Genomic DNA, 230686 nt, shown 5'->3' on the forward strand with positions numbered 1-230686 from the left:
CGCTGCATTCTTGACCACATTGGTCAGAGCCTGGCCAACCAGACGCGCGTCAAAGACAGCCGTTACCGGACTGGACGGAACATCCGCGGTAACACTGATTTCCGGATTTGCCACCGACTGCATGAACGCCGCATCGCGCACAGCCTCGCGCAGATCTCCAGATGTCTTCGTTGGCTTGCGCATGCGGGCGAAGGACGAGAACTCGTCCACCATCTGGCCGATATCGCCCACCTGCCGAACAATGGTGTCGATGCATTGATCGAAGACTTCCCGGTCCTCCTCGATGCGTTTGCCGTAACGGCGACGGATGCGTTCTGCCGAGAGCTGGATCGGTGTCAGCGGATTCTTGATCTCATGCGCGATGCGCCGGGCAACATCCGCCCAGGCCGAATTGCGCTGTGCCGAAACCAGATCTGTAATGTCATCCAGCGTCACCACAAAACCATGTTCGCGCCGGGTAGACTGCTCCCTCGTTATACGCACGTTGATCGTACGCAGGCGTCCGCCCCGCGTGATCTCGATCTGCGATTCCGGAACCCTGTCACTGTCATTCTTCAAGACATCGGAAATGCAGTCGTTCAGCTCCGGCACCACCTCGATCAGAGACTTGTTGAGGATCTGCACTTCATCCAGCTGCAGCAATTCCAGGGCGGAGCGGTTGATCAGCATGATCGAGGCTTCATCGTCAACGCCAATGACGCCGGTGGACACTCCGGAAAGAACCGCTTCGTTGAAACGGCGGCGGCGGTCGATCTGCTCGTTCGCCGCCAGAAGCGCATCACGCTGCCCGAGTAGCTGACCGGTCATCTTGTTGAAGGTTTCGCCCAGGTTGGCGAGGTCACCACCGGATTTCTCGGTCGGCACCTTGACGACGAGATTGCCTTTGGACACCTCGTCCGCTGCCGAAATCAACGTTCGGATCGGCGAAACAAGTCGATTGGCAAACCCGAAACCTATCCAGATCGCCGACAAGAGCAACACCAGCGCGACGCCAAGATAGACCAGAGCAAAGGCCACCTGGACGCCAAAGCGGCTATTCTCCATCTGCTGGTATTGCGAAGCACCCGTCTCGGCAAGACGCAGATATTCGACAACGCGCGGATCTATGGCGCGAACGGCATAGAGATAGAAATTGTCATAGGCGGACAATTTCATGACACCGCCGACCAGGTTGGAACTTCCCGGTGCGATCAGGATCGGATCCCCGGATTTTGCCTTGAAGAAACTGTCGGCAGGCGGCAGCGGCACTTCCGCGTTGGGATCTATGACGACGCGGGTGACCACCTCGCCGTTCTCGTTCAGGATGAAGGCCGCGAGGATACCGCGGAGGGAAACCTGCGTTGCAAAGAACTGATCGAAACGGGTCGGCTCGAATTCATAAACCGCCTTCGCCCGGTCGATATCGTTGGTCATGGCGATCAGGTCACCGCGCAGAACCCTGGCGTGTTCCTGAAGATAGGCCTGAGCAACGGTCAGGGCGTTGTCGATAATCTGACGCGTCCGGTCCTCGAACCAGCGATCAAGGCCGCGGTCCAATGTAATCGCCGCCAGAATAGCCATGAGAACGGCCGGTACAGCAGCAACCACGCTGAACAGGGCCACGACCCGCACGTGAAGGCGAGCAGCAGCCCGTCCGCGCCGCCGCGCTTGCCACAACTTCAAGATCTCGAAGGCGATGACACCCACGAGAATTGCCGCGAGCGCACCATTTATGGTCATGGCGACCATGATGACTTCCCGCGTGGGATCGATAGACGTCAACCCCATCAGGATAACGAAGGTGACACCGATGGAAACGAGGGCAAGCAAGATGATCGCAAGACCCACACGCCGCCAGAATTTGCCTGCGGCGCTGGATTGAGCGACGGGTTCTTGTACTGCTTCCAGTATCATTCGGTCTCTTTTGATTTCAGCTCGCCAAATGCGGACTGTCTTGCTGTATTTGCGGCAAACTTATCACACAATGTTGCGAAATTGCGACAGACCAGAAGAGGCGCAGAAAATTTGCGGTGGACAGGTGATCACTTTATCGCACACTGCTGAATTCGTTATTCTTTTTTTGCAGCATTCACAAAATGAATGCCTCGTCTGTAATTGGAATTTTCCTTCAGATGACCCAATGAAACCAGGCTGATATTGAGGACGGAAATATCTCCTCGTGGTTTCCCACCCCGTGAATCACAAGACCACTCTTCGCGACAACCTGCGCCTGGAACAAAAAAGCGGCCAGACCTTTCGGCCTGACCGCATCAATTTGCCGCCCTGTCCTGAAAAGACTATCGGGTAGATCGCATCACCTGGATGTCGAGATCCCGGATCTTCTTGCGCAGTGTGTTCCGGTTGACCCCGAGAAGCTCTGCCGCCTTGATCTGGTTACCACGCGTCGCCGCCAATGCTGCGCTGATCAGAGGGTACTCCACTTCCCTCAGGATGCGGTGATAGAGACCGGGAGGCGGCAAGGCATCGCCGAACGTGTCGAAATAGCCGGATAGATAACGCTCGACCGATCCACCGAGATTGACGGTCTCCTGGGATTCCTCTTCCATCGGCGAGACCGAAGGCTGACTCAACTCCTGCTCCAGCAGATTTTCGCTGATCACGTCCTGCGGATACAACGCAGCCAAACGACGAACGAGGTTCTCCAGTTCGCGCACGTTTCCAGGCCAGCGATACCGGCGCAGAAGATTGAGCGCTCCCTGGTCGATCTGCTTTGCCGGCAGCCCCTCTTTTTCAACGAGCGTAAAGAAGTGCCTCACCAGATCCGGAATGTCCTCGACGCGCTCGCGCAGCGGCGGCAGGCGGATCGGAACCACATTCAGCCGGAAATAAAGGTCTTCGCGGAATAGGCCCTGATTAATCAGGTGCCGCAGGTCCTTGTTGGTGGCTGCAATGATCCTGACGTCCGTCTTGATCGGAGTGCGACCACCGACGGTCGTGTATTCGCCCTGCTGCAAGACGCGCAGCAACCTGGTTTGAGCTTCCATCGGCATGTCGCCGATTTCGTCCAGAAACAATGTACCGCCATCTGCCTGTTCAAACCGACCGGAGCTGCGGTTCTGTGCTCCGGTAAAGGCCCCCTTCTCGTGACCGAACAACTCGGCTTCGATGAGGTCTCGTGGAATGGCCGCCATGTTGATGGCAACAAACGGTCCGTTGCGCCGCTTGCCGTAATCATGAAGCGCCCTTGCGACAAGTTCCTTGCCGGTACCGGATTCGCCGTTGATCATCACCGTCAGGTCGGTCTGCATCAACCGTGCAAGAACCCGGTAGATCTCCTGCATGGCGGGAGACCGCCCCACAAGAGGCATCCCCTCGCCCGCATCATCAAGATCGACAGCCGGCCGCTTCTTCGGCTCTTCCAGTGCGCGCTGAACAATACTGGTCAGCTCCTTCAGGTCGAACGGCTTGGGCAGATATTCATACGCCCCCTTCTCCGAAGCCTTGATGGCCGTCATGAAGGTGTTCTGCGCGCTCATGACCAGAACCGGCAATTCCGGCCGCATCTTTTTCATGCGTGGCAGCACGTCGAAGATATTTTCGTCCGGCATGACCACGTCGGTGATCACAAGATCGCCATCGCCGGATGAGACCCATCTCCAGAGCGTTGAGGCGTTGGAAGTCAGCCGCACCGTATAACCTGCCCTGGACAGGGCCTGGTTGAGAACTGTGCGGATGGCTGCGTCGTCGTCTGCAACTAAAATCGTGCCCGTCGGCATGGTTACTCGGTTCCTCTGCTGGTCCGGTCGGACGAAGCTGTGCTGTCACCCGTGAACGCGGGCATCAGAATGCGGAAAACTGTCTTCTGGCGTTGGCTGTCACATTCGATGACACCGCCGTGGTCACCAATGATTTTGGCAACGAGTGCCAGACCAAGGCCTGAGCCATTGGTCTTTGTCGTGATAAACGGCTCAAACAGATGCGGAAGAAGGTCTTCCGGAACGCCCGGTCCATTGTCCTGAACACAGAACTCCAGCGGCAGGCTAACCTTTTCGTCGGTACCGGGAACAGACAGCCGCACACCGGGCCGAAACGCCGTCGAAACGCGAATTTCACCATCGGGATCATCGCCAATCGCTTCGCTGGCATTCTTGATCAGGTTCAGGAAAACCTGAATCAGCTGATCCTTGTTGGCATAAACCGGAGGCAAAGACGGATCATAAATCTCCACAATCCGTTTGCCGCGGGCAAAGCCGGAATCCGACAAGCGCTTCACGTGGTCCAGAACCACGTGAATATTGACCGGCTCTCTTTCGATCGGCCGTTCGTCCGAAAATACTTCCATCCGGTCGACCAGTTTCACGATCCTGTCGGTCTCATCCATGATCAGACGTGTCAGCGCCCGGTCTTCGGCTGGCACCGACTGCTCTATAAGCTGGGCCGCACCACGAATTCCTGACAGTGGGTTCTTGATCTCGTGCGCCAACATGGCGGCAAGTCCCGTCACGGTGCGGGCGGCCCCACGGGACGTCAGCTGCCGGTCGATCTTTTCCGCCATGGTGCGTTCCTGGAACATCAGCACCACAGCCCCCGGCCGCTCCGATACAGGTGCAGCGTTGATATCGACCACCTTCGGCGCCCCGATACGCGGAGAACCGATGTCGACCTTGTATTCGTTGACCGGCGCGCTGCGTTCGCGCACCTGCTCGATCAGGGTCAGCAAGGGGCTCCCGAAAGGAACAAAGTCGCTGATTGGATGGCGACGGAGCACCGATACACTGGACCGCATGAAAATTTCCGCGGCCATGTTGGCAGACTCGATCACGCCGTCCGGCGCAACCAGAAGCACCGGGTGTGGCAAGGCATCCAGTATAGTCGGCCCGTCACTGGCAAGCGCGGCCGTACGGCCTGTCTGAGACATGATGTCCTTCAAGCTGCTGTCCGTTTGTTCGAGGAAGAAAGCCAGTCGATTGCGAGGCGGATAACCTCCGACGGCTGATTGGAAGTCATAAGGGTCTTGCGGACAGATCCAGGGATGTCGGCCGCACCAGCAGACGTTGTCTCGTCCAGATACCAACCGAGATGCTTGCGCGCGATGCGAACACCCTGCCGCTCACCGTAGTGGCTGAGGATGGCCTCGTAGTGCTCCGCCACTAACTCCGCCAGCTCTGTTCCCGTTGGTGCGTTGAGCTGTTCGCCACTTGCCAGAAAATGCCCGATGTGGCCCGGCAACCAGGGACGGCCATATGCGCCCCTGCCGATCATCACGCCGTCAGCGCCGGAAAGTTCAAGCATACGCAAGGCATCTTCAGCACTCTTGCAATCCCCATTGGCAATCAGGGGAACCGAAATAGCGTCCTTGACAGCTGCTATCGCACGCCAGTCGGCCTTGCCCTTGTAGAACTGGCATCGGGTGCGCCCGTGAACGGTGATGAGTTGCACCCCGGCTGCTTCCGCACGTCGGGCCAGCTCCGGTGCATTCAGGTTCTTGTCATCCCAGCCAAGGCGCATCTTCAAAGTGACGGGCACATCGACCGCTGCCACCGTCGCATCAACCAGCGTCAGGGCATGGTCGAGATCCCGCATCAGTGCGGAACCGGAGTATCCGGAAGTAACTTTTTTAGCAGGGCAGCCCATGTTGATATCGATTACATCGGCACCAAGACCAGCGATAACCTTGGCGGCCTCTCCCATCCAGCGGGCTTCACGCCCTGCAAGCTGAACGACATGAAGTCCCTTGTTCTGAGCCTCCGCACGCATTTGCGTTTCGGCGTCGCCTTTGACGAAGGATTCGCTCGCAACCATTTCGCTGACGACCATGCCGGCGCCGTATCTGGCAGCCAGCCGGCGGAAAGGAAGATCGGTCACGCCGGACATCGGCGCGAGCACGGCCGGGTTTGCGAGTTGATACCGGCCAATCGTGAGTGTTTTCATAGACGGCGACACAGCGTCTCTTTTCTGCTTATTGACTGTGCAGATTCATAATTGCCTATATTGTAGACAAGTTTCGCAATGCAACAAGTCAAAATTTGCGGTCCGAACAGGTTCCTAGGTAAAGACGGTTCAAAGCTGACGGTTTGATGCAGAGCACGAGGAGCCCGTTAATGACAAAAACCGCTGCCGCCCTTGTCGTTGCCGCAGGGCGTGGCACCCGTCTTGCGGGCTCCGACAATGCGTTACCCAAGCAATACAGGCCGTTGGCTGACCGTCCTGTGCTGAGCCATACACTGGATGCTCTTGGGAATCACCCCCGGATCAACCGTCTCGTAACCGTCATTCACCCTGACGACGTGAACCATTACTCTGAAGCAGCAAAAGCGGCCTCCACTGAAACAGCGTCCAAGATCGGACCGGCAGTCTACGGTGGTGCGACCAGACAGCAATCGGTCCTGGCAGGATTGAAGGCTCTCGCCCTTGAAGGATTTGATTACGTTTTGATCCACGACGCTGCACGGCCGTTCCTCCCATCTGCCGTGATAGACAGATTGCTTGAGCAACTGCAGGGAGGGAACGAAGGCGTTCTCGCCGCGCTGCCCGTGGCCGACACGTTAAAAAGAGCAGATCAATCGGGTCGTTCGCTGGAAACCGTTGACAGAGCCGGGCTCTGGGCAGCGCAGACGCCACAGGCCTTTCCCTTGCAGCGCATACTCATGGCGCACGAAAAGGCGGTAGCTGCGGGAAAACTCGATTTTACTGACGACACCGGCCTTGCGGAATGGGACGGGATGACCATTGTCCTGACCGAGGGCGACCCCGCTGCATTCAAGATCACAACTGCCGCCGACCTCCGTCGGGCAGAACAACAGGCCGAGTTACAACTGATGTCGACTACCCCCGCCTCCCCATTGCCGCTTTCAGAACTTGCCGATGTCAGAACCGGGATCGGATACGACGTTCACGCCTTTGAAGATGGCGATGCCGTCATTTTGGGTGGAGTAGCCATTCCCCACACCAGCAAGCTCAAAGGTCACTCAGACGCGGATGTGGTGCTGCACGCTATTACGGACGCTACGCTTGGCGCCATTGGTGATGGCGATATCGGCCAGCATTTCCCTCCAAGCGACCCACAGTGGAAAGGGGCCTCTTCTGACCAGTTTCAACTGGACGCTATGCGCCGCCTGTCTGAACGCGGCGGAAGACTGGCGCATGTCGACGTCACCATCGTGTGCGAAGAACCGAAGATCGGGCCCCACCGCGAGGCAATTCGCTCTTCGATTGCCAAGATTTGCGCCGTGCCTGTTTCGAGGATTTCGGTCAAGGCCACGACATCCGAGCGCCTCGGTTTCACAGGCCGCAAGGAAGGTATCGCGGCCCTGGCCAGTGTGACTGTGCGTCTTCCTTTTCAGGACGAGGACTAGAAATCCATGACCGAGACATCTCCGAACAACCTGGAAGAGCTTGCACCTCTGTCAATTGCTGTGCTGGACGGGCTCATTGCCGCCAAGAAAATGGTTGCGACGGCAGAATCCTGCACCGGAGGCCTGATTTGCGGAGCACTTACGGAAATCGCAGGATCTTCGGCCGCCGTGGACCGGGGGTTTGTGACCTACTCCAATGAAGCAAAGAACGAAATGCTGGGCGTTCCGAAAGACCTTATCGAAAAGCATGGGGCCGTCAGCAAGGAAGTCGCGATTGCCATGGCAGAAGGAGCACTCGCCCGATCCAATGCGGATGTAGCAGTCTCTGTAACGGGTATCGCTGGACCAGGTGGCGGAAGTGCTCAAAAGCCGGTTGGCACTGTCCATATTGCCGTTGCGGCAAAGGATCGCCCGACGGATCATCTCCATTGCTGGTTTGCAGACAACGGCCGGCAATCAATCCGGCTTGCCACCGTCAGAACTGCCCTCACATCGATTTTAAATGCAATTTCCTGAGTAAATGCTCATTAACGCTCATGGGAGTTCGCGCTGGGCTTCCGCTTGGTCATATGTATATTCCAGACAACTTGACCTCAACGTAACTCAAGATCAGAACCTTTATGATTAAACCAGCGACCATTCTGGCTGCATTTTTGTGCGCAGGCTCCACCGCTTTTGCAGGTGCCATACCTCAGCCTGGCGACTTTTACCTGATTTCACGCGATCGCAGCGGACACTTTGTGGGCAGTCACAAGCTGTTCACGGAAAACGCCCGCGGATTGAAAAAGGTCTCTTATTGCCAGCGTAGCTATTTTGTACGCAGCCATTCGGTCGCCTGGACGCAAGTGGAAACCGAACGCGGCAACAAAGTTCAGGTGGAATTCAATTTTGGCCGTGGCTGGCGTCCGATCTGCGGCAATCCCGAGCGACAGGTCAGTCTTGAGGACATCGGCGTCACAATGAGTGCGCACGATCTTCTGGCCGCTCCAGATGAGACTTCGGCCCCACAAAGCAGGCTTTCCGCGATCGGCGCAATGTTCCAGAGCAATAGCGCCGAAGAAGGCCACAGCACGTATCACACACGCTAAAAGCCGGCCGCTTCTGGACAGTTATTCGATATTTCGTCAACAAAATCAGTGCTTTTAAAGTTTTAATCAAACTCATTTCCCTTACGAAATCACTTTTACAAACACTTGCCGTATGGTCACCGTAAGCAGGAACCAACTCGCGAAATGATTTCGCGGTAAAGGGAACGGGATATGTTAATCCAACGTGCGCTTCTTGCAGGAAGTGCCCTCGCCCTTGCGTGCGCCAATGCGCAGGCCGGCAACAACACGCCGAAACCGGGTGACACCTACATTATTTCGCGCGACGGTAATCAGCTGTTCCGCGGCTCCCACCGCATCTATGACCGAATGGCGGACGGGCTGGTGGAAGTTCAGTATTGTGGCAGATCCTACTTTGTACGCTATGCGACAGTCGCCTGGACGCAGCTCGAAGTGCAGCAGGATTACAAGGTTCGGGTGGAGTTCAATCGGGGCAAGGGCTGGCGGCCGATTTGCGATCATCCTGAAGAACAGGTGACGCTTGAAGACCTCGGCGTACAGGATGATCCGAGGCTTGTCGTTCAAAATGACGGGTCGTCAGTAAAGCGGGTAAACCGTTTCGCAGTCATTCGCGAAGCGTTCAAAACAACGGACGGCGACAACGCTGCCAAGTCATATCACGGCAACTAAAAAAAGCCGGCACCGGGCTGGTAAGGCTCGGGTAAGCCGGTCAGCTTAGACTTTCAACAGGAACAGGTGACATAAACGCGCAGAAAAAAGGACCCTGACATGAAACGCGCCCTCGCGTTCTTCGCTGCTTTGACGGCCGCTGGCACTACCTTTGCCGGCGTAGCTCACGCTCAGAGCGACTTTTATATCAGGTCCCAGTATTCCAACGGTACGTTCACCGGATTTCATGAAATTCTGACAAAACCGAAAGAGGGCTACTACCAGGCCCAATATTGCGACCGCACTTTCTGGGTTTCCTCGAACACCGTTATCTGGACGGAAGAAGAAGCTGCTGCCGGAAGAAATCTCGTGGTCGAAGAGAATGTCGGCTCCAGCCGCACGCCCGTCTGTACCGATTATACATCCTTCGCAACGCTCGAAAGTCTCGGGTTGAAGAAGAAGGAAATCGAGCAGATCCGTCGCCAGGCAGAGCCCCTCGACATGCAATCGAGCCGTATCCGCATCATTCGCGACGCCTTCAAGCAGTTCAAGTAGGCCCAAAAGGCTGCTTAATCAGGTCCCGTAAACCTGGTCCGCGCGAGCTTCGAAGGCGCTTGAAAACTTTCGGAAGGCCTTTTCGAACATCACGCCCATGAGAGAGCCGAGCGTCCGACTGCGGAATTCGTAGGAAATATAGAAACCGACGTTGCAGCTGCCCTCGCCTGCATCCTCGAAAGTCCACTTGTTTTCGAGGTGCTTGAACGGGCCGTCCAGGTACTCAACCAAAATCGTCCTGTCCTGCGGGCGCAGTTCAACGCGGCTGGTGAAGGTTTCCTTGAACAGCTTGTAGGCAACCGTCATGTCGGCCACCAGTACCGTCCGGCCACCATCCAGCTCCTTGCGGCCGCGCACGTGAAGATCCTGGCACAACGGCACGAATTCGGGATACCGCTCTACGTCGGCAACAAGGCGGAACATCTCGTCCGCCTTGTGGTTGACTTTGTGGTCGGATGAAAAACTGGGCATACGGTGTCCAGTGTCCTGTTGCTTTGGCGTTAGTGGCCGAGCTTTGCTTTGCGCGCGGCGCGAAGATCCGCGAAATCTTCACCAGCGTGGTGAGACGACCTCGTCAACGGGCTTGCCGACACCTTCAGGAAACCTTTGGCGTAAGCAATACGCTCATAGCCTTTGAACTCTTCCGGCGTCACGAAGGAAACGACCGGATGGTGCTTCTTGGAAGGTTGCAGATACTGGCCGACCGTCAGGAAATCGACATCGGCGGCCCGGAGGTCGTCCATCAGCTGCAGCACTTCGTTGCGCACTTCACCCAACCCGACCATGATCCCGGACTTGGTGAACATTTCCCGATCAAGTTCCTTGACCTTTTGAAGAAGGCGGATCGAATGGAAATAGCGCGCGCCGGGTCGAACGGTCAGATATTTCGACGGCACTGTCTCAAGGTTGTGATTGAAGACATCGGGCTTCGCCGCCACGACAATCTCCAGAGCACCGTCCTTACGCAGGAAATCAGGCGTCAGAACCTCGATCGTGGTCGATGGCGCGGTCTTGCGAATGGCATTGATCACATCTGCGAAATGCTGTGCACCGCCATCGTCCAGATCGTCCCGGTCAACGGAGGTAATCACCACGTGCTCGAGCCCCATTGCGGCAACGGCATCCGCAACACCCTGGGCTTCCTTCGGGTCGACTGGCCCTGGCATGCCCGTGCGCACGTTGCAGAAGGCGCAGGCACGTGTACAGGTATCACCAAGGATCATGAAGCTGGCATGCTTCTTAGACCAGCATTCACCGATGTTCGGGCATCCCGCCTCTTCGCAAACCGTAACGAGATTGTTCTCGCGCACGACATTCTGCGTTTCGCGGTAGACCGGCGATGTCGGTGCCTTGACGCGGATCCAGTGCGGCTTGCGCTGTATTGGATTGTCCGGACGGTGAGCCTTTTCCGGGTGGCGCGGGCGCGCTTCGGATTGTTGCTGCGGGCGATTGAGCGTGTCGACGATCGTAACCATGGGCCTTAAGTGTCGTTATTCCGGTGAAAGGTCAAGACGGATTAGGGTTGAGCCAGCTATGTGCTTAACGCAGGACCGGTCAGTTCCTGAAGCCGCTCGCGTGCACGTTCCGACAGCGGTTGAGACTTTCGCGTGCTCTCGCTCATCTGGACGATGACGGTCACCGCCTGCGCAACCGGCTTTCCATCCTGAAAAACCTTCTGGAACAGCTTGAACGAACTGCGACCAACGTCAAGCACGGCTGTGCCGATCTCCACTTCGCCCGGCCAGTTGACTTCCGCCAGGAAATCCAGCTCCAGCCGCGCGATCACAAAAGCTGCGCCCTGGTCAGCCAGCGCTTCATTGTAGAGCAATTCAACGCGGCCGGTTTCCAGAAAAGTGGCGAACACGGCATTGTTGACGTGCCCCTGCCGGTCCGTATCAACATAACGGAGCTTGTCGCCTGTCCTGAGAACAAAAGCCTCCAGGCTCTCGAATTCGTCCGGATTTGTGCTCACTTGAACATTTTCTTCCAGATGAACAGGAACAGGATAGAGCCCAGAACCGCGATAATCAGACGATCGAGAATACCACCTGTCACATGCAGGTTGAGCAGCGATGCGAGTTCACCGCCAACCAGTGCCCCGACAAGGCCGACAACGAGGCTGCCAAGAAAACCTCCGCGACTGTTCAGCACCCGGTGAGCAACGGCGCCCGCAATGAGGCCGATGATGATTGTGATGATCCACCCCATCGCGGACTCCTATTTCCAGAAATTTCAATTCGTCAGGCGATCAGTCGCGCAAGCAGCACAACGACAATTGCTCCAACGGCCGCCACGACAATTTCATTGACGTAGGCATTGCCCAGATTGACGTTGATACCTGCGAGCTTGAACAGGAAACCACCAACAAACGCGCCAATGAGACCGCTGACGAGGTAACGGATCAGACCACCGCCGCCAACAACGACGCTTGCAAGCCAACCGGCTATAATGCCGATTGCAACCCAGATCAAAATTGCTTTTACATCCATGACTGACGGCTCCTTTCAGCCTTTTCTCAGACGGTTTCACGTTACCCGTTTCAGAAAAAGCGTCCAGCGTTGATGTCCTGATCAACCTTCAGGCCTGCGCATTTCTTTCACTGCTTGCAGATCCAGAGTACGGCAAATGGAAAGCGGCCTCGGCGCTGTTTTGCGCCGAGACCAAAAGGGATCAGGCGTTGAGCACCTTGCCGTAGGCGTCCAGTACGGCTTCCTTCATCATTTCCGACAAGGTCGGATGCGGGAAGATCGTGTGCATCAGCTCTTCTTCGGTAGTCTCGAGGTTCATCGCGACGACAAAGCCCTGGATGAGTTCGGTCACTTCTGCGCCGCACATATGTGCACCGAGAAGCTCGCCGGACTTCTTGTCAAAGATAACCTTGATCATGCCGTTGTCTTCGCCAAGTGCGATGGCCTTGCCGTTGGCGTTGAACATGTACCGGCCAACGCGGATGTCGCGGCCCTGTTCCTTCGCCTTTGCTTCGGTCAGCCCAACAGAGGCAACCTGCGGGTTGCAGTAGGTGCAGCCCGGAATCTTGCGATGATCCATCCCGTGAACACCAGGCACACCTGCAATCTTCTCGATGCAAATCACGCCTTCATGCTCAGCCTTGTGGGCAAGCATTGGCGGACCGGCGACATCGCCAATGGCATAGAGGCCGGGCACATTGGTGCGCCCATACTCATCAATGACCACACAGCCTCGGTCGGTTTTCACGCCGAGCGCTTCCAGACCGATATTCTCGATGTTGCCCTGAACGCCGACAGCGGAAATCAGGTGATCAGCCTTAATCTGGCTGACCTTGCCATCCTTGGTCTCCACGTGGGCAGTAATCGAATCTGCTGCCTTGTCGACCTTGGTCACCTTTGCTTCGGTTATGATCTTCAGGCCACGCTTCTCCAGAGCCTTGCGCGCGAATTTCGAGATTTCCTCGTCCTCGACCGGCATCACGTTGGCCATCAGCTCGACAACCGTTACATCGACGCCCATGGATCGATAGAAAGACGCGAATTCGATCCCGATCGCACCCGACCCCATGACCACCAGCGACTTTGGCATCTTGGCCGGTTTCATGGCCTCGAAATAAGTCCAGATAAGCTTGCCGTCCGGTTCAATGCCTGGCAAAGCACGCGGACGCGCACCAGTTGCCACGATGATATGCTTGGCGGTGTAGGTGCCTTCACCCTTCACGCCTTTCGGAACCGGATTTTGCGGCTCGACGACAGGCTTGGAAGATTTTCCGACCTTGACTTCGCCCGGTTTGGTGAGCTTGGCCTCACCCCAGATCACGTCGATCTTGTTCTTCTTCATGAGGAAACCGACGCCACCGTTCAGTCGGGCGGAAACGCCGCGCGAGCGCGCAACGACATCCTTGACGTCCGCCTTCATGGAGCCTTCGAGCGTCAACCCGAAACTCTTGGCATGGTTTGCGTGGTCCAGGATCTCTGCAGAACGCAGCAGCGCCTTCGTCGGAATGCAACCCCAGTTGAGGCAAATGCCGCCAAGGTGTTCGCGTTCAACGATCGCAGTCTTGAAGCCCAGCTGGGCAGAACGAATAGCGGTCACGTAACCACCCGGCCCTGAGCCGATAATGATCACGTCGTAATTGGTATCAGCCATGGTGTATTTCCCCGGCGAATGAAGTCATCGATTGAAAACGGCGCGGCGTTGCCGCCGCGCCGGAGATGAGGCTTAAACAAGCATGCTCATCGGGTTTTCGATGTAGCCCTTGAAGGCGGCAAGAAGCTCGGCGCCAAGCGCACCGTCCACGCAGCGGTGGTCGGTCGAAAGCGTCACGCTCATCACCGTGGCAACAGCCAGTTCGCCGTTCTTGACGACAGGGCGTTTTTCGCCGGCGCCGACGGCCAGAATGGTCGCATGCGGCGGGTTGACGACGGCCGAGAAGTTCTTCACGCCCATCATGCCCATGTTGGAGACCGCGGTGGTACCACCCTGGTACTCTTCGGGCTTCAGCTTCCGTTCTTTCGCACGCTTGCCGTAATCCTTCATCTCGTTGGAAATGACGGAAAGAGGCTTTTCTTCCGCCCGGCGGATGATCGGCGTGATCAGGCCACCCGGGATGGAAACGGCGACACCGACATCGGCATGCTTGTGCATGACCATGTTATCGTCGGTCCACGAGACGTTCGCATCAGGGACATCGCGCAGGGCCAGAGCCAGAGCCTTGATGGTCATGTCGTTGACCGAAAGCTTGTAGGCCGGCTTGCCTTCCTTGTCCTTGGCGGCAGCATCGTTGAGCTGTGCCCGAAGAGCCAGAAGAGCGTCGAGTTCACAGTCCACGGACACATAGAAGTGCGGAATGGTCTGCTTGGACTCGGTGAGACGCTTGGCAATGGTCTTGCGCATGCCGTCATGCGGCACGAGTTCGTAGCTGTCCTTGTCGAACAGTTTCAGAACCTGATCCGCGGACGGACCGGTTGCCATGGCCGGTGCCGCGGCAGCTTTCGGCGCTTCCGCAGCAGCGGCAGCGGGCGCTGCCTTGCCTGTACCTGCAGCAAGAGCAGCCTCAATGTCGCGCTTGACGATGCGGCCATGCGGACCGGAACCGGAAAGTGCTTTCAGATCGAGACCGTTGAGCTGAGCCAGACGGCGAGCCAGCGGCGACGAAAAGATGCGGTTACCGTCAGCAGCTTTAGGAGCCGGAACCGGATCCGTTGCCGCCTTTGCCCCGACCTCGATCGCCGGCGAGCTTTCCGGCACAGCCGGAGCCTTGTCGCCTCCCGATGAAGAAGCAGGTGCCGCCGATCCACCTGAGGTGTCAATGGAACTGGCATCTTCACCGTCTTCCAGAAGTACGGCGATCAGTTCGTTGACCTTCACACCTGAGGTTCCCGCAGGCACGACAATCTTGCCGACAGTGCCTTCGTCAACCGCTTCCACTTCCATGGTCGCCTTGTCGGTTTCAATCTCGGCGATTACATCGCCGGCCGAAACCTGATCGCCTTCCTTGACCAGCCATTTGGCCAGGTTGCCCTCCTCCATGGTCGGAGAAAGGGCCGGCATGGTAATATTGATTGGCATGTCCGTCTCCCTGGCCTCAGGCGGTGTAGGTTACGGCTTTGACCGCATCGATGACTTCACCAACGTTCGGCAGAGCCAGCTTTTCCAGGTTTGCAGCGTAAGGCATGGGAACGTCCTTGCCGGTCACGCGCAGGATCGGTGCGTCGAGATAGTCGAACGCCTTTTCCTGAACCTGGTAGGCGATTTCCGATGAAACGGAGCACATCGGGAAGGCTTCTTCGATCGTCACGATCCGGCCTGTCTTGCGGACGGACGCCAGCACGGTGTCGATATCCAGCGGACGAATGGTGCGCAGGTTGATGACCTCGGCCGAGATCCCCATTCCGGCCAGCTCTTCAGCCGCCTTGATGGTGTAGGTCATGCCGATGCCCCAGGAAACCAGCGTCACGTCCGTTCCGCCGCGTTCCACCTTCGCCTTGCCGATCGGCAGAACGAAATCGTCCATGTCCGGGACTTCGAAGGAATGACCGTAGAGGATTTCGTTTTCCAGGAAGATGACCGGGTTCGGGTCGCGAATTGCTGCCTTCAGAAGGCCTTTTGCATCCGCAGCCGAATACGGCTGGACCACCTTCAGGCCCGGCACGTGGGCGTACCAGGAAGCGTAATCCTGTGAATGCTGGGCACCGACTCGCGCCGCGGCACCGTTTGGTCCACGGAAGACAATCGGAGCACCCATCTGACCGCCGGACATGTACAACGTCTTGGCGGCGGAGTTGATGATCTGGTCAATCGCCTGCATGGCGAAGTTGAAGGTCATGAACTCGACGATCGGCTTCAGACCGGCCATCGCTGCCCCGACGCCAAGACCGGCAAAGCCGTGCTCGGTGATCGGCGTATCGATGACACGCTTGGCGGAAAACTCGTCCAGCAGGCCCTGGGTGATCTTGTAGGCGCCCTGATACTCCGCAACTTCCTCACCCATGATGAAGACGTCCGGATCACGGCGCATTTCCTCTGCCATCGCATCACGCAAAGCTTCGCGAACGGTGGAGGACTTCATTGCCGTTCCGGCCGGAATTTCCGGATCGTCAGCAGTTTCAGGCGCAGGAGCAGCAGGCGTCGGAGCGGAGGCAACAGCCGGTGCGCTGGAGGCTTCTGCAGCCGCAGGGGCTTCAGGGGCCGCAGCGGCGGCTGGCGCGGAAGCTGCGGTGTCGATGGCACTGGCGTCTTCGCCCTCGGCCAGCAGAACCGCAATCTTGGCGTTCACCTTGACGTTGTCGGTTCCTTCGGCAACCAGGATTTTTCCAAGCGTGCCTTCGTCAACCGCTTCCACTTCCATGGTGGCCTTGTCGGTCTCGATTTCGGCGATCACATCGCCTGCAGAGATGGTGTCGCCCTCGGCCTTCAGCCACTTGGCGAGCTTGCCCTCTTCCATAGTCGGCGAAAGCGCCGGCATCAAAATGTCAATCGGCATGTTGTCCCCCGGCCTTAGAGCAGAATGTCGGTGTAGAGTTCAGACACATCCGGTTCCGGATCCGTCTGTGCAAATTCGGCAGCTTCCGCGACCCTGGCCCGCACATCCTTGTCGATGGCCTTGAGGTCGTCTTCGGATGCCCAACCCTTGTCCATGAGGCGCGCACGCACCTGTTCGATCGGATCATGTTCGGTCCGCATCTTCTGGACTTCGTCCTTGGAGCGGTATTTCGCCGGATCCGACATCGAGTGGCCGCGGTACCGGTAGGTGATCATTTCAAGAATGAACGGCCCCTTGCCTTCACGGCACCATTCCAGAGCTTCAGCGGAGGCTGCCTTGACTGCGCGCACATCCATACCGTCGACCTGCTTGCCCGGAATTCCGAAGGAAGCACCACGCTGGGAAAGATCTGTGGTGGCGGAAGCGCGGGCAACGCTGGTGCCCATGCCGTACTTGTTGTTCTCGATCACGTAAACGACCGGAAGCTTCCACAGCTCGGCCATGTTGAAGCTCTCGTAGACCTGACCCTGGTTGGACGCACCGTCGCCAAAGAAGGCCATCGCAACGTTTCCGTTTTCACGGTATTTGTTCGCGAACCCGAGGCCGGTGCCAAGCGACACCTGTGCACCGACGATGCCATGGCCGCCATAGAAATGCTTCTCCTTGGAGAACATGTGCATGGAGCCGCCCTTGCCTTTCGACAAGCCACCGCGACGACCGGTCAGTTCCGCCATCACGCCTTTCGGATCGAGATCCATTGCCAGCATGTGGCCATGATCCCGGTAACCGGTGATCATCTGATCGCCGTCTTTCTTGGCCATCTGCATACCGACGACGACAGCTTCCTGTCCGATATACAAATGACAAAACCCGCCGATGAGGCCCATGCCGTACAGTTGCCCGGCTTTTTCCTCAAAACGTCGGATCAGAAGCATTTCGCGGTAAGCGTGAAGTTCTTCGTCCTTATCGAACTCGGCGATCGCAGGCTGCGCCTTCTTGGCGGAGCTGCGTGTCCGGCTGGTGCTCTTGGAGCTAGCGGAAGTGGTCTTTGATGCTGTGGCCATAACCCTCATCTCGGCGTGACGTTTCCCCTAAGATAGGTAGGAGCAACTTATCCGGTTGGGTCTGTCAATCCAATCCACGCATCTCGCACTGCAACAACAGCATCAAAGCATTGTTGATACTACAGAATTTTATATTTAACCAGATTATTGTTAATGCAGCAAAATCAACTGAAATTCAGTTCATGCTGTAACGATGACCCGGCCTGAGAACAACCAGCTCGTCAGGATGCACCAGGTTGAGATTGAGCCTTGCGCGCTCATCGAGCATATCAGGATCGAGGCTCTCCGGCCGAAGCAGACTAACCCTTGAGACGAGCTCCTGACGCTGGGCGGTCAAGACAGCCAATTCACCTTCAAGTTCGGAAACCTGACGCTCGATCATTGCTCGGCCAACCATACCGAGCTCACCGCTCATCGCATGGAAGCCAAAGTAACCAAGCGCAGCAATGGCGATTGCAGGCGTGATCAATCGACGGAGAAATGACTGTTTTCGCTGACGGGTAGCTGCTCGGGGCACTCTTTGGACCTTAACGCTGATACACTGGCCTCTTGGTTCTCTCACTATGCGGATTTAGGTTTAATAGAGTCTTGAGACAGCCAATCAAATGCACGGTAAATTTGTGTCCGGCGAGAGCAGCCCATGGATCAGTGGACGACCGCACGCGCAGAAATGGTTGAGCAGCAACTGCGCAGGCGCGGTATTAGCGACAAACGAGTTCTGGCCGCCATGGCCAGTGTGCCGCGCCATATCTTTGTTCCGGAGAGCGAGGTAAACCGAGCCTACTGGGATGGGCCTTTGTCCATAGGATATGGCCAGACAATATCCCAGCCCTATGTTGTGGCTCTCACTTGCGAACTGCTTGAAATCAGCGAAAACGCGAAGGTTTTGGAGATCGGGGCAGGTTCTGGTTACGCAGCTGCTGTGCTTGGAAATCTCTCTCACAAAGTCATTTCGATCGATCGACTTCAGGAGCTCGTCAGCCTTTCCAGGGAAAATCTGAAACGGGCAGGTTGCAGGAACGTCGAGGTTATTTGCGCCGACGGAACACTTGGCTGTCCGGCGGAAGCCCCTTTTGATGCCATCGCAGTTGCGGCGGGAGCGCCGGCTGTCCCCGATTCTCTCAAAAAGCAACTCAAGGTAGGCGGCCGACTGGTGATTCCGGTTGGCAGGTCAAAGCGGCAGCAAGATCTCATCCGGATCGAAAGACTTTCCGAAACCGAGTTCAAAACAGATAATCTCGGTGCCGTCGCCTACGTACCTCTGGTGGGCGCCGAAGGATGGACGGATGCGGGCTGAGGCCTGTCGGGTGTCAACCGCCAACATCAGGTATCCCGGCGGCCCCTTCAATTGGTTCAAGCGTTGTTACAGAAAAACTCTGTAAAACAGGAAGTTACTCTGGCTTAGGGCCACCAGCTCGTCCATCGCGAACACCTCGGTCCACCGGATAACCACATGTTCAGTGCGATATTGGGCTGGCCCCTGCTCGGGTCCACGCCCTCGTTCCACACGTTTGAGCGAGCCGGCGAACTCTGCCTCAGGCGGCTGCCAGGCGCGCCAGTTTGGTCAGCACCGTTGCGGTCCCTTTCAAACGTGCGTCGGTTTTATCCCAATCGCGCGTCAGGACCACCTTCTGATCCGGTCGGATCTTCGCAAGGACACCCTGCTCGGCAATGTAGGAAACCAGACCGGCCGGATTGGAGAATTCGCTATTGCGGAACGTGATGACGATCCCTTTCGGCCCGGCATCGACCTTCTCGACATTGGCCTTGCGGCAAAGCCCCTTGATGAAGACGATCTTGAGGAGATGCTGCACTTCTTCCGGCAACGGCCCAAAGCGGTCGATCAGTTCCGCGCCGAAGGAATCGATTTCCTCCGCCTCGGTGACATCGCCCAAACGGCGGTAAAGCTGCAGACGCAGTTGCAGGTCGGCGACGTAGTTTTCCGGGATAAGCACAGGCGTGCCGATGTTGATTTGCGGCGACCACTGCTCGTCGCCAAAATCCGCGCCACCATCCTTGAGCTGGGCAACCGCCTCTTCCAGCATCTGCTGGTACAGTTCAAATCCGACTTCCTTGATATGCCCGGACTGCTCCTCGCCAAGCAGATTCCCGGCCCCTCGAATGTCGAGATCGTGGCTGGCCAGCTGGAAGCCTGCACCCAACGTTTCGAGAGACTGAAGGACTTTCAATCGGCGCTCGGCAGTCGCTGTCAACGTCTTGTTCGCAGGAACCGTAAAGAGCGCGTAGGCGCGGGTCTTGGACCGGCCGACACGACCGCGCAGCTGGTAGAGCTGTGCAAGGCCGAACATATCCGCCCGGTGCACGATCAACGTGTTCGCGGTCGGAATATCCAGCCCGGATTCAACGATCGTTGTCGACAGCAGGACGTTGTATTTGCCCTCATAGAAGGCGTTCATGACGTCTTCCAGTTCCCCCGGAGGCATCTGGCCGTGGGCAACCGCCACTTTCAGTTCAGGCACCTGATTTTCAAGGAACTCGAGGCGCTCTGCAATGTCGGCAAGGCGCGGACAGACATAGAAACTCTGCCCGCCTCTGTAATGCTCGCGCAGAAGGGCCTCTCGAACCACCAACGGATCGAACGGCGAAACGAACGTGCGCACTGCCAGCCGGTCCACCGGCGGCGTTGCGATCAGCGACAGTTCGCGTACCCCCGTCAGCGCAAGCTGCAAGGTCCGCGGGATCGGTGTCGCCGATAGGGTCAACACGTGAACGTCCGATTTCAGCTCTTTCAGCCGTTCCTTGTGCTTGACCCCGAAATGCTGCTCTTCGTCGATGATAAGCAGGCCGAGATCCCGGAATTCGATGGACTTGCCCAGCAACGCATGGGTGCCGACGACAATATCGACTGATCCGTCCGTGATGCCTTTCTTGGTCAGGCTCAGTTGCTTGGTGGGCACCAGGCGGGATGCATGGGCTACGTTGATCGGCAAGCCATGAAAGCGCTCGGAGAAGGTCTTGAAGTGTTGACGGGCCAAAAGGGTCGTAGGTACCACCACCGCAACCTGGCGCCCGGACATGGCGGCAATGAAAGCTGCACGAAGTGCCACTTCCGTCTTGCCGAATCCAACGTCGCCGCAAACCAGCCGATCCATCGGCCGCCCCGAAGACAGATCGTCGAAAACCGCGTCGATCGCTGTAAGCTGATCGTCTGTTTCCTCGTAGGGGAATCGCGTCGCGAACTCGTCGTAGACGCCTTCCGGTGTTTCCACCACCGGCGCGGTCTTGAGAGCGCGTTGAGCTGCTGTCTTGATCAGGCCGTCGGCGATTTCCAGAATGCGCTTCTTGAGCTTGGCCTTGCGTGCCTGCCAGGCACCGCCACCGAGCTTGTCGAGTTGGGCTTCCTGGTCTTCCGAGCCATAGCGGGACAGAAGCTCGATGTTTTCGACCGGAAGATAGAGTTTGTCGCCACCGGCATATTGAAGTTCCAGGCAGTCATGCGGCGCGCCGACAGCTTCAATCGTTTTCAGACCGATGAACCTGCCGATACCGTGGTCCACGTGAACGACGAGATCGCCTTCCGAAAGGCCCGTCGCTTCGGTAATGACGTTGGCGCCCTTGGACTTGCGACGCGACTTGCGAACCAGCCTGTCGCCGAGAATGTCCTGTTCGCCGATGAAGACGACGTCATTGAGCTCAAAGCCATGCTCGATGCCCAGTACACACAGCGCAGTTGTCTTGGCGGGAAGTTCCTCGATGTCCTTCAGCGTGTCCGCATTCTTGACCGCTCCAAGACCATGGTCTTCAAGAATCTGGCCGAGTCGGTCGCGCGAACCTTCCGACCAGCAGGCAATCACCGTGCGTTTGCCCTGCTTTTGCAGTTGGCGCACGTGAGTAGTCAGCGCGTCAAAAATGTTGATGTCGCCCGCTGCCCTTTCGGCAGCAAAACTCCGGCCCTGACGCCCACCCAGTTCGACAATCGTCTTGCCGCTACCTGGCGGCGGCGTAAAGGGATCAAGTGCGGCGCTTGCGCGGTCGGCGACAGCTGCACGCCATTCCTCTTCGGTGACATAGAGACTGGCCGGTTCCACCGGCATGTAAGGCACCGTTCCGGCGCTTGTCCCCATTTCGCGCGCTTCCTGACGTGCACGGTAGTATTCCGTGACCTGGTCAACGCGTTCGCGGACTGCGTCACTCATGCTGGTATCCAGCACGACAGGCGTGTCGCCGATGTAATCGAACAGACTTTCCAGTCGGTCGTGGAACAGTGGCAGCCAATGCTCCATACCTGCGTATCGGCGACCGTCACTGATCGACTGATAGAGCACGTCTTCTCGGCTGGCTGCGCCAAAATTGGCCAGATAGGAACGACGGAAGCGGGAGATGGCTTCCTCGGACAATACGACCTCGCTCATCGGAACCAGGTCAAGGCGTTTCAGCTGTTTGGAGGTTCTCTGTGTTTCCGCGTTGAATGAGCGGATCGATTCAAGGGTATCGCCGAAGAAATCGAGCCGCACGGGCTCCTCCGCTCCAGGCGCAAAGAGATCGACAATACCGCCACGAACAGCATATTCGCCGGTTTCACGAACGGTCGGGGTCCGCGAAAAGCCGTTCATCTCCAGCCATGTGGAGATCGCTCCCATGTCGACCCGGTTACCCGGTGCCATGGAGAAGGTCTGGTCGGCCATGAAAGAGCGCTCGGGAACACGCTGAAGTGCCGCGTTGAGCGTTGTCATCAGCACGGTTTTCTTGCCGTCCGTCATGCCACGCGCAAGTTGGCCGAGCGCCAGCAGGCGGCGTGCACTGATCGCAGAATTGGGCGAAACGCGGTCGTATGGCAGGCAATCCCAGGCGGGCAACTGCAGGATTTCGACCTCTGGATCGAAGAACTGAAGTGCTTCGCTGACCATGGCCATGCGCGTTGCGTCGCGGGCGACAAATACCAGGGCAAGGCCCTGCGCTCGGGATTCGGCAAGCAGCCTTGCAAGAGCGTAGCTTTCGGCCCCATCCGGAACGCCGGCAAGCGTCACGTTGGCCTGATCCTTCAGCAGGCTGTCAAACACAGCTGGCGTCCTTGTTGTTATCTGCCGAACCCGGCCGGACCGGCGGCTTCATGATAGGCAATGATGCGGCGGTAAAGCGGACCGTCCCACTCCTGCGGCAAGGGCTTGCGACCTGTCATCCAGGCGTACAGATCCTGGTCATGCGCTGTCAGCAAGTGCTCGAGTTCCAGGAGTTCTTCTTCCGTAAGGCTGTCGATCTTGGCATCCGCGAATCCACCCAACAGCAGATCCATTTCCTTCATGCCCCGATGCCAGCACCGAAACAGTATTTTCTTGCGCCGGGAATCCCGTTCGCCACCATTGATATCGACGTGTGCGCCGGACATTTCGGACATGAGAAACAGACCTATGAGAAGCTGACCGGCCTTTAGGCAAAGGCAGTATTGTTTTCGCCGATATCGGCCGGACGAGTGATTTCGTGTCGGTTATATAGCGCCAGAGAACGAGCTTGTCAGCGCCCAGTTCACAGAATGTTCTATTTGTTGCGCAGCGCTCCGCCTTCGTGGCAGAACAGGGGTTCGTGATACCGAATGCCCTCCCGTCTCTCGAAGGTTTACACGCCGAACATGCGCCCGCCGGTCCTCGATCCCCTGTTTGCCCCGGTTTCGACTTTGCCTGGAATCGGACCAAAGATCGAAAAGCTGGTGTCCGGCCTCGTCGGCAGCCAGCCGGACCGTAACGCGACCGTTGCTGATCTGCTTTTTCATATTCCTCATAGCCTTATAGACCGGCGGCACCGTCCGGGCATCGCCTATTCGGAAAATGGCGACATCGTCACACTGGATGTCACCATCGGCCGGCACATGGCGCCCCCCCGGCATTCGAAAGCACCTTACCGGATCAACGCCTACGACGAGACAGGTCAGATCACCTTTGTCTTCTTTCACCCGCGCCGTGACTGGCTGGAGAAAACTTTTCCCGAAGGCGAACGAAGAATCGTTTCAGGCAAGGTCGAATGGTTCAACGAGCGCCCTCAGATGGTGCACCCGGACTATTCGCTGAAACCTGAGGAAGCGGAAGAAATGCCGGCGATCGAACCGGTCTATCCGTTAACCGCCGGTTTAAGCTCCAAAACCTTGCAAAAGGCTGTGCGGGCGGCTGTCGACCGTGTGCCTCACCTCCCGGAATGGCTGAATGACGCCCATCTTCACCAGACTGGCTGGCCGGATTTCGCAGAAGCCTTGAAGACACTGCATGCACCGCATGAACGCAACGACATCGACCCCGCCTCCCCCTTCATGCAGCGGCTCGCCTATGACGAGCTGCTCGCCAGCCAGTTGGCTCTTGCCATGGTGCGGGCACACATGCGTACGCTTGGCGGAATATCGCGAAGCCCCAAAGGGGAACTGCAAAAAGCGGTGATAGCGTCACTGCCGTTTCAATTGACCGGCAGTCAGGCAAAAGCGATCGAAGAAATAAATGAAGACCTCGCCAAACCAGTACGCATGTTGCGACTTCTGCAAGGCGATGTCGGCGCTGGTAAGACCGTCGTTGCGCTTGCCGCCCTGGCACAGGTGATAGAAACCGGTGCGCAAGGGGCCCTGATGGCGCCGACGGAAATTCTCGCCCGCCAGCACTACGCGTCGATGTTGCCACTGTGCGAAAAGGCAGGCATTCGCCTTGCCCTGATGACCGGAAAGGACAGCCAGAAGGAACGTCGCCTTCGACAGGAACAGTTGGACGCAGGTGAGATCGACCTCGTGGTCGGCACCCACGCCCTTTTCCAGGGAACCGTGACCTTTCGCAATCTGGCCATGGTCGTCGTAGACGAGCAGCATCGCTTTGGTGTGCATCAACGGCTCGCCCTCTCGGCCAAGGGCAACGGCGTCGATGTTCTGGTCATGACCGCCACCCCTATCCCGAGAACGCTCGTGCTGACAGGCTTTGGCGACATGGACGTGTCGCGCCTGACGGACAAGCCCGCGGGACGCAAGCCCATCACAACCGTATCAGTGTCTCTGGACCGCTTGGACGAGATCATTGGCCGGGTTGGTGCAGCGGTCGCCGACGGACAGAAGGTTTATTGGGTATGTCCACTGGTGGAAGAATCCGAAAAGATCGACCTGGCCGCCGTTGAGGAGCGTCACCGGGTTCTGGAACATGCTCTTCGGCAACGCGTCTCACTGGTCCACGGCCGCATGAACGCCGACGAAAAAGATGCCGCAATGGCAGACTTCAAGTCCGGCGCAACCAAGGTGCTGGTGGCAACAACCGTAATTGAAGTCGGCGTCGATGTGCCCGATGCCACCATAATCGTGATCGAACACGCCGAACGTTTTGGCCTCGCGCAATTGCACCAGCTGCGAGGCCGTGTCGGACGGGGTGACAAGCCTTCGTCCTGCGTCCTTCTTTACAAGGGACCGCTTGGAGAAACGGCTGGCGCGCGCCTCAACATCATGCGCCAGACCAACGATGGTTTCCTGATCGCGGAAGAAGATCTGAAGCTTCGCGGCGGTGGTGAAATTCTCGGTACCCGACAGTCCGGCACGCCAGGTTTTCGTATCGCACGCGCCGACGAACACGCCGATCTGATGGAAGTTGCACGCGACGACGCGAGACTTATCCTTGAACTGGATCCGGATCTGAAAACCAAACGCGGCGAAGCTCTGCGGTGTCTTTTGTATCTGTTCGGCCGCGATGCCGCGATCAGGCTCCTCAGGGCCGGCTGACAAGTTCGAACAGCAGCAAGTCAATACCCAGGTGTCGGCACGACTACACCAGCAGCCATTTGAGCCAATCGTACGTAAGTCGGCAAGGACGCCTGACGACGTAGGGCAAAGCGAATAATGGATTAGATTGCTTGCTAACGCACTCAGGCGTCTTCAGAGCTTCTCACCCGCTCCAGCTGCGCCGGATCGACAATATCGTCTGCGAGAATTTCCGGATATTTCGGATTGACCAGACCAGCCGAGATCACGAGCTTTGCGGCATCTTCGACACTCATGTCCAGTTCAATCACATCTTCCTTCGGAACAAACAGCAGAAAGCCCGATGTCGGGTTCGGCGTGGTCGGCAAGAATACGGAAAGTGTATCGGCCTTGTCCTTGAGCCGGCGCTCCACTTCGCCCTTGGTGTCGGTGGAGATGAACACAATCGCCCATAGACCTCTGCGTGGATACTCGATCAGCGCCGCTGTGGTAAAGCTGCTTCCGCGTTGATCAAGCACCGTCTCAAAAATCTGCTTCAAGCCACTGTAAATATTACGAACAAGCGGCATGCGACCGACGATTTTTTCGCCAACCGATATAAGACTGCGCCCAAGGAAGTTTGCTGCAAGAAAGCCGACGACCGTGAGGACAAACACTGCAACAATGAGCCCGAAACCGGGTATCGGAAACGGCAGGTAGGTGTCCGGATTGTAGATCTTGGGTACAAACGGCTTGACCCAGCCGTCCACCCATTTGATGAAGGTCCAGGTCAACCACAGGGTAATGCCGATCGGGCCGGCGATGACCAGCCCTGTCAGGAAGTAGTTGCGAAGACGTGTTGCCGCACCCGGCCGATGGCCTATCTTGTGCGCGTCTTCTGCTTTATGTTTGTGTCGGCTCATGGGTTAAACCCGAAACTTCCCTGTGTGTGCTCGTCTTTTCAACTGACCCGCAATTAGATAAGCATCTTTATCGCAGTGCGGTATCCTTCGCTTGATTTATTTTTCAGCGATGTATTCAAATTATGCCGGATTTGGAGGCAGTGTTGCGGCGGACCACGTTCAAACTTCTGGGAACCGGATGTGTCGGCCTCGGGATTGTCGGTGCGTTCCTTCCCATTCTGCCGAGCACGATCTTCTTCATCCTTGCCGCTGCCTGTTTTGCCAGATCCTCTCCCGCACTTGAGGCGCGCATCCTCAACCACCCTATCTTCGGTCCGCCAGTGATTGCCTGGCGCGAACATGGCGCAATCCCGCCGAAGGCAAAGATCTTCGCCATTTCCGGAATGACCTTCGGATATTGCGTCTTCTATCTTTCAGCCCATCCTGACCTGTGGCTTGCCATAGGTGTCGGACTGTTCATGATCGGCTGCGCAGCCTACGTCCTGTCTCGTCCATCGGGCCCGGGCAACACCCCTCCCGACGGTTGCAAGGATCCGTCATAGGTCGACGGGCTAAATGTCTGGAATAAGCCGTTTTCCAAGGGAAACAGCGCTTTCCTCCGCATATCCGAGTTGTTCGTAAAACCGCAGAACCTTGTCGTTGTCCTGACGTACCATAAGGTTGATCTTCGGACAGCCCTGCGCAATCAGAAATGCCTCGCAGCGGCTCATCAGCATTTTCCCAAGGCCCACCGTCTGACATTCGGGATCGACTGAAAGATAGTTGATCGACCCGCGGTGGCCGTCATACCCGGCCATGACGGACCCGATAAGCCTGTCCCCGCGCAGAAGCACGAAGAAGGCTCCGTTTTCGTCGGTCTGCTTGCGGTCGATGTCTTTGTCCGGATCATTCCACGGGCGCGTCAGACCACATTTCTCCCAGAGCGCAATGACGTCAGCCCTGTACCGCTCCTCGAAGGGCAAAACCCGATCTTGCGTGCTTGTGCTGTCCATGGACTATTCAACCGTCACGGATTTGGCCAGGTTCCTCGGCTGATCGACATCGGTGCCCATGAAGACAGCCGTGTGGTAGGCAATGAGCTGAACAGGCAACGCGTAGATGATCGGCGCAACGATATCCGACATGTCCGGCAGAATGACGGTATTTTCGGCCGCATTGCCACACTCCGACGCACCGCGCTCGTCTGTGATGAGCACGATCCGTCCGCCGCGCGCGGCCACTTCCTGCATGTTGGAAACGGTTTTCTCGTAAATCGCGTCAAAGGGCGCGATCACGAAAACCGGCATGTTTTCATCGATGAGAGCTATAGGACCGTGCTTGAGTTCCCCGGCAGCGTAGCCTTCTGCGTGGATGTAGGAGAGCTCCTTGAGCTTCAGCGCGCCTTCCAGTGCAAGCGGGAAATTGGTTGCCCGGCCGAGGTAAAGTGCATTGCTTGCCTTGGAGAGCGGATGCGCCAGTTTCTCGATATCGCTTTCACGGGCCAGGGCCTTGAGAGCGAGGCTCGGCACTTCGATCAATTCCGCGACAAGCTCCTGCTCCCGCTCCGGCGTCAGCACGCCGCGCTCCCGTCCGGCCTGCAGGGCAAGACCGGCGAGCACCGCAAGCTGACACGTGAAGGCCTTTGTCGAGGCAACGCCGATTTCAGGTCCGGCAATTGTCTGGAAAACCCTGTCGGCTTCCCGGGCTATCGTGCTTTCCGGAACATTGACGATCGCGCCGATCGTGGCACCATTCGTCTTGCAGTAGCGCAGTGAGGCGAGCGTGTCTGCAGTTTCGCCAGACTGGGAAATGACCAGCGCCGTGTCCTTGTCGCTCACCGGTGTTTCGCGATAGCGGAACTCGCTGGCGATATCGATCTCTACTGGAAGGCGGGCGTATTTCTCGAACCAGTATTTGGACACCAGACCGGCAAGATACGCTGTTCCGCAGGCCGTAATGATCAGGCGCGACAGGTCCTTGAACTTGAGTTTGTCAGCCCCTTCCACGCGGGCCCGCTTGGTCGTGTAATCGAAATAGCGTGACAGCGTATGGCCCAGCACTTCCGGCTGCTCGTGGATTTCCTTGGCCATGAAATGCTTGTAGTTGCCCTTGTCCATAAGACTGGAGGTGACAGACGACCTTGCTTCCGGACGCGTGACAGGCTGGTTCGCCTGATCGAAGATCTCAACACCTGCCCTAGTGATGACAGCCCAATCGCCCTCATCAAGATAGGTAATCCGGTCGGTAAACGGCGACAGGGCGATGGCATCGGACCCGAAGAACATTTCCCCGTCTCCATGCCCGACAGCAAGCGGCGATCCTTTGCGGGCACCGATAAGAAGATCTTCCTCACCGGAAAACAGCATCGCCAATGCAAAAGCACCCTTCAGGCGCGGCAGAACCTGTGCAACAGCATCGCGAGGAGAAAGTCCCTTGGCCATCGCCAGATTGACCAGATGGGCCACGACTTCTGTGTCGGTTTCGGTATCCAGCACGGCGCCGGCAGCGACGATTTCCTCTCGCAGTTCCAGATAGTTTTCGATGATACCATTATGAACGACGGCAACCGAGCCGGCCTGGTGCGGGTGGGCATTGGCAACAGTTGGTGCACCGTGTGTTGCCCACCGTGTGTGACCGATCCCGGAGATGCCTGTCAGGGGCGACTTTTCGAGAACAGCTTCAAGATTGCGCAGCTTGCCTTCCGCCCTGCGGCGCACGATGGCACCATCCACCAATGTGGCAACGCCAGCAGAATCATAGCCCCGGTATTCCAGCCGCTTCAGCGAATCCACGATCCGCGGCGCCGCATCAACCGTTCCCAACACGCCAACAATACCACACATGCAAAAAGCCCTTTAAAAATGGATCCAACGGACCGCACTGCTTTAGACGACAGCGCCTGCCAACCAGAAATCAATCCCTGTTTCATTAAATGACAAGGGTCGAGAATTGTATGAAAGTCAGGATTTGGTTTCCTTGGCAGCCTTCAGCCGCTCCCGCAGCTGTTTTGCCTTGCCTTCCTTGACGATCTGCCGAGCACGGCCAAATGCCATGGAATCCTGGTCCACATCGTCGGTGATCACGCTTCCGGCAGCGACAAAAGTCCCGCTGCCAAGGCTGACCGGTGCCACCAGCGTGGAATTGGAACCGACAAAACTGCCCGCACCAATCTCTGTCCGGTGTTTCAGGTAGCCGTCGTAATTGCAGGTAATCGTGCCAGCACCAATGTTCGACTTCGAACCGACACTGGCGTCGCCGATGTAACTGAGATGATTGGCCTTGGCACCATCTTCGAAGGTCGTGTTCTTGACTTCGACAAAGTTGCCGACACGGGTGTCGGCCCCCAGAACCGCGCCGGGCCGCAGACGGGCATAGGGGCCAACAGCGCTATTTCTGCCAACGGATGCTCCCTCAAGGTGACTGAAGGCGCGGATCCTTGCTCCGCTTGCGACCCTTACCCCCGGGGCGAAGACGACATTCTGCTCTACGACCACATCAGATTCCAGAACGGTATCATGCGAGAAATACACCGTGTGCGGTGCAAGCAATGTGCAGCCGTTTTCCAAAGCGAAATTACGCATACGAACCTGGAAATCCTCTTCACAGGCAGCCAGCTGAGCACGTGTATTGATACCTTGCGTTTCGACTTCCGAGCCGGAAACCGCAACAACCTTCAAGCCCCTGCTGTTGGCGATTTCAACCGCGTCCGTCAGGTAAAATTCGCTTTTGGCATTGGCATTGCCAATCGCATCCAACAAAGAAAGTGCATGCTGCCCCGAGAAACCCATGATTCCGGAGTTGCAGAACGTGATCCTCCGTTCTGCGTCCGAGGCGTCCTTTTCTTCCCGAATGGCAACCAGTTGCCCGTTATCGGTCAACAACCGGCCATAGCCGAATGGTTGTTGGGTTTCGAACCCAAGCACGGCCAGATCTGCGCCATCCGACAAGGCCCGTCGAACTTTGCCAATCGTGTCTGCCGTCACCAGTGGAGTGTCGCCGAACAGGATCAGGACATCGTCCGAAGGCGAGGCCAGCGCAGACCGGGCGGCAAGCGCCGCGTGAGCCGTACCCAGCCTCTCGTGCTGGACATGACAATGCGCTTCCGGCGCAAGGTTTTGAACCAGCTTTTCAAGCTCGGGCATATCTGGGCCGGTTACGACGGAAATTCGGTCAGAGCCAGCCTGTTTCAGGGCCTTTACCACATGCCCGACCAACGGCAGTCCGCCGATCTCATGCATCACCTTTGGCAGGTTGGATTTCATCCGGGTGCCGAGTCCGGCGGCCAGAACAATCGAAAGGCAAGAACGGGAAGTCATCAAAGATCCACTGTCAATTTTTCGGGCATCACCCACACAAGTCGGCCTCTATATGCCCCGATCCACAGAACATTGAAAGATCTGACTTCCTGAGTGCTTCGGTTTGCTTTTCATTAACCATAATGCACACCTGATGAGGTATCTTCTTTGAGATTCGGTTTCAGGCTCGGAAAGCAGGACTTTTGGCAAAACGGAAGGCACAAAAATCTGTTCGGGACGTTGTCCGGGATACGTTCACGCCTTCGCGTGTCGGCCTGCTTTCCTGGGCATTTGCGGCCGTTTGCATGGGAACTGTCGGCCTTGCTTCCTATCAGTTCAGCAACGCTCACGGCCAGTTCACACCGAAGTTCGATTTCCCGACGGGAATAACTCTGCCCCCGATCGGAAGCGTGGGTTCAACTGCCTCCATCACGTCACCTTCCGCCAGAGGGGTGCCAGTAGAAGTCATGCAGTTGCCGGAAGATAGCGATCACGCCCCCCTTCCCGGCCTGGACCAGAGCCAAATCGCGGTGCTGCAGAAAGAAATCGTCGGGTTGCGTCGACGCCTTAGCGCACTTGCCGAACAAAATCTTGCGTATTCGCGCCGCATCGCTGCACTGGAGAAGGAAGCTGCTTTTTCCAGGCTTTCTGAAACGGGAAATACCGACAGAGACAGCGGCGAACCAGTGGAACCGAGCCCGGGCATCGTCCGCACCGAGGTGACGGAAAAACTGGAAAAACCACTTCCCGTCCCCGTAGCGTCGCCAAAAGCAAAACGCGATGCTTCAAAGCTGAACCAGACGACTTCTGTGGCACCAGATCAGGCGGACATCAAGAATCAGGTTCCAACGCCGGCCCTTGATGTTCCCAAGGTGCCCCCCCGGATGGTCAGCATCGATTCCGGAACCGCTCCAGTCGACGCGCCTACCCGAAGTTTCAATCCTGCCGAACCGGTCCGGATAGTCGACCTGCCAAGGGTAGATCTGCCCGCGCCAGGTGGCGAACCCCAAGCGACAGGTTCAATACCCTTGGCTGTTGAAGACAATACGCCTTCTACACCGCCCTCGCCGGAGCCGTTCGACGCAACACCTACCCAGACGACAAGTCGACCTGCGGTTATCACGCCTTCCAGTCCCGCCGGACGGCTTCGCGGTGGCGGTGACAGCAAACTGAAGCGAAGCGATTTCGGAGCGATTATTGGTCACTACAGCTCAACTGCTGCAGCAGCAAAAGCCTGGGGCGATTTCAAGAATCAAAATGCGGAACGCATGCGTGACCTTCGCCCGCTCCTGATGGAACGAAATACGCCTCAAGGCGGTATTGCCTTGATGGTCGGACCGTTTGCCAATGCGGCGGACGCTGCCGTTGCGTGTCTTCACCTGTTGGATGTGACTGAGCTCTGTCACCCGGCCCTGTTCGCGGGTGACCCGCTCGTGACTGCGGCGGAATTTCGCGACACGGCGTTTTAAGGCAACCTAATCTCGTTAGATTTCAGTCGGTCGATGCAATGCGCCAAGGCGAAGAACCTTGGCGCTGCGTTTACCCGATGGTCTGCAGCGCGGGGAACGTTTCCAGGAGCCAATAGGACAAGACCGCCATCTGCCCGGTCAGGAACATGACCCCGGTCAATACGAGAACGCCGCCCATGGTCTTTTCGACGACACCCATGTGCTTGCGGAACCGCCGCATGAACTTGAGAAACGGCGAAGCGAAAAGCGCTGCAATCAGGAACGGGATACCGAGGCCGAGTGCATAGGCGCTCAAGAGCAAGGCTCCCTGCCCCACCGTTTCTTTTCCGCCAGCGACAAACAGAATGGCAGCCAGTATTGGGCCGACACAAGGTGTCCAGCCAAAGCCGAAGGCAAGGCCGATGACATAGGCGCCAAGCGGACCCGCAGGCTTTTTCTCCACGTGAACACGCGCTTCCTTGTAAAGCAGGCCTATGCGGAACACGCCAAGGAAATGCAGGCCCATAACGATGATCGCGGCGCCGGCGATGTAGCTCAGGTAATCGAGATAGGCGCGAATGAACTGGCCAAGAAAACTGGCAGTCGCCCCCAGCAAAACGAACACGGTTGAAAAACCAAGCACAAAGAACAGGGCACTCAGAAACACCCGACGCGATGCAGCCGAGCTGTCTTCTGCTTCACCTGATAGTTGCTCCAGCGAAACGCCCGCAAGGAACCCCAGATAAGGTGGCACCAACGGCAGAACGCAAGGCGAGACAAAAGATAGGACACCGGCAAGTGCGGCGCCTATGATGGTGACTTCCTGGATCATTCGACATTCCGGTTGTTCAGGCAGCCCACCGGCAATCCGGCGAGGCTCGGAGCGACCTTATTAGCCGCTTCCCCGCTTTGACCAAAGACACAAGGTGCTCACCATTTGGAGAGCTGTGAACACCGGTCAGTTTGCCTTAGCCGGTGCGGTTGCGGGCACTAGGCCTTTTTCCTGAAAATAGGTCAATGCGCCAGGATGTAGCGGCGCCGGCATGCCGTAGGCAACCAGGTCATTTTCGGTCAGGCGGCCAAGTGCGGGATGCAGACGCTTGAAGCTGTCGAAATTTTCGAAAACCGCTTCTACGAGTGTTGTCACGATCGGTTCCGGCATGCGCGCAGACGTTACGAAGGTCGCGACAACGCCGAAGGAATCCACTGGCTGCGAAAGACCATAAAGGCCCGCAGGGATGTCGGCTGGCATGTAATAGGGAACTTCTGTCAAAAGTTCGTCAACCGCCTTGCCATCGATACCAATCAGACGAATATCGCAACGAGCCTGAGTTTCCTCGATCAACGCAGCCGGATGACCTATCAATTCGAAATAGGCATCAATTCTGCCTGAACAAAGCGCTTCAGACAGCTCCGATGTCTTGAGCTCTTCAAGATCTTCCTGATCACTCTGCGTCCAGCCAAGGCCGCTGATCAGTGCGTTCCAGGAAGCAGCGGACCCCGATCCCTTGCTGCCGATATTTATCTTTGCCTCTTTCAAATCATCGAAGACCCGATAAGAAGATTCGTCTCGAACGACGATCGTTGCGACTTCGGCATGAAGTGAAAAGATGGAGCGTAGCTCGTCAAATGGCCCGACCTCCTCAAAGGCAGAGGTCCCGAGAAAAGCGTGATGCTGCCAGTCGGACTGCACATAACCAAAATCGATTTCACCGGAACGAATCTTATCGATATTGGCAATTGACCCCAGCGTGGTTTCGACTGAGCAACGAACGCCGTGGTCGGCGCGTGTCATGTTGACGATCTTGCAAGTCGCCCCGCCGGACGGATAGTAGACGCCGGTAACGCCGCCGGTGCCAATCGTGATGAAATGCTGTTCATCCGCACGCACGCCAGCGATTGCACCGCTCATAACCAACAATCCCGCGCCCAGAAGTGCGGTAAGACGGCTGCATGCGGTATTGGAACCGGACAACTGGCGCGTAAAGCACTGCGTCGCTACGAGGGTCACCAGAGACTTTGCCAAATGTTCCGCCCTTCTGCCGCCGACAAATATGGCGGTATTCTTCAACAACTCGGCTACACACCGTCTGCAACAACCCAGAATCGGGCGCTGCAGTGCGACTCCTGCACATCTGGCTGCCGAGGCACCCGCAAGATTACGCAATGTCGAAGGGATAGCAAAGGCGACGCGTCAACACCAGTTCGGGACGATAGGTTCAATCACAAGTTACCGAGCCCATGACCGGACCGATAGCGCAAACAGTTTGAAAAAATTTCTGATCAGAACAAATTTCGATTGAACAAATGCTACGGACGAGAATATGCCACGGTCCCCAACCCCTTGGACCGGCCATACTCCAGACAGCGTCAGTTGTTTCGCCCTCCCCGGATTACCTCAAAGAGCTTCCCCTTTAGCTCTTCTTCAGCATCACCGTCGCGAAGGCCCTGCCGCCACTGGTCAAGGATGAGACGCAAGCCGAGCGTTTCCCGGCTATGCGGTAGGTCTCCGATAAACGACGCGAAAAACAGGTCGAGCCGTTCCCGGTCGATCAAGCCCTGGTCGATCAATCCGTGAATCAGCGTCATCGTCGCCGCGATGTGCCCTTTCACGAAATCGAACTCGACGGAGCTCGTGTGGGTGTCGATTGTCGTTGTGTGCATGTAACCTCTCATGTGCCTGATAACGTTACCTCACATAGCTTTATTGCGCTACCTGACAGTTTTCGCAGGAGAATGATCGTTATTTTCTTAGAAGCGAAAATTAGCAACTAGAGTTAAAAAGAGTAAAATCTACTGTACTTGATAATACCATCAATCGAAGGACCGTTGTTGCTAATAACATGTGCGAGAATTCACCATTTCCCGAATTTGGTTGTGTGTTTTCAACAGTGACCACTGAACAACGCTGTTTTTTGCTACCCTGTTGAAAAAATCGATTTTGCCTCTTGCATTGTCCTCAAGGTCGGCCTAAACACACGCCACCAACGCGGTGGCGCTGCAAAAACGCGCTGAACCGCTTCGGAAATTGGTGAGAGCCGATAGCTCAGCTGGTAGAGCAACTGACTTTTAATCAGTAGGTCCAGGGTTCGAACCCCTGTCGGCTCACCAATATTTCCAAAAGCTTAGCCTTAAAAATTTTAAGCTTGTAGTATCCACCGCTTGCGCGTCGCACGGTGGACGAGATCTGTATTTTCACTATCCAAGTTCGCGATCCCGAGACCTGAGAACTTGCTGGCATTTGACCTAAAAGCAAAGCCGGACAACCCATCTGGATCGCCCGGCCAAACTAACCTTAAGTAAGATTCAAACAACGCAAAACCGTTTGCGTATTGAAAATTTTCTCACGTCAGGACGCAACAGGCTCCTGTTCCGTCTGGTTTTTTCCTTTTCCGCCAAACCAGTTTTTGACGGTTTCACGCATGGTCTGCATGTTCACATAAAGAATCGGGATCATGAGAATGCCGATGCAGGTCGCAAACAGCATGCCACCGAACACCGCGAAGCCAATGGCCTTCTGACTGGCCGCACCAGCACTTGATGCGGTCATCAAAGGCACGACACCCAGCAAGAACGACAAGGCCGTCATCATGACCGCCCTGAACCGAAGATGAGCCGCTTCTACTGCTGCATCCTTGATCGACTTGCCATCGGCCCTCTGCTCCATCGCAAACTCCACGATGAGGATGGCATTCTTGGCGCCCATCCCGACAAGCATGATCATGCCGATCTGCGTGTAGAGGTTGACATCCCCCCCAGTCGCAAAGACCGCAACAAGCGCCCCGAGGATTGCAAACGACACCGACATCAAGATCGCAATCGGCATCGTCCAGCTCTCATACTGAGCGACAAGGAAGAGATACGTGAACAAGATCGACAAAAGCAGGATGAAAAGAACGATCTGCCCCGATCCGAGCTGCTGCAGCGCTGTACCTGTCCACTCGAGAGAATATCCGTCCGGAAGGGCTTCAGCCCCCGCGGCATTGACTTCGTTAATGACCACACCTGTTGAGGCTCCAGGTGCCGGATCAGCCATCACGGCAGCAGCACGGAACATGTTGTAGCGGGTCAGAATCTGCGGACCGAGGACATTCTGTGTCGTCAGAATGCTGCGCATGGGCACCATGGTGCCGTCGCTCGACCGCACATAAAGTGCACCGATATCCTCCACCCGATCGCGGAACTTGCCTTCCGCCTGGATCATCACCTTGTAGACCCGGCCGAAGATGTTGAAGTCGTTGATATAGTACGAGCCCAGATAGGCCTGCAGTGTCGTGAACACATCCGACACATTGATGCCGAGCGTTTTGGCCTTTTCACGATCAAGATCGATAAAGACCTGAGGCACATTGGCACGGAAAGTCGAGTAGGCGCGCCCAACTTCGGCACTCTGGTTGGCGGAATAAATCATCGAGCCAAGTGCCGATGACAAGTCCTGCGGCGAACCTCCACCGGTTTGTTGCAGCATCACCTGAACACCACCGGTCGTGCCAAGGCCCGGAATCGGCGGGGGGTTGAAGGCAATGATATTCGCACCGGGAATAGTCGAGAATTCCGCCCAGAACTTTGCAAGGATCGCGTCAATACGAAGGTCGGGAGCCTGACGGTCTTCCCAGTTCTTCATGGTCGCAATCACCAGCGCCGCATTCGAGGACGTTGCGCCGTTGAGGATTGAGTAGCCGTTGACAATGACGACGTCTTCCACACCCGGCGTTTTGGAGGTCAGGTCAACCACCTGCTTGGTGACGTTCTCCGTCCGTTGCAACGACGCTCCATCGGGAAGCTGAACGTCGACCATCAGGTAGCCCTGGTCTTCCGAAGGCAGAAAGCCCTGAGGCAGTGATCCGCCGAGTGTCACGATCAAGGCGACCGCCCCGGCAACAACGGCAAGCCCTATCACGGCGAAGCGAACAAGGCGGCGAATAATACCGGTATATCCGTTGCGTACCGAGGTGATGCCACGGTCGAACAGCCCCATGATGCCGCGCGGCGGGCCAGAACGGGCTTTCAGGATCAGGCCACAGAGAGCCGGAGACAGCGTCAGCGCGTTGATTGAGGAAATCAACACAGAGACCGAGATAGTGACTGCGAACTGCGAATAGAGACGGCCGGTAATGCCTGGCATGAAGATAGTCGGAACGAACACCGCCAGCAGCACCAGCGTCGTGGCAATCACCGGACTGGTGATCTGTTCCATCGCTTTCGTCGTGGCTTCTTTCGGCGACAAACCTTCATCTGCAATGATGCGTTCCACGTTTTCCACGACGACGATGGCATCATCCACAACGATACCAATGGCCAGCACCAGCGCGAACAGCGAAATCGTGTTGAGCGTCATGCCAAGCGCCAGCAGCACGGCAAACGTGCCGATCAACGACACCGGAATGGCAACAGTTGGAATGATTGTCGCTCGCCAGTTCCCGAGGAAGATGAACACCACCGAGACCACCAGAAGGAAAGTCAGGAAAAGTGTGGTGATGACGTCGTTGAGAGAAGCCTGAACGAAATCCGTGGTGTTGAAGGGAACGCCGTACTGCATGTCCGGCGGAAAATTCTTGGCCAGTTCATCCAGGCGAGCCAGCACGTTTTCCGATACCTGAAGCGCGTTCGCGCCTGGTGCCTGATAGATTGCCAGAACCGTGGAAGGCTTGCCGTTGTATTCGCCGGAGGCGTTGTAAACCTGCGCGCCGAGTTCGACCCGGGCAACATCGCCAATCGTTACGACTGCGCCGTCTGCACCGGTCCGCAGAACGATCTGCTCAAATTCTTCCGGTGAGGCCAGACGGCCCTTTGCCTTGATCGTGTACTGGAACTGCTGTCCGTCCGGAACCGGAGGTGCGCCGATCTGACCGGCAGCCACCTGAATGTTCTGGTCACGTACGGCGGTGATGAAATCCGTCGGCGTCATGCCCAGGCTGGTCAACCTGTCCGGATCAAGCCAGATGCGCATGCCGTAGGAAAAGTCGGTCATGACGTCTGCCAGACCAACCCCAGGCACACGGGCAAGTGCATCCTTCAGGTTGATCGAGGCATAGTTTGACAGGAAGACCGGATCGTAACTGCCGTTTGGCGAAAACAGTGTAATGACCAGCAACATGTTCGTGCTGGCTTTTTGCACTGTCACACCGTTGTTGGTCACATCGCTTGGCAGCTGGCTGTTGGCCTGACTGACCCGGTTCTGCGTGTTGACCGTGGCAATGTCCGGGTCTGTTCCGACAGCGAAGGTAACGTTGAGCGAATAGTTGCCGCTGTCGTTACTGGTCGACTGCATGTAGATCATGTCGTCGACGCCGTTGACCTGCCCTTCGATTGGGGCGGCAACAGTTTCTTCCAGCACTTCGGCATTGGCGCCGGTATAGGTCGCCGTAACGTTTACGACCGGCGGGGTGATATTCGGAAACTGTTCAACCGGAAGCGACAGATACCCAAGCACACCGGCAATAGTGATAACAATGGAAATGACCAGCGCGAATTTCGGCCGGTAGATAAAAAAGCGTGAAAACATTTAGCTTTTCTCCGCCGGCTTGGAAGCAAGTACCGGGTTCACGACAACGCCGGGGCGCACTTTCTGCAACCCTTCGATGATGACCTCGTCACCTTCCTTCAGGCCTTTTGAGACGACGAAATCCGTGCCTTCCTGCTGACCCAGAGTCACGTAGCGCTGTTCGACCTTCTTGTCCGACGTGATCGCCAGTGCAAACGCACCTTCCTGGTCCCTTTGAATGGCAGCCTGCGGCACAACCAGCGCCGTTTCCGTTTTCGGCGCTTCGAGAACCACCGTCACATAGGTTCCGGAAATCAGGCGGATGTCCTTGTTGTCGAATTGTCCGCGGAAGGAGATGGTGCCTGTCGCCGTATCGACCTGATTGTCGATGAAGACGATTTTGCCCTTTTCATTATAGTCCTGCCCGTTTGGCAGAACCAGTTTCAGGTCTGGAGACTCATCCGGCTGGATATCGGCAGGGTTTATCCCGTGTGTCTTGACCGCGTTGAGATACTGCGCCTCGCTGACGGAAAAATTGACGTAGACAGGAGCAAGGCTGATCAAGCTGGCCAGTGGATTCGTCGTGGGTCCGACGACCTCGCCAACGCTGTAGGTGGTCTTGCCGAGCTGGCCGTCGAAAGGTGCCGAAATGTCGGTGTAGCTGAGGTTGAGTTCCGCTTCCTGCAGAGACGATTGCGCTGCCTCCACAGAGGCTTCCGCCTGTTGCTTTTGCGCCAAGGTCGCTTCGTAAGCAGCCTCGGAGAGATGCCCCTTATCTCGGAGGTCCCTGTCACGCTTCTCGTCAGCAGCCTTCAGTGCAGCGTCTGCCTTTGCGCTTGCAAGATCCGCCTTGGCCTTTGTCAGTGCGGCCTGATACTGCGCTTTTTCAATCGTGAACAACAGGTCGTTTTTCTTGACGACGGAGCCATCCGGCACAGCTTTCTCTTCCAGGAAACCTTTGACGCGAGCCATGAGATCGACCTGGTCGATTGCAGCGACCTGCCCGACAAAACGTGCGCTTTGGCGAATATCCTGGGACGCAATCTTCGCAACGGTCACCGATGGTGGCGGCGCTGCCGGAGCGGCCTTTTGCGAGTCGTCAGAGCACGCGGCCAACAGAGCCGAGGTTGCAGCAACGAGTGCAAAATTGCGAGGGAAAGAGGCAAAAGGCAAAAAAGTCATTCGGGAACTCCGCAGTCCGACCATCAGGTCAAGGCGCATAATTTGGGGTTCACTATAAAAGGACTGGTTGATTCAACAAGTGAATAGTGCCCTTGCCGTGTGGTCTTGGCGGGAAAAATTCCTTAACGTTTTCAAAGTCACGTATACATTGCCCGACACGGCAATCACGAAACACACCTAATGGTTTGTGCGTCGGCAAATTTTCTGAATGCGATAAAGTGCAGCAAATCCAGCCAGAGAGCCGTGGGCGGAACACGTCTCCCGGCTAAGCCTTCTCAAAAAGAATGTATTTCATTTACGAGACAACTGGCGACAGGATCAGTGTGAGCCCGTTGAGCTGGCCTGCCGGCACTATCTTGCGCTCATCCAGGCCTTTGCAGCCGATTTCCAGAGCAACAATCTGCGGCAGGGAACCGGCAATTTGCGCAGCTGCATCAGTGCCAACCAGTGACGCATACGCAGATGGCGTTAGCACGGATATTGTTCCACGGGCAGTCTTGAGCTCCAGACCCAGACTGGTGGCGCGCATTTCGCGTTGGCCCGTGAACCCACCCAGAAACTCGTGATGATCCGAGGGATCGCCGGCAACGAGATAGACTGTCTTTATCGTTGACGCGCCGTTGGCATGATCCTGAAAGGCTTCTTTCCAGAAATTTTCGGGAAATCGATTCCTGCAGGTGAAATAGCCGATCTCCGGTGCAAGTGCATCACTGACAAATGTCAGGTCGAAGGCAACTTGCACCTTGCCGCCATCCGCCAGATTGGCTGTGCGCTCGAAGGAAAACGGCTCGTAGAGTTTCAGTCCTGCCTTGCTGAAATCGTCCCTGTCCTTCGCAGGATCGGAACTGTCCAGCACCAGCATGCTGGCCCCTTCGTGCCGGGACAGAAAATCTCGGTTGAAAGCTCCGAACGAGAAAACCTCTTCAGAAGCCTCAAAAATGAGATCCCGATCGGCAACGCTCAACAACTCGACGAAAAAACCGTCGAGCTGAACCAAACGGTTGGCCGTTCCCCAGGAATGGCGATTTTCGGGGGTAACCGTGAAACCGAGGTCGGCCCACGCCTGGCCCGCGGCCTCCAGATCCCTCACCGCTACAACGACGTGATCGAGCCCGCGCACCATTATCTTGTCCCCTTCCCGCCTTGGTCGATCAGACCAGACGGCCCTGATGGATCGCTGCGCTTATGAAGGATGCAAACAGCGGATGCGGATCGAAAGGACGGGACTTCAGTTCCGGATGGTACTGAACACCGACGAACCAGGGATGATCCGCGATTTCGACCGTTTCCGGCAAAACACCGTCTGGCGATGTCCCGGCGAAAATCAGGCCGCATTTCTCGAGTTCATCGCGGTAGCCGATGTTGACTTCATACCGGTGGCGATGACGCTCCGAAATGCTGGTCGTTCCATAAATTTCAGCAATCTTGGAACCGGTCTTGAGCGCAGCAGGATACGCTCCAAGGCGCATCGTACCGCCCAGATCGCCTTCGGCGTCGCGCACTTCCTTGCGGTTGCCCTTCGTCCACTCGGTCATCAGGCCGACAACAGGTTCCTTCGCCGGGCCAAACTCGGTGGAATTGGCTTCGGAGATCCCGGCGAGATTGCGCGCTGCTTCCAGAACCGCCATCTGCATGCCGAAACAAATTCCGAAATACGGGATTTTGCGGGTCCGGGCGAAGTGTGCCGCAGCAATCTTGCCCTCTGCGCCCCTTTCCCCAAAACCACCGGGAACCAGAATTCCGTGAACACCTTCGAGGTAAGGGCTCGGGTCCTCTTTCTCGAAGGTCTCCGATTCGATCCATTCAAGGTTCACCTTGACCCGGTTTGCGATACCGCCATGGACCAATGCTTCGATCAGCGACTTGTAGGCATCCTTCAGAACGGTGTACTTGCCGACAATCGCGATCTTGACCTCGCCTTCCGGATTGGCAACAGCCTCGGAAATGCCGTTCCAGCGATCGAGCACCGGTGCAGGTGCCCCCTTGATGCCGAAAGCAGCCAGAACTTCGTCGTCCAGCCCTTCCTTGTGGTAGGCGACCGGCACGTCGTAGATCGACTTGACGTCGTAGGCCGGAATGACCGCGCTCTCGCGCACGTTACAGAATAGCGACAGCTTCCGTTTTTCCGTTTCCGGAATCGGGCGATCACAACGGATCATCAGGATATCCGGCTGAATACCGATGGACCGCAGTTCCTTTACAGAGTGCTGCGTCGGTTTGGTCTTCATTTCACCGGCGCTCGGGATGTAGGGCATCAGGGTCAGATGCACATAGACGACGTCGCCTCGCGGAAGATCGTTCCCAAGCTGACGGATCGCCTCGAAGAACGGCAGGCCTTCAATATCGCCCACAGTTCCGCCGATCTCGACGAGAACAAAATCGTAGTCCTCGTTGCCGGTCAGAACGAAGTTCTTGATCGCATCAGTCACGTGCGGAATGACCTGGACGGTTCCGCCCAGATAATCGCCGCGCCGCTCCTTGGCGATGATGTCCTGATAGATCCGCCCGGTGGTGATGTTGTCCTGCTGGTTCGCAGGACGACCGGTGAACCGTTCGTAGTGGCCGAGATCGAGGTCTGTTTCCGCACCATCGTCGGTCACAAAGCATTCGCCATGCTGATACGGGCTCATGGTGCCCGGATCGACGTTCAGGTAGGGATCGAGTTTGCGGAGACGGACCTTGTAACCGCGAGCCTGGAGCAATGCGCCCAGTGCTGCAGAAGCAAGACCTTTTCCAAGCGAGGAGACCACGCCGCCAGTGATGAAAATATATCGCGCCATGGACCAATACCATATCCTTGCCGAGGGCGCCTTGGCCACTCGGGAGTTGCGTTCTCAACACATAAAAATGCCCTGCGAGTTAAGCCGCAGGGCATATGTCGGGTGAATGGGCCAGAAGACCCGTTCGGCCGCCTTACTGGGCGGCCGGGACCTGAGGTCCGGAAGGTTGCTGTTGGTTCAGCTGTTTCAACGAATCGAGAACACCGCCTGAACCGCCTTCGGTCGTGCCGTCCGTCGTGGCAGGCGCTTCCTGGGTTGCTGTCGGAACAGCATCAAGAATCGAACCGGGCCGGTCCTGATTCTTTGCAATAAGGCTGAGCGTCAGCGATGTAGCGAAGAAAGCGACCGCCAGGACAGCAGTTGCACGCGTCAGGATATTCGCAGTCCCACGACTGGACATCAGACCACCGCCTCCGCCGCCAATGCCAAGCGCGCCGCCTTCGGAACGCTGCAGGAGGACAACAAGCACCAGGGCCAGGACGACCATCAAGTGGATTACGATGACTACGGTTTCCATCGAACGCCATTCTTCATTGAATTCAAGATTGGCGGCCTTCTACACCAGACGCCGCCAGCTTTCCACCCTTCAATTGCGCCTTCGACACAGAAGCTTCAAGGCCGGGCACAATATATTCGGTGTCTTCAGGAATAAGCAGCAAGTATGCCGAGGAAATCTTCAGCCTTGAGACTGGCGCCGCCAACAAGGGCGCCATCGACATTGGCAACAGACATCAGTTCACGCGCATTGCCCGGTTTCACTGACCCGCCGTAAAGAAGGCGCATGGAAGCTCCTTCCCCGCCGAACCTTGCGGAAAGATTGTCCCGCATTGCCTTGTGCATTTCCTCAACATCACCTGCGGTGGGTGTCAGACCTGTACCGATCGCCCAGACCGGCTCGTAGGCAATCACGCAGTTTTCGGCAGTCGCCCCATCCGGAACCGATCCGTTCAATTGGCGGTCGACAATAGCAAGTGCCTGGCCTGCTTTGCGCTCGGCTTCTGTCTCGCCGACACACACAATCGCCACAAGACCGGCTCTCCAGGCTGCCCGAGCCTTTTCATTGACATCAACATCGCTTTCAGCGTGATCCGTCCGGCGTTCGGAATGACCGACGATGACGGCCTTTGCGCCCGCATCTGCAAGCATTTCAGCAGAAATGTCACCGGTGTGAGCACCAGAAACAGCGGTATGGCAATCCTGACCACCTACAGACAGCGCGCCGCTGCCAGCCTTTTCCGCAATTGCTGCGATCAGCGTTGCAGGCGCACAAATCATCGCATCGACCGAATCCGCCAGATCGTCACTGATGCCGGCGATCATCTTGTAGACTTCAGCCTGGCTTGCCTTCAGACCGTTCATTTTCCAGTTACCGGCAACCAGCGGCTTGATCGCTGCGCTCATGTTCAGTTTCTCCCGCGGCATGATCCTTGATTTGCCGCCTATAGAGCAGAAGCGCACACGCGTTGCAATCACCCTGAGGACGGGAAAACCCAAATCGCTTCCGAAGTTTGTAAAAGGCCGCCTTGCGGCGGCGGCGCGGCGTCTTTATGATCCGCCCGCTCCGGCCAAGGCCGGTCCTGAATTCAGCCGGTCACGCCGGCTGCCGGAACGAAGAAGAATACGGGAGTCGTCATGCTTGACGCGCTGCGCAAGGGCGCTGGCACCTGGGTTGCCAAACTGTTTATTGCTCTGTTGATCTTTAGCTTCGCCGTGTGGGGCATTAGCGGTTTCTTGACCGGTGTCGGCCAGAACACCGCCGCCAAGGTCGGTGACACGGAAGTCTCCCTGTTCGATTTTGACCGGGCCTACAGGCAGGACCTCGGACGGCTGGCTCAACAGTTCGGCCGGCCGCTGACGCCGGCAGAAGGTGCGACCCTCGGTGTTCCGCAGCAAACCCTGGGCAAGCTTGTGGCCGAAGCCGCCATGAACAACACTGCTCAAAACATGAAACTCGGTGTTTCGGACGAACGCCTGGCGACCATTATCCAGAGTGACCCTGCATTTCAGGGTCTGGGCGGCAGGTATGACAAGAACCGGCTACAGCAGGTTCTGCAGGCCAACGGATACCGGGAAGACGAATATGTCGTCGAACGCCGCAAGGTTGCAGAGCGTGCGCAGCTTGCAGAAGGCCTCGCCGGCAGCATGAAAGCGCCGATTGCCTATCTGGAAGTTCTTGACGCCTATCAGGGCGAAACGCGAAGCGTTGATTACCTGGTCGTTACACCGGAATTCATCGGAGACATCGAGGATCCGGCCGAAGGTGTCCTGACAACCTACTTCGAAGAAAACAAGGACAATTTCCGGGCACCCGAGTTCCGTGAAATCAAATACGTCTCACTCACGCCGACGTCTCTCTCTCGTCCGGATGACATTTCCGACGAAGACGCCCGCGCTGAGTTTGAGCGCCGGTCGGAAGATTTCTTCCAGCCCGAACGCCGCAAGATCCGTCAGATGTCCTTCCCGTCTCAACAGGCTGCGGAAGAAGCTGCCGAAGAAATCGCGAACGGCAAGACCTTTGACGAACTCATGAGTGAACGCAACCTTGCCAACAACGACGTTGCCCTTGGCGTCATGGCAAAGGCCGATTTTCTCGATGAAGCTATCGGCGACGCCGCTTTCAGCCTGGAAGAAGGCGCGACCAGCGGTACGGTGGAAGGCAGGTTCTCGACTGTCATTCTGAATGTCGAAGAAATCCTTCCTGAAAGCACCAAACCCTTCGAAGACGTGAAGGACGAGATCGTCCAGAGCCTCGCAAAGGAACAGGCGGAACGGGAAATTCTGGATCTGCTTAACGAAGTCGAGGATGCCCGGGCCGGCGGTGCTCCGCTGGACGAAATCGGCGAGCGTTTCTCCCTGACTGTAGAAACTCCGTCAGCTTTTGATGCATCCGGAAACGGTGAAGACGGTAAACCCGTAACTTTGCCTGATGCAGAGGGACTTGTAGCAGGTGCGTTCGACAGTGACATCGGCATCGAAAACGATGTCCTTCAGCTCGGTGAGCAAGGGTTCCTCTGGTATGACGTCGCAAAGGTTATTCCGTCGCGCGAACGCACCCTCGACGAAGTTCGCGAAGACGTCATTGCGGCCTGGAAGCAGGATGAACTCGGCAAACGCTTGAGCGACACTGCGGCAGACCTCTTGGCCAAGGCAGAAGGCGGCACGCCGTTCATTGCCCTTTCCGCAGAAACCGGGCTGGAAGTGAAATCCGCAGCTGACCTGAAGCGCAACACGCCGTCCGGGGATTTCGGCCGCGAAGCTGTTTCGGCAGTATTCGACGGCCCCGTTGGAACAAGCGCGGTCACCGAAACCAACGATGGCAACGGTCGGATCGTGCTTAAAGTGAGCGGTTCCAACGTACCGGACTTCCAGAGCGACGCACCGCAAGTAGCGGCCCTGGGTCAGCAGCTTTCCCAGCAGATTCAGGACACGCTGCTCGGCCAGTTCATCTCCGACCGGGAAACCAAGGCAGGGGTCGAGATAAACAATGCCGGTATCGCCCAGATGATCGGGCTGGACCGGAATTGATCCGTTTGAAAGTGGAATGACGACATGAGCACATTCAAGGACTTCATCGCCAAGGTGTCAGACGGTCACGCCTTGAGCCCTGAAGAAGCCCGCGAAGCCTTTGAGGTGATCCTGTCGGGATCTGCAACACCATCGCAGCTTGGCGGGTTTCTGATGGCCTTGCGTGTGCGCGGCGAAAGCATTGCCGAAGTCACGGGTGCGGTCGCGACCATGCGGTCCAAGATGATCCCCGTGAGGGCCCCGGCCAACGCGATGGATATAGTGGGAACGGGTGGCGACAATTCCGGCAGCTACAATATTTCCACGTGCACGGCCCTGGTCGTCGCTGGCAGCGGCGTACCGGTCGCCAAACACGGCAACAGGTCATTGTCTTCCAAGTCGGGCGCTGCAGAAGCGCTCGCCGAACTTGGCGTCAACATCGATATAGATGCCAGGAAGATATCCGATTGCATCAACAGGGCGGGTATCGGTTTCATGTTCGCCCCGCTGCACCATGCAGCGATGAAGCACGTGGGTCCAACACGCATGGAACTCGGCACGCGCACAATCTTCAATCTGCTTGGCCCATTGACCAATCCCGCAGGCGTGAAGCGCCAGATGGTTGGTGTATTTGCCCGCAAATGGGTCGAACCGCTTGCGGAAGCTCTTCGCGAGCTAGGGTCCGAAAAGGCCTGGGTCGTTCACGGGTCCGACGGAATGGACGAAATTACCACAACCGGTCCAACCGCTATTGCCGAACTCAAGAACGGGACAATCCGTTCGTTTGAAATTTCACCCGAAGATGTTGGCCTTGCCGTTTCCGATCCGAAAGATCTCAAGGGCGGACTTCCCTCGGAAAACGCTAAAGCCCTGCGTGACGTCCTCGCCGGAGCAAAGAACGCCTATCGCGATGTGGTGCTGTTCAATGCGGCTGCCTCCCTGCTGGTTGCAGACAAGGTGGAAACCTTGAAGGATGGTGTCGAGTTGGCGGCGCAATCCATTGACAGCGGATCCGCAGCCGACACCTTGGAAAAGCTTGTCGCAGCATCGAACGGGTAAGACATGGCAGACATTCTTCAAAAAATCGAAGCCTATAAGCGCGAGGAAATCGTCGCTGCAAAGGCATCCGTTTCGATCGACGAACTCAAGGCGCGCATCAAAGACGTGAGTGCTCCACGCGGGTTTCTCAAGGCGATCGAAGCCAAACACGATAACGGTGAGTACGCTCTCATTGCGGAAATCAAGAAGGCCAGCCCTTCGAAAGGGCTCATTCGGGAAGATTTCAATCCACCTCTCCTGGCTAAGGCTTACGAAGTAGGCGGCGCAGCCTGTCTTTCGGTCCTGACCGATACGCCCTCTTTTCAGGGAAAGCCTGAATTTCTGGCTGCTGCACGTGACGCTGTTGCCCTTCCGGCGCTGCGCAAGGATTTCCTCTACGATCCTTACCAGGTATATGAAGCCAGAGCCTGGGGTGGCGATTGCATCCTGATCATTCTGGCCGCTGTTGATGACGACACCGCCAAAGCATTGGAAGACACCGCGTTCGAACTCGGAATGGATGTCTTGCTTGAGGTACATGACGCTGATGAGCTGGAGCGTGCGCTCAAGCTGTCGTCTCGTCTGCTCGGTATCAACAACCGCAATCTCAAGACATTCGAGACCAAGCTGGAAACAAGCGAAGAGCTTGCACCGCGCATTCCGGACGACAGAATCATTGTCGGCGAAAGCGGCCTGTTCACCCCAGCCGACCTATCCCGAATGAACAAGGTTGGTATTTCAACGTTCTTGATCGGCGAAAGCCTGATGCGTCAGGAAGACGTCGCCTCGGCTACCAGAACGCTCCTGGCCCGTCCGGCCCTCTCCGAAGCGGTTTAGGCGGACATGGTCAACAAGGACGCCAAACTGACCCATCTGGATGCGGCAGGGTCTGCCAACATGGTGGACGTATCCGAGAAGTCCGTAACGCATCGGATTGCCGTCGCGCGCGGGACCGTCACCATGCGGACTGAAACCCTGGATCTCATTCGGTCCGGTAACGCCAAGAAAGGCGACGTTATCGGCACGGCACGCATAGCCGGCATCCTGGCCGCCAAGAAGACCCACGAACTGATACCGCTCTGCCATCCACTGATGTTGTCCAAGGTGTCCATCGACATCGATACCGATGATGATCTTCCCGGCCTCATAGTGACAGCGACAACCAAGGTCAGCGGCCAGACAGGTGTCGAGATGGAAGCCTTGACCGCATGCTCGCTGGCCTGCCTGACGATCTACGACATGGCTAAGGCCGTAGACCGGGGCATGGTCATCGGAGATATCCGTCTGGTCGAAAAATCCGGTGGCAAATCCGGCCATTGGACACTCGACAAGGACGGCAGCCTGGGTGGCACCTGATGAGCCTGATGCCTGTCGACGAAGCGTTGACGAAGCTCCTTTCCGGCGTAAAACCTCTTGAAACGGAATATGTTCCGCTCGAGAGCGCCAACGGCAGATATCTGTCCGCCCCCCTTGTTTCCACCCGAACCCAACCACCTTTCGCAGCGTCTGCGATGGACGGTTACGCCATTCGTCATGAAGATCTTTCCGCTTCCCGAACATCCTTGACCGTTGTCGGCGAAGCACCGGCCGGCCATGGTTTTTCCGGAACGGTCGGCAACGGTGAAACGGTGAGGATCTTTACCGGTGCTCCTGTGCCGGCCGGTACGGACACGATCCTGATCCAGGAAAACACTGAGCGTGAAGGCGAGCGCATAACCGTTCTGGAGAACCCGGCCAAGGGCGCATTCGTCCGTCCTGCCGGCCTGGACTTTTCCGAAGGTGATGTGCTTCTGCAACCGCCGCTCAAACTTGCGTACCGGCATCTCGCCCTTGCCGCTGCAATGAACCACGCGGTCCTGCCGGTGCACCGCAGACCGAAGGTTGCGATACTCGCAACCGGGGATGAACTCGTTCGCCCAGGAACGGAACCGGGACCTGATCAGATAATCGCCTCGAACCACGCAGGTATCGCCGCACTCGTGGAAGATTGTGGCGGTCAGCCACTCGATCTTGGAATATCACCCGACGAACCGGTGGCACTTGCGAACCACGTTAGGCGTGCGATTACCGAGAAGGCCGACATATTGGTCACGCTCGGAGGTGCCTCGGTCGGCGACCACGATCTTGTTCAAAGTGTCCTTGGACAGGAAGGCATGGACCTGGCGTTCTGGCGAATTGCAATGCGTCCGGGCAAGCCGTTGATGGCAGGCCGTCTTGGCGGCACCAAGGTTCTTGGTCTGCCCGGAAACCCCGTCTCAAGCCTCATATGCGGCTTGCTGTTTCTGAAGCCACTCATGCAGGCAATGCTCGGTCAGACGCCGGAACAGTCCGGACCTCAACGAGCCATACTCGCTTCTCCCTTGCCCGAGAACGACCGCAGGCAGGACTACGTCAGGGCAACGCTTTCCAATTCGGAACACGGAGATCTGATCGTAACGCCGTTTTCCCGGCAAGACAGTTCCATGTTGAACCTGCTTGCCAAATCCGGCGCACTTGTTGTCCGTCCACCTCATGCACCTGCACTGGAAGCCGGAGCAGAAGTGCCCATACTGGTACTCTGACGTGACGTGGCAGCTAGCAGTGCGACTGTCTGCGCTTGTGCCCCAATCGAGAAGCTGACTACTCCTCCCTCAGGAAAACAAAACCCGGCCGAGTCTCGGCCGGGTTCTTATTCTTAAATCAGCACGAGGTCGGTTACACCTTCTGGACGGCGCGCTTTGCCATAACGGTAACCAGGTTCGCACGATAAGCAGCAGACCCGTGAATGTCTGACAGAAGATCGTCTGCGTCGGGTGCTATGCCGGCGACGGCGTCGGCTGAGAAATTACTTGCAAGCGCCGTTTCCATGGCGGACATGCGGAAGACACCGCCCTGCCCTGCTCCGGTCACCGCAACCTTGACGGAGCCATCGTTGCCTTTGGCAACGAAGACACCGGCCATGGCATAACGCGATGCCGGGTTCGGGTATTTGGCATAGGCACTGGCCGCAGCACCCGGAAACTTGACGGCGACGACGATTTCATCTTCATCAAGCGCGGTTTCAAACATGCCGGTGAAGAACTCTTCCGCTGCCAGTTCCCGCTTGCTGGTGACAACGGTAGCACCGAGCGCAACCAGCGCAGCAGGATAGTCGGCTGCAGGATCATTGTTGGCAATCGAGCCGCCAATGGTGCCCATATGACGAACCGCCGGGTCACCAATGCCACCGGCGAGTGACGCCAGTCCAGGAAGCTTCTGCTTCACCAGATCCGAAGTCGAGACTTCGAAATGGCTCGTTGCTGCGCCGATGGTCACACCATCACCGTTTGCGCTGATCCCCTTCATGTCCGCAATCTTGGTGACATCCACCAGATCGCTGGGGGCTGCAAGCCGCTGTTTCATGGTTGGCAGCAAAGTCTGGCCACCACCAAGGAATTTGCCGTCATCGGCATTGGCCATTAGTGAAGCAGCTTCCGCTACCGATCCGGCCTTGTGATACGTCGTTTCATACATGCTGGGTCTCCCCGGATTTCGAACTGTGCAATGGCGGGCGGGTTGCCCCGCCCGAAAATCCCGTTGTGGCGTTATTCGGCCGCCTGCTTCACACCTGCATGGTAAAGCGCCCAGACCTTTTCAGGAGAGGCTGGCATCGACAGGCTGTTGTCCCCGATCGCATCCGTGATCGCATTGATAACTGCCGGCGGAGATCCGATAGCCCCGGCCTCGCCGCAACCTTTCATGCCAAGCGGGTTGCCTGGGCAGGCCGTGACATGCGTCGACAGATTGTAGGACGGCACATCATCGGCACGCGGCATGCAGTAATCCATGTAGGACGCCGTCAGCAGCTGGCCGTTTTCGTCGTAGGACGCATTTTCCAGAAGTGCCTGGCCAATGCCCTGCGTAATACCGCCATGCACCTGACCTTCCACGATCATCGGGTTGATGATGTTGCCGAAGTCGTCAGCCGCGACGAAGTTGACCACTTCCGTCTTGCCCGTATCCGGATCCACCTCGACTTCGCAGACATAGGTACCTGCCGGGAAGGTGAAGTTGGTCGGATCGTAGAAGGCTCCTTCCTTCAGGCCCGGCTCCATGCCTTCAGGCAGGTTGTGCGCCGTGTAGGCAGCGAGAGCCACCTCGGTGAAGGTCAGCTTCTTGTCGGTACCGGCTACTTTCAATTCGCCTCCTTCGATCTGGATGTCTCCTTCGGAGGCTTCCATCAGGTGAGCAGCAATCTTCTTCGCCTTGGCTTCGACCTTGTCGAGCGCCTTGACGATTGCCGACATTCCGACCGCACCGGAGCGCGAGCCGTAGGTTCCCATACCGAACTGAACCTTGTCGGTATCGCCATGAACAATGGACACCGCATTGGTATCCAGGCCAAAACGTTCGCTGATCAGCTGGGCAAAGGTTGTCTCGTGTCCCTGACCATGGCTGTGCGATCCCGTCAGAACCTCGATCGATCCGACAGGGTTTACACGCACTTCGGCAGATTCCCAAAGACCGACACCGGCACCAAGTGAACCGACCGCAGCGGACGGTGCAATACCGCACGCCTCGATGTAGCAGGACAGACCAATACCGCGCAGCTTGCCGCGGGAAGCTGCTTCCGCCTTGCGGGCGGCAAAGCCGTCGTAGTCCGCGGCCTTCAGAGCTGCATCCAGCGTCGCATCATAATCACCTGCGTCGTAGCACATGATCACCGGTGTCTGATGCGGGAACGTTCGGATGAAGTTCTTGCGACGGAACTCTGCCGGCGACAAGCCCACTTCACGGGCAGCCGTTTCCATGATCCGCTCCAGAAGATAGGTCGCCTCCGGCCGGCCTGCGCCCCGATAGGCATCCACCGGTGTGGTGTTGGTGTAGACCGTCTTCACGTTGGCGTGGATAGCCGGAATGTCGTACTGACCCGAAAGAAGCGTAGCGTAGAGATACGTCGGCACGGAAGACGAGAACAACGACATGTAGGCGCCGAGATTGGCAATCGTCTTGACCCTGAGGCCCAGGATCTTGTTGTCCGCGTCAAGCGCGAGTTCCGCTTCAGAGCGATGGTCCCGGCCATGTGCATCCGTCAGGAAGGCTTCGGTCCGGTCAGACACCCACTTGACCGGACGACCGACACGTTTGGACGCCCACAGGCAGACCATTTCTTCCGGGTAGATGTAGATCTTGGAACCAAAGCCACCGCCGACATCAGGCGCAATCACACGCAGCTTGTTTTCAGGAGCAACGTTGTAGAAGGCCGACAACACCAGGCGAGCCACATGTGGATTCTGCGAAGTGGTGTAAAGCGTATAGTGCTCCTCGGCCGCATCGTAACCTGCAAGAGCTGCGCGCGGCTCCATCGCGTTCGGGACGAGGCGGTTGTTGTGGATCTCCATGCGCGTGACATGAGCAGCCTTTTCGAAGGCCGCGTTTGTGGCCGCCTCGTCGCCAATTTCCCAATCGTAGATCAGGTTGCCTTCGGCTTCCGGGTGAATCTGCGGGGCACCTGCTTCGAGTGCCGCAAGCGGATCGATAACGGCAGGCAATTCCTCATAATCAACCACAACCGCGTCAGCGGCATCGCGTGCCTGAGCCTGCGTATCGGCTACAACCACCGCAACGGCCTGCCCGACATGGCGGACAATTTCAGGTTCCAGTGCGCGCCAACCGCCCATCTTCATCGGCGAGCCATCCTTGGAATGGATCATCCAGCCACAGATCAGGTTGCCGATACCATCACCCACCAGTTGGTCGCCGGTGAGAACCGCATCCACACCCGGCATTGCCAGAGCAGCACTCGCGTCAATGCCCTTGACCTTTGCATGCGCGTGCGGCGAGCGAACGAAAGCAGCGTACCCCATGCCTGGCATGGTCATATCGTCGGTGTATTTGCCCTTGCCGGTAATGAAGCGCTTGTCTTCCTTGCGCAAGGCACGGGCGCCAATCCCTTCAACTGCCATTTCTTCTCTCCCGAATATCTGCCGGCTCCGCCAATACCGGACATCCTCCACTCGCCGGACAATCCGGCTGCTGCCTTCAAGGCAACTGTCTCTCAAGACCTGGCGGTCAATACGAAGATGCCTGTTCCTCCCGGCATCTCATTCGATTGATCGGTCTTGCTGTCCTGCTGCGCGAACGTGTTCGCGCATCAATTTTGGGAGTTCAGGCCAACGCCGTTATTCGGCGGCCTGAGCCATACCGGCCATTTGATCGGAGGCGGCTTTGATCGCCTTGACGATATTGTGGTAGCCGGTGCAGCGGCAGATATTGCCTTCCAGCTCGTGGCGAATGGTTGCCTCGTCGAGATTTCCAGCACCATGACGCTTGATCATGTCCACGGCGGTCATGATCATGCCGGGGGTACAGAAGCCGCACTGAAGCCCGTGATGTTCACGGAAAGCTGCCTGTACGGGGTGCAGGTTGTCGGCTGTGCCGATCCCCTCAAGAGTTACAACTTCTGCGCCGTCGGCCTGGGCTGCGAGCATGGTGCAAGACTTTACTGCCTTGCCGTCGACATGCACAACGCAGGCACCGCATTGCGAGGTGTCGCAGCCAACGTGCGTACCAGTCAATCCGCGCACGTCCCGGATAAACGATACGAGCAGCGTCCGGTCTTCGACATCAGCCGAAACCGTCTTGCCGTTCAATACCATCGATACTTTCGACATGAATTCCTCTCCCTCATGAAATTCCCTGAACCGGACCGATCAAGCCGACCCACCTGCATGAAATGACAGGCAAGACCTCTGATGTCCGATCCAGACCAGCGTACGAATAAACAATCGAATTCGATTGCGTGTCACTGACCCAATTTCCCGGCTTGTCACCGTGTTTTGTGCTGGGGCCCTGGCGCGTCCTAAATTGTCAGAGCCCGATCATTTCAAGATTTGTCCTACCCGGTCAACTTGCAAGTGCAAGCACGACAATCACGGCGGCGAGCAACACGAGCCCCCAGACCATGGGGCCGCCAAACACGTTGCGTCCCGCAGCGGCTTCAATATTTTGTTCCGCCTGATGGATCTTTTCCTCGACTGCATGCTCCGCATCCTCAATTACGTGCATGACTTCGCCAGGGCTATCTTCGATCGCGATCCGCTTGGCTTCCTCGGCCACACCGGGATCCAGATCGTCATCGGCACCAGCTGCGGTCGCAGTTTCGTCCTGCCCTGCCGGTGAACCGACCATCTCGGAGAACTTAGTGAAAAAGTCTTCCGCCATTTTCTTGGCGGTAGAATCGATCAGCCGGCTGCCGAGTTGGGCAAGTTTGCCCCCGACCTGCGCCTTGGCTTCGTAGGAAAGTATGGTTTCGTCACCTTCCTCCGTAAGCTTCACATCCGCGGACCCCTTGGCAAACCCGGCGACGCCGCCCTTGCCTTCTCCCGAGATCGTGTAGCTTTCCGGAGGATTGATGTTCTCAAGGGTCACTTCCCCTTTGAACTTGGCTTTGACAGGCCCGATTTTCGATGTGACCGCGGCGGTCATTTCAGTGTCCGAGGTCTTCTCGAGGCTTTCGCAGCCCGGGATGCAGGCCCGCAAGACATCCGGATCGTTCAAGGCTTGCCATACGGTTTCCCGTTTGGCCGGAATCCGGTGGGAGCCGCTCATGTCCATATGTTTTCTCCCCAAGTTGCGCTTTAGCGCATATTTACAAAGGTTCAGTCGACATTCAACGCGATTGACGCGTCCGCCGCAAACACGTTTTCCCGCATGAGAGCGTGTTTCGTACAAATTTTCAATCGCTTATGTGAACAGAATTGCAGAACGCAATCCTTGACAGGCTGTCCGGTGTCTTCAATTCAACGTATGACCTAGCTGTCGCAGTATGCGCCAAAAAGGCACTTCTGTCCTGACAGTTCCGGCCAGAAATTGATAAACGGACGGATAAACTGTTTTATCCGAAGGCAACGCCTGGTTCGACGGCCTTCTGGATGAAACCGGACAGGTCATTGGTCGCCAGAGGCTTGGCGTAGAAATATCCTTGCAGGTAGTCGCAATGCAGCTCCTGCATGATATTTCTCTGGGCAACAGTCTCGACACCTTCTGCTGTAACGTTCAGATCCAGCGCCTGCGCAACGGCGATGATGGACTTCACGACAGCAAGCGCATCCGCATCCTGATCCATGTTCATGATAAAGCTTCGGTCGATCTTGATACCGTCAACCGGCAGCTTGCGCAGATAACTGAACGAGGAATACCCGGTGCCGAAATCGTCAATAACGACGCGCGCACCCTTGTCACGCAGCCACGTCAGGAAGGCCAGAGTCACCTGATCGTTGCTGAGGAACAGCCCTTCGGTCACCTCGAATACCAGGCGATCCAGCGGCAGTTCGGCGGCTGTCACAGCATCTTCGATGTCCTTGTAGATCCGGTTTGCCTGAACCTGCCTGGGAGACAGGTTCACATTCAACCGAACGTCATCGGAAATTCCGGTCAAGCTGCTGAACTCGGTAAAGGACGTCTTGAACATCCATGCGCCGATTTCGGTAATAAGACCACTGGCTTCGGCAGCTTCGATCATCCGAGCGGTATTCAGGAACGTTCCGCTCGGGGTACGGAACCGCATCAGGGCCTCGAAGGACGCAAGGCTCTCGTCCCGGGCGTGCATGATCGGCTGATAATTCAGCGAAAACTTCGTCTGGTTGGAACTACCGGTAAGCAGTGAAGCAAGCCGCAGGCGCTCAAAGGCTGCCTCCTGCATCAGCGGATGAAAAACCGCGTGGTTGGTCACCCCTTTCTGACGCACATCGTTAAGGGCGATGGAGGCAAAACGCACGAGTTCTTCCGCGCCCTGCGTCTCGGTGCCGGTGGATGCAAACCCCAGCCGCAGTCGAAGGGTAATCTGGTTGTCTTCGAGCGTTATCGGTTGCTGGAAAGCATCTTCGATCCGCGCAACCACATCCTGAATCGTATTTTCTTCACCGCCCTTCAGAAGGATAAGAAATTCGTCCTTTTCCTTCCTGGCAATGGTGAGCGCATCGGGGAAGGTCTGCGACAGGCGGTGGCCGGTCCGTTTCAAGACCGCGCCCGCCTTTTCGTCGCCGATCCCGTCGACAATGACGCGGAACCTTTGGATGTCGGAATGAACGACCAGCAGCTTGGCACCGTTGGCGGCGTGACGCTGAAAGGTTTCGATGAAACCGGAGAATGTCGACAACCCGGTCACGCGATCGACATAAGCAAGGTTGCGAATATGCTCCAAAAGGCTGGTCTTCTCGTAGCCAAGCGCGACGTTGGAAACAAACAACTGCACGACTTCCGACCCGACGAGCTCCTCCAGCAACTCCTCGGAAATACCGAGATAAAGCGCGCCTGTCATGCCGTTACGGGTGACAAGCGGAAGAGCAAGTCCTTTGGGCGACGCGCATGTTGCCTGTGTCTCGACGCATCTTGCCACGGCATTGCGGATCGCATCGTCACTGATGACGTCAACCGGCAGATCAATCTTGTCCTCGAAATTTCCCGTTGCCGCGAGCACACGGACGTTGGACTTGTCGAAGGACCCGTAGTCGGGAAGCGTCTCAAGACCACACAACAGGCTGTCGACAGGTTGTCCGACAAGAACCGTGAAATGCTTCAGGACTGCCGCAGCAAATTCACTCAGGGCGTTCTTTTCGACAATAGCTGCAAAATGCTCGTTTAACTGCTTGAGCTTCTTGCGGTTGGTCTCAAGCGACATGACAAGCTTGTAACCGCGCAGACCTGTTACGATGGCTGTAATCAGCTTGGTACGCGACAATTCGGCTTTTTCGGTGTAGCCATCGATGTCGAATTTCATGATCACGTCGGTCTGCGGTGCATACCCGGGTTGACCTGTACGCAGGATCAACCTCGTGAAATGATTGCCGAGTTCGGAACGGATCCAGCTCACAAGCCCGAGACCTGCCGTATCGCTTTCCATCACGACATCGACAAGCGCCACCGCGATATCGGGGTGTTTCAACAGGATCTGCCGGGCTTCCTGAGCCGACAGAGCATGCAAAAGTTCAAACGGACGATTTTCGAAGATGCATCCACCAACGGCGATCTTGGTGACTTCATGTACGTCGGGATCGTCATCGACAATCAGGATTTTCCAGGGCGCCTTCGTGATCTTCTTCACTTCCGGCTCGGACGGGGCAAGAAAGTCCATCACCATCTCAATGCACCTTCTGTCCGAGAGGCTTCCTGTTATCCTGAGCGGCCATGGCGGGGAATTCGATAATGAATTCCGTTCCCGACCCGACGCTGGAAGACACCGAGATGGTTCCGTTCAGGGCTTCGGTGACCAGCTGGTAACAAATCGCCATCCCTAAACCGGATCCTCCTTTGCCGAACTTCGTCGTGAAGAACGGCTCGAATACTTTTTTCAGATTCTTCTCCGGAATGCCTACACCGAAATCCTGGCATTTGAAGATAATCTTGCGTTCGTTCGAATTGTTTCGGTTCTTGTCCTTCGGGTGAACCACCTGGGAAGACAGCTTGATCAGACCTTCGCTTCGCCCTTCGTATCCGTGCTTGATAGCGTTTTCGACAAAATTCGAAACGAGCTGACTGACCGCGCCAGGATAGCTGTCGATGATTTCGTCCGCATGGAGATCAAGCTCGACCTTGAATGGCGTTTTCTTGAGCGTCGGCTGCAGTGTTGCAAGAGTTTCACGAATGATGTGGTCGAAATTGAAGGACCGCTTCTTCTCGCTCTGCCTGTCGACAGCCACCTGACGAAAGTTCCCGACGAGCTCGCGGGCCCGGCCGAGTGTCTTCTCGATGATATGCGCGGTATCGGAAATACGTTCGACTTCGTTTTCCAGGGCTTCCTTGCTCAGTTTCTGCTCTTCAAGTTCGGTGCGCAAGTAACCGGTTGAATCCTTGATGGTCGTGGCTGCCATCAACGCGTTTCCAAGAGGCGTGTTCAGCTCGTGCGAAACCCCGGCAACCAGCGCGCCAAGCGCGGCCAGATTATCTGCCTGGATAAGCTCTTCCTGCACCAACTTAAGCTGCTCCGTCCGGTGGGCGACCAAGTCCTCGAGATTAGTCTGGTACTCTTGAATTTTCTGCAAATCCAGATGCCGGCGCTGAACCATGGACTGGAGACTGGCGGCGAGAATACCGATTTCGTCCGCACGGCCAGGCATCAGTTCGGCCTTGGGTGGATCTTCGATCAGGCGCGGCGTGGAAAGGTATTCCACGATTGCCGAAAGCGGCTGACCGATCAGACGGCGAAAGACTGTTCTGATCACGATGGCGAGCAACAGCAGATAGACGATGATCGCGGTGACGATGAACCCGACAGTCGAAACGATTTCATAGGAAATCGTGTTGCGGTCGATGAGAATGAACACCTGCCCGATTGCATCCTTGTGCAAGATGGTGCTGGGCGAATTGAGTGTATAACTGAGAGCTTCGGCAGCGCGCGGCCCGGTAACAGGTTCACCGAAATTGCCTGTGTCCGGTGTTTCAACCCAGACTTTCTCGACAACTTCGAGACTTTCCAACCCGCGGATGAGCTGCAGGGTCGCGTCCGCATTGACTGTCCAGATGGCGCGTTCAAACGGGCGTTTGGTTGCCTGAAAGAAGGCCTCGGTCACACGAATGGCGCGTGCGTGAGAGGCGTCCCACGTGATCTTCGTGAGAATGCCGATGAATATGACGCCAAGAACAGCGAAAAGACCGAGCGTATAGAGAATGAATGTCCGGGACAGGCTGGAACGGCCCATCTCCTTGGGAGTATATGGCAACGACGTACTGCCGTTCAGTGTCAAGACGCCCACCTCAATTCACGGTGTCCGTTCCAGCTCATAAAACTCCGGCAGAACGCCGTTTTAAATGGCTTCCAGTCAAGGACGAAAACCGAACCGCCTTTGCGGACCGTCTCTTCAATACTTGATTCACAGACACATCTATATTGCCCCTCGCCCCATCAATGCGCCGCGCAGCGGAGATCATGTGATTAGAGCGTCAGTGTGTCGTATATTCTGGGTAGGTTTTCTAAATTTTCCATAAAAATCAATTGTAAATTGAAAGAGCCTTCTTTCCACAGCAAAACAGATAGTCTTGCATCTACAAAAAACCTGAATTCGACGAATTAGAGCGGCATCGCATCATGCAATTGTCTCCGGCAAAACTTTCATACCAGTCCGCTCGATCGTTGCCATTGCAAATTATTGTTCCTTGCAAGGTCTTCATATTCTGAGCTTATTCCGATCAGGCATTTACCACTGACAAAAACGGCTTGTTGGTGGTGGTGCGGGTGTCAACCGGAACCTCTACAGCGTGTGCGGTTGCTGGCGAGGCCTGAACTTGACGCCGGGTGTCTGCAACCTTCTGCTTGGTGGCCGTGGCGTCTTTCAGCATGTAGCCGATATAGCGCGTCGACTCGATTGCATCGTAGCCAAGCTTTTTCCGCAATTTCTTGCGCAGCTTGGAGATGTGGCTTTCCACGACACATTCATCCACGCCGTCGTTCATGACGCCGTAAACAGCATTGAAGATCTGTGTCTTGGTGACACGCCGTCCCTTGTTCTTGACGAGATATTCAAGAATGCGGCGTTCCCGGCGCGGCAGTTCCATGACGTCCCCACCGACGACTGGATCGCGACCGTCGAAGAAGACTTCGATGGCACCGGTGCCTGCTGAATTGTTCCGGGAAGTGATCCGGCGGCGGAAAGCTCCGACGCGGGCAATGATTTCCCGAACATGAACCGGCTTCTTCAGAACATCGTCCATACCTGCGGAAAACAGGTCGAGCGTGCTCTCAAGGTTGGCGGTATCTTCCAGAGCCACGATCTGGGCTTCCGGACACCGGCTTCGGATCGATGCAACGTAGCCGCATCTTTCTTCACACTCTCCCAGAAGGATGGCGTCAACCGAGCCCAGATCCTGTGCACAGGTGATTTCCAGCCAGTCAAGAAGTTCCGATGGATGAAGTTCCAGGGAGGCATAGCCTTCCCGGTCGAATGCCGAGGCATAGCCTGCGGTCACTATCTCTCTTGAGTCTACGATTATGAACATATCAGCCCCTTGGATTTTACCAATGTAGAATCCGTAATTTTGGAGCTTCACAAGGTCAACGTTTCTTCCCTAACTCGACAACTATTTCAGAATTTATAGTGGGGGAAGTTCTTATATCCACATAGAAAACTAAATAAAAAATCACGGACATTACCAATAAACTGAGAGAAAAATTTATTAAAATGCCGGGGACCGCGTTTTTTCGCAATCCTTAATAAGATGTAACACTGATATATACAAAAATCGCCGCCAGACAAGGCGGCAATTTCGTATTTATACTAGAGATGTGGAAAATGGTTTACGTATCGGCAGCTAAAGCCTGGGCCAGGTCTGCGAAGGGATCGGACGGTGCCACCTGGTCTGCGCGCTGTCTCAGCGCTTCGTAAATCTTGGGCACAAGTCTGCAGGCCTTTTCCAGTTTTTCGTCGCCCGCAGTCTGAAAACCGCCCATCAGGCGGAGATCCTTCGTATCTTCATAGTAGGATATCAGCCCCTTGATCCGATGGATAAGTTCCTGCTGATCCTGTGTCCAGGCCCGGTCGGCAAGCCGCGAGGTGGATTTCAATACGCTGACCGGCGGATAGTGGCCGGCCTCGGCAATCTGACGATCCAGTACGATGTGCCCATCCAGAAGACCACGAATTGCATCGGAAACCGGATCGTTGTGGTCGTCACCGTCAACAAGAACGGAAAAGATCCCTGTGATTGAGCCCTCGCCGCTGCTTCCAGGTCCGGCGCGTTCGATGAGGCGGGCAAGATCAGCAAAGACGCTTGGCGGAAACCCGCGGGCGACAGGAGGTTCCCCAGCCGCCAGCGCCACATCCCGTGCGGCATGGGCAAATCGGGTGGCGGAATCCAGAATGAGCAGCACCTTGTGACCTTGCGCACGAAAGTACTCGGCAACGCTCATGGCCGTCTTGGGGGCAAGCCGGCGCTGCATGGCGCTTTCATCGCCAGTCGAGGCGACAACAACGGAATGCGCCAAGGTCTCGCCCAGGATGTCATCAATGAACTCGCGCACTTCGCGGCCGCGTTCACCAACGAGACCGACCACAACCGTGTCAAAGTCCCCAAACCCGGCCAGCATGCCAAGAAGTGTGGATTTGCCAACGCCGGAACCAGCAAAAACGCCGACACGCTGTCCGACGCACAGTGGTGTGAACAGATCGATCACCCGCACACCGGTTCGAACCCCTTCGGAAATCTTGCTTCGGTTCATCGCCGGTGGCGGTGCGCGGTCAAGAAGAAACGCTTCCACACCATGGGCAAGCGGCCCTGCCCCATCAATCGGTTCACCAAGCGCATTCACGATCCGGCCGCGCCAGCTCATGTCCGGATGAATGGCAAGTCCGCCCATGACCGAAGCAACGCTGCCGATGCCAATGTCGGTCACGCGCTCCAATGGCTTGATTACCACGTCCTTCTGGTCAAGCCGGATGATCTCGCCCTGCCGGATGCCGGCCCGCCCTTCGAACTGCACCAGATCGCCCAGGCAAACCACGCGGGAAAGACCGGAGACGCGAATGGATTCGGAAGAAACCTGGGTCACACGTCCGCTGAGTTTGACGGGCCCGATCTCAGTTTCCAGGGCCGCCAAAGACGCGGAGATTTGATCAAGTGCGTTCAGATACGGAGCGTTCGGCATGGCGTTCCTGAAGAGCTTTCAAGACATCGAGAGGCAGATGGTTGGATTTGTGCGAAGCGAGACGGTCAAGGCCCTGCTGGTCAGGCATTACCGGCCCCGATGGCGTGGCACTATCTTGCATGTCGAGATAGGAAACGGATGAGGCATTACCCGAAGAAGACTTGTCGGGTGATGTCATTGTTTCCCCATCCGGCCCGGGAGCCGCACCAGTGCTGTTGATGAGATCCACAAGAGCAGTTGGCGGAGCGCCCTTGCGACCAGCCGATGCCACGGTTTCACCAAGTACGGCTGTGGCAGCAGCCTTATCGGCTTCAGTTGCAGTTGGCTCAACATCAGGCTTGCGCGCTGGCACAGGAACATCGCCTGCTGCCGCCGGTTCGCCGGCAGGAGCCGCTTCCGCAACTTCGACGGGCTGTGCCGTGACATTTTCTTGACCGCTGTTCAGGCGATCGCCGACTTCGTTATAGGCGAGCATGGCACCCAGCCCGACCGGCCCGCCGAGTGCGAAGCCGTAAAGAGCATTGCCGGCCTTGCGGGCGTTATCGGATATCTCGTCGTTCGTCACCGATCGATAGAGCTCCGCAATCCCCGGAATATGCTGCAAGGGATTGATCACGTCGATGAAGTCACCGAAGCTGAACGCAGAGTTTTCAGCCTTGGGCGAAATCCCGGGCCGCGCTGCCTTGACGGGCGAACCATCCATGACAGCATTGAGGTCCATCGGCTTGCCCACCGCCTGTGTTGCATCCACCGCCGTCATGAGGTTGCCCCCAGTTCGCGAATGGCCTTCTCCTGGCTTTCATTACTGGTATCGATCATCTTCGTCGCGCTCTCAAAGGCACGCGAGATCATGATCATCTTGGTCATTTCCCGGACGGGATTGATATTCGAGCCTTCGACATAACCTTGGCGAACGCCGTTTGTGTCATAGGTCTGCACGGGAATAACCGGCTTGTCGGGAATGACCGCCGAGTTTTCAGCACGCGTGAGCTGGGCATCGTCGGGGATCAGGAACAAACCGACCTGGCCGACAATTCCAACGTCGCCCTGGGAAATCTCACCCGACTGCGTGATCAAGGGTGTCCCGGCATCCGGATCGAGTGCAATCGGCTGCCCACCTGCTCCCAGGATCTGTTGTCCGGTCAAGGTACGCAAGGTTCCGTCATTGCCGATCTGCAAGCGCCCGTCCCGTGTATAGGACAGGTTGCCGTTGACATCGCGGATTGCAAACCAGGCTTCGCCTTCCACCGCGAGATCAAGCGGATTGTCGGTCTTGTTCAGACTGCCGTACTGCCGGGAAATGTATTTCTCGCCACCGGTGGAGAAACTGACCTTGTCCTGTGCTGCCTTTGAGACGAGCTCTGCGAACTTGACCTCGTCTGCCCGGTAGCCGGCTGTGTTCATGTTGGCAACGTTTCTGGCAACCGTTTCCAGCCGGTTCGAAAGTGCTACCTGCGCAGACAGCGCAACATAAAGAGCGGATTCCATGGATCAAAAGCCTCCGAGGCGGAAATTCTGGATGCTTGCCAACAGTCCCTCGCCCATCTGGATAACCCCTCGGCCATCGCCATAAAGAGCAAGTGTTGGCGACATGTTGCCGGACGGGCCGTTGGAAAGGTCATAGAGAGCCGAAAACCGGTTGAGGAATTTCGCCAGGTAGTCCGCATCTCCGAACTTGCTGAAATCCAGACGTTCTTCCAGATAGGCTGCCTGCTTGTCGATGTCGGTCATCGCAAATTCTTGCGGCAGGCCAAGGGAAGTATAAACGGCCTCGGCAAGCGCGCGGTCGGCCAGAACATCGTACGCGTTGGTGATATCGGGCGCACGGCGTTCGAAGTAGAGTGCCAGACGCACACCCTGATTTTGTTCACCCTCGCGCACTTCCAGTGTCTGCCGATGATACTTCTGTACAATCGCGTCCTGCGTCCGGGCAAAAGAAGTCGTCGTTTCGCCATACCGCTTGAAATTGAAGGTTTCAGCAAAATTCTTGTACTTGGTGTCGGCCAGCTGATTGGCGAAAGCGCCACGTTCGTCCGTGCCTTCTTCCAGCACTTTCCGAATAAATGCCTTCGCGTAGATCATGTCCTCCAGACCCATGGCAGTCATTGCGTAGTTGAAGATGCGATCATCAGCCAGGAATTCGTCGATGGACTTAATATTGCGGATGTTCTCGCGATAATATTCGGTCTGACGTTCGACCATAGGGTCCGCGGCGACCGTCTTCAGCGAGCGTTCCATATTGGTTCTGACCAGCTGAACCTGGCTCAATGTATTGATCATGGTTCTATCCCCATTGCGGGCCCATGGCGGGCAGGCTTTCGGGGAACACTCACTCGCAAACCTTACGCCAGGCTGACGGCCGAAGATGATTTTCAAAAGGCTTTCACGCGTCAGCTTCAGGCAAGTCTCGGCCTCTAGCGTCCTCCCAATCAGAGTTGCAATCCACACCAGTTGGGAGCTGTTAGGTGACTATTCTTATCGGCCTGATCATAGCAGGCGCGTCCCTTATAGGCGGCTTTGCCGCACTCGGAGGCAAGGTCTCCGTCCTCTGGCAGCCGTGGGAGCTCGTCATTATTCTTGGCGTCGCTATCGGTGCTTTTGTCGTTGCCAATCCAATGAAGGTAATCAGGGGAACCCTGGTTGCCGTGTCGGATGCGCTGCGCAACGCAGTTCCCAACAAGCGGGAATATCTCGACGTTCTGGCACTTCTTTACGGCCTGATGCGCGAGTTGCGCGCCAAGGGGCGTAACCAGGTCGAGCCGCACATTGAAGACCCGAATACTTCTCCGATTTTCCAGAAGTATCCGTCGGTCCTGCGCAATGCCAGCCTGACAACCTTCATCTGCGACTATTTCCGACTGATCATTGTCGGAAATGCCCGCGCTCACGAAATCGAAGCGCTGGTCGACGAAGAACTTCACACCATCCATCGCGACCAGATGAAGCCGTACCATGCCATGAGCAGCATCGCTGATGCATTGCCTGCCATGGGCATCATCGCGGCCGTGCTCGGTGTCATCAAGGCCATGGGCGCCATCGACCAGTCTCCTCAGCTGCTGGGCAGCCTGATTGGCGCGGCACTCGTGGGCACGTTTGTCGGCATCTTCTTCTCCTACTCGCTGTTCGGCCCGATCGCCTCCAAGATCCGCAACGTCCGCGAGTCCCGCCTTCGTACCTACATCGTCGTCAAGCAGACCCTGCTTGCCTTCATGAACGGTGCCGATCCGCAGATCGCCCTGGAGCATGGCCGCAAGACCATCTCCGACTACGACCGTCCAACCATCGACGAAGTTGAAAACGAGACGATGAGTGCCGGTGGCGCTGGTGCCGATAACGTCCAGGACCTGCAGGGAGCCGCCTAAGCCATGATCGAAGCAGCGACCGCAAGCTCCAATGCTTCCAGTTCCGAACGCGCGATGATCGCCGACAGACTGCTGGATGCCGCCGGAATTTCCGTTGACCGCCTTCCGATGCTTCCGGTGGTGTTCGACCGCATGGCCCGCCTGATGGCCGACGCCATGCGCCAGAAGTCACCCTCACCGTCCTACATTTCGGTGAGCTACGTTGAAAACAACCGCATCGGCGACGTACTCGACGAGTTCGAATCCAATGCTCTGGTGGCCGTGCTTTATTCTCCGGAATGGGACGCCCGTGTACTCGTCGGCTTCGACCGGGACTTCATCTTCACACTGGTGGATGTCCTGTTCGGTGCTGACGGGACCGAGCCTCCCATCGACGACGAGCGCCCCTTCTCGAACATCGAAACGCGAATCGCGCGCACCATGTTCGAGGTAGCCGCCAAGGCACTTGCCGAGAGCTTTGCCCCGATTGCCGAAACAACGCTGAAGATCGAGCGCATCGAAAGCCGCATGGACTTTGCGGTGGTTGGCCGGCGGAACAACCCGGCCGTGGTGGCCCGCCTGCTGCAACAGGCAATCGGGCGCGGCGGCGAAGTGTTCATCGTCATGCCGCACTCGACACTCAACCCGCTGCGGCAGCGCCTTTCCCAGGTTCTGTCCGGCGAGATGTCGAGCCGCGACAAACAGTGGACCCAGCATTTCCACAACGAGATCCAGCGCACCGAAGTCAAGCTGGAAGCCATTCTCGAAGAACGTGAAATGTCGCTCGGCGACCTTGCAAACCTCCGGGTCGGACAGGTCATCGAACTTCAGGCGACAGCCCGCTCTCCGGTCACACTCGCCTGCAACGACCAGCCCGTCTTCACCTGCCAGCTTGGACAGTTGAACGGATCCTACACGTTGCAGATCGAAGAGCTCATCCATGAGGAAGAAAAGGATTTGTTCGATGATCTCCGCAATCGTTGATGGCGTTCTCCTGCTCGCGCTTGTCGCGACCACGGTCCGGATGCTTTCCATGCACCGGGAGCTGCGCCGACTGGGCAGCTACCACGATGACTACCAGCGTATCTTCGATCAGACCGCCCTCGCGCTCGACGGCATCGAGGTCTCGATCCAGGAGATCAACGTCAAGGGTGCCCAGATCCTCAATGCGCTCGGCAACCGGATGGACGATGCTCGGGAGCTGATCGCGGAAATCGACGGTCTGACTCGTGAGGCAAAGCGCCAGCAGTCCGTGCTGCGCGCGGAGCTGAAGGAGCTCTCCAAGGCAACCGCCGTCCTGCATGACCCAAAACGCTTTGCGCCCGTTCGCGACGACATCGACATCTTCGCCGAAGACACGGCTGGCGAGCAGGCAGCTGGCGCCGCTGGTTCCGCTCAGTCCGGCGGGCGCAAGGAAACGACCATTCATCGCGGCCAGGTCCATCAACAGGCGCCCACGCGCGTCCACCGTATCGACAATTCGCTGCAAAGCCCGTTCCGCACGGTCTCCATGAACCAGAAGGATAAGATGTAATGTCCGAAACAATCATCGATCACATCGACGCTGAAAAAGGCCCGAAAACCCGCCCGGCCGATGCCGCGAGTTTCGCCAAGGTGGAATCACCGGAAAAGAACCAGAATGGCGATACCATCGGTGACGACCGAAATCTCGACACCATCCTCGGCATTCCCGTGAACATCCAGGTGGTTCTCGGATCTGCGACCATGCTGGTTTCCAACCTCCTTAAACTCGGTCGCGGCGCGGTCATTCCGCTCAATCATCGTGTCGGCGAACCGATCGACATCGTGGTCAACGGCCGTGTCATCGCCCGCGGAGAAGTCGTGGTCGTGGAAGACGACAACTCGCGCTTCGGCGTTTCGCTGACGGAGATCATGAGCGCCCAGGCCGGCGGTATGGATATCTGAGGTCGAATTTCTCCGGCCTCACATTCTCCGGTTTGCCCAAGGCTGTCTCCTTAGGATTGAAGTGACAAAATGATGAATTCCGCCAACGCCGCCGCAGCAACCGCTGCAAACCTGGCCAAGCCACCTGCTCCGCCTGCCCGCCGAATGAACGGTACACAGCGCGTGGCCGCTCTGCTGCTGTCGCTGGGCAAGACGAGTTCGCAGAAACTGCTCCGGCATTTCGATCAGGAAGAAATCCGGATGATCACCGTCTCCGCAGCTCAGCTCGGCACGGTGGCATCGGAAGAACTTGATCGGCTGGCCGAGGAATTCATCGAGCAGTTCTCACATGGCACGACGCTTTATGGTTCGGCCAACGAAGTGGAGAAAATGCTGGAAGGTGTCCTGCCGGACGATCAGCTTGCAGACATCATGTCGGACGTGCTCGGCAACTCCAACCGGTCCATCTGGGACCGATTGACCACGGTTTCCGAAACGGTGTTCGCAAACTATCTCCTGAAGGAACACCCGCAAACCGCAGCGCTGATCCTGACAAAGATAAAGCCGAGTGCTGCAGCAAAGGTTCTCGGCCAGATCAATAACCAGACGCGCAACTCTCTTGTCCGGCGCATGCTGTCGATCAAGGCGGTTGTACCGGAAATCATGCGCGACGTCGAAAAGACCATGCATGAGGATTTCATGCTCAACCTGTCGGGTACCCTGGAAGCCGACTCCCATGCTCGCATGGCGGACATTCTCAACAAGATGGACCGCGAGCACATGGAAGACGCTCTGGAGAACTTGAACGAGGTGAAACCGAAAACCGCAGAACTTCTGAAGGGGCTACTCTTTACCTTCGACGACATCACCAATCTCAACGCCCGGACCCGCATGGCGATTTTCGATCAGATCCCGACGGACCGGATCGTGCTGGCACTGAAGGGAACCAATGCCCAGTTCCGGGAAGTGATCCTGTCATCGCTGACATCACGCGCACGTCGTATCGCCGAACACGAACTTGCAGCCGGCGAACCGGCCGCTCAGCGCGACGTTCTGGATGCCCGCAGTGCGATCACCAACCTCGCGCTGGAAATGGCATCGCGTGGTGAAATCGAGCTGAATCCGAAGCAGGACGAAGGCGCATTCTTTGCGTAATCGTCTTTGCAAGCGGTTCGACGTGATCTGAGCCTGAACACCGGGTGGCTGGATGTCGGAAGAAGACAAGGATTCAAAAACAGAGGAACCGACCGAGAAAAAGATCAGCGATGCCATAGAAAAGGGCAACACCCCGGTCTCAAGGGAAGCCCCCGTTCTGGCAACATTTATCGCGACGCTCTTGATCGGCAGTTTCGTTGTTACATCGGCATCGAGTCAGCTCGTGCAAACGCTGACGCATCTTCTGGACCTTTCGGGAGGAGTGGATCTTGGAAACAGCGCCGACGCATTGTTGCTCTCCCATGCGGTGTCGATCGAGGTCATGGTCTTCCTCGCCCCGATTGTCGCACTGCTTGCCGTGTCCGGTCTTGCGTCCGCCTTTTTGCAGAACACGCCCAGCATCGTTTTTCACCGCATCAAGCCGGATGCCTCCAAGCTCTCGCTGGCGAAGGGCTGGAGCCGCATATTCGGAGCCCAGGGCCTTGTGGAGTTCCTCAAGGCAGTCTTCAAGTTCTCCACGGTCAGTGCCATCGTCTATGGCCAATTCCGGGCGAATGAAGCGGAACTGATCAACGCCATGTTCACAGATCCAAGCGCACTTCCCGAAGCGATCCTTCAGATATCGATGAAGCTGATCGCCGGCGTCTGCATCGTTACCATTCTACTGGTTACAGTCGACATTCTCTGGTCCCGCTCGCACTGGCGCAAGAACCTGCGCATGAGCAAGCAGGAGATCAAGGACGAGCACAAGCAGATGGAAGGCGACCCGATCGTCAAGGCCCGGCAACGCTCGCTCGCACGCGACCGGGCACGAAACCGCATGATGTCAGCCGTGCCGCAAGCAACCCTCATTGTTGCCAATCCGACACACTTCGCTGTTGCCTTGCGCTACGACGGGGACCAAAACCCTGCCCCGATTGTTATAGCTAAAGGGCAGGATCTGATTGCGCTGAAGATCAGGGAGATCGCCGAGGCGAACAATATTCCCGTGATCGAGGACCGGCAACTTGCACGGTCCCTCTACGCCGCTACAGAAGTTGAAAGGATGATCCCGCCGGAATTCTACAGAGCAGTTGCGGAAATCATTTGCTACGTGTACTCACGCCAGACCAAAACTGCTGTATAATTTAATGTATTTGGAGGTCCGGGGAATGCACGATATGCCTGAAGGCAACGGCACGAAACCGTCGCCACTGGAATGCGACCGGCAGCGCCAGGAAGCAATTGCCTCTGCTCTGACCGAATTTATCGAAGATCTGAAACTGGTAGATGTGGTCGACTTCGTCGCTTATATACGAACAGACCAGCACGGCAATATCGATGAATTGATCAAGACATCGGCCGAGCTCTTCTTCAAGGAAGGCTCCTTGCGCTATTCCATGGCCGCCCAGGCAGATGTCGAGTGGGAAACCACCCCGCGCATTTCCCTGGACCTGGAATTCTTCAACAAGGGTGTCTGGATCTATTTTACCGCCGTCCTCGCCTGGCCGGACAATGCAGTCAACGTTTCCTATGTCGAAGTGCCGGACGCCGGTGGCAACAAAGCGAAAGAAACGGAACTGCTGCTCGAGGCCCTGAAGGACGCTCGGTTGCGGTAGTTGCGTTTAAGGCATCCCAAATAATTTCCGGTTTGTCAGGCAGCTCGTCCGCACAGATGCGAACGATGTGCCGGCCCGCTATTTCGCCTGATGCATCGGCAACTTACCGAAATTCGCCAACTTGCTTCAATTCTGCCAGCCTAGCACCATATGCTGTTGGCCCTGCCGCGCGTTTCGGGTCTTCCGGACCTGGAAACTACCTGCAACTGAAACCAGAGAAACGGCGCGTATGAAGAAAATCCAGATCCCGGAGGATCCCGCCCACATGGTGACTGCAATCGTCGCCTACGCCGGGATCGCCAAACGCCTGCACGTGGAGCTCTCAAATCGGCCGATGGGTACGCAAGTGGATCTGGAAGCCATCAAGGCCGACTTGATTGCCGAAGCAAAAAGAGCGGTGCCGCATGGAGATTTCGCCAAAGACGAAATCGGTGTCTACAAGACCATCTTCCAGGCGATCGACACGATTTTCGATACCGATGGCTGAAATCGGCATTCGCTAAATGCCGCGAAACAAGCACCACGAATTTATATTGACCAGCTATTGCACCAATTCACTCTCCCAGAAGCGTCGACAAGCGCTCCATGATTTCGTGCAGGCTTTTTCCGGTTAGCCGCATTTCCCTCGCCTGCTCACCGTCTTCAACATCGGAATAAAGCAGGATTTCAACTGCGTTTTCCAAAACCTGGATATCATCGGAAGTCAGATCGATTGAGCCACTACTGCTCGATACCGTTATCGTCTTCATGGGCCTATCCTCCAAACCGTACCAGGCAAAGTCGCGCACTCTGCGCTCGGTCTATTCCGTAGGTTTTCCGAATAGTCCCGTTCCATCAAGCAGAAAACAGGCCGCGGTGAGGATCAAAAAAAAAGCGCCCAGCCGAAACTGGGCGCCAATTGCCTGGGAGGCAGCAGAAGAAGTTTTTCAGTACCAGACAAGGATCAGCGGCTAGTGCGTGATCACGTCTTCCTTGTCGAAATAGTTGAATTCCTCCACCAGGACGTCGTGCACCACGGGTCGGCCGAGACGAGCGTTGGTGGTTTTCTTGAGACGTTCGGTGAAAGCCTCCAGGTCGTAACGTTCCAGGCTACGGAAATCGAGGGTTTCATCCGAATAAAGTACCCGGAAGGCTTCATCCACCAGGAAAGGGTGTGGCGGCACAGGCAGGCGGCGCAATGTATCGCCATCCGCTGTGAAGACCATCTTGATCACCACATATCCCTGCAGCGTGCCATCAAACAGGATCGGCACGTTGACCGGGTTCACTGTCTCATAATCCAGCCCTACAAACGCCGGCTCATCGTCGCCGACCCTTTTCTGGGCTGCCAGATACTGCGTGGTGCCGTAACCGGACGCCAGCATGGTGGCAGACATCCAGAGGCCGGCAACGATGGACTTGATCATCGAGCCCTCTCCGGAAACGGTGCCTGGTACGTGCCGTCGGATTCATAGTCGATCATGGTTCTGGACATCATGCCGACAACTTCCGTCACCGCATTCATATGCAGTTGCAACAGGCCGACATTCTCATCGAGCACTTCCTTGAATTCGGCGATGTCTTCGCGCAGCTCCTCAGAATAAAACGCCGGCGGCACGAGTGTCCGAGCCCTGGACAGGTCAAGCAAAGCCTGGCTCTTGCCGTATTCGAAGATCTTCAGGTCCGCTGTCGGGTTTGCACGAAGCGCCCGGGTTTCCTCGCGCACAGCGCCGATTGCTCGGCGAACGGCGACCACAAGCGGCATGGATCGCACCGGATCGGGGGTGAATTCCTGAAGTGCGAGATCGGTCACGGCAACGTCCTGAAAGTCAACATCGTTGGCAGCGTCCATCAGGCTTTAACTCCCTTTTCAAGCGTATCTGAAATCAGGCCGGCGATACCGACACCGCCACTGGCGGCAAGCTGGTTTGCGACCTGTTCGGCAAGCATCGATTTCCAGATTTCCCCGGCGGTTCCGGACCCGAAGACCGCTTCGGAGTCATCCGGTAGCATTGTTTCGACGAACTGGCTGAGGATCATCGCCTCGAATTTCTCCGCAGGAGACTTTTGGGACGGTCCTTCGTAATTGGCGGTTCGAAAACTGCCTTCAGTGGCTCCTGCCCGGTTCGTCGCACCGGCATAGGCAAGTGCAAAGCCATCTCCCGAACCACCAGCGGAAATGGACCTGAGACGGTTCGTGGCGTCAGCAAGGTTCACCGGATCGGCAGCCTTGGACACATCCAGGATCAGATCTGAAGGAGGCGAAATCGCCATGCTGGGCTCCTCGAAAAACATAAGGTGCAAACAAGGCCCGGCAGGCGACAGGGCAAGGCAAGCAATACACTTGAACCGAACCTTGTTTGCATCCTCAGGAATAGCCTGCGCAGCTTGCGGGAGGCTTGCGTCTTCTTGCTGGACGGCGACGAATATGCCCCGTTCACGCCAAGTGGCTTTCACCCGTATCTGCGGTCGAGCAGGTCCATCAGGTCCCGTTCTTCTTCAGCACGCTGTTCCTCCCCACGCATCCTGGCGAGACGTTCAGCCATGAGTTTCAGCATCAACCGCTGGCGATCATATTCGGAGTTCACCTTTGCGCGTGCTTCGCTGAGCCGTGACATCTCCTCGATGATGCGTCTCAGCCGCTCGGCAGCGTTGGCGATGAACCTGTCGTGCTGTGCCAGGTCGCCATTCGAAAGGGCCAGCAGAATGCGTCTTTCCTTTTCGTTCAGCTGATAGACCTGAGCGTCAAGCTTCTGAAGTAGCCAGGATGAAAACAGGAAAATCTGCTTCTGCATCCGGAACAAACGTTCAATATCCTGACTTTTTCTTGCCATGGAACAGGAACCTTTCACGGTCAGGTTTGCCTAACCTATCTGGAGCCAAGTGAAGTAGCCGTCGAGGAAAATCATGATGGCCTCCGCGATGACGAGATAAAGAAAGTAGAGACCGCCCGCGATCACGAACGGCATGGAGATGAAGTAGACCGGGATCTGCGGTGTCAGCTTGTTGACGAGGCCGACGGCAAAGTTCACAACAACCGTGTAGACGATGAACGGGCTGCACACCCGCAATGCCAGGATGAAGGTTCGGCCCAACTGCTCGGCGAACTGCTCCAGGCTTGTTACGGCCGCCAGCGGCTGCCCGACCGGGATCGCTTCATAGGAGGCAGCCAGCCCGCGCAGGATTTCCCAATGCTGGTTGGTGATGAACACCATCGCCGTTGCCGTTACCGTGAAAAGGTTTGCGACAGGCGGCAGGGAATCCACGCCATCGATCGGCATGCCCGGCATGTTCGACAGGCCGATTGCCATGGACACCAGCGTCGTCAGCGTCTCCAGGGCCGCCAGAAAGATGCGTCCCAGAAAACCGATGAAGGCTCCGGTCAGCAACTCCGCCCCGATAAAGCCGGCAACAGTGCCGAGCTGCTCATCCGGCAGAGACGCCTGTACGCCTGGCGCCAACAGGGGCGACAAGGCCAACGCGACGGAAAGCGCGATGAACAGGCGAACATGCACCGGCACACGGTTGCTACCGAACCCCGGTATCACCATCAGGCACGCTCCTATTCGGCAAAACAACAGGAAGACCGCCAGAAGCAGCGAGGAGCTGAAGGTGCTGAAAAAGAGGCCGCCGGAAATCACGAGACGCTTCCGAGCGCGGAAACATCCACTCCGCGTGCGATTTCAAGATGCGACAGGACCGGCAAGGTCGGGAACATGCGCTCCACGATCATGCGTACGTATGGCCGGGCATCAGGTGCCGCTACCACCGCGAAGCGGCTGCCGTCCTTCATGTGTTTCTTGACCGCGTCGGACATTTGCGTGCCGAATTCCTCCACCAGTTGCGGCTCGATGTCGAACTCGATGACGTCGCCCTTCCCGTCCCGTTTCAGGGCATTGTGGAAGGCTAGATCCCATCGGTTTCCGAGACGCAGCACTTTCAGAGGGCCGCCTTCTGCAAGGTCGCCGCAAATCTGCTGGGCGATGCGCATTCGAACGTGCTCCACCACCTGCTCCGATCTGCGGACGTGTGGAACGATCTCGGCAACGGCTTCCAGGATCAGGTTGAGATTCCGGATCGAAACCCGTTCGGCCAGCAAAAGCTTGAGCACCGCTTGCAGACCGGAGAAAGACGTGTGCGCCGGACAGATATCGTCGAGAAGCTTCTGGTACTCCGGGTCCAGCCTGTCGAACAGCTTGCGCATATCCTTGTAGGACAAGAGCTGCGGCAGGTTGTTGCGGATCACTTCGCTCAGATGCGTGAGGATGACCGTGATGTTCTCGGCCGGCGTCATGCCGCGGCGTTTGAGTTCGTCCTTGTACGCAGGCGGCACCCAGTAGGCTGGCATCCCGAATGCAGGCTCACGCGTCTGGTCAGCCGGTACCGGCAGTGCCTCGTCATTGTTCGGAATGACCAGCAGTTCACCCACTTTCAGATGCTGCGAGGCAATGATGGTGCCGTGGATCTTGATCTGGTAGCTCTTCGGATCAAGCGTCAGACTGTCGGTGACCCGAATATCGGGCACGACAAAACCATACTGCTCGGCAAACTTCCGGCGCATCTTGGCAACGCGGCGAGACAGTTCACCGGTTCGCGTCAGCAGCTCGGCGGAAAGCTGCTTGCCAAGCACCAGTTCGACCTCAGCCGACTTGAGCGTTTCCTTGACGGAGTCCTTTTCCTCAAGCTTTGCCTGTTCCTCGGCTGCGCGTATCTTGTCGTCCTCGACCTTTTTCGCCGCTGCCAAACGCCTCGGAATGGCATAACCGATAAAGCCCATCAGGATCGCCAGCAGCAGGAACGGCAACATCGGCAGACCCGGCATCAACGCGAAGATGGCCATCAGGATAGCTGCGACGAACAGGGCACGCGGATAGCCGCCAAGCTGGCCGAGAACAGCCTTGTCGGTCGATCCTCTGGTGCCGCCCTTGGACACCAGCAGACCAGCCGCCAGCGAAACGATCAGCGCCGGGATCTGGGAGACGAGGCCATCGCCGACGGAGAGCTTGGTGAAAACGTCTGCCGCGTTGGAAACCGTCATGTCATAGCGGGTCACGCCAATGACAATGCCGCCAAGGATGTTCACAGCCGTGATGATCAGGCCGGCAATCGCGTCGCCGCGAACGAATTTGGAGGCACCATCCATGGCGCCGAAAAAGGAGCTTTCCTCTTCCAGTTCCTTGCGCCGACGCTGTGCTTCCTTGTCATCGATAAGGCCAGCGGAAAGATCCGCATCGATCGCCATCTGCTTGCCCGGGATCGCGTCCAGAGTGAAGCGTGCGCCAACTTCCGCAATACGGGTTGCGCCCTTGGTGATGACCATGAAGTTGACGATGACCAGGATCGCAAAAACAATCAGACCGATGACAAAGTCACCGCTCATCACGAATTGCGAAAAGCCGTTGATCACATAGCCTGCCGCATTCAGCCCTTCGTGGCCGTTGGCAAGGATCATGCGCGTTGTCGAGATATTGAGCGACAGTCGCAGCATGGTGGCGATCAGCAGGATCGTCGGGAAAGACGAGAAATCAAGCGGACGCTGGATCCAGAGCGAAACCATCAGGATCAAGACCGACAGCGCGATCGACATGGCCAGGCCGATATCGATCAGGAATGTCGGGATTGGCAGAAAAAGAACGGCCAGGATTAGGACGATGCCTATGGCAAAGCCGACGTCGCGGCGGCTGTCCGGCGCATTGCCGGCAGCCGGCGAAAGGGAGGTGTCTGTCATGCCTTCTCTCTGCTGCAGGTCTGATACCTGGCAACCTCGCCCTTGAAGCTTGCGCGAGGCTTTTTTGAAGAAGGATTTCAGGAGGGAAGTTCGGAAAAGGTTGAGCGCTCTGACCGACGATGGTCGCTCCAGGCTCTGAAGGGAGCCGCCTTCGCACTTGAAGCAAGTCGTGTTTCAAGGAGAAATGGATGCGAGAAACGCATCTACCTTGTCATCGCGGCAAAGGCCTGGATCCATTAGCTAAATGCGCCAAGGTGAAAGGTTTCGCCGACAATGCAAAGGATCTGATCCCGGCTTACAGCTTTCGCTGCAAACCAGGACGACAGATAAATTCAGGACCACCACGACGGCACCTGAAACCATGCAAGAATAGTCCTGCAGACCGTCGCTAGAACCCCGTTTCGATCCGATTGTAGATCAGGGTCGTCAACGAGTAGATCTGGCCGCCGATGAAAGGTCCGGCGACCACGATCATGACCAGGATCGCCACGATCTTCGGAATGAAGGTAAGAGTGATTTCCTGAACCTGGGTCAGGGCCTGCAGCAACGCAATTCCGATACCGACAATCATCGCCGGTACGATCGCGGGGGCAGATCCGACGAGGATCGTCCAGATTGCAGTCCGGACCAGGTCCAGGGCATCAACTTCATTCATGTCATTCCATCCGCTCAGGAAATGGTTACACCCGGTCCAAGCAGAACACCCTGACCGTTGTCGAGCGCGAGCACGGTGCCGTCGGAATAGACTTCAACCTTTTCCACGACACCCGTCGTGCCGTTGGCGTCGGTCACGGTCCGCCCGATAAGATCATCTACCTGACCGAACGAAAGGTTGGTCAGAAGCGTTTCCAGCTTGGCGTTCGTCTGAATAGACTGCTCAACTTGGCTGAAGCTTGCGAGCTGCGCGAGCTGTTCGGACGCGTCCATGGGATTGGTCGGATCCTGGTTCTGCATCTGAGCCATCATCAGATGCAGGAAGGTGTCGTAGTCGACAGTCAGCTGCTTCTGAGCGGATGCAGTCGAGGCAGCACCCTGGGTGGCGCTGACGCCTTCAACACTGGTCATCTAATCACTCCTTAAACAACGGCCAGCCTGGGGCCGTACTGAAAATTTTCTCTTGGCGCCGGCCGGGGGGCGGTCTGCCGGGTTTCCTGCGCGCGCTGGTTCTTTTCGGCCAGCATCAGGCTTGCCTCCAGCGGATAGAGTGCACGCACAACCTTCATTGCCTCGAACCACCGATCCGTTTTTGCCAGCTCCTCAACCTTGTCGAGATGCATCAGCACCTCCTTGTTCGAGAACGCCGACTTCACGGAACCAAGCACGAGATGGAACATGTCCTGAACCGCACCAGCGGCTGCCGGATCGATGATCATGGTCTGGAGAATGAAGTAGAGCTGGCGAAGCGGCGTCGTCGCCTCTTCTGGCTGAAGCACATGGGCTTCCAGCAGGAATACGGCATCATTCAGCAGTTCGATGTTGGTTTTCCGTTCGGCCCGGATCACCGCACCGTTGATGAACAGGCGTTCGCCCGCTTTCAAACCGATTTTCATGAGTTTAACCGTCCAGGCTGTCGCGGATGATGGAATTGATCTGGATGATGTCGGAGAAGTCCTCCTGCTCCCACTGGCGCAAGGATTCGACCTCTTTCAGGACCCAGATGCCGACAGAGATCAGATTGGCTCTCGTTTCGATCGGCAGTTCATTGGCGTCGTCCGCCAGGTGTTCCAGGAAGTAGCTCCACAGGCGCCGTGTGTAGAACAGCGCGTCGACGGCTTCGGGAGACTTGACGCCGCGCTCCTGGGCGACGTTGAGCTTGCCGATCACGATCGACATTGCCTCATGTTCGTTGAGCCGCTGGTCAGAGCAAAGATCGTCCATAACCTCAGCGTAAGACAAATTGTACATGGGCCCTCTCAAGGTTGGGTTTGATACGAAAAATCAGACATTCGGCCACGATCACAGGTAGTTGAGAATGCTCAGACCCTGCATGCGGGCCGTGACCGCATAGGTGGTCTCAAGCTGTGTCAGAGCCGTGTTGAGACGCACCGACGTTTCCTCCAGATTGACGTTTTCAAGGTCGTTGATGCGCCGGTTCAGGATGTCGGTTTGAACCTTCAACCGTTCACTCGCTAGCTTGACCTGCTCCTGCACATTGCCGAGCTTGCCCATCTGGCTGGTGACATCGGCAATACCGGTGCCGAGCTTCTCGATCGCCTTGTTGACCACCACCTTCCAGGTTTCGGGATCAAGGTCCTCGTTACCGAGGTCGGACATCATCGTGTAGGCCGCGGCCAGGTCTCTGAAGGCCTGCTCGTTTGCGCTGACGGAACTGGACACCGTTTCACTCGCCGAAATACGGCTGACCATCACGTTGCTGGACGCACTCGACCAGGACGTGCCCCAGGCCGGGTTCTGGAACATCGTCTCGAAGGCACCGTTTAGATAAGTGGACATGGCCGCAGGTGTGATGCCCGAAACGCCCGGGTTGGATTGCGCCATCCCGAACTCGGTCATGAACGCTGCATCGGCGGCCAATTTGTTCGGAGACGTCGGATCGGAATAATCCGCGAAAGGTTCCTGGTCCGTATTGATGCCGGCAAAGACGAAATTGCCGTTGAGCTGGGTGTTCAGACGGGACGTCAGAAGCTCCAGATTGCCGACGGCATCTGCCTTGACGATGTCCGAACTGCCGTTGTTCTCACGCAGGGCCACAAGGGTCGCCAGAAAGTCCTGCGCATCCGTCAGAATGTCGCCCATTGCCGCCTGGCTGACATCGAGCCGCGACGCGGTAAGCGCGTTGGTATCCATGATGCCATTGAGAAAATGAAACTCGGAACGAAGCGACACGCTTTCGCCGGTCTTGGTCCCAAGATCCAGGCCAACGTCGTATTTACGGCCGGAGGACAGCTCGATGCTGAGCTTCTGCACGAGGCTGGACTGGTTCTGGATCTGCCGGCGAGACGCATCGGCGAGTGTGATCGTGGAGATATAGGTGGTTTTCATAACTGTTACCTCGCCGCGGCCAGAAGGTCTTCCAGCATGCCGTCGACGGCGCTGATGAGCCGTGTCGCCGCTGAGTAGGATCGCTCGATTTCCAGTAGCAGCGTCATTTCTTCGTCGATGTTGACGCCTGTCTTGTTGTTGAGGTTTTCAGCCGTCCGACTGAGAATGACGGTCTGCACCTCGACATTGCTCGTCATGGTCTTTCGGCCGGCTTCCAGCCAGCTGACGGACGAAGCGGCAAAGCCGGACAACGTGTCGGTCGGATCGAGTTCCACGCCGCTGTCGAAAACGGTGTCCTTGTCAAACGCGGAAACCAGTTCCTGCAGACGGTCGGAGAACCCGGCAGCGCCGGACGGGTTGTAGTTGTAATTGGGATCGAACGGATCGGAGATGCCACCATCGCGCAACCTGTCAAGGTCGCCGCCCTGATCCGGATCGGCGTTGGCATTGACGACGATTTCCGCAGCAAGCCCGGTGATATGGGTGCCGGATGCCGGCACCGCCGGTGCACCAGACCACGTGAACAGGCCAGCCTGATCCGGATTGCCGCCACCGCTCTGATCGCTTTCGGCGAAGGCTTCGATCAGACCACGCGCGATTTCGTCGAGCTGGCTCTGATAGGTCACCGCGACTTCGTCGCGCAGTTCGGCAAGACCTTGCAGCCTGCCGGACTTGATCTCCATGAGAGCGCCCGGTCCCGCCACGGGAACGCCGTCCACCATCACGGAATTACCCGTGGTAGCAGCACCATAAACAATGGTCGGCTCGAAGGTGACCGCTCTGGCCTTGGTTTCAAACAGCGTCACGCCGCTGTCCGTGTAGACCACAATATCGCCATTGCTGCGGTTCAGCGTGGTAATGCCGATTTCCTCGGACAGCTTGAGCAGAACCTGGTCGCGGCTGTCGTGGGCATCGGTGACATCAGCCCCCGATTGCGTTCCCCGCACGATAACCGAGTTGAGATCTTCGAGTTGTTTCAACAGCGTGTTGATCTCACGCACGGAGGTCGCCATGTCCGCATCCGCGTTAGTACGCACATCCTGCACCAGTGCCGTTCCGGACTGGAGCGTCTGCACCATGTCCTTGGAGGCCTGCAGAACGTCCTGCGCCTGGATCGCGTTGCTGGGGTCGGAAGCATAGTTTTGAAGCGACAGCTTCAGCGCCCCGAGTTTTGCCGCAGCGGACATGTGGTTCTGGGTATCGCCTGTGGTTTCAGCGAGACGGGTAAGGCCCGCCAAGACCGCTTCCTGGGAGGATCCAGTGGAGGTGGAGGACAGGAGCGACGAATACAGCGCGCTGTCCGTCACCCGGCCGATACCGTCGACCTTGAGGCCGCCGGCCTGACCAGTGTCGGTGTAGGTCTGGCTCAACAGAACGGATTTGCGCGAGTAGCCGGGGTCTTGAGCCCCGGCAATGTTTCGCGAAACCACGGAGGATTCTGTCTGCCTTGCGGCCAGCGCGGACTGGGCGACTTTGAGGGCTACAGACAAACTCATGACAATAACTTTCCGATTGGCGGGTGAGCCGTGTTAGCGGACCAGGTTGACGAGCTGCTCGAGCAGGTCGGAACCAGCCTTGAACACCTGGGAATTGGCCGTGTAGGTGCGCTGGGATTCGATCATCGAGGTGAGCTCGTTGCCGAGATCGACGTTGGAGTCCTCAAGACCACCAACCTTGATGCTGCCAAGGCCGCCCTCGCCCGCGAAACCGACCCGGACATCACCGGAATCGAAGGACGTGCTGTAGACGTTGCCGGATTTGTTGGAGAGCCTGTCCGGGCTCGGTACATCCGCCAGCGGGATCTTGTATATCGCCCGACGGTCACCGTTGGTGTAGATGGCAAACAGAGTGCCGTCGTCAGAGAATTCAACGTTCTTCACCGCACTCGGCGCGTTCCCGTCCGCATCAACGTTGGTGACCGTGAAATCGGCATTCAGGTAGGTCGACTGATCAAGGTCCAGGTCGAAGGTGCCACCATTGGGAACCGCGATATTGATTGCGGTCGCACTGGCACCGGTGAGATTGCCTGTGGTGACGTCGAAGGTCAGCGTCTGGGTATTCAATGCCGGAGAGGTATAGGGAAACCCGCCACCGGGTGCGGCATCTGCCGCGTTGTAGATCGAGACTTCCCAGTCACTGTCTGCAGCCGTTTCCGTGACCTTGGAGTAATAGACATCCAGTTTCACCTCGTTGCCGAGGTTATCGTACACGATCATGGACGTCTTGTGGGAATAGCTCGCGGTTGCTGCGTTGGCGGAGGGCAGATCCGCCGCCGGTACAATCGCCGCGTCTTCACTTACGTTCACGCGCAGGAACGCTTCGCTGGTGGGAGTGGCTTCCAGCTGGTTCTGGGTGATGTTGATCCGCTCCAGACCACCAAGACCGTTGGCAACGGTTGTTGGCGCGGTGTTGCCCGTGATCGGATAGCCCTGGAGATAATAGCCGGCCGTATTCAGGAGATAGCCATCTCCATCCGGAACGAAGTGACCGGCGCGGGTCAGAAAGCTTTCACCTGCCTCGTTGCCGACAACGAAGAAGCCGTTGCCATCCACCGCAAGATCAAGCTTCGACGTGGTGAAGCTGATGTTTCCCTGCTTGGAAACCTGGTACTGGGTGTGTGCCTCGACGCCGCCGGAGTTGAACGAGCCAGCCCCTTGCGAAACAACCAGTGAGGAAAATTCCGACTGGGCCCGCTTGTAGCCTGTCGTGCTCGAGTTCATAATGTTTTCGGCAACTGTGCCGAGCTTGCTCGACTGTGCGTTCATGCCGGAAACGCCGGTTCGCATAACTCCGAAAAGGCCCATGACAGGTCTCCTGTGTCCAAATCAACTGGAGACAGTCAAACCGACCTAACTTGCGCGAAGCTGTTGCGAGAAAATAATTATTCTTTCCATTCAGATACTTAATTATGTAAAAATTTATCTATCAAACAAAACGAAAGCACCGGGCAAGCTGTCCGGTGCTTCTCAGAGATCAGGCGCCGCAGAATTGCTTGGACTGCTGTGTCCAGTTTCCAAAACCGGAAGCAACCATGTTGCGGATCACCGTGCAAACATACCGTTTTTGCGCGGGATCATTGTTCGGCCCTGCGTGATAGCGGGCAACAGCCATCGTCCAGGATCCCTGGCGCCGCCTCAGGTCCTTTAGGAACCTTGCCGCATATTGCACATTTGCACGTGGTTCCAGCATCTGATCCACCGAACGGAACTGGTCACCGTGATAATGATGGTTGATCTGCATGCAGCCGATGTCGATCAGCTTCTTGCCGTGCTGTTGTGCATCAATCACGTCCTGCTTCGCGGCTTGCCGGCTGGGAGGAAATACGGACTTTCCCTCGATATTGAGGGCATAGGGGTACAGCGAATTGCGCCGCCCGGTTTCCGTCAGCCCGACCGCATAAAGCACGCCGAGCGGCACGTTGTATTTTCGCGCTGCCGAGATCATCTCGCGTTCGCAAACGTTCTGGGTCTCGGCAGCCGCAGGCACGCTAACGGCGAGAGCACTAAAGATAGATGCCGTCAGAAAGGCTGATGTCAGAACCTTCCTCATGACCTGTTCCTCTTGTTGTTTCAGAAGCCTGATACGCGTCTTCTCTGGAGTTTTGACCCGGACGCCCATTCTGCTGTCCGGCACCGTTGCCGGAACTCTGCGGTTGGCCGTCAAACGGGTTACCGCCACCAGCGCCACTCTGGTTCTGGTTCTGGGCCTGAGGGCCTGAAGCGTTGCTTCCCGCCTGGACCTGGATCCGGTCGTCTCCGGCCTGGATCGTGATGGCATCAGCCTTGACCCCGGTCGCCCTGAGCATCTGATCGAGCAGTTGCCGGTCTTGCTTCAGGAGTTCCGCAGTTTGCGCCCTGCTCGTTACAAGCGACACTTCCACTGTATCACCGACCATCCTGAGAGACACTTTCACGGTGCCGAGCTCATGAGGCGTGAGCTGGATATCCAGTGTTTTCAGAACAGGGCCTTCCGCCTTGGCAGTTATGCCACCGTCAAGTGATGCGGAGCTGGAAGCCATATCCTTTACCGCAGCGGCGATCTGGTCACCCACCTGTTGCGCGGGGGAGAGTCGCATATTCGGTGCAAAGTGGGTTTCCTGGCGCAGAACCTTGACGGTGCCCGCCGCTTCGTCCGGCAACATGGACCGGCCAATAGCCCCACGTCCTTCGCCGTCGGAAATTGCCTCCGGTTCGACCCCGAACTGCGCGAAGAGCGAAGACGTTCCGGTCTGTGCAGGTCCATCGGGATCGCCAACCGGCATGCCGTTGGCCTGCCCTTGCAGGAGCGTAGGCATAGGGGCCGCGCCAGACTGAGGCTGCGACGAGGGAACCTGCCCGGGTTTTCCAGCCAGCATCGCATTTAGCGACAATCCCACATGCGCTGCCGAACTCTGCAACATGGTTTCTGCCTTCGGGTCCGTTTGTCCCTCGGCCGCCCCATCCAGGCCTTCGCCATCCTTCGCCTTGCGTGACAGTGCGTTCTGGGAAGCCTGACGCAGGGCGTCAACAAGGTTGCTGGTCGAAAACGCCGCCGAACCTGCCGCCTGTTCCTTGCCGGAACCGGTCTTGCCGTTCGCATCGCCCGTAGCCCCGTCTGCCCGATCAGATGTTTCAGACCCGGGTTTTCCTGCCGCATCTTCGGCAGCATCGCCTTTTTTCATGTTCTGCATGACGGCCTGGAATGCAGCCGCGGCTTCTTTGGAAGAGGTTTGCCCGCGCTCGCCCGTTCCAGCGTCCGCCGACTTGCCGGACTTCGGTGCAGTCGGAACGAATGCCTGAGTGTTAACGCTCATCCTGTTCTCCCAATTGAGCGAGGGACTTTCCCGTCCGGCGCAACAGAACATTCGCAAGTTCCATGTCCGCGCTGACCCAGCTTTGATCTTCAGGAGCGTCCATATTGGTCGCGACGTTGAATTCGCCGATCACGTTGGGTGGCGGCTCCGGAAAATGCCGGACCGAGTTGAGCACGGTGTAGACGCCGTCAAGCATCGCCAGGTCCTGCGCAGTCAGGATCGACTTGTCGATCGACCACAACAGGTCTCGGTTGGCTGTAATGAACTCCGGGTCGAGACGGGTCGCCGCAAGGTATATCTTCAGGATTTCGTTTTCCTTGGTGCCGTCGACGGTTAGCGTCAGCGCTTCTCCCGTTGCCTTTCGCGCGACATTCAGATGGCCTGCCAGCAGGGCGGAACGGGCCAGCCGAAGATAAAGACCGCGCCTGCTGTCGGCATCGAATTCGTGCAGCACGTCATCCAGGAGCGCGAACTTGTCCTCGCTTTTGACAAATCCAAGCGTGTCCAGTGACAGGGCAAATCGCCTGCGGAAATCACCGGCGTAAACCGACGTGCGGAACCGGCGAAGATATCGGATGCTGAGAACTCGAAAGCGATCGACGTTGCCGGTCATCCCAGCGACGAAGACTTCCCGGCGAAGAGCAGCTTCCTCAACGAGTGTGCCAGGCATCAGTAGGCTGGCGACCTGAAGCAGTTCCATCGCCTTTTCCGGATCCGTGCGGATGTAGGGTGCAGCCTTTACCAGTGCGACATGCCCCCCCAGGCTTGCCGGCAGTTCCAGCGGATCGATCTCCGCCAGAAGAACGATCATGTCCTCTTCCCTGCCTTCGACATAGGCAAGCGACGCTTCCATGAGTTTGCGGTCGACAGCGGGTGCCGGATCGAGGGACAAGAGATACCGCATTACGTCTGGGTGTCCGCCACTCAGAAGATGGATGACGGCCGCCCGCGCGTTGCGTGGTTCCTGCCACGCATCAGCTGGCAACACGACGAAACTTGCGTCCATCTTAGTCAGCAAGGCTCGCTGCGCCTGCATCGCATGGCTGTTGCCCTGTGCGATCTGCTCCTGCAAGGACTGCAGCGACCGGATCATTTCAAATGGTTCCGGATCCGAAGTCTGCTTGCCAACCTGCTGCGCCCAGCCTGCCGACACCCAGAAGACGGCCGCCATCAAGCCAAGGAGCAGACCTTTGAAGCAAGGGATCCTGATGGAGAGGCAGCGCATTACCGAGCTCCTTCCAGCAAGTAGATCTCAATCCGCCTGTTGGAGGCAGCAAGAGGATCGGACGGAACTTTCAGATCCTGATCGGCGTAGCCTTCGACCCGGTTGAACCTGTCCTTGCCGACACCTCCGCGAGTGAGCATGTAGAGAGCCATGTGAGCGCGTGCCGACGACAAGCGCCAGTTGTCATAGGTCATGCTTTTGAAAGGGCGCGCGTCCGTATGACCCTTGATGACTATCTGCCCCGGAGTTTCGGCAACCACCTTGCCAATCCGTTCAAGCAGTTTGACGAGTTCCGGGCGCGGCTCGGCAGACCCGATGGCGAACATACCGAAGTTCTGGTCGTCGGTAAGGCTGATCAAGGCTCCCTCACCTTCTCTCGTCACCGTAATCTGACTGGCGGTTTCCTCAAGAGCAGTCCCTTCAGTCTGGGCAAGGACTTCCGAAAGACGGGCGACCAGTACCTCGGCGCTGCTTTCCGTGAAGTCTTCTTCGTAAGTGCCCTCACCGTCTCCGGTACCAATGACCGTTTCTGTCTGGACTTCAGCGATCACCTCTGTTGAAGACGCCTCAAGCGACTTGCCAAGCACATGAGCGACGACCTGATCCGTCGTATCCCCGTTGTCGGGAAGTGCGCCGTTGCCGACAAATTCAAAGGACGTCGTTCCGGATTGTTCCGCCATGTAGTCCCCGTTGCTCGGCCCATTTCCAGGGGCAGCGTTTCCGTTTTGCCGGGTAATGCCGGTCTCAGGTTGCGTGCCATCTTCAAACGGCGCAGCAAAGGCGAATTCGCCGGCCAGAGCCTGGGAAGAAGGCGCGGTACCATCGCCCGGCAAACTTACGTCAGGAGCTGCCTCGGCACTGGCGACACCTCGGCCAGGACGGAACTGCCAGAACATCGGATCAAAGGGATCCCGATAGGCCTGCCCACCCTGAACGCCTTCGTTCTTCTGAAGGCCTGTACCGATACCCTTTGGGTTATCCTCCCGCACATCAGCGACACGGATTTTCTGCGAAAGGGTGTCGAGTACGGCATAGGGGTCCGTGAAAAGGATCGATTCCGAATGGGTCTGGGTAAACTGCCCAGAGGCCGGCGCCCCCCCCATCTCCGGTGTCTCGACCACCTCCTCCAGTCTGTGTCCCTTGTCCAGGCCATCACCGAAGTTCTCATCCTGATCGACCGGCGCATCAGACCCACCCAATTTGCCGGTGAAAAGCTTGGTGCCGGCTTCGTTGGTATCGCCGTTGATCTCCGGATCGTTCAGGCCCTTGCGGTTCGGAGCCGTGGAGGCAAGTTTGACCGGGTTGAAATACTGCGCAACGCCGCGACGCACGCTGTCGTCGGTCACGTTGATCAGCCACATGACCAGAAAAAAGGCCATCAATGCGGTCATGAAATCCGCGTAGGCAATCTTCCAGACGCCATGTGGCAGCTGATCGTCTTCCCAGCTGTTCTTGCGCCGGACAATTACGATTTCATTCGGGACGCCGTCCAACATCAGTCTGCCTCCCCTTTCAAGGCTTCAAGCTGGCCGAGCCATTGTCCGAGCCGTGTTTCAATGGTTGTCTCGTCAAGCAGAGCCACCAGTTCGACCTGATCAGCATGCTGAACGTCGATCCGGTCTCTCAAGGCCGGCAACTGCTCCAGCACTCGGCTGACCAGAGTTTCCGGTCCGCGCAGCCTGATCATTTTGCCTTCCGTTTCCTCGGTCAGTTGCCGAAGATTGCCGGCAAAGGCATCGACCAGCTGGTCGACGATCTGCTCTGCCAGGAAAGGTTGAAGAAGCTTGGAAAGCGAATAGGAGATCCGCTGCTCCATCACATTGAGGAAGCCTTCGATGGAGGCGCTCACGTTGGCCGATTCACGCATGTCGAACCGGTCACGCTCGTCTTTGAGCTGCCTTGCGTGCTCCTCGCGCTCCTGTTCCAGGATGGCCTGAAAATGAGCCATCGTGCGGTCACTGCCTTCCGCCAGGCCGCGCTCGTATTCGGCCTGGAGCTGTTCTTCCAGGCTGGGTTCGGGCACAGCTTCCTCGCAAGGCTCCAGAACGTCCACGAGAGCGGGGTCGAACGCACCGAAGGACTTGAACCTGGAGGCGGACAGGACGGGAATATGGGAAGCGATTGAGGTGGTCATTAGATGCGCTCCGATTCATAGAGCCACTGGCGCAGGATCGCGGCAGACTGTTCCTCGTTGAACTCCAGCAAGGATTCCAGCTTCCGGAGCGCGGACTTGTTGCGCCGGCTGTTGAGGTCCTGCAGCATGTCGGAATGATCCGGCGGCATCAGGAAGGTCTGATCCCCGTCGACTGCTTCTGCAGTCCCTTCCGCAGCTTCCGGCAGCATTCCGAGTTCGGCCATTTCGACCTGCGGCTTGGCCATTTGCGGCACCAGGGCAGCCACGGCAGGCCGCAGACCGAACCAGATCACCAGCATCGACACAGTCAGGATTGCGAGCGCATTGATGATGTTGCCGGACTGGCGCATCAGATACTCGGTGATGCTGATCGGCGGGATCGGCTCCATGGCCCGACCGCCGTCAATAAAGTCGACGACAGCAACCTTGACCAGGTCTCCCCGTTCTTTTTCAATCCCCGCAGAAGAAGCAACCAGTGCTTCGATTTCCGTCAGCTGTTCATCCAGTTGAGCCTGGGTCGGTTCGCCGCCAAGAGACTGTGCAAGACGGGACTTATCAACCAGAACCGCAATGGACAGACGGTCGACACGATAGCCATCCTGAGACGTCTCGATGCGTTTGGAGGAGATCTCGTAATTGACGGTTTCCTCGCGCCGCTCGTTTTCTTCGCTGGAACGCTCGCCGTTGTCCGCGGACACATCCTCTTCAGGAAGGTTCTGCTCGACCGTTGTCGGTGCCGAGACGCTGGAATTCTGAGCGTTCTCGTTTTCGCGAATGGTCCGGATAGATCGCTCGGTCCGCGAGTCCGGATCGAAAATCGTCTCGGCAATCGTCTTGCGGTCCGTGTTTAGCTCCGCGGCGACACTGACCTCGAAGTTGTCCAGGCCAAGATATGGCGTCAGGGTCTTGCGAATGTTTTCCTGGATCCGGCTGCTGACAGCCGTCTCAAGGCTGGCAAGCTGGCCTGCGGAGGCCTTGGTCGGATCCTGGCCGGCCGCCAGGATACCACCGGACGTGTCGAGCACTGTAACCTTGTCGGCTTGCATGCCCGGAACACCGGCAGCAACCAGGTGGCGGATGGCATCGGCGGTTCGCACATCGTCCGGCACATCGGAACGGATGACGACAGACGCCGACGGCGGCTGCTGATCGCGCCTGAAAGATCCTTTCTCTGGCAACACGATATGAACGCGCGCTGCCCGGATCCCCTTCATGAGCTGGATGGTTCGGGCAAGCTCACCTTCAAGCGCTCGCACCCGTGTCACCTCCTGCATGAAGGAGGTCAACCCAAGCGAGCCCAACTCGTCGAAGAGCTCGTAGCCGGAGTTGGCTCCACGCGGGAGACCCTTTTCGGCCAGAAGCATGCGCGCCTTGGCTGTCTGCGCATGGCTCACCATGACGGCAGAGCCTTCCGAATTGATGTCGAAAGGAATGCCGGCATCCCGCAGTGCGGAACCGATGCGGGTGACGTCTTCACCGTCGAGACCCGTATAGAGGACGGTCTGTTCCGGTCGGCTCAAGTAATATGCTCCCGCGCCGACGGTTGCGATTGTAGCGAGCCCGATCAAGGCGAGCGCGATAAGTCTGCGCGCTCCCAGTTCCATCAGGTTTGCCCATAGTTTTTCGGCGTGTTCACGGCCCGGCATGCATAACCCCTTCATGCACGTAACGTTCTGTTTGACCCACTATCGGAACTGGACCTTGCGCGAGCCTGTCACCCGGGCCTGAAGACGGAAATTCTGGACACAAAAAAACCGCGCCCCGAAGGGCGCGGTCCTCTTGCCTGGAAATCCGGTCAGATAAACTGGTTGGATTAACGGAACAGGGACAGAATGTTCTGCGAACCCTGGTTGGCGATCGACAGAGCCTGGATACCGAGCTGCTGCTGAGTCTGCAGAGCCTGGAGGCGGGTCGATTCTTTGTTCATGTCAGCATCCACGAGCTGGCCGACACCACGGTCGATCGAGTCGATCAGAGCGGACACGAAGTCCTTCTGCAGATCAACGCGCTTCTTGGTGGAACCGAGCAGGGTTGCGGAGTCTGTGATGAGGCCCAGAGCTTCGTCGACATCCGAGATCATGCCTTCCAGAGTGGTCAGGTCGGCAGCGCTGTCCGTCAGAGCGGAGATGTCGATGGTGTCGACAACGTTACCGTTCGTCAGAGCACGGTCAAGGATACCGGTACCACCACCCGTGGTGTCATAGAGCTGGGTAGCGGTGATATCAACCGTGGTCGTCAGAACGGAAACTGCACCACCGACGCGGGTGAAGGAGCTGACGATTTCTTTCGACGTAACGGTGGTCACGTCGGAAGACAGCCAGTTTTCACCGTTGAAAACAGCGGATTCGGCAGTCGACTTGAGCTGGTTCTGCAGTTCGTTGATGTCGGACTGGATCTTGCCGCGGTCGACACCCGGAGTACGGGCAGCAACAAGCTTGGCTTTGATTTCGTTCATGACATCAACAGTGCTGTCCATAGCAGTGTACATGACGTCGACGGTCGCAGCACCCAGACCCAGAGAGTCTTCAACGGCGCTAAGAGCCATGTTGTCAGAACGCATGGTGGTTGCGATGGACCAGTAGGCAGCGTTGTCTTCCGCGCCGGCAACGCGATAACCGGTGGAGATGCGGTTCTGCGTCTCTGCCAGGTTGGCGCTGGTGTTCCGCAGAGTCTGCAGAGCGGTCATTGCGGAAGCGTTCGTCATCAAGCTAGACATGATATGTCCCTTCAATGTGTCAGTGTGTACTGGATTGGATTGGGACATGCCGGGTTTGCACCGGCACAGCAGGAGCAGCGTCATGCTTTTGAACCGTGGGTAGTTTGGGGTTCAACCTGCTGTGAAAATGACCCTAGCGGCTCAATCTTGCGTGAAGCTTACGTCGATACGGGCAATTTGATCTTTTTCGTATTTCTCCAAGATCTAATTTTGGACCAAAAGATATAGTCGCGCACGATCTTATCGACAAAAACAAAAAAGCGGAGCCTTTCGGCCCCGCCCTTTTGCGCCCCGACGCCCCCGTCGGTTACAAGAATGATCGCACAAGACTACCGACCAGAAGGTTCCATCCGTCGATCAAAACAAAGAACAACGCCTTGAAAGGCAACGATATGACTGTTGGTGGCAACATCATCATACCCATGGACATGGTGATCGTTGCGACGATCATATCGATCACGAGAAAAGGCAACGCGATCAAAAATCCGATTTCGAAACCCCGGCGCAACTCGGAAATCATGAAAGCCGGGATCAAGACACGCAGTTCAACTTCCTCTGCAGAGGCCGCTTCGTTTTCTGTCACGCGGCCGGCCGCAAGATCATCAAAGAGAACGAGATCTTCCTCGCGCACCTGGCTGAGCATGAAGTCCCGGAAGGGCGTTGTGATCCGAACATAGGCCTCTTCCTCTGAGATCTCGTTGTTCATCAGAGGCTGAACACCCTGCTCCCAGGCTTTGTCGAAGGTTGGAGCCATGACATAAAAAGTCATGAAGAGGGCCAGCGAAATGAGGATCAGGTTACCCGGTGTTGTTTGAAGACCGATACCGGACCGCAGGAACGAGAAAGCGATCACGAAACGGGTGAAGCTCGTCACCATGATCAGGATGCCCGGAGCCAGAGAAAGCACCGTCAAGAGTGCAATCATCTGGATGATACGGCCGCTGGCACTGCCCTCTCCTGCAGGTAGCAACGCGGAAAGATCCGGCACCTGGGCAGCAGCAGCCCCCGTCATCGCGACCAGTACAAGGCCGGCAACAAGAAGACGGCTCATTGAATAACCACCGATTCCAGAATGACTTCGTTCACCTGACCTTTGGTGCGTGTCTGAGCGCGCTCGGTGAGATCTTCGCGAAGATGCTGCAAACCGATCCCCCCTTCCAGATGAGAGAGCGTAAGCGTGCGCATGTAGCCTAGAAAATCGTCCTCGACCTTTTTCTTGAGCACACCGACATCACCGTCCGGATCGTCTTCCAGAAGAATTGAAGCCTGCAACCTGATCCAGGCGTCTTGCGGCGACGCCAGGTTTGTCACGAGCGGTTCAAGCGTCTGCAGACGTGTCGAAGGCGAAAACGGCAGCGTTTCGGTGAAGCTCTGTTGCTGACGAAGCCGGCCATGAACTTCCTCTTCCGTATAGTCAGCAACATATTTTGCAAGGCCCGCTCCAGCGCCACCGCCAATCAGCGTCAGGAGCACCAACGCCGCGACGAAACCGGAGCTGCGCTGATTTTCCTGCGCACCCTCAAAAGGAACTTCAATGATATTAGGCATTTGGGTCTTTCCGGTACTTTCAGGAAGGGCTCAGAAGGGCGTCACGATGTCGTAGATCTGCTGCCCCCACGCCGGTTGCTGAACCTCGGTGATCCTGCCGCGGCCACCATAGGAGACCCGCGCTTCGGCAATCTTGTCGTAAGGAATGGTGTTGTTGGCCTGGATGTCCCGCGGACGTACGATCCCGGCGATTTGCAGGATGCGCATCTCGAAGTTGACGCGCATTTCCTGCGAGCCGGAGATCACCAGGTTGCCGTTCGGCAGGCGGTCCGTGACCACGGCCGCAACGGACAGCTGGATTTCTTCCGACCGATCGATAGAGCCGGAACCCGCGGAACCGGAGCCGGAATCAACGCCTAGATTTCCGCTGCCACCATGCCCGATGCCATCCCAGTCGTAATCCATGGTGCCACCCCAGCCGATATCGGAAGTGCGGCGGCGATCCGAACTGTTGTCCATGTTCGCGCGGTCATTGATCTGGATGGTTACTGTCAGCACATCACCGACTTTCTTTGCACGCGGGTCTGCAAAGAAATTGTCGCGACCGCTGGCCCACAAGGAGTTGTAGTCCTTGACCGTGCCCTGCCCGAAAGTGCTCAGCGGATAAGCTGCCGGCTGTTGAACGGCAAGGCCGTACCCGACCGGAGACATCTCCGGTGCGCGGCCAACGTCTTCCAGCTGCCCGGCACAGCCGGTCAGCATCGCAGCTCCTAGGGAGATCACAAAAGCGCGCATCAGAAACTCCGTTGTATTTCGGGATGGGTCAGGCCCATCATCGATTGGGTCAGCTGGGCAGCACGGGAAGGCTCCATCTCGTCGAGAATGCTGCTGGCAACACGGGCCTTCAGTTTCAGGAGAACGCCAACAGCGGCTTCCTCGTCGGTCGTCTGCAGCTGCGCCGCAGCTGCTTCCGGACGCATGCGCCCGATGATTGAGACGACCTGATCCTCGACTTCGTTGAGAAGGTCTTCGCGCCGCTCGACCCATTTTTCGAATTCGCGCTCTTTGCGCTGCAATTCTTCAATCCTGTCCCGGAGACTTGCCTCCAGGCTGATCAGTTTCCAGGTCTGCCACTTGATGCGCGCATCCGAAGCCGCTTCGGCGATGTTCTTGCAATAGAGCTCGCTGTCCTGTGGCGGTACGGGCGCAATCGCGCTTTCGCGTGCCTGCGGCTTCTGACGCGGCGCCTGGGCAATGGCCTGGCCGCCGAATGTGAGCGTAACTGCCGCAAGCACCAGAAGCGTGAATGTGCGGCCGCGGTCCAAATGTCGTGGCATAAGGCCTTCCCTTGTGCAGAACCTCTTTGACCGCACAATCGGAGATCGAGCTTGCGTGAGGCTGTCGCAAAAAAAACGCCGCTTCAAAAAGCGGCGTTTCAGAATTGCTCTCATGAAGGAAACGTCATCCCTCCCTTCAGGGTTTCAGCCCACATAAGTGCTGGTTTCCCTGTCGGAATAGGAGCAGGTCTGACTTATTGCACCACGAGTTCCGCCTGCAGCGCGCCGGCTGTCTTGATCGCCTGAAGGATGGCGATGATACCGGTTGGTCGCAGACCGATCCGGTTGAGACCCCGCACCAGTGTGGGCAGGTCCGTTCCACCGACAACAGCCAGTTGACCACCGCTTTCCTGAGCATCGACATATGTTCGTGGCACGACCACTGTCTGGCCATTCAGCGAAAACGGCGACGGCTGCGAAACCTCGGGTGCTTCCGATATACGAACCGTCAGATTGCCATGGGTAATCGCAACGGTCGAAATCTGCACATCCTTGCCTATGACCACAGTCCCTGTTCGCTCATCGATCACGACCTTCGCAATCTGGTCAGGCGTCACCCGAATAGCCTCGATTTCAGCGATGAACCGCGTGACACTGATGTTTTGCGGAGGCGTGAGTACCACGGTGCGATAGTCGCGCTCCTTGGCCACCTTGATGCCGTATCGCTCCCTCGTGAACTGGTTGATCGCATCGGCGATACGCACTGCGGTGCGGAAATCCGGATTGGAAAGTTCGAGAACCAGGTTGGGTATTTGCGAAAATTTAGCCGGCAAATCTCTTTCGATGAGACCACCGTTTGGAACCCGACCGACGGTCGGTATCCCCTGGGTCAGGCTTTCCGCCTGCCCCAGCTCCGAGAAACCGGATACTGCAACGGGGCCCTGCGCAACCGCGTAAATTTGCCCGTCAGCTCCCAGCAAAGGGGTAGCGATGAGAGTACCCCCGGCAAGTGACGTCGCATCGCCAAGCGAGGACACACTTACGTCGATCGTCGAACCTTGACCGATAAAAGACGGCATTTCGGCGGTTACGACAACGGCTGCTACGTTACGCGTCCGCAGTCGCGCATCGCGTACGTTCACCCCCAGACTGTCGAGCATCGATTGCAGCGATTGCTCCGTGAATGGGGAATTGCGTAACGTGTCGCCGGATCCTTTCAGACCGATAACGAGGCCATAGCCGACAAGCTGGTTGTCGCGCACCCCTTGCAGACTGGCGATGTCCTTGATCCGCACCATGGACATTGCCGACACCGGCAAGGCCAACAGTGCAGCCAGAACAAAAACGAGTAACCGGGTCATAAAATCAGTTCTCCACACGTATGGTGCCGTCTTCTTGAACCCGCCCGGAAACAACCAGACCGCTATCGACATTGCGTACGCGTACGAAGTTGCCGGCTCCGCCGTTCTGAAGAGCTTCCACCTGCATGATGATCACCAGCCCCTGCTCACGGAAAACCAGTCGCGCCGGCTCACCACGACGAACAAGGACCGGCTTTTCGACCGAATTGATCGGTACCGGCTGTCCTGGAAGCAACGTACGCCGTGCAACCATGCCAACCAGTTGGCCCCTGTTGGTAGACACCGCGAATTGCTGTGCTGTCCGCGTTGGAAACGATCGTTCGATCAGATCCTGGTGAGTGATTTCGGTTCCAGCCGGTATGGTCTGGCGCGGAACCGGCAGATCTATGCCTCCGGCTGCTTTCGCTGCCCCGGTGCTGAAGATCATGACCAGCACCAGGAAAAGGGATCGGATCGTCATCACCTTCTCCCTGTTAGCGAATGCCGTTGGTGACGGTACCGGCCATCTCGTCGGCGGCTTTCATGACCTTGGAGTTCATTTCATAGCCGCGCTGAGCGCTGATCAAGGCAGTGATTTCCTTTACCGGATCAACGTTGGAGCTTTCCAGATACCCTTGGCGAACCACGCCGAAACCCGGATCACCCGCAACACCGGTAACAGGCGTGCCAGAGGCCTCGGTTTCACGGAAAAGGTTGCCACCCACTGGTTCCAGACCGACATCGTTGGCAAAATTGGAAAGCGTCAGCTGTCCAAGTTCACGAGGCGTCATCTCGCCATCGACCTTGGCATAGACCTGACCCGATTCATTGACGACAACTTCAATGGTTTCTTGCGGAATGATGATCGCCGGTTCGACGGCATAGCCGTCAATGGTCACCAGTCTGCCGTCTGCATTCTTGTTGAACGAACCGGCTCGGGTAAACAGTGTTTCGTCATCAGGACCGGTAATTTCGAACCATCCCCGCCCGTCGAGCGCAACATCGAACTGGTTGCCGGTGTTGGTCAGCGAGCCTTGGGCATGGAGTTTGCGGATCCCGGCGGTACGAACGCCCAGACCAAGCTGAGCACCTTCCGGTACAGGATCTTCACCACCCCGGTTCGGCACGCCCTGCAGGCGCTCGGCCTGATAGAGAAGGTCTGAGAATTCCGCCTGCGAACGTTTGAAGGACGTGGTGTTCATGTTGGCGATGTTGTTGGCGACCACTTCGACATTCGTCTGCTGGGCGCTCATGCCGGTCGCGGCGATAGCAAGGGCTTTCATGGATTTTCTCCTGGTAATTACAATCGCTTATCGAGGCCAAGCCTTCGATCAGATCGACATGCGGCTGATTTCCTGATAGGCGCTCACGACCTTGTCGCGGATGGCAATTGCGGTCTGGAGGGTCGATTCAGCAGCCATTACGGCCTCGACCACCTGCTGAACCGAAGCCTGTCCGTCGACACCTGCAATCGATACCGCTTCGCCTTGTTTGATCTTGTCGATCGCATCGGTCGAAACTTTCGCCATCGCATCGGAGAAACTGGTTTCGCCCACGGCGCCCGTGCCGCCAAGATCCGGCGTACTCGCCGTGTACCTGGTGGTGGAGGCTGCTTTCAGGACGCCGTCGGTCGACGATGTCAGCGCGGAGATTTCATTGATCATGATCAGTTCCTCAACAGGTCAATGTTGCGCATGACCATCTCGCGGGCCTGCGTCATGACTTTCAGATTGGCTTCGTAAGAACGGTTGGTTTCGCGCATATCGGCCAGTTCAAGCAGCGTGTTGACATTCGGCATTTTGACGTAGCCGTTCTCGTCCGCCGCCGGATGGCCGGGGTCGTATTCCACCGCGAACTCGGCTTTGTCCTTGCCGATGTCCTTCACGGACACCAGGTTGGCCTGGACGGCGCGGTTGAATTCACTTTCGAACGTGATGGTCTTGCGCCGATAGGGATCATCGCCGGCTGCTTCGCCGGTAGAGCGGGCGTTGGCGAGGTTTTCAGACACAACTCTCAACCGCTCCGACTGCGCTCTGAGACCGGCGCCGGAAATCTGCAAGGTTGCGGAAAGCGGATCAGACATGATTGTTTTCCTTTAGGATTTCACTGTGGAGAGGTACATGCGGTGAAAGGACTTCGCGATACTGGCGTTCAACGAATGATCGCGCGCGACCTCTCCTGCCTTCATGAGTTCCTGTTCCAGGCTGACGGAGTTACCGGAATGCGTGACCGTCCAGCTGTCCGCCTTTTCGACATCGGACTTGCGCGCGGCTTCCATGGTCTGACCAAGATGGCCGTCATGGGTTGCGGTCATGGCAAGCTGGGTTTTGCTGATCACGGTTGTGAACGGTTCCAGGTCCTTGGAGCGGAAGCCTGGCGTATTTGCGTTGGCAATGTTTTCGGCAATGGTCGCCTGGCGGACGGACAGCCAGTCATTGCTATTCGAAACGAGTTTGGTCAGGAACACAGGTTCCATAGAAGACCTCCTATCAGCTCAGGTTGCCCCAAGGGATAGTCAGCCAAGCTTGCCCGAAACTGTTCGACCGTGATGATTTGGCAGGGTTCCTTCCCGGACGCCTGCGACGCAAGTTTCACGCAATCTTCGGTGTGCATGCATTACCGGTGCGGGCGCCCCTGCCCTTTCAGTATTCGGTATTTGGGAGAAGCGTATGAAACGTCTGCAGCCGCCGACCTGCGCAAGGAAAGCAGCCAGACCCTCGGTCCAACCATTCATATGTCGCGCCTTCACGATACACCGGTTTCAGCTGGTGAAGGCTGGGCTCCTGCAGGCTGCAATCGCCGCTTCAGTTGCCTGCCTGGCACAAGAAGCTTCTGCCCAGACCACGAACTGCGACGCCTACGCAAGAGCCTATGCAGATGCGCATATCAACCCGGATCAATCGGACATGCCGATCGTCGACGGCGCGATGGAAGGAGCAGTTGCAGGCGGCGCCTGGGAAGGCCCAAGTGGAGCACGCAGGGGTGCATTGACGGGCGGTGCACTTGCAGTGCTGGACAACCTTGGCAGTACACCGGCTGGATGGCGCGGTTTGTACGATCTTGCATATCGCCTTTGCCGGAACGCACAATCACCAGTCACGCACCGCCCCTCGACGCTGGGAGATCCCAGCTATCGGCCCGCACTCCCCGGTTCCGGCAGACCAGAGCCCTTAAGGCCAGCTGGACCGCTTGCCCCATCAAGACCCAACAACTGAGGTTGTGCCATGTTTTCATTTCTGTCTTCGAAACGGGACTCCATTGCCGCAGCAATTCAGCGTCGCCTGCATCCGCGCCAACGCACAAGATTGCGCCCCGCGAAACTTGCGAGTCTGGACAATGAATTTATTTGCGATTGCACGATCAGGGACATTTCCGATGGAGGTGTCCGTCTCGTGCTGAACGAGGTTACCGATCTGCCGGAAGAGTTCTATGTCTTCGATGCCGTCCCCAAAACCGTTGCCGAAGTGCAGCTGCGTTGGCGCGACGGACTGGCCGCCGGAGTTGTCTATTTAGTTCCACCTGCAAGTATCCGGCACTTCAAGAACACCGGCGTCAGAAAACTTGCACAAAGGCTTTATGCTCTGGATGGCTAGGCCCCGAGTAATTGTCCTACAAATTTCAAAGCAGCGAATTCATTTCCTTGCCTGAATGGTCAATAATTCAAGCAGCAGCGACATAAAGAGACTCCAGAAGCGACGTATTAGCTTTGCAAAACGTCGTAGCAACTCATTAAATCTAGTATTTTATAAAATTCGCTTGTAAAACATGCGCAGGACACAACGCCGGTCTCGCCGATCAAGTTCGATTGGAAAGACCCGACTGCCTGAGTCTGTTGAATGGATAATAAAAAGCGTAATTTCTTCGAACTTCCGGACAAGGTCCTCACATCCCTGCCGACGGGGGCAGTCAAAGATACGGTCGAACATCTCGGTAGAAAGATTGCGCGGGGAGAATATCCGACAGGCGCGATCCTTCCGCGTGAGGACGAACTTGTCGACAGCCTTGGTGTTTCGCGAACTGTTGTCCGAGAAGCCATCAAGGTGCTTTGCGGCAAAGGGCTCGTTCGAACGGCACGCAGATATGGGTCTCGGGTCTGCCCCTTTGACGACTGGAACCTTCTCGATCCGGACGTCATTCGCTGGCATGACCCAAGAAGTCCGCAGACCGCGAGAATTTATGCGGAAGCAACCGACCTCAGACTGATTTTCGAGCCGGAGGCCGCCGCCCTGGCAGCCGTCAACGCAAGCCGGGAGCAACGCGACACCATTCTTGCGGCCGCGCGTGCCATCCATCCTCTGGATGGTCAGGAAAGCATGATCGGCGCCGACTACATGTTCCATGCCACGATCCTGCAGGCCAGTGGCAATCAGATGCTTTCCCAGCTCCAGAATCTGATCTACGCGGTCATGCTCTTTTCCTATGCCGCCTCACAACGAACCCCTCCGGAAGAAAAGATTGCACGTCGCAATCACGTAGGCGTTGCTGAAGCGATCGATTCCGGAGACGCAGAACTGGCACGTGGACGCATGAAAGACATGCTGGTGCAAAACAAGGCCATGGCGGACAAGCTGGTCGCGTCAGCCCTCCAGGAGTGACGTGGTTCACAGGACACCTGTAGGTCTGTCCGGCAAACAAAGACAGGCATCCGATGATTTCTCAACCGGATACCCGCTCTCTCAAGAGCACCCGTGGAGTGACGCCTGCGTTTTCACATTCAACAGTAACTCCAACACCTTCAGTCACAGCAAGGTTTTTCAAGGACATTCTAATACTGCCAACTTGAATTTTTTACGAAATTTTCTTCAGAAGAATTCCCCTAATTCTTCAAGAAAGATATCGAGATATCCATTAATTGATAAAAACACGCCAAAAATTAATCCAAACCCCAAAAACAGAACCAATACAAAAGTAAAATATCTAAAATTTATACAAACATACCTTCTTATAACGGATTTATTTTTTGTATTTTCGCCTCGAAAAACAAAAAGATATAATAGTATTATCAATATTACTATTATTAAAAAAATCATCTCTTCACCCCTGATCGATTATGAGTTTCGATGCAAACATGTATTAACAGATAAAAATAGCCATCATTCATAAAGCTGATCACAAGAACTGAACTTAAGTGAAACAACCCTTTCACATCTACAATACAGATCTATACTCGTAACGTTATATTGAATAATAACAGACGACATGTACTGCGCTCTACTGACTTCATCAAGCGATCTGTCGCTTTCAGATTTGAAGCCGTGGTAACGTGGATCGCTGCGTGCGTTGCGTTGCGCGTTTTTGCCCATTGCCGGATCCCAGCAATAAGCGAGAGGTACGATTTAGCACGCCATATTGGCGCTTCGTCGAGATTCACCGCAGTTAGATGTACAGTCACAAAAAGCGGACCGTCAGAAAGCATATAGGAAACTGCCACCGCCCAAGCGACGCCTATAGACTCGCCTTGGCATTCAGCGACGATGCACGCCATACGTGGCGGACGTCCAAGAATCTTCTTCAAATACTAGCCCAACTTCCAATCTGAGAAAGGTTGCTTGCGGAACACGGTCCTGGAGTGATGCCGTCGCATGGTCGACCGCACCACCGGGATATCCCTTTCATCGATTAACCGATTTGTTGGACAACTGAGAATTTTCCCAGCAGACTAGGGAAAACCAACAATGATGGCCTAACGGCCAACCCGGGAACGCCATGAAATTCTATTCAGAAACCGAATTGTCCTCCGGCACATTTTTGGGCCGTGTCTGGCGACCCGATGTCAAGGGTCCTGCCGTCGTCACACTGCGAAAAAACCGCGTTTTCGACATCACGTCCGCAGCCGCCCCCACCGTTCGGGATATTTGCGAACTAACGGAACCGGCTGCCTATGTTGCCGCAGCTAAAGGAGAAGATCTTGGCACTCTGGATGAAATCGCGGCTGGTACCTGCAGCGATATCGCCAACCTGCATTTTCTGGCTCCCTGCGATCTACAGGCAGTGAAGGCATGTGGCGTGACCTTCGCAAATTCCATGGTCGAACGCGTGATCGAAGAGAAAGCGGCAGGAGATCCTCAAAAGGCCGAAGCCATCCGGGCACGGGTAGGTGCAACCATCGGCGACAGCCTGCGGAACCTGCGAGCCGGATCCGAAGAAGCCGCCAAGGTCAAACAAGCGCTTATCTCCGAGGGCCTCTGGAGCCAATACCTGGAAGTCGGCATCGGCCCGGATGCCGAGGTCTTTTCCAAGGCGCAGGTTCTTTCCTCTGTCGGCACCGGAGCCGACGTCGGACTTCACCCGGTGTCCAGCTGGAACAACCCAGAGCCGGAAGTGGTTCTGACAGTCTCTTCAAAGGGTGTGATTGTTGGCGCAACGCTTGGAAACGACGTCAATCTGCGTGACGTCGAGGGCCGTTCGGCTCTGCTCTTATCCAAGGCAAAGGACAACAATGCATCCTGTGCCATCGGACCGATGATCCGACTATTCGACCAGGGATATTCATTGGATGACGTTCGACTGGCAGAGCTGGACCTGACGGTGGAGGGAACGGACGGCTTCATCCTGAAGGGAAGATCTTCGATGAAGGAAATCAGTCGGGATCCTTTGGATCTGGTCCGGCAAACCTTGGGCCGTCATCATCAGTATCCCGACGGGATCATGCTGTTTCTCGGTACCCTCTTCGCACCGACGCAGGACCGGGACGTTGCCGGAGAAGGTTTCACTCACAAACTGGGCGACGTCGTTACAATCGAAAGTCCGGGCCTCGGTCGATTGAGCAACACGGTCCGGCTTTCGACCGAATGTCCGGAATGGACATTCGGCATAAGCTCCCTCATGCGCAATCTCGCGCAAAGGGGTCTCTTGTAGTCGTACGCCGAATTGCCCAGCGCATCACGAAAGCGCTCATCAGGAAACTTTCGGCCGACCTAAAGCGACGGCTGGACCATCTTCGCCGGATCAACAACCCGGTCGAATTCCTCCGCACTGACGAATTCAAGGTCAAGGCACGCCTGCTTCAAGGTCAGATCATGCTCAAACGCATGGTGTGCGGCATGACTGGCCTTGTCATATCCGATCACCGGACTTAGCGCAGTCACCAGCATCAGGGATTGATCCAGAAACTCCCTGATGCGCTTCTCGTTCGGCTCCATGCCTTCCACCAGGAAAAGGGAGAAGTTGGTGCAACCGTCGCCCATGATCTTTACCGACTGCAGGATCGCATTGATCATCAGCGGCTTGTAGACATTCATCTCCAGGTAGCCACTGGCGCCACCTATCCCGACGACGACGTCATTGCCCATCACCTGTGCCGCAACCATCGCCAGTGCCTCGCACTGCGTCGGGTTGACCTTGCCTGGCATGATCGAAGAGCCGGGCTCGTTTGCCGGAATTTTCAGCTCAAAGAAACCGCAGCGGGGCCCGCAGGACAAGAGGCGGATATCGTTTGCGATCTTGAACAAGGACACTGAAAGCGTCTTCAAGGCTCCGCTCAACATGACAAGAGCATCATGCGCCCCCTGAACCGCAAACTTGTTCGGAGCCGTATAGAACGGCAAGTCCGTCAGTTCCGCGATCCGGGTGGCAGACAACTCCGCAAAAAGGGGATGAGCGTTGATGCCCGTCCCGACTGCGGTTCCGCCCAGCGCCAGTCCATAGACATCCTTTAGGGCAAAACTGATGCGCTCAATGTCCTGACGAAGCATTTCCGCATAACCGGAAAACTCCTGACCAAGCGTCAGAGGCGTGGCGTCCTGCATATGCGTTCTGCCGATCTTTATGATGTCGTCCCAGGCGTCGGCTTTGTCTTGCAGGCTCTTGTGGAGCATCTGCACGCCGGGCAAAAGGCGATGTGTCACCTGGAGAGCAGCGGCCATGTGCATGGCTGCGGGAAAGCTGTCATTGGACGACTGAGACAGGTTCACGTGATCGTTCGGATGAACCGGATCCTTTGACCCCAGCACACCACCGGCAAGGGCAATGGCGCGATTGGAGATCACTTCGTTCACGTTCATGTTGGTTTGTGTTCCGCTGCCGGTCATCCACACGTGCAGCGGAAAATGGTCGTCAAGTTTTCCATCAATAACTTCGTCGGCTGCCTGGACGATCAACCGAGCAAGATCTGCATCCAGCAACCCCAGCTCTTCGTTTGCAAGGGCCGCTGCCTTCTTCAAAACGCCATAAGCGTGGACAAGCTCTATCGGCATCAGGTCGCTACCGATGGAAAAATACTTCAAGGAGCGCTGTGTCTGTGCCCCCCAGTATTTGTCCTCCGGCACGTCTATTTCGCCGATGCTGTCGCTTTCAGTACGCATATGCGCCTCCTCGTGAGTGGCTCAAGGGGCCAGCAAGGTTTCCGTCAGTTCACTATCGGGATCCTTCAAACCGTCTATGACATCGAAATGATGGCCGCCGGGATCCTCCTTGTAGGTGGCCATTGGCCAGGCATCCGCAAGGAGTTTCGATTGCCTTAGAAACTCCGGACGCTCCGCTCCACCGACCCAGGCGACAACCGGACAGTCAACGGCGGGCACCATCAATGCCGCACTTTCGGCCATGGCATCGTCTTCGTTCATCTGGAAGGACTTGTTCATCACCGTGTTTCTGAGCGGGCGAAGGTCGTGCAAACCGCTAATGGAAACAACACGCTCGATTCGATCCAGAACGTCTTTCGGCAACCGGCTGTCTTCGCAAATCATGCGTGTGACCAGATGCCCACCGGCGGAATGCCCGGCAAGACGGATCGGGCCACCAACGCGAGCAGCCGCCTTCGTAATCGCGACAGAGATTTGCCGCGTGATATCTGCGATCCGCGCATCAGGAGCCAGCTCATACGACGGCATGCATACCGTCCAGCCTCTTGCCAGGCAGCCGCTAGAAAAATGCGACCAGGAACTTTTATCGAATCTCAGCCAGTAGCCACCGTGCACGAACACGACGAGCCCCTTGGACTTCCTCTGCGGCCGAAACACATCGAACCGCTGACGATCCCCTTCCCCGTAAACGACATCCAGATCCTTTTCGACCCAGCTTTTCCGGAAGGTTTCCGCTTCCTGTGCCCAGCGCACGATGAAATCGTCAGCGCCTGGAATATAGGCAGCATTTGAATAGGCATCGTCCCAATCAATAATCGTCATCTCACTCATTCGAAATCCTCAGGCAAACGTCGAAACCGATCGGCGGCATACTTGCACGATTTACCTAGAAAGCGGAACGGTCTGAATGCCAATCTCAACTTGTCAAACGGACTGCCATCAACCTAACGTCTGAAAAAACCAGTAGTCGGGAGGCAAACTTAGATGGTGGAGCGCTGTTCCAATCGCGTGGCCAATCTTGCGCATTTTCTGTCCAGGAACGCTGCCCGGTGGCCCTCAAGGCCTGCGGTTGTCGAGGATGGGGTCACCTTGAGCTGGTCAGAAATCGATTCGCGCGTCTCCGCACTTGCCAAGAGTCTCCAATCGGAATTCGGCGTTTCCAAGGGCGACAGCTTGCTGGTCCAGGCCCAGAACTCGCATCAGATGATCGAGATCATGTTGGCCGCATTTCGTCTGGGAGCCATCTGGGTTCCCTGCAATTTCAGACAGGCTCCGGGCGAAACGGCCTATGCTGCGGTAAAAGCGAAGGCGAAGGTTTTCCTGTGTGACGCTGATTTTGGTACTCAGGCCGATGCAGTGCGAAACGCCCAAGATCAGCTGACAGGATGCATTACAATTGGAGCCAGCGACTTTGGCACAAGCTATGAGGATCTCCTTTCCCGTTACCGGGGACAGGTCCTGCAGAACGAGGCAGTGGACTATAACGATCCCTGTTGGCTGTTCTTCACCTCAGGCTCAACCGGCCGCCCGAAGGCGGTTGTCCTTAGTCACGGGCAGATCGGATTCGTTTGCGTCAACTACATGGCAGACCTGTTGCCCGGGACGACGGAGCGCGATGCGTCGCTGGTCATAGCCCCATTGTCACACGGCGCAGGGTTGCAACTGATTGCCCAGCTATCAGTTGGTTCCACACATGTTCTCCTGCCCGGAGGCGGCTTCAATCCCTCGACTGCATTCGAGTTGATCGAGAAACACAAGGTCAGCAATCTCTTCACTGTTCCCACAATCGTCAAACGCCTGGTGGAAGACCCTTCTGTTGATCAGTACGATCACTCGAGCCTTCGTCACGTCATTTATGCGGGGGCTCCCATGTACAGGGAGGACCAGAAGCTGGCACTCCAGAAATTGGGGCACGTTCTGGTTCAATATTACGGACTTGGCGAGGTCACCGGAAACATCACCGTGCTACGGCCACAGGATCATTTTCTGGAGGATGGACCTGAGACACGCAGCGGCACCTGCGGTACGGAGCGCACAGGTATAGAGGTTTCGATCCAGGACGAGGATGGCAATCACCTGCCCCCCAATGAAACGGGTGAAGTCTGCGTCATCGGTTCGGCAGTCTGTGCTGGCTATCTGGAAGACGAAGACGCCAACCAGAAGTCTTTCCGGAACGGCTGGTTCCGCACCGGAGACATCGGTCACATGGATGAACAGCGCTACCTCTTCCTGACAGGCCGAGCGTCGGACATGTACATTTCTGGTGGCTCCAACGTCTACCCGAAGGAAGTCGAGGAAGTGCTGCTTACACATCCGGATATTTCCGAGGTCGCAATTCTCGGCATTCCGGACAGGCAATGGGGCGAAGTCGGCCTAGCCGTTTGTGTGGCAGCCCCGGACAAGTCACCCGACCCTCAGGACCTCAGCGACTATCTGAACGGCAAGATCGCCCGCTACAAGATGCCTGCACGTTATCTCTTCATTCCTGCAATGCCGACAAGCGCCTATGGCAAGATCACCAAGAAACTGGTGCGGGAGCATTTGACCGAGAAAGGCCTGTTGTGAGACGGCCCGCCCCCAGGTCTCTGTCCGACATTCGTCATCCCGGCCCTTCTGCCATCAATCGGCTCCCCCATGCCAGATGTCTGGCGAAACCATTGGAAATCTCCCTGGCAGAGCAAACTCCCTTGCTGGAGGCGCTGGGCCGCTTCGCCACGCACCAAGGACTGAGCTCCGCCGTTCTCGATCTTTCCGGGCTCACGCTCGAAGCGTTCGACTTCGTAATGCCTGCCTGTGCAATCGATGACCGACATGCAGCCTGGTACAGCGACACGCACTCTTCGAAAGGCGCAACGCTGGAGTCCGCAGTTGCCATTCTCGGGATACGAGATGGTGAATGGTTCGCTCATGTACACGCTTATTGGCACGAGGAAGAAGCCGAGCACCTTGGCCACTTACTGCCGCATACGCTGAAGGTTGCGCATCAGGGGGCTATCAAAGGGTACGGCCTGCAAGGCGCAGCCTTCGTGGCATCGCTGGATCCGGAAACCGAATTCACGCTGTTTCGTGTGCAACAGGATGACGAACAGTCACGGACAACCGACTACAATGCGCTTATCACCACACTCGCTCCGTTTGCCGACCTGACGGACAGCATCCAAGAACTCGCAAAAGAGCTGAAAGCACCCTCCTACGAAGTCTATGGACTGGGCAGTCTGGCCGGAGCAGCGTTCCGCGATGCCCAGCCGATGACAGGTCTGATCTCCGAGATACTCCTGTCTGCAAACGCTGGCGCGAAACCGAAGCAAGAGCTTTGTATCCCAATCCGCGCCGTTGATCTCGAAGGTGGACTGCATCGGGGCATTCTCACCGCTGGTGGCGCGCCGACTTTGATCACCTGTGAACTGCTGATCATGACCGGATCGAAGGACGACCTGAATCCGATATCGGAGACGGATTGAATACGGCAACTTGTTCGAAGCCAAGAACAGTAAGAGAACATTTACCCTTGCAGAACACAATGAGAACAGGTACCATGTTCTTGATTTGTACCAGATGTTTTCTCGGTCAGGGGACGCCTACATGCTGACGCGCAAGCAGTACGAACTGCTCATGTTCATTCACGAAAGACTGAAAGAAACCGGTGTGCCGCCGTCTTTCGACGAAATGAAGGATGCGCTCGACCTGCGCTCCAAGTCCGGCATTCACCGCCTGATCACTGCGCTTGAAGAACGTGGCTTCATCCGGCGCCTGCCAAACCGGGCCAGAGCCATGGAGGTTGTTCGTCTTCCGGACTCCATCGCACCCGGCCTGGGCGCTCCACGGCCAAGAGGCAGCTTCTCACCTGAAGTCATTGAAGGCTCACTCGGCAAACCGGAGCCGGAAAAAGCTGCACCGGTGCCGGTGTCCAGTGTTACGGAAATTCCCGTCATGGGCCGCATTGCAGCCGGCGTGCCCATCGAGGCCATTCAAACACACAGCCATTCCATCACAGTGCCGCAGGACCTGCTTGGTCGCGGGGAACACTACGCGCTGGAGGTTCGTGGTGATTCCATGATTGAGGCGGGCATTCTGGACGGTGATACCGTTCTTATCCGCCGGACCGACAGCGCCGACAGTGGCGACATCGTGGTTGCACTTGTGGACGATGAAGAAGCCACCTTGAAGAGGCTGCGCAAGAAAGGCGCTTCCATCGCTCTTGAAGCAGCCAACCCGGCTTATGAAACCAGGATCTTCGGTCCCGGCCGCGTTCGTGTTCAGGGCCGCCTCGTTGCCCTGTTTCGTCAGTATTGACCAGTCACTCCTCTGCGCGCGCTTCGGCCACTGAGGCGCGCTCGGCTAGACGCAGGCTATCTCTTGTTACCGTACCCTGGTGATGCCAGGGGCGCGGTGGATCAGGGATGGCATACTTCAGTTTCTTGATTTTCAGATTTTCGTTTGGCGGATGGCCCGGTGCACTGGCACCGCTCGTAGCATTTGCGGCCTCGCTGAAATCACCGGGCGATAGCCAGATGGAGACGGCACCACGTTCGGTGCGCGTACCGCGATCCAGGACGAGGGCTGCACCGCAGCTCTCCGGAGCGACAAGATCGGTCACGACCAAATCGGCATATCGGCAATCCAGCTGAAACGCTTCAAATGTCTTTGGCTGCGCGATTGCAAGAAACGATTGCCTGCTATCCAGCCGTTCTGCGTCCTCTGAATTGACGTAGGCCCTGATGACACAACCGTCGTCATCGCAATTTCTTTGAGGCGATTTCATCTTGCGCGACAAGATCGCATCATTCCTCACTCCTTCCGACTGCAGCCAGAGATCACTTGCAAACGATCTCCCCCTTGCTGCGTAACGCAAAGTTCCCGTTTCATCGCGGGCAGCTATTCGAGAGCCGCTTGCAGCAATCTGGATATCCGGAGGCCGGCTGGTGAGAACAAGCAATATTCCTGCGACGAGAGGCACTCCTGCGAGCACACGCTTTCTGCCAGGCACCAACAATCCGGCAAATAATGATGATAGCAATAGCAATGCAGCAGCCCCGTCGAGCCTTCCGGAAGTTCCGCCGCCGGCATCAAGGGCTGCGGTAAAGGAAGCAACCTTCAACAGAAGTGAAACTCCGAAAGACATGACAGCCAGAGGGAGAGCTGCAAGGCCGAAGGGCATCAGAACGAATGCAAGTACTCCCATCGGCATCACAACAAGTGAAAACACCGGCATTCCCAGCAAGTTGCCTACAAGGCCATAGGGCGCAATGCGGCTGAAGTGATGAGCTCCTATAATGCCGGTCGCCAGCCCCGCGACCAATGCGGTGACGAACAACCCTGCAACCCACTTGCCGAGGTAAAGACAAGTCGCCATGCCCCATCCGGACACTCTTTCACCAGATGACAGGGAACGATCTCGCTGCCGCCACAGATCATAAACGGCAACGAGGCAGATTACGGCAGCGAAGGACATCTGGAAGCCGGGAAAAAACAACCGCTCAGGAGCAATCAGCAAGAGTACGAGGCCAGCCAACGCTACGCTTCGCAGGGTCAGGCCGCGTCGCCCCACCAGAATTCCGACAAAGACAATCGCGATCATCAGGAACGAGCGCTGCGTCGCAACCGCACCACCGGACAGAAGCAGATAAATAACAGCAGCACCAAGGGCTGAAAGCGCAGCCCATTTGTGCACCGGCCACCTGAGCGTCAGGACCGGCACCAACGAAAAGAGCAGCAAGACCGCGCCATAGGCGCCGCCGGCAAAGAGCGCCATATGCAGCCCGGAAATTGCAAGAATGTGCGCCAGTCCGGCGGCCCGTAAAATCTCTTCCTGTTCTTCGGTTATACCGCTGCGGTCTCCAACCAGAAGAGCAACGATCAGTGCGGTTTCCGGCCGTTCCGAAAGATTGCTCCTGATACGCTCCGCGAGGTCTATTCGAAACTTGGCAACGGCAACGGCGGGGCGAAATTCATTTCCAGCCTCCTCAGCCTCGATGACCTCGGGGGACCCGAAACTGAAACCCGTCGCACCTATCTGCTGAAAGAAGGCCCGGAAGGAATAATCGTATCCTCCTGGAAAGACGGGACCTGCAGGGGGAAACAGCCGCGCACTGACGCTCACGGTGCGCCCCACTTCAACGTCGCTTCCTGCCGGAACGCGCAAGCGCACCTTAACGGGGAACTCGCCTTCCTCGACAGGACGCCCATTGACCGAGGAAACGGCCAGTACGATCCGGTGACCGGCCGCCCCGCTGTCCATCTCTTCTATGTAGCCAGCAAGATCCGCGTTCATCTGTTCGGCAAGGCGCGGCGCCGAAACATATGCCGTGCGAAGACTGGAGGCTGCCAGTCCGGCAAAGAATGCCAGGAAGAGAACGACGGAAACCGCCACCGTGCCGCGCCGCTTCACACGCCAGAGAACCGCGCTTACCAGCGCGACCAGAAATCCCAACAGAACCCAGGAAGGTTCTTCGGGCAACGAAACGTAAACTCCAATTCCCGCGGCAAACGCGAAGGCACACCACAACAGCCCTTGCGAATCCCAAAGACGATCTGCTGACGCATTGTGAGCGGAATAAGTGTGGCCACCACCCGCTAGCCTTGAACGTCGTTTCTCACGCACTTCAGGCTTGAGCACGGCAGGTGATAAATCCTCGTGCTCAACATCAAGGGTTGCCGTTTGCGACCGGCCGGCAGAAATATCGAGCGGACCGGACCGTGACGTCACTTCAGCTCCTCGTTTTGGTCCAAGAAATGGCCGGAGCCCCTATTTAGCCTCGCCAAAGCCTGTGCTAAGACCGCGCCACCAATCCGGCGCGCTCCGCGCCGTCATACTGACAGAGACTTTCATAAAGCACCATGGCACAGAACATCGTCACGCGCTTCGCGCCGTCCCCGACCGGGTTCCTGCATATCGGCGGCGCTCGCACCGCGCTCTTCAACTGGCTCTTCGCGCGTCATCACGGCGGCAAGATGCTGCTGCGGATCGAAGATACGGATCGGGCTCGCTCCACGCAGGAAGCGGTGGACGCATTGATTGACGGCCTGTCCTGGCTTGGGCTCGACTGGGACGGAGACCCGATTTCCCAGTTCTCCCGTGTTGAGCGCCACAAGGAAGTGGTCGAGGAAATGCTGGCCAACGGCACGGCCTATCGCTGCTACAGCACCCCGGAAGAGCTTGACGCCATGCGCGAGAAAGCCCGCGCCGAGGGCAAGCCACCCCGCTATGACGGGACATGGCGCGAGCGAGACGCCTCCGAAGCCCCGGCCGGCGTTGACCCGGTCATCCGCATCAAGGCCCCTCAGGAAGGCGAGACGGTGGTCGACGATCTCGTTCAGGGTCGCGTCGTGATCCCGAACAAGGACCTTGATGACTTCGTACTGATGCGCTCTGACGGGACGCCGACCTATATGCACGCTGTTGTGGTGGACGATCACGACATGGGCATCACACACATCATCCGCGGCGTCGATCACTTGACGAATGCAGCCCGCCAGACGCTCATCTTCAAGGCTCTGGGATGGGATGTGCCGGCAATGGCGCATATTCCGCTCATTCACGGGCCGGACGGCGCAAAACTTTCCAAACGTCACGGTGCGACCGGGGCCGAAGCCTATCGCGAGATGGGCTATCTGCCGCAGGCCATGAGGAATTATCTGGCACGTCTCGGCTGGAGCCATGGTGACGAGGAGATCATTTCGCTCGAAGACATGATCAAGTGGTTCGGTTTTGACGCTGTCGGTCAGTCTGCTGCGCGTTTCGATTTCAAGAAACTTGAGAACCTCAACGGTCACTACATGCGCGCGACCGATGACGGCGAATTGCTGAGCCATTGGAAGGTCTATCTCGCACACGCCGAAGGCGGCGACCGGATTCTCGCCTGGCTTGCCGATGGTGACAACGAGAACACCGCACTTGCAGCACTTCCCGGACTGAAGGAACGGGCCAAGACCCTGGTCGAATTGACGGAAAGCGCCTCCTATCTGTGGCGTCAGCGCCCGCTCGACACCGACGAAAAGGCCCAGAAGATCCTGGACGACGACGCCCGGGCGATCCTGAAGGATCTTCACGAAGTTCTTTCCAGCGCTTCTGACTGGAGCGCGGACCCGCTGGAAACTGCTGTAAAGGCCTACGCGGAAGACAAGGAATTGAAACTGGGCAAGGTGGCGCAGCCGCTACGGGCCGCGCTGACGGGCCGAGGCACGTCACCCGGCATTTATGACGTCCTGATCGCTCTTGGCCGGGAAGAATCCCTTGCCAGAATTCAGGATCAGGCAGCCTGAGACAAAGCACTGCCGGATGCATTTTTAGGCAAAAGCCAAGCTTCCGGCAGTCGCTCTGGTTGGCGAAATCCGTCTTTGACCAAAGCGTTATATCGGCCAGCTTGCGGCAGTGCAGTAAATGGGCTACGCAAGACGCGAAAAAGTCTCCAGTGCTGGTCCGGCAACCGGAAACGGGACCCATCGCCTGAAGGGTCAAACCAGGACAGCACATCCGTTTAACGTAAAGGGGTTTCTGAATGGCCGACAACAACGCCAAGCTCAATGTCGGTGGTAACGACCACGCATTCGACGTTCTTGACGGATCCATCGGACCGTCGGTTGTGAACATCTCGTCCTTGTATAAGGACACGGGCATGTTCACCTACGACCCGGGCTTCACCTCCACCGCCTCCTGCGAGTCCAAGATCACCTACATTGATGGTGACGAAGGCACCCTGCTCTACCGCGGGTACCCGATCGAGCAGCTCGCCGACCACGGCGACTTCCTGGAGTCCTGCTATCTTCTGCTCTACGGCGAACTGCCGACGAAGACCCAGAAGGACGACTTCGTCAATCGTGTGACCTACCACACGATGATCCACGAACAGATGAACCGTTTCTTCTCCGGTTTCCGTCGCGACGCCCACCCGATGGCAGTCATGGTCGGAACGGTTGGGGCGCTGTCCGCCTTCTATCACGACTCGACCGACATCACCGATCCGCACCAGCGCATGGTTGCCTCCCTGCGCATGATCGCGAAGATGCCGACCATCGCCGCAATGGCTTACAAGTACCACGTTGGTCAGCCATTCGTTTATCCGCGCAACGACCTGAGCTATGCGGCAAACTTCCTCCATATGTGCTTTGCGGTCCCTTGCGAGGAATACAAGGTGAACCCGGTTCTGGCCCGCGCCATGGATCGCATCTTCATTCTTCACGCCGACCATGAGCAGAATGCTTCGACCTCCACGGTTCGTCTGGCAGGTTCTTCCGGTGCAAATCCGTTTGCCTGTATCGCAGCCGGTATCGCCTGCCTCTGGGGGCCGGCACACGGCGGCGCCAACGAAGCAGCGCTCAACATGCTGTCGGAAATCGGCTCCGTGGACCGCATTCCGGAATATGTCGCTCGTGCCAAGGACAAGAACGACCCATTCCGTCTGATGGGCTTTGGTCACCGCGTCTACAAGAACTATGACCCGCGTGCGCGCATCATGCAGAAGACCACGCACGAAGTTCTCGGCGAGCTTGGCATCAAGGACGATCCGCTGCTGGACGTTGCCATGGAGCTGGAAAAAATCGCGCTCAACGACGAATATTTCGTCGAGAAGAAGCTGTACCCGAATATCGACTTCTATTCCGGCATCACGCTGCGCGCGCTTGGCTTCCCGACGACGATGTTTACCGTTCTGTTCGCTCTGGCCCGTACCGTCGGCTGGATCGCCCAGTGGAAGGAAATGGTGGAAGATCCGTCCCAGCGCATCGGCCGTCCGCGTCAGCTCTACACTGGTGAGAAACTGCGCGACTACACGCCGATCGACCAGCGCCGCTAAGGCCGCACACAGACAAGCGCCCGGAATTTGCAGCAGCATTTCAGCTGAATGCATATCAAAACGGAAGACGCTCGGCTTTATTGCCGGGCGTCTTCTTTATTTTGTTACCCAGCGGAAACAAAACAATTCCAAGAAATATTTTTCCTTCTCAATCGAGGCAAGGGAAAAAGCATTCACCTGTCATTACTCAAGAGAATAGAAAATATCGAATATTTTCCGAAAAATAAAATGAAACAAAAAAATAGAAAGCACGCTTTTAAAACTCGAAGTGATATTACTTTAAATCTCCAAATTTACATATGATATAGAGAATTACTCATTCTAATTACACCATAAAGTCCCATAATAGAGAATTTTCACGAATAATAAGGAATCTTTGCTTACCCTTTCAAACAAATAGCGCGCATTGAACACGCTGGGGTTTCGAGGGGTTAACATGAGTTTCCTGAAGTTCGCTTCTGACTTGAAGTTTGGGGTCAAAGTCGGCGGTAGTTTTGCTGCCGTTGTTGCTCTTACGGGCATTGTAGGTGGTGTTGGCGCATACAGCGTCTTGACCCTCTCGGAGCGCATGGAGGTTGCCAAACAGTCAACTTCCGCCATTGCACAGTTGCAAAACCTGGCAAGCAAGAAGGAAAGCTTCCTGTCCTCACAGGACCTTCAGACAGCTGAGGCAACAATCTCCGACATCGGTGTGTTGAGTGCCGAACTTGAAACGCTCCAGAACCAGCTCAAGGCTGATCCCGAAGCTCAGGTTCCCGTCGCTGAAGCAGCTAATGCTGTAAAGCAATTCCGTGAGGCTTTCGAAGAGGTCGTCGGCCTGACGCAGACACAGACCGCAAAGCAACAGCAACTTGATGGCGCTGTGCAAAATCTTGAGAAGATCTCTTCGGAGATCCTCGGCAAGGCCCTGATGGCGCGAGACGGGGTCAGCCAGGACGAGACAAACGCACGCAAGACGCTGGTGCTCGCCAACAAGGTCGGCCAGGCTGCTGCCGGTTTCCAAGAAGAGGCGCTTACCCTTCAAAATCTTTTCAACGCTGCAGCCAACAACGCCAAGCAGCTTTCAGACATCAAGGATCGGGTTGCCCTGCTTGTGCCTTCTGCCAAGCAGATGGCCGCAAACAGTTTTGACGGCGTCGACCCGGGCAAGTTCCAGCAGCTTGCTGCCAAAACGGCCGAACTGGAGCAGACACTCGGCAAACTGACCGAGACGAAGGACTACATTGCGATCTTCGACCTGACAGATGCCGCCAAGGCGGGGTTCGAGCAGCTTGTTTCCGATGTGAAGGAAATCCGTTCACAGGCAAATGTGGCCATCGACAATGTCTATGCACAGGCTGACCAGATCAACCAGCGTTTCTATGTCGTCGACAGTGTCGCGGACACGGTTATGCAGATTGAGGCAGACGCAAACGCAGTAAAGGCCGCCGCGTTCTACTTCATGCTGTCGCCGAGCGACACGTCTCAGCAGACCGTGACGACCGGTATCGAGGGCCTCGACAAACTGGCGTCCCGGCTCGAATCGAGCGCCAAGGACTTCCCGGCGATCTCCGACATCGTCCCGGCTGTGAAGAGCTCTATCGACAGCTTCGCTGCGAGTTTTTCCGAACTGGCTTCAAACCAGCTTCAGCTCGCCGAACAGATCGACACCATGACGGAACTGTCTCAGACAGTGCAAACGCAAATCACCACCATCTCCACCAATCAGAGCGCTGCTGCACAAGCCTCCAGCACCAGCGCACTTGGCGTTATCAGCCTCGCCCTTCTCACAGCCATCCTGGCGGGCGTTGGGATGGCTATCGCACTCAACTTCGCGGTAACACGCCCTCTCCGCCGGACCACCGAAACCATGTCCCGCCTGGCGGAAGGTGACACGGATGTCGAGATCGACGGTATCGGGCGCGGTGACGAGATTGGCGACATGAGCCGAACCATGCAGGTCTTCCGCGACAACGCTGTTGAGCGACTGCGCCTGCAGTCAGAAACAGAGCAAGACCAGCACCTGCGTGCAGAGCGGCAAGCCCGCATTGAGGCTCTGATTTCCGGTTTCCGTGAGAAAGCGACAGAAGTCCTGGGCTCCGTTGCAGAAACGGCACAGACACTTGATGGCACCGCTCAGGATCTCAGCGCTATCGCCAGTCAGAACTCCAGCCTTGCCGATAGCACCTATGGTGTAACCGACGAAGCGACACAGAACGTTCAGACGGTTGCAAGCGCCGCAGAGGAGCTTGCCGCTTCTATTCAGGAAATCTCCCGTCAGGTGAACCAGACCACGCAGGTTGTCGATCGGGCAACCGAAGGCACACAGGTCACCAACGAAAAGGTTCAAAGCCTTTCGACAGCAGCCACCAAGATCGGCGAAGTCGTCAACCTGATCCAGGCGATCGCAGAGCAGACGAATCTCCTGGCCCTCAATGCAACGATCGAAGCCGCACGCGCCGGCGAGGCCGGCAAGGGTTTTGCAGTCGTTGCCGCCGAAGTAAAGGAACTGGCAACCCAGACGTCCAAGGCCACCGAGGAAATCAGCTCGCAGATCTCCGAAATCCAGAACGCAACCAAGGACGCCGTTGTCGCAATTGAGGCGATCACACAGACTATGGAAGAGGTCAACGAATACACCTCAACCATTGCAGCGGCAGTCGAACAGCAAGGTGCTGCAACGAGTGAAATCTCGGTCAACGTTCAGCGGGCTGCCGAGGGCACAGGTTCCGTAAAGACCAACATGTCGGATCTATCGCAGGCAGTCGCCCAGACCAGTCAGAACGCCAATCTGGTTCTCGGCGCTTCAAGCGAATTGTCGCAGAAAACCGATATTCTGAAGAATGAAGTCGGGCATTTCCTGGACAACGTAGCCAACGCCTGAACGAAGCAACCTGATCCCACGAGACTTGGAAAAACCGGGGGCGAACTGCACCCGGTTTTTGTTTGTCTGGCCTGCACGTGTTCATCGGAACTTCCAAAAGCGTGCCCCATTCAGGGGCGCGACTGCTTCATGTCTTAATTTTCAGCATGAAAATGTCGTCGCGACAGAGTTGCCATTTCAGCGAAAGCTGAGTTTTTCTCGTGTAAAAACAATCACTTGAAGAAGATAAGAATATTCACAATATTCCAATCAATATTCGTTAAAATACCATCGATTAAGCAGAAATTCACCTAAAGTTAGTTTGTATAAATTCATCAATTTTATTCGGTTAGCACTTAAAAAATTTGCTGATACGCTCCTCTAGTCATTTCGTTTCTTTGAAATGAAGGGAGAAGATGATGAATGCTCGTAGTATTAAATCACTTACAGTTGCGGCAACAATTAGCCTCTTCGGGTTGCCAGCAATCGCAGCCGACGTAAGTCTTTCCTTTGACAAGATAACAACTGTCGAAGCTGACGGTGACATGTCGGTGTGCACCAAAAGGTATGGATCCGGTTACAAGACAAGCGCATCTGACAAAGGCGCTGAGCACCGTGTGACGGACAACGGACACTCCTTCAAAGTAGTCAGCAACGATGTTTCTCAGAACATGGGGGTCGTTTCGTTTCACAATACCTACCTGATGTCCTTTGATGGTGAAACGGACCCTGTTTCAGCTGAGCTGTGGGCGACAGGTCTGGCCGGCGAACCGGTGTACCGTGGAACTTTCTCGGATGGCACCTGCCGCGGCCACGTTGATATGTCAGCGTCCTGAACCGGCGAAGCCGCAACTTCCATAATTTCCTTCTTGTTTCCGCATTCATTGAATTGGGAGAAAATCACATGAAAAATCTCTTGAAACTCTACCAGCAAGCAAATCGTTTTCCGCACGACATCAACCAGGCCGACAGCAAGGCTCTCTGCTACGGCGGTCATTGCGTTGTACACATTGATCCCTCTGCCGAGGTCGAAACGGCCGACCGTAAAACGTCAGAAAAGAAGTAACCCTTCCAACATTTAACCGTTTCCCGGGCGAAAAGGTGAGCCTTCGTTCGCCCCGGGAATCGGTCATCAAGGAGAAAGGGAATGCGATGCCGTCAGCTGAATTTGCCTTGCCCTTCGATACTGTCGATGAGCTTGATCTGGAATGCATCATCACCAAGTTGACTGCCTCGGATACCGCCGGCGGATACAACTGGCCTGTCTCCTCGGCCCGCAAGGTTGAAGAGGCCTACAGGTCGTTCCTCAAATCTGCCAGAGACCAGATGCAATGTGGCGCCGACACGAGTGTGCACCTGCAGCCAACCCACGTCGTCGATATCTTCTGGCACACCCACATCCTCTTCACGCGAAAATACTTCAAGGACTGCGAAGCGGTCTTCGGACAATATCTGCACCATGAACCAGTTTTGCCCAGCCAGTAACCCTTTCAAACACCCGAGAACTGCTGCTCCCTTCAGGCTGGATCATCTTCTGAAGGAGCGCCAGGACCTTTTCAGGTGGCCCAAAACCTTCGAAGCTGACATTCATGCAATAACCGCCAACATTGGCGAAGCTGCCAGCGCGGACGTACTGGCCGGGATTGAAACGGACCTTCAGGAAAAAGCCGAGAGAGCAGCGCGCACTGCTTTGGGACTTTCGGATGGTGTCTCGGCTGTCTTCGGCCACAGTATTATTCAGCTCCTGGAGCAGGTTCTGATCACCCGATCCGAGAACCATCCAGTGTCGACCTTGAACAGGGATTTCTTCTTGTTCGACAAGACCTTGATGAAACTCGGTATCGCACAGGAGAAGTTCCCGACACTGGACGAGCTGATCAGGAAATCTCCTTCGCATCACACTGTCCTGCTAAGTGCCCCAAACAATCCGACCACGCAGGATCTTTCACCCTGTGAACTGGAGAGCCTGGTGAGTGCCAGAGAAGGACTGGTGCTCCTGGACGAGGCTTACGTGCTTTTCTCAAAAGCCCCAGAACACCGCCTCGCCTTTTTGAAGAAGCATCCCAACCTGGTTCTTTTGCGCGGCACCTCAAAGAGCGGTCTCGCGGGAATAGGACTTGGCTATATGCTTTGTTGCGAGACAACTGCCGTGGAGTTCCTCCAATCGCGTGTGAGCAGTATGATAAGTGCCATTCAAGCCGCCATGGCGATACGCTTGTTCGGCAAATACGATGAGCTCCGGCGCATGGCAGCCCGTCTCGCAGGCATGCGCGACGACACTGGACGCAGGATCGCGCAGGAGACCCGATGCCATCCGGTTTCTGGCAGTTGTGACTTTCTTCTGATACGCACCGGACGCAGCGATTGCAGCGAAATCGTCCGCACGATGAATGACAGTGGAATACCCGCACTCGCCTATCAACGGCTGCCCGGCTATGAAGACGCGGTGAAACTGTTCCCCGCCGCTTTTGAGCGAGGCGACAACATCGTCAGGATTCTGTCTTCATAGCAGCAAGCACGACATCGGCCGCAGCCCCGCGCTGGCTATGCCCGTCCGGCAAGCGCATGACATCATCAAGCTTTTGCAGATGCTCGATCTGTTTCTGGCGTTCAGGACCGCTGTTCAGAAGCTCAACGAGCTGGTTCGCCAGCACCTTTGGCTGCACTTCCTCATCAAGGAACTCCGGGATGGCTTTTGTTCCCAGGATGATGTTTGGCAGGACAAAGGAATCAACGCTCGAGAATTTGAAGACCCGGTTGAGTTCCTTCATCCGTCTGAAAAACCAGTCGACCTTGTAGGCAACGACCATCGGGACGCCTGATAGAGCCAACTCAAGTGAAACAGTGCCGGACGCGGCCAAGGCTGCGTGCGCCTTTCGGAAGGCCGCCCGCTTGGCGTCCAGGCCGGTTACAATCTCGACCGGAACAGGCCAATGGTCCGTATCCTGCTGGATCTTGTCTTCAAGGTGCGCGACTGCCGGCAGAATAACCTTGAGCCCGGGCAACTTTTCTTTGACGATCGCAACAGTCTTAGCGAAGTCGCCTAGCAACCTGTCAATTTCGCTTCGCCGGCTCCCCGGCAGCACAAGCAGGATCTTCTCATCTGCCTCTACAGGCGCTCTTTCGCCAACCGAGGGGCGCAGTTCGGATGCGATTTCACTCAAGGGATGGCCGACGTAATGGGTGCGCGGGCCACCGAGCTTGCGGTGCACATCAGGTTCAAACGGCAACAAGGCCAGAAGGTCGTCGACGTAGACGCTCATCTTGCGGGCCCGGCCTGGACGCCAGGCCCAGACAGAAGGTGAAACATAACCGACAATGGGTATGTGCGGCGCGCGCTTGCGCACGCGCTTGGCAACGTTATGCGTGAAGTCCGGACTGTCGACGATAACCAGAATATCCGGATTGGCCGCAACCACGGCATCCACGGTCTGGTAGACCCGCTTGATGATCAACGGCAATCTGGCGAGGACTGCCGTCAATCCCATGACGGAAACATCAGACATGTCAAAGAAGCTTTTGAGGCCCAGAGACATCATCCTTTCGCCGCCGACACCGCAGTAACGAACACCTACGCCCAAACGTTCGTTGAGCGCCTTCATCAATTCCGACCCGAGCTGGTCACCAGATTCTTCGCCTGCAACCAGGCAAATCGTGGGCATTTTTCCTGTCATCACGAACGCTCGTCCGATTGTCCCTTTAAGGTGACCCCAAACCTGGTGCCGTGCTCTATACCGATGACAAAAAGGCCGGCATTATCCGCCTTCTTGAGCGTCTCTTCCTTTTCCGCGATCAGTGCGCCACTCGCCTCAACTGCAATGCCGGCAAGGCCTGCTGCAGCTGCGAGGTCAATAGTCATGGGGCCGACGGTTGGAAGATCCACCCGCAAGTCCTGGTTCGGCTTTGCTGTCTTTACCAAGACACCCGCGCGGCCTTTGGAACGGATCCTGCCAATACGCTTGAGCTCTGCGCAGCGCTGCAGCATGGCGTCGGTCCCTTCTGCCCCCTCAAGCGCAACAACCCGCCCACCAACAGCAATCGCCGCCTGACCGATATCGAGTTCACCGAGCTTTTCCGTCGCCCGCAAGGCCAGCTCAGCGTCCCGCCAGTCTCCCTGGTTCGGCTGAACTTTGCCAAGCACACCACTTGAGGCAAGCAGTTGCGGCGCCACATCCTTGATCCCCACAACGCGATACCCCTCAACTTCAAACAGCCGGATCACCTTGGTCAACAGACTGTCATCACCGCCGGCCAGTGCCCGGATAATCGTCGGCAATCGCTTCAAGGTGCCCAAATCGCCAAGTATGGACGTGAAATCAGGGCGCTTGGAGACACCTCCGATCAGAAGCACGTCCCGGCACCCGGTCTTTTTCAGAAATTTGTAAAGCCGGCCGATTTCACCCCAGCCGAGTTCGGTATCGGCCTGCGCCCGCGTGCGTTCATCAGCCTCGCCCTTGATGGCGATAATCCTGAATTCACGTCCGGCGCTGTTGAGCGCATCAGCGATCTGACAGGGCAGACTGCCATTGCCTGCGATCAGGGCAAGGCGTGGCTCCAGTCCCGTATCTGCCCCGTTCATCCGTCAGTCTTCGCTGCGCGGCGTGCAGAACCGGCGGTCTTCCTTTTCAAGGATGAAGTCGGTAACCGTCTTGACCAGGGGCTGATCAGCACCTTCTGCAGCAACAGCTTCTGCCCGGCTGCGCAAAGTTCCTTCGGTGCTCTCAAACAGCGCGCGATAAGCTGCCCGCAAAGCGTGGATCTGCTCCCGAGGCAAGCCCTTGCGCTTGAGACCGACCAGATTGAGACCGGCAAGACGTGCGCGGTCACCGATCACGGAACCATAGGGAATGACGTCGAATTCGACCCCGGTCATTCCGCCGACGATCGCACCGGTTCCAACGCGAGACCATTGCCGGACCGCACTCAAGCCGCCCAGAATGACGAAGTCGTCAAGCTCGACGTGACCTGCAAGCGTGGCGTTGTTTGCCAGAATTGCGTGATTGCCGACCTGACAATCGTGGCCGACATGTGAGCTCATCATGAACAGGCAATTGTCACCGACCCTGGTATAGCCACCGCCACCTTCCGTACCGGGGCTCATGGTGACATGTTCACGAATCTGATTGTTGGCGCCGATTTCCAGAAAGCTCACTTCACCCGCGAACTTGAGATCTTGTGGCTTGTGACCAATGCTGGCGAAGGGAAAGATATGCGTTTTGGCACCAACACTCGTGTGGCCCGTGACGACGACATGCGACTCCAGGATAACTCCGTCAGCAAGTTTCACGTTCGGGCCAACTGTAGAATAAGGCCCGATTCGAACGCCCTCGCCGATTACGGCCCCGTCTTCGACTATGGCCGTTGGATGTATGTCAGTCATATTTCCTCACGCATCTACCAGCATGGCGCTGACTTCAGCTTCTGCGACCTTGTTGCCATCTACCTTGGCAACGGCGTCGAACTTCCAGATGTTGGAGCGTTGCTTGATCTTCTTGACGTGGAAATGAACCTGATCGCCAGGCTCAACAGGCCGGCGAAACTTCGCCTTGTCGATGGTCATGAAATAGACAAGCTGCGGCGGCGCATCGTCACCACGGGCATGAACGCAAAGGGCCCCGGCTGTCTGTGCCATGGCTTCGATCAGCAGAACACCCGGGAAAACGGGCCGCTCCGGAAAATGTCCGGTGAAATGCGGTTCGTTGATGGTGACGTTCTTGATGCCGATGCAGCTGTTGTCGCCATCCATCTCGATGATCTTGTCGATCAGAAGAAAAGGATACCTGTGCGGCAGCAGCTTCATGATCCGCATGATGTCTGCGCTGGCAAGTGTTTTGTTTTCTGCGTCTTCCATATAATACCCCTTGGCGAATTACCGCCGCAAAGTCCTGTTTGTATTCCGTTTACGATCCGCCGCCACGCTCTGCAAGCTTTCTGACGGCAGCGACTTCACGGAACCACTGTTTGACCGGCTTTGCGGGCGTGCCGCCGTAGCGTCCCCCGGCAGGCAAATCATCGTTGACTACGCTCACCGCGGCCACCTGCGACCCCATGCCAATCGTTACATGACCACGCACGCCGGTTTGCCCACCAATGGCGACGAAATCCTCAAGCGTGCAGCTTCCGGAAAGACCGACCTGAGAAACGATCACGCAGTGACGTCCGACCACGACATTGTGGCCAATCTGAACCTGGTTATCGATCTTCGTGCCTTCGCCGATGATGGTATCCCGGTTTGCGCCACGATCGATGGTGGTGTTGGCGCCGATTTCAACGTCGTCCTGAATGATCACGCGGCCAACCTGGGGCACCTTGAGATGACCCATCGGCCCCATCGCATAGCCAAAGCCATCCTGGCCGCAGCAAACGCCAGGATGCATATAGACGCGGTTGCCAAGCACGGTGTGCTGAACCGTGCAATTCGAACCGATCACACAGTCCCGGCCAATCTTGACGCCCTGTCCGATGACAGCGTTGGCCCGGATCACAGTGCCCGCACCGATCTCTGCCCCCGCACCGATCACGACACCAGGTTCGACCGTGACATTGTCTTCCAGCGACGCAGCCAGATCGATTACAGCCCGTTCTGAAATGACTGCGGCGCCAGGTTCTACCGGCACCATGGCTGCAGGATAAAGTTTGGCGAGAACCTTCGCCCAGGAGCGATAGGCATCTGAACATACAAGAACAGCAACGCCCTCCGGCACCTTGTCCTTGTGTTTCCGGTTGACCAGGCATGCAGCTGCCGTGGTCCCGTCCAGTTGCTTCAGGTAAGCGGTGTTGTCGAAGAACACCAGAGCACCGGGCGTGGCATCTTCCAATGGCGCTACACCTGTTATTTCCAGGGTAGGTTCGCCGCGAGCGATCTCAGCTTCCGCCCACGTTGCGATGTCTGAAAGAGAGACCGGAGCCGGAGACTCAAAAAATTTTGGCTCGGACATGATGTTATCCTTCTTGCCAGCCAACAAAAACGGCCGCCGAACGTGTCGGCGGCCGTTTTTTATCCTATGTGACCGCAGTTTAGAAGCGCGTACCGCCGCTCAACCGGAAAATCTGCGTTTTGTCGGAGTCGTCTTTGACGATCGGGTAAGCAAAGTCTGCCCGTAGAGGTCCGAACGGAGAGTTCCAGCGGATACCTGCACCAACCGACGCACGAACGTTGAAGTCGTTCGAGTCGATCTGGCCACCGTTGGTTTCCACCAGGTTCACCAGGCTGCTGTCGGCATCCCACAGCGAACCGGCATCGGCAAACACTGCACCACTCAGGCCGAATTCCTTCGGGATGACCGGGAACGGGAACCGGGTTTCGGCAGTTGCCGCGAAGTAGAACCGACCACCGATAGCGTCTTCGGTCGTTGCGTCACGCGGGCCGATACCCTGGTTCTCAAAGCCACGAACGAGAGTGCCACCAAGCATGAACTGTTCGGACACACGCAGACGCTCATCACCAAGGGCCATGATGTTACCACCACGCACCGACAGGCTACCGATCAGACCGTAGTCAGCCAGGATTTCCTTGTAGGCGCGAGCCTGAGCTTCGGTCTTGATGTAGAAGCTGTCGCCACCCAGACCAGCAATTTCCTGACCGAAGGAAGCATAGATACCGTCGGAGGGATCCAGGATCCGGTCGAGCGTGTTGTAACGCAGCTCGTAGCCAACCAGAGACGTCAGGTAGGTGCCGAGGGAGTCACAGACCGCCAGGGAAAGGCTTGCGGTGTCACAGTTGTTGATGTTGGTCGAGTTGTTGTCCGGATCGGAGTTCTTCTCCTGGAAGATGTTGTAGAACAGACGGACAGTCAGCTCATCTTCCCGAAGCGGCAGAGTGAAACCGAACCCGCCACCGGTCTTCTTCTGATCGAAGGAACGGTAGTCGTTGGCATCATCCACCTTGCGATAGAGGTCCAGATCAAGGGCAACACGGCGTCCCATGAAGAACGGTTCAACGAAACGGAACTCGTAGGACTGGGTGTCCGTACCGCCGCCAACAGCGAGCTTCACGAACTGGCCACGGCCCAGGAAGTTCTTCTCGGTCAGCGAAATGTCACCAATGACACCGTCAACCGTCGAATAACCGACACCGAAGGAAATTTCACCAGTCGGCTTTTCTTCGACGCGAACGTTCACGACCACGCGATCAGGTGCACTGCCCTGCTGCGTCGTGATGGAAACCTTCTCGAAGAAACCGAGATTGCGCAGACGACGTTCCGCCTTGTCGACAAGCGCACGGTTGAACGCATCGCCTTCAGCAATGTCGAACTCGCGGCGAATGACATACTCACGGGTACGGTCGTTGCCGATCACGTTGATCCGCTCGATGTAGGCGCGAGGACCTTCTTCGATGTAGTAGATCAGGGAGATCGTGTTGTTGTCGTAGTCACGAGCACCGCGCGGACGGACACGAGCAAAGGCATAACCCTCTTCCGACACACGAAGCGTGATGTCTTCGACAGACTGTTCGACGCGCAGCGAGTTGAAGGTCTGACCACTCTTGGTACGGATCAGGCGGCGAAGATCTTCCGGATCAACGTCGGCAATCGTGGAAACGATCTCGACATCGCCAATCTCGTACTTCTCGCCCTCTTCCACCGTGAAAGTCACGTAGAAGATGTTCTGCTCGCGATCGAGGTCTGCGCTGGTGGAGACGATACGGAAGTCCGCATAGCCCTTCTTGTTGTAGTACTGACGCAGCAACTCCTCGTCCGCGGCCAAACGGTCCGGATCGTAGGTGTCGGTGCTGCGCAGCCAGCTCAGAAGGCCGCTTTCGCGTGTACGGATGACATCGCGCAGGCGGCCGTCGCTGAATGCAGAGTTGCCGATGAAGCTGATCCGCTCGACGCCGGTCTTCGCACCTTCGTTGATCTCGAAAACGAGATCGACACGGTTCTGACCACGATCGATGATCTGCGGCTCGACGGACGCGCCATAGCGACCGGAGCGACGATAAGCTTCAAGAATATTCTGGACGTCAGCCTGAACCTTGGCACGGGACAGCATCGAGCGCGGCTGAGACCGTACGGCGGTTTCCAGCGCGCTGTCCTTGATCTTCCGGTTACCTTCGAAAGAGACCCTGTTGATGATCGGGTTCTCGGTAACCGTCACAACGACAACGCTGCCACGCGGGGTGATGTCGACCGTTGCAAAAAGGCCGGTTGCGTAGAGCGCCTTCAGTGACTCGTCGACATCGAACGCGCTGTAGGAGCGTCCGGGAACGATGGTCATGTAACTGACAACGGTTTCATCCTCGACACGGGTATTGCCACGCACGTCAATGCTTCTGGCCACCGCTGCCTGTGCCTGTGAAACCAGGGACACCGGCCCGAAAGCTTTCGGCAAAACCGTCCCGATCGAAAATACGGCAACCGCCAACAGTACGGCCCGTGTAAGTCTCTGCAATCGCTGCATTATTGCGCTATGCCTTTGTTTTTAATACCCCTCCCGAGAATCCGCACTCACCCCAGCAGATTCTCGGAACCGACGAGTGTTTTATAGGTTTTTACCGATAACGCAACCGCCCTTCCGGGCGGAAAGCGATTTAGTCTGAAGACGTTGCGTCAATGTCACGGGTGTCATGAATTGGTTCCCACGAGCCGCATGATATCCTTCCATGTGACGAACACCATCAGCATGAGAACAAGTCCCAGACCGATCCGGAAACCAACGTCCTGCACCCTTTCGCTGAGCGGTTTGCCACGCAGGGCTTCTGCAGCGAAGTAAACGAGGTGTCCACCGTCGAGAATCGGCACCGGCGCCAGGTTGATGAGACCGATGCTGACAGAAAGTACGGCCGCCAGAGAAATGAGCGGAAGGAACCCGAGATCTGCGACCTGCCCGGAGATCTGGGCCACGCGGATCGGACCACCAAGCTGGTCAGCCGACTGCCGCTGGGAAATGATACCCCAGATATAGCTGACCGTGCTTTCGATGATGCGCCAGGTTTCCGCAGTCCCTTCAAGAGCCGCTTCGCCAAGCCCGTATTTGATGTGAATGAGATGAGACGGATCGGACACGCCGCGAAGGCTGATATCACCGGCCACCTGCCTCTCACCGAAAAAGACTTCTTTCTCCTTCGCGTCGGGCGTAACGGTCAAAGTGACGTCTTGCCCGCCCCGCTCGACTTCGAAAACGAGAGGCGTGTTGGCATTCATCAGGACGATCTGACGCATCTCGCCGAACGTCTGGATAGGCCTGCCGTCAATTTCCTTCACGATATCGCCGGCCAGAAGCCCGTCGCGCTCGGCTGCACCGCCCGCAAAAACCTGTTCGACGACAGGCTCGAAACCCTGTTTGCCGGAGGTTACGAAGAGAGCGGTAAAGATCACGATTGCGAGAAGGAAGTTGGCGATGGGCCCCGCGGCCACAACGGCCATGCGTTGCCAGACCGGTTTGGCGATGAAAGCCGTTTTCCGGTCCTCTTCGCTCATCTGCGCAATCGCTTCACGGCTTGGTACGCTTGCCGCATTTTCATCGCCGGCGAACTTGACGTAGCCACCAAGCGGAATCCAGCAGAGTTTCCAACGAGTTCCCTTCCGGTCATTAAAACCGAAAAGCTCACGCCCGAAGCCGACGGAAAAAGCATCCACCTTTACGTTGCACCAACGAGCCACAGCGAAATGGCCGAGCTCATGGAAGAAGACGACGATTGTAAGCACAAAAAGAAAGGGAATGATTGTGCCGACTATCAGGGAATAGGCGGAAACGAGAAGGTCCATGAACTGTGTCCGATCCTGCGCAGCTAGGATTGTTTTGAAGGATTGTACTAAAAAGAAAATTACGGCGTGTTAATGGTGGGAGACCAAAAATTCAGGGCCTTCAACACCCCGATTACCGTGTTCTTATCCATTCACCAGTCTTCTGCCGTGCTTCTGCGTCGATGGCAAGAACATCCTCGACGCCGGCAGCGTCCGTCAGCTTGCTGCCTGCCCCCATCGCATCCAGCACCTCTTCAATGGCAGCCGGAATGTCCATGAAGCCGATCCGGCCCTTCAGAAAAGCGTCCACGGCAACCTCATCTGCAGCGTTAAGCACAGCCGGTGCCATTCCCCCTGCCCGCATGGCTTCCAGTGCAAGACGGAGCGCCGGGAACCGGTCGAGATCCGGGGCTTCAAAAGTGAGTGTGCCGAGTTCGGCCAGATCCAGACGTTTCACCGGAACGTTCATCCGGCGGGGAAAGGCAAGGCAGTGGGCGATCGGCGTGCGCATGTCCGGACTGCCGAGTTGAGCCAGCAGGGATCCGTCCTTGTATTGCACAAGTCCGTGAACCGTCGATTGCGGATGGACCAGCACGCCAAGCTGATCGTGGGCAACCGGAAAAAGATGGGACGCTTCGATAACCTCGAAGCCCTTGTTCATCATCGTTGCGCTGTCGATCGTAATGCGTGCGCCCATATCCCAGTTGGGATGCTTAAGCGCCTGCTGTGGTGTTACCCCTGCCATGTCGGCTTTCGAGACACTCCTGAACGGTCCGCCCGACGCCGTCAGAATAACCTTCTCGACCATGTCGGCCTTGTCGGTTTCAAAAACCTGAAAGATGGCATTGTGCTCGCTGTCGACGGGCAGGAGCTCCGCCCCGGTCGCCCGGATCTTGGCCATGAACAGATCACCTGCACAAACCAGGCATTCCTTGTTGGCAAGTGCAATGCGGCGTCCTGGCCGGATCGCGGCCATGGTCGGCTTCAATCCTGCGGACCCTACAATGGCACCGACGACAATATCCGTATCCTGCGTGACCGCTTCCAGAACGGCAGCCTCACCGGCTCCCGTTGCAATGCCGCTGCCGGCAAGCCGCTCCTTGAGCTCCGGATAACAGCTTTCCTCGGCAAGGATAGCGGAACCGGTCTTTAGCGCTTTTGCCATGTCGGCGAGGCCCGCGGCGTTCCGGTTCGCAACCAGCGCGACGACTTCATAGCTGTCCGGATTTCTTTGAATGAGATCCGCCAAGCTCTGGCCGATGGACCCAGTGGCCCCTAGAACGGTTATCCGGGTTTTCGCGCCAGGGTCGCGGGCTGCAGATGCAGCTGCCATGCCTGTTACTCCAAATTCAAATCAGACCGAGGCCGGCAATAGGGTCTGCAAGGCTGCCGCCAGCAACTAGGCCAATCAGCACGGCGAAAATGGCTGCGGCCACCAGACCGTCGATCCGGTCCATGATGCCGCCATGCCCGGGGATCAGCTTGCTGGAATCCTTGACGTCGAACCGCCGCTTGATGGCAGACTCCAGAAGGTCCCCTGCCTGAGAGACGACCGAGAGCCCGGCCGCCAGCAAAGCCCAAAGCATCAGGTCCTGCGCATTTGCGACAAAAGCAACGCCAGCGCCGAAAACCGTGGCGAGCACCAGCCCGCCAATGGCACCAGACCAGGTCTTTTTAGGTGATACACGTGGCCAGAGCTTGGGCCCACCCAATGCACGGCCGGTAAAATAGGCGAAAATGTCGGTTGCCCAGACAACAAACAGAAGGAAAAACGCGACCAGAAGCCCGTTGCTTCCTTCACGAAGTACAAGCAGCGAGAACAGTGCAAGCCCGCTGTAGAGGATCCCTTCGATGGCCCATCGTCCAGCCTTGGAGAACCCACCAAGCGCATAGGCAATGAAAGCACCAGCAACCATGGCCCCAAGACCGAGGTCAGGATGTCCGGCTACGGTCAGCACCCCAATGGCAAACAGCGTTGCAAACCCGGTGAGTGAACTGGGTGACTTTGCCTGTGTCCCGGTGATCGTGAACCACTCCCACAGGAACAGTCCGGACGCGACCAGCGTCAGCGCAGCAAAGGGCAGATTGCCCAGATAGGTGATCAGAAGAACAAGAGGCCCCAGAACGAGTGCCGAAATGAACCTGAGGCGAAGGTCGGACAGTTTTTTCGGGTTCTGGTGTGGTTCTGCCATTGCTCAAGCCGGAGGTCAGTTGGCCTTGGCGTCAAGGCCGCCGTACCGGCGCTCACGGCTGCAGAAACAGCTCAAAGCCTTGTCGAAGGCCGCCTCATCGAAGTCCGGCCAGAAAAGATCGCAGAAATAGAACTCGGAATAGGCGGCCTGCCACAGCAGGAAATTGGAAAGACGCATTTCTCCGCTGGTGCGGATGATGAGATCGGGATCCGGCAAACCGGAGGTATCCAGCGCCGCCGTGATCGCGTCTTCGGTTATCTCGGCCGGCTGCATGTCTCCAGCCTGAACCTTTGCTGCCAGCTCCTGTGCCGCCCGCACGATTTCCGACCGTGCACCATAGTTGAACGCAACGACCAGGTTCAGGCCGGTGTTGTGACGGGTCAGGTCTTCGGCTTCTTTCAGAAGCGCCAAAATCCCCGGTTCCAGATCACTGCGCCCGCCGATGATGCGGATACGCACATTGGCTTCGTGAAGCTCGCTCAGATCGCGCTGCACGAAACGGCGCAACAGCCCCATCAGGAAAGAAACTTCAGCCTGTGGCCGGTTCCAGTTTTCGGAAGAGAAGCTGTAGATCGTGATGGTTTCGATGCCGACACGGCCAGCATGGCGGATCACCTTGCGCAGCGCGGCAAGCCCCTGTCGATGTCCCTCTGTCCGAGGCAAACCGCGCGCAGTTGCCCATCGCCCGTTGCCATCCATGATGAAGGCAACGTGACGGGGCATTTTCGCACCGGTTTCATCCGCAGCAGGTGCATGCAGGTTGCGGTCCGGGCTGACGCTCATGTGCTCCCCCAACTCACACTCCCCAGGTCGATCAGACCTGGGAAATTTCCTGCTCTTTTTTCTCCAGCATGCCGTCGACCTCAGCAATCATCTGGTCGGTCAGCTTCTGCACTTCATCGGATGCGACACGGCTGTCGTCCTGGGAAATGTCACCGTCTTTTTCGGCCTTCTTGGCAGCGTCCATGCCATCGCGGCGGACGTGACGGATCGCAACTTTTGCCTGTTCGGCGTATTTGTGGGCCACCTTGATGAGTTCCTGGCGGCGTTCCTGGTTCAGCTCGGGAATCGGCAGCCGCAGAAGCATGCCGTCTACAACCGGGTTCAAACCAAGGTTGGATTCTCGAATCGCCTTTTCAACGGCCGACACCATGCTCTTGTCCCAGACCTGAACAGCCAGCATGCGAGGTTCGGGAACGGAGACGGTGGCTACCTGGTTGATCGGCATGGACTGGCCATAGGCATCAACAGTAATCGGATCCATCATGGAAGAAGAGGCGCGGCCGGTACGCAGTCCGGCAAATTCCGTTTTCAGAACCGACAAGGCTCCCTGCATGCGGCGCTTCAGATCATCAAGGTCCACACCTTCTACCGACATTTTATCCTCACTGTTGTTTTGTGCTTGGCTTAATAGAGTCTCGGCGCGCGCCAACATGGCATAAACGCACCGAAACACAAGAGCTTGAACCGGGATTGGTTCTTAAAACTTTCAGTCACCCACGACAGTGTAGGTGCCGGTTTCCTGAAGCACACTGACGAGGGCGCCGGGTGAGTGAATGGAAAACACAATGACGGGAATGGAATTGTCACGGGCCAGGGCAATGGCCGTCGTGTCCATGACTTTCAGGTTGCGGGTTATGATTTCGTCATAACCAAGGGTGTCATAGCGCTCCGCGTTCGGGTTGACCTTGGGGTCCTCGGAGTAGACTCCGTCCACCTGTGTCCCCTTCAGGAAGGCGTCGCACTTCATTTCAGCAGCCCGCAGAGCCGCACCGCTGTCCGTGGTGAAGAACGGGTTGCCGGTGCCCCCTGCAAAGACAATCACATCGCCGTCTTCCATGTAGCGGTCAGCGACACGCTGCGAAAAGGTTTCACAGATCGAGGGAACGGATACGGCGGACAGAACACGGGCATTGACCTTCAGGCGGCGCAGGGCATCCGCCAGCGTCAGGCTGTTCATGATGGTGGCCAGCATGCCCATGTGGTCGCCGGTGACGCGGTTGCCACCCTTGGCGGCGACTGCAACACCGCGGAAGATGTTCCCTCCCCCGACGACAACGCCGACCTGAGCTCCAAGAGCCACTGCGTCGGCGATTTCCTTGGCGATCCTTTGCACGATGGCCGGGTCAATTCCAAAAGCCTGCGATCCCATCAGGGCCTCGCCGGAGAGTTTCAGAAGGATCCGTTTCCAGCGCAAGGAATTCGTCATGGGTGCACCCTTTTTGAAATTGTCTTTCTAAAAAAAAAGCGCCGGACTTGCCGGCGCTTTTCCTTGAGCTTACTGCCCGGTGGCTGCTGCCACCTCTGCGGCGAAGTCCTGCTCTTCCTTCTCGATCCCTTCGCCGATTGCGAAGCGGACAAAGCCGGTAAGTTTGACTTCAGCGCCGATTTCTTTAGCGAGCGCCTCTACGGCCTGCTCAACCGTCTGATCCGGGTTGATCACGAAGGCCTGCTTCACGAGGGTAACTTCCTCGTAGAATTTGCGCAAACGGCCTTCCACCATTTTTTCAATGATGTTTTCCGGCTTGCCGGATTCGCGTGCCTGTTCGGAGAAGACAGACTTCTCACGTTCGACAACGGTCGGATCCAGTTCTTCGGTGTTCAGCGACAGCGGGCTGGTTGCAGCAACGTGCATGGCAATCTGACGGCCAAGGCCATTCAGCTTGTCCTTGTCACCAGCGGATTCCAGAGCCACCAGAACGCCGATCTTGCCGAGACCGTCGGAAACAGCACTGTGAACGTAGGTCGCGACAACGCCTTCGTTTACGGCCAGAACCGCAGTGCGGCGCAGGGTCATGTTTTCGCCGATCGTGGCGATCGCATCGGTGATCGCTTCTGCAACCGGCTTGCCGCCAAGGTTTGCAGCGGAAACGGCTTCAACGGAACCATCGGTGCCGACGGCTACCTTGGCCACATTGGAGACCAGCTCCTGGAACCCTTCGTTGCGTGCAACGAAGTCGGTTTCGGAGTTCAGCTCGATCACGGCAGCCTTGTTGCCATCAGCGGCAACGCCGACCAGACCTTCAGCAGCCACACGGCCTGCCTTCTTGGCAGCCTTGGCCAGACCTTTGGTGCGCAGCCAGTCAACAGCTGCTTCCATATCACCGCCTGCTTCAGTCAGGGCGGTCTTGCAGTCCATCATGCCAGCGCCGGATTTCTCGCGGAGCTCTTTTACCATCGCAGCGGTAATGCTCATCGATTGCCTCGTGCATGGGGGTTTCAGATGAGACACGGTTTAGCCCATGGCCTTCCGCGCCTTTATGACGGGGCTGCAACAAAATGCAGCCCGCCTTGCGAATTTCAACAGTATTCTGCCGCGGCAGACCGCGGCAGGAGAGGCTTAAGCCTCGGCTGCTGCTTCAGCCGGAGCTTCTTCAGAAGCCTCAGCAAGAACTTCTTCAACCGGAGCTTCTTCGGAAGCGCCGATGTCCATGCCGGAAGCACCCTGTGCACGGGAAATACCGTCGATGGCGGCACGAGCGATCAGGTCGCAGTACAGCGACAGAGCGCGGCCGGCATCGTCGTTACCCGGCACCGGATAGGTGATGCCTTCCGGATTGGAGTTGGAATCGAGGATCGCGGCAACCGGAATACCCAGACGACGGGCTTCCTGGATGGCAATGGCTTCGCGGTTGGTGTCGATCACGAAGATCAGGTCCGGAATACCGCCCATGTCCTTGATACCGCCAAGGTTCCGCTCGAGCTTTTCACGCTCGCGGTCCATGAACAGACGCTCTTTCTTGGTCAGAGCGTTGGCAGCGTCGGAAGACAGGGTTTCTTCCAGCTTGCGCAGGCGCTGGATGGACTGGGAGATGGTCTTCCAGTTCGTCAGCATGCCGCCGAGCCAACGTGCGTTGACATAATACTGAGCGGAGTTGCGCGCTGCAGATGCGACAGATTCCTGTGCCTGGCGCTTGGTACCTACGATCAGAACGCGGCCACCGCCGGCAACCGTGTCGGACACGGCCTTCAGAGCCTGGTGCAGAAGCGGAACGGTCTGGGACAGGTCCATGATGTGAACATCGTTGCGTACACCAAAGATGTACTGACCCATGCGCGGGTTCCAACGGTGTTTCTGGTGACCAAAGTGAACGCCAGCTTCCAGCAGCTGACGCATGGTGAAATCGGGCAAAGACATGGCCCTTATCTCCTGAGTTTTTCCGGTTTGACCTCCGCAAGAGGATGTGGACCGGAGAGATTTCCCTTCGGCCACCGGAAGGACCCCGATAAGCTCGGTTTCCGCCCCTTGCGTGTGGAATGCGCGCCTTATAGTTGGGAAGAAATTTTATTTCAAGGCCCAAGGGCCGGTTTTCTTCAACCCAATCGCTGTTTGAAAATCGAATTTTCCCGCCCTGGCGCAAGCTCACGTTTCGATACCTTCATAAGCAGCGACATGTGTTGACGATCAATCATGTCATTTATACCTATTTTGAACTCGCCACAGCAAGGACACTCCACCGTGACCACCAAAGGCATCAACCACCTGGGCCTTACAGTCCGAGATCTGGATCGGACGACCGCCTTTTTCACCGAGCTGCTCGGCTGGCAATTGCTGGCACGTGATGACAACTACCCGCGAACAACCGTTTCCGACGGTACCGCCCGCCTGACGCTTTGGCAGGCAGACCGCACAAGGCCTGTGACGGGCTTCGACAGGAAAACCAATATCGGCCTCCACCATCTGGCCCTTGAAGTCTCAAGCGAAGAAAAGCTGCTGGAAATTGCCGAAAAGGTAAAGGCCTGGCCGGGAGTCGAGATCGAATTTATGCCTGAGCCTCTCGGCGGAGGCCCACGCAAGCACATGATGCTGGCTGAACCCGGTGGTATCCGCGTCGAATTTATCTGGCCCGCAGGGCAGTAACAGCGCGCCGAGAACTGCCTCGTCGGCCAGGCCGGAACGCACAAAAGTCCCGGCCCGAACAACCTTGTCAGATCCAGAGATCGTTTTCCTGGGTTCTGTCTCCGCCCGCATGGCCGGTATTGAGAATACCCTTCGGCTCGATCAGCAGCAGCTCGGCTTCCGAGTCCGCATAAGGCTTGTGCTCGACGCCCTTCGGCACGACGTACATTTCCCCCTCGCCCAGAACAATGGCGCGATCACGAAAATCGATGCGGATTTCGCCCTTGAGAACGATGAAGGTCTCATCCGTTTCAGGATGATCATGCCAGACGAAGTCTCCTTGAATGCGGACGATCTTGAACTGGTAATCGTTCATTTCCGCAATGACGCGAGGCGACCACAACCCTTCGAGCCTTGCAAGTTTTTCCGTGAAACGGATCGGATGTTCCAAAGCCATGTCCGGCACTCCTGACTGATGAAATGTCCGGCCCGGTTTGACATCTCTCCTAAAATCAAAACAGATACAAAAACTCGAAAATGAACCGATACAGATGAAATGGTTTCGTTCAAATACCAGTCCGTTGCCCAGTCCCTGGCTCAGCTGATCGACAATGGCACCTTGAAGCCCGGGGAGAGGTTCCCCTCCCTCCGGCGCACCATGCGCGGTTATTCCGTTAGCCTGTCGACAGCCAACCAGGCCTATGCCCATCTCGAAGACAAAGGCTATATCCGGGCACAGGCAAAGTCCGGCTATTTCGTCACCCGTCCAGCAAGCCACAGGCTCATCGAGCCCAGTAAAACAACGCCACCCGAGACCAGCCGCAGTGTCGTGTTTCAGGCTCCTTACCTGGAGATGCTCGAACATGCGTCAAACCCGGCATATGTGCCGCTTGGCTGCGCCATTCCCGCCCCGTCTCTGCTGGCCGCAGAGCCGCTGAACGCCTTGCAGGCACGCATCCTCCGCTCGAAAGGACAGCAACTCAACGCCTATGGGTCTGCTCAGGGGTTACCGGAACTCAGGAGAGAAATCGCAAAGCTTATGTGCCTGCATGGCAGCACAGTTTCCCAGGACGAAATTGTCATTACGAGTGGCTGCACCGAAGCTCTAGGGCTCGCACTTCAAACGCTCACACAGCCGGGCGATACGATTGCCGTCGAATCGCCCACCTATTTCGGACTGCTGCAGGTTCTCGAACGCCTGAAACTGAAGGCCTGGGAGTTGCCAACCTCGCGGGACGGCATCGATCCGTCCGCACTCGAGCTGGCACTGAAATCGGGTACCGTAACTGCCGTTGCCTTGTCGTCCAGCTTTACCAACCCTCTCGGCACCATGATGCCGGAGCCTGTGAAACGTTCTGTCCTGAAGCTGCTGGACCGTTACAAGACACCCTTGATCGAAGATGATACCTACGGCGGCCTCGGGTTTGGCGGATGCCGTCCGGCACCGTTTTTCAGTCTGCCGCACGAGACCGAGATCTTCTATTGCAGCTCTTTCTCGAAAACCCTCGCCCCAGGCTACCGAACCGGCTGGATCCGCGCGCCCGGCCGCATTGCCCAAATCACCAAGGCCAAGTTCTCCGCCTCAATCTGCAACCCGTTGGCACCTCAACTGGCTTTGGCTGAATTTCTGTCATCCCGGGACTTCGAGCGCCATGTGTCTCGCATGGCCCGGACAATGGAAACCAATGTCGCGCGCGCACGCCGAGCCATTGCACAGTCCTTTCCGGCGGGTACCAGGGTCACACATCCGGACGGCGGTTTCGTCTTGTGGGTAGAAATGGACGAAAACATCGACACAACAAAGCTTTATTACAAGGCCTTAAATCAAAATATCTGCTTTGCTCCTGGCAGTCTTTTCACCGCTTCAGGCCTTTATGCACATTGCCTTCGCATCAGTTGCGGCGACGTTTGGTCGGATGCACTTGAATCCGCTATTCACCGCCTGGGGACGCTGGCCTGCGAAGAGCTTGGCAATCAGCAATCAGAAGAAACATTCCGCCTACCCTCAATTTCCCGCACTGACTGAACCCTCGTATGTCAAAAGTTCAGCTTGCATGCGCGGTCAGCTTCTCGTCCGAGACATCCGGCTGGGAAACGGAAGCAACCACTGAGGAAAGATAAGTTCGCCAGGAACTCAGTTCGGTGATTTCAACAGCCCCTTCAACTGCATGTCCTTCACACAAAAATCCCTTTACGTCGGTTCCGTCTTCCAGCTTGACCGTGCCGATGCACAGCGGTGCCGGAATACCCGCCATGAAACTGCCGAAGGTCTCAAGCGGCATTGCCCAGACCTCCACATTGATTGATCCGCCCGAGCCGGCCCCAACCTGCACAAGGCCCGGCCGCTTCGGAGGCCCGCCTGCAAGCGCAAAGAAACGGTATTCCGGTGCTGTCTTGCTGGATTTTACAAAGCGTGCGCCGTGAGAAATCAGCTCCTTATTTAGCGGCAGTCCCGACATGTGGGCGCCGCAGACCGCAACAGCTATTTCACCGGCAGCGATCTCGCTTGTGGTCAGCGCAGGTTTCTGCCGAGCCCAGGTCGTTGCTCCAAGCGGCCCCGCTTCCACTGTAGCTGCAAGCGCGGCGGCGGCTGCATCCTGACCGCAGCGGGCCAGAACGGTCAGGCTTCCAGGCCGGCCGTCCTGTCGCAAACCTGTTGGCACGGCAATACCGCAAAGATCTAGAAGGTTTACGAAATTCGTGTAGGTGCCAAGGCCTGAATTCGGGCCAATGGGGTCAACGGTAATTTCTTCTACCGAGACGAATGTCGGTATCGTCGGAACGCAGAGGAAGTCGGTCTCTGCCAAAAGCTCATCACAGATCCGGCGCAGGTCCTGCAGCTTGTAAAGTCCACGGAATGCGTCGACAGCGGTCAAAGAAAGACCCGGTTCGATAATTGCGCGCGTCGTCGGATGAAGCGTCTGCGGCGCATCAATCAGACGATTACCGACAGCAGCTGTACGTTCCGCGACCCAGGCCCCTTCGTAGAGCAGGCTAGCGACATCGTAAAACGGCTGAAAATCGATTTCCTGCACAACGGCCCCCTGCGTGCGCAGCGATGCGATCTTCGCCCTGAAATGGTCCGCCTGAGCCATGTCACCGAAGGTTTTCAGTGAAGCATCGTCAGGGACCGCGATCCGTACAGTTCCCTGACTGGCAGACATTTGCTGGACCGGCAGCTGCCTGGAGTAGGCATCTGCCGGGTCGTAGCCTGCAGCAGTCTCGAATACGGCCCATGCGTCCGCAACAGTCATGGCAAAAATCGAGATCGTATCGAGGGTCCGGCATGCAGGGACCAGACCTGAGCCGGACAGAACGCCCAGGCTTGGTTTGAGCCCCACAATGCCGTTAAGGGCTGCCGGCACACGCCCGGACCCTGCCGTGTCGGTTCCCAGCGAGAAACACGCGAACCCGTGGGCAACAGCAACGGCCGAGCCTGAGGAAGAGCCACCGGGAACGATTTCCGGATCCACCGCGTTCAATGGCACGGGGTACGGCGTTCTCACTCCGACGAGGCCAGTCGCGAATTGATCGAGATTGGTCTTGCCAAGACAAATTGCGCCCGCTTGCCGAAGACGTCCAACGACAAAAGCATCGCTATCAGCGAAATACTCAAAATCCGGGCACGCTGCAGTCGTCGGCATGCCAGCCACGTCGATATTGTCCTTGGCAACATAGGGAATTCCCCAAAGGGGCCGGCTATCGGGGTTGCCAAGACTACGGGCCTCAGCAAGTGCCGTTTCTCGTGCCTGGTGAATGAAGATTCCCGGGTCGCCGGTGGCATCAAGCCGCCTGAAGGCTTCTTCGATCACGGCCTCAACAGACAAGCCTTCGGCATAGGCCTGCCGGAGCCCGGCGAGCGTGAAGGGAAGTTCGCGGATCATGTCTAGTCCTTCCAAAATGTCTTAGGCGGCGGTTTTGCGCGCCGGTGCCTGGGGCGCAGCCGTAAGCAATTCGCGAGTGTACGGGTTCTGGGGCGTATCCATGACTGTCTCGACGGCTCCCGCCTCAACAACTTTGCCGCCCTTCATGACGACGACATGGTCGCACAGCAGACGCACGACATTGAGATCATGGCTGACGAAAAGGTAACTCATGCCAAGCCGGGCCCGCAGGTCTGCAAGCAGGTTCAGGACAACCGCCTGAATGGAAACATCCAGAGCGGCAGTCGGCTCATCAAGGATCAGGAGATCGGGATCCGGGGCGATTGCCCTGGCTATGCCGACGCGCGCCTTCTGCCCCCCTGACAGCTGGTGCGGAAACCGATCAAGAAGATGGCTCGGCAAGCCTGTCAATGCGGCCAGCTCTTCCACCCGTTCGCCCAAGTGGGCGCCTTTCAATCCTGTCAAACGCTTCAAGGGTTCGGCTATCGACTGACGGGCGGTATGTCTGGGATTGAGACTGTCCGTCGCATCCTGGAAGACCATCTGGATTTTCTGCCGCAGTGGATGCCGGGAGAAGTTCTCCGACGGGAGCTTGGCAATATCCTCGCCCCTGAAAAGCAGGTGGCCCGACGTCGGATCAAGCAGTCGCACGATCATGGAAGACGTGGTGGATTTTCCGCAGCCGGATTCGCCGACCAGTCCGACACTTTCGCCTTCGCGAATGGTGAAGCTGATGCCCTTGACGGCGTACACCGGACCGGATTTGCCCTGGTAGGTCTTGGTCAGGTTGACGACTTCCATCATCGGAGAATTGCCGATTGTCCGTGCGGCTAGCGGCGCGCGTTGATCTTCCGGCAGCAATGAACGAATGCTGGCTCCGCGCCGCGGCGTCGCGTCCACCAGTTTTCTGGTATAGGCATGTCGAGGGTTTGAAAACAGGTCCGCAGGCCTGCCCTCCTCCACAATGACACCGTCCTTCATCACGACGATGCGGTCGCAATATTCGGACGCCAGGCCGAGATCGTGCGTAATCAGGATCGACGACATTTCGCGCGCCCGAACAAGATCATCGACAAGGTCCATGACGGCCTTCTGGGTGGTGATATCGAGGCCGGTGGTCGGCTCGTCCGCGATGAGAAGCTTGGGGTCACAGGCAAGCGCAATGGCAATCACGACGCGCTGGCACATGCCACCCGACAGCTCGAAGGGATAGGCTTCGTAACGCTCAGCAGCCTCGTTGATCTTCACCGCCTCCAGTGCCTCGATTGCCTTTGCTTTCGCATTTTGCCTGGTCGCCCGGCCATGCTGGCGAAGGACGTCCTCAAGCTGGTGCCCAACCTTCCGAATGGGATTGAGTGCGGCACGCGGGTTCTGAAAGATCATCGAGATCTCCCGACCGCGGATTTCACGCATGTCGCGCTCCGCCGCCTGTTTGAGATCGATACCGTCATATACCGCCTCACCGGATTTTATCCGGCCACCGGCGTCCAGAATGCGCATAAGGGCATAGGATGTAACGGATTTTCCCGATCCGCTTTCCCCGACAATGCCCAGACGTTCGCCCTTGGCGAGGTCGAAGCTGATACCCTTGACGGCCTGAACGTCACCGCGGCGGGTCTTGAAGGCAACTTTGAGATCCTTGATGGTCAGCATGGCAAAGCTCCTCAGGTCCGGCGACGCGGGTCGACGATGTCGCGTAGACCGTCTCCCATCAGGTTGAAGGTAAAGACTGCCAGCATCAGCCAGAGCCCCGGAAACAACGCCAGCCACCACTCGCCGGACACGATGAAATTCGCGCCTTCAGCAACCATGATGCCCCACTCCGGTGTGGGTGGACGAACACCAAGGCCAATAAAGGACAGCCCGGCCGCGTTCAAAATGGCCCACCCCAGATTGAGCGAGACCTGCACCATCATCGGCGGCAGGGCATTCGGGAATATGTGAAACGCAAGCACCCTGGTATCCGAATTGCCGGCAAGCTTTGCGGCAAGTGTGAAGCCGGCTTCCCGCCGGATGTTGACCTCCGCACGAACAAGACGGGCGTAGAACGGAATGTTGATGATCGCAGTGGCCAGAATGATGTTGGAAATCGAATTCCCGAGCGCCGCCACAATGCCCATGGCCAGCACGAACAATGGAAAGGCCATGATGGTGTCGAGAAACCGGTTGAGCACTACGTCCAGCCAGCCTCCACGGTAACCGGCCACGGCACCAAGGACCGAACCGATGACGAAGGAAAGCGCGACAGCGGACACCGAGATGATCAGATCAAGGCGCGTTGCAACGATCACCCTTGAAAAGACATCGCGGCCAAGATTGTCGGTTCCGAACCAATGAGACCAGCTGGGGGCCTGCAATGCATTTGCCGCATTCGTCTGCAGCGGATCGTAGGGAACCAGTGCCGGTCCGAGCAGTGCTGATCCGATGAAAAAAGCGACCATGGCGAAAGACAGGGCCGTGACCGGATTTTCCCGAAGGACATAGATCGTATGGGCCAGCGCACCGGAGCCGGTCTTCCGCTCCGCGACGGTTGGAGGCAACGTCGTATCACTCATTTCGAAGATGTCCCGAAACGTGGATCAATCAGCGAATAGGACAGATCGATCAACAGGTTGAGAATGACGAACAGCAATGCCATCGCCAGAACGAACCCCTGAACCGCGGCGTAATCGGAAACCACAAGCGCCTCGACCGCATAGGATCCGATGCCTGGCCAGGCGAAGACCTTCTCGACCAGCACATTCGCCCCAAGCACAAAGGAAAACACCATGCCCAGCGTGGTCACGACCGGAAGCAGGGCGTTGCGGAAAGCGTAGCCGTAAAGCACCATCCCTGGCCCGAGACCTGCTGCCCGTGCGGTCCTGACATAGTCGGCCGCCAATTCAGACAGCATCGCCGCTCGCGTCATGCGCGCGATCGGGGCAAGGGTGAAGAGGGCTAGCGTCGTTGCTGGCAAGACCAGCTGCTTCAGCGCTCCGAACCAGGTTTCCCAATCTCCGGCAATTGCAGCGTCGATCAGGAAGAACCCGGTAATCCTGGGCGGATCAAGATAGATGAAATCGAGCCTGCCGAGGGGCGACGGAGCGATGCCCAGGAGATAATAGAAAACGTAGATCAGGACGATGCCGGTGAAGAAGGTCGGCAGAGATACGCCGGCGGTGACAAGTATCCGGCATAGCTGGTCAATCCAGGTTCCCGGCCGTGTCGCTGCCAGAACGCCGAGTGGAACGGCTATCAGGCAGGACAGGATCAGGGCGGACAGCGTCAATTCGAGCGAGGCCGGCAGTCGGGACGCAAGTTCCGTCGCAACGGGCCGGCCGGTGGAAACCGACTGGCCCAGATCTCCCTGCAGCAGATCTCCTACATAGATCAGGAACTGCTCCGGCAACGGTTTGTCGAGGCCCAGAGACCGTCGAACCTCTTCGATGGATTCAGGCGTTGCCGCAGCTCCGGCAAATTGCACTGCTGGGTCACCGGGCAAGGCACGTGTGAGGATGAAGCTGATCACCACAACGCCAATCAGAACCGGTATCGCCTGCAGAATGCGGTTAAGCGTAGCTGAGCTGCGACGCGCCATGACCTAGCTCTCCACGTTCGTCAGAGAGCGGACATCGAGCTGGCGGTGGAACCAGAACTCGTAACCGTCGGCACTGTTGACCGCGACGTTGAGCGCCGGCTGATAAAGCGGAATCCTCGGCAGGTCGTCCATCGCGATCTCGAACATCCGCTTGATCTTCGGCGCGTACTCCGGATCGTCCTGCGCCATGTGAAGCGTTTCCGAGGTCAGGGTCTCGATTTCCTCGTTTCGATAATTCGAGGAATTGAAAAGGTTGCCTTCCTGATACGCCCAGAAGAAGTAGTAGTCGGGTGTGTCCAGCCAGCCGCCGAAGTTTTCCAGATGTAGCGGCAAGCGCTTTTCCACGAGCACCGCCGTGCGCCAGTTTGCCCCGGGGATCTTCTCGATTTCCGTCTTGATGCCGAGTTTGCCGAGACTTTCCTGGATCAGCAGTGCAGTTGGCTCCATCCAGGATGCAAGGTCTGTGCTGATCGACAGAGGGACTTCGAAGCCATCAGGATAGGCAGATGCCGCAAGCAACTCCTTGGCTTTCTCCATGTCATGGCTATAGGGCGACTTACGTGGCCAGGAGGTGTCTTCAATGGTCTCGCTACCGCCCCACAACGGTGCGCCGCGGCCGTAAGCTGCAGTATCGAAGATGTCCTTGTAGGGAATCGCGTAGGCGATAGCCTTGCGCACATTCGGATCCTGGAAAGGTTCGAAAGTGTAATTCAGGCCAACCACATGCATGGTGTTGGCAATCGGTGTGGAATACACCTTCACCTTTTCAGCGAGCTCAGCAGCATCCTTATCCGGTATGTCGAAGGACACCTGCACATCACCACGTTCGATCAGGGCGCGGCGCGTTGCCGGACTCGGCACTTCTCGAACAATGATTCTGCGAACCTTGGGCAAAGGTCCACCAGCCCATTCGTCAAAGCGTTCGTAAACGATCTGCTGGCCGGAATCCCAGCGGGCAACCTTGTAGGCACCGGACCCGGCAGGTGTCGTGTGAAGATACTCAGTCGCCCAGGGATCATCGGCTGTCGCATGTTCCTTGGCGACTTTCGAATTGATGACGAACGGCACAGGAACTGCCAGATCCGGCAAGGATAGCTTTGATGGCTTGTCGAGCTTGACGACAAAGGTTTCCTCATCGACGGCTTCAAACTGATCCGGCCGCACAAGGCCGCCAGCTTTCATCTGCGTGCTCGGGAACCCGCCAACTGACACTGCCCTGTCGAAAGACCATTTTACATCCTCAGCGGTCACCTTGCTGCCGTCCCAGAAAACGGCGTTCGGCTTCAGCTTGAAGGTAATGGTCAAACCGTCGTCGGAAATTGTCCAGCTTTCCGCGAGTTCCGGTTCCAGCTTCGAATAGTCGAAGGAAAAGCTGCCATCGTCCAGGGTCTTGCTGCCGAACGTAATCAACCGGTCATAACTGTTGATGGCAACCTGATAGCTGGCCCTGTTGGTACCGGTACGGTGAAGATCCAGACTGTTGATGGTCTGACCGGTCACCGCCACCAGAGTATCGCTTGCGGCGAAGGCAGACAGGGACCGGGAAAACGGGAGGGCGCCGACGACGGCAGCTCCGGCTTTGAGGAATTCGCGTCGGTGTAGGGACATGTTCGGAAACTCCGCTGTGCGATTGGCTTTCCGAAGCTTGCAGGTGTTTTCTGTTTCCGAAAAATGCTATAAATTCACAGATGCGATGAAAAAAATGCAACGCCATAAACAAAGCCTATTGAAATGAGACACTTATACACGTTTCAACTCATTGAGGCTGTCGCCCGAGCGGGCTCCATCAGAAAAGCGGCGGAAGACATGAACCTGACCGCCTCTGCGCTCACGCGCCGGGTGCAAAGGTTCGAGCAGGAGTTTGGCGCACAGCTCTTTGAGCGCCTACCGAAGGGCGTACGTCTCAACCCTGCCGGAGAGCTTCTTCTCCACCACTACCGCGCAAGCCTTTCAGACCTTGCTCGTGTGCAGAGCCAAGTCGCGGATCTTGCAGGAGAACGCAGAGGGCACGTTTCCATCGCCTGCTCGCAGGCTATGGTTCCTTATTTCCTGCCCGAGCAGATCGCCCGGTACCGGCGTGATCATCCGGGCGTCACGTTTTCGGTCAACGTCAGGGACAGAACCCAGGCCGAGCAGGAACTCGTGTCCTATTCCAGCGACCTGGCACTGGTGTTCGAGCCAGTCTATCTGGTGGATTTCGAGGTGCTTCATGTCATCCCGCAGGAGGTTTATGCGGTCATGGCGAGCGACCACCCACTGGCAAAAAAAGCGGAGGTGCGCCTGCGGGATTGTCTCGATGTGCCCCACGTCGCCCCGACAACCAAATATGGCGTCAGGCATCTGCTGGACTTTGCTGCCCGGCGCGGCAGTCGCCGCGTTTCTCCCGCTGTCGAAACCGAAAGCTTCGACCTGATCCGGCACTACGTTCTTTGTGAGAAACTGATCGGCTTCCAGATCCCTCTGGGGCTCAGAGAGCAGGATGACGGCTCGCTGGTTTTCAAACCGATCTCGAGCAAGGACCTGCCACCCGGGAACCTAATTCTGGGTCAGATGCGCGGGCGTACACTTCCCGTGGCTTCAGCGCGCTTTGCGTTGCAGCTGGCCACAGCGCTCAAGGACTATCACAGCGCCCGAATCGGCAACTGACTGAGCGAGCATTTTCAGGACCATAGAAACCCTGGCGCACCAGCGCTCCCGTAGTGAAATCGCACTGTCGGCGCCCTGGACGCTCACGCCACCTGTACGTCCGTTACACCTGGCACTGCCTTGAGCGCGCCCGCAATTTCCGGTGACAGGCGGAACCGGCCGGGGAGCTTGACCTCCACTTCCCGTGCGCCGTTTTCCAGAAGCACAATCACCGTCACGTCACCTTCACCCCTCACCTGCAACTGCTTTGCAAGGCTCGGGATCGGACGTTCATCGCGAACAAAGACACGCATGCTTTTCTGCAGGCGGGCTGCAACCTGATCGATCGGATCAACCTGTTCGATTCGAAGGGAGGGCTCGTCGTCGCGCATGTCGGCCCCGACGAGCACGACAACGGAACGTCCAGCCTGCAAGGCATCCCGGAACTGTTCGAGTTTCTCACGGAAGAGCAACGCCTCATACTGGCCCGTAGCATCGGACAGGCGAACGATACCCATGCGATTGCCGGTCTTGGTCTTGCGTTCCTGCATGGACACAACGGTGCCGGCAAGCCGGCCGTGAGACGCCCCCTTCTTGACTGCTTCCGAAAACTGGCTCCACGGCTGTGCCCGCATCTTTTCCAGCACGGAGGCGTATTCGTCGATCGGATGCGCTGACAGGTAAAACCCGATCGCCGAGTGTTCCCGCTGTAGCTTCTCTTCGTTTGTCCAGCCATGGACATCATCCAGCTGCAAGGGTTCTTCGCTGTCGCTGCCGCCAAAAAGCTCGTCCTGGCCGAGCGTCTTGTTTTCCTCGGTGCGTTGAGCCAGGCCCATGATCCGGTCAAGTCCTTCAAAAACCCGTGCCCGGTTGGGCTCAAGCTCATCGAATGCTCCGGCGGCCACCAGGTTTTCAAGCGTTCGCTTGTTGAGGGCCTTGGGTGAAATCCGACGCGCAAAATCGCCAAGGCTCTTGAAAGGCTTGTCGCCCCGAACCTCAACAATGTGTTCAACCGCCTGCTCGCCAACACCCTTGATCGCGCCCATCGCGTAAAGGATCTTGCCGTCGGCAACGTCAAAATAGACCTGCCCGCGGTTGATTGACGGCGGCTCGATCTCGATCTTCATGCGCCGACATTCCTGACGGTAGTCGCCCAGTTTTTCCGTATTGCCCAGATCCAGTGTCATGGAAGCGGCCATGAACTCGACCGGGTGGTTCGCCTTAAGCCAGGCCGTATGATAGGAGACCAGTGCATACGCCGCAGCGTGCGACTTGTTGAAGCCGTAGTTGGCGAACTTCGCCACAAGATCGAAGATTGTTCCGGCGTGGCTCTTGTTGATCCCACGCTCCACCGCGCCGTCGACAAAACGCGCCCGCTGGACTTCCATTTCCGCGGCAATCTTCTTACCCATGGCGCGGCGCAGAAGGTCAGCTTCACCGAGAGAGTAGCCGGACAGAACCTGCGCAATCTGCATCACCTGTTCCTGGTAGACGATAATGCCGTTCGTCTCCATCAGGATGGGTTCAAGCAGGGGATGCAGGCAGTCCGGGTCCTGTTCGCCGTGCTTCACCGCGTTGTAGACCGGGATGTTCTCCATCGGTCCGGGACGATACAAAGCCACAAGGGCAATGATGTCTTCGAACCGGTCGGGTTTCATGCCTGCAATCGCGCGGCGCATGCCCTGACTTTCCAGCTGGAACACGCCAAACGTTTCGCCGCGCGCCAGCAGCTTGTAGGTTTTCTCGTCGTCGATCGGCAGGGCTGCGACGTCGACATCGATACCGCGCCGTTCAATCAGCTTCACCGCCGTATCGATAACCGTCAGTGTCTTCAGACCGAGAAAGTCGAACTTAACAAGTCCGGCATCTTCCACCATCTTCATGTTGAACTGGGCAACCGGCATGTCGGAACGCGGGTCTCGGTAGAGCGGCACCAGCTGTTCCAGGGGCCTGTCACCGATGACAACGCCCGCAGCGTGCGTGGAAGCGTGCCGGTAAAGGCCTTCGAGCTTCTGAGCCATGCCTAGCAGCCGTTCGACGATTTCCTCTTCCTTGGCTGCCTCGCGCAGGCGTGGCTCTTCCTCGATCGCCTGACCAAGCGTTACAGGATTTGCCGGGTTGGCAGGAACAAGTTTGCAGAGCCGGTCGACCTGGCCATAAGGCATTTGCAGCACGCGGCCGACATCGCGCAGCACGGCGCGGGCCTGAAGCGATCCGAAGGTGATGATCTGCGCGACCTGCTGCCGGCCGTATTTTTCCTGAACATAACGGATCACTTCTTCACGCCGGGTCTGGCAGAAGTCGATATCGAAGTCAGGCATCGAAACGCGTTCGGGATTGAGGAAGCGTTCGAACAGCAGCGAAAACCGCATGGGATCAAGGTCGGTAATGGTCAGGGACCAGGCAACCAGGGACCCCGCACCGGACCCGCGACCCGGGCCGACCGGAATATCCTGCCCTTTTGCCCATTTGATGAAGTCCGCAACGATCAGGAAGTACCCGGGAAACTTCATGCGCTCGATGATGCCGGTCTCGTAGTCGAGACGGTCCCAGTAGTCCTTCTCCTCAAGACCCGGCGCCAGTCCATGCGCATCAAGGCGCGCCTGCAATCCTTCGCGTGCCTGGCGGATCAACTCTTCCGCCTCTGCCTTCTCCGCTTCTTCCGGATCCGCATCTGCACCGGCAAACCGGGGCAGGATCGGCGCGCGCTTCAACGGGCGGAAGCTGCAGCGCCGGGCGATTTCTACCGTTGAAACAAGCGCCTCTGGCAAATCCGCAAAGAGCGCGCACATTTCCGCGCGGCTTTTGAAGTAGTGCTCCGGTGTCAGGCGTCTGCGGTCATCCTCGATCAGCACCCTGCCTTCGGAAATGCAGATCAGGGCGTCATGAGCTTCATAGTCTTCGCGCTTGGGAAAGAAGGCTTCGTTGGTGGCAACCAGTGGCAACCCGTATTCGTAGGCCAGATCGAGAAACGCGTCTTCGGTCTTGCGCTCGGCTTCCATGCCATGGCGCTGGATTTCCACGTAGCAACGGCCGGGAAAACGATCCGCCAGTGTTTGCAACCGGCTTTTTGCAAGGTCCTTGCGTCCGGCAAGAAGCGCTGCCCCGATTGGCCCTCCGACACCACCGGTCAGAACGATAACGCCTTCGGACTTTGATAGAAGATACCCGGAGGAAACGTGTGGCCTCAAACCGGTTTCCGTATCGAGGAAGGCCCGAGAACTCAGCTCCATCAGATTGCCGTAACCGGCTTCTGTCATGGCGAGAAGAACAACGTCCGAAAGCGCAGGTTCCCCTCTCCGCCCGCTTTCAAGTCCATCGTCGAAAAAGACGGAAAGCTGACACGCGGCAATCGGCTGAATTCCGGATCCCCACGCTTTGGTCGCAAATTCCTGTGCGCCAAACAGATTGTTGGTATCGGCAATCGCCAGCGCCGGCTGGTCATCGGCCTTGGCGAGGTCGAGAAGCTTCTTGATCGGCAACGCACCTTCCAGAAGCGACAACGCCGAATGGACTCGGAGGTGAACATAGCCGGGACCGCTTGCCTCACTGCCGGCATTTTCTGACGAACCGGAAGACAGAGAATTATTGGGATCTGTAGCAGACATGGCGGCTCTCATAACATCTTCCAGAATCAGCGCTCAAGTGAAGCGTGTTCGGAATAGCGTGTCGAGACGCCGAAGGAGTTGTTACCGCTGTTCTTTGTAATCCTGACTTCGCATCACACCGCAGCGGACTGAGTCCAGGAACTCAAAAAACGCACTGGCACCATTTGCCGAAACAACGACCGTTCAGCAGAGATTGATCAGCCGACGGACAGAAGCACGTCGCCCCAGACGGCGAGCGTCGTGCAGAAGCAAACCATTGCACCGAAAGCGGCAAAATCACGAGCGATATGGATCATCACATCCTCCAACCGTTGCTAATTGCGTAACTGGATGATGTTCCATTTTTGTTCCTATTGCAAGCCCTTTTTGTTCCCCTTGTCATCAAGCAAATCAAATTTGCTGAAAACTTTGGGTTTTTGCTTTGTTCTTCTGGGTAACCGCACCCGTGAGGAGCCCGCTCAAACGGGTTAGAAGCAATTTTTGAACTTGGATTGTCTGACTGGAAAACCTAGAGGTCCCTGACCAGCCCTTCGGACAGCGTTATTGCCCTGTCCATACGGCCCGCCAATTCCAGGTTGTGAGTTGCGAACAGCGTCGCAACACCGGACGCCCGCACCAATGCCTGCAAGGCGTCGAATACATAGCCTGCAGTGTTGGGGTCCAGATTTCCCGTCGGTTCATCCAGAAGAAGGATACGAGGTGCATTCGCAACTGCACGGGCAACGGCAACGCGCTGCTGCTCCCCGCCGGAAAGCTCCGAAGGGCGATGGCTGCCACGCTCACCGAGACGCATGTATTTCAAAAGTTCGTCTGCTCGCTCGGCTGCCATCTTTCGCGGCAAGCCACGGATCATCTGTGGCATCATCACGTTTTCCTGTGCGGTAAACTCCGGCAGCAGGTGATGAAACTGATAGACGAATCCGATGTCGTTACGCCGGATTGCCGTGCGCTCATCATCCGACAGATCCGAACAGTTGACCGGTCCCAGGAAGACATCGCCCTCGTCCGGGCGCTCCAGCAAACCTGCAATATGCAAGAGGGTCGACTTGCCTGTTCCGGAAGGCGCCACCAGGGCAACCATCTCACCGGCCTCGATGCGCAGATCGGCGCCGTTCAGGATATGAAGTTCGCGATTACCCTCGTCGAAACTGCGGGTAATGCCAGACAATTGCAGGGCGGCGGGCGCCAGTCCCGGTGCCTGGTTGGGGTCAACGGCCATGTTCATCTCCCGTCTCCCTATTCATATCTGAGGGCTTCAACGGGATCGAGCCGCGCAGCCCGCCACGCAGGATAGACCGTCGCCAGCAGTGACAACGCAAGCGCCATGACAAGCACTGTTATCGTCTCTCCGGAGTCAATCTCCGCGGGCAGCTGTGACAAAAAGTAGAGCGTCGGATCGAACAGTTCCGTCCTGGTAAGCCAGGAAACGAATTGACGGATGCTCTCGATGTTCAGGCAGACCAAAAGTCCGAGGAAGAAGCCGGCGAAAGTACCCACGAAGCCGATGCTGGCGCCTGTTATCAGGAAGATCCGCATAATCGACCCACGCGTCGCGCCCATGGTCCTCAAAATCGCGATGTCCTTGCCCTTGTCCTTTACCAGCATGATCATGCCGGAAACGATATTGAGCGCCGCAACCAGGACGATCAGCGTCAGGATGATGAACATCACGTTCCGCTCCACCTCAAGGGCTGCAAAGAAGGTGACATTGCGCTGGCGCCAGTCGGTTACGAAAGCCGGCCGATCCGCGGCCTCCTCGATCGTGTCCTTCATGATACCGACCCTGTCGGGGTCAGCTACATAAACTTCGATACCGGTCGCCTTGGTATCCATGTTGAAATAGGCCTGCGCCTCTTCCAGTGGCATGAACAGGAAGGTCGCGTCGTATTCACTCATGCCGATTTCGAAAATGGCGGTGACCGGATAGGCCTTCAACCGCGGCGTAACGCCCATGGGGGTCACACTACCGCGCGGTGAGATAATGGTGACATTGTCACCAAGGGTGATGCCGAGCTGTTGCGCCATGCGCGAACCAATGGCAACCCCCTCGCCCTCATCGAACCCGTCAAGGGTTCCGGCCCGCACATTGTTCGCGATAAGCGGCACACGGCGCAGATCGCTTTCGTAAAGGCCACGAACGAGCGCTCCGAAATTCCCTGCAGGCCCGGAAACCAACGCCTGGCCTTCCACAAAGGGCATCGCACTGACCACATCCGGCACACCCTGCAACCGGGCAGAAACCGCATCATAGTCCGTCAGCGGCTGGTCGATCGGTTGAACCAGCATATGACCGTTGATACCCAGGATCTTGCCGAGAAGCTCCGTCCGGAACCCGTTCATCACCGCCATCACGATGATCAGCGTTGCCACGCCAAGCATGATGCCAGCAAAGGAAAAGCCTGCAATGACGGATATGAAGGTTTCGCGGCGCCTAGATCGCAGGTAGCGCCCTGCAATCATCCATTCAAATGCGGAAAAGGCGCGTGTCGGGGCTGCCGGTTTGCGACCGTCGTCAATGTCCGCCGTATCTACCGCTGTCATTGTCCATCCAGTTCAGCACAGCCCCAAATTCAGCACAGCCCACCTACCGAAATATTTCCGGCAGGCCGGCTGGCCGCAGCAGACGCCGCGACCGAATCCCCACACAGAGGATCACCGGACTTGGTTAGTCCGTCAATGCCGCCGTCAGCTTGTTCAAGGTGGCTTCCGGAGAAAGCATTTCCTTTTCCCCAGTTGCCCGGTCCTTGACTTCCAGCAAGCCGTCTTTCAGTCCACGCGGCCCGGCAACGACCTGGAACGGCAAGCCAATCAGATCCATCGTCGCAAACTTGGCACCAGCCCGGGTGTCCGTATCGTCGTAAAGAACCTCGATGCCGGCAGCTTCAAACTTGGCATAGAGATCTTCACACACCGGATCCGTCAGCTCGTCACCCGGCTTCAGATTGACCAGCCCGACATGGAACGGCGCGACGGATTTCGGCCAGACGATTCCATTTTCATCATGATTGGCTTCGATCAAGGCGCCAAGAAGGCGTGAAACGCCCACACCGTAGGAGCCCATGTGGACCGGCACTTCCGTGCCTTCTGCAGTCGCAACCTTGGCCCCCATCGCATCGGAGTACTTGGTACCGAAATAGAAGATATGACCGACTTCGATACCACGCGCCGACACGCGGGTGTCTTCAGCCAGCGCACCGAAGGCGGCTTCGTCGTGCATTTCGTCCGTTGCCGCGTAGGGCGTCGTCCAGTCGGTCACGATCGGCGTCAGGTCGGAGGAGAAGTCCGTATCTTCCGCAGGCGTCGGCAGCTCCAACAACGACTTGTCGCAGAAGACTTCGCTTTCGCCAGTGTCGGCAAGAATGATGAACTCGTGGCTCATGTCGCCGCCGATCGGGCCGGTGTCGGCTTTCATCGGGATCGCCTTCAGCCCCATGCGGGCGAATGTGCGCAGGTACGCGACAAACATCCGATTATAGGCGTGGCGGGCCGATTCCTTGTCCAGATCGAAGGAATAGGCATCCTTCATCAGGAACTCCCGGCCGCGCATGACACCAAAGCGCGGGCGCACCTCGTCACGGAACTTCCACTGGATGTGATAGAGGTTCAGCGGCAGGTCCTTGTAGGATCGCACGTAGCCACGGAAGATGTCGGTGATCATCTCCTCGTTTGTCGGCCCAAACAGCATGTCCCGCTCATGACGGTCGGTGATGCGCAGCATCTCCTTGCCATAGGCATCATACCGGCCACTCTCACGCCACAGATCGGCTGACTGGATGGTCGGCATCAGCAACTGGATCGCGCCTGCCCTGGCCTGTTCTTCTTCCACGATCCGTTCGATCTTGCGCAGGACCTTCAACCCAAGTGGCAACCAGGAATAGATTCCGGCGGACTGCTGACGAATCATGCCGGCACGCAGCATCAGCCGGTGGGACACGATTTCCGCTTCCTTGGGTGTTTCTTTCAGTATGGGCAGAAAGTAACGGGAAAGACGCATGAATGTTCTCTCAATCTTGGGCATCGCCTGTTTTGTGCGCAGTCAAAGCGCAAGCAGCCACCAAATACAAGCCCTTTGCGCAGCCATGCCTGCCTTATACAGAAATGACGGCAAAATAGCGCGCAAATGCAGGTATTTGCTGAAGTTTGCCGCCTAATTTTTTGCCGGCTTCAGAACTAAGGTCTTAGTACCAATTGCCGCCAAGGAATTAGGCAAGCAAAAAAAATAGCCTGTGCACGACAAATAGGTGACAAGGCTGAATCAATCCGCTAGTTTCCATCTTCATAACAAAAAGATGCCTTGGCAGAAATGCCAAGAGGCTCAAGGACATCGCGGTCTGAGTCTTGGGAGGAAGGACCCTCAGGCGCACCTTTTGGTTTGCAGCCGCCCAGCTGTACGGGAATACCGGACAGTAAGGGTACAGGGTCGAATTTAGACGCGGAACTTTACAAAGGCAGAGCTTGGCTCTGCCTTTTTTCTTTGCGGAATATCGTCAGTTTTCTTGCAACCGGGCGGACTTGTCGTGGGATCCGAACAAATATGCCCCGGGAGGCGCACCCGTCAGTTGGACGGGTGACTGTAGCTGCCGGTTGGCGGGTTGAGAAACGGAATGTCGTCCAGCCCGAATCCCGAGTTACGCATACCGAGGTATCCGGCAAAAACCACAGTGGTCACGATGGTGGTCAGGATGATTACCCGACGGAATCGCGGCTGCTCGGGAGCGCTTGGCTCGGTTCCTGGTACAACCTCGCCTGCTTCCTCCTGCGTCCGGCGCATGCCGAACGGCAGGATGGCAAACAGAATGATCCACCAGAGCATGAAATAGATGGCCATGCCAAACGCGATGGACATGAATTAAGCCTCTTCAAGTTCGGTCAAGGTACCGAGAAAGTCCTTGGGATGCAGGAACAGCACGGGTTTGCCATGCGCCCCTATCTTCGGTTCACCGTCGCCGAGTACCCGGGCCCCATCTGCCAGCAGCTTGTCGCGCGCGGCAATAATGTCATCGACTTCGTAGCAAACGTGGTGAATGCCACCTGAGGGGTTCTTTTCCAGGAACTTTGCAATGGGAGAATTCTCGCCAAGTGGCTCAAGCAGCTCGATCTTGGTGTTCGGCAAGTTGATGAACACCGTGCTGACGCCGTGATCCGGCTGCTCTTCCCTGGCTGAAACCTCTGCACCGAGAGTGTCCCGGTAGACTGCCGTTGCTGCTTCGATATCCGACACCGCAATGGCGACGTGGTTGAGCCGTCCGATCATTTGCAAACCTCCGCTGTCAGCGGCCACTCAGGCCGCCGCGATGACTATAGTTGGGTCACCATCACCTTGCAGAGCGTCTTTTTGCCCCAGACGTTCAGGATCTCGGACCGGGCTGCACGGCGCGCAGCCTCTGCAACCAGATCCTTGTCCTTCCGCCGGTTCTTCGGGATGCTGGTAACAGCGCCCCTGACAGCCTTGATGACGATATCCTCCATCGGATCACCTTCATCATCCGTGTCCGGCAAGCCCAACAGGACAACATTGGGGTCGTCCAGCAGCTCCCCGGATCGGTTGACCACCAGCGCGATCACCGCAGCGCCCGCAAACGAAAGCTTGCGCCGTTCCTTGACGCCGGTGACTTCCGGATCGTCCAGGATATCGCCGTCTTTCACCAGGATGCCTGACGGCGCCTCGTCGATGATGCCGGCACGCCCCGCACTCAGGCGGATGATGTCCCCGTTCTTGCCGCGCACCACTTCAGGCACCCCGAGGTCCTTTGCGAACGCAGCGTGGGCGGCAAGATGCAACGGTTCCCCGTGGACGGGAAGCACGACTTTCGGCTGGACCAGTTTGTAAAGCTGCTCCAGCTCGCCCCTGCGCGGGTGACCGGACACATGCACAAGGGCGTCACGGTCGGTGATGATGTCGACATCCTTGTCGGCAAGGTTATTCAGCACCTCACCAACGGCTTTCTCGTTGCCGGGGATCGTGCGCGAGGAAAAGATGACCATATCACCCTTTGACAGCGCGATGTTGCGATGGTCGCCGGCTGCGATCCTGGCAAGGGCAGCGCGGGCTTCGCCTTGCGATCCCGTGCACAAAAGCACGGTCTTTTCCCGCGGCAGATAGCCATAGGCCTCTTCATCGTGAAACGGCTTCAGTCCATCCAGATAGCCAAGCTCTCCGGCAACCTCGATCACCCGGTGCATAGAGCGGCCGACAATCACCATGTCGCGGTCGTTCGCGGCGGCTGCTTCCGCAATCGCCCGAATGCGGGCGACGTTGGATGCAAAGGTGGTGACCGCAATTCGCTTGCTGGCCTTTGCCATAACTTTTTTCAGCTCGACGGCAACATCTGCCTCGCTGGGGCTGACACCGTCACGAATTGCATTGGTACTGTCACAGACAAGCGCCATCACCCCTTCCCGGCCGAGCTCTGCAAGCCGGTCCAGATCGATGGGAAGGCCGACGCCAGGCGTCCTGTCGATCTTCCAGTCGCCGGTATGCAGCACCATGCCGGCAGGCGTGCGGATCGCCAGCGCGCAGGGCTCCGGAATGGAGTGCGCCATCGCAACAAATTCGACATCAAACGGACCAATCTTGTGGCGCTCGCCCTGCTTCACCACCGTCACCGGAACCTCTTCTGCTCCCGGCTCGCTTTCCGTCTTGGCTGCGAGCAGACCGGCAGTGAAGGCCGTTGCATAGACCGGTACCTTCAGGAAGGGCCACAGATGCAGGATCCCGCCGTAATGGTCTTCATGTGCGTGGGTAATCACCATTCCGGCGATATTGTCGACTTCATCTTCCAGGAACTTGATGTCCGGAACGACTACGTCGATGCCCGGAAGCTCCGGTCCGGCGAAACTCACACCACAGTCGACGATCAGCCATGTCCGGTCATCTTCCGGACCATAGCCGTACAAACCGAGGTTCATGCCGATTTCGCCGACCCCGCCCAGGGGCAGAAACACGATGTCGTTGTTGTTGTTGTTTTTCTTGGCCGAAGCCATGGATTGCTCCTTTAAACGTCAGATCGGGCAACGGCCCGGCGCTCAAGCGCCAGGCAAAAACACATCACCCGCATAAATCGTTCGCTCACCGCCACCATCCTGTTTCAGGACCAGGTGGCCGCGCGCGTCCAAATCGGCAAAAGTGCCGGTAATTTCTTCCTGGGCAGTCCGAACCGTTATGGTCTTGCCCAGATGTGCCGCCCGTTTCAGCCAGGCTCGGCGAATTCCTTCAAAGCCGCCCGGTTGCTCCCAGCGAGACAGGTTGTCCGCCAGCGTCTCCGCAAGACATTCGAACAACCGTTCAGCTGTTACCTGATAGCCCAGGCTCCTGAGATCCGTCGCCTGATACAAGGACAACGGCGGGTGGGAAACACAATTGACACCGAAACCAAGGACAACCGCCTGCCGGCCATCGTTAAGCGTTTCAGCTTCCAGCAGGATGCCGGACAGTTTCGAGCCCTCTACAAGCAGGTCGTTTGGCCATTTCAGGCTTACCAGTTGCAGTGTACCTGCGGCTTTGTCAACGGCTTCCGCCAATGCAACGGCAGCGGCAAGCGGCAATTCGCCAATCCGCTCAGCCGGTTTCGGGTCAATCAGAAGCAGGCTGGCGAACATGTTGCCGATAGGTGAGGACCAGTCACGCCCGCGGCGCCCACGACCTGTGGTCTGCTCGTCTGCCCTGATCCACAGATGACCGGCGTCCCCTTGCCGTGCCTTGTCGAAACACAGCGAATTCGTGGAGCCGACAGTTTCCAGCTCCACAAAGCGAAAGTCCGGCGCACCTGGCGCCGGACGTTCATGTCCATAACTTGTCATGCGGTCGATCAGAACAGCGACTGGGCAGCAGAGCTGGCCGCGCTGACGATCTGCCCCGGTGCCAGCCAGAAGAAGATCACGAATACACTCGACAGGCCCAGAACCACGCGCAGCTCCATCGGCATGGCCTCGAAACCCTCAACAGGTTCGTCGAAGAACATGACCTTTACGATCCGCAGGTAGTAATAGGCACCTACCACCGACGCGACCACGCCGATCACGGCCAGCGGGAAGAGACCGGCCTCGACGGCCGCGCTGAACACGTACCACTTGCCGAAGAAACCGACCAGCGGCGGAATACCGGCGAGCGAGAACATCAGCAGACCCAGCAGGATTGCCATCGGCAGGTTTGTCTGGGACAGCCCGGCCAGATCACCGATCTCCTCGACCATGCCATCCTTGCGGCGCATGGACAGGATGCAGGCGAAGACACCAAGCGTCATGCCCATGTAGGCGATCATGTAGAAAATGACGCCTTCGACACCTGTCTGGGTGCCGGCAGCAAGACCCACCAGCGCGTAGCCCATGTGACCGATGGACGAATAGGCCATCAGTCGTTTCAGGTTGTGCTGACCGATAGCCGCGAAGGCTCCGAGTGCCATCGATGCGATCGACACGAACACGATGATCTGCTGCCAGTCGTTTGTAACCGGCTGGAAGGCCTCGATCACGATCCGGACCAGCATGCCCATAGCGGCAACTTTCGGTGCAGCGGCGAGGAATGCGGTAACCGGGGTTGGCGCCCCTTCATAGACATCCGGCGTCCACATGTGGAACGGAACCGCGGAAATCTTGAAGGCAAGACCGGCAAGAATGAAGGTCAGGCCGATCACCAGTCCGATGGAAGCGCCATCGTGGGACAGCGATTCCGCGATACCCTCGAAGGCCACCTGCCCGGTGAAGCCGTAAACAAGCGACATGCCATAGAGCAGCATGCCCGACGACAGCGCACCCAGCACAAAGTACTTCAGGCCGGCTTCGGTCGAGCGCACGCTGTCCCGGTTGATGGCGGCAACGACGTAGAGCGAAAGGCTCTGCAGTTCCAAGCCGAGATAAAGTGCGATCATGTCATTCGCAGACAGCATCAGCATCATGCCGAGCGTCGCAAGAACGATCAGGATCGGATACTCGAAATGGTCGAAGGACTGGCTCTTGGCGTAGGCCCAGGACATGGCGATGGCAAAGAACGAACCAGCCAGCACCAGCAATTTGAGCAAGTAGGCGAAATCGTCCAGAACGAACGAACCGCCGAACGTTTCACCAAAGGCCGGCACGAACAGAAGCACCAGGAAGGTGCCGCCGAGCAGGCCCATTGCTCCACCGAAGACGGCGTAGCTGACGCGCTTGCCGCCGAAGGCGCCGATCATCAGCAGCACCATGGCTCCGAGGGCCAGGATGATCTCCGGCAGAACCGGCTTGAGATCTGGCAATAGGGTCAATTCAGACATAGCTCTGTCTCGTCCTCGAAACCTAGTGGGCCGCCGCGGCAGACGCTGCGTGCTGGACAACGCCAGCCGCGTCGAGCGCCGCGGTGTATTGATTGATGAGATTGTCGACCGCACCCTGGGTCACATCCAGGATCGCCATCGGATAGAAGCCGAAGAAGATCGTCAGGATGATCATGGGGATCAGGATAACCTTTTCCCTGAGGTTCAGGTCGAGGATCGACTTGAGGCTTTCCTTCTCCAGCGCGCCGAAGACGACACGGCGATAGAGATAAAGCGCGTAGGCAGCTGACAGGATCACACCGGTGGTAGCAAAGAACGCCACCCACGAATTGACCTGGAACGCCCCCATCAGCGTCAGGATTTCCCCAACGAACCCGGAGGTGCCTGGCAGGCCGACGTTGGCCATGGTGAAAATCAGGAACGCAACCGCATACTTCGGCATCCGGTTGACCAGACCGCCATAGGCAGCGATCTCGCGGGTATGCATCCGGTCGTAGATAACGCCGACACAAAGGAAAAGCGCACCGGAAACAATGCCGTGGGAAAGCATCTGGAAGATACCACCCTGCACACCCTGCTCCGTCATCGTGAAGATGCCCATGGTCACGTAGCCCATGTGTGCGACCGATGAATAGGCGATCAGCTTCTTGATGTCTTCCTGGGCGAGCGCCACCAGCGACGTGTAGATGATCGCAACCACAGACAATGTGAACACGAAGGGTGCGAACATGTCGGATGCAAGCGGGAACATCGGCAGCGAGAAGCGCAGGAAGCCGTAGCCGCCGAGCTTCAGGAGCACGCCCGCCAGAATGACGGAACCGGCGGTCGGTGCTTCCACGTGTGCGTCCGGCAACCAGGTATGCACCGGCCACATTGGCATCTTCACGGCAAAGCTCGCGAAGAAGGCCAGCCACAGCCATGTTTGCATCCCGCCCGGGAACTGATGCGCTAGGAGCGCTTCAATGTTGGTGGTGCCTGCGTTCCAGTACATCGCCATGATCGCGATCAGCATCAGCACCGAGCCGAGCAGCGTGTACAGGAAGAACTTGTAGGATGCATAGACCCTGCGCGCACCGCCCCACACGCCGATGATCAGGAACATCGGAATGAGGCCAGCTTCGAAGAACACGTAGAACACGACCAGGTCCAGCGCGCAGAAGACGCCGATCATCAGCGTTTCCAGAACGAGGAAGGCAATCATGTATTCCTTTACCCGCTTCTGCACGCTGTCCCAGGAGGCCAGGATGCAGAACGGCATCAGGAAGGTCGTGAGGATCACGAAGAGGACGGAAATACCGTCAACGCCCATGCGGTAGCTGATGTTGCTTCCAAGCCATTCCCGGTGTTCCACGAACTGGAAGCCCGAGTTGGCGTAGTCGAAATTGCCCCAGATGAACAGCGACAGAAGGAAGGTCACAGAGGTGGTCACAAGAGCGACCATCCGGATGTTCTTCTTGCTGCCCTCATCATTCCCCGGAACCAGGAGAATGAAGAGCACGCCCAGCAGCGGCAAGAACGTCGTGAGTGACAGAATTGGCCAGTCAATCATTAGTGTGCACCCCCGCCGGTGCCTGCACCGGTGAACATCGACCAGGTGATAAGCGCAGCCACACCGATCAGCATCGCAAATGCATAGTGATAGAGATATCCGGTCTGCAGGCGGACGACCCAGGCGGTCACATTCTGAACACGGGAAGCAACACCGTTCGGGCCATACCCGTCGATCACGGTGCCATCGCCCTTCTTCCAGAGGACCCGGCCGAGCCACATGGCAGGACGGATAAAGATGAAGTTATAAAGCTCGTCGAAGTACCACTTGTTGAGCAGGAACTGATAGAGGCCGGAATGGCGCTCCGCCAGCTGCTTCGGCATTTCCGGAGAGCGGATGTAGAACTGGTAGGCAACCAGGAAACCGAGCACCATCATGACGAACGGAGACACCTTCACCCATCCAGGCACTTCGTGCATGGCATGCAGGATGTGGTTGGTTTCACTGTTGAACAGTGCGCCCTTCCAGAACTCTGCATAACCTTCGCCGTAGAACGAACCGTAGAAGACCATACCCGCCAGCACAGCGCCGATGGACAGGATGAACAGCGGCACGGTCATCACCAGAGGAGATTCATGTACGTGTTTCATCACATCGACAGGCGCACGCGGCTTGCCGTGGAAGGTCATGAACGTCAGGCGCCAGGAATAGAACGACGTCAGCGCAGCAGCGATAACAGTCATCCAGAAGCCGTAGAGGGCCATCGGATTGGCGTGTTCACCCACGGAACCGGCAAAGGCTGCCTCAATGATCGCATCCTTGGAAATGAAGCCGGCGAAACCGATATGAGTGAATGGAATACCCACACCCGTCAGGGCCAGCGTTCCGATCATCATCGTCCAGTAGGTAATCGGGATATGCTTCCGAAGACCACCCATCTTGCGCATGTCCTGCTCGTCGGAAACGGCGTGGATCACCGAACCGGCGCATAGGAACAGCAGCGCCTTGAAGAAGGCGTGGGTGAACAGGTGGAAGATACCGATCGAATAGGCGCCGACGCCAAGTGCAACGAACATGTACCCGAGCTGCGAACAGGTCGAATAGGCGATCACGCGCTTGATGTCGTTCTGCACCAGACCGACAGTTGCGGCGAAGAAGGCCGTCGTTGCACCAAAGAACACGATGACCGTCAGCGCGGTGTGCGAAAGTTCCATCAGCGGTGACAGACGTGCCACCATGAAGACACCGGCGGTCACCATCGTCGCGGCATGGATAAGCGCGGACACGGGTGTCGGGCCTTCCATAGCGTCCGGCAACCAGGTGTGCAGCAGGAACTGCGCCGACTTGCCCATTGCCCCCATGAACAGCAGCAGGCAGACAACCGTCATCGCTGCATGCGGATCAAGATGGTAGCCGAGGAAGGTCATCACCTCGCCGTGCTCCTGGATGAAGGACGGCGCGTCGTTGAAGATGGTGGTGAACTCGATGCTCTGGAACAGATAGAAGACGCCGAAGATGCCGAGCGCAAATCCGAAGTCACCAACGCGGTTGACGACGAATGCCTTGATGGCGGCCGCATTTGCGGACGGTTTCTGATACCAGAAGCCGATCAGAAGATAGGAGGCAAGGCCCACACCTTCCCAGCCGAAGAACATCTGCAGAAGGTTGTCTGCCGTCACCAGCGACAGCATCGCGAAGGTGAAAAGCGACAGATAGGCGAAGAAACGCGGCCGATGCGGGTCATGGTGCATGTACCCGATGGAATAGACATGCACGAGCGCGGACACAGTGGTCACGACGATCAGCATCACGGCGGTCAGCGTGTCGACCCTGATGGACCAGGACACCTTCAGATCACCGGTATCGATCCAGCGGAACAGATCGACGATCTGCATTTCCGAGCCGCCGAGCCAGAACCCGAAGAAAGTGATCCAGGACAGCAGCGCAGCGAGGATCAGGAGACCACTGGTAATATACTCACTGGCCTTGGCGCCGATGGCGCGGCCGAAAAGACCGGCGATCAGGAAGCCGATCAGCGGCAGGAACAGGATTGCGGAATACATCAGCTCCTACCCTTTCATCACGTTGACGTCTTCCACGGCGATGGAGCCGCGGTTCCGGTGGAAGACCACCAGGATCGCAAGGCCGATGGCGGCCTCTGCGGCAGCCACGGTGAGAACCAGCATGGTGAAGATCTGGCCCATCATGTCGCCGAGGAACGACGAAAAGGCGACAAAGTTGATGTTCACCGACAGCAGCAGCAGTTCGATAGACATCAAGATAACAATCACGTTTTTCCTGTTCAGGAAGATCCCGAAGATCCCGATCGTGAACAGGATCGCCGCGACCGACAGATAGTGCGACAGACCGATTTCCATGGGCGCCTCGCCGTGCTCCCCTCGTTTACCCCAACCGGAAACAGCACGGAGGAGCGTGCCGGTTCCCGGACTTTCTCGAAAACGCAACCAGGTTGCGTCAGATACCCTTGCCCGTTTCCACCTTGCGGACCTCAACTGAGGCTTCGCGGTTTCGCGCAACCTGGTCCGGAATGCTTTGACGTTTGACATTCGGCTTGTGGCGCAGGGTCAGGACGATTGCCCCGATCATGGCCACCAGAAGAACCAGGCCAGCGACCTGGAAGAAGTAGATGTATTTGGTGTAGAGCACAGACCCGATCGCCTGGATGTTGCTCACGTCGCTAAGTGCCGGCATCGGCTCTGCGCCGTGCCCGAGAACACCCGGTGCAATGATCCAGGCCCCCAGACCCATCAGCAACTCGACCATCAGGATCACGCCAACCAGCGCGCCGACCGGCAGATACTGCAGGAAGCCCTGCCGCAGTTCGACGAAGTCCACATCAAGCATCATGACGACGAACAGGAACAGCACCGCCACCGCGCCGACATAGACGACCACCAGAAGCAGGGCCAGGTATTCGGCGCCCAGCAGAATGAAAAGACCAGCGGAATTCACAAACGCCAGGATCAGGAACAGTACCGACGTCACCGGATTGCGCGACGCGATCACCATGAATGCTGACGCCAGGGTGACGCCGGCAAACAGGTAGAAAAAGAGGGCTTTCAGGATCATTTCGAAGACCTGCCTGTCGTGTGGCCTTGCGGCCGGAAGTGCGGTGCCCGGCCGGATTGCCGGGCTGGAAACCATTGTTGGGTATGCTCCTAACGGTAAGGAGCATCCATTTCAATGTTACGGGCAATTTCGCGTTCCCAACGGTCGCCGTTCGCAAGCAGCTTTTCCTTGTCGTAGTAAAGCTCTTCGCGGGTTTCCGTGGCGAATTCGAAATTGGGGCCTTCGACAATTGCATCCACAGGGCAAGCTTCCTGACAGAAGCCGCAATAGATGCATTTGACCATGTCGATGTCGTAGCGCGTGGTACGGCGCGTGCCGTCGTTGCGCCGCGATCCGGCCTCGATGGTGATTGCCTGTGCCGGGCAGATAGCTTCGCACAGCTTGCAGGCAATGCAGCGTTCTTCGCCGTTCGGATAACGGCGCAGGGCATGCTCACCCCGGAAACGCGGGCTCACCGGGCCCTTCTCGAACGGATAATTGACCGTTGGTTTCGGCTTGAAGAAGTAACGCATCGCCAGAACGAAGGCCGACACGAACTCCTGCAGAAACAGCGATTTGACGGCTTGACTAAGTCCCATCGCTTTTAGCCTCTCTTTCCTCAACCAGCCAGCTGACTGGCGGCCCAATAGCCGATGATCGGGAAACCGAACACCGGAACTCCAAAAATCAGTGCGCCCAAGAGCGCCTTGTGTCTGGCCGCGACACCACCGTCGCCGCCAGCTTGTCTGTTCTTCGTCTCCGCCGCCTGAAGCATTCCCTTCAGGATCTTCCAATCGAGCCAGCCGACATAAAGACCAACGGCGGCACCGATTGCACCGGCGAGCGAGATCGTCACGCTGCGCCCGGTGCCCAGCCCATGATCATCAGGACTGCGGCGACGACCACGACCATGGCCAGCGACAGCGGCAGGAACACTTTCCAGCCCAGGCGCATCAGTTGGTCATAGCGGTAACGCGGGACCATTGCCTTCACCATGGCGAACATGAAGAAGCCAAGGAAACACTTCAGCAGGAACCAGACGATGCCCGGCACCCAGGTGAACGGTGCAAAATCGAACGGCGGCAGCCATCCCCCCATGAAGAAGATGCTCATAAGCGCGCACATCAGGCAGATGGCGACATATTCACCGAGCATGAACATCATGTACGGGGTTGAGCCGTATTCCACCATGAAGCCGGCAACCAGTTCCGATTCTGCTTCCGCAAGATCGAACGGCGGACGGTTGGTTTCAGCCAGTGCCGAGATGAAGAACACCACGAACATCGGGAACAGCGGCAGCCAGTACCAGTTCAGGAACGACAGCCACGGCACACCCAGCATGTTGGCAAGGCCGGTTTCCTGTGCCTGCACGATACCGGTCAGGTTCAAGGTGCCGGCACACAGCAGCACTGTCACGATGACGAAGCCGATGGAAACCTCATAGGAGACCATCTGAGCGGCCGAGCGCAGCGCTGACAGGAAGGGGTACTTGGAGTTGGAAGCCCAACCACCGATAATCACACCGTAGACTTCCAGCGACGACACTGCGAAGACGAAGAGCACACCGAGATTGATGTTGGCAATCACCCAGCCGTCGGCAACCGGAATAACGGCCCAGGCAGCCAGCGCCAGAAGCACGGATACCAGTGGAGCCAGCAGGAACAGAACCTTGTTGGATCCAGACGGGATCACCGGTTCTTTCAGAACGAACTTCAATAGATCGGCGAAGCTTTGCAGCAAGCCCCAGGGACCAACCACGTTCGGGCCGCGGCGAATCTGCACGGCAGCCCAGATCTTGCGATCCGCATAAAGCACGTAGGCGACAATCACCAGAAGCACGACCATCAGCAGAATGCTCTGGAATGCCATCCAGAGGAACGGCCAACCGTAGGTCGTCATGAACTCAGCCATATCGGTCCCCTACCCCTTATTCTGCTGCTTCTGCCGCTCGCGTCTTGGCGAGCGCCGAGCACTCGGCCATCGTCTTGGACGCGCGAGCGATCGGGTTGGTCAGGTAAAAGTCGCGGATCACGTTGGCGAAGCCTGCGCTATCCATCTTGGCCTTGGCGTTGCCAAGCTTGGCGATATCGCCAGCATCACCTGCCTCGATCGCATCGATGCCCGTCATGTGCGGAACAGCTTCGAACAACTTTGAGCGCAATTCGGCAAGAGAGTTGAACTCAAGCGTCTGGCCAAGCACCGCGGACAATGCGCGAAGGATAGCCCAGTCTTCGCGGGCATCTCCCGGAGGGAACGCAGCCCGATCGGCCATCTGGACGCGACCTTCGGTGTTGACGTAGATCGCGGATTTCTCCGTATACGCAGCGCCTGGCAGGATAACGTCGGCGCGGTGCGCGCCGCGGTCACCATGCGTTCCCTGGTAGACAACGAAAGCGCCTTCCGGAACTTCAACTTCGTCGACACCCAGCAGGAACAGCACGTCAAGTGCACCCGGCTCCAGCATGGAGCCTGTGTCCTTGCCGCCCTCGCCCGGTACGAAACCGAGATCGAGAGCACCAACCTGGGACGCTTCGGTGTGCAGGATGTTGAAACCGTTCCAGCCGTCCTTGACGACACCAAGCGCCTTGGCGGCTGCAGCAAGCGTCGCGAGCACTTCAGCCCCATCCGGACGATTCAGCGCGCCCTGGCCGATGATGAACATCGGGCGTTCGGCCTTTGCCGGAGCGTGGTTCACGAATTCCTTCAGGCTGTCCGGACCGGCACCCAGATAAGTTACCGGATAGGTCAGGTCAGCATTTTCACCAATCAGGCCAATGGTCACGTCGCCTTGGACCCAACGCTTGCGGATGCGAGCGTTCAGAACCGGAGCTTCCTGACGCGGATTTGTGCCGATCAGCATGATCGCGTCAGCGTCTTCAATGCCCTGGATCGTGCTGTTGAAGAGATAGCTTGCGCGGCCGTTCTTCGGATGTAGCGGAGATCCCGGGAAACGGCTGTCGATGTTGGCAACGCCGAGTTTCTCCATCAGCGCCTTCAGCGCGAACATGTCCTCAACGCCTGCCATCTGTCCAGCCAGAGCACCGATTTTGTCGGCGCTCGCGCCTTTTACCTTTTCGGCGATGATCTGGAATGCTTCACCCCAGGAAACGGGCTGCAGCTTGCCGTCCTTCTTGGCGTAAGGCCGGTCGAGGCGCTGGGTCTTCAGACCGTCCCAGATGTAACGGGACTTGTCGGAAATCCACTCCTCGTTGACCTCTTCGTTGAGCCGCGGCATCACCCGCATGACTTCCTTGCCGCGCGTGTCGACACGGATCGCGGAACCGACCGCGTCCATCACGTCGATGCTTTCGGTCTTGGTCAGTTCCCACGGACGGGCGTGGAATTCGTAAGGCTTGTGGGTCAAGGCACCAACCGGGCAAAGATCTGCCACGTTGCCCTGCATTTCCGAAGACAGGGCCGCTTCGAGATAGGTGGTGATTTCCGCATCTTCGCCACGGCCGACCAGACCCATGTCGGTGACACCACACACTTCCGTGGTGAACCGCACACAACGCGTGCAGTGAATGCAGCGGGTCATGATCGTCTTGATCAGCGGACCGATTTCCTTGTTCTCAACGGCGCGCTTGTTCTCGTGGAACCTGGAACCGTCGACGCCATAGGCCATCGCCTGGTCCTGCAGATCACACTCGCCGCCCTGGTCGCAGATCGGGCAATCCAGCGGGTGGTTGATGAGCAGGAACTCCATCACACCTTCGCGGGCCTTCTTGACCATCTCGGACTTGGTCTCGACCACCGGCGGCTCGCCGTTCGGGCCCGGACGAAGGTCCTTCACGCCCATGGCACAGGAGGCGGTCGGCTTGGGCGGTCCGCCCTTCACTTCCACCAGGCACATGCGGCAGTTGCCGGCGATAGACAGCCGGTCGTGGTAACAAAACCGCGGAACCTCGGCGCCCGCCTCTTCACAGGCCTGAAGCAGCGTGTAGTCCGCCGGGACATCCACTTCCTTGCCGTCGATGATGAGCTTCGTCATCCGTTGCTCTCCAAATCCCGTTCCGCTTACTCAGCCGCCACCATGGTCGAAGAAGACTTCGACTTGGCGACATAGTCATCGATGCGTTGCTCGATAACAGGCCGGAAATTCTTGATCAAACCCTGGATCGGCCAGGCGGCCGCGTCCCCGAGTGCACAAATCGTGTGGCCTTCGACCTGCTTGGTCACCTTGAACAGCATGTCGATTTCCTCATAGGAGGACTCGCCCTTGACCATTCGTTCCATCACACGCCACATCCAGCCCGTGCCTTCGCGGCACGGTGTGCACTGGCCGCAGCTTTCGTGCTTGTAGAAGTAGGACAGGCGGGCAATGGCCTTGATGATATCCGTCGACTTGTCCATCACGATCACGGCTGCAGTCCCCAGGCCGGAGCCAAGGCCGCGCAGCGTGTCGAAGTCCATCGGCGCGTCCTTGATCTGCTCTGCCGTGAGGCACGGAACAGACGAACCACCCGGAATAACCGCGAGAAGGTTGTCCCAGCCACCGCGAATACCGCCGCAATGCTTGTCGATCATCTCGGCAAACGGGATGCCCAGCTCTTCCTCGAAGGTCGACGGCTTGTTGACGTGGCCGGAAACACAGAAAAGCTTGGTGCCGGTGTTGTTCGGACGGCCGAGCGCCGAGAACCACGCAGCACCGCGGCGCAGGATGGTCGGAGCAACCGCGATCGATTCAACGTTGTTCACCGTGGTCGGGCACCCGTAAAGGCCGACGTTTGCCGGGAACGGCGGCTTCAGGCGCGGCTGGCCCTTCTTGCCTTCAAGGCTTTCCAGCAGCGCGGTTTCCTCGCCACAGATGTAAGCGCCGGCACCATGGTGGACATAAATGTCGAAGTCGTAACCGTTCTTGTTGTTCTTGCCGATCAGACCGGCGTCATAAGCCTGGTCGATCGCAGCTTGCAAACGCTCGCGCTCGCGGATGAATTCACCGCGAACATAGATGTAGGCAGCAATGGCACCCATCGCATAACCGGCAACAAGGCATCCCTCGACCAGCGTGTGCGGGTCATGGCGCAGGATCTCGCGGTCCTTGCAGGTGCCCGGCTCGGATTCGTCGGCGTTGACGACGAGATATGCCGGGCGGCCATCGGATTCCTTGGGCATGAACGACCATTTCAGGCCTGTCGGGAAACCGGCACCGCCACGGCCACGCAGACCTGAATCCTTCATTTCCTGAATGATCCAGTCGCGCCCCTTGTCGATAAGGCCCTTGGTATTGTCCCACTGTCCGCGCTTCTTGGCGCCTTCCAGGCCCCAGTCGTGGAGACCGTAGATATTGGTGAAGATCCGATCCTGATCCTTCAGCATCTCTTCCCCCTAGTCTTCGCTCTTGGAGGAGGCCACTTCACCGGCTTCCACGCGCTTGGAAAAATCTGTTTCACCGCCGGATGCCAGAACCTTGGCCTGCTCAATCCAGCCATCACGTTCGATACGGCCCTTGAACTTCAGGCGGCTGTCGACCCAGGCAACTTCCTGCGGTCCCCATGAGGCGACCTGATCGAAGTGGAAAAACCCGAGTTCGTTGAGTGTCGCTTCCAGTTTCGGACCGACACCCTTCAGCTTCTTCAGGTCGTCCGGCTTGCCGCCGCGCGCTTCCTTCAGAAGTTCAGGTTCTTTTTCCTGACTGTCGGTGCTTCCACTGGTGTCGGCTGTGCGGGCAACTTCGACTTCGGCACGGTCGTCGGAATCAGGCTTGCCCTTGTTCTGACTGCGCGCTGCAGGCGTAGCTGCTTTTTCGGCCTTGGCTTTCTTGGCCGGTTCAGCCTTTGCCTCAGCCTTCTTGGGCGCAGCTGCCGCTGGCGCTTCGCTTGCCTTGGCGGATTTGGCTGCATGCGCCGCCTTTACCTTGGCAACAGCATCTTCTGCAGGGGTCGGCACGCCATCATAGTCGTTGCCACCTGCATTGATCGGTGCGCCGGCAAAAGCATGAGACGCCTTTTCCGAGCCGTCGACCAGGTGGGGAACCGGCAGCTCACCCTTCGTGTTGTCATCGATTTCAGTGAGCGACGTCTGACCACCTTCGGCCATTGCAAAACGGCGACCGTTCTGCGGGCCCGGCGTTACTTCCTTGCCGGCGGCGATATCGTCGATCAACTGGTTGAAGCTGTCTTCAGTCAGGTCTTCATAGGTGTCCTTGAAGATCTGCACCATCGGCGCATTCACACAGGCGCCAAGACACTCGACTTCTTCCCAGGAGAACATGCCATCCTCGGAAATCTCGTGCATGTGCTTGGCAATGCGGCTCTTGCAGATCTTGATCAGGTCTTCCGACCCGCGCAGCTGACACGGCGTCGTGCCACACACCTGAATATGGGCCTTCTTGCCGACCGGCTGCAGCTGGAACATGGTGTAGAACGTCGCCACTTCCAGAACGCGGATCTTCGGCATGTCGAGCAGGTCCGCGATATAGCGGATTGCCGGCTCACTCACCCAACCTTCGTTCTGTTCCTGCGCACGCCACAAAAGCGGAATGACCGCGGAGGCCTGACGGCCTGCCGGATAACGGTCGATCAGCTTCTTTGCCCAGTCGAGGTTCTTCTCGGTGAACGCGAAGCTTTCTGGTTGTTCCGCGGCAAGTCGGCGAACTGCCATGGTGTTATCCCCGTTCTGTCAAAATGACCGGAGCCGGACGGGCGGCTGCCAGGGTCGAAAATTGGTTGTGTGCCGTCCGCATCAGCGGTCGACCTCACCGAACACGATGTCCAGAGACCCCAGCACTGCCGAAACGTCGGCAAGCATGTGCCCGCGGCACAGGAAGTCCATGGCCTGAAGGTGGCTGTAGCCAGGCGCCTTGATCTTGCAACGGTACGGCTTGTTGGTACCGTCCGCGACCAGATAGACCCCGAACTCACCCTTGGGTGCTTCAACGGCCGCGTAAACTTCACCAGCCGGGACGTGATAGCCTTCGGTGTAGAGCTTGAAGTGGTGGATGAGCGCTTCCATCGAACGCTTCATTTCACCGCGCTTCGGCGGCACGATCTTGCCGTCGATGGACGAGACCGGACCGGTTTCGACCGTCAGCTTTTCCAGGCACTGCTTCATGATCCGGACTGACTGGCGCATTTCTTCCATGCGGATCAGGTAGCGGTCGTAACAGTCGCCGTTCTTGCCGATGGGAATATCGAAATCAAGTTCGGAATAGCATTCGTAAGGCTGCGACTTGCGCAGATCCCAAGGTGCACCGGATCCACGAACCATCACGCCGGAGAAGCCCCAGGCCCAGGCATCGTCAAGGTCGACAACGCCGATATCCACGTTGCGCTGCTTGAAGATACGGTTGTCGGTCAAGAGACCTTCGATGTCGTCAAGCGTTTGCAGGAACGGATCACAGAAGTCCCAGATGTCGTCGAGCAGGTCACGAGACAGATCCTGGTGAACACCGCCCGGACGAACGTAAGCTGCGTGCATGCGGGCACCGCAAGCACGCTCGTAGAAGACCATCAGCTCTTCACGGGGCTCGAAGCCCCAGAGCGGCGGTGTCAGCGCGCCCACGTCCATGGCCTGCGTCGTCACGTTCAGAAGATGCGACAGCAGACGACCGATTTCCGAATAAAGGACACGGATCAGCTGGCCGCGCTTGGGCACTTCCACACCAAGCATACGTTCGACAGCAAGCGCAAAAGCGTGTTCCTGGTTCATCGGCGCCACGTAGTCGAGGCGGTCGAAGTAAGGCACAGCCTGCAGATAAGTCTTCTGCTCGATCAGCTTTTCGGTTCCACGGTGCAGCAGACCGATGTGCGGATCCACACGCGTTACCACTTCGCCGTCGAGCTCAAGCACGAGGCGCAGCACGCCGTGCGCCGCCGGGTGCTGCGGACCGAAGTTGATGTTGAAGTTACGAACCTGAGCCTCAGCCATTTTGAGGTTCCTGCATTTTTTGCGTGAAATAGGCGATGACTTCGGGACCGGTCATTCTGCGGGTTTCATTAGCGAAAGCGTAGTTTGCCGGCTGTTCGTCAACGAAAATTTCGGACGTGAATTTGAATACGGACGGATCGTCAAAGGCTTGCGCGGAAACGCTCACGTGCGAGCCGTCGGCCATGCGCCACATCAGCGAGGAACCGCACTTGCTGCAGAAAACCCGCTCGCCGAAGTCGGATGACTTGTAGACGCCGAGGGCATCCTTGCCTTGAACATCCAGACTGTCCATCGATCCGCAGCTGACAGCCATATAGGTACCACCGGTCCAGCGGCGGCACATGGCGCAGTGGCAGACTCCCATTTCGCCGTCTACCGGCGTTGCGGCAAACCGCACCTCGCCGCAAAGACACCCACCTGAAAGCCGTTCAACCATTTTCATACGTCTCCCGGCCAACGTTTAAAGGCCAAGACCCAAAGCAACACTAGATTCAACAGCGGCACTAACATCAGCAAGCTAAGAGCTGCTGGCCATCCCGCACGAGGAAAGATGCGCCAAAAGGGAACGACAAACACTATCACCCAGATCAGCATTATAAGTATTTGCCAGATGCTAATACCCATTGCCCCGCCCCTCAGTTGGTCGTTGCCTTCTCGTCACCGGGCAGCACGTAGTCCGTGCCTTCCCAGGGCGAGAGGAAGTCGAAGGAGCGCATTTCCTGGTTCAGGCGTACCGGTTCGTAGACAACGCGTTTCTTCTCGTCGTCATAACGAACTTCGACAAAGCCCGTAACCGGGAAGTCCTTGCGCAGCGGATATCCGTCAAAACCGTAGTCGGTCAGGATGCGGCGCAGGTCCGGATGGCCGGAGAACAGAATGCCGTACATGTCGTAGGCTTCACGCTCGAACCATTCAGCACCTGGAAACAGCGGGGTCAGCGAAGCAACCGGCGTATTTTCGTCGGTTGCGACCTTCACACGAACGCGCTGGTTCTGAACGGGAGACAGGAAGTGGTAGACAACGTCAAAGCGCTTCTCGCGCGAAGGGTAATCCACACCGCAAATATCCGTCAGATTGACGAACTTGCACGAGCTGTTGTCGCGCAGAAAGCGGATCGCATCGAGAATGTCGGTCGCGTTTACGGTCAGCGTCAGCTCACCGTATTCGACCTTCCAGGACACAAGGGACTCACCCAGACCGAGCTCGATATGCTCAGCGAGTTCCTTCAACGTCTCGTCCATCGTGTTCGACCTCACTCGTAGATCTGCAGTGTTCAACCGGTTCCGATTGAGTGCCGACTGCCGATCGATCCAGTTTGCCGGGTCTTTGTTGCGCCCCGCTGGACGCGACCCGGAGAGTCAGTTGAACGGGCGCCAGGCGCCCACTCCCTCAAAAATCCGCCGCCTCTTCGGCGGCAGATCCTTATCTTTCGATAGTGCCCGTGCGGCGGATCTTCTTTTGAAGCATCAACACGCCGTAGAGCAGCGCCTCGGCTGTCGGAGGACAGCCTGGAACGTAGATATCAACCGGCACCACGCGGTCGCAGCCGCGCACCACAGAATAGGAATAGTGGTAGTAGCCGCCACCATTGGCACAGGACCCCATGGAAATGACGTACCGCGGCTCAGGCATCTGGTCGTAGACCTTGCGCAGAGCAGGCGCCATCTTGTTCGTCAGCGTGCCGGCAACAATCATCACGTCCGACTGGCGCGGTGAAGCGCGCGGCGCGAAACCGAAACGCTCGGCGTCATAGCGCGGCATCGACATCTGCATCATTTCAACGGCGCAGCAGGCCAGGCCGAAGGTCATCCACATCAGCGAGCCGGTACGGGCCCACTGGATGAGGTTGTCGGTGGAGGTTACGAGAAAGCCCTTGTCGGCCAGCTCGTTATTGACTTCCAGGAAGAATGCGTCATCCGCGCCGACAGGCTTGCCCGTATTCGGGTCGATAATACCCTGCGGCTGCGGTGCGACGAGCGGCTCGGTCGTGGTCAATCCCATTCCAGCGCTCCCTTTTTCCATTCGTAGATGAAGCCGACGGTCAGGACACCGAGGAAGACCATCATGGACCAGAAGCCGTACCAGCCCAGGTCACCGAACACGGTTGCCCAGGGGAACAGGAACGCGACTTCCAGGTCGAAGATGATGAAGAGGATCGAGACCAGATAAAAGCGCACGTCAAATTTCATGCGTGCATCGTCGAAAGCGTTGAAGCCGCACTCATAGGCCGACAGCTTTTCCGGATCCGGATTCTTGTAGGCCAGGATGAAAGGCGAAATCAGCAGCGCAAGGCCGATCACCAGCGCAATGCCGATGAACACGACGATCGGGACATATTCCCGCAAGAGTTCTTCCATGTCTTTCGCGTCCTTGCATATGGAGGCGGATCGGGAGGCGATCCGGTGCCAGGGCTGCGCGCCCCGTTGCCTTCATTATACCGGCAGGTCACGCTGTGCCCGTCGGCGTTATGAAACCAACATGCGAGCGCACGCTTAGCTTACGACTTGGTGCAACGCAAGACCCACATGCGGTCAAACTCTTGCCATGTTTGCACCTGTTTCGCACCTACCCCCGACAAATCCTTAATTTCAGCCAGTTTGCAGGAAGGCAAAAACTTTGCACAACCCATCAGGAAATATGCCGCACCTGCGTTCGTTTTCCACCCCCCTCGCAGAATCGAAGCAAACGCCAGACAAACACCAAAAGAGCTGAAATTTGAATGGACTGCGTCGCCCCTGCCTTGAACGCATGATAGCCATCTTGGCGACAATGCCAAGGGGTTGCCTGTCTGCGCGGCAAAGCGCTCGCTTTGCGCGAGGCTTGATGTTTTCGATTGAACAGTCTGGGGAAACAAGAGGTACCGTGAGTGGCGCGAGTGACGGGGCTCGAACCCGCGACCTCCGGCGTGACAGGCCGGCACTCTAACCAACTGAGCTACACCCGCACATTCACGGTATATGCGCCAATTCCCGAAAGTACCAAAGCACTTCTATGGGAAGTGGCGCGAGTGACGGGGCTCGAACCCGCGACCTCCGGCGTGACAGGCCGGCACTCTAACCAACTGAGCTACACCCGCTTCGTCAGGCGACGCGTTGTCGCCCTGAAGTGGCGCTGATGTACGGCGGCTGGTTTTGGAAGTCAAGCACCCTATTCCGTCCGAATTGCCGTTTTTTGACAAAGAAGCGCCCAATCGCAGGTTTTCCCCAGAGCCGCCTTGCCGATCAATGTGGATAACTTCCTGTTTCGTAACGGAATTATCCGCGTTGCCACGGACTGTTTTCCGATGGCCTTAGCCTCAAACACATTCGCCAGCTCATAAATACGACCTGAGCCACGCAGATTCTCGTTCTTCAGCCGTGTTTTATTCAGCCGGCACCAGCCGCGTATCGCGCAACAGGCCTTCTCTGGCAAGAATAGGTACCGCAGCAGCTGCGAACAGCGAATTGATTTCCTTGAGGCTGCGCATGACTTCCAGATGGGCGTTGCTCGATTCCATGCTCTGAAGCGTTTTCGATTTCAGCCGCTCCAGATGCCGGTTATGACTTTCGCGTTCCAGGGTGCGCATCTTGTCCTTTTCTGCAATCAACTCACGCGCAGATGCGACATCCGCCGAAACGAACACATTGAGGGCAAGCTCCATGTTCGCCAGAACACGGTCGTGCATCCAGGTGAGCTCCTTCAGCCCCTCCTGCGAAAAGCTGATCTTGTTCTTCTGCAACTCCAGGGCAAGTTCGAGAAGGTTCTTTGCCACAAGGTCTCCAGCGCGCTCCAGATTGACCGCGAACCCCACCAGTTCCATGCTGCGCTCAGCCTGTTCGCCGGTCAGCTCTCCACGATTCACCTCTGCGATGTAGAGTTTCACCGAGGAGTGGATCGCATTGACCTGCTTATCCAACTGCTGCAAGCGCCTGATTTCCGGCTCACTGCCCTTCTCCAGCATCATGAGAACCGGTCTTGCCATCACCTCGACCAGTTCCCCCATACGCAGGAGTTCGCGCGTTGCACTGGCCAGGGCAAGCCTGGGGTTGCCGACCAGTTGCTTGTCCAGCGCGCTTTGTGGTGTCAGCCGGTCCGCCTCTTCTTGTTCCTCTCTGTCCGGCACCAGGCGTTCAACCAGCCAGGCAACCGGTCTTGTCAGTGGCAAGCAGACGAGAACAAGCAGGAGATTGAAAAGCACATGAACGGCAACGATCTGCTGGGCCGGATCATTGCTGATCGAAGCCAGAGGCAGATCTTGGAAGTTTAGCGCCAGCATGACCAGCACAGCACCAGTGGACCTGAAGAGAAAATTGCCAAGCGGCAGAAGCTTGGCCTTGCGATCCATTCCCCGTGTCAGCCAGAGCGCGACGATGCCGGCGCCAATGTTCGCCCCCAGAACGAGTGGAATCGCAGCCTCGTGCGGCAGGCCGGTCTTTTGCACCAGGGCTGCGATCATCAGCACGGCTGCCACGCTGGAATGCACCAGAAACGCCAAGAGCGCCCCTACCGCCATCGCCGTCGGCGTGTCCTGCGCAAGGAAGCCGGCAAACTGCGGCATGAACCGCGCTTCCTTCAACGGCGTCGTCGCTTCGCCGATCATTTGCAGCGCAATCAGGATGAAAGCGATTCCCAGAAGAATGCGTCCGATCTGTTTCGCGGACCGAGCGTCGAGCTTCAGGAACAGCCACGCACCTCCGCCCAGGAGCAACGGCACCAGCCAGCTGAGATCGAACACAAGAAACTGCACGACAAGCGCCGACCCGAGATCGGCGCCCAGCAGAACCGCCAGTCCGGCAGCTGTGGAAATGAAGCCGGATGTCGCAAATCCCGCCGCCAGGATCGCAACCGCCGTCGCACTTTGCAGCAAAATGGCAACCGCTGTACCAGACAAGGCGCCGGCAACCGGTCCGGAGGACGCTTTGCCGATGGCGCGTCTCAACGTTGGCCCGGCCGCCCTTTCAAAACCTGTCCGAACCATGCGAACCGCGTAAAGGAGCAGCATGACTGCCCCGAACATCTTGATGAAAACTAGGATTCCCATCTTGCCAAGTAGCTACCTTTAAACGAGTTTTTTATTTAGCCGCAGAAGTTTATCGGACAAAAAGGAAAAAGAAAACTCACCATTCGAAGGCCAAACGAAATCAACCCGCCACCGGGATACCCAGCAACAGCGCAAAGCGAAATGACTGTAAATGTGCGAATATCCGAAACAGCGAACCGCCGGGCAATGTGAGAGCGGCAGCAAACAGCAGAAAACACCCTGATGCGCAGGCACCCTGGTTACAAGTGACGGATTTCATAAGGTGAATGGTGGGCGATGAGAGACTCGAACTCCCGACATCTTCGGTGTAAACGAAGCGCTCTACCAACTGAGCTAATCGCCCTCAACGAGGTGAGACGCCTTTTAGGGGCTCGTTTGCTGCTTGGCAAGAGCAAAATCTCAGATTTCCGTTTCAATGATAAAGCCTGTGGATGACGGCTCCGAAAACAGGCAAACTGCCCGCTTCAAAAGCGTGAGAAAGCCGCACTCATGGTGACATCCCGCCGGTTGTTTCTGACTGGAATTCTGGCTGCCCTCACCGGCCTGCCGCTGTTGACCAGAAAAAGCTCATCACAACCCGTGGCCGGACAAAGAGTGGTTGTTGTTGGTGCTGGCATCGCCGGTCTGGCGGCTGCAAGAACACTTGCAGACGCAGGCTTCTCCGTAACCGTGCTTGAGGCTGGTAACCGGATCGGCGGCCGTCTGCACACGGACAGATCGTTGGGGGTGCCTCTCGACCTTGGAGCAAGCTGGATACATGGAACACGGTCCAACCCCATCACTGCGCTCGCGCAGCGCTTCGCACAGCCGATGTTCGAGTGGGACTACGACAACGAGGAGGTCTTCGACCTGACCGGCAACGGTGGCAGAGCAGTCGAACGCTTCGAGACTTTCGCGAACGCCCTGGAAGATTTTCTGGACGACACTGAAACCTCCCTCACCCGGATATCGGCAGCCAATGCCATTGAAAAGATACGCCGGCAACGAGCCCTGTCGAGCCTCACTGACGCTGAACTCGGCTTCATGGCGCATATTCTGCTGGAGCAGGAATTTGCAGCCCCAGTGAGCAACCTTTCGCTTGCAGCCGTTGAAGAAGGCGGTGCCTTTGAGGGACCCGACGCCGTGCTTCCGCAGGGCTATGACAAGATTGCATTGGGGGTGGCGGAGGGATTGACCATCCAGACCGAAACCGTCGTGACCCAAATCGACCATTCCCAAAGGGGCGTTTCGGTAAGAACTGAGAACGGTGTACTGGAGGCCGATTTTGCAATCTGCGCAGTGTCTCTGGGTGTCCTGAAGGCTGGCGACATCGTCTTTTCACCTGGTCCTCCTGACAACAAGCGCAACGCCGTCAGTTCCTTGCGCATGGGCGTGCTTGATAAAATCTATCTCTCGTTCCCGGAAGCCTTCTGGGATGAAACTGTCCACAACTTCGGCCGCATATCCGGCAAGCCCGACACTTTCACCTACTGGCCGAATCTTTCGCCCGTGACCGGAAAACCGATTCTATGTGCGCTGAACGTCGGCGAATTTGCTCAGAACCTTGAAAAACTTGGTGAAGAGAATCGCAGACAGGCGGCCTTCGAAGCGCTTCAGACCATGTTCGGCCGCGACATACCGCCGCCTGACGCCAGCATAAGTTCCGCCTGGCAGCAAAACGAACGAACGCGAGGATCCTACTCGTTCCTGCCTGTCGGGGTGGAGCCGCGAGCAAGAAAAGCACTGGCTGCCGACCTCAATGGAAGGGTCTTCTTTGCGGGAGAAGCCACCGCTCAGGACTATCCGGCAACAGTGCACGGCGCCTGGCTTTCAGGCCAGCGCACCGCACGCGACGTGATCGCAAGTGCCCGCTAAGTCTATTGGAACTTGTAGGCGAACTGGAGCATGTCGGTGAGCCCGCGCTGCGGGTTGTCCGCGGCAAGTCCGTTCTGATTGAAGAACTGCACCAGACGGGCAATCCCCTGCTGGTCGTTCGGTCCTCTTGGCGGCGGCTGATCCATGAGTTTGGCGGCGATGATCCAGGACATCGTCCGGCGAAGGCGATTCTGATTGGCACTGAATTCTGGATTGCTGGCTGCTCGCTCGAACAAACCGCCCCACGCCTGATTGACGGCATCGTTGATGGCCTCAATGCGAATGAACCCGGCTTTATTGGGACTGCGTGCCTTGTTGAGCAGGTGGTCGATATTGTACCCGGCAAGATCCGACGGCGCCGCCTTGATGCCGTAGACCTGCTCGACAAAGCGCAGCCAGGCTTTCTGATAGGACGAATACCCCGCCCTCACCCATACGCTGGCATTTTCGTCCGCGTTTCCGGGTTTCTGCACGATTGCTACGTTCTTCAGGCTGCTTCTACCGGCTTTTCCGGTCTGGACGTCCTCGTCGAAATCATCGAGGAACACGAGGCGTCCAAGTGCCTCAGGGTGTTCCACCTGAACCTGCACCAGGGGGTCACGGACCCAGGCATCAAATAGCGCGCGTTGGCGCCTGCGGATCAAGGCTTGCAGTGACATTCCAACTCCTGTCGAGCAATTGGCATCACCTCACGACAAACGCAATATAATGTGGCAATGGCAATTCGCCAGAGCTCAATCAAAAATAGAAAACAGGCAAGGAAAAACCCCGCATCCGTTTCCGGATACGGGGTTGAGCGAAGAAATCGCTCGTGAGCGCTATTAGGCGTTCACGGCGTCCTTCAGGCCTTTGCCGGCCTTGAACTTCGGCGTCTTAGAAGCCGGGATCTGGATCGTTTCGCCAGTCCGCGGGTTACGGCCTTCGGTTGCTGCACGTTCGGAAACGGTGAAGTTACCAAAGCCGATGATGCGGACTTCGTCGCCGCTCTTCAGCGTAGAGGTGACAGCTTCGAAAGTTGCGTCAACTGCTTCGCCTGCCTGCGCCTTGGTGAGGCCGGTCTTTTCTGCAACAGCTGCGATCAGATCGTTCTTATTCATAGCAGATACCTTTCTAAGAAACGGCAGAGTGCCGACGATTCCTGTCAGCGCCGTTGCGCGAAATTCGGTTGAATTGAACTGAAACGCAAGTGGTTTTTTCGCAGAAAACAGCCATTTTGACCGATTATTCAAAAGAAAAGCCCCGGTTTTCCCGGGGCTTTCCAATTTGTGCGCTGCAATGTCGCGATTAGTGGGCAAGAACACCGGAGGTGTCATCGTCCTTTTCTCGCGCCTTGGTTGCAGCTTCGTGAGCTGACTCATCCCATTCGATGGCCTCTGGCAAGCGAACAAGAGCGTTTTTCAGCACTTCTTCCATGCCCGAAACCGGGATGATCTCAAGCGAGTTCTTGACCGAGTCCGGGATATCCGCCAGATCCTTGGCGTTGTCTTCCGGGATCATAACCAGCTTGATTCCGCCACGAAGGGCAGCAAGCAACTTCTCCTTCAGACCACCGATCGGCAGGATGCGACCACGCAGGGTGATTTCACCGGTCATGGCAACATCCCGGCGAACCGGAATGCCGGTCATGGTCGAGATCACAGCCGTAGCCATCGCGATACCGGCGGACGGACCATCCTTCGGGGTAGCCCCTTCAGGAACGTGAACGTGAATGTCCTTCTTTTCGAAGGTCGGCGGTTCAATGCCGTAATCAATCGCACGCGAGCGGACATAAGATGCCGCCGCAGAAATCGATTCCTTCATCACGTCCTTCAGGTTGCCGGTGACGGTCATCTTGCCCTTGCCGGGCATCATCACGCCTTCGATGGTGAGAAGCTCACCGCCGACTTCGGTCCAGGCAAGGCCGGTAACCACACCGACCTGGTCTTCCAGTTCGGCTTCGCCGTAGCGATACCGCGGCACACCAAGGTATTTCTCGACGACCTCGCTGGTCACCGTGATGCTTTCCTTGTCGCTCATCAGGATGTCCTTGACCGCTTTACGGGCCAGGGTTGCCATTTCACGTTCAAGGTTACGCACACCGGCTTCGCGGGTGTAGCGGCGCACGATGAAGTGAAGCGCTTCATCCTCGATGGTGAACTCACCTTCGCGCAGGCCATGATCCTTCTCGGCTTTCGGGATGAGGTGACGGCGGCAGATTTCCACCTTTTCCTCTTCCGTGTAACCGGCGATGCGGATCACTTCCATACGGTCCATCAGCGGGCCCGGAATGTTCAGCGTGTTCGCCGTGGTCACGAACATCACATCCGAAAGGTCGTATTCGACCTCCAGATAGTGGTCCATGAAGGACGAGTTCTGTTCCGGATCCAGCACTTCCAGCAGAGCCGATGAAGGGTCACCGCGGAAGTCCATGCCCATCTTGTCGATTTCATCGAGCAGGAACAGCGGATTGGACTTCTTGGCCTTCTTCATCGACTGAATGACCTTGCCGGGCATCGAGCCGATGTAGGTACGGCGGTGACCACGGATTTCCGCTTCGTCCCGCACACCGCCGAGCGACATGCGTACGAATTCACGGCCGGTCGCCTTCGCAATCGATTTGCCGAGCGAGGTCTTGCCGACGCCTGGAGGACCAACGAGACACAGGATCGGACCACGCAACTTGTTGGCCCGGCTCTGGACCGCCAGATACTCCACGATCCGTTCCTTGACCTTTTCAAGGCCATAGTGGTCGGTGTCGAGAACCTTTTCGGAGAAGGCCAGGTCGTGCTTGACCTTGGACTTCTTGTTCCACGGAATGCCGATCAGCCAATCCAGATAGTTCCGCACGACGGTCGCTTCCGCGGACATCGGGCTCATCTGTTTCAGCTTCTTGATTTCGGCCGCAGCGCGCTCGCGTGCTTCCTTGGTCAGCTTGGTCTTCTTGATCTTGTCTTCGAGTTCGGCAACCTCGTCGCGGCCGTCCTCGCTGTCGCCAAGTTCCTTCTGAATGGCCTTCATCTGCTCATTCAGATAGTACTCGCGCTGGGTCTTCTCCATCTGCCGCTTGACACGGGAACGGATGCGCTTTTCCACCTGCAGGACGGAGATTTCGCTCTCCATCATGCCCAGGACGCGCTCAAGCCGCTCGGCGACGGAAACGACGCCAAGGATTTCCTGCTTTTCCGGGATCTTGATCGCAAGATGGGAAGCAACCGTGTCGGCGAGCTTGGAATAATCGTCGATCTGGTTGATCGCGCCCAGAACTTCCGGCGAAACCTTCTTGTTCAGTTTCACGTAGTTCTCGAACTCGGACACGACCGAGCGCGCAAGTGCTTCCACTTCGATGTTCTCGCCATCACGCTCCGGCAGAACCGTTGCGGAGGCCTCGAAATAGTCGGCACGGTCGGTGTATTCGCCGATCTGTGCACGGGCACCGCCTTCCACCAGAACCTTGACCGTATTGTCGGGCAGCTTGAGAAGCTGCAGCACGGTCGCGAGCGTGCCGACATTGTAGATCTGGTCAGGCTTGGGATCGTCATCAGCTGCATTCATCTGTGTTGCCAGAAGAATGTGCTTGTCGGTGGTCATAACCTCTTCGAGCGCCTTGATTGACTTCTCGCGGCCGACAAACAGCGGCACGATCATATGCGGGAAGACAACGATGTCGCGCAGGGGCAAGACGGGGTAGACAGACGTGCTGTCCTGATCTGTGGCGCGAATTTCTGCGTCGCTCATTTTTTTTCCTTTCTCAGCGTGTCCCGGCCCCACTCGGTAAAAGGCAGCCAAAACACTGGAAAACGGCTCCGAACCGGTAGGTCCTGAAGGCCAGATCACGGCACCCCAGATGGGCGCGCCGACAATCCGCATAAGCCGTCCTTAGGTCTATTAGGTGGACACCAGACCTGCCGGTGTCAAGGCAATCGGTTGCTGCCCACAAGTCTTGTCTGTTGACGACTCATTGCACCAGTGGAAAACGGCCCCGAACAAGCGCATGACCGCCCAAAAACAAAATGCCGCTCAAGTTGAGCGGCATTTATTCACGGTTTCTTGAAACAGCCTTCAGTGCCTCAGGCGCTGGTAGCCGACGTTTCTTCCCGATCTTCGTAAATATAGAGCGGGCGTGCCTCGCCCTTCACGACTTCCGGTGAGATCACGACTTCCTTGACACCCTTCAGGCCAGGCAGCTCGTACATCGTATCGAGCAGGATGGCTTCGAGGATCGAACGCAGGCCGCGTGCACCGGTCTTGCGTTCGATGGCCCGACGAGCGATCGCCTTGAGGGCTTCCTCGTGGAAGGACAGTTCCACCTGTTCCATTTCGAAAAGACGCTGGTACTGCTTGACCAGAGCGTTCTTCGGCTCCGTCAGGATCGTAACCAGGGCTTCCTCGTCGAGGTCTTCCAGGGTTGCGATAACCGGCAGACGGCCGACGAATTCGGGGATAAGACCGAATTTGAGCAGATCTTCCGGCTCAAGTACCGAGAAGAGTTCGCCGATCCGGCGATCTTCCGGTGCATGGACCTGCGCTTTGAACCCGATGGAGGTCTGCGTGCCACGATCGGAAATGATCTTGTCGAGGCCCGCAAAGGCGCCGCCACAGATGAACAGGATGTTGGTCGTGTCCACCTGCAGGAATTCCTGCTGCGGATGCTTGCGGCCACCCTGGGGCGGCACGGAAGCAACGGTGCCTTCCATGATCTTCAGAAGTGCCTGCTGAACACCTTCGCCCGAAACGTCGCGGGTGATCGACGGATTGTCGGCCTTGCGGCTGATCTTGTCGACCTCATCGATGTATACGATGCCGCGCTGCGCGCGTTCGACGTTGTAGTCGGCGGACTGCAGCAGCTTCAGGATGATGTTTTCAACGTCCTCACCCACGTAACCGGCTTCGGTCAGCGTGGTGGCATCAGCCATGGTGAAAGGCACGTCCAGAATGCGGGCAAGGGTCTGCGCAAGCAGGGTCTTGCCGCAACCGGTCGGGCCGACCAGAAGGATGTTGGATTTCGCCAGCTCGACATCGTTGTTTTTCGATGCGTGATTGAGGCGCTTGTAATGGTTGTGAACGGCGACCGATAGAACCTTCTTCGCGCTGCCCTGCCCGATGACATAGTCATCCAGAACGTCGCGAATTTCCTGAGGGGTCGGGATCCCGTCCCGTGACTTCACCAGCGAGGATTTGTTCTCCTCGCGAATGATATCCATGCACAGCTCGACACATTCATCGCAAATGAAAACAGTCGGGCCGGCGATCAGCTTGCGAACCTCATGCTGGCTCTTGCCGCAGAAGGAGCAGTAAAGCGTATTCTTGGAATCGCTGCCGCTGGCCTTGGTCATGTAGTCAACCTCGCGTTTACGGGGAGTGTTTCCCCTTATCTCTCCGGTTGCGGCCAAATTATGACTGAACCGGTTCTGAAGCGGCGCACAGTCGCCACCTCACCATGTAATGTCATCATGCTTCGCCATTAAAAATCAATATAGGTTTAAGGCGAAGATGAAAACCCGGCATCACCTGGGGATTTTCCGGCTTTAAGCGTGGAAATTCAATCCATGATTAAAGCCGGGTAAGTCCCTCACTTCTCTTCGTCGCCGCCAAGCGTGTTGCGGTCGGTGATCACCTTGTCGACGATCCCGAATTCCTTAGCTTTGTCAGCGGTCATGAAGTTGTCACGTTCCAGCGCCTCCTCGACCTGGTCGAGGGTGCGTCCGGTGTGCTTCACGTAGATTTCATTCAGCCGGCGCTTCATGGCCAGGATTTCCTGTGCATGAAGCATGATGTCGGCAGCCTGACCGCGGAACCCGCCCGACGGCTGATGCACCATGACCCGCGCGTTCGGCAGGATATAGCGCATGTCTTTCTCGCCTGCGGCAAGAAGAAGCGAGCCCATGGAGGCTGCCTGGCCGATGCAGAGCGTCGACACAGCCGGGCGGATGAACTGCATCGTGTCATAGATCGCAAGACCGGAGGTCACGAGACCTCCCGGCGAATTGATGTAGATCGCGATCTCTTTGGTCGGGTTTTCAGCTTCCAGATACAGAAGCTGTGCGCTTACCAGGGTTGCCACGTGATCCTCGACCGGGCCGGTCAGGAAGATGATGCGCTCCTTCAGCAGGCGCGAATAGATATCGAAGGCCCGCTCTCCCCGGTTGGTCTGCTCGACAACCATCGGCACGAGAGTGTTCATGTAGATATCGACAGGATCCTTCATACCTCATCCATATGCTTGAGATGTTGCCCGGAGGGTCTCCGGGCAGGAAACAGGCCATGAAGCGCATCGATTCAGGGCCTGACTCGAAAAAAGCGACACCCCGTATATATGGGATGTCGCCCTCAACGCAAAGTCATGACAGATGCGGCGTGAATGCAAGGTTAAATCTGCGGCCACATCTGGGGATAGACGGGAAAACCAACCGGCCAATCTGGCCGCTTTCGAGGGCCTTCCCCCGAAAGCGGATTGACCTTAAGCCTCGTCTTCTTCCTCGGCGACCAGCTTCTCCAGCTCTTCCTTGGTCACCGTCTTGTCGGTCACCTTGGCGAGTTCCAGCATGAAGTCGACGACCTTTTCTTCGTAGATCGGCGCACGCAGGGAAGCCAGAGCCTGCTGGTTGTTCTTGTAGAATTCGAACACCTGCTGTTCCTGGCCCGGGAACTGGCGGACGCGGTCGTAAAGCGCGCGCTGCAGTTCTTCGTCGGTCACCTGGATGTTGTTCTGCTCACCGATTTCGGACAGAACCAGGCCGAGACGAACACGGCGCTCAGCGATCTTGCGGTATTCCGCCTTCGCTTCTTCTTCCGTGGTCTCTTCGTCTTCGAAGGTCTTCTCGTTGCGCTTCATGTCTTCTTCGACCTGGCGCCAGACAACGTCGAACTCGGAGTTCAGCAGTTTTTCCGGCAGATCGAACGAATAGTGCTCGTCCAGCTTGTCGAGCAGCTGACGCTTCACGCGCTGGCGGGTCATCTGACCGAACTGGCCTTCGATCTGGCCCCGGACGATTTCCTTCAGCTTGTCGAGAGACTCAAGGCCGAGGTTCTTAGCGAACTCGTCGTCGACCTTGGCTTCACCCGGTGCCGCAACTTCCTTGACGACGATGTCGAAGGTGGCAGCCTTGCCGGCCAGATGTGCAGCCGGATATTCTTCCGGGAAGGACACTTCGATGACCTTCTCGTCGCCAGCCTTGACGCCAACAAGCTGCTCTTCGAAGCCCGGGATGAACTGACCGGAACCCAGAACCAGCATGCCGTTCTCGTCGGCACCGCCCTCAAAAGGCTCGCCGTCGATCTTGCCCAGGTAGGACATGGTCACGCGGTCGCCGTCTGCAGCCGCGCCGTCTTTCGCATCGAACGGTGCGTTGTTCTTGGCGATCTGGGAAACTTGCTCGTCGACTTCTTCTTCAGCGATTTCAACGACCGGACGCTCGATTTCGATACCGGCGAAATCAACGATCTCGAAGCTCGGCAGAATGTCGTAGGTCATCTTGAAGGAAAGATCGGCGTCACCAGCCATGATCTTTTCAGCATCTTCTTCCGGCAGATCGATTTCCGGGGTAAGAGCCGGGCGCTCGGAGCGCTCCTCAACAGCCTTCTGGGTGGTTTCCTGGATGGTGTTCGACAGGATCTCGGCCATGGCCTGACGGCCATACATCTTTTTCAGATGGGCGAGCGGAACCTTGCCAGGGCGGAAGCCCTTGATGTTGGCCTTGGATTTCAGGTCGGCCATGTAATCGTCGAGCTTGGCGGCGAGATCACCAGCCGGAATGTCGATTTTCAGCTCACGCTTGAGGCCCTCGGAGAGGGTTTCGGTTACCTGCATGGGTTTTGTCGTCCTCGGTCCCGAGCGGCAATCCGCCCCGGAGGTTTCGTTTTTAAAATCCCGTGTGCCACATCGCCTGCACTCCCCTTTTGCCGGGAGCGTTCAAACGGCCATGCATCGCCTTGAAGAGACTCCAAGACGCACGATGGGAGCGCGATACTGCGTAGGCCCGAAAGTGTCAAGGGGAGAGCGGGGTTTTGCTGGCGTAAATCGCCTAAATTCAGCTCTTTCGATCAAGGGATTTGGTCTCTTCCAGGAGCCGGAAGCCAATTCCGCCAACCTCGCCGGCCTGCAGTTAAGAACCGCTCCCCGTCGCCGATCCTAACAACCAAATGCCAGACCACGCCAAACCAGAGCTTGGCCAGAGCTTGACCAGACCGGCCCGCACTGCTGAAGCCACACGGAACGCACATTTGCGCCGCGCAACAATTCCGCACAGTCAACGGTGACCGACCAGGCCGAGTACCTCGTGACCAAAAACCCGGCTACCAAATGCGATGGTTCTCGACAAAAAGCGCAACGTCGAACGACAAGCGCCGAATGCCTACAGGATGGAAATCACTTTGAAGAATGGTGCGGATGGAGGGACTTGAACCCCCACGCCTTGCGGCACCAGAACCTAAATCTGGCGTGTCTACCAATTTCACCACATCCGCGTCGCAACAAGTGGCAAACCACCCTGCGATTGAAGCGGGGCCTCTATAGCATCGCTGATTTTCCCGTCAAAGGAAAAAGCAGTGCCCTGCCTCACCGTAAATCGGATTTCTCCACAAGTGCGCGAAGCGCGGGTTTCAGGGCACTCTCAAGATCTTCTGCGATCAGCCCCGGCCCGGCCTCCCGGCCTGCTTCGCCATGTAGCCAAACGGCCATGGCAGCCGCCTCGAAGCCGGAAACACCCTGCGCAAGCAGACCGACTACAATTCCGGCAAGCACATCACCAGACCCGGCCGTTGCAAGCCATGGAGGTGCGTTGCAATTGATTGCCGCACGCCCATCCGGCGCAGCGACAACGCTGTCCGGCCCCTTCAGAATCACGACAGCTCCGGACATTCGTGCTGCCTCCCTGGCACGGGTCAGCTTGCTACCTGCAAGTTCCGGGAAAAGGCGAGCAAACTCTCCCTCATGCGGCGTCAGAACGACCGGCGCGTTATGCGACCTGATGCTTTCGAAAAACGGAGCGCGATCATCGGCGCAACTCGTCAGACCATCGGCATCGAACACGCTTGCCCGGTTACAGTCCAGGATCTCCGCTACCGCAGATCGGGTCTTTTCACCAACACCATAGCCCGGACCGATCAGTACCGCGTTGAGGCGCTTGTCCGACAAGAGATCGCGAATACCGTTTTCAGAGGCAACCTTCTTCAGCATTACCACCGTCAGATGGCTTGCGTTGACCAGAAGCGCATCCGGCGGTGACGCCAATGTTACGAGCCCCGCCCCCGCCCGCAGCGCAGCGCCGGCCGACAACCGCGCAGCACCGGTTGCCGTGACCGGACCGCCAAAGACAACCGCATGCCCTTTGGAATACTTGTGACCGGTCGGCGCGACTTGTGGCCAATGGTCAAGCCAGAGGTCCGGCCCATTGATGAAAGTATCGGGAGCGATTTGATCGAGAACGGTTACATCGATGCCAATCTGCGCAACTGTAACCCTGCCGCAGGCTTGACGACCGGGATAAAGCAAATGCCCCGGCTTTTGCCGAAAGAACGTGACCGTCTCTTGCGCACTGACAGCCTCACCACAGACAACACCGTCTGCGCCCTGAACTCCGGATGGAAGATCTACCGCAAGAACAGATGCGTCGCACTTGTTGACAGCTTTCACCAAAGCTTCGGCGGCTCCGCCTAAAGCGCGGTCCAGCCCTGCCCCGAAGAGACCATCCACGATCAGATCGGCGCCATCCAATAAAGCGCCTAGATCGCTCGCGATATGATCGCCCTCAATAGCAAGTGCATAAGAAAGCCCCATGCGCCGAAAGGCTTCAAGCGCATCCCCCTTCAGAGCATCGGGCGCTTTGAGCAACCTGACATCAACGCCGTATCCGGCCGACGCCAGACAGCGCGCCGCAATGAAACCGTCACCGCCATTGTTGCCGGGACCGCATAGAATGACTATCCGGCCTGAAGCCGGAACCATCCGCGCCGCAGCACGTGCCACAGCCTGGCCGGCCCGCTCCATGAGTTCGATACCTGGAACACCCCCCTCAATGGTCAGTCGATCGGCTTTCGCCATCTCCTGCGGGGTCAGCAACACATAATCCAGGGCCGTGCCATGCTGGCTCATTTTTAGGCAGTCCCTTCCATGTTCAAACGGCGCTTGAGAATGCACTCGGGCAAATCATGGCCCAGCAGCCGATTCTCAGACCAGTGGCACGGAAATCCGGATGGCGACACCCTTCTCGGTGAACTGCCGATCGATCTTGCCATTCATCTCACCAGCCACCAACGCTTCCATGAGCCTGCTGCCGAAGCCAAAATTCTTCGGAGCTTCAATCACTTTTCCGGTCTCCTCAAGCCAGTCGAGCTCAAGCTGCTTGCCTTTTTTGGCCGGCAAGACCTTCCAGATAACCTCGAAGCGTCCGTCATCAGCAAAGACATCGGAATATTTCATCGCGTTTGTCGCAAGCTCGTGAAACACCAGACCAAGTGCATGGGTGCCGGTCTCGTTCAGTTGAACGGCCGGGCCTGCAAGCTTGATGCCCTTTGCCCCCTCACCAAAGACCTGCTCCAGTTCCTGCAGAAGCAATGCTTTCAAGTCTGCCTTCGACCACCTGGAACGCGTCAACAGATCCTGCGCATTCGCCATGGCCTGCAGGCGAGAGCTGAACGAATCGTTGAATTCCTCCAGGCTTTCGGAGGCCCCGGCGGTCTGGCGAGCAATCGCGAGAATGCGTGCAATTGAATTCTTGATCCGGTGCTTCATTTCCTGAAGCATCAGATCCTTTTCCTGGATCGTCTTTTCAGACATTTCCTTCAGGCGCTGATTGGCCTCTCTCGCCCGCAGGCGGGAGCGAATCGAAACCGCGAGCGCAGCGGAGAAAAGCAAAGATATCGACCCGAGCATGAAGGTACGCCAATAAAGAAAGGCGTTGTCCTTTGAAGCGGCTTCGATAACGGAGATTTCCCAAATCCGTCCGCCGACTTCTATCTGCCGTGTCACGAGATTTTCAGCTTCCGCAGCGCGCGCCTCATAGTCTTCAGAGGTGTACAGGTGCTCCGGCTGCTCGTCCGTCACGTCGGTCGTGTTGACAAGGACCGGTACCGGGGTCGGAGAAGTCAGGGCAGCCTTGTGCAGGTCTCCGGCACGGAAAGGCGCATAGACAAAGCCCTGGATGCTTTCTTCGCCGTTCAGTTTTTCTCCGGCAGCTTCCTCTTCACTTGCCAGCGGGAGATACGCCAGGAACCCAGTCTGCTTCTCCTCCGTGATTTCCTGAACCAGCATGACAGGGGCTGATACCTTGACTGTAAAGGTGTCTGCGGACGCCAGCATGGCCTTGCGGCGGGTTTCGTCACTGAACATATCGAAGCCGAGTGCAGCCTTGTTTCGCAGGTCCAGCGGTTCAAGCAGTATGATGGGGGTGCGATGTGCCTGGTCCGTCTCGGGCCAGACCTGACGGTCCAGTTCGTAATTCTGCTGCAATGCCAGGCTTGCTTCATCTTCCCTGCCGGTCTGCATCAGCTTGGCAAAGCCGATTCCCTGCATGCCGGACAAATGCCCCTTCAGGAACAGGCCAAGGGCAAAGCTCTGGAATTTGGCCCTCGACATGGCTCCGCCATCCGCTTCGAAAAACGAATGCGTCGCAGCAATGAGAGAAAAGTTCTGCTCGGTGCGCCCGCGGATCCGGTCGACCGCCTCTTCTGCGAGTATTTCGAATTCCCGCCGCTCAACCGCTCGCTCCCTGTCCAGAATGACGTAGGTCAGCGACAGGCCGATAGCGGCACTTATCACGAACACAAGAAGGGGAATGTGTCTTTTCATCGCCGCGGGCCTGATCCGGGAAGAAGGTATGGGGACAACAGAATTAGGAAGTTTTCACGATGCAAGCAACAAAAATCACTTGTAGAACCAACAACAAATTTCAAAATATCATCATAACATTTGTTAATTTCAATATTCATTGAAGTATTTAAAAACAACCAATCCGTGAAGGCCCTACAGCCGCCGACCAGCCGAATGAGTTACTGCGAGAAGTGAAGAATTTGAACGCAGAATTCAAGCCCGAAGCAGGTCTTCACCCACTTCCCGCCGAACGTTGTACTCAGTCTTCGGAAACACCACGCTGTAATCTATTCCGTCAGAGGAGATGCTCAATTCGGCAGAACCGCTCAAGGATTGAGGCAGCACTGTTTCGAGCAGCAAGGCGGAAAATGCGGTTCTGTCACCATCTGCTTCACCTGCGGCAAGCGCCTTTTTGGTATCAACCTCGCCCCTCTCGCCTGCATTCCAGTTGAGAACGAGGCACAACCGGCCCTGCCTCATCACCGTTTTGCAGGTGAGCAATATTCCCTGGTCAGCCGAAGCCCAGCCGACGTCCAGTGTTGCGGCGATCAATTCATGCAAGCCCAGGCCGATGTAAAGCGCAGCATTGGGGGTCAGCAAAGGGTTTTCGCCCGTCATGGAGATGGGAATGACCCGCTTTGAATCAAAAAGCGCGCGTTGAGCTCGGGCAAGATCGAACAGGCGAACACCGAACCAGTCAGCTTCCGTCACAAGATCCTGTGAATTTGAAAGGGAAAAGATCCGCCCCTGAAACTCGGCAAGAAACTGCTCGAGCGACCCGGCGTAGCGAGCGGACTGGCCTGCCAGGCTCTGGATGACAGCCAGAAGGTTCTTCGATCTGTGACTGACTTCCAGCAGCAAATCCTTGAGCGCCTGCTCTCGTCGACGGCTTTCCGTAACATCGACAACGGTTGTCAGCACCTGGGTGATGCCTTCAACACCGGAAATCGTTTCGATGTGGATCTCGAAAACGTGGCCACCTTCAGCCATCACCTCGAGCTTCTCCGAACGCCCCGTCTCCAGCACTGTCTTCTTGGCGTCATCGAGCTGCCTGCCCACGGAATGACCGAAGACCGTTTCGTCCTTCGGGGTCTCTCCCTCGGGCACCGACCATATGTGAGGCAGGTTCGCGATATAAAGGTATTGAAGCGCGTCGTCCTGCAAGGTGACGCAGGCACGCGAACGAAGCAATGCGAGAATGAGATATTCTCGAAGCTGCTCATCAGACTGGCTGGCGTTGTGCCATGTGAGCCTGCGCACGGATAACCTCACATTAAACTCAAAAGAAGCGAACCCCGATGGCGTTTCGTGGGTCCAGGATATTCGTTGCTACCTTCGTAGCATGCCCGCAATCAGGGAAAGCACAAAAACTGCAAGGAACAGCCCGATCAAGATTTGTGCAATCGAAGCCGACATGCCCGCCATTCCAAAAAACCCGAACAAACCTGCGACGAGAGCAATGGCCACCACAGCCAAAGCGTAGAAAAGCATAGCCGTCTCCATATTCCAGTTCTTCTGCAACGCGTAAGGGCGGGGATGGTTCCTCATTCCGGAAATCAGCCAGGAACCGCCCGTACATCGGAGCAACGCCCCCGGCAGCGCCGGCTGGAACTGTCGATTGACTTGAGATTGTGCAAAATCATGCAACCACTGAGCAGGGCAATCTCATCCGATTGCTAAAATTCAGCCTATTTTTTAGGCTCTTTGCTTATTTTGTGATCATATGACAAATGGGATAGGCGACTGACCACCACCCCGCTGATAGAATTTGCCGCTTTTAGTGGCGGATTTCCCAGCGCGGGTAAAATTTACGGGTTGTCATGGCCGTTTGGCACACATCGTGCTTTATAGCTTGCAACGGTCCCTTCCGGGCCCGACCGGGTCGTTTTGTCCCGCAGGATCGGAAAAGGGCACGCCGAAATTATCCGGCCTTAAAAGTGGAGAGAGACACAAGGTGATGAAAAAGATCGAAGCGATCATCAAACCCTTCAAATTGGACGAGGTCAAAGAAGCTCTGCAAGAGGTCGGTCTCCAGGGCATCACCGTTACGGAAGCCAAGGGCTTCGGCCGTCAGAAAGGCCACACGGAACTCTATCGCGGCGCTGAATATGTCGTGGATTTCCTGCCGAAGGTGAAAGTGGAAATTGTACTTGGCGACGACATGGTCGAGAAAGCCGTTGACGCAATCAGATCCGCTGCGCAAACAGGCCGCATTGGCGACGGCAAGATTTTCGTTTCAAATATCGAAGAAGCAGTCCGTATCCGTACCGGTGAATCCGGCATAGACGCTATCTGACCCACCCATTCCGGCATTCGCCGGCAATCCGAATTCCGGTCCCACGCAACGGAGCCAAATTTAAGACACTCTGCCGGGCCGGAACAGTACCCAACCGTTCACATGAAAAACTAAAGGGATGGACATTATGACCACTGCCGCTGAAATCCTTAAGGAGATTCAGGAAAAAGACGTGAAATTCGTCGACCTGCGCTTTACCGATCCTAAGGGTAAAATGCAGCACGTCACCATGGACGTAGTACTCGTTGACGAAGACATGTTCGCTGAAGGCGTCGCTTTCGACGGTTCGTCAATCGCAGGCTGGAAGGCCATCAACGAGTCCGACATGATGCTGATCCTGGATCCGGAATCTGCACACATCGACCCGTTCTTCGCACAGTCCACCATGGCGATCTTCTGCGACATCGTCGACCCGGTCACCGGTGAAGGCTACAACCGCGATCCGCGCATGACCGCGAAGAAGGCAGAAGCCTACGTGAAGTCCGGCGGCTTTGGCGACACCATTTTCGTCGGCCCGGAAGCTGAATTCTTCATGTTCGACGACGTCCGCTTCACTGCCGACCCGTACAACACCGGCTTCATGCTCGACAGCTCCGAACTGCCGTCCAACATGGGTTCCGAGTACGAAACCGGCAACCTGGGCCACCGTCCGCGCACGAAGGGCGGTTACTTCCCGGTTCCGCCGATCGACAGCGCACAGGACATCCGTTCCGAAATGCTGTCCGTCATGGCCGAAATGGGCGTTCCGACAGAAAAGCATCACCACGAAGTGGCTGCTGCACAGCACGAACTCGGCATGAAATTCGATCACCTGACCCGTTGCGCCGACAACATGCAGAAGTACAAGTATGTCGTCCACCAGGTCGCACATGCCTACGGCAAGACGTCCACCTTCATGCCGAAGCCGGTATTCGGTGACAACGGCACCGGCATGCACTGCCACCTGTCCATCTGGAACAACGGCGAGCCGACCTTTGCCGGCAACCAGTATGCCGACCTTTCGGAAAGCTGCCTGTACTTCATCGGTGGTATCCTGAAGCACGCCAAGGCCCTGAACGCCTTCACCAACCCGTCGACCAACTCCTACAAGCGTCTGGTCCCGGGCTACGAAGCACCGGTTCTGCTGGCCTATTCCTCGCGTAACCGTTCGGCTTCCTGCCGTATTCCGTTCACCGCTTCTCCGAAGGCTAAGCGCGTTGAAGTTCGCTTCCCGGATCCGTCCGCGAACCCGTACCTCTGCTTCTCCGCTCTGCTGATGGCCGGCCTCGACGGGATCAAGAACAAGATCCACCCGGGCGACGCGATGGACAAGAACCTCTACGACCTTCCGGCCGAAGAGCTTGCAGAAATCCCGACCGTTTGCGGCTCCCTGCGCGAAGCACTGGAAGCAGTCGATGCAGACCGTGAGTTCCTGAAAGCCGGCGGCGTGTTCGACGACGACCAGATCGACGCTTACATCGAACTGAAGATGGAAGAAGTCGAGCGTTTCGAAATGACCCCGCACCCGGTCGAATTCGACATGTACTACTCTGTCTGATCCCTTCGGGTTCAAACAAGCGGAAAGGCCGGGCATTTGCCCGGCCTTTTTGTTTTCCGAGCAACCCGCTTTCCATGTCTCAGCGCAAGAGTGAGTGGGTTACCACCGACGGTTCCTCAAGCAGCCTTGGCCAGCCTGACAAGCCCCACGAGAAAATCGCGAGCGACCTAGGCGCGCCCGTCAAGCCAATCGGCAAGAGACGGCCGTTTGCTACGCCCCCGCCCACGCATGGCGGGAGACGCAATCATCGCATTGAGTACAGCCTCCTGCGTCGTTTCAGCTGCGGCCTGAAACAGGACATCGATCTTGTCTTCCTTGAGAATATCGCGAACGATAAAATCGCATTCCTCAAAATGAGCAATCTTGCAGGCAGTTGAAAAGGCAAGTGCGATATCGCCGCTTCCATTGCCGTAGTAGGCACCCAGACGCGCCAAACCCGCCCCGGCTCTGCGGGCAATGCGTTTCAGTTGCCGGCTTTCAAGAGGCACATCAGTCGCCAGAACAACGATGACCGAACCGCGCTCTTCGCTATGGCGCGCCTCCTTGGGATGCGGTCTGCGTCCATCCGGCAGGACAAGGTCTCCGGGGCGACCGAAATTGGCAAGCACCAGGGCGGCAAGTCTGTGCTGACGGCCTCCAAGTTCAAAGACGCGCGAGGCCGAACCGATACCGCCTTTGAAGCCGAACGCGCTCATGCCCGTCCCTGCCCCGACACTGCCCTGCTCCACCGTCGAACCTGCAGCCTTCAGAGCCGCTTCCGCATCGGCTTCGCTCAAGGCCATTGCCTGAATATCGCTCAAGTAGCCGTCATTGCACTCCATCACCACGGGATTGATAGTGCCTGTGGACCGGCCTATTTCAGGATTTTCGGCAATTGCCCTGCGGATGAGCGCGTTCACACCGGTTCCAACGCCAAAGGTGTTGGTCAGAAGGATCGGCGTTTCCAGTGTCCCGAGTTCGTCGACCTGTATCAAACCAGCACTCTTTCCGAAGCCGTTGATCACCTCGACGGCGGCAGGAAGTTTCTCGCGAAAGAGATTGCCCGGGTGCGGCACGATTGCCGTGAAACCGGTTCTGAGGTTGCCCTCGCACATGGTTCTGTGCCCAACCGCAATACCATCGATGTCCGCAAGGGTATTCAGGGGGCCGGGTTCCAGAGTGCCGCATATGAGGCCATGAACGCGAGTGGGAGAGAGCGAGGAAAAGGAAGACATGGAACACCGGACGAATAATTTCACTGTCCAGTGTTGAAAAGGAGGTTCAACCAAATCTCAAGACGAAAAAGCCTCCCGAAGGAGGCCATTCGCTTGTGCTGTGGATGAGATCAGTAACAGACGCGCTGGTATCCGACGACGATATACCGACCATGATAAGGGCTCCAGCGGGTCACAGGCCGGTTCTGGCAGCGGACCGGCTGGTAGTAGCGCGGCTGAGCCTGGGAGGCGATGATAGCGCCGGCAGCAAGGCCGATGATGGCACCTGCGGCAATCGCGCCACCATGACGGTTCTTGGCATGAGCTTCGTTCGGGGTAATGGTGACGGCAGCGGTTGCCATGGTGGCGACTGCGACGGCGGCTATTGCAAACTTGCGAAACATGACGGCTCCTTTCAATTGTTGAACAGCGGCTTTCGTTGCGCTGCTGATGAATTGAATGTAGGCGCCGCCTGCTATGTTGGCTGTGACTGTAATCACGCTGCGTCACTTTCGCCAGAGTGTGTGCCGGAGCGTGTTGGGAAAACGTTGGGGACCTGGGGTCTCACAAATAAGTAGGAGTTATCCATGTGGGTGATTATGGCCGTATCCATTCAGCTTTTGAGCGGTCCCAATGTCTGGCCGGTCGCCGATGAAGGCACTTTTCAGGATGAAGCGGAATGTCAGGCCGCACTGAGCGAAGCCGTTCCGCGGACACTGTCGGAAGGCATGCGCCTTGCCTGGGAGGGGGGCGAATTGAAATTCGTCTGCGTGAAGGTGCGCGCCAACGGCCAGGTCGGCAACTAACCAGCGGCAGAGCGCTGCAGCGTCCTGATTTTCCGACAGGCGCAATTTACAAGTCCTGCGGCACGCGCTAGAGCACGACCGCAGGAATGCCGGCAGGCACACAAGACGGACGGACAGGCGACTATGAGCGAGTTCAAATCGGACTTTCTAAACGTTCTTTCAGAACGGGGTTTCATTCATCAGATCTCGGACCCAAAGGGCCTGGACGAGCTTTGCGCGAAAGAAACCGTAACGGCCTACATTGGTTTCGATTGCACCGCACCGAGCCTTCATGCCGGGTCTCTCGTGCCGATCATGATGCTGCACTGGTTTCAGAAGACCGGCCACCGGCCGATTGCCCTCATGGGCGGCGGCACCACGCGCGTCGGTGATCCGTCCGGCAAGGACGAATCCCGCAAGATGCTCACCGAAGAGCTGATCGAGGATAACAAGGCCGGCATCCGCAAGGTCTTCGAAAAACTTCTCACCTTCGGTGACGGCCCGACAGACGCCATCATGCTGGACAATGCGGACTGGCTTCTGAAGCTCAATTACGTTGACTTCCTTCGCGACATCGGCCGGCACTTCTCGGTCAACCAGATGATCCAGCGCGACAGCGTGCGCTTGCGCCTGGAACGCGAACAGCATCTGTCCTTCCTCGAATTCAACTACATGCTCCTGCAGGGCTACGACTATCTGGAGATTTACCGTCGCACCGGTTGCCGGCTACAGATGGGCGGCTCCGACCAGTGGGGCAACATCCTGTCCGGCACCGATCTCGTTCGCCGTCTGGCAGAAGTCGAAGCCTTTGCCCTCACCTCTCCGCTTCTGACCACGTCGTCGGGTGCAAAGATGGGCAAGACCGCCGCCGGCGCTGTGTGGCTCAACGAAGAGCAGCTTTCCGCCTATGACTACTGGCAGTACTGGCGCAACACGGAAGACGCCGACGTGGAGCGTTTCATGAAGCTCTTCACAGTTCTTCCAATGGACGAAATCGCACGTCTTGCGGCACTGCAAGGCTCGGAGATCAACGAGGCCAAGAAGATACTGGCAACGGAAGCGACTGCCCTGATCCATGGTCGGGAAAACGCTGAAGCTGCTGCCGAGACCGCCCGCAAGGCATTTGAAGAAGGTCAGTCCGCCGAAGGCCTGCCGACGGTGGAAATTGCCAAGGCCGAACTGGAAGCCGGCATAGGTGTGCTATCCGCATTCGTGAGTGCGGGCCTGTGCGCTTCGAATGGAGACGTCCGCCGCAACATCAAGGGTGGCGCGGTCAAGATCAACGACAAGGGCGAGCAGGACGACAAGCGCCAGATCACGCTTGCTGACCTGACCGGTGACGGCATCGTCAAACTGTCGCTCGGCAAGAAAAAGCACGTGCTCCTGAAGCCGGTCTGAGTTGAAGCACTCCAGAACTGATAAAAAGCCGGGCACCGCCCGGCTTTTTTTGTTCGGCAATAAGAGTGACAGGAACAAAGGCCTTCGGCAGCAACCTGGTCCGCCAGACATTGGCTGGTGCGATTGCTCAGTTCGCCTGAAACTCGAACATCTTGCGGAAAATGCCCGGTGCTATCGCCGAAATCGGGTTGACCGAGAGCACCGGGTCGGACACCGAACCAGACAAGCGATAGGTCACACCGATCAGGCCTTCTCCGGAATTGCCACCGAGCGCAAAGCCCAGCAGCGGGATCTTGGCGAAAAAATTGTTGAGAGCGTAGATCGGCACGAAGGTACCGGTAAGGTTGAGCGTCTGCTGCGACAGATCCACCGAGCCACTGACAGTTCCTCCCAGTGCGTTGCCCTGGAGAGCCCCGCGACTGATGGTCAGCAATTCGCCTTCCCGTGAGAAATTGATATCCAGCGTTTCGAAACTGGCGGTGTCCGCAGCTTCGTTGGTATTGATCGCACGCCCGTCCGGGATGCGATTAGAGCGGTTCTGCTCGCGGATACGCTGAATGGCCGGATCTTCCGTGATCCGCAGTGAACGCACGTTGAAATCGCCGACCCAGCTGTTCTCGTCGGCCATTGCCACATTCAGGACCCCGGTTCCACCGCGCATACGCTTGTAGAGGTCAAGGAAACGCAGTGTTGCGCCTGTGTTTGCAAAACGGCCAATTGCCGCCTGCGTGCCGCCCTGGTCCGTCACCGTGAATTCGAAATTCGCACGGCCGTTCACAAGTCCCTTCAAGTCCGCAGAGACCAGTCCCTTGGCACCGGTATCGATCTTGCCCGAGAATTTCTCGATCGCCTGATTATTGAACCCGGTGACACGGTCAATATTGGCGGCAATTCTTGCACCGCCCGAAAAATCACCGGCTCCCTTGCTGCCGCCGGGGCTCCGCATGCTCTTGATCAGGCCGCGTCCGTCAAAGGAAGATCCGGCGAAGATGATGTCATAGCGTCCGTCTGTCGCCTTCTGGATATCGACTTCGACATTGTCGCCAGGGCGCAGCTTGAATGTATTGAACGATGCGCTGACAAGATCGCCGGCCATCGACAGTTGCATCGAACCGGCAACATCGACGCCCTCTGATACCAGCTTGAAATCCTTCACGCGGCGCTGTGTGTCCGTCTCAACCAGCTTGAAAGACGCCGTTGCGGGAACACCCTTGGCTTTTTGCCAACCGAGCGCCTGCAGCCGGACATCCGTCTGTTTCAGGTCGATGACGAATTCCTGTCCGTCACTGACCTTTGCAACGCTCAACGTCATGTTGCCTTGGAGAAAGGCGGTCAGATCCACCCCCTTCTCTTTCAGCTGCTTCGCGTTGAGCGCAACAACAACATCCTGTCGTGCCGCAACACCGGATTCGCCCAAGGGCACCACAAGGTCGATATCGGCCTGCAATCCGTCGAGTATCCCCTTGCCGGTAATCGCGACCTGATCCTTATTGGCCTCCAGCGCAACATCCGACTTGCGCACCGCGTGCCCCATGATCGGATTGCTGTCCGAGAAATTCGTCAGACGGCCTGTCGCCTGCCAGTCGATATCGGCAAGATCGATTTCATTGCCCAAGGGAAACGAAGCCGTGATTTCAAGTTCTCCCGCCCCTTCGACGCCATCATTCTTGAGATCAGCCCGGTCCAGCACGCGGAAAGGCGCACTGTTGACCATCGCACCAAGGTCGCTCGCCGATCCCTCCATGCGGGTCTTCACGCTTGCCATCTTGCCGTCCCGCAAAGGCAGGTTCTGGATCGCGAAGACACCATCCGGCAGGGTAACCTCGCCACCACTTGAGGCCGTCGCCGTTCCGCCTGTCGCAGTCACGGTCAGTGTCTCGTTTTCAATTGTGAGCGTACCGTCGAGGCCATCAATCTGCGGAACGTCCCCAACAGGCGTGACTGCACCATCGGAAAACGTCATGTCCAGGCGCATGTCGTCCCCAGCCCAGCCCGGGTCCGGATCCCGCGGATCAAATGCCGGCGGGCGGAGCGCGCCCGTATAGGAAACGGTCTCGATCAAGCCACCTTTCAGGCGCTCGATGATCCAGCGGCGCGCCGGCGGCACAAGCGTGATCGGCCAGAGCTGCTTTGCCACTGCAACCGGTATCAACTCCCCATCAGCGGCCAGCGCCAGATAAGGTCCTTCCGGTGTAATCTGCAACGAAGCGACACCATGCACGACGGCCTTGCCCGAGCGAGCAGTGAAGCGGTCGACGGAGAGCAATTTTTCAAGCGGATCGAAACGCGCACGAATCTGGACGCCGTCCAGCATATGCGGCTCTTCGGGAACATCGGCTGAACCGAACTGCGGATATTCCGAATCCAGATTGATCTGCCACTCCGGACTATCACCAGCAACCGGCGAAACAGACCCCGTGAAGAAGATGCGTGAATTGCCGCGAATGACGTGCGAACTGGTAATTTCAATTGCGTCTTGTCCCGCCTCGAACAACAGGGACAGTGCTGCATCGTCAAATGCGACCAGTGTCTTGCCAAGTTGGAACCAGCCGTTGCGCACACGCGCAACCGCATTGGCGGAGACGAACTTGCCATCGCCTGTCAGTCTGCTCTCGATTTTGGCGGAGGCCGGGAGTCCCAGCCCCTTGCCCTGCACCGATTTCGCGTTTGGCCCCAGCAGTTCGGCAAGGGTGATTCCGTTGACCACGACCCCGATGCTCTTGGCATTCGCACCCGGCGGGGCGTTGCGCGCAAGCTCCAGTCTCCAGGTGGAGATATTGCCGGCAACTCGCGCGAACGCCCGTATCGAACGGTTGTCGTCACGCAGGATATCCGCGTCAATGCCTCGGTATCGTCTGGGGATGGAACCGGCCAACTCGAAAGAAGCGTCACGGATCTTGACGAAGCTGAGGCCTCGGCGGGCAAACTGGTCGTCCACTACATCGCTGACCCTGTCGACGGCTTCCATGAGCGGCCCCATTTCCGGAAACTTCGCCGGCCCGCCAGCCAGGACAATCCGCACATGGGGCCTTGTCAGGATTAGAGACGAAAAATGAAGCTTGCCGGAGAGCAGTGCATCCCGGTTCAGCGGCGCAGTCAGTTCAGGAAGACTGATGCTTACAGGTGACCCACCGGCGATCTCCGCCTTGGCATCCGAAATCAGGATATTGATGCCGTCCGGCGCAGTAAAATCGACACTGGCGCTGCCGATGGAAAGTTCAACCTGCCCTCGGGTGCCTTGATAGGCCAGCAGGCTGCCTAGAAGCGGAATGTGCACCGGCCCGGTTGCAAACAGAATGGCGATGCCGGCAACAAGACCAACCAGAACGGCGGCGACGACGTAGCGCAAGCGCTTGCGTTTTTTCGGCGTCACTTTGGCCGTGTCCTGAGATCCGCCGGTTTTAGGCAAATACGTCAATCCAATCTTTCGCCTGCATGCGTAAGACAGGCGCTTGGGTTCGGGTTCGGAGCAAAGCGCCGGGTTACCTCACTGCAGCTCCGGACGAGTCGCTGAGCGATTGATGATACTGCGAAAGCTTTGCTAAAAGCGACCGCAGCCATTGTAGACGCAGCCGGAAACCGGCATTAACGCACAAACTTTGACAGAAGGAAGGCATGATGAGCGAATTGGCCGTCGGGGATGTCGCACCGGATTTCGAACTAGAAGGGGATGGCGGCAACAAGGTGTCGCTGAGCGCCCTCAAAGGAAAACCCGTCGTAGTGTATTTTTATCCCAAGGATGACACGCCGGGCTGCACAAAGGAGGCTATTGCCTTCACTGAACAGTCCGATGCATTTGCCAAACTTGGCGTGACCATTATCGGGCTCTCGCCTGACACAGCCGCCAAACACGACAAGTTCATCGCCAAGCACAATCTGGCGATCAGACTGGGGGCGGACACGGAAAAGGAAGTCGCGGAGGCCTACGGGGTCTGGGTCGAAAAATCCATGTACGGCAAGAAATACATGGGTGTGGAACGCACCACCTTTCTCGTCGGTGCAGACGGCAAGATCGCCGAGATCTGGCGCAAGGTGAAAGTTCCAGGGCACGCGGATGCCGTTCTTGAGGCTGCGCGGGCCCTGTGAGTTCCCCACTGGAAACAGCAACCGGCAGCGCCAAGATGGTGACCGGAAGGGACAACTTGCCGCACACTCTGGTTGCCGGAGCGCGAGCGATCGTGTGCGCTTCCGATACAGCCGAAAAAGTGCGGCTTGCCTATGCTGTTTCCAGGGCCTGGTTTCAGCGTGAACTCGCTCTCGGATCTCCCTCGAGAGATGGTGCGATGCCGGATCGGCCGGGCCGGCCGGAAAAACCTGTTCTGCTTGCACCGCGAGACATGCCAAAACGCAGCTTGAAGGGCAAGGCGGGCCGCCTTGCCCTGATTCACTCCCTGGCACACATCGAGCTCAACGCAGTGGACCTGACATGGGATCTGATCGGACGCTTCGCGCACGTCAGGCTGCCCAGGTCCTACTATGACGACTGGGTGCGAGTCGGGCTTGAGGAAGCCAAGCATTTCGCCATGCTGCAGGAGCGCCTGGCGAAACTGGACGCCACCTACGGAGACCTGCCTGCCCACGACGGTCTCTGGCAGGCAGCGCAGGACACCGGACACGACCTTGCTGCTCGCCTTGCCATCATCCCGCTGGTACTCGAGGCAAGAGGCCTCGACATCACGCCACCGATGATCGAAAAAGCCCGCGAAATCGATGACGAAGACACCGCCAAATGTCTCGACATCATCTATCGGGACGAGAAAAACCATGTCGCCTTTGGCGCAAAGTGGTTCCGGTTTCTGTGTGACCGGCAGGGAATCAGGCCTGAGTCGGCATTCCACACCTACGTGCGCCGTCACTTCAGGGGTCCGTTAAAACCTCCCTTCAACGATCGCGCGCGGTCCGAAGCCGGACTAACTCCCGGTTTTTACAAGCCTCTTGCGCCTCTCATCGGATAAATTTCACAACCGTGAAGACGAATTATTAACCTTACCAAATTCTAATCAGGCTCAGATCTTTTGCAGAATGCAGGCAGTGACTGAGTGACAATGCAACAGCGCCAAGAATCGACGCGGACCTATCAAGCCCCCCGGACAGAGCCACATCATCCGGTTCTGGAAAAGGGCGAGAAGACGACCACGTACAGTGTAAGGCCAGTTCATCTTATTTGCGGTGCAATCGGCTGCGTGACGGCAACCTTGGCGGTTGCAGGCACAATTGGCTACTACGCCCTGCGCAGTGACATGATGGCCGAGGCCAGCGCTGAAAGAACCGAGCTGGTGCTGGAGTATCAGGACCACATCGACCGCCTGCGTACCGAGATTGCAAATCTGACGAGCCGCCAGATGGTCGACAGGGAAACCGTCGAGATCCAGGTAATGGATGTTCTGCGCCGGCAGCAAGACCTCAATCAGCGCCATGCCATCGTGGCCGACCTTGTTGCCAGGGCGGAAAGTGTCGGCATCTACCTCAGCAACGACAAGCCCCTGCCCCCGGAAAAACCTTCACTCGACGAGCGCAACCTCGCCTCTCTGGATGGTAGCGACAAGTCTGCAATCGGCGGCGAAAGCGAGTTGATCGAGGAACCGGTAAAAGCCTTGGGATTGCGCGACGGTTCCACAAGGTCCTTCGATCCACTGGCTATTCTGCAGCAGCCGGCAACCGATACCGCAACGCCGGATACCGACGTAAAAAAAAACTCTGAGAAACAGGCTGCCCTCGACGCGGTAAAGGCCGACATCTCCATGATGGACGAAGAAAGTACGGCGGCCGTCGATGCGATCACCATCGCGACGGAAGGCCGTATTGAGGACATCCTCCGCATCACGCGTTCTATCACGCCCGGACTCAACGCCACACTGCGTGAAAAGACCTCCCTCGGCGGCCCGTTCCAGCCGATCAACGACGAGAACTTTCCAGACCGCCTGGACCGCGCAAACACAGCCCTGGACACACTGCGACGCGTGAAATTTACCGCACTGCGTCTGCCGATCAAACGGCCGGTCCGGAACGGCTCCGTGTCAAGCACCTACGGTCCTCGGGTTGATCCGTTCCTGGGCCGGCTGGCCATGCACACTGGCATCGACTTCAAGGCCCCTTACGGCGCACGCGTATTCGCAACGGCACCCGGCACAGTGATCAGCGCGGGACGTAATGGTGGATATGGCAAGATGGTGGAGATCCGTCATGCGAACGGCTTCGTCACCCGCTATGCTCATATGAGCCGCATCCAGGTATCGGAAGGTGACCACGTTCTGGCGGGCGATCTCGTCGGCAATGTCGGCTCCACCGGTCGCTCCACAGGTCCACATCTCCACTACGAGATCCGCCGGCATGACAAGCCCGGCAATCCGGCAGCTTTCCTGGCGGCAGGCGATCGCTTCTCGGCACTCGACCTTTGAAGGGTGAAAAAGGCCGAAACAAAAAAACGGGGCCGAATGGCCCCGCTTTCATTTGTATTTTCCACTGTGCCTTTAGTCGATATCGGCGACTTCGACCGGATCTCCACCAAAGACGCGCTGTGCCAGCGCAGCTTCCATGAATTCATCCAGATCGCCATCGAGAACATCGCCCGGAGACGTGCTCTCAACGCCCGTGCGCAGGTCCTTGACCAACTGATAGGGCTGAAGCACGTAGGAGCGGATCTGGTGCCCCCAGCCGATGTCGGTTTTCGAGGCAGCTTCGGCGTTGGCCGCTTCTTCGCGCTTCTTCAACTCCGCTTCATAAAGGCGGGCCTTCAGCATCGACCAGGCCGTTGCCCGGTTCTTGTGCTGTGAGCGCTCGGACTGACACTGCACCACGATACCGGTTGGCTGGTGCGTGATACGCACGGCGGAGTCGGTCGTGTTGACGTGCTGACCACCTGCACCGGAGGCGCGGTAGGTATCAATACGGCAATCACTCTCGTTGATGTCGATCTCGATGGAATCGTCAATCACCGGATAGACCCAGGCACTGGAAAAGCTGGTGTGGCGGCGGGCGTTGCTGTCATAGGGCGAAATCCGTACGAGGCGATGCACGCCCGATTCGGTCTTCAGCCAGCCATAGGCATTCTCGCCCTTGATCAGCAAGGTCGCAGACTTGATGCCCGCTTCTTCACCGTCATGATATTCCAGCACTTCTACCTTGAAGCCCCGCTTTTCCGCCCACCGGCGGTACATGCGAAGCAACATGGACGCCCAGTCCTGGCTCTCGGTGCCGCCGGCACCGGAGTTGATTTCCAGGTACGTGTCGTTCGCATCGGCCTCACCGGACAGCAGCGAATTGAGCTGCAACTGGTTGACCTTGCCCTTGAGACCACGAAGCGCTTCCTCGGCATCGGTAATGACGGACTTGTCGTCTTCCATCTCGCCGAGTTCGATCAGTTCGATATTGTCGGAAAGGTCCTGCTCCAGCGACTTGATGCCACCAATGCTGTCATCAAGCTGTTGACGCTCGCGCATCAGCTTCTGGGCCTTGGACGGCTCATTCCAGAGGTTCGGATCTTCGGAAAGGGCGTTCAGCTCTTCCAGTCGGACGACGGCCTGATCCCAGTCAAAGATGCCTCCTCAGCAGGCTTATGGCCTGCTTGATTTCATCGACGATCGCTTCCATTTCGGCGCGCATCGGATACCTCGCTTTTGATGTGAAGCGGCCCGGTCTCCTGCAAGAGGCACCGGGCCGAGAATTGGAGCGGGACATTACCCAAGCAGGACTTCGCTGTAAACCGTCGAAAAGGATCTTGCGATGACCTGACAGTCGGCCAGCCCCTGCAAGGCCAGGCGGGTCAGTAAAGACCGCCTGTGCCGACCGTAACGGCCTGCTGCGCTTCCGGAGAAACTGCAGTCGGAACTCCCATGGTGTCCTGGAACCCGATGACGGAGTAACTGTCCGGCGGGGCCATACCCGGCTTGAAGGCTTCCAGGATCGAACCCGGATCACCGGCAGCGGTTCTAAGACCGGTGCGGCGGTTGATCGGGATCAGCTGAAGACCCTTGGGTACACGGAATTCCACCGGCGGCTTGTCGGCCAGAGCAGTCTTGACGAACTCGGTGAAGATCGGCGCCGCCACCTGACCGCCGGTTGCCCCGCGGCCCATCGGTTTCGGATTGTCGAAGCCCACAAATACGCCGACCGCAAGATCCGGCGTAAAGCCCATGAACCAGGCGTCTTTTTCGTCGTTGGTGGTACCGGTCTTGCCGGCGACCGGACGACCAACCGCACGAACGGACGTTGCCGTACCGCGCTGAACCACGCCTTCCATCATCGATGTGATCTGATAGGCAGTCATCGGGTCGAGTACCTGCTCGCGGTCGTCGATCAGGGTCGGTTCGTCCTGACCTTCCCACACATCCTGCGTACAGCCGTCACAGATACGGCTGTCATGCTTGTAGATGGTGCGGCCGTAACGGTCCTGAATACGGTCGATCAGGGTCGGTCGAACTTTCCTGCCGCCATTTGCGATGGTCGCATAAGCGGTGGTTAGCCGCAGCACGGTGGTTTCCCCCGCACCAAGTGACATGGACAGAACCGGAAGCATGTTGTCGTAGATGCCGAAACGCTTCGCATATTCTGCGACCAGCGGCATACCCATGTCCTGAGCGAGCCGAACAGTCATGACGTTTCGTGACAGCTCGATACCTGTGCGCAGGGTCGACGGACCGTAGAATTTGCCGCCGTAGTTCTGCGGGCGCCACGTGCCGAGACCCGGGCCCTGGCTGATTTCCAGAGGCGCGTCCATGATCACGGAAGACGGCGTGTAACCGTTGTCGAGAGCGGCAGCGTAAAGGAACGGCTTGAAGGACGATCCTGGCTGCCGGTAGGCCTGCGTTGCACGGTTGAATTCGCTCTGTGCAAAGCTGAAACCACCGACAAGTGCAAGGACACGGCCGGTATAGGGATCCATCGCCACCAGAGCGCCCGACACCTTCGGGATCTGACGAAGTTCATAGGTTCCCGGCGCAACCGGGCTTTCCTGAACATAAACAACATCGCCAGGCGTCAGCACATCGGAAACGGCGCTCGGTGCCCTGCCCTTGACCCGGGCCCATTTCATGGTGCTCAGGAACAACGGGCCGGTCTTGCGTTCTTCGGAAAGCTGGCCACTGACCTGCCGTTCCGGCTGAACGCCAATCTTGGCCTCTTCGCCGCCGGCTTCCAGAACCACTGCGAGCTTCCACTCCGGCAGATCGCTCAGGGCTTCCACCTTGGCCAGATCGATGCCCCAGTCGGCACCAAGGGTGATCTTGTCGACAGGGCCATTCCAGCTGCCACGCTGATGATCGAAGGCAATCAAGCCGTCCATCAACGACTTGCGGGCCAGTTTCTGCATTTCGGGGTCAAGCGTCGACCGCACCGAAAGCCCGCCCTCGTACAGGCGCTTGTCGCCGAAGATGTCGGCCACTTCGCGGCGGACTTCTTCAGTGAAGTACTCGGCAGCAAACAGGCGAGATCCGGTTTCACGCGGCTTGACGACAATCGGTTTCTGTTTGGCTTCCTCGCCGTCCTGGGCGCTTACGTAACCATCTGCGATCATACGGTCGATCACGTAGTTGCGGCGCGCAATGGCGGCCTCTGTTTTCCTGTAAGGATGATAGTTGCTCGGACCTTTCGGCAGCGCGGCCATATAGGCGATTTCTTCAAGCGACAGTTCGTGAACCGACTTGTCGAAATAGATCAGCGAAGCGGCTGCGACGCCGTAGGCCCCGAAGCCGAAATAGATCTCGTTGAGATAAAGCTCGAGAATTTCGTCCTTGGTGTAGGCCTGCTCAATGCGCAGGGAAAGAACCGCTTCCTTCACCTTGCGCTCATACGCGGCGGAACGGCGTTCACGCTCTTCGCTCACGAGATCGGACAAGAGGAAGTTCTTTGCGACCTGCTGCGTGATGGTCGAAGCACCTTCCGGACGACGGCCGGACCCATAGTTCTGGATGAAACGCACCGCCGCACGGGCAATGCCTTCCGGGTCAACACCGATGTGGGTGTAGAAATTCTTGTCTTCGGCTGCGACAAACGCCTGCTTGACGCGATCCGGGATTGCCTGGATCGGCAGGAACATGCGCCTTTGAGTCGCGTATTCGGCCATAAGACTACCGTCAGCGGCATGCACACGCGTCATGACCGGTGGCTCATAGTTCTTCAGGGCCGTATAATCCGGCAGATCCTTCGTCAGGTCCTGCAGGTACATCCAGACCCCGGCGGCAATCAGCAGCGCAAAGATCGCGCCGATTCCGAACAGGTAGCCAAAAAACTTCACCAAAAATTTCATACCGCGGGCTCGTCTTTCCCCGTTCTTAGCGCTTCCAGCTTTTTAACACGGAAACATTTGCTCAGCATCACCGATGCCGACAGTCGCACAAACTTGTCTGCCTTCCTCGTGCACCAATATGGCGATGCTGAGGCAATCGCCAGTGCTAACCTGCCATTTTGAAAGCAATGCAAGGATTTTTACTGTGACGGTGCTGCTTGTTGCCGCGCAAGCCGCGGCCGGAAAAATCCGTGAACAGCCTCGGTCATGGCATTCGCCATGCGTTCACGCCATTCGTCGGAAATCAGAAGCTTCTCGTCATGTTCGTTGGAGAGATAGCCGAGCTCGACCAGCACCGAGGGCACATCATGGGCCTTCAACACCCGGAAACCCGCAGAACGATGCGGATTGTTGATCAGTCGGACAGCACTTTTCAGCTCGTCCACCAGCGACCGGGCGAAATAGACCGAAAACGACCTCGTTTCGCGTCGCGCAAGATCGATCAGGATATCTGTCACCTCTGTTGGCTCTTCCGTCAGATCCACACCGGCGATGACGTCCGACATGTTTTCCGATTGGGCCAGATCTTCGGCCAGTTGATCCGACGCCCTGTCTGAAATTGTGTAGACGGTCGCGCCACGCGCCAATTTCTGCCCGCGCCGGACAGAATCGGCGTGAATGGAGACGAAGAGATCGGCTTCAAGTTCATGACCGATTTCAACTCGGCGCCCCAGCGGGATGAATGTGTCATCATCCCGGGTAAGTTGAACGTTGTAGAGCCCGCTTTCGTCCAGCTTTTCCTTGAGCAGCTGAGCGAAGTCGAGAACGATCGCCTTTTCGAGAGTTCCGTGGACGCCTGTCGCCCCGGTGTCGATACCGCCATGCCCCGGATCAAGGACGATCAGTGGCTTGTCTCTGTTCTTTGGAGCGGTCAACCGGTCACTTTTCGGTGCGGAACCACTCCCGGCGACGACGCGCTTGGGCCTTGAGGTCTCGACAAAGGTGTCGAATTCGTCGGCTGTCGCGCTGACAAGGTCCACAACAAGCCGCGCAGGCTGGTCATCAACAGCCGGCAGGAAAAATGTCTTGTCGACCTTCACCGGTCCCGTCAGGTCCATCACCACACGGGATCTTCCAACCGCAAAGAGGCCGAAGCGCCAGTCGGTGACAAGCCCTCTCCCGCTCTCGCCAGAATCGGCCGGCAGCGAAAATGTCACTTCAGGAAGGTCAATGATCAGCCGGGCCGGATTGGCAAGGCCGGAGATGGTCGGTGTCACCTGACGGTTCATATCAAGAACGAATCGCGTGCGCGCCTCGTCTCCCGCCACGCGCGCTCCGGTTACCCGGGCCTTTTCCGGTTCGGCAGATGCGGCGCAAGTCAGTCCGGCAATCGCAGCAACGCAGATGCTCAAAACCACTGCGAAAGACGTCGCCAGTCTCAAAACAGTGCCCGGTCCCTGGTCTACTTGCGGTTTCATTCTGTCCTTGAACTCAATTATTTCGGCCATGTCGCTCGAAAACTTCGCGTGTTGAGCCCCCGTCAGCCCTGTCATACGCCATCCGCCACGCAAGGAAAATGCCATATCCAATTCACATTGCTTGCAATGCGCTGCGACGGAACGTAAAAGTACCTTACGGATTTCGGTTTGAAACCGATACCTTTCCAGATAGCTGACATGGGTGTCTATCCACAACGCTATCGCATTCCCAGGCCTTCTAACGACAGAACAGAGGCCGTTCTGCCGCTTAAAGACAAGCCCTGGAAGACAGTGGATCTGGTATCGGCACCTCTTTGAGACCGCCCCGCCTCGCGACGTGTTGCCCTTACAAAACGGCAGTTTCCCCGGCGAGGTTTTCGGCGGCCGTTAGGAGCGGACCCATTCCGGAACCGGATGCAGGCCCATTGGCGAAGCCAGGCTGCATACCGGCAGAAGGTACAACGACTTAACTAAAGGGCCTGCGTTGCCTGAAGGACCCGCGCGATGCACATGGTGATCAACATACAGCAAGGTACCGCTTCAGCGGCTGCCTGCGTTGATCATACGACCGCGCCGGGCGCAGACGCTCTTTCTCATCTTAGCAAAACAAATACGGCAGACATCCTCCTGCTGCGCGATGCGCGTTTCGCACATGCGCCCATGAGTGCTGCCGTGGAGAAGTTCAATAATGGCAAACAAAATGCTGATCGACGCGGGCCACCCGGAAGAGACCCGGGTCGTCGTCGTGCGTGGCAATCGGGTTGAAGAATTCGACTTTGAAGCAGCTAATCGGAAGCAACTGCGCGGAAACATATATCTTGCCAAGGTAACCCGGGTCGAACCGTCCCTGCAGGCCGCATTCGTCGAATATGGCGGAAATCGCCACGGGTTCCTCGCTTTCAGCGAAATTCACCCTGACTACTACCAGATCCCTGTTGCCGACCGGGAAGCACTTCTGGCTGCGGAAGCAGCCGACAGACAGCGTGATGATTCGGACGGTGAAGAAAAACCAAAGCGCCGCCGCCGCTCCCGTGCAGCACGAAACGAGGCTGCTGAAACCGTTGCCAGCGACAAGGTTGAGGCGGATGCCTCCGAAGACACCGCAGAAGGCGACGAAGAGGCCGTAAAAGCCACAGAAGATACTGAGGCAGTTTCCGAAGAGACCTCTGCCGACGAAACGGATGGCGAAGCCGTATCCGCACGTAGCACAGACGAAGACGCCTCCGACGAAGAAGAAGACGAAGCATCCTCTTCCGAGGAAGAAGCGGACGAAGAAGAAGAGGCTCCGGTTCGCTCGCGTGGCCGCGGGCGCGGCCGTCGCCGCCAGCGCCAGAACGACGATGACGATGATGCCGACAATGATGTCGATGCCGTCGAATCCGTCGGCGCGGAAGATGCGATGGAAGAAGTTCCTGAACGCATTATCCCGCTGCGCAAGCAATACAAGATTCAGGAAGTCATCAAGCGCCGCCAGATCATTCTGGTGCAGGTGGTCAAGGAAGAGCGCGGCAACAAGGGCGCCGCACTGACGACCTACCTGTCGCTCGCAGGCCGCTATTCCGTGCTGATGCCGAACACCGCTCGTGGCGGCGGCATTTCGCGCAAAATTACCCAGCCGACTGACCGCAAGCGCCTGAAGAAGATCGCCTCCGAACTGGATGTGCCGGAAGGCATGGGCGTGATCCTGCGCACCGCCGGTGCAAGCCGGACGAAGGCCGAGATCAAGCGCGACTTCGAATACCTGATGCGGCTTTGGGAAAACGTTCGCGAGCTGACCTTGAAATCCAGTGCTCCAAGCCTCGTCTATGAGGAAGGCAGTCTGGTCAAGCGATCGATCCGCGACCTCTACAACAAGGACATCAACGAGGTCCTTGTTGCGGGCGAAGAAGGCTACCGCGAGGCCAAGGACTTCATGCGCATGCTCATGCCGAGCCATGCGAAGAACGTCCAGCCCTACCGCGACCCCTCGCCGCTATTTATCCGCTACGGTGTCGAACCGCAGCTCGATGCAATGTTCTCGCCGCAGGTAACGCTGAAGTCCGGTGGTTATATCGTCATCAACCAGACCGAAGCCCTGGTCTCGATCGACGTGAACTCCGGCAAGTCAACCCGCGAACACAATATCGAGGACACCGCGCTCCAGACGAACCTGGAAGCGGCGGAAGAAGTGACCCGACAGCTACGCCTGCGCGATCTTGCCGGCCTGATCGTCATCGACTTCATCGACATGGAAGAGTCGAAGAACAATCGGTCGGTCGAGCGCAAGCTGAAGGATTGTCTGAAGAACGACCGCGCCCGCATTCAGGTTGGCCGGATCTCGCACTTCGGCCTGCTGGAAATGTCGCGTCAGCGCATCCGCACCGGCGTTCTGGAAAGCTCGACCACGCCTTGCCCGCATTGCCAGGGCACCGGCATGATCCGGTCTGTGGAATCCGTTGCCCTGCACGTGCTGCGTTCGGTAGAGGACAACCTTCTGAAAGGCGCGTCCCACAACCTGATCATTCGCACCACGACGCAGGTAGCGCTCTATATCCTCAACCAGAAACGTTCGAACCTGGTCGATCTGGAAACCCGCTTCGCCATCGATGTCGAAGTGCATGCGGACGACATGGTCAATGGCCAGCTCTACGTTCTGGAGCGCGGTACACCGGTCGATCGCGACCGTGTGCCGATGCCGGTTCCTGCGATTGTCCAGCCGGATACGATCGAGATCATCGACGAAGACACCGAACAGCCGGACATCGAGGAATTCGCTCAGGAAGACGACAATGACGGCCGCCGCCGGCGCCGCCGGCGCAAGCGCCGGAGGGGTGGTTCCGATAACCAGCAGGACGATGGCGAATCGCGTCAGGTCAACGCCGAGGCAGACGATGCCGACGGTGATGACGAGCAGCCGCAGGAAGCCCGTTCCGGTGGTGATGAGGACGGTGACGATGAACCGCGTCGCAAGCGCCGCCGTGGACGCCGTGGTGGTCGCCGCGGCCGTCGCAACGGTGATGATATGCAGGCCGAAGGTGGCGCAGAAAACGACGGCGAGACCAATGACGAAACTCGGGAAGCCGCTTCCTCTCAAGAACAGCAGGACGATCAGACCGGTTCTGAAGCCGTAGCCGTCGCCGAAAGCGGTCAGGAAACAGAAGCTGCGGGTGCCGCATCACAGGATGGTGCCCAGGCCGATGAGGCAAAGGCCGTCGATGGCGACACGGTTTCGGACGCTAGCGGCGAAAGCCCTGCGGAAGAAACTGCGCAGCAGGACGGTGCCGCCGTTCCTGTAGAGGCCGATGCGGCAGATGAGACACCGGTGATGGCTGAAGCTGACACCATCGTGGTCGAAACGCCGACTTCCGAACAGCCGATTGCCAGCGAAGCTGATGCCGATGCCGAAGAAGAAGCACCTGTGCGCAAGGCGCCGGCCGAGCCTGTCGTAACCAGCGAAACATCTGGAGACGACGACAAGGAAGACAAGCCGAAACGCGGCGGCTGGTGGCAGCGTGGCCGGTCGTTCTTCTGAACCGGTGACATCAACCAGTTTTGAAATGGAAAAGGCGGCCAGTGTGCCGCCTTTTTTGTTGTCCGATGCGATCGATGATCAGACTGCTTTGAGAAAACCCCTGAGCTTCTCAAGCGCCAACTTCATATCGTCATGCGCACCTGCAAAGGAAAAACGCAAGAACTCATGACCGTGCACGGGATCGAAATCGACACCGGGCGTTGCCGCGACACCTGCCTCGTGCAGCATACGCCTGGCGAAATCGAGACTGTCCGAGCTGAACCGGCGTATATCTGCATAGATGTAAAAGGCCCCATCTACCGGCAACAGCTTGTCGAGACCGATTTTCGGCAACCCGTCGAGAAGCAAGGCGCGGTTGGCAGCATACCCTGCCTTGACCGCTTCCAGTTCCTGCACCGAGTTGAGTGCTGCTCCCGCAGCGATCTGGGACAGCTCCGGCGGAGAAATATAGAGGCTCTGGGCAATCCGCTCTGTTGGGCGCACCAGTTGCTCCGGCAACACCAGCCAGCCAATGCGCCAGCCGGTCATGCAATAGTATTTCGAGAAACTATTGACGATAATGACATTCTGCGATGTTTCCAGCGCGGTCTTCTCTTCACCGTCGTAGCAAAGCCCATGGTAGATCTCATCCGAGATGAACCATATGCCCGCCTCGTCGCAATAGCGGATCAGGTCTTCCAGCGCATCGGCCGTCATCATCGTTCCGGTCGGATTGGCCGGACTGGCAACCAGGACGCCTTTCACAGGACCTTCTTTTTGAGCCTCTTCCAGATGCGCTGGCGTCAGGCTCCACCGGGTTTCCTCCCCGACTTCGATCTCGACCGCAACGAGACCAAGGGCTTTCAGGATGTTGCGATAGGCCGGATAACCGGGAGCCGTCAGGACAATTCGGTCCCCGGGATCAAACGCGGCAAGGAAGGCGAGATTGAAACCGGCGGATGAGCCCGTGGTTGCCATGATCCGCTCGACAGGCACGTCGACACCATAGGTCGTTCGATAATGCGCAGCCAATGCCTCGCGCAACGGGCGGATGCCAAGCGCTTCGGTGTAGCCGAGACGACCATGATCCAGAGCTTTTCTCGCCATATCCAACGCAGCCTTGGGCGCCGGGGCCGATGGCTGCCCGACTTCCATATGAATGATCTTGCGCCCCTGCGCTTCCAGACGTGCCGCTTCGGCAAGAACATCCATTGCGATGAAAGGGGCAACGTCACTGCGGCGAGACGGCTGAAAAAGAGGCTGGTTCATGTGTCCTGAAAATCCGGCTGAGAAACTGGCTTCACCCTATCGCGGATTTTTCCATCCGATGCAACGCGTGCGGCCAGAAGCAACTTCTGGGCTGGTCCGGCACGACAACGGCCCAGCACCTTACTTTTTTGTCATGCCGGCTTCCTTGACCCGCATCGCACACCTCCATACCTTCGCCACACATCCATGTCCCAGGATAACATCTGAGCAAAGATGAGCCTGGAAAGCGTTCCGGTCCGGATTGGAGTTTTGCACCTGTGCCTGGTTCCGCCATTTTGAAAATCGATTTTCCTCGCAGCCTTGCGCGTAAAGCGGTCGCACTTGCCTGTGCAAGCGCCCTCGCCCTGCCTCTTGTTTCGGTACCAGCGATGGCACAGGGGCGCAGCTTGCCGCTCGTGCGCGATGCAGAAACGGAACATCTTCTGAAGGACTATGCGACGCCGATCTTCAAGGCTGCCGGCATTTCCAATTCAGAGCCGGAAATCATTCTGGTCAACGACAAGAGCTTCAACGCTTTCGTTCCCGACAGCCGCAGGATGTTCATCAACATCGGTGTCATCATGGAATCGGAAACACCCGGTGAAGTAATTGGCGTGATTGCCCATGAATCGGGCCACATCGCCGGTCGTCATCTCGTGCGCCTGCGTGCTGCTGCCGCCAATGCCCAGATCATCTCTGTCATCGGCATGATTCTCGGTGCGGGGGCCGCGGCAGCCGGTGCGGCCTCCGGGTCCGGTGAGGTTGCTTCGGGCGGTGGCGCTGTGATCATGGGCTCGGGATCCGTCGGCCAGCGGTCGTTCCTGTCCTATCAGCGCGGCGAAGAAGCGGCAGCCGACCGGGCTGCACTCAAATACCTGAGTGCCACCGGACAAAGCCCGCGCGGCCTGCTGAAGACCTTCGAGCGCATGTCGGAACAGCAGATGTTCACCCGCAAGTACGCCGACCCTTATGCCCAGAGCCACCCGATGGCGCAGGACCGCTACAACAGTCTGGCGACCGACGCGCAGAAATCGAAATACTTCAACCAGCCGGAAGACTATGTACTGCAATACAGGCACGACATGGTGCGTGCCAAGCTGTTCGCCTTCACCAGCCATCCGTCCGCCACGTTGCGAGCCTATCCGCGCAGCGACAAAAGCCCCCAGGCACAATACGCACGCGCCATTGCCGCAATGAAGAGCCGAGGAAAAGGCGCGGTCAAGGAGATAGACGCCCTGATCCGCACGCAGCCAAACAACCCCTATTATTACGAGCTCAAGGGGCAGGCCCTGATCGAAGGTGGCGATCCCAAAGGCGCGGTCGCGCCCTTCCGCAAGGCTCTGTCGTTCAAACCGACCGAACCGCAGTTCCTCACCTGGCTCGGGTATGCGCTGGTTGCTTCGAATGACAAGTCCAATCTGCCGGAGGCAGAACGCATCTTGAAAGAGGCGATCCAGCGGGACCAGAACTCGGGCGTTGCCTACAGTCAGCTGGCCATTGCCCACGGCCGCCAGGGCGAGCGTGCGGAAGCTGATTTGGCAACTGCGAAAGGCTTGATGGTGAGTGGTGATTTCCAGGCTGCGAAACGCTACGCGGCGCGTGCTCAAAAAAGTTTGAAGAGAGGAACGCCGGCATGGCTTCAAGCGGACGACATTGTAGCGTACAACCCACCTAATCTGCCTAACAACGGCCGCTGATATCTCAGACACATATGGGTGCCGTTCGAACGAAAGACGGTTACCTGAGGAGCCTTGAATGACCGACACTTCCCCGAAGATCCAGATCCTGAAGACCGGGTCGCTCTGCCCGCCGATGCTGCTGCGCGTCCTGTCGGCTTGTGCGCTTGCACTTACCCTTTTGGCTGGCCCGGTTGCCGCTCAGGATCTGAACCGCGGTGAGATTGAAAAAATCGTGCGGGAATATCTGCTTGAGCATCCTGAAGTGATTGCCGAAGCGCTGACCGAACTCGATCGCCGTGAAAAGGAAGCTGCAGAAGTTGCGCGCGTGGAAGCCCTCAACGAAAGCGCCGACGTTCTTTTCAATTCGTCACGGCAGGTGGTGCTGGGCAATCCGGAAGGGTCTGTCACCCTGGTCGAGTTCTTCGATTATAACTGCGGCTACTGCAAGCGCGCGCATGGCGACATGGTCAAGCTGATCGATGAAAACCCCGACCTTAAAGTCGTCCTGAAGGAATTCCCGGTTCTCGGCCAGGGCTCTGTCGAAGCTGCCCAGGTGGCTGTCGCTGTCAACTCTGTGGCGCCGGAGAAATACGGCGAATTCCATGAAAAACTGCTGCTGAGCCGCGGCCAGGCGAACCGGGCCAGCGCCCTCGCCGCAGCGACGTCCGTCGGCATTTCGGAAGACGATCTCCTGGCGTCCATGAAAACCGACGAAGCCGGCCAGACGATTGAAGAAGTCTACTCCCTGGCCAACCGTCTCGGCTTGACCGGCACTCCGTCCTATGTGGTCGGCAACGACGTGGTCATGGGCGCGGTCGGTTATGAGGAACTGAGCCAGAAGCTCGACGCGCTGCAGAATTGCGGCCAGACCACTTGCTGAACCTGTGAGCCGAAACAATGTTTCGGCGTTCACTTGCCTGTTGGAAACCCCCATTCCTCATGTCAGTGAGAAATCGGGGGTTTTCCTGTTCCAATTGAATCCCTATAAGAAGCGTGGCTCGCCTCCAGGAAGAGACGGGCCGAAGATCTTTGTCCGCCCAACAACGGCGGAGCAAGAGCGTGGTTGCGGCCCCGGCCTTACGGACCCTGATCGAGTTGCAGGGCTGGATATTTCGGGTCTGACCCCATCCCGGTATGGAGCGGTCGCCCGGCGAGCCGGCCAGCTGCGTGTCTTGCGGACCGAGTATGAGAGCCAAACATGATGCGTAATGATAACAAGAAATTCGACACGGCCCTGATCCGGGACCTCGCCGTTCTCCTGGATGAGACAAATCTCTCGGAAATCGAACTGGAACAGGGTGACACGCGCATTCGCGTGGCCCGTCAGATGACGATCAGCGCGCCGGTAAACGTTGCAGCACCGATGGCCGCACCGACAGCACCGGCCGCAGCGGCTTCCCCGGCAGCAGCAGCGCCAGCCGCCGAACCGGCCCACGCCGGCACGACCGTAACCTCGCCAATGGTCGGCACGGCCTATCTCGCAGCCGAACCGGGCGCACCGGCCTTCATTCAGGTTGGCGACAAGGTGGTGGAAGGTCAGACGATCCTGATCATCGAAGCCATGAAAACCATGAACCACATTCCTGCCACCAAGGCGGGCACCGTAAAGCAGATCCTTGTGGACGACGCTCAGCCGGTGGAATTCGGCGAACCGCTTATTATCGTCGAATAAGGAGCCGTTGTGGCCATGTTCTCCAAGATTCTCATTGCCAACCGCGGCGAGATCGCCCTGCGCATCCTGCGCGCCTGTAAAGAGCTCGGCATCTCCACCGTTGCGGTTCACTCCACCGCTGATGCGGATGCGATGCATGTGCGCCTGGCAGACGAAAGCGTCTGCATTGGCCCACCTGCCGCGCGCGACAGCTACCTGAACATCCCACAGCTTCTTGCGGCTTGTGAAATCACCGGAGCGGATGCTGTCCACCCGGGTTACGGCTTCCTGTCGGAAAACGCCCGTTTCGCGGAAATCCTTGAAGCACACGGTATCGAATTCATCGGCCCGACCGCTGAACACATTCGCATCATGGGTGACAAGATCCAGGCCAAGCAGACGGCCAAGGACCTCGGCATCCCGGTTGTTCCTGGCTCCGACGGTGCCGTGACGGCTGGTGACGACGCCCACGCGATCGCCCGCGAGATCGGCTACCCGGTTCTGGTAAAGGCAGCTGCAGGTGGCGGTGGCCGCGGCATGAAGGTTGCCCGCACCGAAGCCGAGCTTGATACTGCCCTGTCCACGGCACGTTCCGAAGCAAAGGCTGCCTTCGGCGACGACGCGCTCTACATGGAAAAATACCTCGGCAAGCCTCGGCATATCGAGATCCAGGTTCTGGGTGATGGCAAGGGCAATGCGGTTCACCTCGGTGAACGCGACTGTTCGCTGCAGCGCCGCCACCAGAAGGTGCTCGAAGAAGCTCCCTCCCCGAGCCTCAATGCCAGCCAGCGCAAGGAAATCGGCGAGATCGTCGCTGCTGCCATGCGCAAGCTGAAATACCGCGGCGTCGGCACGGTGGAATTCCTCTATGAGAACGGCGAGTTCTATTTCATTGAAATGAACACCCGTCTCCAGGTTGAACACCCTGTTACGGAGATGATCACCGGCATCGACCTCGTCAACGAGCAGATCCGCATCGCCGCAGGTGGATCGCTGGATATGACCCAGGACGACATCACGTTCGAAGGCCACGCCATCGAATGCCGCATCAACGCGGAAGATCCGGTCAACTTCACGCCGTCACCGGGCACAATCACCTACTACCACCCGCCGGGCGGTCTGGGTGTTCGCGTCGACAGCGGTGTCTATCAGGGCTACAAGATCCCGCCTTATTATGACAGTCTGATCGGCAAGCTGATCGTTCATGGCCGTAACCGCGTGGAATGCATGATGCGTCTGCGTCGTTGCCTGGACGAATTTGTGGTTGACGAAATCAAGTCGACTATTCCGCTTTTCCGCGATCTGGTGGAAAATCAGGACATAGCGAACGGTCAGTACGACATCCACTGGCTGGAACAATATCTGGCGAAGAAGTCCAGCTGACCGGATCCTGGGACGAGTGCCGGGAGCATCGCGTGTTCCAAGGGATGCGCATGAGGTGCTCCGGCACTCCGGCCGATCAGATTTTGGGTGCTCAAGTCGACACCTGCTGATCTGCCCATCCCGTCTGGTAAGTGAGGCCTCATGGCTGGTTACAAAGACGACATCATCATGGAAATCACACCGCAGGTGCTGTTGAAAGCTTATGCCTGCGGCCTGTTTCCGATGGCAGAATCTGCCGACGACCCCGGCCTCTTCTGGCTGGAGCCAGAGCGTCGCGGCATCCTTCCCCTCAACAACTTTCACCTGCCTCGCCGCCTGCGCCGGACGATTCGCAACGACGTGTTCGAGGTGCGGGTCAGCACGGATTTTCAGGGCGTTATCGATGGCTGTGCCGAGCCCATGCCCGGACGCCAGAAAACCTGGATCAACCGGGAGATCAGGCGCCTCTACGGCGAGCTTTTCGACATGGGCTATTGCCACACCATTGAAGCATGGCAGGATGGCGAACTTGTCGGGGGGCTTTACGGTGTCAGCCTGAACGGCGCCTTTTTCGGCGAGAGCATGTTCACCTTCCGCACCGACGCTTCCAAGGTGTGCCTTGCGCATCTGGTTGCCCGGCTGATCGTCGGCGGCTATTCCCTGCTCGATACTCAGTTCGTAACCGAGCACCTCAGCAAGTTCGGCACCGAGGAAGTTCCTCAAGCTGCCTATAACGAGCTGCTCAGCGAAGCCCTGAAGCTGGAAACCGATTTCTACGCCCTGTCACCTCAAGCCAGTGGTGAGGAGGTTTTGGCGGTGCTCGATAGTTGGTAAGAGCGCTAGGTCTTCTTGCTTGCGAGCCTAGTTCGTCACCACCAAAGCAGGAACAGCCAGGCCAACAACAGACCGGAACGGCTCCAGCAATGCCGTGGCTTTCAGACGTGTCGTCGCCAGCCAGTCTCTCTCTGTCAATGGGCGAAAGAACCTTCTCCGGCTTCATAAATCAGCGCAACGTGCTCAGTTCTCTCCGCCTTTGCCGGTGCCGACTATATCGCGAATTTTCGACCAGGACGGCGAAAGGAAAGCGCTCATTCTGTGCGTAAAATCTTGCGATTCAAACGTCCTCATGGCGTTCCGGAAAGCCAGTTCGGCTGCCGGTTCCTCCAGGGCGATATAAAACAATTCCGTCGGTGACTGATTTTTTGCCCAGAAATCCCGAGCTATCTTGAGCCAGAATTCATATTCGTAAGATGGCGTGCCACTACCCATGAAACCATCGGTGGATTTGGCATTGTCACGCTTCTTCACGCCGCCCGAATAGGCCCGGTCGAACGCTCCAAGGTCCTTCAGTCTCTGCCACAGGTGGTGACGGTATTTCCCGTCGGACTTTCGAGTCACGCCGCTGGCATTATGTCGGTCATCCTCCCCCATCGCGCGGGAAACCTGTTCCAGTTTGTGATCGCTGCTCAGGTTGGTCAGCCATATCGCCCACAAACCGGCTTCGATGTTTTCTTCCAGTTTGTCGTGCTTGAACGATTTGTAGCCTCGCGGCACATGCGCGAATGGAGACCGCTCCAGCGAGCGGCGAAGCTGTGCGATGTTCACCGAACCGCCCGTGCGCGCAGCTTCCTGCATTTTCAGTATCTTCTGAGTGGAGCTGATGTAGACCAGATTGTAGTGAAACTTGATGTACTGAAGATATTTCTGCGGATCGGTATCAAACTGCGGTGGTGACGGAAGCGGTTCTTTTTCACCCTTGACGGCATCTATGATGTAGAAAGTCGCTATTCCTGCTGCCACCGGATTGGTGATCACGGCAGCCAGGGGACCTTTCATGGTGGCCTTCAACGCCGTCCAGGCCCAGCCTGGCTCTGTATCGTAGCCTTTCGGCAAAAGCTTTCGTACAGCCACATCCGCGTTTACATAACTGCTGCCTGTCTTGATCAGAATATTTTCCCAGGCCGGTTTGCAGACATTGTTAAGACGGCTGCTCAACTCCTGGAGCTTCATCCATTCCTGGTCCATTTGTCTGCTCCTCAGCTAATACTAACATCCTTCCCCTTGTAACTTATTTTACCTTGCGTAATGTGCCTCAAATCACAAATAAATATTTTCGATACAAAAACAATTGAAATTATATACTATGACTTGTAAAATGTATTTACATATACCCCTTTGATTTTCTCACCTGGAGCGCGGATAATCTGAGGTCACTTCTTCAGACAACATTCAGGTTGCTGAACGTCCGATTGGCCCGAAACAAAAAAAGCCCCGCAGTTGCGGGGCTTAGCCAGTCTTTGTGTCTGAAGATTTCGGTTATCAGCTGCCCGGGGTCCAGGCTTCATAATCGCCAGTCACATCCGGGCGTTTTTCCGGGGTCAGGATAGAACCGTGCGGCCGGTAAGCGGCCGGAGTGCCCGTCGGATTGGCCTTGTGACCCTGCTGCCAATGTTTGGCGTGATAGGTTTCTTCGGACGGCGGCGTGTCAACGCGGTGATGCATCCAGCCGTGCCAGCCCGCAGGAATGGCAGAGGCTTCAGCAAGACCGTTATAGATCACCCAGCGCTTCTTGCCCGCGCGTTCCTTGTAGTACTTGTTACCGAACTCATCCTCACCGACAAACTCACCCTTGCGCCACGTGAAGAAGCGGGTGCCCATTGTCTGGCTGTTCCACCAGGTGAACAATTCTAGCAGCAGAGTTTTCATGGCCCTTTGAAGGTCCCTTGATTGCAAGTCGGAAACATCCGTTGCCCCACCAACATGACAGGACGGAATTTCGCGGACTATGGCGACAACGGCCGCATCTGTCCAGACTTGGCAGCCAGAAAAGAACGGGATTTTGCGCCTGCGGGCCGATTGCCGCAGTCACGCCCGGTGCACACCGCACCCAGGTGGTCACAAACAGACTGCTTCAGTGAAGTTTCAACCCCTTGAAGGGCGCAAAGCCGGCATTGCGGATATGTTTGGCAGCGGCGGAATGCTGTTTGGGAGGCGCTTCCTTCTTCACACCGGCAAAGACCTTTTCCGGCTCTTCTTCCTTGGTGTCGAATGCCGCCTCAACGGCTCCTTCCACTTCCGCACGCTTTTGCGTGGCAACGCGGTGGTGCAGCCGGGCCCCGGCAAGCGACTGCATCTTTTCCGCCTGTTCATCCATGGCCTTTTGAATGCCATAGATATTGTAGAAGCCGGAGTTCTCCAGGATCATCGGCCGGTCGTCTGCAAGAAGCCACTTGAGGCGCTTGAAAAGCGTCGACGGCGAAACCGGCTTGACCAGCACATGGTGCGCACCTGCCCGCAAGGCCTTGTCGACCAGTGGCCGCGTGCCATGTGCCGTAATGAAGAGAATCGGCACATAACAAAGCGGCTCCATGTGGCGATGCCGCACCAGACGCAGGAACTGGTAGCCGGATGTCGGCGCCATGCGCCAGTCGGTGAGAATCACGTTGGGTGGTTCAGCGAGACTTGCCTCGAGCGCTTCGTCGACCGAATCGAACACCCGCACGCGCGCAACCTTGAAGCTGAGCAATATCGACCGGAGAATCGTCTGCATCGGCTTGCTGTCCTCGACGACGACAGCATCGATGTCCTCCATCGCTAGTCCGAATGCGGCGTGATGTTTCATGAATTGCGGACCTTTTTCCCTATCCCGCCATCATGAAACCAGACCCGGCTTAAACCCGGTTGAAATCGATCACCGCCATTTTCTTCAAATTTTCATAAAATGCGGTCTATCGTCATCCACAGGGTCTTGTGCCTTCCTGGCGGGCACTCCTTCGCCGGGAAAGCAAGCGCTAAATCCCTTGCTAAAACGCTGTCCCCGCTCCGTTCCCCATTATCCACACGACCACACAAGATTTTGCGTTTGCCCACAATCCAGGCACTAGCTGTTGTCACTCGGTCCTTGACCTTAAGAATTCGTTTACATTAGTTTCTCATCATTGCGATGTGCGTAGTCGGGTGCCTATCCGGGCGCTCCGGTCATCCAAAACCATCAGTATCCAAGAGTACCGCTCCAGGTCTTTGACCCCAAAGCCGGGAGACGGGTTTTGTTGTGCCGACTTCAAGGCGCATGTCGTGACAAACCTGTTGATGACCACTATATATAGTGGATAGAAACACAAGATACGCTACATACAGGCTCGAAGCCTGTAACTTGCAGGGCGGCATTCGAGAACAGAGGCAGGCGGCCACGCCAGTTCGGATGCAATGCGGTCAAGCCCGGTTCGGGGGAACCGGCTGTAATCTAAAAGGGGACTTGAGAAGATGCGGATCGAGCGGCGCTACACCAAGGAAGGTCAATCGCCTTACGCCAGCGTAGAATTCCGGAACGCTACCAGCGAAATCCGGAATCCTGATGGGTCCATCGTGTTCCGTCTGGAGAACATTCAGGTCCCGACCCAGTTTTCACAGGTCGCGTCCGACATTCTGGCTCAGAAGTATTTCCGCAAGGCCGGAGTGCCCGCCAAGCTGAAGGCCGTAGAAGAAAACACCGTTCCGTCCTGGCTGTGGCGCCATGAGGCCGATGAGGCCGCACTGGCAGACCTGCCAGAGGACGAGCGCTACGGCTCTGAAATTGACGGCCGCCAGGTCTTTGATCGTCTAGCCGGCACCTGGACCTACTGGGGCTGGAAGGGCGGCTATTTCGACAAGGAATCCGACGCCCAGGCTTTCTACGACGAACTGCGTTACATGCTGGCGACCCAGAAGGTGGCGCCGAACTCTCCGCAGTGGTTCAACACCGGCCTGCATTGGGCCTACGGCATCGACGGCCCGGGCCAGGGTCACTTCTATGTCGACTTCCAGACCGGCAAGCTCGTCAAGTCCAAGAGCGCCTATGAGCATCCGCAGCCGCATGCCTGCTTCATCCAGTCCGTCGGCGACGACCTGGTGAACGAAGGCGGCATCATGGACCTTTGGGTCCGTGAAGCCCGCCTGTTCAAATACGGCTCCGGCACCGGCTCCAACTTCTCCCACGTGCGTGCAGAAGGCGAGCGCCTGTCCGGTGGTGGAAAGTCCTCCGGCCTGATGAGCTTCCTGAAGATCGGCGACCGGGCAGCCGGCGCGATCAAGTCCGGCGGCACCACCCGCCGCGCGGCCAAGATGGTGGTTGTCGATGTCGACCATCCGGATATCGAGGAATACATCAACTGGAAGGTCAAGGAAGAGCAGAAGGTGGCCGCGCTCGTCACCGGCTCCAAGATCTGCCAGAAGCACCTCGGCGCAATCATGCGCGCCTGCGTCAACTGCGAGGCGGACAATGGCGACTGCTTCGACCCGGCCAAGAACCCGGCCCTGAAGCGTGAAATCCGTGCTGCCAAGAAGATGATGGTGCCGGAAAACTACATCCAGCGCGTCATCCAGTTTGCAAAGCAGGGCTTCACCAAGATCGAATTCCCGACGTTCAACACGGACTGGGATTCCGAAGCCTATCTGACGGTTGCCGGACAGAACTCCAACAACTCGGTGCGTGTGACCGACGGCTTCCTGAACGCCGTTGTTGACGACAGCACCTGGGACCTGACCGCCCGCCGCTCCGGCGACGTTCTGAAGACCGTCAAGGCCAAGGAACTTTGGGAACAGATCGGCTATGCCGCCTGGGCTTCCGCTGATCCGGGCCTGCAGTACCACACCACGATCAACGACTGGCACACCTGCCTTGCCGATGGCGAAATCCGTGCATCCAACCCATGCTCGGAATACATGTTCCTGGACGACACGGCCTGTAACCTGGCGTCCCTGAACCTGATGCAGTTCCGCCGGGAAGACCGGTCCTTCGACATCGACAACTACGAACATGCCGTCCGCCTGTGGACCATCGTTCTGGAAGTCTCGGTGCTGATGGCTCAGTTCCCGTCCAAGGAAATTGCAGAACTGTCCTACAAGTTCCGCACCCTCGGTCTCGGCTATGCCAACATCGGCGGCCTGCTGATGACCTCCGGCATCCCGTACGACAGCGACGAAGGCCGTGCACTTTGCGGCGCCCTCACCGCGGTCATGACCGGTGTTGCCTATGCCACTTCCGCTGAAATGGCTGGCGAACTCGGCGCCTTCCCGGGCTACAAGAAAAACGCAAGCCACATGCTGCGTGTCATGCGCAACCACCGCCGCGCCGCCTACGGCGAAGCGGACGGCTACGAAGGCCTCAACACGGCTCCGGTTGCTCTTGACCACGTCTCCTGCCCGGATCAGGTGATCGTCGAGCGGGCCAAGAAGGCCTGGGATCGTGCCCTTGAGCTTGGCGAGAAGAACGGCTACCGCAACGCCCAGTCCACCGTTATTGCCCCGACCGGCACCATCGGTCTGGTCATGGACTGCGACACCACCGGTATCGAGCCTGACTTTGCGCTGGTGAAGTTCAAGAAGCTGGCCGGCGGCGGCTACTTCAAGATCATCAACCGCGCTGTTCCCGAAGCCCTGCGCAAGCTCGGTTACACCGAAAGCGAGATTGGCGAGATCGAAGCCTACGCCGTTGGCCATGGTTCCATCGATCAGGCACCGGGCGTCAACCCGTCCGCGCTGAAGACCAAGGGCTTCACCGACGAGAGCCTGACCAAGCTGAAAGACGGCATGAAGTCGGCCTTTGACATCAAGTTCGTCTTCAACCGCTGGACCCTCGGCGACGAGCAGATGAAGGCACTCGGCGTTACCGACGAGCAGCTGGAAGATCCGGAATTCGATCTCCTGACCTTCCTCGGCTACTCCAAGGCTGACATCGAAGCCGCCAACACCCACGTGTGTGGTGCGATGACCCTGGAAGGGGCACCGTTCCTGAAGGAAGAGCATTATCCGGTCTTCGACTGCGCCAACCCGTGCGGCCGTATCGGCAAACGCTTCCTGTCGGTGGAAAGCCACATCCGCATGATGGCAGCGGCCCAGCCGTTCATCTCCGGCGCGATCTCCAAGACGATCAACATGCCGAACGATGCGACGGTGGAGGACTGCAAGGAAGCCTACATGCTGTCCTGGAAACTCGCGCTCAAGGCGAATGCCCTTTACCGCGACGGTTCCAAACTGTCCCAGCCGCTCAACGCCCAGCTACTGGCCGATGAGGACGAAGACGAGGACGAGGCCCTCGAGGCTCTGGCCGCCAAGCCGATGGCTGCAAAGGCCGAAGTGGTTGCCGAACGCATCGTCGAGCGGATCGTCGAACGCGTTGTCCGCGAACAGGAAAAACTGCCGACCCGCCGCAAGGGCTATACCCAGAAGGCAAAGATCGGTGGTCACACCATCTTCCTGCGCACCGGCGAATATGACGATGGCCGCCTTGGCGAAATCTTCCTCGACATGAACAAGGAAGGTTCGGCTCTCCGGGCATTCATCAACAACTTCGCGATCTCGGTTTCGCTTGGTCTGCAATACGGTGTGCCGCTCGAGGAATATGTCGACGCGTTCACCTTCACCAAGTTCGAACCGGCCGGCATGGTCCAGGGCAACGATGCGATCAAGAACGCCACGTCGATCCTCGACTACGTGTTCCGCGAACTGGCAGTATCCTATCTCGGTCGTCACGACCTTGCCCACGTCCCGCCGGAAGCCTTCAGTGGTCCGGTCAGCGCTGGCGCGGTCAAGACCATGGACAAGGGCAGCTCCGGCGGTGTGGTTTCCCACGGCCTCGTCCGCGGCCAGACAGAGCGGTTCCGTCTCGTCGCCGGCAACGAGCCTTCCGGCGAGATCACCGAAGCGGTGAAAGTGGAACTGGGCACAACAATCGCCGCCCAGACCTCCGCCGTCGCAACGGCTTTCGCCCGCGGCTCGGAAGCAGCTGCCGCTGTCGAAGTGACCTCGGCCCCTGCCCCACAGGTGAAAACCGCGGCTCAGCAGATCGCCCAGGCCCGAATGAAGGGTTACGAAGGCGAGAGCTGCTCGGAATGCGGCAACTTCACCATGGTGCGCAACGGCACCTGCCTGAAGTGCGACACCTGCGGCTCCACCAGCGGCTGCAGCTGACGATCAACAGACTTCTGGCCGACACCGGCCGGAAGTCTGAATTCCATCGCACACAAAGCTTAGCCGGGAGTTCGCCCAGGCCGGTTCCCACCGGCCACAGCGCGGCTCCCGGCGCCCAAACGAAAGAACCCGCCCATCGGAAACGATCGGGCGGGTTTTGTGTTTTTCGGTGGATGCCGAATAACCGCTTCGCCTTTTGACCAAGGTCGAAGCAATCGTTGTGCCCCTTAATTTTAGGTTGTACGATGACAAAGAACAATTTTGGTTTGTTGAGGATGGATCCTTACTGCGACAGGTAATTGGAGCCTGACGCAAGCATCGAAACGAACGAGTTCACTCTCGGGAGAGCGAAATGCACATCCAAGTTCGGAAGCGTCCAACCCTCGTGCGATTTCTCGCGGCTGTCACGATCGTATTGATCGGATCGCCAGTACATCCCCTTCAGGCTCAGTCAATTACCGCGTCCCCCGGCGAGGTCCGAGAGATTGCCAAGGAGGCGTTCATCTACGCCTACCCAATGCTCTACGGCTACAAGACCATGGTGTCGCAGACCCAGGATCCGCTAGATCCGGGGTTTATCGGAGGTTTTGGAAGATATCGCCACTACACACGGCTGAACACTCCGGATGACAAGGATATCAACGCCCCCAACAACGACACGCCCTATTCCTGGGCATGGCTCGATTTGAGGGCGGAACCGTGGGTCTTGAGCCTGCCAAAGGTTTCCGAAGACCGCTACTACACCCAGCAATGGTTCGACCTTTTCACCCATAACTTCGCCTACACCGGCGCGCGCGCGACCGGATTTGAAGCGGGGAGCTACCTCTTTGCGGGACCGGATTGGGATGGCCCGGTACCGACCGCTATCAAACAGGTATTTCGCAGCGAAAGCGAATTCGTGGGTACCCTCACCCGCACGGAACTGAAGGGGAAGGCGGACGTCGAAAAGATGCTGGGCGTCCAGCACAGTTATGTGTTGCAGCCACTGAGCGAATTTGCCGGGCAAAGACCGCCTGTGCCGGCACCGGATCTCCAGTGGCCGGCATGGAACGAGAGCCGAGCCCTGTCAGCCGACTTCATCGCCTATCTGAATTTCCTGCTCCAGTTCACAAGCCCCCACCCTTCCGAAACGGACCTGCTGGCGAGGTTCGAAAAAATCGGCGTGAAAGCCGGCCAGCCGTTTGACCTCAAAACTCTGCCGCGAGAGGTTCAACAAGCGTTGGAGGACGGCGTTCAAGACGGATTGAAAGAGATCGAAAAAGTCATGCCAACGCTAACCAATTCCGGCGAAGTCTATGGCTCGCGGGAACAGTTGCAGAACAATTACCTCTATCGGGCCGCGGGAGCATATGCCGGGATCTATGCCAATTCCGTCGAGGAGGCATTCTACAGCCAGTGGTCGATGGACGCCGATGGCATGCCCCTCGACGGCAAGAATAAATACGTCATTCATTTCGACAAGGAAGACCTTCCGAACGTCAAGTTCTTTTGGTCGGTGACGCTGTTCGACTTGCCAGGGCGTTACCTCGTCGCCAACCCCATCGACCGCTATTCGGTCGGCAACAGAACCGAAGGCGTGCAGTTCGGAGATGATGGGTCGCTCACGGTTTATGTCCAGCATGAGAAGCCTGAGGGTAACGAGGCAGCCAACTGGCTACCGGCACCTGATGGACCCTTCTTTGTCACGCTGCGCTGCTACGGGCCGGACGAGGTGATGATAAACGGAGAATACAAACTCCCGCCGATGCAGCTGGCGCCATGAACCGAATGCACCTTGTCGATATTTCGGCAAATTGCAAAAGGCCCGGAAACAAATTGAATGATGGTCTACCTCGAGGTGGAATACCCTCGATGGACGTCGATTCCGAGTGTACGAGGAGAAGCAAATGAACAGTTTCTTGACGCGAGGAATGCTTCTCTCGGCGCTTGTTGCGTCGGCCAGCGGAGACGTAACGGCTCAGGAATTCAAGGCAGACGTCCCAAAATCCATCCAGACACCCGACGTGGTGGAGACGGAGACCTTGGGAAAACTCGACTTCTTCAATGGCCTGCCAAGTCCGGAAACCGTCCGCAAGTCCTATGATTTTCTCGATGTGGCGCGGGCTACGGAAGCCTTTATCGCGGGCGTTCCAACGGCCTCGCTTTATGCCGTTCTGGAGGGGTTCAAGAGTGTCGGAATGCAGCCATGCGATCTGGGGATCTTTGAGGACCTGCTGGACGCGCGAGCCTTGTTTCTCACCCCGAACACAACCAACGTCTACGCGATGATGGAAATCAACGTGAAGGACGGACCGGTCGTTGTCGACGTGCCGCCGGGCGTACTGGGCCCCGTTCAAGATGCCTTCTTCCGATACGTGACGGATTTTGGCCCCGTAGGTCCCGATGAGGGCAAAGGTGGCCGGTATGTGTTTGCGCATGAACGCTACAAAGGCCCCCTTCCGGAGGACGCATTTCAAATTCGAACAAAAACCTATCGCAACGGCGGGTTCTTCCGAGCCTTCGTCAAGGATGGCGACACAGCGGCAGCGACCAACGGGATCAAGGAGAGTTTCAGTTGCTATCCGTTTACACGCTCCGGCAGCCCACCCGAACAGCGTTTCGTCGATCTTACTGGCAAAAAATTCAATACTATCCACTCAAATGATTTCACCTTCTTCGAGGAAATCAACGCAGTCATCCAATACGAACCCACCGAGGCCTACGACCCGGTTTCCCTTGGCCTTTTTGCTTCGATTGGAATTCAGAAGGGCAAGGCGTTCGAACCGGATGAACGCATGCGCAGCCTGTTGAAGGAGGGCGTGGCGATCGGCAACGCCGCGGCTCGCTCTATCTCCTTCGCGAACCGCGACCGTAGCGTCTACTATTATCCCGACCGGCAATGGTACGCTTCCTTTGCCGGACCGTACGACTTCATTGAGGATGGAGCCCTGAATTCCGACAAGCGGGTTCTTTGGTTTTACAACGCAACCGGGGTTACGCCCGCCATGTCGACGCCACAGGTTGGCACAGGTTCGGTCTACCCTATGGCTGTGCGGGACTCGGACGGCAATTATCTGGATGGTGGCGAGAGCTATTCCGTCACCCTTCCGGCGCCTGTTCCAGTAAACAATTTCTGGGCATTCACCGCCTATGATGGACAAACTCGGTCGCTGCTGGAGACAGACCAACGCAGCGCCGGACTCGACAGTACCGATCCGGATGTGACGCCAAACGACGATGGCTCATATACGGTCTATTTCGGCCCCTCTGCGCCAGAGGGAAAAGAGTCCAACTGGGTGCAGACCGCTCCTGGAAAGAGCTACTTTGTTTTCATGCGTCTTTATGGTCCGCTCGAGCCGTGGTTCGACAAGACGTGGAAACCCGGCGATTTCAGGAAACTGGATTGAAGCACCGAAAGGGTGACCTGTAACCCGCTTTCCATTGACACCCGATCCGAGCGCAATGTCTCGGCCCTGACCTTCTCGGCCTCTCCGGGGTAGCGTTTATGGTCGTGTCCCTGCTGCCTGCACAGTTCGAGTTGGGGCAGTCCGCGCTGATCCATCTCGGAGATCACACGCCTGCCCTGCTGGTAGCGGTCGTGAACCTCGGCAAAACGCTTGGGTCTGTCATCAACTGGGCGCTGGGGTACGGCACGTTTCGGTATGCGGACGAGCGCTGGTTTCCAGTGAAACCCGACGCTTGCCGAAGCCTGGATTGCACGGCTTGCCTGTTAGATCCAGGCGATGCGCTTGCGCAACGAAGTCCTTTCCTTGAAGACCGTTACCGAACGGCTCGCTGCTGGTTGATCAGGCAAGGCGAGATGCCAGCGAAGGGCGAATGGAATCAGATTGCCCTTCAGATTGCAGCTGAACCGAAAGCATTCTTTCGAGACGTCGGCAAGGGGGCAGACGCGATGAGGCATTTGGTTACAGATCCGAACGCATAGCTTACGACCTGCACACCGGAAACGATCGGGCGGGTTTTGGTTGTTCAGCCTGCCTGCGCGACTAGTCGCAGGCTATAAGCTGCCACTTCGCATTGACCACAAATTGACTGGGCTGTGCCCGATCTACTGTTTCACGCTTAGCGGGATCGTCAGGGTGAGATACGCCGAAGTCCCTTCCAAACGGTTTTCCGCAGCGAACTCCCGGTAAACCTTCACGCGTGTCGAGACCGGTGTCTGGCCAAGCTGGAAATTGTAGCCGGCCGTGCCACCAAGAGCGGCAACGCGTCCCTCGAAATCGCCGAGCCTGGCGCCGGATCCGCTGTCGGCTGTAATCTGGTCGTAGTAATAGCCGACCAGCCCTGCCGAGAACTGGGGTGAAAAGGTTTTGGTGAGCGCCCCTTCGAAGTGAAATTCCGTTCCGGTGGTGTAGTTTGTAGCCGGGTTTTCGCCGTTGAAGGTGAAACCGGCTACACCGGAAACCTCCCAACCGCTTTTGGGATCGAACCAGGTTACGCCACCGTTGATGTCGAGCCCCCAACGGTTGAAGGCAACGTTGGCAATCTCGCCTTTCTGGTAGTCCCCCACCGGCACGTTGACGAGGAAACCCGTCGTCCAGTGCCAATTGCCGTTGTGCCAGCCCAGCGAGGCGCCAACCACTGGGTCACCAATCGTGAACACCGTATCGCTGACAGACGCTCCGAGAATTCCGCCGGCATCAAGTGAAGCATCGACGGATTGTCCACCCCAGGGAACCGTCGCCTGCAAGGCAAGGCTGCCCCCAAGTACGCTTGTCGGCACAACCCACAAGCCAGTTGCGAGATCGATATAGGCGGTCGCGTCGACATTGCCGATAACCCTGCCGCCAACAGGCAGGTCACGGCTCGCCCCGGCAGATCCTGAATAGAAATAGACGTCATTTTGAAAGTAGACACCCGGCCCGGGCAGCACCGCCGCAAATGGCCCCTTGGACCCAAGCAGATAAAAACCGACACCGCTTTCAGCCGAGTTTGCCTGCTGCGATGTGCCCGCAAGGCACATCAGTGCGAACAGCGACACCTTCAAGGTGAGTGAGTGTCTGCGTGCTTTGCTGGTTCTTGTCTCGCCCACGGCCGCCTCTCCTGCCTCAAAAGTCGCTACGGGTTTGCTGCATGGCCCTGTGTGTCGGTTTCCACTTGCTTGCGCACTTACCGCCCGTTTGACAGAGCGATTTTTGCATGAAGGCAGTCCTCTACTCTCATGCTCGCCAGTCTGCCGGGCAACCTTTTCAATACGAGCTCCCAACACCCGAAGAAAAAGAACAACTTCAATTTGGTAGCGAAGCTCCAGTATGCAATTTTCCCGGGATATTATCCAGCAACGAATTGGACTTCGCTTGGGGTAAATCGTCCACGTTCACTGATCTGTCTGGTCGGCGCAACTTTGGAAGTCATTGCCACCATGTCCCGAAATCAGCAGCTCACTTTCCGGTGGCATATACCCTTCCTGTTCGAACACTCGCATTAACTCACACCCAAAGTTTGCATAAGGGTTTTTTGCAATCCATTTGACGTATGGGATCATTGGGCTGTTTGATGGACTTATCGTTCGTGAAGGAGCCGCGTGATGTTGAAACTTATTGCGGCAGCAGCACTTGCTGCCTGCCTGGCCCCGGTAGCTGCCACAGCCCAGGAACCAGACAAGCCAAATATTCTCGTCATCTGGGGGGATGACGTCGGGATGTGGAACATCTCGGCATACCACCGAGGCATGATGGCAGGCGAAACGCCGAATATCGACAGGATCGCAAACGAAGGCATGCTCTTCATGGACCATTATGCCCAGGCGTCCTGTACCGCAGGCCGGGCGGCCTTCATCACGGGCCAGTACCCGCTTAGGGTCGGCCTGTCCACTGTCGGTCTCCCCGGTGCGCCACAAGGTCTTTCGACCGAAGATCCGACACTGGCCGAAATGCTCAAGCCCCTGGGATACCGCACCGGACAATTCGGAAAGAACCATCTTGGTGACCGGGACGAACATCTACCCACCAACCACGGGTTCGATGAATTCTTCGGGATCCTCTACCACCTGAACGCCGGGGAATATATCGAGCAAGTGGATTACCCGGCTCAGGCTTTCGAGGATGCGAACCTGGCACAGCGAGGCATCATTCACAGCTTTGCAAAAGCAGATGGTGGTCAGGAGATCGAGGATCTCGGCCCGTTCGGCCAGGAAGTTCAGCGCAACCTTGACCAGGACGTGCTTGAAGAAAGCAAGCGGTTCATTACGGAGGCAGTCTCCGCCAACGAGCCGTTCTTCGTCTGGCACAACACCACCCGCATGCACTATCGCACCAACCTGAACGACCATTATGACGGCATCACCGGCACCGGCAATGTTTATGCCGACGGCATGGTGGAACTGGACGACGACGTAGGTGAGCTTTTGAACCTGCTGGACGAACTCGGCGTCGCCGACAATACGATGGTGATGTTCTCCACCGACAACGGTGCGGCATCCAACTCCTGGCCCGACGGCGGCAACCAGCCTTTCCGGGGGGAAAAGGGCGTAGGCGGTTATGAAGGCGGCTTCAAGGTGCCCATGGCAGTGCGCTGGCCCGGAGTAACGCCGGCAGGAACCACCACCGGCGAACTTATGACCATGGAGGATTGGATCCCGACCATCATGTCTCAACTGGGTCAGCCCGACATCAAGGAACAGCTGCTGGCAGGTGCGGACATTGGCGGCAAGACATTCAAAGTTCATCTGGATGGCTATGACCAGACCCCGTTGCTGACCCAAACCGGGCCTTCCAACCGGATGGAGTTCTTCTATTTCACCGAAACCACTTTCCACGGCCTGCGCTTCGGGGAATGGAAGTTCCTGTTCACCAGCCAAGACCGTTGGTTCAACGGCAACCAATACGAAATGACCTCCCCGTTGATCACGCGCCTCGATCTCGATCCCTTTGAACGGTTCCACGACGCCCGGGGATTTGACGAATGGCAGGAGAACAGGTCCTGGGCCATCGGTCCGGCACTCGGCCTGGTGAACAAGTTTGTTGCCTCCTTCGAGGAATTCCCGCCGCGGATTGCCAGTTTCTCCACGTCTGTTGAGGACATGTCGAAGCGGATCATGAACGCTGCGCCGCCACCGCAGTAAGCCTAAGCAAGCGGCAGATCTTCAATTCCACCAATACAGCCTTCCGGACCACAAAGTCCGGAAGGCAAAAATGCCAGGCAACAAGCGCGGCGCGTGAAGATCACCGGGAGGTCCGCCACCCCGAAATGAAAACAGGGATCGCTCAACCTCCTTCCTGCCCGCGCGCAGTCCCGCCTGTGACCGCTTTCGCTGCCAATCAGCTTCGGAAAGCCAGAAGTCCGTTAGACGTACAGGCGTCCCCTGAGACGGGTCGCGCCGTTGCATGCGCCCACCGATGACACGATGCCTTGCTGCGTGCTATTTTCCACTTCTGGAGGAGCCAGATGTCTGAGGTTCTGCTGTTTCACCATGCGCTTGGCTTGACTTCCGGGGTGCTGAAGTTTGCAGAAAATCTGCGAAAGGCCGGCCACAAAGTGCATACGCCGGATTTGTTCGAGGGTAATACGTTCAACAGCATCGAGAAGGGCCTCGCCTTCATCGAGGAAACCGGCTTTGACGAGATGCGTGAACGCGGTGTCCGTCTGGCAGATGAACTCCCCCACGATCTCGTCTACGCGGGTTTCTCGTTTGGTGTGCTACCGGCGCAGAAGCTAGCTCAAACCCGGCCTGGAGCACGGGCTGCCTTGCTGATCCACTCCTGCCTGCCGATCAGCGGTGACTGGTCTTTTGGACCCTGGCCTAACGGCGTCCCTGTTCAAATCCACGCAATGGACAATGATCCTTTTTTCGTCGGCGAAGGTGACATCGATGCCGCGCGCGAGATCGTTGAAACGGCAGAGGATGCGGCTCTTTTTCTCTATGCCGGAGAGGAGCATTATTTCGCCGACAGCTCGCTACCATCGTTTGATGCAGAAGCGTCTGCCCTGCTCACCCGGCGGGTCATTGAATTCCTGCGACGCGTCTGAGGAAACCAGGAGGCCAAACTGCTGCGCTTGCTGCTTCTGACACCGGACAGTCTTCTTGACCCGCATGGCGCCCTCAGACCCTTCGTCTGTGAGGCACTGGATGCGATTGGCCAGATGAGAGGTGAAACGGGAGCTCGGCTTGCCTTTGCGCTGGTTGTTCGCTCGTCAAATGACGCAGCTGCAGTCTTGTCCACCTTGAGAGAGCTACAGCTTCCAGCTGGCCCCTCCCAAGTCGTTGAGACGAACAAACCCGGTGTTGACGCAACAATCCTGAGAGAATTGCAGGAACGTTTCGCGGTAAATGATCCCGCATCGGAATGTGTTTTGATCGACGCCGGACCCGGCAGCACGGACGCCGCTCTCCCGCCAGGTTTACCGAAACTTCTTCTGGAGGAGACTGGCGCCGATGGAATGTCTGGCTGGCCGGCAATGCTATTGAAAATTGCCCGGAAAACCGGAAGAAACGCGGCCGAGAACCTGCAACTGGTGCTGCCGGTTCTAGCGGCCGCGGAAGGTGTTGTCGACCTCCAGCAAGTTTCGTTCCGCCCGGAGCGGATCGAAGCAGAAGGTCATTGCCTGATATCCGTGGAAGACAGCGCACTTGGCGCC

The 230686-nt window shown here is 57.3% G+C and carries 200 protein-coding genes and 5 tRNA genes (2 of these 205 cut by a window edge); 61 read left to right on the top strand and 144 right to left on the bottom strand.

Annotated features, from left to right (window positions below):
• From ACVDG9_RS12600 to dusB, 4 genes are all read right to left on the bottom strand, one after another.
• Positions 1-1893: the 5' portion of a sensor histidine kinase NtrY-like gene (locus ACVDG9_RS12600; protein ID WP_447238125.1), read on the bottom strand. It extends 372 nt beyond the left edge of the window; 1893 of the gene's 2265 nt are visible here — the first part of the coding sequence; its start codon is at positions 1891-1893; its stop codon lies beyond the left edge, outside the window.
• A 383-nt stretch (positions 1894-2276) separates the two neighbouring features.
• Entirely contained in the window at positions 2277-3716 is a 1440-nt protein-coding gene (gene ntrC, locus ACVDG9_RS12605) for a nitrogen regulation protein NR(I) (protein ID WP_022998584.1), read from the bottom strand.
• A 2-nt stretch (positions 3717-3718) separates the two neighbouring features.
• Positions 3719-4858, bottom strand: coding sequence for a two-component system sensor histidine kinase NtrB (locus ACVDG9_RS12610; RefSeq protein WP_035909465.1), 1140 nt, complete (start codon positions 4856-4858; stop codon positions 3719-3721).
• A gap of 8 nt (positions 4859-4866) precedes the next feature.
• Positions 4867-5871 carry a tRNA dihydrouridine synthase DusB gene (gene dusB / locus ACVDG9_RS12615; protein ID WP_447238126.1) on the bottom strand — a complete coding sequence of 335 codons (1005 nt, stop codon included), beginning with the start codon at positions 5869-5871 and terminating at the stop codon, positions 4867-4869.
• 170 nt (positions 5872-6041) lie between these two features.
• Between dusB and ACVDG9_RS12620 the strand changes: the two genes are divergently transcribed.
• The 5 genes from ACVDG9_RS12620 to ACVDG9_RS12640 all read left to right on the top strand — a co-directional run bounded on the left by ACVDG9_RS12620 (position 6042) and on the right by ACVDG9_RS12640 (position 9565).
• Positions 6042-7295 (top strand): bifunctional 2-C-methyl-D-erythritol 4-phosphate cytidylyltransferase/2-C-methyl-D-erythritol 2,4-cyclodiphosphate synthase, encoded by a 1254-nt coding sequence (locus tag ACVDG9_RS12620; protein WP_447238310.1) that lies wholly within the window; start codon positions 6042-6044, stop codon positions 7293-7295.
• 6 nt (positions 7296-7301) lie between these two features.
• Positions 7302-7811, top strand: coding sequence for a CinA family protein (locus ACVDG9_RS12625; protein ID WP_168693008.1), 510 nt, complete (start codon positions 7302-7304; stop codon positions 7809-7811).
• A gap of 263 nt (positions 7812-8074) precedes the next feature.
• The gene (locus tag ACVDG9_RS12630; protein ID WP_228868093.1) at positions 8075-8383 is read left to right on the top strand and encodes a hypothetical protein; all 309 of its coding nucleotides are present in this window, start codon (positions 8075-8077) and stop codon (positions 8381-8383) included.
• 171 nt (positions 8384-8554) lie between these two features.
• The gene (locus ACVDG9_RS12635) at positions 8555-9031 is read left to right on the top strand and encodes a hypothetical protein (RefSeq protein WP_022998578.1); all 477 of its coding nucleotides are present in this window, start codon (positions 8555-8557) and stop codon (positions 9029-9031) included.
• 99 nt (positions 9032-9130) lie between these two features.
• Entirely contained in the window at positions 9131-9565 is a 435-nt protein-coding gene (locus ACVDG9_RS12640; RefSeq protein WP_022998577.1) for a hypothetical protein, read from the top strand.
• Positions 9566-9583: 18 nt separating this feature from the next.
• On the opposite strand, the gene ACVDG9_RS12645 is transcribed toward ACVDG9_RS12640, so the two are convergent.
• From ACVDG9_RS12645 to ACVDG9_RS12690, 10 genes are all read right to left on the bottom strand, one after another.
• Positions 9584-10036 carry a type II toxin-antitoxin system RatA family toxin gene (locus ACVDG9_RS12645; RefSeq protein ID WP_023014591.1) on the bottom strand — a complete coding sequence of 151 codons (453 nt, stop codon included), beginning with the start codon at positions 10034-10036 and terminating at the stop codon, positions 9584-9586.
• A gap of 29 nt (positions 10037-10065) precedes the next feature.
• The gene (lipA, locus tag ACVDG9_RS12650) at positions 10066-11040 is read right to left on the bottom strand and encodes a lipoyl synthase (RefSeq protein ID WP_447238127.1); all 975 of its coding nucleotides are present in this window, start codon (positions 11038-11040) and stop codon (positions 10066-10068) included.
• A gap of 56 nt (positions 11041-11096) precedes the next feature.
• A complete protein-coding gene (locus ACVDG9_RS12655) occupies positions 11097-11537 on the bottom strand; it encodes an acyl-CoA thioesterase (RefSeq protein ID WP_447238128.1) in 441 nt (146 codons plus the stop codon).
• A complete protein-coding gene (locus ACVDG9_RS12660) occupies positions 11534-11773 on the bottom strand; it encodes a GlsB/YeaQ/YmgE family stress response membrane protein (RefSeq protein ID WP_022998573.1) in 240 nt (79 codons plus the stop codon). The genes ACVDG9_RS12655 and ACVDG9_RS12660 overlap by 4 nt, the downstream gene beginning before the upstream one ends.
• Before the next feature lie 32 nt (positions 11774-11805).
• Complete coding sequence (locus ACVDG9_RS12665; protein ID WP_022998572.1) at positions 11806-12054, bottom strand: GlsB/YeaQ/YmgE family stress response membrane protein; 249 nt, start codon at positions 12052-12054, stop codon at positions 11806-11808.
• A 181-nt stretch (positions 12055-12235) separates the two neighbouring features.
• Entirely contained in the window at positions 12236-13684 is a 1449-nt protein-coding gene (lpdA, locus tag ACVDG9_RS12670) for a dihydrolipoyl dehydrogenase (protein WP_055654385.1), read from the bottom strand.
• A 72-nt stretch (positions 13685-13756) separates the two neighbouring features.
• Positions 13757-15106, bottom strand: a complete 1350-nt coding sequence (locus tag ACVDG9_RS12675) for a pyruvate dehydrogenase complex dihydrolipoamide acetyltransferase (protein ID WP_075283173.1) — start codon at positions 15104-15106, stop codon at positions 13757-13759.
• A 16-nt stretch (positions 15107-15122) separates the two neighbouring features.
• On the bottom strand, positions 15123-16520 hold the full coding sequence (locus ACVDG9_RS12680; protein WP_447238129.1) for a pyruvate dehydrogenase complex E1 component subunit beta: 1398 nt from the start codon (positions 16518-16520) through the stop codon (positions 15123-15125).
• A gap of 14 nt (positions 16521-16534) precedes the next feature.
• Entirely contained in the window at positions 16535-17584 is a 1050-nt protein-coding gene (pdhA, locus tag ACVDG9_RS12685; RefSeq protein ID WP_022998568.1) for a pyruvate dehydrogenase (acetyl-transferring) E1 component subunit alpha, read from the bottom strand.
• A gap of 175 nt (positions 17585-17759) precedes the next feature.
• Positions 17760-18053 (bottom strand): FtsB family cell division protein, encoded by a 294-nt coding sequence (locus tag ACVDG9_RS12690; RefSeq protein WP_022998567.1) that lies wholly within the window; start codon positions 18051-18053, stop codon positions 17760-17762.
• 171 nt (positions 18054-18224) lie between these two features.
• Here ACVDG9_RS12690 and ACVDG9_RS12695 point away from each other — a divergent pair, with 171 nt between their 5' ends.
• The gene (locus ACVDG9_RS12695; protein ID WP_447238130.1) at positions 18225-18881 is read left to right on the top strand and encodes a protein-L-isoaspartate(D-aspartate) O-methyltransferase; all 657 of its coding nucleotides are present in this window, start codon (positions 18225-18227) and stop codon (positions 18879-18881) included.
• 238 nt (positions 18882-19119) lie between these two features.
• On the opposite strand, the gene mfd is transcribed toward ACVDG9_RS12695, so the two are convergent.
• Together mfd and ACVDG9_RS12705 are read right to left on the bottom strand one after the other, a co-directional pair.
• Complete coding sequence (gene mfd / locus ACVDG9_RS12700) at positions 19120-22605, bottom strand: transcription-repair coupling factor (RefSeq protein WP_447238131.1); 3486 nt, start codon at positions 22603-22605, stop codon at positions 19120-19122.
• Between the two features lie 17 nt (positions 22606-22622).
• Positions 22623-22940 (bottom strand): FAD assembly factor SdhE, encoded by a 318-nt coding sequence (locus ACVDG9_RS12705; RefSeq protein WP_022998564.1) that lies wholly within the window; start codon positions 22938-22940, stop codon positions 22623-22625.
• A 231-nt stretch (positions 22941-23171) separates the two neighbouring features.
• Here ACVDG9_RS12705 and recG point away from each other — a divergent pair, with 231 nt between their 5' ends.
• Positions 23172-25274, top strand: coding sequence for an ATP-dependent DNA helicase RecG (gene recG / locus ACVDG9_RS12710; protein ID WP_447238311.1), 2103 nt, complete (start codon positions 23172-23174; stop codon positions 25272-25274).
• A gap of 143 nt (positions 25275-25417) precedes the next feature.
• Here recG and ACVDG9_RS12715 read toward each other — a convergent pair whose 3' ends face one another.
• On the bottom strand, positions 25418-26155 hold the full coding sequence (locus ACVDG9_RS12715; protein ID WP_055654395.1) for a DUF502 domain-containing protein: 738 nt from the start codon (positions 26153-26155) through the stop codon (positions 25418-25420).
• A 122-nt stretch (positions 26156-26277) separates the two neighbouring features.
• Between ACVDG9_RS12715 and ACVDG9_RS12720 the strand changes: the two genes are divergently transcribed.
• The gene (locus tag ACVDG9_RS12720) at positions 26278-26697 is read left to right on the top strand and encodes a YbaN family protein (RefSeq protein WP_062488708.1); all 420 of its coding nucleotides are present in this window, start codon (positions 26278-26280) and stop codon (positions 26695-26697) included.
• Positions 26698-26706: 9 nt separating this feature from the next.
• On the opposite strand, the gene ACVDG9_RS12725 is transcribed toward ACVDG9_RS12720, so the two are convergent.
• From ACVDG9_RS12725 to glmU, 3 genes are all read right to left on the bottom strand, one after another.
• Positions 26707-27147 (bottom strand): GNAT family acetyltransferase, encoded by a 441-nt coding sequence (locus ACVDG9_RS12725; RefSeq protein WP_289806441.1) that lies wholly within the window; start codon positions 27145-27147, stop codon positions 26707-26709.
• 3 nt (positions 27148-27150) lie between these two features.
• Complete coding sequence (glmS, locus tag ACVDG9_RS12730) at positions 27151-28977, bottom strand: glutamine--fructose-6-phosphate transaminase (isomerizing) (RefSeq protein ID WP_447238132.1); 1827 nt, start codon at positions 28975-28977, stop codon at positions 27151-27153.
• A 117-nt stretch (positions 28978-29094) separates the two neighbouring features.
• Complete coding sequence (gene glmU / locus ACVDG9_RS12735; RefSeq protein ID WP_447238133.1) at positions 29095-30450, bottom strand: bifunctional UDP-N-acetylglucosamine diphosphorylase/glucosamine-1-phosphate N-acetyltransferase GlmU; 1356 nt, start codon at positions 30448-30450, stop codon at positions 29095-29097.
• 182 nt (positions 30451-30632) lie between these two features.
• Between glmU and ACVDG9_RS12740 the strand changes: the two genes are divergently transcribed.
• Positions 30633-31898: a hypothetical protein gene (locus tag ACVDG9_RS12740; RefSeq protein WP_447238134.1), complete on the top strand. Its 1266-nt coding sequence runs from the start codon at positions 30633-30635 to the stop codon at positions 31896-31898.
• A gap of 70 nt (positions 31899-31968) precedes the next feature.
• On the opposite strand, the gene ACVDG9_RS12745 is transcribed toward ACVDG9_RS12740, so the two are convergent.
• The 3 genes from ACVDG9_RS12745 to ACVDG9_RS12755 all read right to left on the bottom strand — a co-directional run bounded on the left by ACVDG9_RS12745 (position 31969) and on the right by ACVDG9_RS12755 (position 34541).
• Positions 31969-32709 (bottom strand): cytochrome c biogenesis CcdA family protein, encoded by a 741-nt coding sequence (locus ACVDG9_RS12745; protein ID WP_447238135.1) that lies wholly within the window; start codon positions 32707-32709, stop codon positions 31969-31971.
• 126 nt (positions 32710-32835) lie between these two features.
• Positions 32836-33888, bottom strand: a complete 1053-nt coding sequence (locus tag ACVDG9_RS12750) for a TAXI family TRAP transporter solute-binding subunit (RefSeq protein WP_447238312.1) — start codon at positions 33886-33888, stop codon at positions 32836-32838.
• A 359-nt stretch (positions 33889-34247) separates the two neighbouring features.
• Complete coding sequence (locus ACVDG9_RS12755; RefSeq protein WP_031268452.1) at positions 34248-34541, bottom strand: hypothetical protein; 294 nt, start codon at positions 34539-34541, stop codon at positions 34248-34250.
• A gap of 371 nt (positions 34542-34912) precedes the next feature.
• Here ACVDG9_RS12755 and ACVDG9_RS12760 point away from each other — a divergent pair.
• A tRNA-Lys gene (locus ACVDG9_RS12760) sits at positions 34913-34988 on the top strand.
• Positions 34989-35226: 238 nt separating this feature from the next.
• On the opposite strand, the gene ACVDG9_RS12765 is transcribed toward ACVDG9_RS12760, so the two are convergent.
• The 6 genes from ACVDG9_RS12765 to tpiA form a co-directional block, all read right to left on the bottom strand.
• The gene (locus ACVDG9_RS12765) at positions 35227-38382 is read right to left on the bottom strand and encodes an efflux RND transporter permease subunit (protein ID WP_447238136.1); all 3156 of its coding nucleotides are present in this window, start codon (positions 38380-38382) and stop codon (positions 35227-35229) included.
• The gene (locus tag ACVDG9_RS12770) at positions 38383-39543 is read right to left on the bottom strand and encodes an efflux RND transporter periplasmic adaptor subunit (RefSeq protein WP_447238137.1); all 1161 of its coding nucleotides are present in this window, start codon (positions 39541-39543) and stop codon (positions 38383-38385) included.
• 295 nt (positions 39544-39838) lie between these two features.
• Positions 39839-40666, bottom strand: coding sequence for a VOC family protein (locus tag ACVDG9_RS12775; RefSeq protein ID WP_447238138.1), 828 nt, complete (start codon positions 40664-40666; stop codon positions 39839-39841).
• A 28-nt stretch (positions 40667-40694) separates the two neighbouring features.
• Positions 40695-42323, bottom strand: coding sequence for a CTP synthase (gene pyrG / locus ACVDG9_RS12780; protein WP_447238139.1), 1629 nt, complete (start codon positions 42321-42323; stop codon positions 40695-40697).
• A gap of 133 nt (positions 42324-42456) precedes the next feature.
• Positions 42457-42840 (bottom strand): preprotein translocase subunit SecG, encoded by a 384-nt coding sequence (gene secG, locus ACVDG9_RS12785; RefSeq protein WP_022998549.1) that lies wholly within the window; start codon positions 42838-42840, stop codon positions 42457-42459.
• A 125-nt stretch (positions 42841-42965) separates the two neighbouring features.
• Positions 42966-43724: a triose-phosphate isomerase gene (gene tpiA, locus ACVDG9_RS12790; RefSeq protein WP_055656557.1), complete on the bottom strand. Its 759-nt coding sequence runs from the start codon at positions 43722-43724 to the stop codon at positions 42966-42968.
• Positions 43725-43955: 231 nt separating this feature from the next.
• Here tpiA and ACVDG9_RS12795 point away from each other — a divergent pair, with 231 nt between their 5' ends.
• From ACVDG9_RS12795 to ACVDG9_RS12815, 5 genes are read left to right on the top strand one after another with little or no spacing between them, the layout of a single operon-like run.
• The gene (locus ACVDG9_RS12795; RefSeq protein WP_447238140.1) at positions 43956-45848 is read left to right on the top strand and encodes a peptidylprolyl isomerase; all 1893 of its coding nucleotides are present in this window, start codon (positions 43956-43958) and stop codon (positions 45846-45848) included.
• 24 nt (positions 45849-45872) lie between these two features.
• Positions 45873-46886: an anthranilate phosphoribosyltransferase gene (gene trpD / locus ACVDG9_RS12800; RefSeq protein WP_022998546.1), complete on the top strand. Its 1014-nt coding sequence runs from the start codon at positions 45873-45875 to the stop codon at positions 46884-46886.
• Positions 46887-46889: 3 nt separating this feature from the next.
• The gene (gene trpC / locus ACVDG9_RS12805) at positions 46890-47702 is read left to right on the top strand and encodes an indole-3-glycerol phosphate synthase TrpC (protein WP_022998545.1); all 813 of its coding nucleotides are present in this window, start codon (positions 46890-46892) and stop codon (positions 47700-47702) included.
• Between the two features lie 6 nt (positions 47703-47708).
• Positions 47709-48221, top strand: coding sequence for a cyclic pyranopterin monophosphate synthase MoaC (moaC, locus tag ACVDG9_RS12810; protein WP_447238141.1), 513 nt, complete (start codon positions 47709-47711; stop codon positions 48219-48221).
• Positions 48221-49426: a molybdopterin molybdotransferase MoeA gene (locus ACVDG9_RS12815; RefSeq protein ID WP_447238142.1), complete on the top strand. Its 1206-nt coding sequence runs from the start codon at positions 48221-48223 to the stop codon at positions 49424-49426. Before moaC ends, ACVDG9_RS12815 begins: the two co-directional genes overlap by 1 nt.
• A 133-nt stretch (positions 49427-49559) precedes the next feature.
• Here the strand turns inward: ACVDG9_RS12815 and ACVDG9_RS12820 are convergent, their stop codons facing one another.
• From ACVDG9_RS12820 to ACVDG9_RS12870, 11 genes are all read right to left on the bottom strand, one after another.
• Entirely contained in the window at positions 49560-50357 is a 798-nt protein-coding gene (locus ACVDG9_RS12820) for an FAD binding domain-containing protein (RefSeq protein ID WP_447238143.1), read from the bottom strand.
• Positions 50358-50428: 71 nt separating this feature from the next.
• Positions 50429-52789 (bottom strand): xanthine dehydrogenase family protein molybdopterin-binding subunit, encoded by a 2361-nt coding sequence (locus ACVDG9_RS12825; RefSeq protein ID WP_152506492.1) that lies wholly within the window; start codon positions 52787-52789, stop codon positions 50429-50431.
• A 216-nt stretch (positions 52790-53005) separates the two neighbouring features.
• Positions 53006-53497, bottom strand: coding sequence for a (2Fe-2S)-binding protein (locus ACVDG9_RS12830; protein WP_055654420.1), 492 nt, complete (start codon positions 53495-53497; stop codon positions 53006-53008).
• A 232-nt stretch (positions 53498-53729) separates the two neighbouring features.
• Positions 53730-54440: an SRPBCC family protein gene (locus ACVDG9_RS12835; protein WP_447238144.1), complete on the bottom strand. Its 711-nt coding sequence runs from the start codon at positions 54438-54440 to the stop codon at positions 53730-53732.
• 280 nt (positions 54441-54720) lie between these two features.
• On the bottom strand, positions 54721-56958 hold the full coding sequence (locus ACVDG9_RS12840; RefSeq protein ID WP_447238145.1) for a bifunctional diguanylate cyclase/phosphodiesterase: 2238 nt from the start codon (positions 56956-56958) through the stop codon (positions 54721-54723).
• 7 nt (positions 56959-56965) lie between these two features.
• Complete coding sequence (locus tag ACVDG9_RS12845) at positions 56966-58567, bottom strand: sensor histidine kinase (RefSeq protein WP_447238146.1); 1602 nt, start codon at positions 58565-58567, stop codon at positions 56966-56968.
• 442 nt (positions 58568-59009) lie between these two features.
• Positions 59010-59786 carry a response regulator transcription factor gene (locus ACVDG9_RS12850; RefSeq protein ID WP_022998536.1) on the bottom strand — a complete coding sequence of 259 codons (777 nt, stop codon included), beginning with the start codon at positions 59784-59786 and terminating at the stop codon, positions 59010-59012.
• 328 nt (positions 59787-60114) lie between these two features.
• Positions 60115-61461, bottom strand: a complete 1347-nt coding sequence (locus tag ACVDG9_RS12855; RefSeq protein WP_062488696.1) for a FliI/YscN family ATPase — start codon at positions 61459-61461, stop codon at positions 60115-60117.
• Positions 61430-62221 carry a hypothetical protein gene (locus ACVDG9_RS12860; protein WP_447238148.1) on the bottom strand — a complete coding sequence of 264 codons (792 nt, stop codon included), beginning with the start codon at positions 62219-62221 and terminating at the stop codon, positions 61430-61432. Before ACVDG9_RS12860 ends, ACVDG9_RS12855 begins: the two co-directional genes overlap by 32 nt.
• Positions 62218-62949: a flagellar basal-body rod protein FlgF gene (gene flgF / locus ACVDG9_RS12865; protein ID WP_022998533.1), complete on the bottom strand. Its 732-nt coding sequence runs from the start codon at positions 62947-62949 to the stop codon at positions 62218-62220. Before flgF ends, ACVDG9_RS12860 begins: the two co-directional genes overlap by 4 nt.
• A 3-nt stretch (positions 62950-62952) precedes the next feature.
• Complete coding sequence (locus ACVDG9_RS12870) at positions 62953-63741, bottom strand: DUF1217 domain-containing protein (RefSeq protein ID WP_447238149.1); 789 nt, start codon at positions 63739-63741, stop codon at positions 62953-62955.
• 185 nt (positions 63742-63926) lie between these two features.
• On the opposite strand from ACVDG9_RS12870, the gene motA reads away from it, so the two are divergent.
• From motA to ACVDG9_RS12910, 8 genes are all read left to right on the top strand, one after another.
• Entirely contained in the window at positions 63927-64823 is an 897-nt protein-coding gene (motA, locus tag ACVDG9_RS12875) for a flagellar motor stator protein MotA (protein ID WP_447238150.1), read from the top strand.
• A gap of 3 nt (positions 64824-64826) precedes the next feature.
• A complete protein-coding gene (locus ACVDG9_RS12880) occupies positions 64827-65786 on the top strand; it encodes a flagellar motor switch protein FliM (protein WP_022998530.1) in 960 nt (319 codons plus the stop codon).
• The gene (locus ACVDG9_RS12885; RefSeq protein WP_168686789.1) at positions 65767-66336 is read left to right on the top strand and encodes a hypothetical protein; all 570 of its coding nucleotides are present in this window, start codon (positions 65767-65769) and stop codon (positions 66334-66336) included. Before ACVDG9_RS12880 ends, ACVDG9_RS12885 begins: the two co-directional genes overlap by 20 nt.
• The gene (gene fliN, locus ACVDG9_RS12890) at positions 66336-66728 is read left to right on the top strand and encodes a flagellar motor switch protein FliN (RefSeq protein WP_022998528.1); all 393 of its coding nucleotides are present in this window, start codon (positions 66336-66338) and stop codon (positions 66726-66728) included. The genes ACVDG9_RS12885 and fliN overlap by 1 nt, the downstream gene beginning before the upstream one ends.
• 69 nt (positions 66729-66797) lie before the next feature.
• The gene (locus ACVDG9_RS12895) at positions 66798-67862 is read left to right on the top strand and encodes a flagellar motor switch protein FliG (protein WP_022998527.1); all 1065 of its coding nucleotides are present in this window, start codon (positions 66798-66800) and stop codon (positions 67860-67862) included.
• A 52-nt stretch (positions 67863-67914) separates the two neighbouring features.
• Positions 67915-68988, top strand: a complete 1074-nt coding sequence (gene flhB / locus ACVDG9_RS12900; RefSeq protein ID WP_447238151.1) for a flagellar biosynthesis protein FlhB — start codon at positions 67915-67917, stop codon at positions 68986-68988.
• A 25-nt stretch (positions 68989-69013) separates the two neighbouring features.
• Entirely contained in the window at positions 69014-69460 is a 447-nt protein-coding gene (locus tag ACVDG9_RS12905; protein ID WP_022998525.1) for a BspJ family T4SS effector nucleomodulin, read from the top strand.
• Between the two features lie 229 nt (positions 69461-69689).
• Positions 69690-69947: a hypothetical protein gene (locus ACVDG9_RS12910; protein WP_022998524.1), complete on the top strand. Its 258-nt coding sequence runs from the start codon at positions 69690-69692 to the stop codon at positions 69945-69947.
• Positions 69948-70014: 67 nt separating this feature from the next.
• Here the strand turns inward: ACVDG9_RS12910 and ACVDG9_RS12915 are convergent, their stop codons facing one another.
• The 31 genes from ACVDG9_RS12915 to flgB all read right to left on the bottom strand — a co-directional run bounded on the left by ACVDG9_RS12915 (position 70015) and on the right by flgB (position 95618).
• Positions 70015-70209: a hypothetical protein gene (locus ACVDG9_RS12915; protein WP_228868038.1), complete on the bottom strand. Its 195-nt coding sequence runs from the start codon at positions 70207-70209 to the stop codon at positions 70015-70017.
• Positions 70210-70410: 201 nt separating this feature from the next.
• On the bottom strand, positions 70411-70866 hold the full coding sequence (locus ACVDG9_RS12920) for a hypothetical protein (protein WP_296603428.1): 456 nt from the start codon (positions 70864-70866) through the stop codon (positions 70411-70413).
• On the bottom strand, positions 70863-71291 hold the full coding sequence (locus ACVDG9_RS12925; protein ID WP_022998521.1) for a hypothetical protein: 429 nt from the start codon (positions 71289-71291) through the stop codon (positions 70863-70865). The genes ACVDG9_RS12920 and ACVDG9_RS12925 overlap by 4 nt, the downstream gene beginning before the upstream one ends.
• A complete protein-coding gene (locus ACVDG9_RS12930) occupies positions 71291-71713 on the bottom strand; it encodes a rod-binding protein (protein ID WP_031268441.1) in 423 nt (140 codons plus the stop codon). The genes ACVDG9_RS12925 and ACVDG9_RS12930 overlap by 1 nt, the downstream gene beginning before the upstream one ends.
• Before the next feature lie 179 nt (positions 71714-71892).
• On the bottom strand, positions 71893-72273 hold the full coding sequence (locus ACVDG9_RS12935; protein ID WP_055656561.1) for a hypothetical protein: 381 nt from the start codon (positions 72271-72273) through the stop codon (positions 71893-71895).
• 30 nt (positions 72274-72303) lie between these two features.
• Positions 72304-73080 carry a flagellar biosynthesis protein FliR gene (fliR, locus tag ACVDG9_RS12940; RefSeq protein ID WP_022998518.1) on the bottom strand — a complete coding sequence of 259 codons (777 nt, stop codon included), beginning with the start codon at positions 73078-73080 and terminating at the stop codon, positions 72304-72306.
• The gene (gene flhA, locus ACVDG9_RS12945; RefSeq protein ID WP_055654445.1) at positions 73077-75167 is read right to left on the bottom strand and encodes a flagellar biosynthesis protein FlhA; all 2091 of its coding nucleotides are present in this window, start codon (positions 75165-75167) and stop codon (positions 73077-73079) included. The genes fliR and flhA overlap by 4 nt, the downstream gene beginning before the upstream one ends.
• 388 nt (positions 75168-75555) lie before the next feature.
• Positions 75556-75822 (bottom strand): flagellar biosynthesis protein FliQ, encoded by a 267-nt coding sequence (gene fliQ / locus ACVDG9_RS12950; RefSeq protein ID WP_022998516.1) that lies wholly within the window; start codon positions 75820-75822, stop codon positions 75556-75558.
• Between the two features lie 14 nt (positions 75823-75836).
• Complete coding sequence (gene flgD / locus ACVDG9_RS12955) at positions 75837-76232, bottom strand: flagellar hook assembly protein FlgD (RefSeq protein WP_022998515.1); 396 nt, start codon at positions 76230-76232, stop codon at positions 75837-75839.
• 11 nt (positions 76233-76243) lie between these two features.
• Complete coding sequence (flbT, locus tag ACVDG9_RS12960; RefSeq protein ID WP_055654447.1) at positions 76244-76717, bottom strand: flagellar biosynthesis repressor FlbT; 474 nt, start codon at positions 76715-76717, stop codon at positions 76244-76246.
• A gap of 4 nt (positions 76718-76721) precedes the next feature.
• Positions 76722-77072 carry a flagellar biosynthesis regulator FlaF gene (gene flaF, locus ACVDG9_RS12965; protein ID WP_022998513.1) on the bottom strand — a complete coding sequence of 117 codons (351 nt, stop codon included), beginning with the start codon at positions 77070-77072 and terminating at the stop codon, positions 76722-76724.
• Positions 77073-77123: 51 nt separating this feature from the next.
• A complete protein-coding gene (locus ACVDG9_RS12970) occupies positions 77124-78170 on the bottom strand; it encodes a flagellar hook-associated family protein (protein ID WP_022998512.1) in 1047 nt (348 codons plus the stop codon).
• A 5-nt stretch (positions 78171-78175) separates the two neighbouring features.
• Positions 78176-79666 (bottom strand): flagellar hook-associated protein FlgK, encoded by a 1491-nt coding sequence (gene flgK, locus ACVDG9_RS12975; RefSeq protein ID WP_022998511.1) that lies wholly within the window; start codon positions 79664-79666, stop codon positions 78176-78178.
• Positions 79667-79699: 33 nt separating this feature from the next.
• Positions 79700-80974: a flagellar hook protein FlgE gene (locus tag ACVDG9_RS12980; protein ID WP_168686783.1), complete on the bottom strand. Its 1275-nt coding sequence runs from the start codon at positions 80972-80974 to the stop codon at positions 79700-79702.
• Positions 80975-81143: 169 nt separating this feature from the next.
• Positions 81144-81719 (bottom strand): transglycosylase SLT domain-containing protein, encoded by a 576-nt coding sequence (locus ACVDG9_RS12985; protein ID WP_062488687.1) that lies wholly within the window; start codon positions 81717-81719, stop codon positions 81144-81146.
• On the bottom strand, positions 81673-82962 hold the full coding sequence (locus tag ACVDG9_RS12990) for a flagellar hook-length control protein FliK (protein WP_447238152.1): 1290 nt from the start codon (positions 82960-82962) through the stop codon (positions 81673-81675). Before ACVDG9_RS12990 ends, ACVDG9_RS12985 begins: the two co-directional genes overlap by 47 nt.
• On the bottom strand, positions 82952-84187 hold the full coding sequence (locus ACVDG9_RS12995; RefSeq protein ID WP_447238153.1) for a MotC family chemotaxis protein: 1236 nt from the start codon (positions 84185-84187) through the stop codon (positions 82952-82954). The genes ACVDG9_RS12990 and ACVDG9_RS12995 overlap by 11 nt, the downstream gene beginning before the upstream one ends.
• Positions 84187-85683, bottom strand: a complete 1497-nt coding sequence (locus ACVDG9_RS13000; protein WP_447238154.1) for a MotB family protein — start codon at positions 85681-85683, stop codon at positions 84187-84189. The genes ACVDG9_RS12995 and ACVDG9_RS13000 overlap by 1 nt, the downstream gene beginning before the upstream one ends.
• Positions 85683-86321, bottom strand: a complete 639-nt coding sequence (locus tag ACVDG9_RS13005) for a hypothetical protein (protein ID WP_447238155.1) — start codon at positions 86319-86321, stop codon at positions 85683-85685. The genes ACVDG9_RS13000 and ACVDG9_RS13005 overlap by 1 nt, the downstream gene beginning before the upstream one ends.
• The gene (gene fliF / locus ACVDG9_RS13010) at positions 86321-87967 is read right to left on the bottom strand and encodes a flagellar basal-body MS-ring/collar protein FliF (RefSeq protein ID WP_228930305.1); all 1647 of its coding nucleotides are present in this window, start codon (positions 87965-87967) and stop codon (positions 86321-86323) included. Before fliF ends, ACVDG9_RS13005 begins: the two co-directional genes overlap by 1 nt.
• A 167-nt stretch (positions 87968-88134) precedes the next feature.
• A complete protein-coding gene (locus tag ACVDG9_RS13015) occupies positions 88135-89037 on the bottom strand; it encodes a flagellin N-terminal helical domain-containing protein (protein WP_031268437.1) in 903 nt (300 codons plus the stop codon).
• A 307-nt stretch (positions 89038-89344) separates the two neighbouring features.
• The gene (fliP, locus tag ACVDG9_RS13020) at positions 89345-90088 is read right to left on the bottom strand and encodes a flagellar type III secretion system pore protein FliP (RefSeq protein ID WP_022998502.1); all 744 of its coding nucleotides are present in this window, start codon (positions 90086-90088) and stop codon (positions 89345-89347) included.
• Positions 90085-90585 carry a flagellar basal body-associated FliL family protein gene (locus tag ACVDG9_RS13025; protein WP_022998501.1) on the bottom strand — a complete coding sequence of 167 codons (501 nt, stop codon included), beginning with the start codon at positions 90583-90585 and terminating at the stop codon, positions 90085-90087. The genes fliP and ACVDG9_RS13025 overlap by 4 nt, the downstream gene beginning before the upstream one ends.
• Positions 90586-90615: 30 nt before the next feature.
• Positions 90616-91320 (bottom strand): flagellar basal body L-ring protein FlgH, encoded by a 705-nt coding sequence (gene flgH / locus ACVDG9_RS13030; protein ID WP_022998500.1) that lies wholly within the window; start codon positions 91318-91320, stop codon positions 90616-90618.
• Positions 91320-91862: a MotE family protein gene (locus tag ACVDG9_RS13035; RefSeq protein ID WP_447238156.1), complete on the bottom strand. Its 543-nt coding sequence runs from the start codon at positions 91860-91862 to the stop codon at positions 91320-91322. The genes flgH and ACVDG9_RS13035 overlap by 1 nt, the downstream gene beginning before the upstream one ends.
• 194 nt (positions 91863-92056) lie before the next feature.
• Positions 92057-93163, bottom strand: a complete 1107-nt coding sequence (flgI, locus tag ACVDG9_RS13040; RefSeq protein WP_055654466.1) for a flagellar basal body P-ring protein FlgI — start codon at positions 93161-93163, stop codon at positions 92057-92059.
• A gap of 4 nt (positions 93164-93167) precedes the next feature.
• Positions 93168-93623 (bottom strand): flagellar basal body P-ring formation chaperone FlgA, encoded by a 456-nt coding sequence (gene flgA / locus ACVDG9_RS13045; protein ID WP_055654468.1) that lies wholly within the window; start codon positions 93621-93623, stop codon positions 93168-93170.
• 13 nt (positions 93624-93636) lie between these two features.
• The gene (gene flgG / locus ACVDG9_RS13050; RefSeq protein WP_022998496.1) at positions 93637-94425 is read right to left on the bottom strand and encodes a flagellar basal-body rod protein FlgG; all 789 of its coding nucleotides are present in this window, start codon (positions 94423-94425) and stop codon (positions 93637-93639) included.
• A 48-nt stretch (positions 94426-94473) separates the two neighbouring features.
• Positions 94474-94806, bottom strand: a complete 333-nt coding sequence (gene fliE / locus ACVDG9_RS13055; protein ID WP_022998495.1) for a flagellar hook-basal body complex protein FliE — start codon at positions 94804-94806, stop codon at positions 94474-94476.
• A 2-nt stretch (positions 94807-94808) separates the two neighbouring features.
• On the bottom strand, positions 94809-95225 hold the full coding sequence (gene flgC, locus ACVDG9_RS13060) for a flagellar basal body rod protein FlgC (RefSeq protein WP_022998494.1): 417 nt from the start codon (positions 95223-95225) through the stop codon (positions 94809-94811).
• Between the two features lie 12 nt (positions 95226-95237).
• Complete coding sequence (gene flgB / locus ACVDG9_RS13065; RefSeq protein ID WP_022998493.1) at positions 95238-95618, bottom strand: flagellar basal body rod protein FlgB; 381 nt, start codon at positions 95616-95618, stop codon at positions 95238-95240.
• Between the two features lie 193 nt (positions 95619-95811).
• Here flgB and ACVDG9_RS13070 point away from each other — a divergent pair, with 193 nt between their 5' ends.
• From ACVDG9_RS13070 to ACVDG9_RS13085, 4 genes are all read left to right on the top strand, one after another.
• The gene (locus ACVDG9_RS13070) at positions 95812-96357 is read left to right on the top strand and encodes a hypothetical protein (RefSeq protein WP_447238157.1); all 546 of its coding nucleotides are present in this window, start codon (positions 95812-95814) and stop codon (positions 96355-96357) included.
• Between the two features lie 9 nt (positions 96358-96366).
• A complete protein-coding gene (locus ACVDG9_RS13075) occupies positions 96367-96735 on the top strand; it encodes a PilZ domain-containing protein (protein ID WP_022998492.1) in 369 nt (122 codons plus the stop codon).
• 243 nt (positions 96736-96978) lie between these two features.
• Positions 96979-97737 (top strand): FadR/GntR family transcriptional regulator, encoded by a 759-nt coding sequence (locus tag ACVDG9_RS13080; RefSeq protein WP_168686777.1) that lies wholly within the window; start codon positions 96979-96981, stop codon positions 97735-97737.
• Positions 97738-98848: 1111 nt separating this feature from the next.
• The gene (locus ACVDG9_RS13085; protein WP_447238158.1) at positions 98849-100000 is read left to right on the top strand and encodes a fumarylacetoacetate hydrolase family protein; all 1152 of its coding nucleotides are present in this window, start codon (positions 98849-98851) and stop codon (positions 99998-100000) included.
• A gap of 59 nt (positions 100001-100059) precedes the next feature.
• Here ACVDG9_RS13085 and fumC read toward each other — a convergent pair whose 3' ends face one another.
• Entirely contained in the window at positions 100060-101445 is a 1386-nt protein-coding gene (fumC, locus tag ACVDG9_RS13090) for a class II fumarate hydratase (protein ID WP_022998489.1), read from the bottom strand.
• A gap of 21 nt (positions 101446-101466) precedes the next feature.
• A complete protein-coding gene (locus tag ACVDG9_RS13095; protein ID WP_447238159.1) occupies positions 101467-102276 on the bottom strand; it encodes a hormone-sensitive lipase in 810 nt (269 codons plus the stop codon).
• Positions 102277-102429: 153 nt separating this feature from the next.
• Here ACVDG9_RS13095 and ACVDG9_RS13100 point away from each other — a divergent pair, with 153 nt between their 5' ends.
• The 3 genes from ACVDG9_RS13100 (at position 102430) to lexA (ending at position 105738) form a co-directional block, all read left to right on the top strand.
• Entirely contained in the window at positions 102430-104010 is a 1581-nt protein-coding gene (locus tag ACVDG9_RS13100) for an acyl-CoA synthetase (RefSeq protein WP_447238160.1), read from the top strand.
• Between the two features lie 92 nt (positions 104011-104102).
• Positions 104103-104906, top strand: coding sequence for a hypothetical protein (locus ACVDG9_RS13105; RefSeq protein ID WP_447238161.1), 804 nt, complete (start codon positions 104103-104105; stop codon positions 104904-104906).
• A 121-nt stretch (positions 104907-105027) separates the two neighbouring features.
• The gene (gene lexA, locus ACVDG9_RS13110; protein ID WP_022998485.1) at positions 105028-105738 is read left to right on the top strand and encodes a transcriptional repressor LexA; all 711 of its coding nucleotides are present in this window, start codon (positions 105028-105030) and stop codon (positions 105736-105738) included.
• Between the two features lie 4 nt (positions 105739-105742).
• Here the strand turns inward: lexA and ACVDG9_RS13115 are convergent, their stop codons facing one another.
• Entirely contained in the window at positions 105743-108151 is a 2409-nt protein-coding gene (locus tag ACVDG9_RS13115; protein ID WP_447238162.1) for a ComEC/Rec2 family competence protein, read from the bottom strand.
• 131 nt (positions 108152-108282) lie between these two features.
• Here ACVDG9_RS13115 and gltX point away from each other — a divergent pair, with 131 nt between their 5' ends.
• From gltX to ACVDG9_RS13150, 7 genes are all read left to right on the top strand, one after another.
• Positions 108283-109707, top strand: a complete 1425-nt coding sequence (gltX, locus tag ACVDG9_RS13120; protein WP_447238163.1) for a glutamate--tRNA ligase — start codon at positions 108283-108285, stop codon at positions 109705-109707.
• A gap of 236 nt (positions 109708-109943) precedes the next feature.
• The gene (gene gltA, locus ACVDG9_RS13125; RefSeq protein ID WP_022998477.1) at positions 109944-111236 is read left to right on the top strand and encodes a citrate synthase; all 1293 of its coding nucleotides are present in this window, start codon (positions 109944-109946) and stop codon (positions 111234-111236) included.
• Positions 111237-111804: 568 nt separating this feature from the next.
• A complete protein-coding gene (locus ACVDG9_RS13130; protein ID WP_447238164.1) occupies positions 111805-114099 on the top strand; it encodes a methyl-accepting chemotaxis protein in 2295 nt (764 codons plus the stop codon).
• 395 nt (positions 114100-114494) lie between these two features.
• A complete protein-coding gene (locus ACVDG9_RS13135) occupies positions 114495-114914 on the top strand; it encodes a hypothetical protein (protein WP_447238165.1) in 420 nt (139 codons plus the stop codon).
• A gap of 68 nt (positions 114915-114982) precedes the next feature.
• A complete protein-coding gene (locus ACVDG9_RS13140; protein ID WP_156912487.1) occupies positions 114983-115144 on the top strand; it encodes a hypothetical protein in 162 nt (53 codons plus the stop codon).
• An 86-nt stretch (positions 115145-115230) separates the two neighbouring features.
• The gene (locus ACVDG9_RS13145; RefSeq protein WP_077292780.1) at positions 115231-115563 is read left to right on the top strand and encodes a UCP032817 domain-containing protein; all 333 of its coding nucleotides are present in this window, start codon (positions 115231-115233) and stop codon (positions 115561-115563) included.
• Positions 115564-115888: 325 nt separating this feature from the next.
• On the top strand, positions 115889-116587 hold the full coding sequence (locus tag ACVDG9_RS13150) for an aminotransferase class I/II-fold pyridoxal phosphate-dependent enzyme (RefSeq protein WP_447238166.1): 699 nt from the start codon (positions 115889-115891) through the stop codon (positions 116585-116587).
• Here ACVDG9_RS13150 and lpxB read toward each other — a convergent pair.
• From lpxB to rpsB, 14 genes are all read right to left on the bottom strand, one after another.
• Entirely contained in the window at positions 116568-117740 is a 1173-nt protein-coding gene (gene lpxB, locus ACVDG9_RS13155) for a lipid-A-disaccharide synthase (RefSeq protein ID WP_447238168.1), read from the bottom strand. The two genes, ACVDG9_RS13150 and lpxB, sit on opposite strands and share 20 nt — an antisense overlap.
• An 11-nt stretch (positions 117741-117751) precedes the next feature.
• Positions 117752-118657 carry an LpxI family protein gene (locus ACVDG9_RS13160; RefSeq protein WP_447238169.1) on the bottom strand — a complete coding sequence of 302 codons (906 nt, stop codon included), beginning with the start codon at positions 118655-118657 and terminating at the stop codon, positions 117752-117754.
• A 3-nt stretch (positions 118658-118660) separates the two neighbouring features.
• Positions 118661-119458, bottom strand: coding sequence for an acyl-ACP--UDP-N-acetylglucosamine O-acyltransferase (lpxA, locus tag ACVDG9_RS13165; protein ID WP_031268426.1), 798 nt, complete (start codon positions 119456-119458; stop codon positions 118661-118663).
• Between the two features lie 6 nt (positions 119459-119464).
• The gene (gene fabZ / locus ACVDG9_RS13170; protein ID WP_022998467.1) at positions 119465-119929 is read right to left on the bottom strand and encodes a 3-hydroxyacyl-ACP dehydratase FabZ; all 465 of its coding nucleotides are present in this window, start codon (positions 119927-119929) and stop codon (positions 119465-119467) included.
• A gap of 49 nt (positions 119930-119978) precedes the next feature.
• Positions 119979-121016 carry a UDP-3-O-(3-hydroxymyristoyl)glucosamine N-acyltransferase gene (gene lpxD, locus ACVDG9_RS13175; RefSeq protein ID WP_296599001.1) on the bottom strand — a complete coding sequence of 346 codons (1038 nt, stop codon included), beginning with the start codon at positions 121014-121016 and terminating at the stop codon, positions 119979-119981.
• 79 nt (positions 121017-121095) lie between these two features.
• Positions 121096-123339, bottom strand: coding sequence for an outer membrane protein assembly factor BamA (gene bamA, locus ACVDG9_RS13180; RefSeq protein ID WP_416384140.1), 2244 nt, complete (start codon positions 123337-123339; stop codon positions 121096-121098).
• 302 nt (positions 123340-123641) lie between these two features.
• Positions 123642-124784: an RIP metalloprotease RseP gene (gene rseP, locus ACVDG9_RS13185; protein ID WP_055654491.1), complete on the bottom strand. Its 1143-nt coding sequence runs from the start codon at positions 124782-124784 to the stop codon at positions 123642-123644.
• A 112-nt stretch (positions 124785-124896) separates the two neighbouring features.
• A complete protein-coding gene (locus tag ACVDG9_RS13190) occupies positions 124897-126096 on the bottom strand; it encodes a 1-deoxy-D-xylulose-5-phosphate reductoisomerase (RefSeq protein ID WP_447238170.1) in 1200 nt (399 codons plus the stop codon).
• Between the two features lie 16 nt (positions 126097-126112).
• Positions 126113-126955: a phosphatidate cytidylyltransferase gene (locus tag ACVDG9_RS13195; RefSeq protein WP_055654495.1), complete on the bottom strand. Its 843-nt coding sequence runs from the start codon at positions 126953-126955 to the stop codon at positions 126113-126115.
• Positions 126956-126970: 15 nt separating this feature from the next.
• Positions 126971-127738 carry an isoprenyl transferase gene (locus tag ACVDG9_RS13200; RefSeq protein ID WP_370200109.1) on the bottom strand — a complete coding sequence of 256 codons (768 nt, stop codon included), beginning with the start codon at positions 127736-127738 and terminating at the stop codon, positions 126971-126973.
• A 31-nt stretch (positions 127739-127769) separates the two neighbouring features.
• Positions 127770-128333 carry a ribosome recycling factor gene (gene frr, locus ACVDG9_RS13205; RefSeq protein WP_022998460.1) on the bottom strand — a complete coding sequence of 188 codons (564 nt, stop codon included), beginning with the start codon at positions 128331-128333 and terminating at the stop codon, positions 127770-127772.
• A gap of 111 nt (positions 128334-128444) precedes the next feature.
• Positions 128445-129164: a UMP kinase gene (pyrH, locus tag ACVDG9_RS13210; protein WP_022998459.1), complete on the bottom strand. Its 720-nt coding sequence runs from the start codon at positions 129162-129164 to the stop codon at positions 128445-128447.
• Between the two features lie 69 nt (positions 129165-129233).
• The gene (tsf, locus tag ACVDG9_RS13215; protein ID WP_055654498.1) at positions 129234-130151 is read right to left on the bottom strand and encodes a translation elongation factor Ts; all 918 of its coding nucleotides are present in this window, start codon (positions 130149-130151) and stop codon (positions 129234-129236) included.
• A gap of 144 nt (positions 130152-130295) precedes the next feature.
• Positions 130296-131093, bottom strand: coding sequence for a 30S ribosomal protein S2 (gene rpsB, locus ACVDG9_RS13220; protein ID WP_447238171.1), 798 nt, complete (start codon positions 131091-131093; stop codon positions 130296-130298).
• A gap of 321 nt (positions 131094-131414) precedes the next feature.
• Here rpsB and ACVDG9_RS13225 point away from each other — a divergent pair, with 321 nt between their 5' ends.
• Positions 131415-131816, top strand: a complete 402-nt coding sequence (locus tag ACVDG9_RS13225) for a VOC family protein (protein WP_447238172.1) — start codon at positions 131415-131417, stop codon at positions 131814-131816.
• Positions 131817-131883: 67 nt separating this feature from the next.
• On the opposite strand, the gene ACVDG9_RS13230 is transcribed toward ACVDG9_RS13225, so the two are convergent.
• Complete coding sequence (locus tag ACVDG9_RS13230; RefSeq protein ID WP_447238173.1) at positions 131884-132252, bottom strand: cupin domain-containing protein; 369 nt, start codon at positions 132250-132252, stop codon at positions 131884-131886.
• 99 nt (positions 132253-132351) lie between these two features.
• On the opposite strand from ACVDG9_RS13230, the gene ACVDG9_RS13235 reads away from it, so the two are divergent.
• Positions 132352-133821 carry an aminotransferase-like domain-containing protein gene (locus ACVDG9_RS13235; protein ID WP_447238174.1) on the top strand — a complete coding sequence of 490 codons (1470 nt, stop codon included), beginning with the start codon at positions 132352-132354 and terminating at the stop codon, positions 133819-133821.
• Between the two features lie 19 nt (positions 133822-133840).
• On the opposite strand, the gene atzF is transcribed toward ACVDG9_RS13235, so the two are convergent.
• The 5 genes from atzF to ACVDG9_RS13260 are packed head-to-tail and all read right to left on the bottom strand — an operon-like array spanning position 133841 to position 140864.
• On the bottom strand, positions 133841-135679 hold the full coding sequence (gene atzF, locus ACVDG9_RS13240; RefSeq protein ID WP_447238175.1) for an allophanate hydrolase: 1839 nt from the start codon (positions 135677-135679) through the stop codon (positions 133841-133843).
• Positions 135680-135700: 21 nt separating this feature from the next.
• A complete protein-coding gene (locus ACVDG9_RS13245) occupies positions 135701-137332 on the bottom strand; it encodes a dipeptide ABC transporter ATP-binding protein (RefSeq protein ID WP_055654506.1) in 1632 nt (543 codons plus the stop codon).
• An 11-nt stretch (positions 137333-137343) separates the two neighbouring features.
• Positions 137344-138234, bottom strand: coding sequence for an ABC transporter permease (locus tag ACVDG9_RS13250; RefSeq protein ID WP_447238176.1), 891 nt, complete (start codon positions 138232-138234; stop codon positions 137344-137346).
• Positions 138231-139256: an ABC transporter permease gene (locus ACVDG9_RS13255; RefSeq protein WP_447238177.1), complete on the bottom strand. Its 1026-nt coding sequence runs from the start codon at positions 139254-139256 to the stop codon at positions 138231-138233. Before ACVDG9_RS13255 ends, ACVDG9_RS13250 begins: the two co-directional genes overlap by 4 nt.
• A gap of 3 nt (positions 139257-139259) precedes the next feature.
• The gene (locus ACVDG9_RS13260; RefSeq protein ID WP_447238178.1) at positions 139260-140864 is read right to left on the bottom strand and encodes an ABC transporter substrate-binding protein; all 1605 of its coding nucleotides are present in this window, start codon (positions 140862-140864) and stop codon (positions 139260-139262) included.
• Positions 140865-140987: 123 nt separating this feature from the next.
• Here ACVDG9_RS13260 and ACVDG9_RS13265 point away from each other — a divergent pair, with 123 nt between their 5' ends.
• On the top strand, positions 140988-141902 hold the full coding sequence (locus ACVDG9_RS13265; protein WP_022998446.1) for a LysR family transcriptional regulator: 915 nt from the start codon (positions 140988-140990) through the stop codon (positions 141900-141902).
• An 83-nt stretch (positions 141903-141985) separates the two neighbouring features.
• Here ACVDG9_RS13265 and dnaE read toward each other — a convergent pair whose 3' ends face one another.
• From dnaE to ACVDG9_RS13405, 28 genes are all read right to left on the bottom strand, one after another.
• A complete protein-coding gene (gene dnaE / locus ACVDG9_RS13270; protein ID WP_447238179.1) occupies positions 141986-145489 on the bottom strand; it encodes a DNA polymerase III subunit alpha in 3504 nt (1167 codons plus the stop codon).
• A gap of 508 nt (positions 145490-145997) precedes the next feature.
• The gene (locus ACVDG9_RS13275) at positions 145998-146714 is read right to left on the bottom strand and encodes an ABC transporter ATP-binding protein (protein ID WP_022998443.1); all 717 of its coding nucleotides are present in this window, start codon (positions 146712-146714) and stop codon (positions 145998-146000) included.
• A gap of 11 nt (positions 146715-146725) precedes the next feature.
• Positions 146726-148030, bottom strand: a complete 1305-nt coding sequence (locus ACVDG9_RS13280) for a lipoprotein-releasing ABC transporter permease subunit (RefSeq protein ID WP_022998442.1) — start codon at positions 148028-148030, stop codon at positions 146726-146728.
• A gap of 124 nt (positions 148031-148154) precedes the next feature.
• Positions 148155-149483 (bottom strand): proline--tRNA ligase, encoded by a 1329-nt coding sequence (gene proS / locus ACVDG9_RS13285; RefSeq protein WP_447238180.1) that lies wholly within the window; start codon positions 149481-149483, stop codon positions 148155-148157.
• Between the two features lie 561 nt (positions 149484-150044).
• A complete protein-coding gene (locus ACVDG9_RS13290) occupies positions 150045-150335 on the bottom strand; it encodes a DUF1467 family protein (RefSeq protein WP_022998440.1) in 291 nt (96 codons plus the stop codon).
• 3 nt (positions 150336-150338) lie between these two features.
• Complete coding sequence (mce, locus tag ACVDG9_RS13295; RefSeq protein WP_006934701.1) at positions 150339-150743, bottom strand: methylmalonyl-CoA epimerase; 405 nt, start codon at positions 150741-150743, stop codon at positions 150339-150341.
• A 44-nt stretch (positions 150744-150787) separates the two neighbouring features.
• A complete protein-coding gene (locus ACVDG9_RS13300; RefSeq protein ID WP_055654514.1) occupies positions 150788-152473 on the bottom strand; it encodes a ribonuclease J in 1686 nt (561 codons plus the stop codon).
• A gap of 42 nt (positions 152474-152515) precedes the next feature.
• Positions 152516-153289, bottom strand: coding sequence for a biotin--[acetyl-CoA-carboxylase] ligase (locus ACVDG9_RS13305; RefSeq protein WP_447238181.1), 774 nt, complete (start codon positions 153287-153289; stop codon positions 152516-152518).
• 8 nt (positions 153290-153297) lie between these two features.
• Positions 153298-154737, bottom strand: coding sequence for an NADH-quinone oxidoreductase subunit NuoN (gene nuoN, locus ACVDG9_RS13310; RefSeq protein WP_022998437.1), 1440 nt, complete (start codon positions 154735-154737; stop codon positions 153298-153300).
• Between the two features lie 22 nt (positions 154738-154759).
• On the bottom strand, positions 154760-156286 hold the full coding sequence (locus ACVDG9_RS13315; protein ID WP_022998436.1) for an NADH-quinone oxidoreductase subunit M: 1527 nt from the start codon (positions 156284-156286) through the stop codon (positions 154760-154762).
• Positions 156286-158289 carry an NADH-quinone oxidoreductase subunit L gene (nuoL, locus tag ACVDG9_RS13320; protein ID WP_055654518.1) on the bottom strand — a complete coding sequence of 668 codons (2004 nt, stop codon included), beginning with the start codon at positions 158287-158289 and terminating at the stop codon, positions 156286-156288. The genes ACVDG9_RS13315 and nuoL overlap by 1 nt, the downstream gene beginning before the upstream one ends.
• A 6-nt stretch (positions 158290-158295) precedes the next feature.
• Entirely contained in the window at positions 158296-158604 is a 309-nt protein-coding gene (nuoK, locus tag ACVDG9_RS13325; RefSeq protein ID WP_006934707.1) for an NADH-quinone oxidoreductase subunit NuoK, read from the bottom strand.
• A 97-nt stretch (positions 158605-158701) separates the two neighbouring features.
• Positions 158702-159316: an NADH-quinone oxidoreductase subunit J gene (locus ACVDG9_RS13330; protein WP_031268414.1), complete on the bottom strand. Its 615-nt coding sequence runs from the start codon at positions 159314-159316 to the stop codon at positions 158702-158704.
• Positions 159317-159405: 89 nt separating this feature from the next.
• Positions 159406-159894, bottom strand: a complete 489-nt coding sequence (nuoI, locus tag ACVDG9_RS13335; protein ID WP_447238182.1) for an NADH-quinone oxidoreductase subunit NuoI — start codon at positions 159892-159894, stop codon at positions 159406-159408.
• Between the two features lie 20 nt (positions 159895-159914).
• Positions 159915-160151 (bottom strand): hypothetical protein, encoded by a 237-nt coding sequence (locus ACVDG9_RS13340; protein ID WP_055654520.1) that lies wholly within the window; start codon positions 160149-160151, stop codon positions 159915-159917.
• Positions 160148-161206: an NADH-quinone oxidoreductase subunit NuoH gene (nuoH, locus tag ACVDG9_RS13345; protein WP_031268412.1), complete on the bottom strand. Its 1059-nt coding sequence runs from the start codon at positions 161204-161206 to the stop codon at positions 160148-160150. The genes ACVDG9_RS13340 and nuoH overlap by 4 nt, the downstream gene beginning before the upstream one ends.
• Positions 161207-161222: 16 nt before the next feature.
• Positions 161223-163286 carry an NADH-quinone oxidoreductase subunit NuoG gene (gene nuoG / locus ACVDG9_RS13350; RefSeq protein WP_447238183.1) on the bottom strand — a complete coding sequence of 688 codons (2064 nt, stop codon included), beginning with the start codon at positions 163284-163286 and terminating at the stop codon, positions 161223-161225.
• Positions 163287-163312: 26 nt separating this feature from the next.
• Positions 163313-164614, bottom strand: coding sequence for an NADH-quinone oxidoreductase subunit NuoF (nuoF, locus tag ACVDG9_RS13355; protein ID WP_022998431.1), 1302 nt, complete (start codon positions 164612-164614; stop codon positions 163313-163315).
• Between the two features lie 9 nt (positions 164615-164623).
• Complete coding sequence (locus ACVDG9_RS13360; protein WP_447238184.1) at positions 164624-165898, bottom strand: NADH-quinone oxidoreductase subunit E; 1275 nt, start codon at positions 165896-165898, stop codon at positions 164624-164626.
• Positions 165899-165979: 81 nt separating this feature from the next.
• Positions 165980-167164: an NADH-quinone oxidoreductase subunit D gene (locus ACVDG9_RS13365; RefSeq protein ID WP_022998429.1), complete on the bottom strand. Its 1185-nt coding sequence runs from the start codon at positions 167162-167164 to the stop codon at positions 165980-165982.
• The gene (locus ACVDG9_RS13370) at positions 167157-167606 is read right to left on the bottom strand and encodes a GFA family protein (RefSeq protein WP_447238185.1); all 450 of its coding nucleotides are present in this window, start codon (positions 167604-167606) and stop codon (positions 167157-167159) included. Before ACVDG9_RS13370 ends, ACVDG9_RS13365 begins: the two co-directional genes overlap by 8 nt.
• A 193-nt stretch (positions 167607-167799) precedes the next feature.
• Entirely contained in the window at positions 167800-168405 is a 606-nt protein-coding gene (locus ACVDG9_RS13375) for an NADH-quinone oxidoreductase subunit C (RefSeq protein ID WP_022998427.1), read from the bottom strand.
• A gap of 181 nt (positions 168406-168586) precedes the next feature.
• A complete protein-coding gene (locus ACVDG9_RS13380; RefSeq protein ID WP_006934718.1) occupies positions 168587-169165 on the bottom strand; it encodes a NuoB/complex I 20 kDa subunit family protein in 579 nt (192 codons plus the stop codon).
• Complete coding sequence (locus ACVDG9_RS13385; protein WP_006934719.1) at positions 169156-169521, bottom strand: NADH-quinone oxidoreductase subunit A; 366 nt, start codon at positions 169519-169521, stop codon at positions 169156-169158. Before ACVDG9_RS13385 ends, ACVDG9_RS13380 begins: the two co-directional genes overlap by 10 nt.
• A gap of 510 nt (positions 169522-170031) precedes the next feature.
• A tRNA-Asp gene (locus ACVDG9_RS13390) sits at positions 170032-170108 on the bottom strand.
• A 55-nt stretch (positions 170109-170163) separates the two neighbouring features.
• A tRNA-Asp gene (locus ACVDG9_RS13395) sits at positions 170164-170240 on the bottom strand.
• A gap of 285 nt (positions 170241-170525) precedes the next feature.
• Positions 170526-172184, bottom strand: coding sequence for a Na/Pi cotransporter family protein (locus tag ACVDG9_RS13400; RefSeq protein WP_447238186.1), 1659 nt, complete (start codon positions 172182-172184; stop codon positions 170526-170528).
• 267 nt (positions 172185-172451) lie between these two features.
• Positions 172452-172527: transfer RNA gene (locus ACVDG9_RS13405), tRNA-Val, on the bottom strand.
• A gap of 146 nt (positions 172528-172673) precedes the next feature.
• Here ACVDG9_RS13405 and ACVDG9_RS13410 point away from each other — a divergent pair.
• A complete protein-coding gene (locus ACVDG9_RS13410; protein ID WP_447238187.1) occupies positions 172674-174038 on the top strand; it encodes a flavin monoamine oxidase family protein in 1365 nt (454 codons plus the stop codon).
• A gap of 2 nt (positions 174039-174040) precedes the next feature.
• On the opposite strand, the gene ACVDG9_RS13415 is transcribed toward ACVDG9_RS13410, so the two are convergent.
• The 11 genes from ACVDG9_RS13415 to ACVDG9_RS13465 all read right to left on the bottom strand — a co-directional run bounded on the left by ACVDG9_RS13415 (position 174041) and on the right by ACVDG9_RS13465 (position 187314).
• Complete coding sequence (locus tag ACVDG9_RS13415; protein ID WP_055654532.1) at positions 174041-174697, bottom strand: hypothetical protein; 657 nt, start codon at positions 174695-174697, stop codon at positions 174041-174043.
• 162 nt (positions 174698-174859) lie between these two features.
• Positions 174860-175135, bottom strand: a complete 276-nt coding sequence (gene hbs, locus ACVDG9_RS13420) for a non-specific DNA-binding protein Hbs (protein WP_031268410.1) — start codon at positions 175133-175135, stop codon at positions 174860-174862.
• A gap of 187 nt (positions 175136-175322) precedes the next feature.
• Positions 175323-177752 carry an endopeptidase La gene (gene lon, locus ACVDG9_RS13425; protein ID WP_031268409.1) on the bottom strand — a complete coding sequence of 810 codons (2430 nt, stop codon included), beginning with the start codon at positions 177750-177752 and terminating at the stop codon, positions 175323-175325.
• A gap of 332 nt (positions 177753-178084) precedes the next feature.
• A complete protein-coding gene (gene clpX / locus ACVDG9_RS13430; RefSeq protein WP_022998421.1) occupies positions 178085-179350 on the bottom strand; it encodes an ATP-dependent Clp protease ATP-binding subunit ClpX in 1266 nt (421 codons plus the stop codon).
• A 236-nt stretch (positions 179351-179586) separates the two neighbouring features.
• Positions 179587-180222: an ATP-dependent Clp protease proteolytic subunit gene (locus tag ACVDG9_RS13435; RefSeq protein WP_022998420.1), complete on the bottom strand. Its 636-nt coding sequence runs from the start codon at positions 180220-180222 to the stop codon at positions 179587-179589.
• A 252-nt stretch (positions 180223-180474) separates the two neighbouring features.
• Positions 180475-181824: a trigger factor gene (gene tig / locus ACVDG9_RS13440; RefSeq protein WP_055654535.1), complete on the bottom strand. Its 1350-nt coding sequence runs from the start codon at positions 181822-181824 to the stop codon at positions 180475-180477.
• A 571-nt stretch (positions 181825-182395) separates the two neighbouring features.
• Positions 182396-182480: transfer RNA gene (locus ACVDG9_RS13445), tRNA-Leu, on the bottom strand.
• Positions 182481-182571: 91 nt separating this feature from the next.
• Positions 182572-184107, bottom strand: a complete 1536-nt coding sequence (locus ACVDG9_RS13450) for an NAD(P)H-hydrate dehydratase (RefSeq protein ID WP_447238188.1) — start codon at positions 184105-184107, stop codon at positions 182572-182574.
• A gap of 75 nt (positions 184108-184182) precedes the next feature.
• On the bottom strand, positions 184183-185802 hold the full coding sequence (locus ACVDG9_RS13455) for a CHASE domain-containing protein (RefSeq protein ID WP_152506453.1): 1620 nt from the start codon (positions 185800-185802) through the stop codon (positions 184183-184185).
• A gap of 234 nt (positions 185803-186036) precedes the next feature.
• Positions 186037-187083 (bottom strand): sensor histidine kinase, encoded by a 1047-nt coding sequence (locus tag ACVDG9_RS13460; protein ID WP_447238189.1) that lies wholly within the window; start codon positions 187081-187083, stop codon positions 186037-186039.
• A 69-nt stretch (positions 187084-187152) separates the two neighbouring features.
• On the bottom strand, positions 187153-187314 hold the full coding sequence (locus ACVDG9_RS13465) for a DUF1328 family protein (RefSeq protein ID WP_031268407.1): 162 nt from the start codon (positions 187312-187314) through the stop codon (positions 187153-187155).
• A gap of 466 nt (positions 187315-187780) precedes the next feature.
• Here ACVDG9_RS13465 and ACVDG9_RS13470 point away from each other — a divergent pair, with 466 nt between their 5' ends.
• Together ACVDG9_RS13470 and glnA are read left to right on the top strand one after the other, a co-directional pair.
• Positions 187781-188119, top strand: a complete 339-nt coding sequence (locus ACVDG9_RS13470; protein ID WP_006934743.1) for a P-II family nitrogen regulator — start codon at positions 187781-187783, stop codon at positions 188117-188119.
• A gap of 127 nt (positions 188120-188246) precedes the next feature.
• The gene (glnA, locus tag ACVDG9_RS13475; protein WP_055656579.1) at positions 188247-189656 is read left to right on the top strand and encodes a type I glutamate--ammonia ligase; all 1410 of its coding nucleotides are present in this window, start codon (positions 188247-188249) and stop codon (positions 189654-189656) included.
• A 167-nt stretch (positions 189657-189823) separates the two neighbouring features.
• Here glnA and ACVDG9_RS13480 read toward each other — a convergent pair whose 3' ends face one another.
• A complete protein-coding gene (locus ACVDG9_RS13480; protein ID WP_447238190.1) occupies positions 189824-190870 on the bottom strand; it encodes a DmpA family aminopeptidase in 1047 nt (348 codons plus the stop codon).
• A gap of 110 nt (positions 190871-190980) precedes the next feature.
• On the bottom strand, positions 190981-191253 hold the full coding sequence (locus ACVDG9_RS13485; protein WP_031268405.1) for a hypothetical protein: 273 nt from the start codon (positions 191251-191253) through the stop codon (positions 190981-190983).
• A 183-nt stretch (positions 191254-191436) separates the two neighbouring features.
• Between ACVDG9_RS13485 and ACVDG9_RS13490 the strand changes: the two genes are divergently transcribed.
• Both ACVDG9_RS13490 and tyrS read left to right on the top strand, forming a co-directional pair.
• Positions 191437-191655, top strand: a complete 219-nt coding sequence (locus ACVDG9_RS13490; RefSeq protein ID WP_022998411.1) for a hypothetical protein — start codon at positions 191437-191439, stop codon at positions 191653-191655.
• 123 nt (positions 191656-191778) lie between these two features.
• Entirely contained in the window at positions 191779-193032 is a 1254-nt protein-coding gene (gene tyrS, locus ACVDG9_RS13495) for a tyrosine--tRNA ligase (RefSeq protein WP_022998410.1), read from the top strand.
• 127 nt (positions 193033-193159) lie between these two features.
• Here tyrS and ACVDG9_RS13500 read toward each other — a convergent pair whose 3' ends face one another.
• Positions 193160-196405, bottom strand: a complete 3246-nt coding sequence (locus ACVDG9_RS13500) for an AsmA-like C-terminal domain-containing protein (RefSeq protein ID WP_447238191.1) — start codon at positions 196403-196405, stop codon at positions 193160-193162.
• Between the two features lie 245 nt (positions 196406-196650).
• On the opposite strand from ACVDG9_RS13500, the gene bcp reads away from it, so the two are divergent.
• From bcp to ACVDG9_RS13515, 3 genes are all read left to right on the top strand, one after another.
• Positions 196651-197118, top strand: a complete 468-nt coding sequence (gene bcp, locus ACVDG9_RS13505; protein WP_062491612.1) for a thioredoxin-dependent thiol peroxidase — start codon at positions 196651-196653, stop codon at positions 197116-197118.
• A gap of 35 nt (positions 197119-197153) precedes the next feature.
• Positions 197154-197987: a ferritin-like domain-containing protein gene (locus tag ACVDG9_RS13510; RefSeq protein WP_055654549.1), complete on the top strand. Its 834-nt coding sequence runs from the start codon at positions 197154-197156 to the stop codon at positions 197985-197987.
• A 90-nt stretch (positions 197988-198077) separates the two neighbouring features.
• On the top strand, positions 198078-199430 hold the full coding sequence (locus tag ACVDG9_RS13515; RefSeq protein WP_022998406.1) for a M23 family metallopeptidase: 1353 nt from the start codon (positions 198078-198080) through the stop codon (positions 199428-199430).
• Between the two features lie 72 nt (positions 199431-199502).
• On the opposite strand, the gene prfB is transcribed toward ACVDG9_RS13515, so the two are convergent.
• The 3 genes from prfB to ACVDG9_RS13530 all read right to left on the bottom strand — a co-directional run bounded on the left by prfB (position 199503) and on the right by ACVDG9_RS13530 (position 204732).
• A protein-coding gene (gene prfB / locus ACVDG9_RS13520; protein WP_168686745.1) for a peptide chain release factor 2 occupies positions 199503-200634 on the bottom strand; the annotation gives its coding sequence in 2 pieces (ribosomal slippage) (positions 199503-200564 and positions 200566-200634; 1131 coding nt in all).
• A 160-nt stretch (positions 200635-200794) separates the two neighbouring features.
• Positions 200795-203266, bottom strand: coding sequence for a penicillin-binding protein 1A (locus ACVDG9_RS13525; RefSeq protein WP_035909305.1), 2472 nt, complete (start codon positions 203264-203266; stop codon positions 200795-200797).
• Between the two features lie 188 nt (positions 203267-203454).
• Positions 203455-204732: an N-acetylmuramoyl-L-alanine amidase gene (locus tag ACVDG9_RS13530; protein WP_447238192.1), complete on the bottom strand. Its 1278-nt coding sequence runs from the start codon at positions 204730-204732 to the stop codon at positions 203455-203457.
• Between the two features lie 688 nt (positions 204733-205420).
• Between ACVDG9_RS13530 and ACVDG9_RS13535 the strand changes: the two genes are divergently transcribed.
• A complete protein-coding gene (locus tag ACVDG9_RS13535) occupies positions 205421-208243 on the top strand; it encodes an Rne/Rng family ribonuclease (protein ID WP_447238193.1) in 2823 nt (940 codons plus the stop codon).
• A gap of 78 nt (positions 208244-208321) precedes the next feature.
• On the opposite strand, the gene ACVDG9_RS13540 is transcribed toward ACVDG9_RS13535, so the two are convergent.
• Positions 208322-209491: a pyridoxal phosphate-dependent aminotransferase gene (locus tag ACVDG9_RS13540; protein ID WP_447238194.1), complete on the bottom strand. Its 1170-nt coding sequence runs from the start codon at positions 209489-209491 to the stop codon at positions 208322-208324.
• A 257-nt stretch (positions 209492-209748) separates the two neighbouring features.
• Between ACVDG9_RS13540 and ACVDG9_RS13545 the strand changes: the two genes are divergently transcribed.
• From ACVDG9_RS13545 to aat, 5 genes are all read left to right on the top strand, one after another.
• Positions 209749-211167 carry a M48 family metalloprotease gene (locus ACVDG9_RS13545; RefSeq protein ID WP_447238195.1) on the top strand — a complete coding sequence of 473 codons (1419 nt, stop codon included), beginning with the start codon at positions 209749-209751 and terminating at the stop codon, positions 211165-211167.
• Between the two features lie 58 nt (positions 211168-211225).
• Positions 211226-212029: a DsbA family protein gene (locus ACVDG9_RS13550; RefSeq protein ID WP_022998399.1), complete on the top strand. Its 804-nt coding sequence runs from the start codon at positions 211226-211228 to the stop codon at positions 212027-212029.
• Positions 212030-212347: 318 nt separating this feature from the next.
• Positions 212348-212821: an acetyl-CoA carboxylase biotin carboxyl carrier protein gene (gene accB, locus ACVDG9_RS13555; protein ID WP_022998398.1), complete on the top strand. Its 474-nt coding sequence runs from the start codon at positions 212348-212350 to the stop codon at positions 212819-212821.
• 15 nt (positions 212822-212836) lie between these two features.
• Complete coding sequence (gene accC / locus ACVDG9_RS13560; protein ID WP_022998397.1) at positions 212837-214183, top strand: acetyl-CoA carboxylase biotin carboxylase subunit; 1347 nt, start codon at positions 212837-212839, stop codon at positions 214181-214183.
• A 141-nt stretch (positions 214184-214324) separates the two neighbouring features.
• Entirely contained in the window at positions 214325-214996 is a 672-nt protein-coding gene (gene aat / locus ACVDG9_RS13565; protein ID WP_075282097.1) for a leucyl/phenylalanyl-tRNA--protein transferase, read from the top strand.
• A gap of 183 nt (positions 214997-215179) precedes the next feature.
• Here the strand turns inward: aat and ACVDG9_RS13570 are convergent, their stop codons facing one another.
• The 3 genes from ACVDG9_RS13570 to ACVDG9_RS13580 all read right to left on the bottom strand — a co-directional run bounded on the left by ACVDG9_RS13570 (position 215180) and on the right by ACVDG9_RS13580 (position 217784).
• Positions 215180-216187, bottom strand: coding sequence for a hypothetical protein (locus ACVDG9_RS13570; RefSeq protein WP_447238196.1), 1008 nt, complete (start codon positions 216185-216187; stop codon positions 215180-215182).
• A gap of 294 nt (positions 216188-216481) precedes the next feature.
• On the bottom strand, positions 216482-216868 hold the full coding sequence (locus ACVDG9_RS13575; RefSeq protein WP_022998394.1) for an NADH:ubiquinone oxidoreductase subunit NDUFA12: 387 nt from the start codon (positions 216866-216868) through the stop codon (positions 216482-216484).
• A 205-nt stretch (positions 216869-217073) separates the two neighbouring features.
• Positions 217074-217784: a response regulator gene (locus tag ACVDG9_RS13580; RefSeq protein WP_208993526.1), complete on the bottom strand. Its 711-nt coding sequence runs from the start codon at positions 217782-217784 to the stop codon at positions 217074-217076.
• Positions 217785-218425: 641 nt separating this feature from the next.
• Here ACVDG9_RS13580 and ACVDG9_RS13585 point away from each other — a divergent pair.
• From ACVDG9_RS13585 to ACVDG9_RS13600, 4 genes are all read left to right on the top strand, one after another.
• Positions 218426-222109 carry a vitamin B12-dependent ribonucleotide reductase gene (locus ACVDG9_RS13585; RefSeq protein ID WP_022998392.1) on the top strand — a complete coding sequence of 1228 codons (3684 nt, stop codon included), beginning with the start codon at positions 218426-218428 and terminating at the stop codon, positions 222107-222109.
• A gap of 352 nt (positions 222110-222461) precedes the next feature.
• A complete protein-coding gene (locus ACVDG9_RS13590) occupies positions 222462-223871 on the top strand; it encodes a DUF1254 domain-containing protein (RefSeq protein ID WP_447238197.1) in 1410 nt (469 codons plus the stop codon).
• A gap of 124 nt (positions 223872-223995) precedes the next feature.
• Positions 223996-225495, top strand: a complete 1500-nt coding sequence (locus ACVDG9_RS13595) for a DUF1254 domain-containing protein (protein WP_447238198.1) — start codon at positions 223996-223998, stop codon at positions 225493-225495.
• Positions 225496-225593: 98 nt separating this feature from the next.
• Entirely contained in the window at positions 225594-226034 is a 441-nt protein-coding gene (locus tag ACVDG9_RS13600; protein WP_447238199.1) for a hypothetical protein, read from the top strand.
• Positions 226035-226157: 123 nt separating this feature from the next.
• Here the strand turns inward: ACVDG9_RS13600 and ACVDG9_RS13605 are convergent, their stop codons facing one another.
• A complete protein-coding gene (locus ACVDG9_RS13605; RefSeq protein ID WP_228930263.1) occupies positions 226158-227141 on the bottom strand; it encodes a SphA family protein in 984 nt (327 codons plus the stop codon).
• A gap of 495 nt (positions 227142-227636) precedes the next feature.
• Between ACVDG9_RS13605 and ACVDG9_RS13610 the strand changes: the two genes are divergently transcribed.
• From ACVDG9_RS13610 to ACVDG9_RS13620, 3 genes are all read left to right on the top strand, one after another.
• The gene (locus ACVDG9_RS13610) at positions 227637-229172 is read left to right on the top strand and encodes an arylsulfatase (RefSeq protein ID WP_075282088.1); all 1536 of its coding nucleotides are present in this window, start codon (positions 227637-227639) and stop codon (positions 229170-229172) included.
• A gap of 323 nt (positions 229173-229495) precedes the next feature.
• The gene (locus ACVDG9_RS13615; RefSeq protein ID WP_447238200.1) at positions 229496-230077 is read left to right on the top strand and encodes a dienelactone hydrolase family protein; all 582 of its coding nucleotides are present in this window, start codon (positions 229496-229498) and stop codon (positions 230075-230077) included.
• 411 nt (positions 230078-230488) lie between these two features.
• Positions 230489-230686, top strand: partial view of a hypothetical protein gene (locus ACVDG9_RS13620; RefSeq protein ID WP_139314078.1) — the 5' end (the start) only. 288 nt of this gene lie beyond the right edge of the window; only the first 198 of its 486 coding nucleotides appear in the window; it begins with the start codon at positions 230489-230491; its stop codon lies off the right edge, out of view.

Source organism: Roseibium sp. RP-7 (genome assembly GCF_053005225.1).

Excerpts from the sequence above, each read along its gene's own strand:
- ntrC (WP_022998584.1), bottom strand. The coding sequence starts at position 3,716 with ATGCCGACGGGCACGATTTTAGTTGCAGACGACGACGCAGCCATCCGC.
- ACVDG9_RS12610 (WP_035909465.1), bottom strand. The coding sequence starts at position 4,858 with ATGTCTCAGACAGGCCGTACGGCCGCGCTTGCCAGTGACGGGCCGACT.
- dusB (WP_447238126.1), bottom strand. The coding sequence starts at position 5,871 with ATGAAAACACTCACGATTGGCCGGTATCAACTCGCAAACCCGGCCGTG.
- ACVDG9_RS12620 (WP_447238310.1), top strand. The coding sequence starts at position 6,042 with ATGACAAAAACCGCTGCCGCCCTTGTCGTTGCCGCAGGGCGTGGCACC.
- ACVDG9_RS12625 (WP_168693008.1), top strand. The coding sequence starts at position 7,302 with ATGACCGAGACATCTCCGAACAACCTGGAAGAGCTTGCACCTCTGTCA.
- ACVDG9_RS12635 (WP_022998578.1), top strand. The coding sequence starts at position 8,555 with ATGTTAATCCAACGTGCGCTTCTTGCAGGAAGTGCCCTCGCCCTTGCG.
- ACVDG9_RS12640 (WP_022998577.1), top strand. The coding sequence starts at position 9,131 with ATGAAACGCGCCCTCGCGTTCTTCGCTGCTTTGACGGCCGCTGGCACT.
- ACVDG9_RS12645 (WP_023014591.1), bottom strand. The coding sequence starts at position 10,036 with ATGCCCAGTTTTTCATCCGACCACAAAGTCAACCACAAGGCGGACGAG.
- lipA (WP_447238127.1), bottom strand. The coding sequence starts at position 11,040 with ATGGTTACGATCGTCGACACGCTCAATCGCCCGCAGCAACAATCCGAA.
- ACVDG9_RS12660 (WP_022998573.1), bottom strand. The coding sequence starts at position 11,773 with ATGGGGTGGATCATCACAATCATCATCGGCCTCATTGCGGGCGCCGTT.
- ACVDG9_RS12665 (WP_022998572.1), bottom strand. The coding sequence starts at position 12,054 with ATGGATGTAAAAGCAATTTTGATCTGGGTTGCAATCGGCATTATAGCC.
- lpdA (WP_055654385.1), bottom strand. The coding sequence starts at position 13,684 with ATGGCTGATACCAATTACGACGTGATCATTATCGGCTCAGGGCCGGGT.
- ACVDG9_RS12675 (WP_075283173.1), bottom strand. The coding sequence starts at position 15,106 with ATGCCAATCAATATTACCATGCCGGCCCTTTCTCCGACCATGGAGGAG.
- ACVDG9_RS12680 (WP_447238129.1), bottom strand. The coding sequence starts at position 16,520 with ATGCCGATTGACATTTTGATGCCGGCGCTTTCGCCGACTATGGAAGAG.
- pdhA (WP_022998568.1), bottom strand. The coding sequence starts at position 17,584 with ATGGCCACAGCATCAAAGACCACTTCCGCTAGCTCCAAGAGCACCAGC.
- ACVDG9_RS12695 (WP_447238130.1), top strand. The coding sequence starts at position 18,225 with ATGGATCAGTGGACGACCGCACGCGCAGAAATGGTTGAGCAGCAACTG.
- ACVDG9_RS12705 (WP_022998564.1), bottom strand. The coding sequence starts at position 22,940 with ATGTCCGAAATGTCCGGCGCACACGTCGATATCAATGGTGGCGAACGG.
- recG (WP_447238311.1), top strand. The coding sequence starts at position 23,172 with ATGCGCCCGCCGGTCCTCGATCCCCTGTTTGCCCCGGTTTCGACTTTG.
- ACVDG9_RS12715 (WP_055654395.1), bottom strand. The coding sequence starts at position 26,155 with ATGAGCCGACACAAACATAAAGCAGAAGACGCGCACAAGATAGGCCAT.
- ACVDG9_RS12720 (WP_062488708.1), top strand. The coding sequence starts at position 26,278 with ATGCCGGATTTGGAGGCAGTGTTGCGGCGGACCACGTTCAAACTTCTG.
- ACVDG9_RS12725 (WP_289806441.1), bottom strand. The coding sequence starts at position 27,147 with ATGGACAGCACAAGCACGCAAGATCGGGTTTTGCCCTTCGAGGAGCGG.
- glmS (WP_447238132.1), bottom strand. The coding sequence starts at position 28,977 with ATGTGTGGTATTGTTGGCGTGTTGGGAACGGTTGATGCGGCGCCGCGG.
- glmU (WP_447238133.1), bottom strand. The coding sequence starts at position 30,450 with ATGACTTCCCGTTCTTGCCTTTCGATTGTTCTGGCCGCCGGACTCGGC.
- ACVDG9_RS12745 (WP_447238135.1), bottom strand. The coding sequence starts at position 32,709 with ATGATCCAGGAAGTCACCATCATAGGCGCCGCACTTGCCGGTGTCCTA.
- ACVDG9_RS12755 (WP_031268452.1), bottom strand. The coding sequence starts at position 34,541 with ATGCACACAACGACAATCGACACCCACACGAGCTCCGTCGAGTTCGAT.
- ACVDG9_RS12765 (WP_447238136.1), bottom strand. The coding sequence starts at position 38,382 with ATGTTTTCACGCTTTTTTATCTACCGGCCGAAATTCGCGCTGGTCATT.
- ACVDG9_RS12770 (WP_447238137.1), bottom strand. The coding sequence starts at position 39,543 with ATGACTTTTTTGCCTTTTGCCTCTTTCCCTCGCAATTTTGCACTCGTT.
- ACVDG9_RS12775 (WP_447238138.1), bottom strand. The coding sequence starts at position 40,666 with ATGGTGCGCGGGCTCGATCACGTCGTTGTAGCGGTGAGGGATCTGGAG.
- pyrG (WP_447238139.1), bottom strand. The coding sequence starts at position 42,323 with ATGGCGCGATATATTTTCATCACTGGCGGCGTGGTCTCCTCGCTTGGA.
- secG (WP_022998549.1), bottom strand. The coding sequence starts at position 42,840 with ATGGAAACCGTAGTCATCGTAATCCACTTGATGGTCGTCCTGGCCCTG.
- tpiA (WP_055656557.1), bottom strand. The coding sequence starts at position 43,724 with ATGAGCGCAGCGATCAAGCCGCTGGTTGCCGGTAACTGGAAAATGAAC.
- ACVDG9_RS12795 (WP_447238140.1), top strand. The coding sequence starts at position 43,956 with ATGCTTGACGCGCTGCGCAAGGGCGCTGGCACCTGGGTTGCCAAACTG.
- trpD (WP_022998546.1), top strand. The coding sequence starts at position 45,873 with ATGAGCACATTCAAGGACTTCATCGCCAAGGTGTCAGACGGTCACGCC.
- trpC (WP_022998545.1), top strand. The coding sequence starts at position 46,890 with ATGGCAGACATTCTTCAAAAAATCGAAGCCTATAAGCGCGAGGAAATC.
- moaC (WP_447238141.1), top strand. The coding sequence starts at position 47,709 with ATGGTCAACAAGGACGCCAAACTGACCCATCTGGATGCGGCAGGGTCT.
- ACVDG9_RS12815 (WP_447238142.1), top strand. The coding sequence starts at position 48,221 with ATGAGCCTGATGCCTGTCGACGAAGCGTTGACGAAGCTCCTTTCCGGC.
- ACVDG9_RS12820 (WP_447238143.1), bottom strand. The coding sequence starts at position 50,357 with ATGTATGAAACGACGTATCACAAGGCCGGATCGGTAGCGGAAGCTGCT.
- ACVDG9_RS12825 (WP_152506492.1), bottom strand. The coding sequence starts at position 52,789 with ATGGCAGTTGAAGGGATTGGCGCCCGTGCCTTGCGCAAGGAAGACAAG.
- ACVDG9_RS12830 (WP_055654420.1), bottom strand. The coding sequence starts at position 53,497 with ATGTCGAAAGTATCGATGGTATTGAACGGCAAGACGGTTTCGGCTGAT.
- ACVDG9_RS12835 (WP_447238144.1), bottom strand. The coding sequence starts at position 54,440 with ATGGACATGAGCGGCTCCCACCGGATTCCGGCCAAACGGGAAACCGTA.
- ACVDG9_RS12840 (WP_447238145.1), bottom strand. The coding sequence starts at position 56,958 with ATGGACTTTCTTGCCCCGTCCGAGCCGGAAGTGAAGAAGATCACGAAG.
- ACVDG9_RS12855 (WP_062488696.1), bottom strand. The coding sequence starts at position 61,461 with ATGCCGAACGCTCCGTATCTGAACGCACTTGATCAAATCTCCGCGTCT.
- ACVDG9_RS12860 (WP_447238148.1), bottom strand. The coding sequence starts at position 62,221 with ATGACGGCGGTGGATGCAACACAGGCGGTGGGCAAGCCGATGGACCTC.
- flgF (WP_022998533.1), bottom strand. The coding sequence starts at position 62,949 with ATGGAATCCGCTCTTTATGTTGCGCTGTCTGCGCAGGTAGCACTTTCG.
- ACVDG9_RS12870 (WP_447238149.1), bottom strand. The coding sequence starts at position 63,741 with ATGATCAATACATTGAGCCAGGTTCAGCTGGTCAGAACCAATATGGAA.
- ACVDG9_RS12880 (WP_022998530.1), top strand. The coding sequence starts at position 64,827 with ATGATCGAAGCAGCGACCGCAAGCTCCAATGCTTCCAGTTCCGAACGC.
- ACVDG9_RS12885 (WP_168686789.1), top strand. The coding sequence starts at position 65,767 with ATGATCTCCGCAATCGTTGATGGCGTTCTCCTGCTCGCGCTTGTCGCG.
- fliN (WP_022998528.1), top strand. The coding sequence starts at position 66,336 with ATGTCCGAAACAATCATCGATCACATCGACGCTGAAAAAGGCCCGAAA.
- ACVDG9_RS12895 (WP_022998527.1), top strand. The coding sequence starts at position 66,798 with ATGATGAATTCCGCCAACGCCGCCGCAGCAACCGCTGCAAACCTGGCC.
- flhB (WP_447238151.1), top strand. The coding sequence starts at position 67,915 with ATGTCGGAAGAAGACAAGGATTCAAAAACAGAGGAACCGACCGAGAAA.
- ACVDG9_RS12905 (WP_022998525.1), top strand. The coding sequence starts at position 69,014 with ATGCACGATATGCCTGAAGGCAACGGCACGAAACCGTCGCCACTGGAA.
- ACVDG9_RS12910 (WP_022998524.1), top strand. The coding sequence starts at position 69,690 with ATGAAGAAAATCCAGATCCCGGAGGATCCCGCCCACATGGTGACTGCA.
- ACVDG9_RS12915 (WP_228868038.1), bottom strand. The coding sequence starts at position 70,209 with ATGAAGACGATAACGGTATCGAGCAGTAGTGGCTCAATCGATCTGACT.
- ACVDG9_RS12920 (WP_296603428.1), bottom strand. The coding sequence starts at position 70,866 with ATGATCAAGTCCATCGTTGCCGGCCTCTGGATGTCTGCCACCATGCTG.
- ACVDG9_RS12925 (WP_022998521.1), bottom strand. The coding sequence starts at position 71,291 with ATGGACGCTGCCAACGATGTTGACTTTCAGGACGTTGCCGTGACCGAT.
- ACVDG9_RS12930 (WP_031268441.1), bottom strand. The coding sequence starts at position 71,713 with ATGGCGATTTCGCCTCCTTCAGATCTGATCCTGGATGTGTCCAAGGCT.
- ACVDG9_RS12935 (WP_055656561.1), bottom strand. The coding sequence starts at position 72,273 with ATGGCAAGAAAAAGTCAGGATATTGAACGTTTGTTCCGGATGCAGAAG.
- flhA (WP_055654445.1), bottom strand. The coding sequence starts at position 75,167 with ATGACAGACACCTCCCTTTCGCCGGCTGCCGGCAATGCGCCGGACAGC.
- fliQ (WP_022998516.1), bottom strand. The coding sequence starts at position 75,822 with ATGAATGAAGTTGATGCCCTGGACCTGGTCCGGACTGCAATCTGGACG.
- flgD (WP_022998515.1), bottom strand. The coding sequence starts at position 76,232 with ATGACCAGTGTTGAAGGCGTCAGCGCCACCCAGGGTGCTGCCTCGACT.
- flbT (WP_055654447.1), bottom strand. The coding sequence starts at position 76,717 with ATGAAAATCGGTTTGAAAGCGGGCGAACGCCTGTTCATCAACGGTGCG.
- flaF (WP_022998513.1), bottom strand. The coding sequence starts at position 77,072 with ATGTACAATTTGTCTTACGCTGAGGTTATGGACGATCTTTGCTCTGAC.
- ACVDG9_RS12970 (WP_022998512.1), bottom strand. The coding sequence starts at position 78,170 with ATGAAAACCACCTATATCTCCACGATCACACTCGCCGATGCGTCTCGC.
- flgK (WP_022998511.1), bottom strand. The coding sequence starts at position 79,666 with ATGAGTTTGTCTGTAGCCCTCAAAGTCGCCCAGTCCGCGCTGGCCGCA.
- ACVDG9_RS12980 (WP_168686783.1), bottom strand. The coding sequence starts at position 80,974 with ATGGGCCTTTTCGGAGTTATGCGAACCGGCGTTTCCGGCATGAACGCA.
- ACVDG9_RS12985 (WP_062488687.1), bottom strand. The coding sequence starts at position 81,719 with ATGAGGAAGGTTCTGACATCAGCCTTTCTGACGGCATCTATCTTTAGT.
- ACVDG9_RS12990 (WP_447238152.1), bottom strand. The coding sequence starts at position 82,962 with ATGAGCGTTAACACTCAGGCATTCGTTCCGACTGCACCGAAGTCCGGC.
- ACVDG9_RS12995 (WP_447238153.1), bottom strand. The coding sequence starts at position 84,187 with ATGCGCTGCCTCTCCATCAGGATCCCTTGCTTCAAAGGTCTGCTCCTT.
- ACVDG9_RS13000 (WP_447238154.1), bottom strand. The coding sequence starts at position 85,683 with ATGTTGGACGGCGTCCCGAATGAAATCGTAATTGTCCGGCGCAAGAAC.
- ACVDG9_RS13005 (WP_447238155.1), bottom strand. The coding sequence starts at position 86,321 with ATGACCACCTCAATCGCTTCCCATATTCCCGTCCTGTCCGCCTCCAGG.
- fliF (WP_228930305.1), bottom strand. The coding sequence starts at position 87,967 with ATGCCGGGCCGTGAACACGCCGAAAAACTATGGGCAAACCTGATGGAA.
- ACVDG9_RS13015 (WP_031268437.1), bottom strand. The coding sequence starts at position 89,037 with ATGTCTAGCTTGATGACGAACGCTTCCGCAATGACCGCTCTGCAGACT.
- fliP (WP_022998502.1), bottom strand. The coding sequence starts at position 90,088 with ATGAGCCGTCTTCTTGTTGCCGGCCTTGTACTGGTCGCGATGACGGGG.
- ACVDG9_RS13025 (WP_022998501.1), bottom strand. The coding sequence starts at position 90,585 with ATGCCTAATATCATTGAAGTTCCTTTTGAGGGTGCGCAGGAAAATCAG.
- flgH (WP_022998500.1), bottom strand. The coding sequence starts at position 91,320 with ATGCGCGCTTTTGTGATCTCCCTAGGAGCTGCGATGCTGACCGGCTGT.
- ACVDG9_RS13035 (WP_447238156.1), bottom strand. The coding sequence starts at position 91,862 with ATGCCACGACATTTGGACCGCGGCCGCACATTCACGCTTCTGGTGCTT.
- flgI (WP_055654466.1), bottom strand. The coding sequence starts at position 93,163 with ATGACCCGGTTACTCGTTTTTGTTCTGGCTGCACTGTTGGCCTTGCCG.
- flgA (WP_055654468.1), bottom strand. The coding sequence starts at position 93,623 with ATGACGATCCGATCCCTTTTCCTGGTGCTGGTCATGATCTTCAGCACC.
- flgG (WP_022998496.1), bottom strand. The coding sequence starts at position 94,425 with ATGAAAGCCCTTGCTATCGCCGCGACCGGCATGAGCGCCCAGCAGACG.
- fliE (WP_022998495.1), bottom strand. The coding sequence starts at position 94,806 with ATGATCAATGAAATCTCCGCGCTGACATCGTCGACCGACGGCGTCCTG.
- flgC (WP_022998494.1), bottom strand. The coding sequence starts at position 95,225 with ATGTCTGATCCGCTTTCCGCAACCTTGCAGATTTCCGGCGCCGGTCTC.
- flgB (WP_022998493.1), bottom strand. The coding sequence starts at position 95,618 with ATGGAACCTGTGTTCCTGACCAAACTCGTTTCGAATAGCAATGACTGG.
- ACVDG9_RS13070 (WP_447238157.1), top strand. The coding sequence starts at position 95,812 with ATGAAACGTCTGCAGCCGCCGACCTGCGCAAGGAAAGCAGCCAGACCC.
- ACVDG9_RS13075 (WP_022998492.1), top strand. The coding sequence starts at position 96,367 with ATGTTTTCATTTCTGTCTTCGAAACGGGACTCCATTGCCGCAGCAATT.
- ACVDG9_RS13080 (WP_168686777.1), top strand. The coding sequence starts at position 96,979 with ATGGATAATAAAAAGCGTAATTTCTTCGAACTTCCGGACAAGGTCCTC.
- ACVDG9_RS13085 (WP_447238158.1), top strand. The coding sequence starts at position 98,849 with ATGAAATTCTATTCAGAAACCGAATTGTCCTCCGGCACATTTTTGGGC.
- fumC (WP_022998489.1), bottom strand. The coding sequence starts at position 101,445 with ATGCGTACTGAAAGCGACAGCATCGGCGAAATAGACGTGCCGGAGGAC.
- ACVDG9_RS13095 (WP_447238159.1), bottom strand. The coding sequence starts at position 102,276 with ATGAGTGAGATGACGATTATTGATTGGGACGATGCCTATTCAAATGCT.
- ACVDG9_RS13100 (WP_447238160.1), top strand. The coding sequence starts at position 102,430 with ATGGTGGAGCGCTGTTCCAATCGCGTGGCCAATCTTGCGCATTTTCTG.
- lexA (WP_022998485.1), top strand. The coding sequence starts at position 105,028 with ATGCTGACGCGCAAGCAGTACGAACTGCTCATGTTCATTCACGAAAGA.
- gltX (WP_447238163.1), top strand. The coding sequence starts at position 108,283 with ATGGCACAGAACATCGTCACGCGCTTCGCGCCGTCCCCGACCGGGTTC.
- gltA (WP_022998477.1), top strand. The coding sequence starts at position 109,944 with ATGGCCGACAACAACGCCAAGCTCAATGTCGGTGGTAACGACCACGCA.
- ACVDG9_RS13130 (WP_447238164.1), top strand. The coding sequence starts at position 111,805 with ATGGAGGTTGCCAAACAGTCAACTTCCGCCATTGCACAGTTGCAAAAC.
- ACVDG9_RS13135 (WP_447238165.1), top strand. The coding sequence starts at position 114,495 with ATGATGAATGCTCGTAGTATTAAATCACTTACAGTTGCGGCAACAATT.
- ACVDG9_RS13140 (WP_156912487.1), top strand. The coding sequence starts at position 114,983 with ATGAAAAATCTCTTGAAACTCTACCAGCAAGCAAATCGTTTTCCGCAC.
- ACVDG9_RS13145 (WP_077292780.1), top strand. The coding sequence starts at position 115,231 with ATGCCGTCAGCTGAATTTGCCTTGCCCTTCGATACTGTCGATGAGCTT.
- lpxB (WP_447238168.1), bottom strand. The coding sequence starts at position 117,740 with ATGCCCACGATTTGCCTGGTTGCAGGCGAAGAATCTGGTGACCAGCTC.
- ACVDG9_RS13160 (WP_447238169.1), bottom strand. The coding sequence starts at position 118,657 with ATGAACGGGGCAGATACGGGACTGGAGCCACGCCTTGCCCTGATCGCA.
- lpxA (WP_031268426.1), bottom strand. The coding sequence starts at position 119,458 with ATGACTGACATACATCCAACGGCCATAGTCGAAGACGGGGCCGTAATC.
- fabZ (WP_022998467.1), bottom strand. The coding sequence starts at position 119,929 with ATGGAAGACGCAGAAAACAAAACACTTGCCAGCGCAGACATCATGCGG.
- lpxD (WP_296599001.1), bottom strand. The coding sequence starts at position 121,016 with ATGTCCGAGCCAAAATTTTTTGAGTCTCCGGCTCCGGTCTCTCTTTCA.
- rseP (WP_055654491.1), bottom strand. The coding sequence starts at position 124,784 with ATGGACCTTCTCGTTTCCGCCTATTCCCTGATAGTCGGCACAATCATT.
- ACVDG9_RS13190 (WP_447238170.1), bottom strand. The coding sequence starts at position 126,096 with ATGGCAGCTGCATCTGCAGCCCGCGACCCTGGCGCGAAAACCCGGATA.
- ACVDG9_RS13195 (WP_055654495.1), bottom strand. The coding sequence starts at position 126,955 with ATGGCAGAACCACACCAGAACCCGAAAAAACTGTCCGACCTTCGCCTC.
- ACVDG9_RS13200 (WP_370200109.1), bottom strand. The coding sequence starts at position 127,738 with ATGAGCGTCAGCCCGGACCGCAACCTGCATGCACCTGCTGCGGATGAA.
- frr (WP_022998460.1), bottom strand. The coding sequence starts at position 128,333 with ATGTCGGTAGAAGGTGTGGACCTTGATGATCTGAAGCGCCGCATGCAG.
- pyrH (WP_022998459.1), bottom strand. The coding sequence starts at position 129,164 with ATGACGAATTCCTTGCGCTGGAAACGGATCCTTCTGAAACTCTCCGGC.
- tsf (WP_055654498.1), bottom strand. The coding sequence starts at position 130,151 with ATGAGCATTACCGCTGCGATGGTAAAAGAGCTCCGCGAGAAATCCGGC.
- rpsB (WP_447238171.1), bottom strand. The coding sequence starts at position 131,093 with ATGTCTTTGCCCGATTTCACCATGCGTCAGCTGCTGGAAGCTGGCGTT.
- ACVDG9_RS13230 (WP_447238173.1), bottom strand. The coding sequence starts at position 132,252 with ATGGCTTTGGAACATCCGATCCGTTTCACGGAAAAACTTGCAAGGCTC.
- ACVDG9_RS13235 (WP_447238174.1), top strand. The coding sequence starts at position 132,352 with ATGGTTTCGTTCAAATACCAGTCCGTTGCCCAGTCCCTGGCTCAGCTG.
- atzF (WP_447238175.1), bottom strand. The coding sequence starts at position 135,679 with ATGATCCGCGAACTTCCCTTCACGCTCGCCGGGCTCCGGCAGGCCTAT.
- ACVDG9_RS13245 (WP_055654506.1), bottom strand. The coding sequence starts at position 137,332 with ATGCTGACCATCAAGGATCTCAAAGTTGCCTTCAAGACCCGCCGCGGT.
- ACVDG9_RS13250 (WP_447238176.1), bottom strand. The coding sequence starts at position 138,234 with ATGAGTGATACGACGTTGCCTCCAACCGTCGCGGAGCGGAAGACCGGC.
- ACVDG9_RS13255 (WP_447238177.1), bottom strand. The coding sequence starts at position 139,256 with ATGGCGCGTCGCAGCTCAGCTACGCTTAACCGCATTCTGCAGGCGATA.
- ACVDG9_RS13260 (WP_447238178.1), bottom strand. The coding sequence starts at position 140,864 with ATGTCCCTACACCGACGCGAATTCCTCAAAGCCGGAGCTGCCGTCGTC.
- ACVDG9_RS13265 (WP_022998446.1), top strand. The coding sequence starts at position 140,988 with ATGAGACACTTATACACGTTTCAACTCATTGAGGCTGTCGCCCGAGCG.
- dnaE (WP_447238179.1), bottom strand. The coding sequence starts at position 145,489 with ATGTCTGCTACAGATCCCAATAATTCTCTGTCTTCCGGTTCGTCAGAA.
- ACVDG9_RS13275 (WP_022998443.1), bottom strand. The coding sequence starts at position 146,714 with ATGAACATGGCCGTTGACCCCAACCAGGCACCGGGACTGGCGCCCGCC.
- ACVDG9_RS13280 (WP_022998442.1), bottom strand. The coding sequence starts at position 148,030 with ATGACAGCGGTAGATACGGCGGACATTGACGACGGTCGCAAACCGGCA.
- proS (WP_447238180.1), bottom strand. The coding sequence starts at position 149,483 with ATGCGTCTTTCCCGTTACTTTCTGCCCATACTGAAAGAAACACCCAAG.
- ACVDG9_RS13290 (WP_022998440.1), bottom strand. The coding sequence starts at position 150,335 with ATGTCCATCGCGTTTGGCATGGCCATCTATTTCATGCTCTGGTGGATC.
- mce (WP_006934701.1), bottom strand. The coding sequence starts at position 150,743 with ATGATCGGACGGCTCAACCACGTCGCCATTGCGGTGTCGGATATCGAA.
- ACVDG9_RS13300 (WP_055654514.1), bottom strand. The coding sequence starts at position 152,473 with ATGGCTTCGGCCAAGAAAAACAACAACAACAACGACATCGTGTTTCTG.
- ACVDG9_RS13305 (WP_447238181.1), bottom strand. The coding sequence starts at position 153,289 with ATGACAAGTTATGGACATGAACGTCCGGCGCCAGGTGCGCCGGACTTT.
- nuoN (WP_022998437.1), bottom strand. The coding sequence starts at position 154,737 with ATGTCTGAATTGACCCTATTGCCAGATCTCAAGCCGGTTCTGCCGGAG.
- ACVDG9_RS13315 (WP_022998436.1), bottom strand. The coding sequence starts at position 156,286 with ATGATTGACTGGCCAATTCTGTCACTCACGACGTTCTTGCCGCTGCTG.
- nuoL (WP_055654518.1), bottom strand. The coding sequence starts at position 158,289 with ATGTATTCCGCAATCCTGTTCCTGCCGCTGATCGGCTTCCTGATCGCC.
- nuoK (WP_006934707.1), bottom strand. The coding sequence starts at position 158,604 with ATGGAAATCGGTCTGTCGCACTATCTGTCGGTCGCGGCGATCCTGTTC.
- ACVDG9_RS13330 (WP_031268414.1), bottom strand. The coding sequence starts at position 159,316 with ATGATCCTGAAAGCCCTCTTTTTCTACCTGTTTGCCGGCGTCACCCTG.
- nuoI (WP_447238182.1), bottom strand. The coding sequence starts at position 159,894 with ATGGGACTTAGTCAAGCCGTCAAATCGCTGTTTCTGCAGGAGTTCGTG.
- nuoH (WP_031268412.1), bottom strand. The coding sequence starts at position 161,206 with ATGGCTGAGTTCATGACGACCTACGGTTGGCCGTTCCTCTGGATGGCA.
- nuoG (WP_447238183.1), bottom strand. The coding sequence starts at position 163,286 with ATGACGAAGCTCATCATCGACGGCAAGGAAGTGGATGTCCCGGCGGAC.
- nuoF (WP_022998431.1), bottom strand. The coding sequence starts at position 164,614 with ATGCTGAAGGATCAGGATCGGATCTTCACCAATATCTACGGTCTCCAC.
- ACVDG9_RS13360 (WP_447238184.1), bottom strand. The coding sequence starts at position 165,898 with ATGGCAGTTCGCCGACTTGCCGCGGAACAACCAGAAAGCTTCGCGTTC.
- ACVDG9_RS13365 (WP_022998429.1), bottom strand. The coding sequence starts at position 167,164 with ATGGCTGAGGCTCAGGTTCGTAACTTCAACATCAACTTCGGTCCGCAG.
- ACVDG9_RS13370 (WP_447238185.1), bottom strand. The coding sequence starts at position 167,606 with ATGAAAATGGTTGAACGGCTTTCAGGTGGGTGTCTTTGCGGCGAGGTG.
- ACVDG9_RS13375 (WP_022998427.1), bottom strand. The coding sequence starts at position 168,405 with ATGGACGAGACGTTGAAGGAACTCGCTGAGCATATCGAGCTCGGTCTG.
- ACVDG9_RS13380 (WP_006934718.1), bottom strand. The coding sequence starts at position 169,165 with ATGGGATTGACCACGACCGAGCCGCTCGTCGCACCGCAGCCGCAGGGT.
- ACVDG9_RS13385 (WP_006934719.1), bottom strand. The coding sequence starts at position 169,521 with ATGGAAGAACTCTTGCGGGAATATGTCCCGATCGTCGTGTTCATCGGC.
- ACVDG9_RS13400 (WP_447238186.1), bottom strand. The coding sequence starts at position 172,184 with ATGGGAATCCTAGTTTTCATCAAGATGTTCGGGGCAGTCATGCTGCTC.
- ACVDG9_RS13410 (WP_447238187.1), top strand. The coding sequence starts at position 172,674 with ATGGTGACATCCCGCCGGTTGTTTCTGACTGGAATTCTGGCTGCCCTC.
- ACVDG9_RS13415 (WP_055654532.1), bottom strand. The coding sequence starts at position 174,697 with ATGTCACTGCAAGCCTTGATCCGCAGGCGCCAACGCGCGCTATTTGAT.
- hbs (WP_031268410.1), bottom strand. The coding sequence starts at position 175,135 with ATGAATAAGAACGATCTGATCGCAGCTGTTGCAGAAAAGACCGGCCTC.
- lon (WP_031268409.1), bottom strand. The coding sequence starts at position 177,752 with ATGAGCGACGCAGAAATTCGCGCCACAGATCAGGACAGCACGTCTGTC.
- clpX (WP_022998421.1), bottom strand. The coding sequence starts at position 179,350 with ATGACCAAGGCCAGCGGCAGCGATTCCAAGAATACGCTTTACTGCTCC.
- ACVDG9_RS13435 (WP_022998420.1), bottom strand. The coding sequence starts at position 180,222 with ATGAAGGATCCTGTCGATATCTACATGAACACTCTCGTGCCGATGGTT.
- tig (WP_055654535.1), bottom strand. The coding sequence starts at position 181,824 with ATGCAGGTAACCGAAACCCTCTCCGAGGGCCTCAAGCGTGAGCTGAAA.
- ACVDG9_RS13450 (WP_447238188.1), bottom strand. The coding sequence starts at position 184,107 with ATGAGCCAGCATGGCACGGCCCTGGATTATGTGTTGCTGACCCCGCAG.
- ACVDG9_RS13455 (WP_152506453.1), bottom strand. The coding sequence starts at position 185,802 with ATGAAAAGACACATTCCCCTTCTTGTGTTCGTGATAAGTGCCGCTATC.
- ACVDG9_RS13465 (WP_031268407.1), bottom strand. The coding sequence starts at position 187,314 with ATGCTTTTCTACGCTTTGGCTGTGGTGGCCATTGCTCTCGTCGCAGGT.
- ACVDG9_RS13470 (WP_006934743.1), top strand. The coding sequence starts at position 187,781 with ATGAAAAAGATCGAAGCGATCATCAAACCCTTCAAATTGGACGAGGTC.
- glnA (WP_055656579.1), top strand. The coding sequence starts at position 188,247 with ATGACCACTGCCGCTGAAATCCTTAAGGAGATTCAGGAAAAAGACGTG.
- ACVDG9_RS13480 (WP_447238190.1), bottom strand. The coding sequence starts at position 190,870 with ATGTCTTCCTTTTCCTCGCTCTCTCCCACTCGCGTTCATGGCCTCATA.
- ACVDG9_RS13485 (WP_031268405.1), bottom strand. The coding sequence starts at position 191,253 with ATGTTTCGCAAGTTTGCAATAGCCGCCGTCGCAGTCGCCACCATGGCA.
- ACVDG9_RS13490 (WP_022998411.1), top strand. The coding sequence starts at position 191,437 with ATGTGGGTGATTATGGCCGTATCCATTCAGCTTTTGAGCGGTCCCAAT.
- tyrS (WP_022998410.1), top strand. The coding sequence starts at position 191,779 with ATGAGCGAGTTCAAATCGGACTTTCTAAACGTTCTTTCAGAACGGGGT.
- bcp (WP_062491612.1), top strand. The coding sequence starts at position 196,651 with ATGAGCGAATTGGCCGTCGGGGATGTCGCACCGGATTTCGAACTAGAA.
- ACVDG9_RS13510 (WP_055654549.1), top strand. The coding sequence starts at position 197,154 with ATGGTGACCGGAAGGGACAACTTGCCGCACACTCTGGTTGCCGGAGCG.
- ACVDG9_RS13515 (WP_022998406.1), top strand. The coding sequence starts at position 198,078 with ATGCAACAGCGCCAAGAATCGACGCGGACCTATCAAGCCCCCCGGACA.
- ACVDG9_RS13530 (WP_447238192.1), bottom strand. The coding sequence starts at position 204,732 with ATGAAACCGCAAGTAGACCAGGGACCGGGCACTGTTTTGAGACTGGCG.
- ACVDG9_RS13535 (WP_447238193.1), top strand. The coding sequence starts at position 205,421 with ATGGCAAACAAAATGCTGATCGACGCGGGCCACCCGGAAGAGACCCGG.
- ACVDG9_RS13540 (WP_447238194.1), bottom strand. The coding sequence starts at position 209,491 with ATGAACCAGCCTCTTTTTCAGCCGTCTCGCCGCAGTGACGTTGCCCCT.
- ACVDG9_RS13550 (WP_022998399.1), top strand. The coding sequence starts at position 211,226 with ATGACCGACACTTCCCCGAAGATCCAGATCCTGAAGACCGGGTCGCTC.
- accB (WP_022998398.1), top strand. The coding sequence starts at position 212,348 with ATGATGCGTAATGATAACAAGAAATTCGACACGGCCCTGATCCGGGAC.
- accC (WP_022998397.1), top strand. The coding sequence starts at position 212,837 with ATGTTCTCCAAGATTCTCATTGCCAACCGCGGCGAGATCGCCCTGCGC.
- aat (WP_075282097.1), top strand. The coding sequence starts at position 214,325 with ATGGCTGGTTACAAAGACGACATCATCATGGAAATCACACCGCAGGTG.
- ACVDG9_RS13570 (WP_447238196.1), bottom strand. The coding sequence starts at position 216,187 with ATGGACCAGGAATGGATGAAGCTCCAGGAGTTGAGCAGCCGTCTTAAC.
- ACVDG9_RS13575 (WP_022998394.1), bottom strand. The coding sequence starts at position 216,868 with ATGAAAACTCTGCTGCTAGAATTGTTCACCTGGTGGAACAGCCAGACA.
- ACVDG9_RS13580 (WP_208993526.1), bottom strand. The coding sequence starts at position 217,784 with ATGAAACATCACGCCGCATTCGGACTAGCGATGGAGGACATCGATGCT.
- ACVDG9_RS13585 (WP_022998392.1), top strand. The coding sequence starts at position 218,426 with ATGCGGATCGAGCGGCGCTACACCAAGGAAGGTCAATCGCCTTACGCC.
- ACVDG9_RS13590 (WP_447238197.1), top strand. The coding sequence starts at position 222,462 with ATGCACATCCAAGTTCGGAAGCGTCCAACCCTCGTGCGATTTCTCGCG.
- ACVDG9_RS13595 (WP_447238198.1), top strand. The coding sequence starts at position 223,996 with ATGAACAGTTTCTTGACGCGAGGAATGCTTCTCTCGGCGCTTGTTGCG.
- ACVDG9_RS13600 (WP_447238199.1), top strand. The coding sequence starts at position 225,594 with ATGGTCGTGTCCCTGCTGCCTGCACAGTTCGAGTTGGGGCAGTCCGCG.
- ACVDG9_RS13610 (WP_075282088.1), top strand. The coding sequence starts at position 227,637 with ATGTTGAAACTTATTGCGGCAGCAGCACTTGCTGCCTGCCTGGCCCCG.
- ACVDG9_RS13615 (WP_447238200.1), top strand. The coding sequence starts at position 229,496 with ATGTCTGAGGTTCTGCTGTTTCACCATGCGCTTGGCTTGACTTCCGGG.